Genomic DNA, 224,692 nt, shown 5'->3' on the forward strand with positions numbered 1-224,692 from the left:
TATTTGCCAATGGTCTTGGCCTTGGCTGGGGACTCCACGATGACTAATTTTGACATAAAAACCTCCAAAGCATGGTTTTGGAAAGCCGGCCGGCATCCGGTTTTCCAAGGCCGCTCGCAAGGCGGCTATTTCTGCGCGCCTGACGGCGCGTTTGATGCGATCCTTGGGCAATACGGCGGCTTTCACCTGCCGCCCATTACCAGCCTGCCCTTTTCGCGGCGCAGAACGCCGTCCACCTCCAGCATGGTGACCAGCGCCATCACGCGCGGCGCAGGCAGGCCGCAGCGTTCGATCAGCTCCTCCGGCGTTGATACACCCTGCTGCACCAGCTCCGCGATGCGGCGCTCTTCGCCGCGCAGCGTTTCCGGCAGGGCTGTCGGCGCCTGCTTCTGACCGGTCTTTGCCGGCGGCTCCTGTTTATTGCCGCCCGATCCAGCCTCCCGCCCTGGCGCCGCTGGACGCATGTCGGCCTGCCGCCGGGGCGTCTGCTCGGCACGGCGTGCCGCCGGAGGTACGCGCAGCAGTCCGTTATAGGCGCGGACCAGCGCCTGCGGGCTGCGCAGCAATGCGGCTTCGCCTTTCTCGATCAGCTCATTACACGCCTTGGACTGCGGCGCGTCCAAAGCGCCGGGTACCGCGTATACGTCGCGCCCCTGATCGAGCGCGTGCCGTGCCGTAATCAGTGCGCCCGAGCGGTAATCCGCCGCCTCCACGATCACCGACGCGACCGAAAGGCCGCTGATGATGCGGTTGCGGTCATGGTAATGCGCGCCTTTCGGCTCGGTGCCGGGCGGATATTCGCTGACGACCGCGCCGGACAACAGGATATCCCCCATCAGCCCCCTGTGTCGGGGCGGGTAACACACATCCACGCCGCCCGCCAACACAGCGACCGTCAGCCCGCCTGCGCGGAGCGCGCCGCGGTGCGCCGCTCCATCGTTTCCCAGCGCCATCCCACTGACCGTGATAAATCCCGCGCGCGCCAGCGCCGTGCCGATGCTTTCCGCAGTCTGCAAGCCATACGCGGTCGCTTCCCGCGTGCCGACCACGGCGATGCCGGGCGTAACGTCAAAATCCGGCCATCTGCCACGCACATACAGCACCATGGGCGGGTCCGCGATCGCGCGCAGCCGGTCAGGATAGGCGCTGTCGCCGGCCGTGATAATCTGGATCCCCCGTTCCGCGCATTCCCCGATGATCCGTTCCGCTTCCGCGGTGTCCTTATCGCATAATGCGTCGACCTGCGCCTTGCACAGCCCGCAGGGCGCGGTTGCCAGCATTTTCCGATCCGCGGCATACAGCGCGTCCGGCGACCCGAACGCACGCAGGGCTTCCGCAGCTGCGCGCGAACCCAGTCCTCGCCGCAAGGAAAGCCATACATAACTCAGACGTGACGGCATACTGCACGCCTCCTCATTTTGTCATTTCATAAATCACGATAGCCGCCGCCACGCCCGCATTGAGCGACTCGGCGCGGCCCGCCATCGGAATAATCACCCGTTTGTCGGACAGGTTAAGCGCGCTCTGCGAAACGCCCCTGCCCTCGCTGCCGATGATGACCGCCGCCCGTTCCAGCGGCACGGTGTCCAGCGGCATGCTGTCCGCATGCAGCGCAGTCGCATAGACTGCAAGCCCCGCTTCCCTCAGCTGCTCCACCGCATCCGCGAGCGGCAGCTGCACGCACGGCAGGCGGAACACCGCGCCCATCGTCGAGCGCACGACCTTGGGGGAAAAGGGATCGGCACAGCCCTCGCACAACACGACGGCGCCGAGCGCGAACGCTTCGGCGGTTCGTAAGATCGTGCCAAGGTTGCCCGGGTCCTGCAGCCCGTCCAGCAGCAGCACCTGCCGCTTCCCCTGTAGGTCGCGCGCCTCCCACTGCGGTTGGCGGCATGAAAACACCACGTTCTGCGGCGTTTCCACATCGCTTGCCAGCCCGAACAGGGCGTCCGCCGCGCAGTACAGCACGGCCCCCTGTTCCGCCGCATGGTCAAGCAGGGCGTCCTGCCAGCCCTCCCGCGCCAGAAGGGTTTTCACCCGCGTGCCGGAGGCCAGTGCTTCCCGAAGCATTTTCTCTCCTTCGCACAGCATTTCCCCCGTGCTCCTGCGGTACTTCTTTTCCCGTCCCAGCCGCGCCAGATGGCGGAGCGCGGCGTTCTGGCGGCTCTGAATCACGGTCAATTCATTTCCACCACCTTGTTGACATTGTCATTCGTTCCAATCACGATCAGGACATCGTCCGGCCCTATGATCTGATCGGCCGCAGGCGATACGTTCACACTGCCACCCTCGCCGTGCCGGATCGCCAGCACGTTAATCAGATACCGCGCCCGCACATTCAACTCGCCGAGCGAATGCCCGATCCAGCTTTTGGGGGTGTGTATCTCCAAAATGGAGAAATCATCCGAGACGCCGATATAGTCCACAACATTGGTGCGCGCGAGGCGCTGCGCCAGCCTCTGCCCCATTTCGATCTCGGGCAGCACCACGCGGTCCGCGCCGACGCGCTCAAGTACGCGCGCATGGATAGGCGCTATCGCCTTGGCGACGATATACTGCGCACCCAGTTCCTTGAGCATCACCGTGATCAGAATGCTGGCTTCCATATCCGCGCCCACGGCGACCACGCAGCAGTCAAAATTGCGCGCTCCCACCGAGCGCAACACCGCTTCGTCCTGTGCATCACCCTGTATGGCCTGCGTGACCTGATCCGAAATATACTGGACGTTTTCCGCGTCAATATCGAGTGCAAGCACCTCCTGCCCGAGTGCTGACAATTCCTGCGCGACCGACGCGCCAAAGCGGCCAAGCCCAATTACCAAAAAAGATTTCATCACAAAGCCCCTTATCCATCGTTATCTTCCCACCGCGCACTGCGCGGCGTCAATTCCATAAAGCCCTGGCTTTATCCCACCATCACATTGCCCTCCGGATACTGCAGCTTGGGCGGCTCCCTGTGCCGCATCAGCACACTCACACCGAGCGTAAGCACACCTACGCGTCCCAAATACATCAGCACAATCAAAATCAGGCAGGAGGGCGTGTGCAGCGACGGCGTCAGCCCCATGGTCAGGCCGACCGTACCAAACGCGGACACCGCTTCAAACAAGCACTGATGCAGCGGCGCGTCTTCGATATAGGCGATCGCACAGGCGCCGCTCAGACTGACTACCACGCCGACAATCAACATGGTGACCGCGTTCATAATGCTACGCGGTGTAATCGTGCGCCCGAACGCCGACACCGTGATCCGCCCGCGCAGCGCGGAAGCTGCGGAAAGCAGCAGCACTGCCGCTGCGACCGTCTTAATGCCGCCCGCTGTGGAGCCCGGCGAACCGCCGATCAGCATGAGCAGGCAGGAAACCGCCTGTGCCGGCCCGCCGAGCGCGGCCTGGTCGATCGTATTATACCCCGCCGTGCGCAGCGTGACCGATTGGAACGCCGCGGCGAGCACCTTTTCCGGTCCGGAAAGCGCGCCCAGCGTCCGCGGGTTGTTCCATTCAAACAGCAGCGTCAGCCCGAAGCCCAGCAGCAGCAGCGCCGCCGTTGTCACCAGCACCAGCTTGGTATGCAGGCGGAAATGCCGGAAGCTGCGCTTATCCCAGATATCGCCCCAGACAAAAAAACCCAGGCCGCCGATCACGATCAGCGCCATAATCGTCAGGTTGACCAGCGGATCCCCCACATAATCGACCAGCGATAAAAACGGCGCGTCCGGCGTTCCCAGCAGGTCAAAGCCAGCGTTGCAGAACGCGGACACCGAATGGAAAACGCCCATCGAAAGCCCTTTAAAAAAGCCGAACTGGGGAATAAAGCGGCAGGACAGAATGACAGCGCCCGCCGCCTCAAACGCAAAGGTCCCGTACAGCACGCGCCGCGTCAGCCGGACGATGCCTGCGTTGTCCGTCAGGTTCAGGCCCGCGCTCATCACCATGCGCTCGCGCAGCGTAATGGTGCGGTGCGTCAGAAACGACGCGATGGAGGCCAGCGTCATAAATCCCAGGCCGCCGATCTGGATCAGCAGCAGGATGACCGCCTGACCAAAGCTGGACCAATGCGTCGCTGTGCCGACCCGTATCAGGCCGGTCACGCAGGTGGCGGAGGTGGCCGTGAACAGCGCGTCCAAAAACGGCGTGGCCTCCCCGCTGCGTGCCGAGACCGGCAGGGCGAGCAGCACGGCCCCCGTCAGGATAATGGCGAGAAAGCCCAGCGCCATGACCGTTGTCGGTCGCATGCGGCGCATACGGCGGTTATGCAAATGCAGGCGGTTCATTCCCGAATCCCCTTTAGATACCAATATACCGAAAGCCTGAACGGTTCCGTCCAGGCTTTGCAAAGCGTTTTTTTACTCCATGCCGATGGGCTTCATCGTCGGGAACAGAAGCACGTCGCGGATGGAAGCGGAGTCGGTGAGCAGCATAACCAAGCGGTCGATGCCCATGCCCATGCCGCCCGTCGGAGGCATGCCGTATTCCAAAGCATTGACGAAATCATCATCCATCATATTGGCCTCGTCGTCGCCCGCGGCGCGCAGCGCGGCCTGGCGCTCGAAGCGCTCGCGCTGGTCGATCGGGTCGTTCAGCTCGGAGAACGCGTTGCACAGCTCCCTGCCGACGACAAAGCACTCGAAGCGCTCGGTCAGGCGCGGGTCGGCGGCCTTCCTCTTGGCCAGCGGCGAAACCTCGACTGGGTAATCCATAATAAAGGTCGGCTGGGTGAGGTTGGCTTCGACAAATTCGTCGTAGCACAGCGCAAGCAGGTCGCCCCAGCTTTCCTTGCCCTTTTCTGTCTCCACGCCCTTAGCCTTGACCGCGGCAAGGGCTTCTTCCGCGTCCATCGCCATAAAGTCCAAGCCGGCGTATTCCTTGACCGCGTCGGCCATGGTCATGCGTTTCCAGCCTTTAGCGAAATCGATCTCCGTCCCCTGATAAGTGACCTTGGTCGTACCCAGCACCTTTTCGCACACATGGACAACCATATCCTCGGTAATGTCCATCATTCCGTGGTAATCGGTAAACGCCTGATACAGTTCGATGGTGGTGAACTCCGGATTGTGCTTGGTGTCCATCCCCTCGTTGCGGAAGATGCGGCCGATCTCGTATACCTGCTCAAAGCCGCCCACAATCAGGCGCTTGAGGTGCAACTCCGTCGCGATGCGCATATACATATCGATATCGAGCGCATTATGGTGCGTGATGAACGGACGCGCCGCCGCACCGCCCGGGATGGTGTTCAGGCAGGGCGTCTCGACCTCCATAAAGCCGCGGGAGTCCATAAAATTGCGGATCTCGCGCACAATAGCCGAGCGCTTTTCAAAGGTATCACGCACCTCCGGATTGACGATCAGGTCAACATAGCGCTGGCGGTAGCGCATATCGGTATCCTTGAGGCCGTGCCACTTTTCAGGCAGCGGCGCCAAGTTTTTGGAGAGCAGCGTCAGCTCATGCACAGCAACCGAAATCTCGCCCTTCTGGGTGCGGAACACCTCGCCCTCCACGCCGATGATATCGCCGATATCGAACTTTTTATAGCCCTTGTAGACCTCATCGCCCACGTTATCCCGCTTGATGTAGAGCTGCAGGCGGCCATACCGGTCGGACAGGTCGGAGAACGATGCCTTGCCCATGATGCGCTTGCTCATCATGCGGCCGGCAAGGCGCACGGTTTTGCCCTCCAGCTCCTCGAAACGCGCGTGGATCTCATTGGTATGATGGTCGCGTTCAAAGCGCACCTGCTGATACGGGTCCGCGTCCGCGGCCTGCAGCTCCGCCAGCTTTTCGCGGCGGATGCGCTTCAGCTCATGCAGCTCCTCTGCAGTCTGCTCGTGCTGCTCCTGTGCCTGATGCTGTTCTGCCATGTCTTTTTTCACCTTACTTTTCTATTTTGATCCTGCCGGATCACTTCTTAATATCCATGATCTGATATTTTACCATGCCGATCGGCGCTTCAACCTCGACCACTGCGCCGACCTTTTTACCCAACATGGCCTTGCCGAACGGGGATTCATCCGATATCTTGCCCTCCATCGGGTCGGCCTCCTGCGAGCCGACAAAGTGGTATTCCTCCTCCTCGTCCAGTTCGAGGTCTTTCACCACAAAGCGGCAACCGGGCGATACCTCGTCCGCCGCGTAGGTGTCGCCGGAAACGACGACCGCCATTTTGATGATCTCTTCCAGCTCGGCGATGCGCGAATAGAGCTTGCCCTGCTCGTTCTTCGCCTCATCATACTCCGCGTTCTCCGAGAGGTCGCCAAAAGAACGCGCTTCTTTCAATTGCTCCGCCACCTCGTCGGCGCGGGTCGTTTTCAGATATTCCAGCTCTTCTTTATAAGAATCCAGACTTTCCTGTGTCAGCTTGATTTCTTTTGCCATGTTTGCAAACCCTTCTTAATCTTGATAATCGGCGCGAAGCGGCCGTACAGTACTCCTTATTATAGGTAAGGATGGGCGCGCTGTCAAGCGAGCCCGAAGATTTTTGCCTATTTTTCTCGCATCCGCACCGCTTTATGTAAGCAGTTCACAGGCTTTTTGAAGCTGCGGGTCATTTTCCGGTATCAAAAAATAGAAGTCCGCCTGCTGCGCCTCCGTCAGGCCCACCGAAACGTCCGGCGCGACCCCCACGCCGGCCAAGCTGTTGCCTTCCGGCGTATAATACTGCTCGACCGACAGATTGACAGCCGAGCCGTCGGATAGGCGGAACGTCTGCTGCGCCCGCCCCTTTCCGGTCGTGTGCGCGCCGACCAGCGGGCCGCGCCCGTATTCCTGCAACGCCGCCGCGAAAAATTCCGCCGCCGAGATCGACTGCTCATCCACCAGCACCGCGACCGGCAGGTCGGTCATCTCCGCGTCTGATGAGTATACGGTTTCATGTCCATCCTTGGTCCGTAGCGTCATGATTGTACCCTCCGGCAGCAGCGGATCGAGCATTTCGCTCATTTCCTTGACGCGGCCGCCCCCGTTGTGGCGCACATCCAGCACCAGCGCACGCGCCCCGTCCGCGATCAACTCGTCCAGCGCGTTTTGGAACTGTTCCGCCGCGCCGACATGGAAATTCTCGATGCGGATATAGCCGATCCGGTCCGCAAGCATCTCTCCCCACGCCATTTTCTGCACCACGACCGCACGGGTCATGGTTTCGTCGCGCGTCCGTCCGTCTTCGCCCGACCGCACGGTCACGGTGACCTCGGTCCCCTCCTCGCCCTGGATCGCTCCGATCACGGCATCCGCGCCATCCGCCTTGACGGTCAGTCCCTCCGCGCCAACGATCCAATCGCCTTTGCGGATGCCGACCTGCTGCGCGGGCGACGCATCATATACCAGGCTGATGCGGATGCCCTGCCCCGACGTCACCACGGACACGCCGATGCCGCAGCCCTTGCCCTCCGTATTCATCTGGTAGCTTTCATACCGGTCGGCCGGAATGTAGCCCGACCACTGATCACCCAAGCCGGTGATGTAGCCCACCGCCGCATAGTCCGCGACTGTCTCCGCGTCAAACGCGCCGACATAGTGTTCGGCGGCGATCGCGTCGATCTCGCGCAGCTTGTTCTGCACCGCCTGCGTACGCCAGCCGAACGCCGCATAGCAGCACGCGATACCCGCGGCGCAAGCCATCAGGCAGAGCGCCAGCGCCGTTCCCAATGTGATCTGTGTTTCCCGCAGTTTTTTCATATTCCGCAGCTTCCCTCCAAAAAAGGGAGAGGACGCGCCGCCCTCTCCCCTTATGTATGACTGTTAAAAGTAGCTCTTCGGGTCGACGGTAGAACCGTTGACATAAACCTCAAAATGCAGGTGCGGACCGGTCGAGTTACCGGTCGAACCGACATAGCCGATCACCTGGCCCTGTGTGACCACATCGCCCACCGACACCGCGAACGAGCTCTGGTGTCCATAGGCGGTCATCAGTCCGCCGCCGTGGTCGATAACCGTATAGTTACCGTAACCGGAAACCCAGCCCGCGGTGACGACCGTGCCGGACGCCGCGGCCAGGATCTGTGCGCCGTAGCCCGCGGGGATATCCTCGCCCGCGTGGAACTTGACCGTTCCATAGATCGGATGGACACGGTAGCCGTAAGCGGAATTGGTCGTGGTGCAGCTCGGGGTCGGCCAGATCAGCGTGCCGTCGCCCATCGGAACCGAGCCGTTTGCAGCGGACTGGCGGGACAGCTCGGCGATCTGATTGCTGACATCCTGCATCTCGCTTGCAATGCGGTCGTATTCCTCTTCGCTCTCTGCCTTGTAGGCCTCCAGGCTCTCCTGCAGGGCGGCCTGTTCGGCTTCGCTCGCCGCCAGCTCGTCCACCTTATAGCTCAGGTTCTTCTGGTATTCCTTCTGAGAATCCTGCGTATTCTGCAGGTCGTCACGCTTCTGCTCGATATCCTCCTTCGCCGCCGTATACTCCGCGACCACCTTTTTATTGTAGTCCATCACGTCGGTGATCATTTCAATGCGCGTGAGCATATCGGAAAAGCTGGAGGAATTGAGCAGCACCTCCAGATAGCTCGTGTCGCCCAGCTCATAGGTCGTGCGCACGCTCTTGGCAAACTGCGCTTCCTTTTCGGAAAGCGCATCCTCCGCCACTTCCAGCTCTGAGGTCTTGACATCGATCTGCTCCTGCAGGCGGTCGATATACGCCTCCACGGTGGTGATCTCTTCCTTTGTCAAGTCGATCTCGCTCTGCAGCGCGTCCCGCGTAGCCTGCACATCGTTCGCCTCGCGGGTCAGTTCGGCGATCCGCTCTTTCACCGCCGCCTTTTCATCCTCCAAGGTCGACAGCTTATCCCGAAGAGAATCCGCATCCTCCGCCGCGGCTGCGAACGTCAGGCTGGAGGCCAGCATGGAAACCAGCATCGCAACCACCAGGATACCGGCGATTACGCATGAAATGATCCGCACGGTCCTTTTCTTCATCATAATGTTTCTGCTCCTTTGCTGTTTACCAGGGGTTACACATTCATAAACTTGCGGATGCTCGTTACCGAGCCACCGATGCCGAACAGCACGCCCGCGCCAAGATATATCCCCAGCACCAGCATGCGGACGCTGTCAAACGCAGCAACCTGGAAATAGGGGATCACATCACCGACGACCCGCGCCATTTCGTTATACAGGCCCCACTCGGCGAAAAACGCCAGCCCGCCGGACAGCAGGCCGAGTACCATGCCCTCGATCACGAACGGCCAGCGGATAAACCAGTTTGTCGCGCCCACCATTTTCTGGATGGATATTTCCTCCCTGCGCGCGAACATGGCCAGCTTGACCGTATTGGCGATAATGAAAATAGAGATCAGCGTCAGCGCCACGACCATGGCCAGCGAAATGATATTGAACACCCGCTGCACCTGGATCAGCTTGGAGATAACCTCCTCATCTGCACGGATGCGGTCGGTCCCCTCGACCTGCTGGATCTCCTCGATGGTCTGCTCCGCCTGCGTCGGATCTTTCAGGGTAAAGATATAGCTGTTGCGCAGCGGATTGTTGCTGGAATCAAAGTCCGCCAGGATATCGGCATCCTCGCCAAGCTGCTGGCGGTAGATTTCCAGCGCCTCATCGCGGTCCTCAAAATCGACCGTCGCAATATTGTCGATCCGCTCGAATTCCGTGGCGAGCGCCCTCGCTTCGCGCGTGGTCAGGCTATCGTCGATGAATACCACGATCTCATTCGACTGCTGCAGGTCAATAATGCTCAGGTTAATATTATATGCGATCAGCGTGACGGTTCCTGTCAAAAGCAGACAGGCGATCATGATGATCACGGCCGCGATCGACATAAACCCGTGCTTGAAAATATTGCGGAAGCCTTCCTTCCAGTAGTAACCAAAACTTCTCATAACTGATAGTACCCACCTGTCTGGTCGCTGATGACCTCGCCCTTATCAATGACGACGACACGCTTTTCAAATTCATCCACCAAGCCCTTCTCATGGGTGACAATCAGGACGGTGGTTCCCAATTCGTTGATTTTTTCAAACAGCGTCATCAGCTCGAGCGAACGCGCCGGATCGAGGTTGCCGGTCGGCTCGTCCGCAATAATCAGCCGCGGGTTATTGACAAGCGCGCGCGCGATCGCGACGCGCTGCTGCTCGCCGCCCGAAAGGTTCAGGGGTTTTTCATGCGCTTTTTCCGACAAACCGACCAGATCAAGCACATACGGCACGCGTTCCTTGATTGCTTTCCCTTTTGCGCCGATTGTGCGCATGGCGAACGCGACGTTCTCATACACCGTTTTGCTGTTAATCAGCCGGAAATCCTGGAACACCACGCCGAGCGTGCGGCGCAGGTATGGGATCTGGCGTTTTTTCATTTCACCGATATTGTAGTTATTGACCAGCACCCGCCCCTCGGTCGGCCGCACCTCCGCGGTCAGGAGCTTGATCATCGTCGTTTTGCCGGAACCGGACGCGCCGACCAAAAAGACGAATTCGCCCTCGTCGATGCGCAGGTTTGCTTTGTTCACCGCACGGGTGCCGTTATCGTACACCATGGTGACATCGTTCATCCGTATCACTGGCAGTCCTCCCCGGAGCCTTGCATTTGCAAAAAAAGACAAAGGTGCATGCGCTTCATACACCTTTGCCTATTATAACAGATATTCCCCGATCGCGCAAGACGACAACAACTGCCAATCCGGAACACGATCCGGTTTTTTTCGTGAAATTTTTGTGAACTTTTGCCTTCAGCGGCTGTTTTCCTCACGGCTTGCCAGATATTTGCGCACCATCAGCGCAACCTTGAACACAATCGCGTGGTCAAATTCCCGCAGATCGAGTCCGGTCAGCTTTTTGATCTTTTCCAGACGGTACACCAGTGTATTGCGGTGTACAAACAGCTTGCGGGAGGTTTCCGACACATTGAGGTTATTTTCAAAGAACTTCTGGATGGTAAACAGCGTTTCCTGGTCGAGCGAGTCGATCGATCCTTTTTTGAACACTTCGGACAGGAACATCTCGCACAACGTGATCGGCAGCTGATAAATCAGGCGACCAATCCCCAGATTTTCAAAGCTGATAATGCTCTTTTCCGTATCAAAAACGCCACCGACCTCGATCGCGGTCTGGGCTTCCTTAAAGGATTTCGCAATGTCCTTCATCTGCGAGGAAACCGAGCCGATGCCGATCAGGCATTTGACCGAAAGCTCGCTTGCGAGCGTCTCCTCAATGCTTGCGGCGATCTTGGCCAGATCCCTGGCCTCGCTGCCCGACTTGACCTCCTTAACGACGACGATATCGCTTTCAGATATATGCAGGACAAAATCCTTCTGCTTATCCGGGAACATGCCGGATACGACATCGATCGCCGCCACATCCGCAGGGGACTGCTGCCGCACCAGGAATACAACGCGCGGCACGTCGTTGCCGAAATGCAGCTCGCGGGATTTGATGTAGATATCGCCTGGGAGGATATTATCCAAGATAATGTTTTTTACGAACGTCGCCTTGTCATGCTTTTCGTCGTAAAGTGTTTTAATATTATTGATGGATACCGCGACAAGCGAACAGATGCTGCGCGCAAGCTCATCCTCGCCCTGCACGAAAACGGCATATTCCAGCCGAGTCGACCGCTCTCCGGTAATATGGTAGGTATAGCCACCGAAGCGCACGATTTCGCCCGCAAATCCCAGCTCGGTGATCGCTTCCTCACGCATTTCGCCGATCCGAGGCAGATCGGTACACGCAACGACCGCGCCGCTGGCATCCACAATACCGATAGTACGGTCCACCGTGTCCTTCATCTGCAAAACAATCGACTGGAACAATCTCGAAGCCATTTCCATCACCTTTCCCGTCTTTTCCGCCTGTGGCGGTCATAATAGTTTCTCCCGAAAACGCTTATTTCCTTGCTTAGCATCCCCAGCTCTGAACATTCTTCACAAGAAGCCAGCATTCCCTCTGTGCATTTTAAGTAATTATATCACAGAGTTCTACATTTTTGTACAAATTTTTTCAAATTTTTTTGGCAATTTTTTCAGCCGATCGGTTCATCTTCCGGCTCCTGCCGCAACAGGACAACCTCCTCCTCCCGCAGCAGCCGGTATTCCCCCGGCGCGAGCTTTGGATCGAGCGACAGCCCCCCCAGCCTGACCCTGCGCAGGTGCGCCACCACCCCGCCGGCTGCCGCGACCATCCGCTTGACCTGATGGTATTTCCCCTCCTGCAACGTGATCCGCACACATTGTCCGCACGCCGCCGGAACGTGTTCCAGCTTGGCAGGGCGGCAAACCGTACCGTCCTTCAGCGTCATACCCTGCGCGAAGCGCTGCACCGCGTCTTTGGCCATTTCCCCCTCGATCTCGGCCTCGTACACCTTGGAGACATGCCGCGCCGGACTCATTAGCGCATGGCTGAGCGCCCCGTCGTCCGTTACGATCAGCAGCCCCTCGGTGTCCTTATCCAGCCGTCCGACCGCAAACAAGCCACGCCGCTCGTTCTCCGGAAAAAGCCCGAGCACTGTCGGGTGCCGCGCGTCCCGACTCGCCGTGATCACACCGGCGGGCTTATTGAGCATGTAATACCGCTGCGCGCGGTAGCGCTGCACCTGCCCGTCCACAGAAACCGCCGCAGTCTCCGGATCGAGCTTGGCCGCCGGATCGCGGACCACCTGCCCTTCCACAGACACACGGCCGGCGCGGATGAGCGCCTGCACTTCTTTCCGGCTGCCGCAATTGAGGTGGGTGAGCAATTTATCCAAACGCATCTGGGCCATTTTGTGCCTCCCGACAACCCATTACTGGCTATAGCATACCACTTTTTCGCATATTGCACAATAGGGAAATGCAAAAAAAGTGCAATCCCCTGAAAGTCACCAATAGGTGTCCTAAACCCTACCGTGTTTTTTCGTGGAATTGCACAGTCAAGTAAAAACGCGCCCGCATGGGCGCGTTCGGGCGCGTTATTCCGGCATCTCGGTAATACCGTGGACGAATCCATCCGCTTCCGGCGCGCTGATATCCGCAGCGATCAGCCGGTTGCGCCGAACCAGCAGGTTGGCGACAACCCCCTCCTGTCCGGTCGGGTATTCGAGCAGCTCGTAGGTATAGAGCGTTGCCCGTTTCCCCTGATAGGGCGTCAGGTCCAGCCCCTGCCCGAGCTGGATCGCGTTGTACGCCTGGTATGTGTCGTCAAAGGTTTTGGGGATCTGCACCTCGCGCTCGCTGCGCGGCTCCGCCTCCACCTTCCAGCCGTAGCTTTCCAGTAGCGCGACGCGCTGCTCGTTGTTTTTCAGCTTTGTGTCCAGGTCCACCTCGCCGGCAGCCGCCTGCGCATCGACCGTTTCCGCCGCCTTCGGCATAAGTGCGGTCACGCCCAGCACCACCGCGCCGATTACCAGCACGCCCGCTATCGCTTTCTTTACTGACACCTTGGTTGCATAAACGATCATGGCATTGTCCCTCCTGCTTTTGCTCTATCCTATGCATCCTGGGCGCAAAGCAGAACAGGCTTTTCTCCGTCTCGCACAAAAAAACAGGCTGCCGCATGCCGGCGGCAACCTGTCGAATGGTTTATTGTATCTGCGCCGCAATCTCCTCCGCCAGCGCCTCCAGTGCGGCGAGCTGACCCTCCGCCAAAGCGGACTTGAGCGCGACCGCGCCTTCCAGCACGGTCATGTTCTTCATGCTTTCCAGCACGGTCCGCATATGCTTCGCGGAAACCGGCGCCCATGTGCCATTTTCCAGCAGCGCCACCGTGCGGTTCTGCAGGTTCAGCGCCTTCAGATCCGCCAGATAGGCCTCCATACGGGGATACAGTCCGCCGTTGTAGGTCGGCGCCGCCAGCACCAGATGGCTGCAGCGGAAACTTTCCGCGACCAGCTCGGATACATCGGTCTCCGAAACATCATACATCGCGATGCTGCGCACACCTTTTTCCGCCAGCAGGCCGGCCAGTACATTGGCCGCGTTTTCCGTATTGCCGTACAGGGTGGCGTAAGCGATCAAAACAGCCTTATCCTCCGGCTGATAGGTGCTCCACAACTGGTATTTTTCCAGCAGCAACGCCAAGTGCCCGCGCCAAACCGGTCCGTGCAGCGGGCAGATGGTTTCGATATCCAGCGCGGCCGCCTTTTTCAGCAGCGCCTGCACCTGCGCGCCGTATTTGCCGACAATGTTGGTGTAATACCGGCGCGCGTCGTTCATCCACGCGCTGTCGAAGTTGATTTCATCGTCAAAAATATTGCCCGCCAACGCGCCGAACGTACCGAACGCATCCGCAGAAAACAGAAGCTTGTGCTGCTCGTCATAGGTGACCATTACCTCCGGCCAGTGGACCATGGGCGCCATGATGAAATGCAGCGTATGCTGGCCGGTGGAAAGCTTGTCCCCCTCGGCAACGACCAGCGCGCGGTCTTTCGCATCCAGGCCGTAGAACTGCGCCAGCATGGACAGCGCCTTCGCGCTGCAGACGATTTTCGCCTCCGGATAGCGGCGCAGCATTTCGTCGATCAGGCTGCAGTGATCCGGCTCCATATGCTGAACCACCAGATAGTCCAGCGCGCGCCCGTCCAGCGCATATGTCACGTTTTCACAGAACAGGCGGCCGATCGAATCGTCCGCCGTATCGAACAGCACGGTTTTTTCGTCCAGCAGCACATAGCTGTTATAGGATACACCGCGCGGAATCGGGAATAAATTTTCAAACCGGCTCAGGCGGCGATCACTGCCGCCAACATAGATGAGATCGTCCTTGATCTTTCTGGTACTGTGCATCGCACGACACCTCCGAAATAGTTTCTGTTAAAATTATAACATATAATTTTACAGCCGTCTACCCTGCCAAAACAAACGAAAGCATAAAAAAACAGGGCAAAAAACCTGCGACTTTTGGCGTCGTTCATGATTTATCGTCTCCAGCCCGCCGCATCGCTATGTATGTTCCCCCGTGCGGCGGATAAAAAACCGGCTGCATAGCAGCCGGTTTTTTTATGTTATTCCTTGTTGAGCGCTTCCAGTCTCGCCTTGTTTTCCGCAATAACCTTCTCCTGCACCGGAGCAGGCGCATCGTCATACCGCTCGAACTTGGAAACGAACGAGCCGCGGCCCTGCGTCATCGAGCGCAGCGTGATCGCATAGTCGGATAACTCTGCCATCGGACACTCCGCCAGGATCTCCTGCTTGCCGCCCTCGATCGGGTTCATACCCATGATCCGCCCGCGGCGCTTGTTCAGGTCGCCGATCACATCGCCCATGTACGAATCCGGCACGACGACGCGCAGCGAGCAGACCGGTTCAAGCAGCACCGGACTCGCCTGTGGGATACCCGCCTTATAGGCCAGGCGCGCCGCCATCTTGAACGAAAGCTCGTTGGAATCCACGTCATGATAAGAGCCATCCAGCAACGTGGCATGCAGACCGACCAGCGGATAGCCCGCCAGCACGCCATGCTCCATTGCCTCGCGGATGCCCTTGTCGACCGCGGGATGGAAGTTCTTCGGCACAGAGCCGCCGAAGATCTTTTCCTCAAACAGGTAATCGCCTTCCGGATACGGCGCAAACTCCATCTTAACATGGCCGTACTGTCCGTGGCCGCCGGACTGCTTCTTATGCTTGCCCTCGACCGTGACGGTCTTGCGGATCTTTTCACGGTACGGCACGATCGGCGGCGTCAGCACGACCTCCACGCCGAATTTATCCTTGAGCTTGGAACACAAAACATCCAGATGGATGTCGCCCGCACCCGAAATCGTATGCTGCTTGGTTTCCGGATTGAACTCGGTCTCGAAAGACGGATCCTCGTCGTGCAGGCGGGTCAGGCCGGCGGATATCTTCTCCTCCGCGCCCTTGACCTTGGGCTGGATGCCCTGCGTGTAGCACGGCGGCGCGAATTCGATTGGCTCCAGTTCGACCTTGCGCACGCTCATGGAAAGCGTGTCGCCGGTCTTGGTGGTGACCAGCTTGGAAACCGCGCCGATATCGCCGCAGCCGACGACCGGCACCTCGCTCGTCTTCTTGCCGCAGACCGAGTAAATATGCCCCATTTTTTCATTTGCGTCCGCGCGCTTGTTGACCAGCACCATGTCCTGCTTGACCTCGCCGGACATGACCTTGAAATACGAGAAGCGGCCGTACTGGTCCGCGACCGTCTTGAACACGAACGCGCAGGTCGAGCCGTTGGGCGTGCAGTTGATCTCGATCAGCTCGCCCTTTTCGTCCTCGCAGATCTCGACCGGCTTTTCGTCCGGCGACGGCATGTAGTCCGCAATGCCTTTCAGGAGCGCATAGGAGCCGATGCCGGTCACGGCCGTGCCGCAGAACACCGGCGCAATAACCAGATCTTTGACGCCCTGACGGATGCCCGCGATCAGTTCTTCGTCCGAGAATTCCTCGCCCGCAAAATAGCGCTCCATCAGCTCCTCGGACAGCTCGGCCACATTTTCGCACAGCGCCGCGCGGTGCTGGTCGATACGGTCCTTCATATCGTCCGGAATCGGGATCTCGACGCGCTTGCTGCCCTCCATGCGGTACGCTTTGCGGATGACGCAGTCGACCACGCCGGCCGTATCGCGGTTGCCCTCGAAGATCGGCACCACGATCGGGCAGACCGAAACGCCGAACTGCTTCTGCAGCTTATGCAACGAGGTATAGTAATCCGAGTTCTCCTCGTCGATCTTGGAGATATAGAACATGCGCGGCATGGAACGCGCCTCGCAGCGCTCCCAAGCCTTTTCCGTCCCCACGCCCGGACCGGCCTTGCCAGTGGCGATGATCAAAGCGGATTCGGCTACGCGCAGCGCGCAGTTTACTTCGCTTTCAAAATCAAAGAAACCAGGGGTATCAAGCAGATTGATCTTGCAGCCGTTCCATTCAACAGGCGCCACAGCCGTTGAGATCGAAAACTTGCGTTTGATCTCCTCTGGATCGAAATCGCATACAGTGTTGCCATCCGTGATCTTTCCGACACGGTCGGTCACTCCGGCGATATTGAGCAGGCTCTCGACGAGCGAGGTCTTGCCGTCGCCGCCATGCCCCATCAGACATACGTTACGGATCTTGTTAACCGGGTAATTGGCCATATTTGATAAACACTCCCCTGCCCTTGCCTTCACGCGGGCGCTTAGTTGGCGGGAACAAACTCCCTGTTTGTTATTATACACGACTTTACCAATTCATGCAAGCTGTTTTTTGTGCAATTTTAATGTACCCCTCTGTCTTTTTTCGACAGAGCCGCACCGCCCGAAAATTTTTTATTTTTTTGTTTTTTTCCTGTCACAAAACCGCCTTTTCAAACGTTATATAAGTGTAATGGTTTTTACCCCGCTGTGCAGAATGGAAAGGAGCCTCCGTCATGACCCGTGCTTATCTTGCTACCGCCGCCGCCGTTTTGGCATTGGCTCTCGCGGTGTTTTCGGTCGTGTCCATCCTGCCGTTTTGAACCCCTCTTTTTCTTCTCTTTTACCGATCGGGCTGCCGGAGCGGTTCGCTCCGGCAGCCTTTGCTTTTGCCAAGCGGCCACTCCCCGGCAAGGGGCAAATGAAAAGGGCCTGGAAGCATGCTTCCAGGCCCTTTTCATTATTTCCTTATCTCAGTGCGTCTGCTGTGTGATAATGAATACCGGAACATACCAGATCAACAGATACAGCAGCAGGTGCAGAACCGGCAGTGCGTCCACCGCGTTCTGGAACACCAGATAGAATACGATCAGCATTCCGCATATGCCGGCAAAGGCACCCAGCGTCAAGGCGGAGCGCACCGCGCCTGCCAGCTTGTCCGCACAGCGGAGTACCTGCAGGAACGGTCCCGCCCCCTCGCGGACTAGGATCGCGGCGGGCGCGTCCGCCTTTGCATAGGTGGGATCAAGCAGCCGGCGCACGCTGTCCGGCTCCGGCTGATCGGCAAAGCCGCGGCGCAGGTCGAACTGGCTCTCCACCATAGCGGGCGAAATGTTGAAATCCCGCACTGCCAGCGCCGCGTTCATATGCATCCGGCGCATCAGGCGCATTGCCTGGTAGGTACTTTTCGTCGGCTGGTAACGGAGTAGCAGCGCGCCCGCCAGCACGTTGTCCACAACCAGATAGGCGCTAACCGTTTCATCCTCCGTCTGGCCCGAACGGATACGCTGCCCCAACTTGACCATGAGCGCCGCTGTGCCAAGCACCATGCGGCTCCCGCCGATTTCTCCGGCAAGGCCGCCCTCGACAAACTGCACGTTGCGCGCCGCCAGCGTCACGCCGTACCGCTCCCGCACCGCCTCGGTCAGCACACGTCCCAGCTCAAGACCGGCCGCATCCGCGAGCGCTGCGGCGCAGCCCAGCAACTTATCGTCCGACATCCGCCCCGCGTTCTGCAGCGCCTCCAAGCTGATCGAGCCCGCAGGGAACAGGTCGTTTTCAGTCAGGACGACCTCCTCGGTCCCGCGCAGAAGGTTGGCCTGGCGCGCCCCTGCGAGCGCCGCGCCCGACCCGAGCAGGCGGCGCGAGATATTCTTATAGCTCGCGCCGAACGCGCACAGCAGGCCGAGCGGCGCGGATACCGACAAAATCGCGGAAAACGCCCAGAAAAAGCGCACCGGCTCGCCGCGCGCAACCGAAGCCACCAGCGCGAAGATGATGGACGCCGCCAGCGCGATCGGCACATAGATCATGGAAAAGCGGTCGACCGTATCCGGCCGTTCCATCTCCAGCAAAAAAGCCTTATCATCGTGCAGCGGCCCCTTGACCGCCCTGCACGCGTCATCCTCCCTGTCGTAATGGCTGTAGACCGCCATCGGCTGCTCCGCCGAGCAGATCGCCTGATAGGCGCGCGCCTGCGCGGCGTACCGTCCGCGCTCCTCCCGCATTGCCGCGTACAGCAACAGGATGCTGACCGCGAGGTACGGCACCTGCACGCCGGGCGCGTTTTCAAAAACGATAATGGACGCGCCGTGCAGCAGCGACGCAACAATGGCGAACGAAACCAGCGACGCCCGATCGGGCGCGCCGTGAAACAGGCTGTTAAAGCCCATGCCGAACACATCCACGCCCAGGAAAAGCGCGATAAACTGCAGCAGCAGGAGCACGCCAATGCCGATGCCCGGGTTCTCCACCGCGTCGAGCACAACCGGTAGCGGCAGCACGTCAAAGCTGGGCGCGAGGCTCAGGTAAGCCGCAGCCGCAGCCAAAATCAATACGATCACGGACCGCACGGAAAGCCCCCGCGCCCGCCGCTTGAACGAGCGGGCGGCCTGCGCCGGATCGCGCAGCCGGATCTCCTCCGCTTCCTCCTGCTGTTCGGCGGCCAGACGCGCCGCGCGCGCCTCCTTGCGGCTCATCCGCTCCCCACGCGCTGCGCGGCGCGCGGGTGGCTGCTCCGTCATGTCCTCGTACAGCTCCTCTTCCTCCTGCACGGCCGCTTTCGCGGCGCGGCGCGCAGCCCTGGCAGCGGTCCGTTTCTCCTCTCTCTGCCGTTTCGCCTCCGCCCTGGCCTCCCGCGTGGCGATACGCGCCGCGCGGGGATCCTCTTCTTCCTCCTCTGTGGAATCGTCCGAATCACGCGGCTGCGTTTCCGTCGGCGCCGCTGCGCGGACAGGCCTCGTCCTTGGCGCGGCGGGCTGGGCGGCTGCCGCCGGTTCCGGCTGCCGTACCTCCGGCACCGGCGCGGCGGACGGGCGCGGCTGGGCCTTCGGCGTGGCCGGTGCCAGTCCCTCGACCTCGGCTATGATCGCGTCCAGATCGAACTCGTCCGTATCCGGTACGTCGTTCAGCATCGCCCGAATATCATCGAGGTTCATGGTTTCGTCTTTTCTGTCCATATCGTTGTCCGTCTTCCTCCTTTATTCCGCCTGCGCGCGGCGGCGGACCGCCTCGAACAGCAGAACGGCCGCCGCGTTGGATGCGTTGAGCGAATTGACCCGCCCGCGCATCGGGATGCTGATGATATAATCGCACTTGTCCCGCGTCAGCCGGCTGAGCCCCTGCCCCTCTGAACCGATCACGATCGCGCACGGGCGGTCGAACGCGGCCTGGTAAAGCCCCACCGTTCCATCCGCCTCCGCGCCGAACAGCCACACCCCGCGCGCCTTCAGCTCGTCGAGCGCCGCCGCAAGGTTGTTCGCCTTATGCACGCCCACATAGGCCAGCGCGCCCGCCGCGGCTCGCGCGACCGCCGCGGTCAGACCAACCGCGCGGCGCTTGGGGATAATGACCCCGTGTGCGCCCGCGGTTTCCGCCGAGCGGATGATCGCGCCCAGGTTATGTGGGTCCTCAATACCGTCGCAGACCACGATCAGCGGCGCTTCGCCCCGCTCCTCCGCCACGCGGAATATATGGTCGAGCGACACATATTCCTGTGCGGCGGCCTGCGCGATCACTCCCTGGTGGTTCCCCGTGGGGCTCATATGGTCGAGCTTGCGGCGGTCGCAGGTGACGACCGGCACGCCGCAGCGCCGCGCTTCCGCAGCCACATCCCCGATGCGGGCTCCCTCGGCCACAAAGACCTTATCGACCGTCCGGCCAGCGCGCAGCGTTTCCAGAACCGCGTTCCTGCCTTCGATCAGGGTCCCGTCATCCTCCCGCGGCGGGCGGCGGCGCCTATTGTTTTCATAAGCCATATTCCTACGCTCCAAAAATTTTCAGATATTGATAGTATAGCACACTTTCCCCCACGTTTTCAACGCTGTACGACGGAAAACATAAAATTTACACGTTTTTCGCCCCTCATCCTTCCGCAAAAGGCTCACTGGAGCGCGCGCCGCATGGATAGCCGCAAAGCAGCTATTATACATTTATTTTATTTATTATCAGCGGTCAGCGGCGCTTAGCAGTCGCTTCAAGCAAAAAAGTACCGGCCGCTGTGGTATGTGGTATAATGATAAAAACGAACGGGAGGGATCGCATTTGACGCCATACGATGAAACGCTCCGCACCCTCAGGCAGCAGGCCGACCGGCTCAACCGGCTGCGGGGCATGCTGGACGAGCTGTACCGCGAGCGGCAACGCCTGGAGGAACGGGAGCGCAGCCTGGCTGTGGTACGGGCTGCGGAGCAAAAGGACGTGGACCGGCTGCAAGGCCGCAGCCTAACCGCCTGTTTTTACGCTCTCCTCGGCAGGCGGGAGGAGCGGCTCGACAAGGAACAGCAGGAGGCCTGGACCGCCGCGGTCAGGCACGACGCTGTACGGCGTGAGCTGGAGGCGGTACGGCAGGATATCGCTTCTTACGAGCGGGAAGCCGCCGCGCTCGATGGCTGCGAGCAGCGCTGGACGCAGGTCATGGACGACAAGCGGGATTTCCTGCGGCAGAGTGGTTCCGTGCATGCCGAGCGCATCCTGCAGCTTGAGCAGCAGCTCGCCACACAGCAGACGCTGGAAACCGAGATTGGGCAAGCACTCGACGCCGGACGCGCGGCGCGCAATACCGCGGGCAGCATCCTGTCCAGCCTGGACAGCGCGGAAGGCTGGGGGACGTTCGACCTGTTCAGCGGCGGCCTGATAACCGACCTGGTCAAGCACGGGCATCTGGACGACGCGCAGGACAAGGTCGAGACGCTGCAGACCCAGCTTCGCCGCTTTAAGACCGAGCTGACCGATGTATCCATCCAAGCGGATGTGCAGGCGCAGGTGGACGGTTTCCTGCGCTTTGCGGATTACTTTTTCGACGGCCTTTTCGCGGACTGGATGGTGTTGGACCATATTCACGGCGCACAGTCCCAAATTGCAGAGGCATGCGGACAAATCGACGATGTCCTGTCCCGCCTTCGCGCCATGCAGGAAGGCTGCCGCGCTGCGGAACAGCGCGCGCGAGAGGCGCTCGACCATCTGGTCGCCGGCGCCTGACGCATCGGTACGGAAAAAGACCCCCAGGGCAGCCAGCCCTGGGGGTCTTTTTGATAACGGAAAGCGCCGGAGCAGGCGCCCCTTACTTGCAAAGGTAGCCGCCGTCGACCGGCAGGATCGCGCCGCCCAGATAGTCGCTCGCATGCGACGCAAGGAACAGGCACGCGCCCTTCATATCCGCCGGCTCACCCCAGCGGTGGGCGGGAATGCGGTCGCAGATCTCCTTGTATCGGTAATTGGAGGGGTCGAGGAGCGCTTCATTCATATCGGTCGCAAAATAGCCGGGCGCGATCGAATTGACGTTGACGCCGCACGCCAGCAGGTCGTTGGACATGCACTTGGTCATCTGTGCCACGCCGCCCTTGGCTGCGGAATACGCGACGACGTTCTGGCCGCCGAAGAAAGACGCCATGGAGGAAATCGTGATGATCTTGCCATAGCCCTTCTTGACCATGATCTTGGACGCCTCCTGGCAGAGGATGAACTGGCTCTCCAGATTGACGCGGATCACGTCGTCCCAATCGCTCATCGGGAACTGGTCCGCACGGTGCCGGCGCTGGATGCCGTGCGCGGTCACGATGATGTCCAGATCGCCGCCCAGCTGCTCCACCGCCTCTCCGAACGCACGGTAGCATTCCTCACGCCGACCAAGGTCGGCCTGCACACTGTGGCAGGCAAAGCCGCGCGCGCGGAATTCCTCCGCGGCGGTATGCACGCGCGCGCTCGAGCCAATGATGACGACCTCGCAGCCCGCCTCCATCAGACCCTCGGCCATGCCGTGACCCAGGCCGCGCGTGCCGCCGGTAACGATGGCCTTGCGGCCGGTGATATCAAAAAGCGGATGTACCATGATTACATATCCTCCTCATCAAACAAAATGACCATTTTCTTAACCGACGGGTCGGGATGCTCGATCTTGTCGAACACTTCCCCGATGCGGCTGAACGGGATAAAATGGGTAGCGATACCCTCCAGATTGAACGCATGCTGCTCAAAACGCTCGATGGTCGGCTCGAACTGGTAAGCCGACATGCGGGAGCCGATCAGGTCAAGCTCGCGCTGGTCGAGCATGGCGGAGGAGATCTGCTCCGGCGCCGTGCAGAAGCCGAGCGAGACCACGCGGCCCGCGTTCGCCATGATACCGGGCGCGAACAGGCTGGTCAGCGAGCCTGGGAAGCATGCCGAATCAAACGCGCAGGTCACACCATGTCCGCCCGTGATATCCTGCACGCGCAGGGCAAGATCTTCGTTTTTGGTGTTGATCACATAGTCCGCGCCGTACGTTTTCGCGCGTTCGAGCGAAGAATCGTTGATATCGCAGCAGATGACGGTTTTCACGCCCTTCGCCTTGCAGGTCTGCAGGATGATCGCGCCGATCGTACCCGCGCCGAGGATGAGCACGGTATCTTCCGGCACCACGCGGCCGCGCCCCGTGCAGTGTCCGCCGATGGCGAACGGCTCGACGAGCGCCGCATCCTTCCACGGGATTTCGGGGGAGATCACATAGCACTGGTTCTCCGGCACGACAAAGTATTCGCGCCAGCCACCGTCGATGCTCGAACCGCGCGCGCGGACGTGTTCGCACACGTTATAGCGGCCGATTTTACACTGGTAGCACTCGCCGCAGGCAACCACCAGATCGAGCACGACATGGTCGCCCTGCTTGACGCGGGTCACCTTGGAGCCGACCGCTTCGACCACGCCCGCGTTCTCATGTCCCGGGATGCGCGGATAAGACGCGCACGGGTTCTCTCCCAGATAGTTATGTACGTCCGACCCGCACACGCCGCAGGCCTTCATTTTAACCAGTACGTCGTAATCGCCGGCAGCCTCAGGGCGCGGCACCTCGCGCACCTCGAACTTATGCGGCTCGGTCACTATGACTTCCTTGCTCATCAGCATAACAGCATTCTCCTCTTAAAACAGTATCATGTATGACATATCGGTTTTCCCGCTTTCTGCACCGCGCGGCGTTACGGCGTCTGGAGCGAGCCGTCTCGCAGGCGGGTCTGCGTCCAGGTCGTGACCGTGTTCTCACAGGGGTATTTGGCGGCTTCCTTTTCGTCCAGATCGACGCCCAGGCCGGGCTTGTGGTTGGCGTACACATAACCGTCCCTGAATTCCGGCAGGCCTGGGAACACCTCAAGCAGCGCGCCGTGCTGCTGACGCAGCTCCTGGATGACGAAATTGGGCGGCTCGATGCCCGACCATTCCTGCACGCCGAAGTTGGGCGCCGCCAAATCGATATGGATATTGGCCGCATGCGCGAGCGGCGACATATCGCCGGGGCCGTGCCACGCGGTGCGCACCCCGAACTGTTCTGCGAAAATCGCCAGCTTGCGCGCCGGCGTGATGCCGCCGATCTGCGAAATATGCACGCGGATAAAGTCGATCAGCCGCTCGGTGATCAGCTGCTTCCACTCACGCGGGTTGTTGAACAGCTCGCCCTGCGCCAGCGGGATCGAGGTCTGCTGCCGCAGCAGGCGCAGCCAGTCGACCTGCTCGAGCGGCACCGCATCTTCCAGGAAAAACAGGTCGAACGGTTCGAGCTGCTTGGCCAGCTGCAGCGCTTCGACCGGTGCGATGCGCTCATGCACGTCGTGGACGAGCGCCATGTCGTAGCCGATGCGCGCGCGGATGCCCTCAAACAGCTTGACCGTGTCGCGGATGTATTTGCGCGAGTCCAGGTAGACGCCGTCCGGCGCGCCCTGCGGCGCGGTCGCGGGCGCCTTGCCGTAGCCGCCCCCCCCATAGCCGCCGCACTGGCAGCGGATGTGGGTGATGCCCATGTCGCGGAAGCGCTCGATGTTATCGCAGATCTCCTCCACATCGCGCCCATCCGCGTGACGGTAGACCGGAATGGCTTCGCGGCACTTGCCACCGAACAGCTCGTAGCACGGCATGTTCGCAAGCTTGCCCTTGATGTCCCACAGCGCCATGTCCACGCCCGAGATCGCGTTGTTTTCCATGCCGCCGTTGCGCCAGTAGGCGTTCTGGTGCATCAGCTGCCACAGCGCTTCGATGTTGTTCACCTCGCGGCCGACGAGCAGCGGCTTGAGGTAATTTTCCACCAGATGCTGCACGGTCAGGTGGCGGTAGGCAAACGTCGCGCAGCCCAGGCCGTACAGCTCCGGCTCGCTCGTCTCCACCTTGACGACCACCAGGTTGATTCCCTCCGGCGCGGTGCAGATCACACGGATGTCACGGATGGTAATTGGCATGATATTCTCTCCTTTTTACTTGTTATACAAGTTAAACCTTATCGTAATTTTGCAGGATGTGCGCCTGCATCAGCGCACGCGCCAGATTATCATTGTGTACCTCGACCGCATTGAGGATCATAGGGTGAAAGAATAGGGCGTCCTGCTCTCCGAACCGCTGGGTCAGCTGCTCATGGTTGCGCACCGTCTGCTCGAACACCTCATGCAGGCTTTTGACCAGCAGATGATTGCCGGACGCCCTGCACAGTTCCTCATGGAACGCCATGTCGCACCGTACAAATTCACTTTTCTGGCCGCGCAGCGCGGGCAACCGGCCGGTCAGCTCATGCAGACGCCCAATCTGCGCTTTTGTTGCGTTTTTTGCGGCCAGCGCCGCCGCTTCCGGCTCTAAAATGCGCCGGAACTGCAGCACCGCACGGATATCCGCGCAGTCCGCAGGGGTGATCTGGCTTGCTCCGGTGAGCAGGGTTTCCACGCGGTCGTCCCGCAGGAAGGTCCCTTTCCCATGCACGCTTTCCAGCACGCCCACGCCGATCAGCTGCTGGATCGCCACGCGCACGCTCGCGCGGCTGACGCCGAGCCGTTCGGTCAACTGGTTCTCGGACGGGATCTTGCTGCCGACCGCCCACTGGCCGCTTTGGATATGGCCAGTCAGGTACTGGAGTACGCTTTCCGTCACATTGATGCGTTCGGCCTTCATGGCTTACCTCCTCAACTTGTCTGACAAGTTATGCTTTTATTATAGCGCCCTTTTCCGTACTGTCAAGGGGGAAAATCACATTTTTGCATATTGCACAAATCCCGCCGCCGATTTCGCACATTTCCGGCACAAAAAGAGCCGGCAGATGCCGGCTCCCATTATCCCGCTGTTTTTTACAGTGTCTGATCCACACCGTTAATGCTGGCGGATTCCCCCTCCTCGATCGGAATCAGCAGGCATTTCTGCCCTTCGACCACACCCGTATGGACGCGTTCCGCCCGCTCCTCCGGCACCCGCAGCACGATGCCCGCGCTTTCCTCCCAAGGAACCTCGTCTCCGGCCAGGCGCTCGGATTGCTCCGCCAGACGGTGCTGCAGATCCGCAACCCTTTGCTCCAGCGCCGCCGTGTGCATTCGCTGGGTGTTTTCCTCCACCAAGCGGCTGTCCAGCACATTGTTCGCAACAGGCGGCACGTCTCCGAACGTCTGCGCGAAAGCCTTGCCGATCTGTTCCCTGACCGGCTCCGGCACCTCGGCCTCCGCCGCGAGATCCGCGACCGTCTCGGCCGTCAGGCTGACCGGCGGCAGGCTATCGTCCGCCTCCTGCTCGGCCACCATGCCGCTGATCGTCTTCTGTATCCGGAAGAACGCGGCTTCCGCCTGCTCCTCATCCTCCCCAAACGCGCTTTTCACAACGCTCTGGAACGCTTTCTTCTCCTCTGTGGCCGTGCGCTGGGACACACACCCGAGCACGCTTTCTATCAGCTCCGGATGGGAGCCGCGGCCGGTCTTGACGTAATACAGCACAGCGTTCACATCGCTGCCGCGGCCGCTGAACGCCGGATACACAAAGCCCAGGTCGGGCAGACCGACCACCCAGTCGCGCACGCGCGCGCCGATGCGGTTCTCTTCCTCCCGATAACCGAGCGCGGGCTTGGACAACTCGACCGGACACACCGCGCACAGTATGTACTCGTAGATCTCCTCGGACTCCTCCTGCGCCTCGCCGGAGGTCGCCCGGGCCGGCACATCGTACACATCATGGTATACTAAAATCAGGTAGTTACCCGGATAGGCATACTGTTCGATGACCTGCTCATACAGGCGGTCGAGCAGGTCGTCGTTGGCCAGCTTGCTGCCCTTGAGCGTGAGCAGGAACGAGCGGCACTCGTCCGCCTGCTCCCCGCGCGCGAATTCCAGCTCGAGCAGGTTGCCGCCCAGTGTGCCGGACAGCGTTTTTTTCGCGATCTCCAAATACTTGTAAAACTCGTCCTCCTCCAGTTCGGAAAACTGTTCGCCGAACTTCAGGACGACTTGCTTGCCGCTGTTGACATAGCACCCGCACATGCGGCCAAAGGTGCATTCGGTCTTTTTCAGACGGCGGCGCAGCTCCTGCACATCGCCTTTGGTAATATTCATTATAGGCTCTCTCCTGTCATATGCCCGCGGACACAGGGCGGCCGCCTATCCCTGCGGATAAGCGGCCGCCCGCCGCCGGCTTTTCATATTCCCGTCCTTTAGTATACGGCATCCCGCGCAGAAAAGGCAAGCGGATTTTGCCGGAGGGCTATCATGCACGGTAAATCGTTTCCCCTGCCTTGACCGTTTCCAGCACGCGCACCCGCCGCAGCGCATCCGGCCCAACCGCTAACGGATCGGCGTCCAGCAGCACCAGATCGGCCGCTTTGCCCGGCCGCAGAGAGCCGCGGCGCGCTTCCTCAAAATACTGGTAAGCGGCGTGGACTGTAACCGCACGCAGCGCGTCCTCCACAGGGATACGCTGGTCCGCGCCGAGCACGGCGCCGCTTTCCATCAGCCGGTTGACCGCGCACCAGACGGTACCCAGCATGTCCGGCGGCAGCACGGGCGTGTCCTGGTGGAATGTGAACGGGATCCCCTGCTCGAGCGCCGCGCGCGCCGGACTGATATGCTGTGCGCGCGCCAGTCCGAAATTGCGGATATGCACCTCGCCCCACCGATACACATGCGCCACAAAAAACGATGGCAGCACGCCGGTCCGCTTGACAGCCTCCATCTGGTCCAAGCCAAGAAGCTGCGCATGGATCATGACCGGCCGCAGGCCGCGGAAATCTGGAAATTCCCGCTCGACCGCGGCCACGGCCTGCAAAAACTGCTCCGCCGCCGCATCCCCGTTGCAATGGGCCAATACCTGCAGCCCTCCATGATAGGCTGTCACGAGCGCTTCCTGCACCGCCTGCCCGCTCATGGTGCCATAACCTCGGTACCCGTCCTCCGCGCCTTGGTATGGGGTCCGCATCCACGCGGTACGGCCCTGCGGGGAGCCATCCAGAAATATCTTGCACCCGGCGATAGGCCTCCATCAGGTCCTCCATATCCGGCATCGGCACTTGCTGTTGGTACTGCAGGAACGCGTTTTCCTCCATATATCCGGTCAGCACACCGTTTTCCGTACCAATTATGCCTCCCGCCGGCGCGGGCGTGTCCACTTTCACGCCGAGCAGCTCCAGCGCCAGAGAGTTGAACACCCCCATATGTCCGGACTGATGCACCACCATGATCGGATGCGCCGCGGAAACGCGGTCGAGCAGTGCGCGGGTCGGATGGCGCCGCTCCGCGAGCGTATTCTGGTCATAGCTTTTCCCCACAACCCATTGCCCGTCCGGTATTTTGTTGGCCGTGATAAAATGCGACAGCGCCTGTCCGATCTCGTCCAGGCTGGCGGCCTCCTCCAGCGGGACCTGCAGCAGCGCCTGCGCGGCGCCGGAAAAATGGCCGTGCGCGTCCAGGAACGCAGGCAACAGCGCACGCCCATCCAAGTCGATCTCTGCCGCGCCGCGCGCCCATGCCGCGAGCTTTTCCCGCGTCCCCACGGCCGCGATCACGCCGTTTTCGACCAGCAGCGCTTCAGCCAGCCCGCCGCTCTCCATTGTGCGGATCGGGCCTCCATAGTATAGCGTCTTCATAAGCACTCCACCTTCATCCGATTCCGTGTGCCTTAGTATGCCCTATGCTTTAGTATAGCATGCAGAGCCGGAAGTTTTTGAACATTGTCTGAACTTTTCCCGTTTCTTTTGCGCCGCGTGCGATTTTCTAAATTTACTTTTTTCTCCACCGATGCTATAATTTATGCAGCATCACCGCATTCCTTGCGCAATGTCTGCTTTTTATTTTCAAGGGGGGTAAACTGTATGAGAAAAAAACTGATCGCATCCGTTTTGGCCGTCTTGGTGCTGTTCTGCGGCCTCGCGCCCGGCGCTGCCGCGCTCAGCTACCAGGCGGAAAGCGTTTTCGTCATGGACGCGCAGACTGGGGAAACGCTTTACGAGTATAACGCCGACATCGCCCGTGTGCCGGCCAGTATGACCAAGGTGCTGACCGCCTACATCATTTATCAGGAGCTGGAGGCCGGCCGCCTGACTTTGGACACCCAGGTCAAGGTCAGCCACAACGCGGCTGTCAAATCCCGCGACGCCAGCTATCCCACCGCCGTACCGCTGACCGAGGGTGCCACCTACTCGGTCGATACGCTGCTTCACCTGATCATGATTCCCTCCGCCAGCGCGTCGTGCATCGTCATGGCCGAGCATATCAGCGGCAGTGAGAGCGCATTTGTCGCCCGCATGAACCAGACCGCCAAGGACCTCGGCCTGAACGCGACCTATTACAACTGCCACGGCGCGCAGCCCAATTATATTACGGCCCGCTCACAGGCCAAGCTCACCCGCCGCTTTATCGACGATTATCCCGATATCCTGCGCATCACCTCCAAAAGCGGGTTCAACTTCAACGGCTCCTACTATAATAACACCAATCACCTGCTCAATACCATGGCGCCTTACGAAGGGCTGGACGGCTTCAAAACCGGAACCATCGCGGAGGCAGGCTATTGCGTCACCACGACCGCGGTACGGGATGGGCGGCGTGTGATCGCGGTAGTTATGAAATCCACCAGCGACGCGCAGCGCTTCGCGGATTCCCGCCAGCTTCTTGATTACGGCTTTGCTGAAATCCAAAAGCGGGATGCGGCCCGCAAAACGACCAGTGTGCAGCTTACCGCAGCTCCGGACAGCGTCCGTCCGTACCAGCCGTTTACCGTCACCGCACGGCTGGAAGGCGTCTCCGCCTCCTACGCCTGCAAGGCGCAGTGGTATGTCAACGGCGCGGCGGTCGATGGCTATGGGAACAGCAGCTTCCTGACCGCCGACTATAAGACGAGCACGCTGCAATATACGCTCAAGGATCTGTCTGGCGATACGCTCGACATCGCCTTTGTCCTGACCATGTTCGACGGCACTGAGATCCGCTGTGAAACAGCCCTTCCGGTGGAACAGCGGCCGGTGGAATACGGCGGCTCGCTCAATATCCGGAGCGCGGCATCCTATCCCGGCAAAACGCTGCTCGTTACCGCGGATATCACCGGCGAAAACGGGATCGCCCGCGTCCAGCTTCCGGCGCGCTGGCAATGGGACGGCGCGGACATCGCAGGCTATTCCAACGCGGCGTTTACCATCGAAAACGATGCCGCGTCCAGCGAGTATCTGCTCCGCATTCCGGAAGACGCCTCAGAGGGCAGCCATGAGCTTTCCTTTGTGCTTGGCGATGCGGGCAGCACTGGCGCAAAACAGTTGATTCTGCGCGCCGATATCCAGATCGTTTCACAGGGAACGCCGGCAGAGGATGTTCCAGTAGAGGAGACTCCGTCCGAAGACGCTCCGGCCGCGTAAAATAGCCAGAAAAACCCCGCCGTTTCAAAAGAAACGGCGGGGTTTCCTATACCCCCTCGCGCTCAAATCATTACCGTACGGGATTCCAGACGGTCCAGCTCCTCAAGCAGCTCCTTTTCCTGTTCCGCAGTCAGGCTTTCCATCGGGCGGCGCATTTTCGTGGTGGAGATCACGCCCTCCCTTTTGAGAATCACCTTGTAGGCCGCAATATTATTGACCGCGCACATTACCGCATTCAAAACATTGGTGCGCCGCTGGTATCGGGTCGCAAGCGCGTAATCCTTTGCCTGAATCGCTTGCCAGAGCTTCGCGTAATGCTCCGGTATGCACATCGCATTACCTGACACCGTCCCGTCGCCGCCGACCACGCACGCCGCCTCCAGGAAGTGATCCGGCCCGACCAGTACGCTGAAAGTCCCATCGTTGATCGTCATGAAGTCCTGTATCCGCGTGAAATCCGGATAGCTGTATTTAATGCCGATCACATTGCGGCAGCTTTTCGCGACGGTTTCCGCCACAGCGCGGTTGATATCATTGACCGCGTTTTGCGGAATGCCGTACAAATAAATCGGGAAATCCTCCGGCACGCTGGCGGATACCGCCTTATAATAATCGATCAGCCCCCGGTCGCTCAGCTTAAAAAATACCGGAGTGACAACGCCGATGCCGTCCGCGCCGATTTCTACAGCGTGACGCGCCAGTTCCACTGTGTCAGCAAGGTTCCATGCGCCGACATGCACGAATACCGGTACCCGTTTGGCTGTATGGCGCACAACTGCTTCCGCGACCCGCTTCCGTTCCTCCACGGTTAAGTACATCATCTCTCCGGTCGTGCCGCAGGGATACAGGCACTGCAACCCGTTATCGATGCAGTGATCCACCAGCCGCTCCAGCGAGGGAACGTCAATGCTGTCCTCCTCGGTCAGGGGCGTCACGATCGGTACGACCGTGCCATATAATTTCTGCATATTTTTATGTCCTTTCTGGTAATCAGGCTCATTTCGCCGCCATTTTCACCGGATATATCGCGCCATGCCTTTCAGCATATACATACCGGCTGTCGCCCCCTGGTCCGGTATACCGATAGCTTTCGCGGCAAACACCGCGGCTTTCCCGTATTTGGGCATCATGGCGCGGCTGGCTTCTACGCCCGCCTCCGCTCCGGACACCGCCGCGTCCATTACCTGCGCCAGCCCAGCGTCCGGGGTTGCTTCCAGGCACGCCGATGCCCGGTCAGCGGCTGCGCCGACCGCATCCAGGATCGTTCGCTCCCCCCTGCTGCATTTTCCGCGCTTCTGGATACCGGCCGCAAACGCAGTAAAATACGCGCTCAGGTCAGCCGGCCCCATCTCGTTCTTTCCTTTCAGCGCCTTTCCCGCCTCCATGATACCGGAAGCCATCAGCGTTCCCATTGTGGAAGGCACAACCGAGGCCATCCGCATCCCCGCTTTCATCAGCGTTTTTCCGACGTCCTCCTGCATTTCTTCCCGTATCAGGTCAGGCAAGGCCGCATAACCCTTCTGCATCGTAAGACCCAGATCTCCGTCGCCCATGTTAGCGTCCATCGCGCAAAGTTCATCCTTTTTTTCCGCGAACACCTCCGCAACGCATTCATACAGCGCCGGAAGCTGCTCCGCTGTGATCTTATCCATTTTCACGCCCCCTGTCACTTCTGGCAGTAAAAGGGCGTGCAGACCGGCGCGTCCAGCCACCGCTTCATTTCCTCATCCGCAATCTTGCAAAGGCTGATGGAAGCGCCGGCCATTTCCATACTTGTCGCGTACTCGCCGACATGGGTCCGGTACAGCTTAACCCCCTTTTCCTGCAGGAGCCGCGTAACACTTCCGGACAGGATATACAGCTCCTCCACCGATGTCGCGCCAAGACCATTGATGAGCAGCGCCACCTCGTCCTCCGGCACCAGCGGCATGTCCTGCAGCAGCGTTTCCAAGGATTCCGCGGCAATTTCATCGGCGGTTTTGACCGGCCCGTTCCAGATGCCCGGTTCTCCGTGGATGCCCATACCCATGGCCATTTCGTTCTCCTCAAGCGTGAAATTCGCATGTCCCAGTTCAGGCAGCACGCATGGCGTCAACGCAAAACCGGCTGTGCGGGTGTACTCCTTTGCTTTCTGCGCAGCGGCGAACACCTCCTCAAGGGTGCCGCCCTCCGCCGCTTTCGCGGCCGCGCATTTATACATATAGAATATGCCGGCCACGCCGCGGCGCTTGTCCGGATCGGTACTGGAGTTCACATCATCCGCTCCCACAATGGAACGTGTTTCAATATCCTCCATTTCGCACAGCTCGGCCGCCATGTCAAAATTCATGATGTCGCCCGTATAATTGCCGTACAGGTACAGCACGCCGGCCCCTGCCTCGACCTCCTTGGATATCTGGAAGATCTGTTCCGCAGAAGGCGACTGAAACACGCTGCCCACGCCGCAGCCATCCAGCATCCCCTCTCCCACATAGCCAAGGAACAGCGGCAGGTGGCCTGTGCCGCCGCCGGTCACAATCGCCACCTTACCGGGCGTTTTGTGAGCGGTACAATAGCAGCGCAGGTCGCCCGCCGCGTATTTGACCGCATCACCATGCGCCGCGTAGATGCCGCGCAGCATATCATCCGTATAATCCTCCGGCCGGTTGATAATCTTCTTCATAATGTATTTCCTCCTTTTATTCTGCAGCGGCTTCTTCGTTCTTCCCTTGCTTCTTTTTAACAAAGTAGGTAATCAGCGGCAGCATCAGAGAAACCACCGCAATAACAATCAGGACACAGGAGATCGGATGCGTGAAGAAAATGGAAAAGCTGCCATCCGAAAGGACCAGCGCTTTCTGCAGGTTTTTCTCAATCGTCGGCCCCAGGATCAGGCCCAAAATCACCGGCGGCATGGCAAAGTCCAGCTTGATCAGGAAATAGCCTACCGCGCCGGCAATCAGCATGAAGAAAATATCATATACATTATGGTTCATACAGAAAGTACCCACGCAACAGAACACAAAGATAATCGGCGTCAGTATTTCCTTGGGTACGCCGGAAATCTTGGAGAATATCCGGATACCGCCAAAACCGAGCAGCCCCATGCAGATATTCGCTGCGATCAAGCCAAAAATAATGATATACACCTGTACCGGTTGGTTCTCAAACAAAAGCGGGCTGGGAATGATACCCTGCATCATCAGCGCACCCAACATGACCGCAGAGCCTGCGTCTCCCGGAATGCCAAGCGTCAGGAGCGGGATCAACGCGCCGCCCGACACCGCATTGTTCGCCGATTCCGGCGCCGCGATACCGCGCGGGTCACCCTTGCCGAACTGCGAGGAATCCTTTGCAAAGCGCTTCGCCTGCGTGTATCCCAGCCAGGAGGCGATATCGCCGCCCGTTCCGGGGATAGCACCGATAATCGTACCAATCACGCTGCAGCCCAAAATCGTCGGAGATGTTTTTTTAATATCCGCCCAAGTCGGCAATATCCGTTCCAGCTTGATATCCTTTTTTGCTTTTTCCGTCACTTTTTCCTCAATCAGCGTCAATCCCTGCGCAAATGCGTATACGCCGATCAGCAGCGGGATATACGCAATGCCGCCCATCAGGTACACGCTGCCAAAAGCAAACCGCGGCTGGCCGCTGATTACATCGATGCCGACCGTGGCGAGCGCAAGGCCGATAATCGCACCGATAATGCCCTTAAATACCGATTTGGAGGAAATACCCGTCACGATACTCAGGCCGAAGATGCCAAGCGCAAAATATTCCGGCGCACCGAAGTTCAACGCCACTTTCGCCAGCATCGGCGCTGTAAAGAACAATGCGAGCGCACTGAACAGGCCGCCGAACGTGGACGCCATCGTAGAGATTGCCAGTGCACGCCCGGGCGAATGACGGGACATCGGGTACCCGTCCAGACAGGTCGCGGCCGAATTCGCCGTCCCCGGCGTGTTGATCAGGATAGCGGTGATCGAACCGCCGTAGATCGCGCCACAGAACACGCCGAGCAGCATAAGGATACCTGAATTGCCGCCCAGGGAAAAGGTAAACGGGGTGACAATGGTCAACGCCATGATCGACGACAAGCCGGGCATCGCGCCGGCAAGGATACCGACAATCGTCCCAAGCAGAATGACCGCCAGGTTCAGCGGCTGCACCACTTGCGTCAGAGCGGAAACAAAATACTCCATCATATGCTTTTTCCCTCCTAAAACAATATGCCGGCCGGCAGGTTGGTATGGAGCACCATTTCAAACACCACATAGATAAAGACAATAACGCCAACCGGTATTGCAAGCAGCTTCACTTTGTTACGCTCGCCCAGCAGAATCGCACAGGAGATGACCATAAAAAACGTACCCACGAAGAAACCCAAAATATAGGTCAGAACGGAAAATACGACCATGATCCCCAGCGCAATCAATACCCGCTTCATGCCTTCTGAGCGGAAATCGATCGTGACCTCGTCCGGCTGCTTTTTCAGCGCTGTTTCCAGCGCAAGACCAATCGAGCAGAGGAGCAGCGCTCCACCCAGCAGCTTGGGCCAAAAGCCGCCGCCGATGTCCGACAGGCCATGATAGGGAAAATCCATCGTGCCGACGATCATCCCAATACCGACCACAAGCAGCACCGCAGCCACGATGTAGTTGTATTTTTTCATCTAAGGCTTCCTTTCCTGCATAATAGGCGGGGCGGCGGGACTTTTGCATTCCACCGCCCTGCCCGCGGCTTTCAGTTGATCAGCGAATCGTAGAACTCGTACTGCTCCTGCATAAACTGCAGCGCGCCGTCCGTCCCCTCAAACTCTGCCGGCATGATACTGAACGCCGCCAGCGTCTCTTCAAACTCCTCGGTTGCGCTCGCCTGTGCAAACGCGTCCTGCAGGTAGGTCACAACCTCCTCCGGCGCGTCGTTCTTAATTGCAAGGTAGACCCAGGTCAGAATCCGGATATCCTTCAACTCGTCATACAGCTCGCCCATTGCCGGAACATCCGGAAACATCTCCGTGCGTTCATTATCCGTGATCGCCAGCGCCTTGATCGTGCCGGCAGTAAGCTGCCCGATCGCGGGCGCTGCAGAGCAGCAGGTCATATCTACCTCGCCCGCTACCACGCCGGTGATACTGTTGGTATCGCCGTCATAATTAACATAGGTAAACTCCAAGCCGAGCGCCTGCTCAAAGGACTGCGCGCTCAATTTGGTCAGCGTACCCTCGCCGGTATTGCCGACCTTGACCTCGCCCGGATGCGCTTTCGCGTATTCCACAAATTCCTCAAACGTATCGTACGGGGCGTCCGCGCTGACAAGGATCAGGTTCGGCTGCTTCATCAGGCAGGCCAGCGGGGTGAATTCGTCATAAGAAATATCGGTGTTTCCGTTCACCTTGCTCAATACCAGGTCACAGTTTACGATACCGAGCGTATATCCATCCGAGGAGGAATTCCGGAACTGGTTCGCGCCAACAAGCCCCGCGCCGCCGGTCACGTTATTGACGGTAATATTCACACCCGACGGCAGCACACCGTCCGGAATGGATTCCGTCATGCCGCGCACGCACAGGTCGGTCGTGCCGCCGGCCGAATACGGACAAATAACGGAAATATTCTGGGACGGGTATTCCTTTGAGCCGCCGCAGCCGGTCAGGGCCGCCGCTGCCATTGCTGTTGCGGTAAGCATTGCAATAATCTTTCGCAGTTTCATGATTAAACCTCCGTCTTTCTATGTATTTGTCTGTCGCATCAACTATCCTTATAAAATGCCGGACGCTTCCAGTGCATCGATCTCCGCATCGCTGTAGCCAAGATGCGAAAGAACCTTGCGGTTATCCTGCCCCAGCGTGGGCGGAGCACACCGGATCTCGACCGGCGTCTCACTGAAGTCTATCGGCGCGATGACCGCCTTGAAATCCCCCGCGACCGGATGATGGATGGTCCGAATAATCTGGTTATGCGCAACCTGTGGGTCGTGCAGCACATCCTCGTAGGTATTAACCTTGGCGACCCAGAACCCATCCGCCTGGAAACGCTCCAGCCAGTACTCGGTATCCTGTTTTTCAATCTGCGGCGCGATCAGCGCATGCAGCTTTTCCTTATCCCGCAGCATAACCGCTTTGTTCGGCATCATCTCATATAATGCCGGCAGGCCGATGATTTCGGAAAATCGCTTCATATCCTGCCCCGCGTTGATTGCCATGGCAAGGAAGCCGTTTTTCGTTTTATAGATGCCGTACGGGGCTTCCTGCAGCGGATGTCCCGTATAATCCCTGGATTTTTTCGGCATGATACCGGTATTTATGTAGTAGCACAGCTCCTGTGACTGCATGTGCAGGGCAGAGTTGAGCAGATTTACTTCAACCTTTTGTCCGTTTCCCCCATCCTTCACATGGTTGAGTGCCGCCAGGATACCGACGACCAACATCAGAGAGCTGTACATATCCACCACATAGATACCGCCGGTTGCCGGCTGCCCCTCCGTGCCGCAGATATTGCAGTAGCCGCTCATCGCCTGTGCCAGCAGATCTTGTCCGGGCAGCTTTACATAAGGGCCTGAGCTACCGTAACCCATCGCTTCGCAATAGATGATCCGCGGGTTGAGTTTCTTCCCGTCCTCATAACCCAAGCCAAGCTTATCAAGCACGCCGGCACGGTAATTCGATACCACGACGTCGGACTCACGAATCAGCTTTTTGACGATCTCCTTTGCCTCCGGCCTTTTCAGATCCAGTGTGATGCCCTGCTTGTTGCGGTTCATCGCAAGGAAAAACGGCCCTTCCCCGCCGAGCTTTTCATCCGGCGCAACATGGCGGTTAAAATCCCCTGTCCCTGGCCGCTCAATATTGATGACTTCCGCGCCCAAGTCGCCGAGCAGTTGCAGGGCAAACGGCCCCTGGGCAAAATGCGTGAAGCCCAGTATTTTCACGTTTTTTAACGGTGCGCTCACTTGCTCTGCTCCTTTTCCTCTGCCGCCGCAGGCTTTCTGCCGATATACTGCTTATCCACATGGAACAGGACCGGCTCGTCGTTCTGGTTCAAAACCAGCACGTTCCAGGTCACAACACCAAATTCCTCGTTTTTGATCGCCTTATCCACGACCTCAAACCGGCAATGGATGGTATCCCCTGGATAAACGGGATGGATATAACGGATTTTCTCATGGCCGTAATGAACGGAGGGCACCTTGGTCGGGGATACCTCCTTTGCCATAAAGCCATCCGCGACACCCAGCGTCAGAATGCCCTGGATGATCGGCCTGCCGATCGCAGGGAATTTCTTGCAGTATTCGGCGTCCACATGAACCGGATGCGTGTTGTCCGAACAGCCGATGAACAGGCGGATATCTGCTTCCGTCATCGTGCGGCCGGACGAGATCTGGACCTCGCCGATCTGGTAATCCTCAAAATATTTGATTTCTGGCATTTCTTTTCTCCCTTTCTTACTCTGTAGCAGGCATCCACACGTTTTGTTTTCTCAGGCTGCTCTGCAGCTTTTTCACATCCACATCCCGAGCCGCAACCTTATCCTGTACTGCAATCGCCGCCGCGGTACCGCACGCCTGTCCCATCAGCATCGCAGTCGGTACGACGCGCAGCAGCTCAATCGCACCGAAATCACCGGAAATGCAGCGGCCGGCCACCAGCAGCCCCTCCGTATGCTTGGGAACAAAGCAACGGTACGGGATCTGTTTCAGCACATCCTCCGGCTGGAATCCGCGATATGGCGGCTGGGCGAACACCACTGCATCGCTGTAGCTCGCGCCCTCCATCAGTTCCTTTCGCGTGATTGTGTATTCCCCACACAGCATGCGGCTGCTCCTCACGCCGACCTGGGGTGCCGTGTCAATCACCACCGCATTTTCAAAGCCCGGCACATTTTTCCTGAAATACTCCAGCGTCCGCAGCATGGCCTGCCGTATCTCGATCTCCACCTTGGTCAGATCATCCACGCTTACCGCGCTGCCTGCCAGCGTATTGTTAAACCACACCACGTTATCGATGTTGCTCCTCATATAGAAGCCCTGCGGCAATTCCCCGAAGCTGTAGCCGCCGTTGATGCCGCGCACCGCCTTGATATCCGCCGACACCTGCTCATCCTTGCCTGGGATGCTCAGAAACTGCTCGGCCTTTTCACAATCCACATTGGCGACTCGGAATACCAGTCCAAGAGGCAGGTTGCCTGTTGTATATTCCTCGCCCGCCGTGTAAAATACATCGCCATCGCCTGTGCAGTCGATCACAATATCTGCCAGAACGGCCTGGCGACCGGACTTACTTTCAAAAATCGCGCCGCGCACCTTATTATCCACCATGTATGCCCTGCTGAACCAGGCGTGGAACAAAAGCTGCACGCCCGATTCGAGCGCCATATCATTGCACACGCATTTCATCAGTTCCGGATCGATAACCGGACTCCAGCGAACAATTTTATCCTCGCCGCCTGTTGCACCGTATCGCCGCCACTTCAGGATGTCCTCCAACTTGGAAGAACCACGCGTCGCTTCGTCGGGTTCGATCAGGCCGTTTACCCCGCGCAGACGGTCCAGCATTTCCTCCACAAGCCCCTTGATCACCAGATTGCCTTTCCCATCGCAGATGCAGTCCACCAGAAGGACAAAGCCCCCTGTCGACATGCCGCCCAGATAACCATACCGCTCCATCAACAGAACTCTGGCCCCCTGCCGTGCCGCACTGACCGCCGCACAGACACCGGCCGGCCCACCGCCGACCACCAAAACATCGGTTTCCGCGTATACCGGTATCTGCTGCTCCTTTTCAATAATGTATTTTTCCAATTCAGCACCTCCGTCATTTCCATGTAACTAATTTGTAAATTACATATTTTATGTTTGTAATTTACATCCAAATTTACATAAAGTCAATATGTCTTATTTATTTTCTATATAATAACCATATATCAATCAATATTTTTGTGTATTTTTCTTGCTTTCTTTGTGGGGATGGTATATAATCAAACTGCAATTTACATATATAAACAGGAGGATGCCGCTATGATCACCATTAGCGATATCGCAGTGCTTGCTGAAACTTCCACAGCAACCGTCTCCCGCGTCCTAAACGCTGATCCGCATGTGGCGCCTGGTACGCGGCAGCGGATCCTGCAGGTGATCGCCACCACCGGCTATAAGCCCAGAAGCTCGTCCAAAACAGATTCCAAGAAAAAAAACAGTATTCTTGTTTTGCTCCCTTCGCTGGAGAATCCCTATTTCTCAACCATTCTGAGAGGCGTGGAGCATCGCGCCAGCGCCGCCGGCTATGATACGCTGATGGCTGTTACACACCGAAACTATGAGAAAGAAACTAAATACCTGAACATGCTGACTTCCGGCCTGGTAGACGGCGTGATTCTGTTCACCACCTCTCTGCCCAACGACCAGCTCAACGATCTGTCCGCACGGTACCCTATCATTCAATGCGGCGCGATCGCGGAAGGCTCGAACATCAGCTATGTCAGCATTGACGACACAGCCGCCGCCTATGACGCCACTTCTTATCTCATCAGCCTCGGGAACCAGCGCATCGCCATGATCACTAGCTCGAATAATATCCCGTTTGAAAAGAAGCGCTTAGCCGGTTACATGGATGCGCTCAACGACCATGGCATCCCTTATGTTCCATCCTACAAAATGATCTGTAACAACCATTATTTAGACAGCTACAATTGCGTGGAAGCGCTGATGAAGCTCCCGGAAAAGCCGACCGCAATCTTTTGTTACAGCGATCTGACCGCGTTAGGCGCTCTGAATTACGCCTATGACCACGGGCTCAAGCCCGGCTCTGATCTGGATATCCTCGGCTTTGACGGGACTTACCTGACCGAATGCGTTTCCCCCCATCTTTCCACAGTGGAGCAGCCGGCCTACGAAATGGGTAAAACAGCGTTCAACATGCTTTCCGACCGAATCGCCGACGCTAACTATATTGCACAGAAAGTAATTATTTCTCACAAGCTCGTCATCCGTGAAACGACCCGCAAGCTGCCTGCAAGCGTTTCCTGACGCCAGCTCGCTTTATTCCGTCAAAAGCCCCCTCTCCAGCGGAGACCTACCGCTGAAGAGAGGGCTATTATCCTGTTTCTAAATGCTGTCGTTTATCACTATATCCACGCAAAAGGTTTGCATTTCTCAACTTCTTTCCCATTATAGCACTTTCCTTCCCTTGTATAGCAGAAACCGGAATGCACACACCCCTCACGCAGATTACACAATCCGTTTTTTCAAAAAATCATAACCACCGGCTGTACCGGTGGTTTTCGCTTACAATAAAATCACCCCGCGGCGTCTCTGCCCACGGGGTGATTTCCATTATATAACGGCTAAGCTTTTTATTTACAGCGTAACGCCGTTTTTAAAGATGGCGATTTCACGGTAGCCCAGCAGCTCAGTTTTGGAGGGTCTGCCGCCCGCGATGTCCAGCACCAGCGCGTACAACCGCTTCGCCGCCTCCGCGATCGGCTCGCCGTCCGCTACCGGACCCGCGTCAAAGTCGATCCATCCCGGCTTGCGCGCCGCAAGGCCGCTGTTGCTCGCGATCTTTACCGTCGGCGCCGGCGCGCCGAACGGCGTCCCGCGTCCCGTCGTGAACAGCACAATATGCGCGCCCGCCGCGGTCAGCGCTGTCGCTGATACCAGATCGTTCCCAGGCCCGTACAGCAGGCTCAGGCCGTGCGCCGTTACCTGCTCCCCGTACCCGATCACGTCCGCCACCGGCGCCGTGCCGCCCTTCTGCACGCACCCGCACGACTTGTCCTCCAGCGTCGTGATGCCGCCTTTCTTGTTCCCCGGCGACGGGTTCTCGTACACCGTCTCGTTGTGGCTGATAAAGTAATCCTTAAAGCTGTTGAGCATGGCGGCCGCCTTCCCGAACACCTGCTCGTTGACGCACCGGCTCAGCAGCATCCCCTCCGCGCCGAACATCTCCGGCACCTCGGTCAGCACTGTCGAGCCGCCACGCGCGATCACCATGTCGCTGAACGCTCCTACCGTCGGGTTCGCCGTCACGCCGGACAGGCCATCCGACCCGCCGCACTTCAGACCGATCACCAGCTCGCTCACCGGCACCGCCTCACGCCGGTACCGTCCCGCGTATGACGCGCACTGTTCCAGCAGCGTGCGTCCCGCAGCGAACTCGTCCTCCACGTCCTGGCAGGTGAGGAACTTGACGCGCTCCGCGTCGTACTCCCCCAGCTCCTCTACGAACTGGTCGTGCTGCAGGTTCTCGCACCCCAGGCTCAGCACCAGCACTGCACCCGCGTTCGGATGCCGCGCCAGCGCCGCCAGCAGCTTCCTCGTCTGCGCGTGGTCATCGCCCGTCTGGCTGCACCCGTATGGATGCGGAAACGTGTACAGCCCGTCTATGCTTCCGCTCACCAAGTCCTGGTTGTCCGACACCAGCTTTTTCGCCACGTCGTTGACGCAGCCCACCGTCGGGATGATCCAGATTTCATTCCGCACCGCCGCACGGCCGTCCTCCCTCCGGTAGCCCTGGAATGTCTCCGCCTCCGCCGCCTCTATCTCGGGTACCGACGGCTCATAGGCGTACTCCTCCTCGCCGGACAGGTTGGTCCGCATGTTGTGCGTATGCACCCAACTGCCCGCCTCCACCGGCTCCGTCGCATGGCCGATCGGGAAGCCGTATTTCACCACCGCTTCCCCTGCCGCGATCGGTACGAGCGCGATCTTATGCCCCTGCGGGATATCCTCCCGCGCGGTCACCACCGCGTCTCCCGCTTTCAGCGTTTCTCCCTTCGCCGCAGCATGCAGCGCCACCGCCACGTTGTCCCGCTCTGTGATCCGTATCAGCTTTGTCATCTTATCCTCCCTCTCACAGGCAGGAGGCGAACGCGGCCTCCGCGCCCTCCGCGCGGATCTTCGTAAGCCCCGCCAGCACCGCGGCTTCCAGCCCCGCGATCTCCGTCAGGTCCTGATCCCACATCTGCCGGTTGGTCAGCACCGCGTGTACCAGGTCCGCCGCGCTGTCGTCCTTATGCGCCCAGTAAAATTCCAGCGCCCAACGGTCGTCCGAGCAGATATAGGTGTTGCCCTTCGCGCGCCTGCACACCAGACCCGCTTCGGTCAGCTCCTGCACATCGCTCGTATAGAACGCGATATACGCCGCAAGGCTCATACTCAGGCATTCCGGCAGCCTGCCTGTCTTTTCCACATATTCCAGCAGGCTCGGCAGGTTGCGCGCTTTCCATTTGGAGGTCGAATTGAGCGAAATGCTCATCAGCTCATGGTCCACGAACGGGTTGTTGAACCGGTCCTGCACCGCCGCCGCGAACTCCTCCAGGTCCTTTTTATCCAGCGGCAGGGTCGGGATGACCTCCTCGTACAGCATCTTGTTCATAAAGCCGCGGATGCTGTCGTTGTGCATGCAGTCCCGCACGATATCCAAGCCCGCCAGGTACGCACCCAGCACAAAGCCCGTATGCGCGCCGTTCAGGATGCGCACCTTGCGCTTTTTGTACGGCGTCACATCCGGCACCACGATACAGTTCAGCCCCGCCGCCTTGAACGGCAGCTGCTCCTCCAGCCACGACGGTCCCTCGATGTTCCACACGCCGAACACCTCGCCCACGTCGATCAGCTCGTCATGGTACCCGTTTTCCTCCTCCATGCGCGCCGCTTCCGCCGCGTCCTTGATGCGCCCCGGCACGATCCGGTCCACCAGCGTCGAGCAGAACGTGCAGCTCCCGCACCAGGCTCTGAACGCCTCCTCCAGACCCCACTGGCCGATGTACTGCTCCACGCACTTCTGCAGCTCTTTGCCGTTGTTGTCGATCAGCTCGCAGGAGAGGATGACCACCGGCTTTTTCCCTGCCTGCCAGCGCCGGTACAACACCTGCGTCAGCTTCGCCGGAAACGACGCCGGCGGGCAGTCCTCCTTCCGGCAGGCAGGGTCGTACACAATCCCCGCCTCGGTTGTGTTGGACACGATGTATTCCAGATCGTCCGACTCCGCGACCTGCATCATCGCGTCGTAGCCCGCCTTTTCATATGGGTTCAGGCACCGCGACACCGACGAGATCACCCGCTTCCGGTCCACCTTTTCCCCGTTCTCCCGACCGCGCAGGTACAGCGTGTACAGCCCCTCCTGCCGGTTGATCTGCTCCGCCAGCCCCTGCGCGATCGGCTGCACCAGCACCGCCTTGCCGTTCCAGCCCACGCGCTCGTTCGATACATCAAACCAGTAGTCCACGAACGCGCGCAGAAAATTCCCCTCGCCAAACTGCAGAATCTTCTCCGGCGCTTCCTCCAGAATATATCCCTTGTATCCGCTCGCTTTTATTCTTTTGTAATTTAGTTCTTCCATCTTTAATATTTCACTCCTCAAAACGCATTACCAAAGGTTGCCGTCCTCGTCAAAGGGCAGGTATTCCGGCTCGGACTCGATCTCCATCTGCGGATTGTTTTTTGCCTCCTCCAGATAGGATTCGGACAGCATGATATGCTCCAGATGCAGGCTGTTCGGGATGCGCACCACGCGCGGGTTGGATTTGTCGATCTCGTTGCAACTCTTGATGCAGACCTGGATCGTCTCCTTATCGCTTTCCATCACAATCGGGATGCGCACGCCGCCCAGCACTGTGCAGGTGATCGCGTTCGGGTACATGGATGCGAGATCGAGCTGGTCAAACACGCGCTTGGTCGTCGCGCTGGAATAGCCCAAGCCGATGCCGTTCCCATGGGTTTCCGGACTCAGGTCGAGTACCGCCACGCGTTGCGCGTCGATACCGCCGGTTGCGTAAGGCGTGCAGAATGTGCCTGTGATGTTCGGATCCATCCCGTCGCCGCTGAAATTCTTGCCGATCTGATCGACAATCAATACGTCGCACGAATCGACAAGGATGCGCGGCATATAGGAAAACGCTTCCTTGAGCAGCTCAGGCTCGACCGCGTCGATATCCTCCGCCGCGACCGCAACGATCTTGCAGGTCTCGTCGAACGCATTCTCAATCGTCGGTACGCCGAACAGGATGGGTGCGTTTTTCAGGATGCAGCGGCCGAACAGCGGCACGTTTTTCGCCATGTTCTTGAAGCCCTCCGCATGGCAGACCTCCGCGCCGTACTGCTTGCCCAGGCCGATCGCCATCATTTTCATCAGACCGCTTTCATACGGCCCGCGGAACGCAGTGTGCGGCTTGACGCGGCAGCCCAGGATGATGCCGTCCGCCTCCGCCGCGTTTTTGTCAATATATACGTCGCCGCCCTCGTCGTTGACGCCGATCTTCTTGACCTCCATCGAGGAGATGATCGGGCAGCCGACATACTCCTCCACAATTCCGTAGCCGGCCAGAATCTCCCGCTGTCCCTCGGCGGTTGCGCCGCCGTGGCTGCCCATCGCCGGCACGATAAACGGATGCGCGCCGCGGGATTTGACAAAATCCGCGATGCACTTGGTGGTCAGCGCGACGTTCGCCACGCCGCGCGAACCTGCGGTGATGGCAATGCGCATACCGGGCTTGACGCGCGAGGCGAATTTTTCCTCGCTGAGCAGGCTGCGGATGATATCCGGTATATCCGCCGGATCGATGCGCGGACGCGGGAATTTCTGACGCACGCGGAACATCTTCGGCACAAAAGTATCCTTCACTAAATCAGCGACCAACGGCCGTTCTCTCATGGCAAAGCCCTCCATTCAAACAGCGGCAAAACCCGGCCTTCTCCAGCGCGCAATCGCGGCCGCAGCAGCACCGGGTCTTAGCCAATTTGCTATCAATTTTTCTCTTAGTAGATCAGATTAACCAAGAACGTAGACAGTGGCGGGAAGTATGTCAGCAGCAGGATATCGGCCGCGAACAGGATATAAAACGGTACCGCTTCCCTGATAAAGTCCTTGGTCGGACACTTGGTAATACCGCAGGTGACGAACATCAGCGTACCCATCGGCGGGGTGAACGCACCGATTGTGCAGTTGAAGATATAAACCATTGCAAAGTGGACCGGATCAATGCCGAACGCCAGCGCAACCGGATGCAGCAGCGGCCCGAGCACGATCATCGACGCATTACCTTCTACGAACATGCCCACGATGATCAGGAAGATGTTGACAACCAGCAGGAATATGTATTTGTTGTCGATGGCGTTGGTCATCCAGTTGGCAAACGTCTGTGGAATCTGCTCGCGGGTCAGCACCCAGGAAAAGCAGGACGCCGCCGCGACGATCAGCATGATCGAGCTGGTGGTGGTGACCGTTTCCTTGCAGCCCTTGGCAAAGTTCTTGAGCTTCATCTCATGGTACAGCACGCCGAGCGCCAGCGCATAAACGATCGCGACCGTGCCGGCCTCGTTCGCGGTGAACACGCCGATACGCACGCCGCCGATAATGATGATCGGCAGCAGCATGGGCAGGATCGCCGGACGGATCGCATCCCACTTTTCATGCGCTGATATCTTTTCCGTCTGCATCGGCTTGTAGCCTCGCCTTTTGGATACAAAGTGCGTGAAGATCATCAGCGTGGCGGTCAGGAACAGGCCGGGGCCAATGCCAGCGACGAACAACTGGCCGACCGAGATGTTAGGGATGCAGGCGTAAATAATCAGGCCGGTAGCGGGGGGAAGCAGCGGCACGAACATGCCGGAGGCCGCGGTGATAACGGTCGAGAACGCCTTGGAGAAGCCGTGCGCCTCCAGAGAGAGAAAGAGCATCTGGGCTTACATCGCGGCGGCCGAGAGCGAGGAGCCGGACAAGCCGCCCATCAGCGTGGACAGCAGGATGTTAACCTGCGCCAGACCGCCGGGCATGCGCGCGGTCAGAACGGCGCAGCAGTCCATGATGCGGCGCGTAACGCCCGTATAGTTCATGAATACGCCCGCCATGACGAAGAACGGGATCGCCAGCAGGGACAGACCCTGTGCGCCGGCCAGCGTCTGCTGGGCGAAAATCGTTGCGTTGGTTGCCGGATTGCCGAGGAAATAGATCGCCGAGGCCGCCAGCACCGAGATATACACCGGTACTTTCAGGAAAAGCATGACCAGCAAAAGGATGCAGGAGATACCAATGATATTCATTCTTTCTTCGCCTCCTCGAACTCTTCCTCCGTAATCGCTTCAATGGTTTCCTGCTCGGAATAATGGAAGAAATTCACCAGCACAAAGTTGAAGATCTGCCAGATGCAGGATACCGGTACAATGCAGTAAATTAAAATATAGGAAATGTGCAGCACCGCGGTGGTGCGGCCGCTGTTTGCGAACACCATCATGTACTGTATGGACAGGTAGCCCAGGAACAGCAGCGTGACAATGGTCACGAGCAGGATCAGGATGTTGATTATGTTCTTTACCGCTTTGGGGAAAAACTCAAAAAACACCTCGATCGCCGCATGGTTGCCGGTGCGGAACGCAGCGCCGGCCGCACCAAAAATCACCCAGACGATCATGGCCGCCTGAATCTCCTCAATCCAAGTAAAGGGGGAGCCTAAAATATAGCGTGCAACTACGCCGGCAAAGGTAAGGCCTACCAGCACGCACATCGCAATGGACGCGATCGCTACATCGATGTTGAGCAGCAGAAATCTCCAGTTGCGCTGTTGCTTCATGCGTTTTACCTCCGATCTCTCTTCTATTAACGCATCTTTTCGCACATATTCCGTCCCCGCGGGGAGGAGAAGCGAATCAGCGACCCGCTTCTCCCAGCGAAGAAAACAGATTATGTGTTGTTGTCGGATTATGCAGCGGCGCCGGTCGAAATCCCTTTCACGGTGTCATACAGGCCTTCGGTCCAGCCCAGGGTGCTGGAGGCTTCGTCGAAGAACTTCTGCGCAGCCTCAACCCACTGTGCCTTCTCGTCGTCGGTCAGCTCGATAACGGTTACGCCCGCGTCCTTCATGCCCTGCTCGGCTTCTTCCGTTGCCGCGTCGTACAGCTCGTTGTTATACAGGCCCGCTTCGTCCGCGCATTCCATCAGGATCTGCTGCTGCTCTTCAGTCAGGGTGGTGAAGAAAGACTCGCCGCAAATCCACATCGAGGTAGCCAGGATGTGCTCGTTCTTGGTCAGGTACTTGGCAACCTCCTGGAAGGAACGGTTGTAGAGGGAGGTGATCGGGTTCTCAACCGCATCGATCGTGCCGCCGCTCATGGCCTGGTAAACGTCGCCCATATCCATGCCGACCGGCGTTGCGCCCAGGTCCTCAAAGCTTCTGACCGACAGGTCGTTGGAAGATACACGCAGCTTCAGGCCGGACAGGTCGGACGGGGTGCGAACCTCCTTGATGGAGAGGATGTCGCGCGCGCCGTAAATCCAGTTGGAGGTCAGAACACGCAGGCCGCCGGTGCTTGCCAGCTGGTCGCACAGGTCAGCATACCAGTCGCTGTCCAGCACAGCCCACAGTTCATCCCAGCTCTCAAATGTATACGGCGCATAGAAGATACCGAAATCCGGCACGCCGTAATCTGCGAGGAACGCGCCGTCCGCAACCGTAATCACGCTTTCGCCCATCAGCATCTGGTCGATCAGGTCGTTTTTCTTACCTAACGTAGAGTTCGGGAACAGCTCAAGCTGAATCGAGCCGCCAGACTTCTCCTCAACCAGCTCTTTCCACTTCTCAGCCGCCTGTGCCGCCGGCTCGGTGGTCGCGTTCTCATAGCCAACATTGATTGTAACGGTAGCACCCGCATCATTCGACGCAGGCTCGTCCCCCGCCGTACCGTTCGCCGTCGTGTCCGTGCTGCTGTTGCCGCACGCCGCAAGGCCTGCCATCATCGCTCCGCAAAGCAGGGTGGCCATCATCCTCTTTGTCCATTTCGTTTTCATGCTGATTCTCCTTTTCTCACTTTTTTATTTCACTTCACCGCCGCATATCGGTTCTTCAGGTGAAGTCGATCACAACTTTCAGCATTTTTCCTGCGTTAGCGGAAAACTCCTCAAACGCCTGCGGCGCGTCCGTCCACTTGTAGGTGTTGGTGACGATCTTCTCCAAATCGATGCCGCCCGATTTCACCAGATCAATCAGCTCCACAAAGTCCTTTTTCATCGCGTTGCGCGAGCCGTAAATGTTCAGCTCTTTTTTCTGGATGATCGTAAAAAAGAAATTGTCTAAGTTGCGCTTGGATACGCCGATCAGCACCACGCGCGCGCCGAAGCAGGCCGCGTCAATACAGTTCATGAACGTCTCCGGCATGCCGACCGCCTCGATCGTCACATCGAACCCATTCCCGTCGGTCAGCGCGGCGACACCCTTTGCGAACGCCTCCGGCGACTCGTTGAGCAGCTTGTAGTCCAGGCCGAATGTCCGGCAGGCATACTCGAGCTTGTCCGGTGCCACATCGCAGATCGTGACCTCGGCCCCCTTCGCCTTGGCCGCGACTGCGGCCAGCACGCCAATCGTGCCAGCGCCGACCACCAGCACCTTTTCGCCCGCCTTGACGTTTGCCCGCTGCACGCCGTGGTAGCTGATGCAGAATGGCTCGATCAGCGTCAACACCTTGGGGTCCAGCCCCTTGCCGTCGTAAATGCGCTCGACCGGCATGGTGATGTATTCGGCAAACGCCCCCTCGCGCTGCACCCCCATCGTCTCGTTGCCCGTGCAGGCATTGACCAAGCCTCTCCTGCACGAATAACATGTCCCGCAGTTGAAATACGGATTACAGGTTACGATCATGCCCGGCTTAAGCCCTTCCTCGTTTTCGTCGATCTCCACGATCTCCGCCGAAAACTCGTGTCCTGGTATACGCGGATACGATACATATGCGTTCGCACCCCGATAGGAGCCGAGGTCGCTTCCGCAGATACCCCCGTACAGAAGCTTGAGCAACGCTTCCCCCGGCTTCCTTACCGGTTTTTCAATTTCTTTGAGGACGACTTTCCCTGGCTTTTCTATGCAGATTGCTTTCATCTTTAACGGAATCCCTCCAAACCGACATTTTCCGGATCTCGGTGTCCGGACGCTGCACTGCGCGCGCCGCAGTTTGGGCTACAACTTGTATCCCAGATGTACCTTACGCAACCATTTTATTCCCCTTTCCCATTATTGTCAATGACACTTTATCAAAAACAAACAAAATTGTAAGATTAACCAATTTGTAAGCAAGCATTATGTCTAAATTAACAATTTATTTTTACTTGTATCCCTATTGCATATTACTGAAAAGCGCAATATAATTAATTTATATACTCTTTCGGAGGTGCGGATCATGGCGGTCCAAAAAGAGCCCTCAATGCAGTCCAAGGCTTACCATTTTATCAAAAACAAAATCACTTCGTGCGAATATGCTCCAAACCAGCTGCTCAGCGAATCCCTGCTTCAGGAAGAGCTTGGTTTTTCCCGCACGCCTGTCCGCGAGGCGATCAGCCGCCTGGCGCAGGAGGGTCTGCTCAAGGTGTTTCCCAAGCGCGGCATCGTTGTGTCCGGCATCACCGTCAGCGATATCCGCATGATTTTTGAGGTGCGCACCTTGGTCGAGCCATACGCGCTGCGCACCTGCGGCGATAACATCAACCAGCATGAGATCGAGCGCTTCTCCCAAATCTTTCACGATTTTGAAACGACCAATAATTGTCCGGATTTCTATGAACTGGACGACCGATTCCATCTTTTCCTGATTTCCGCCCTGCAGAATGATTATCTGCTTGACCTGTATGCACGCATCCAAACGCAGAATATCCGGCTGCGCATCATGAGCGGTCAGTCCATCGACCGCCGCCTGCAGGAGTCGATGGAGGAGCATGCGCAGATCGCTGACGCCTGCCTTGCGCGGAACTGGGAGCTTGCCGCATCCGCGATGCTGCAGCATCTGGAATTTTCCAAGCAGTCCGCTTTGACCACGATCCTGCGGTTCCGCAGTGACACAGATATTATTTAATTTGCTGAGAGGAGCAATTTCCAATGGACCATGCAACAGAACAGTCTTATTACAAGCGCTTCCGCGCGGCGGCGATCCGGTTTGAGGTTATCGGCGGCGCATTGCTGGCAATCGGCATTGGCGCCAATTTCATTTTCGGCACCTCCATGCTGGCTGTCAGCCTGATTTTCGCAGGTCCCGGCGCCCTTCTTTTGATCCTCGGCGGGTCCAGCCTGCGGCCGCACAACCTCGTAAAAGCGTTTGCCCAGCAATGCATGCGCGAACCGAGCCGCGAAATGGCCCAAGGCCTTCTGGATGCGCTGCACTCGTCAAAAAGAATCCGGCTGATGGGACGTTCTATCCAAGTGGTCCAGGCCGCGGTTGAGGTCTATGCCAATACCGAAGACGCGGATCCGGATATTGTGGACCAGCTTCGCCGTACAGTGGCGGACAGTGTGGTTAAGAAGATGTTTTAATCAGTGTTATGCTACCCCAGAGATTCGCATTTCTACTGCAAAAAAAATGACATTGAAAACGAGCCTCGGTATAATAATTTTAAAAGGAGTGACTGGTAAGAAAATCAATCCGAGCTGTGTAGACTACGGCATTATGAACTGCCGTACGCTGGACAAACACTGGCCTGATTTTTGTCTGACGACCAATCTGGAAGAGGGGGAGTTAGACCGTATTCTGGAGCGGTATATGGAACCGGACAACAGTAAATATTCCTTGGCTTCAGCCGAGGTAGAGTACGAGGGATACCGTCTTCTGACGCGAGTTGAGGAAATCATCGCTGTAGCCCGTAAAATAAGCGCTTAAAAACGGGGATCGCTACTTGTGACGGTCTAATTGAGGGATCTCGTATTTTGGCGCGCATTTTGCATGTACATGGGTTTGATGTATATGGTGTTATCTGCAAAGTCGGAGCTACGTACAAAAGCTGCATTGGAATTCCGAAAGAGTGTGAGGAGGTTGGCGTTTCTATATGTAACCCTATCATGTGGGCGGAACGTCTCAACAAAGCGCAAACCGATTTGAATATCGTCGTTGGTTTATGTGTTGGCCACGACAGTCTATTCTACAAATATTCCAATGCGTTTTGCACAACTGCTATTACCGAAGACCGTGTTTTAGGTCACAATCCTGCCGCTGCTCTGTATGGTACATCCTGCTACTATGCTCGGCTATTGAAAGGCGACGAGGACAAATAAAACAAACCGTCTTTGCCTGTGTTTTATACAGCAGGTAAAGACGGTTCTCCATTTTTATTTTATCCGTTGTTTATGAAGGAAAACCTTCGTACACTTTTGGTCGGCAGGCGTATTGAACGCCGACATATGACCTATACTTGGCGCGATGTTGCATTATATCCCTTGGCCGTTGGGTCTAAGGAAGATAATCTTCAGTACACTAAAACACTTCCTACGTTCAGCGCACTTCCATACTGGGGTACCACAAACATTTCTCCTCTCCTGCCTCGCCCCGAACCGGCAGCTTTGTTGGCTGATAAATTTATCCACAGCACAGTCGCCCCTCTTCATTGCCGATCGAGAAGCTGCCCTGCACGATATCCGCCTGATACTTGCATCGGTCTGGGTGTCCACAGCAGGAGGTATGGTCTGATCCGTGTCACCGCCCGTTTGCCTCTACACCATCGTATAAGAGATCGTTGCCCCCCTCGCTCTTGGTTCCCTTCGAGGTGTAGGCCTGTCCTACGGACAGCGGCAAAGCGATATAGGCGACTGTGCGTGCGAGCGCCCCCGCCTGATCAAACTCCTGAATCGTCACATCCAGGTTGCCGGCGCCGTTTCCGACATAACGGAAACCGTACTGTGCATTGTCATAGAACAAAAAGATCTTCTGGTCGCCCTCGATAACAACCGAGATCATGCTTCCCTCGGCGCAGACGGGCTGGTTATCCTCTACCCACGCTACCGGATCCTGTTGGCCGTTTTGGTATACATAAACGGCCAACGGACAGGCGGCGGTATACTTTCTGGCCTGCCATTCTTCCAGCCGCTTATATTGCTCATACAGATCACGATGCTTCTCATTGTCTTTCAAAAATTCGATCTAGCCGGTTTGGGGTTCCTCAAAGCGTGCGGCATAGCCATCCTTTTTCCCGCTCACCTGCTCGATTAATTTGTCAAACGTTTCATCCCCCACGAAAAGTGCATCCCAACAGATTTCGTAATAGCGGATGGCCTCATCACAATCTTAGAGCAGCGCGCCGTATCCCAGATCGACGGCGGCCAGATAATTTTGGGCAAGCCTGATGTTTTCTTCTTCATCCGCCTGTATTCCCGTCAGGAATTCGTTTTTTGTGTCCGAATACACCTGATTTAACAGCGATTCCACGATCACAGTAGCCGCCAGCTTGCTCATCTGTTCAATTTTCTTATCATTATCCGTCAAGAAATTGACGATAAACCCCATCCCTTTATAGGCGGCATTGATGGTTTCCAGTTCCGGCAACATTACCAGCTTGATACCTTTCCAAATGAACTCATTCAGTAGATAGCCGGCCTCCTAGATACTGGCTGTCACACAGCTCTTTCCTATAAAATCGGTCAATGCGTCCCCCGTGCAGCTTTTCATGGCAGTTTTCCAACGCTGTCCACCACTTAGCGGAATCGACAAAGCCGCCCTCCTCCAGAAGCTGAAGCAGGGTTTCACCGGGGGGTATCGTTGTAGAGCAGGTCGCTATATGTGGTTTGGTCCTGGAGGCTTCCATCCTCCTTTTCTGCAAACTGTATCGTGGCGCGGCACAGACTCAGCTCAAAATCCGGCGTTTCCTGCCCGACGACAAGGCGGCAACCGGTCGCCGATGTTATCAATTGCGCAGGGAACCACGCTGCTGCCTGCATTTCCACAGGCGATTTTGACTCCGGCCAGATACCGGTAGCCCAGCGCGGCCTGTTCTTCCTCGGTCAGTTCCAGAAAGCTCTGCTGCTCCGGAACAAGCGGCGCGACCGTTTCATCTGAGGAATACCACTCGATATCCGCCTGCGTCAGCTCGACCTTCGTATCGATCTGCATGAACATCGAAATATCCACGGCATATTCCGTCTGGCTGAATTCCGCTGCGCCGATCGGCCGGTCCGGCGTCGTCATGGGTACATACTGCACATAAACTGAGTAGTCGATCGTGGAAATCAACGGATAGCCGCTGTTGTAGTAGCCAGTGTCGCGGATCCAAACATCGTCGTCGCCGTTCAGCTCATGCACGGTCTTCCGCTTTTTCAACTCGCGGGCGGTTCTGGCCTGCGCGTCGGTCGCTGTACCTGTTTCATCCAGATAGCAGGAGTAATTCAGCGCGGCGCTTGCGCTCAGCATAGCCACAGGCTCGCCCTGCACCGTGCCGGCATTATAAACGCCGTTCAGGCGCACCGATCCAGCGATTGATGCAACGATGCCTGCCGGCGTTGAAGTAGCGTTCGATTGCCACGTCGTTGCCAGCCCCTTGGCGGTATGTTATCGCACTGGCAATGCCGCCAACACTTTTGGTGCGGCCGGGCACATTACCCAGATTCCAGCAATCACTGACGCTTTTATGTGCAAGCCCCATGATCCCGCCAACATCATGTTCACCGATGATCGTGCCAACATTATAGCAGTTTTTTATCCGGAATATATCACAATAACCAGTGATACCACCCACATGGATATTGCCGGTTATTTTCCGCTGTTTGAGTTTTTATCAATTATAATCTCACACCAATTATCTTCCATGCCGCCAATAATTCCGCCTGTACGGTCACCTCCCTGCACGGCAGCGCTATGGCAATTGGAAATGGTTGAATAGTTTCCGCTATTTGACCACCTTGCATAACCTGCGATACCCCCAACATTTTCCTTTCCGATAATCAGGGATTCTTCCAGTGAAAGATTTTGTACATTCGTCCAGCTCTATTCAACTTTCGAATAACCCCAAAAGCCTGACTTTTTCCTGCTCCGGTAGATTGATGTACACACTGCGGACGGCATAGCCCCTCCCATCCAATTGTCCACGAAAAGTATTGGTTACATTGCCGATCGGCGTCCATTGGTTTTTCGACGCGGTGTCTTCATCCCAGCTCTGCCGCTCACTCGTATCATTGAGATAAATATCATTGGTCAGCGCCGCATAGCGAAGGCCAAATGTACCGTCATTGACCGCCTGCTCGAATTTTGCCAACTGCGCGCCGTTTGCGATCAGGTAAGGAGCGCTTTCTGTGCCGCTGCCGCCAGCATAGCTTTCCGCAGCCGTGCCGTCCCAGATCTCCGGCTGCGCGCGCTGGTATGCCGCGAACGCCCACACCAGCACATGCCAACCAGCAGGGCGCAGGTCAAAATCAGGCTGATTACTCCTTTTTCACCAATTATGCCCCCACACATGGGGGCATCCGATGGTAAGTCACTTGCCCTGTCCGCATCCAGCCCGTTCTCCTGCAGCTCGCGGCGCAGACGGCTGAGCGTTACGGGCATCATTCCCAGAAACGTAGCAATATGCTTGTTGCTGACCGTATCGATCAACCCCCTCTCCGTCAATGAAATAACCGCGCAACACCCCATTCATGAGGAAATATACGTTGGTCTGCATATCCTCTTCACGGATCAAAAGCTCGCTCTTTTTCAGGTGGCGCATATATACAGGCGGAAGCAGCCGCTGATTCAGTTCATCATCCTGCAAAAGCATTGCATCGCTCAGGAATTCCAGGATCGTCATTTCCAAATCCCTCTTTGCTTGATTCACAATATCATTATAATCGAATCATTTTCGGCCAGCATTATTATAAGATAATTATTTCTCAGCAGCGGCGAAAAAAATATTATGTCATGGCTGTGCGCAAACAAAAAAGCCGCCTGTTTTATTAAACAAGCGACTTTTCGTGCAAAGGACGGTTAAAATCGATATTTTCGATGCTACACCGCTTTCGATGGAGGCACCCAATCTTCTGGCCGGCAGCGCACTTTTGCGTCATAAATTCGAAGCCTCATTACGGTGCAAAATTTGCGCAGAAAGTGCTTTTCCTGACTGAGCATTGAAATAGCGAAGGGTGGAACGACCGAAGTGAGAGAAACCCCAAAAGGATCACTTATAGATATCGGATTCCCAAACTTCATATGGAAACCCGCATCGAATGAGATTCTTTCTAATAACTAAAAAGTAGCAACCCCGAGGGCTATACTCCCGCTTCCTTATTTTGTTTTGTGGTAGTATTCCTCTGAATACTGTTCGGAAAAATCTTCAACATTCAGACGATGCAATGTTAAAAGTTCTTGCAAGGTAGTATCCGTTATTTCATCTAAGTAATATGGCTTTAATTCTTTGATAAATCCTTTAATCCGATCCTTTAGATTTTTGAGTTTTCCACGCCGAATTATTCTGACCTCATGTGTAAAGTCCCCTTCATAAGACAATGTTTTTGTCGGAATAATTATAAATCTATCTACAACTGCCTTTCGACCGTATTGCTCTTCAAACCATGCACAATGGTTGTTCATTTGTCCAGCCTCGTGCTTGGAGATTTCTGAGCGGGTTTCGGATACCTCACTTTTGCATTCAAATAGAAGATAATGATTATTTGAACCACACCAAAGATTATCAGGGCCTTTTCGGATTTCTTTGTCTGGACGTTGACTGACGTAACCAAGTAATTCACCAACGTCCTTTAATGCCAATTCAAACTTATCAGCTCCAATGCCAAAAGATAGATTATCTAATGTTGCATTGACTGCCAGAGACAATTCATTGTAGTCAGAAAATTTTCGCATATATGCTCTGACATTGTTCAGTCGATCTTGATGTATATAGGAAATTTTTGTGTAATCAATTCCTACACTCGGTTTCAATAGCTGAGGATTATTCTTAAATGCACTTTTTTGAATTTCGATAGATTTTGCAACACTTGTCGGATATGTATATCTCGCTAATTGTTGTAAATACCATCCTTTTTCTGTGTCATCAATATTAAGTTCGTCAATCAATTTTTGCATGGAAGAAGCAGCTTTCTCATACTCACCATCTCCGAAAAATCGCTCAGCTTGGCGCTCTTTTAGAAGTCTATCATATATTGGAAGCTCCATACCATCTTCTTCGACTGTATCCATTTCAGAAGTATAATACTCTTTCCACCCTTCATCACGCGCTAACATTTGATTTATTAACGAGATTACGACTTTTATAGGACTTTCCGCTTCGTTATAATCCTCTTTTGCCATGTCAGCAATGGCAATTCCAATTTCAATTTGTTTTCGCGTTTGTGGCGAGAAAAATTTGTTGGTTGCAATACTCCGCATAAAGCGAACTAATTCGGATCCGATTATTAGAATAGCGCAATAATCTTTTTCACCACGGACGCCTCGACCTATACCCTGCTCAATTTTCTGAGCGATTCGTTTATTGATTAACTCGCTGTTCGGACAAGCTTGTTCTTCATAACGATCCGCGAGACTGTCGAAATACGGGAGACTATCCATGATAAGTATTCTGCAACTCTCGTCGGGCAAATCAATGCCATCATACCTATTATTGATTACAACAATTTTTGAAAAATTTCCTTTTTTCAGTTTGTCGAGTTCTTCAATAATGCTTCCAGCAGTAGTTGTAATCGCTCCTAAATTCTGATATTGCTTCCCATTTTTTGTGCTTGGAACCAATGCTACCATACCAAATTTTGAAGTGGATATTTTGCAAAACCCGGTGACAATCAAATCGTGATCGCAAGATTCTTCAACAAGCGATGGAATTATCAACATTTTTTCTCCCGACCACTTTTGGTTTGCATTCCGTAATGGATTCTTTACAGCTTCCAAACTGAAATCCAACCCTTTTACAAAAAAGGAATCATCTTGAGTCGTTGCCGACATTAAAACTCTATGTGCAGCCCGTGAAAAAGATCCAAAAGCACGAATGTTGACATTATACGGAGCAATTTCAATTTTAGTCCCAGAAATATAGCAGCAGTAGTTTCTTATCTGATCGCGAATAAGTGGCCATGCGTAATATATTTGTTTGTCTTCTTGCGCAGTAGATAAAATTTTTAGAACTTCTGTTTTTTTGCTATCCCAGTTCCAATAAGGAACCGCCATAAAGGTATTATAGTCCCCCGTTTGAATGTCGAGCCAACTCCCTTCACCTTGCTCAACCATATCATCTTCAAAAAGCGTCAGAATTTTGAAGTAAATTTCAGGACTTGCGGTTTTACTTATTGAAATGGTAAAGGCACTTTTGATTGTATCTATACAAGCGTGTGAGTCATCCAAAAGAACAGTACCTACCTTTACATAGTTATTGCCTATTCCAAATACAGATCGCCCGTTAAACACCTTCTGGACATGTGTAATAAGCACTTTAGAGCCTGAAAGGAAATCATTTGGAATTTCAGTACCTTCATCAAAAGTACAAAAAGGAATGCCAAATTTATCAGCTTCAGAGCACACCTGCTTAACAAGGTATTTATTAGGACAAATATAGAGGCAGGGACTCTCTTTTGAATTAAGTAAAGATTGAAGGATCAATAATCCTACTAATGTTTTCCCTTCGCCAGTATGCAACTTTATGATTAAATCCTTCTCCGCCCGACGCTTTTTATACCACTCGGTCAATACGGCTTCCTGTGCAGGGCGGAGGGGGCCGGCGACACTCTTTCGGTCTAAAGTTCCATATAATTCGATGGGATCGGTTTTTGGTTCTATCGCTCTACTTGCAAGTTTCTTTTTGAAATCGATTGCCATCAAAAAACCTCCTTATATAAATCATATAAATCGGACTATCATCCATCAAAGTAATTATATCCGACATTAGTTTTATCAAAATGAACGCAACAGAGTTGTCTCAGTTTTCCCCGCCCAGTGACAACTTTATCAATAGCATCTCAAACTTCGGGGCAATCCACAAATCAAATTCGCAGGCAATCATCGAATAAACAAATGCGTCTCCGGTTTTACTCTGCTTAGAAACAATACCGATTACCGTTGTTCTATCGGTCCGCAGTTTTGGCATCAATAATAAATCACCTTAGGGTTCAAGAACAAGGTTAGGTTTGTGCCTTACTCAACTGCTTTTTAGTGTTGTATCATCCGATAGCATTGTATCAAATCCAGCATAACCTCCGGAAACAGCCATGCTTGGAACATTGTTGCTATCTCTGGATGTGCTGTTGTCCCGCCGCCCTTACCGCGACTTGTTCGCATCCCCATCGCCTGCGTTGTGCTAATCCACAAGGATGGAGTCAACGTGGTGCCGGTGGTCTTGACCGTATGGATCAGCTCATCGCAGGCGGCCTCTTGAAATCTGGGGTTATAGATTTTTTCCCATATCCGTAAATATTCGATTGTGGCGTTGCTTCTCATCCAGCTCTGTATAAGATATCCGGGACTGGAGGACTTCTTCTCCTTTGCGATTTCTGTCATAGAGACATAGGAGTTTACATTGACCTGATCGGCCCGCATCTTCTCACCCAGCGGCGATGGGAGAAAGCCCGGGATCTTCTTCGTATCCAATTGTTCAAACAGCTTTTCAGAGAACTCATCCGCCTCTGCCTGGGTGATGAATCCTTTTTTTACTGCCCGCCGCAAAACTTTTTCCGTAGATATCTCATAAATCCACAGCGCCTCGATCTGCGCCTCCCTGTCTGTCATGGCAAACACCCCTCTCCATGTAAAAGTGCTGATAGGGATATTATACCAGACAGCCTGCTGCAAGAATAGCCTTAATTCGAGAGCATATCGAAATATTCCGCACATTGCAGTTCAATCTGTAAGCTGCCATCAGACTGGGCCAAAATGACATCGACCTTATTTTTGATCTCATCTTCGTCAAATGTACTCAGTTGTAACTTCTCACAGAGGGCTTCCTTGATCCTGTCCTCCGATATGGAAGGTGAATGCTGACAGAACTTTTTCCCATGCTCCACTCGACTGGCACAGCGCCAGACGATTTCGCCGGATGGTCTGGTAATACGGCGATAGTTACGGCCACATTCCGCGCAAACCAAAAGGCCGCTCAGTACACTCTGCGAGTTATACCGGGTTGCCCTTCTCTGATGGGTATCCTCATCTACATTGCTCCGTCTGCTTTTCTCTCCCTGAGCCAAAAAGAAATCATCAAAGCTGATGATATAGCCAATGTACTTTTGATTGGAAAGCAGATTGCTGAGAACTGGCTGTGTCCAGCATTCCCTGCCCTTAGGGGACGGAATATTCCTCTTGAACAGAAAATCAGCAATCCCGCCCAGGCTCATGCCGGAGAGGTATTGCTGATAGATCATTCTCACGATATTTGCTTTTTCCTGATCGACGGCCACATGGCCATTTGGTGCGAGATAATATCCGTATGGGATGCTCATAGCGAAGATGCTCCTCTCAGAATTTTTAATGCTACTTATATGGAGGTTTTCTCTAAGACATCATGAAGAAGTCGAGGATAAGTGGATTATAAACTTGCTAAAGAGAGACAGTGACTGTCATAGTCCTTCACTTTTATGGTTTCCAGGAAAATAGCGACCATGAAATAGAAAGAAACCCGCTTTTGACCTAAATCAAAAACAGGTTTCTTTGGTGGTACGCCCGATGCGATTCGAACGCACGGCCTTTGGAGTCGGAGTGCGTATTATACTCGTCAAGTCGCGCAAATCCGGAATAAATAGACTTAAATTAAGCGGATTTGTAGCCATAAACCGCGCAATCCAGAAACATCTACGAGAGGCCGTTTTGGTGCTCACAAACACCAAACAAACACCAAGGCAAAAGCGCATTGACCGAAAGGACAATGCAGCATGCTACAAGTTCAAGAACGAGAAACCACCGCCGCCGAGGTATTCGGACACAACGTCCGGCGCTACCGCGAAAAGCAGGGCATGAGCCGCTTCCGGCTGGCGACCAATGCCGCGCTGGATGACCGGCAGATCCGCGACATCGAGAACGGCACGCACAATCCCACACTGCTGACGATGGAGCGGATTGCCGCCGCCCTTGGTGTGGATATGCCGCGCCTGTTCGAGCGGGAGCAGGACACACCTGGCGCATTCCCGCTTGCAGCCTTACAGCCGGCCTTTGACCGTTTGCCGCTCGCAGAGCAGGGGCGGGTGCTCGCTGTGCTCCGCTTGCTTTTGCAGGTTTCCAAGGAGTAGCCTTGCGCAAGATGTCGAATCCTGTTATACTCTATTCAAGGCACTGTCACCAGACGGCAGGCGGTCGGCTACTCCCTTGTGAAAGGGGGTGATAGCGATTGTGGGAAAGCTCTTTCGGCTTTGTGTATGCGCAGCGTTTACGCTTTACATACTAACCATATACGCGAAATGACCGCTGCACCCTCGACAAGTCAGCGGTCATTCGACTAACGATTTCTGAGGGCTGACCGTCTGCCGACAGTGCCCTTTTCTATACTCAGTATACCCGCCCCGAACAGGATTGTCAAGCAGCTGCCTGATCTCGGGCAGCTTTTTAATTTGTTTTTATTCCACTTTGTTCATCTGACATGCAGAATCATTGGATGGAATCGGGTATATAATGATATTTGCCTGAAGTGTGCTCGCTGTTTCTTCTCTGGAAACCCTAAAGCAGAAATCTGCATTGCTTATAGTTGCCTCATACAAGTAAAGCTTTCCGTTTTGACCAAGTAAAATCTGCATTTCGGCTGAGTATTGGCCATCTTCCGGAACGCTACTACCGTAAATAGTAGCACAAATCGAAAAACGTTGATTGTCCTCCGTTATGCTGTTATTACATGCGTCACAGAATTTCTTCAAACCATTACCCAAGAATTCAACATTCTCAAGCGTATATTTAATATCTTGGTTTGAAATTTTTGTAATTGTAAAAGTATGAAGCCCTCTCATAAATTACCCTCTTTTCTTAACATGTTATCCCGCTTGACCTGCTCATCTATGGCGCGGCCTATAAAACCGTTCAGGCTCTCTCCTCGCTGCGCTGCGTGGGCTTGCAGCTCTGCCTTGCGGCCTTTGGGAAGCGTCAGGTTTACTCGATCATAATTAGCCTTCATGTATTTGTTTGTCGCCCGCTGTTGCGCTTTACTGGCTGGCATAGACAGATACACCTCCTCCATTATGCCACAATTATATCACAAAAATCTATCTGTGCATATATAAAATATTGCTATATCTACACAGATATATTTGTGCATTATTTGAATTAATATATCTGCGCAGATATATTATAATATAATCACAGTTCAGGGGAGCGCCCCTACTGCTGAACCTTGACAACCGAATACCGGTACTCTATAATCAAGACATGAGGTGATGCGCATGGACAACATGGAACTGATTTTACAGGAATTGCAAAAAATCAACAATAGGCTTGATAAAGTCGACACAAGGCTTGATAGGATGGAAGAAAAATTAGACATGCTTAAAGAAGATCACGAAATCACCCGCGACGGTGTTAACACCCTGATTGCATGGGCTGACCGCGTGGCAGTGGTCGTCAAGATGCCTCTGCAATAACAACCAATACATATCAGACGGTACCGGTTATTCGGTGCCGTCTTTATTTTTTTACAGAAAGGAGCCATACAGATGGCACTAACCCTATCAGAACGTGAAACGATCGTTGTTTTCGACGAGCAGCACGACGCGGCAGAGGTATTCACCTATAACGCCAGATTATCCCGCAGGCTTCGGGAGCTGTGCGAACAACGACCAGCCGATGCAAGGCTTACAAAGGATAACGGTTCTGGCGGGCTGACGTTCCGCTATCCCAAAGCGTGGATAAGGGTCAACCCGACCCGTATTATGAGCGATGCACAACGGGCAGCCTTAGAGAAAGCCCGTTCTACTTCTGAGAACCCTGCGCGCGCAGAAGAAAAAAGCACATTGGGGCTTCGGCATATAATTTCACCTCTGAAATATAAAGGCCGCCAAAGCCCTGCACGACCAGAAAGGAGCAATCACCATGACAGCGAACATACCCCGCATGAACAAGTAAAGCCGAGGGTTAGTCCTCGGCTTCTTTAATATTGCACTTTTAGACAGAATATGCTATCCTTACTGTGGCGTTGCAACAACGGCAGGCGGTTAGCTACATCCCCAGAAAGGGGGTGAAGCCATGCGAATTACGTTACATATCGGAACATTTACTGTTACGATTATCGTAAAAAGCAGAAACCGCCACTCTGGCAAGTGACGGTTCTTAGGCTTTTGCTTAGATATCTGTACTTGTAGGGCTAACCGCTTGTCGCAACGCCCCTTTTGTGCTTTTATTATATCCCTGCGCTCCGTCTTTGTCAAGGCGGGGCGCTTTTATTCGTCCTCATACTCCATGATATCGCCCGGCTGGCAGTCGAGCAAGCGACAGATAGTGTCAATAGTATCTGTGTTTACTCTCTCGTTCTTTCGCAATTTATTTACGGTTGCTGGATAAACCCCGTGTTGGCGCAACCAATATGTGCTACTTAGTCCACGATCTTTCAGCAGAGCAAATAGCTTATCGTATTTAATCGGCATCTGACCACCTCGCTTTATGTCTATTATAATATACAAAATCAACAAATGCAATATGTATTATTTCGTATACAATTCATATTGATTTATATGTGCATGATAATGTACAATATAATCACCGCAAGGGAACAGGCAATCCCGAGCGGGTGAACCTTGACAACCGAATATCCCCCTACATCTTGCAATAGAGCGCAAGAAACGATATAATACAGGAAAGGCGGTGATAGTATGGACGATAGCAAACTGTTAGAGCAAATCGCTGAAATGCTGGATGCACAGAACCGCAAGGTTGATGAAATGCTTAAGGCGCAGCATCAGCAAACCTTGGAACAGGTTGCAGAGATGATCGAAGCGCAGACGCTCAAGCTGGAAATGAAGATCGAGCACGACGTAACAGACCGCTTGGACGCTCTGGCAGACGGCTATAAGCTGAACCACGAAAAACAGTGGGAGCTTGAGCACAAGCTGAAAGCCTTGGAAGAGCGTGTTTCACGCTTGGAAATCAAGGCAGGATAATTCCAGAACATAGAACGGTGTAGGGCTGCAAGGCTCTGCACCGTTTTTTCGTACAAATCACGATAAGGTGTCGTGACTTTTCTATTGTCACGCATAGCAATGAACGATTGCGCATGATGAAAGATAAGCCGCGAAGCCCGATACATTGTCGAGAGAAAAGAGGAAAACAATGCAGAAAAACCCGGTTAAGGCCATCCGCGCAAAGTGCTTGGACTGCTGCTGCGATTCGGCAAACGAGGTCAAGCTATGTCCAGTTCAAACCTGCCCACTATATCCATTCCGATTTGGTAAAAATCCTTTTATCCAGAAGCACTACACGGAGGAACAGCGAGCAGCCATGCGGGAGCGAATGAACAAGCTCAATTCTGCCCGCTGATTACCGACTTCTTATCGTGCATCAGCACGTTAATCAATACCAATGGATAAATTACACTCCCTCCTCCTGTTACACCTTAACACACGTCTATACATCGGCACAAGGCGTATAGCACCATTCAGAAAGGAGCACCCCCACATGACAACCAACATTCCCCGCATGCGCTTCCCAGCGCAAGCCCTCGCGGAGCTGAAGCAGGCAGACCCACAGACACCCGTTACACTGAACCTGATCCGTTCACTGATTCGGCGCGGCGTTATCCCGTGCATCGAGGTCGGGCGTGGGAAGCTGCTCAATTATGATGACCTGCTGGATTATCTGGCGGCCGCACCCACTGGCCCCCAGCCCACTACCGCCGGAATACGGCGTATCCCCGAATGAAAGGACGAACAGACACCCAATGCACCAGTCACTTTATACCGCAATCGGAAATATTACGTTTCAATATGGCAATACTGCCCTTAGACCACTGAGCGCATTCCCCAGCCAAGCCCAGCACGTTATCCCTACCGGTCTGCCCGAGCTGGACGCGGCACTGGGGATCGGCGGCATACCCAAGGGGCGCATCGTCGAGATCTACGGACCAGACGGATCCGGCAAAACTGCGCTCGCCCTTCAGATCGTCCGGCAGCTTCAGCAGCAGGGCGTCCCGTCGCTCTACATCGACGCAGAGCACGGCTTATCCCCCATGATGCTGCACGGCATTGATATGCTGTACGCGCTCAACGTGGACACCATCGAGGACGCGCTGCAAGCCTGTATCTGTGCGGCACCCGCATTCGGCGCGGTCATCATCGACACGCTGGCGGCTATGTTAACGCGGGGAAGTCGCAACCTCACCATTGGAGAGCACGAAAACAGGCCATTATCCAAGGTGCTTGCGCGACATCTACCGCGGTTGTTCCCCTCGCTTCAGAAAAGCGGCTGCACGCTGATCCTGCTGAACCAGATACGTGACCGAGTAGGGGCATGCTATGGGCAGATGGAAACCACCCCCGGCGGCCGGGCGCTCCGGTACTATGCCGCGCTTCGGCTGGAGGCGCGCCGCATCGAATATGTACACCATGACAGGAAGATTGCCGGGCAGCGGGTACGGCTCAAGATAACAAAGAACAGCTATGCCGCGCCGTACCGGTCGGCAGACGCAAACCTGATCTACGGAAAGGGGTTCATACCATGAGCAAGGAAACCACCTTCAGCGGGATACGCACCCGTGAAGATGACCTGCTTGTCACAGCGGCGCGCCTGCTGCGCCTGTGGCGGGATTTATTCGGGCAAAACAAAAAGCCCTTTTCGCCATCCACCGACCAAAGCGTTGACGAAAAGAGCCTGTAAGAATAACCACCCAAGGGCGGCTTGCCTGTATCATAGCACAGCCGCCCGTCGATTGCAAGGAGGGAATACTGTGCGGATCATGAAAAGCATAGCAGGCTTCTGCCTGCTGGCATTCGCGGTCAACGCCCCGATACTGGCGCTCGTGCTGGGGCTATGACAGGAGGTGCACGCCAATGGATGAACGGATACACGAACAGTACATACTGTGGGCACGGGCGGCCAGACAGGTGAACGATACGGGAAATCCCGTTTCGGATGAGATACTGGAATCAGCCTTTGCCGGTGGGTTCGCATGGGCTGTCGCCCTGCATGACGCCGCCATGAACACCGCTCAGATCACCGCGCCGCGGCTGGAGCACATCGCAAAGCAGCTCAGGGACAAGCGGGACACACTGTTCTACGAGGCCATGCACACCCACGACCACAGCCGCTTTGACCGGTGCAGCGCCGCCGCCGAAGCCTACGGACACGCATACCGCCTGATTGTGCCGATGGAGAAGGAGCCAAACCCACACGGGTAAGGCTCCTTTTCTGCTTGCGCGCCCTATACTGCATATACAGGTCAACATTGTTCAACATTTCAAGGCGAGGCTGCATGACTGTCCCCTCCAGTGTTCCATGTTTTGGGATCAGGTTTTTGGCTACCTGTAATTACTCCAACCTTGTGGTCACTCTCTGTACTTTTGCGAACCTTGCTCTTACCTTGCCCCTTTTTAGGGGCTAAGAAATCTCGGGATAGCTAAACTCCAAGTTTCCCCAAGTCTTTTTAGGGCCTCCAAAATCTCCGGATACCTCACAGCAGCCCCTTTCCTTCAAGGCGAATGATTGTCCTCTCTTCGACGCTGCCGCCGCTGTTCCACGCTGCCCAGCCCGTACCGTGATAAGCGCCCTCGCTGACGATCTGTTCCCTGTACTGTTCCAGCCTGCGGATGTTCTGTGGGCTTCTCAGCCTGCGCAGGCCCTTGTATTCCAGCTTGCGGGCATACTCGGCATTACATCCCAGTCTGTCCCCTGCTTTTGCCAGTGTCAGTCCGTCATAATAGCGATACCGGATCGCTGCGGCCTGTTCCTGTTCGAGCGCATCAAGGCACTTGTCCAAAGCGGCGTGAAGCTGCTCGATATAAAACTGCTCCTCTGCATCCTCGTAAGCGTCCGTTGGGTCTGGTACAAGCTCGCCGCGGGCAGTCTCGCTTCCATCCTCGCCGCGTACAGGCTCGTCAAGGCTGACGCTTTGCCCGAGCGGGTCGTGCTTCTGCCGCTCCGTGCGCCAGCCGACCATATCAAAGAAAACCTGCCTGACCGGATACTTGAGAAACGACGCGAACAGAACGCCCCGTTCCGGCTCGTACAGCCGCACAGCGAGCGCGACCGCAAGGAAGAAGGATTGTTCCACGTCCTCCCATGTCACGCCCATAGCGGCCATCCTCGCACCTGCCTTGCGTGCCAGTTCGCGGAATATGGATGCAAGCAACCCGCGATTCTGCTCCCATAGCTGCGCCAGCGCGTCCCTGTCGCCTGTCTTGGCACGCACGCCAGTTCTTCATTTGTCATTGCGCATGACCTCCCGCTCGTGGTAGAATAAGACCACAAAGCAAGATCGAGCGGGAGAGCGGCAGGCCGTGCAGGGGCTTGCCGCTCTCTTGCTTTATCTCGATCACGTTTCGTTATTGAGTTTACTCGCCTTTCAGGGCATCAGCTACCATGTTCGACCAGAAGAAGTCATCCTTCTTGACAAGAGCGGCGGTCATGTCGCTTGTCAGCGCACCGCACATGGTCTCACCGAGTGCGTCCGCAGTCTGGGCGCGGGTTTGCTCCGTGTAGAAAGCCCGGTCAATGTGGATATCATTCTTGTGCGTGTAATCGAAGATCATGCGCAGCATAGTCATATTGTCCGCTTCTGTGTACTTGTCCACAAGGGCTTCCAGATCGCCCGGGGTAAGCGGTATCTGCCCATCAAACAGTTTGGCATCATCGGTGACCGCGCTGCCTTTCGCCTGGTATCGTTCTTTCAGCTGCTGCTTGTATGTATCGACGGTAGCAAGGATACTGTGGCGCCCCTCGATCAGTATATCCTCTTGTTCCTTCACCAGCACGCGGCGCTTGTCCATGTACGTGCTCTGCGCATAGTTATTGCGGTCGCTGTCCAGGGCGCGGATCTCCGCAGCTTTCGCGGCTGCCTTGTCGGCGTAGCTGATAGTGACATCCCGCAGTGTTTTTACAAATTCCATTTCGATTTTCCTTTCTGGATCGTGTAATATTTTCATACGGGCATGACCCCGTTTGAAAGCTAATGGTGTTTTTTGATTTCAGGTTTTTCAAGGTTTTCTCAGTTATCGGCAGTAATTTTCATGGTAGTTTATGACTGTTGCCCACCGGCCGCGCTGTAGATCAGTGCTGCGCCGCTTTCATCGCCTGCGCTACCAGCTTCGAGCAGCCCAGCGCTTCCCTGTCTCCATATCCCGCATCCTCACACAGTAACGCAAAGATGTACCGCAGCAGCGCCCGCTTGTCCGCTGCCATCAGGCGCGGGTATTCCTGCACCTTGCCCAGCATCGGCTCGGCTTCCGTCCGGTCGATCTCGCCGGAGCGGTACCCCGCCTAGATCCGTCGGGCGGCGATGTATTGCAGGCGCTCGGTCTCGCTCAGGCCGACAGGGATGGGGCAGCCGTGATATGCGGCTTTCTTCAGGTCGGTGAAGGTCATAGGGACGATCTCCTCCCCTCCGCCACGCCCTCCGCGATATCGAGTATCGCACAGCCGCAACGGCCGGAATTACACACCACATACCATGCACATTGCGCTTTGACACACTCTGCCGAGGCCGTAGTTCTGCCATAAGCGGCCATCAGCAGCGGGCAGTATTTCGCCTCGTCCATGTTCTCACCCCCTTCCTGACAGGTACAAAGCGCCCTGTTGATAAATGCAATCCCAATTCAAAAGCCGCTGTTCCCGCATGCCGATCCTTTGCAATCTGGGTAGACACAAAAACCAAGTCGCTGCGTTCGGCTTCATCGTCGTACATATCCGGCCGGTGCATCAGCAAGACCGCGTCCGCATCCTGCTCTATCGCGCCGCTGTCCCGCAGGTCGGCAAGCCCTGGCTTTTTGTCTGCTCGCTGTTCGCTGGCGCGATTGAGTTGCGCAAGGCATAGGACCGGTACTTTGAGCGAACGGGCAAGGGTTTTCAGGCTGTTCGAGATGGCGGTGATTTCCTCGTACCGGCTTGACCGGCTTCGTTCAGGCCGCAGTAGGCCGAGATAATCGACCACGACCAACGACAGCCCTTTGACCTTGCGCGCCATAGACCGCACATCGAGAACCGTGCAGCCAGCCTTTCCGTTGGCATATAGCGGCAGGCGTGAAAGTTCGACGTTTGCGGCCTGTACTTGCTGCCATTCTTCGGCAGATAAATTTTCGTCCAGCAATAACCGGGTCGAGGATATTCCTGTCCGTCTCGATAATCGCCGTGCTTGAAGCTGGGAAACATCCATTTCCAAAGACACGAACAGTACCGCGCCACCGTGCTCCGCAACATTGTCCGCGATCTGCAGGGCTAAAGCAGTCTTGCCGCATCCGGGTCGCGCCGCCAGTATGTAGAGTCCACCCGGAAGCATACCGCCGCCTAAGGTGTCGTCAACCGATGCAAGGCCGGTTTTGACCAGTCTCCCGCTTATTTCATCGCGGAAGCTGTAAAAGCCTGCTGCAATATCAAGGCCATTCAAAAGCTGACCGCTGTCCCGCTCGTCCATCGCCTGTATCTGCTGCTCTGCTTCCTCGATCAGGGCTTCTGGTTCACCGCCCTTGCGCGCCCCTTCGGCCAGCGTATTGCCTATTTTGGCCAATTCGCGCCGCCGCGCTTCTTTTCGGACAAGTTCTATATTCTGGTCGATCGCACTTTTAGCGCAAGCAATCTGCATTAGTTGAAATAGATATTCACGATCCAGACCTGCATCAGCAATCGACGGCGCGTCCGGGGTTTTGCTCTCAGATTCCAACCGTCGAGCCGCTTCATAGGCGTTTTGGTTCCACTCGCATAACAGATCGTCGCGGTGCAGCTTGTTCAGTACGACGTGCCACAAGGACGCATCAACCAGGCATGCCCCGATTATGGCATTCTCCGCATTCAAAATATCAGTCGTCACACACGCACACCTCATTCCCGTTTTCGTCTGTTATTAAGCGTAGCTTTGGGGTTCGAGGTTTGCCCGGCGGCTCGCCGCTGGTGTGCCCGCTCTCCCATGAACGGATCGCCGCTTTCCAGCTTTCCATTGGTGTATTCCCCAACATCCAGCCGCGCGCCTCGTAGTAGTCGATGAACCTTTGCGGGGAAATATTGTTTTTCCGTTCCCGGCAGTATGCCTCGACTTCCTCCACAGTTGGCGGTACAAAATTTGAGCGCGTGTCCTCGGCAACCGAAGGTTGCCCTATACACACACTATCTACATCTCCATTTACATTACCATTTACATCTACATTAACAGCTTCGTTTGCTTCGTTTTGCTTCGCGCGTTGAACGTTTGCTTCATTTTGCTTCGAAATCGAAGCATTTGCTTCGTTTGCTTGCTTTTGCTTCCTCGTCTTTCCGCTGGCCTTTCCGCCTTCCCGACCAGCCGCAACACGTTTTGCGCGCGTGTCCTCCCACTTCGCAAAATCACGGTCAAGCTGGGAAGAAATGAAGGAAAAGGCTATAGCGGTTATGGAATCGAGTTCTGGAATATCTTCTCCAGCCGCCCGTGATAAGATCGCGGTGAACAATGCGCCGCGCTGCTCCATAGTTAGAGGTTTGATATGCTCTCCATACTCGGTGTATAGTACAAAACTGCGATTGATATGTCCTCACCACCTCACACGCCCGCTCGCTCATCGACACGCCGGATACCGTGCACCTGCTCATGCTTGGGTTCTCCTTCTGTCGGTCGCTCGAGATAGGCCAGCAGCGCATCATAATTGATAAGGCGGCCGCGGCCTACCTGCACGCTCGGGATAATACCCCGGCGGATCAGCGTGCGGATCATATTCAGCGTGACCGGCGTAGCGGGGTCGTCCTTGCGCAGTTCTTCCAGCGCCTGCGCGGGGAACCTCATGCGAACTGTGCTCATTCTTGCACCTCCTTTATAATATCCGTTACTTCAACTTTAAGTATTTGTGCCACCCTTCCGACCACATCAGGCCGCACGTCACCTCCACGCCGAATCTTTCGCAGTGTTTGCGGAGACACCCCTGCTCTCAATGCCGACATTGCCTTACAGCGTTTTGCCAAAGCGATATCAAGTTTGGCTGCATCGATCACCATGCATTCTTCCTCCTTTCGAATTGTTCCGTTTGGAGTTGTCACAAAGTTATATTAGCACTATATAGAACATTTTTCAAGATGAATTTCAAAAATAATTGTTCCATTTAGTTCCGATATGTGATATACTAATTGCACGAGGTGATATTATGGATCCGCAATTTGGAATGCAGATACGGAAAATGAGAAAATCTTTCGGTCTTACACAAGCAGAATTTGCTCAAAAAAGCGGCATTTCTATGATGAGTTTGCGAAGATACGAAACCAATGAACGGCAGCCCACCATGCAAATAATTACCCGTATGGCTGCCGCGCTTGGACTTACGGTAGGTGAGTTTCTTTGGAATGAAGGCTCGAATCTACATCGTTTGCGAGCTCCACTATCCAACGAAATGCTAAAACGCGTCGGCTTTCAAGACATTTTGTCTTATTTGGGGTACGAAATTGAGACAACCGAAATCCCTGAAGACGAGCAAGTGGGTTTGATAAATGCAGGCTATGAACTCGAAGATGATGGTTCGCCCGATATTGTGTGGATTCGGGACATTAAAGGGGAAAAATGCTATCAAGTCACCTGGGAGCAAATCCATACGCTCAATGATGAAATATGCAATTTTTCGGAATTCATGGCAAAAAAACTTATCTCTTCTTCGAAGGTGATCAAACGGCCAAATCAGCACTATGCTGTGAATTTTTCGGATTGAAAGAAGGGGTGATTTTATGGCCACAATCACAAAACGCGGCAACAGCTACCGGATCACAGTATCCTGTGGGTACGACCTGAACGGCAAGCAGCTCCGCCGCACTATGACATGGATGCCGCCCGATGGCATGACCGCAAAGCAGATCCAGAAAGAGGCTAACCGGCAGGCCGTGCTGTTCGAGGAAAAATGCCGTACCGGTCAGGTGTTGGACGGCAGCATTCGGTTTGCCGACTTTGCCGAAAAGTGGTTCAAGGACTATGCGGAAAAGCAGCTCCGGCCGACCACGGTTGCTCGCTATCATCTGCTTATGCCACGCATAAATGCGGCGATAGGGCACATCCGACTCGATAAGATACGGCCGCATCATCTCATGCAGTTCTATAATAATCTTGCAGAAAACGGCGTGAGGGAAGATACACGGTATCAAAGCGCCGTCGATTTCAAAGAGTTGCTCAAAAGGCACGGCATGACCAAACGGGAGTTCGCCAAACAAGCTAACGTCTCTGTTTATGTGCTGGACAGCATAACTCGCGGCGATAATATAAGCGATACCAGCGCATACAAAATCGCGCGTACCTTGCAGCGCCCGCTCGATGACATATTTCGTCCATCAGAGGGCAAGGACACACTTTCAGTAAGTACCATTCTGCACCACCATAGGCTAATTTCCTCCATGCTGTCTACTGCGGTTAAGTGGCAGCTGATCTTTTCCAATCCGTGCAGCCGTGTTGTACTACCCAAGAACAAACGAAAAGAAGCGGTCTATCTGGATGAAGAGCAGGCAACACAACTCCTACACGCCTTAGAGAATGAAAGCGTTCAGCATCAAGTCATTGTTAAGCTGCTGCTTTTTACCGGAATGCGGCGTGGCGAGCTGTGCGGGCTGGAATGGAAGGACATAGACTTCGAGCGGGCGGTTATTTCCGTGCGGCGTTCGTCCTTGTACCTATCCGGCAAGGGTGTATTCGAGGACGAAACCAAAAACGAGACCTCTGAGCGCTGCATGAAAGTTTCTGATGATGTGATAGCTATGCTGCGCATCTGGCGTGCGGAACAAGCAAAAGAGCGACTGCGGCTGGGCGATCAATGGCAGAACAGCGACCGCCTGTTTACCGCGTGGAATGGCGCACCCATTCGCCCGGATGTTATCACAGCATGGTTTCACAAGTTTGTTACAAAGAACGGTTTGCCGCCTATTCACATTCACTCACTGCGGCATACTAACGCGACACTGCTTATTGCAGCAGGAACAAATTTGACAACGGTTGCCGCTCGGCTGGGTCACGCCAACACGACCACCACCAGCAAGATTTATGCACATGCGATACGGTCAGCCGATGAAGCGGCTGCCGAAGCCTTGCAGGACATTCTTCACCCCGTCAGGAAGCAGGCATAAAAAAAGTGTTCTCACCAACGGGAACACCTGATTTCAGGTATGATAAACACCAAATAAACACCAATGCGCTTTTGTTTTCGGTATAAGCTACTCGTAAAATGCAAAAAACCGCCTATTCTTGCGAATAAACGGTTTTTCTTTGGTACGCCCGATGCGATTCGAACGCACGGCCTTTGGAGTCGGAGTCCAACGCTCTATCCAGCTGAGCTACGGGCGCGGGTACAAAAAGTATTATACCAGCTTTTCCGCAGTTTGTAAAGCATCCACTTCCGGCTTTTTCTTTTTCGGCTTCTTTTTATAGCGGTCTTCTTCCGAGAAGATGCAGCCGCAGTATTTCTGCATGTACAGGCCCAGTTCACGCGCCCTGTCCTGCCCCTCGCGGAAGCGGGGCGAAAAGTCCCTGTGCAGGTACTGCACGCCGTATTTTTCCGCCGCCCGTTCGGCCGCCTCGCGCATGAGCGCATGGTTCTGGTACGGGCTGACGAACAGCGTGGACGTGAACTGGTCAAACCCATGCTCCGCCGCATAGCGTGCGGTTTCTTCAAACCGCAGAGTATAGCAGAATGTGCAGCGGTTGTCAAAATTGGGGTACACCCCCTCAATAAACCGCCGCAGGCCGTATTCATTTTCGATCTCCAGCTTGAGGTCAATGCTTTTCGCATACTCGACCAGCGTATTCTTGCGCATCTTATATTCCGTAAACGGATGGATATTCGGGTTGTACCAAAATCCCACCGGCTCGATGCCCTCCTGCCGCAGCGTATCGATGCAGGCGATCGAGCAGGGCGCGCAACAGATGTGCAGCAGCGTTTTCATGTGCTATCCCTCCCTCTGTTTTGTTATTCTATCATATTCCGGCCGCTCTTGCAAAGCCCGTCCAAAGCCGTTATACTGGAATCACAGAGAGAAAGGAGGCTTCCCCTTATGAAAGATATTGCCTACTACAATGGCGCGATCGGCCGCATCGACGAGATCCGCGCACCGATCACCGACCGCGGCCTTTACTTTGGCGACGGTGTTTACGACGCCGCTATGGTGCGGAACAAAAAAATATTCGCGCTCGCGGACCATCTTGACCGCTTTTATAACAGCCTGGCGCTGCTCCGTATCGATCCGCCAATGGAGCGGGACGCACTCGCCGCCGTGCTGAACGACCTTGTCGCCCGTCTGGATTCGGACGCGCCGCATATGCTCTACTGGCAGTCCACCCGCGCGGCGGCACACCGCATGCACGCGTTCCCCAAGGGTGCAAAATCCACCCTGATGGCTTTTTCCGAGGCGTGCAGCCTCGACAGGCAGGACAGGCCCTACAAGCTGATTACGGTTGAGGACACCCGCTTCCTGCACTGTAACATCAAAACGCTCAACCTCATCCCCAACTGCATGGCCATGCAGCGGGCAGCCGAGGCCGGCTGCGACGAGGTCGTATTCCATCGGGGCGAACGCGTGACCGAGGGCGCCCATTCCGGCCTTGCGATGCTTAAGGACGGTGTGTTCTGTACCCCGCCAGCGGACGAGCTGATCCTGCCCAGCATTACACGCAAGCACTTCCTCGAGCTGTGCGGTAAGCTCGGCATTCCGTCGCGCATCGCGCCGTTCACGGTCGATGAATTGCTACAGGCAGATGAAATCATGATCCTGTCTACTGGCTCGCACTGTATTGCGGTCAGCGAGATTGACGGGCGGCCGGTCGGCGGCCACGACGCCGACCGGCTGGACAGGCTGCAAACCGCTTATCAAGAGTGGTTCGACGCGCAAACCGCCGGATAAACGAAAGGAGCCGTTATGCCATCTATCCTCATTATCGGCGGCGGGCCGGCCGGACTGAGTGCCGCAATCTATGCCGCGCGTGCTAATATTCCAACCACCGTACTGTATAAGGATGGCGGCGCGCTGGGCAGGACGGAAAAAATCGAGAACTATTTCGGCTTTGTCGAGCCGCTTTCGGGTCCCGACCTACTGGCGCGCGGCCGCGCCCAGGCCGCCCGTCTGGGCGTGACCCTTACCGAAGCCGAGGTCACCGGTATCGAATACGCGGAAGTCGGCTTTTCTGTCAAATCCACAGGCGGCGCGTTCCCTGCGGACGCGGTTATTCTGGCAACGGGCGCGCCGCGCGCGGTCCCCCCAATCCCGGGCGTACTGAAATTTGAGGGGCGCGGCGTCAGCTATTGTGCGGTATGCGACGCTTTCTTTTACCGCGGCAAGCCGGTCGCTGTGCTGGGGCAGGGAGAGTATGCACTGGAGGAGACTCGCACCCTGCTGCCGGTCGCGTCCTCTGTTACGCTGCTGACAGCGGGCGGCGCGTTGCAGGCGGCTGTCCCCGCCGGCCTGTCGGTCGATACCCGTCTGGTCACGGCGGTCGAAGGTACCGATCGGGTGACGCAGGTCGTCTTTGAAAGCGGCGAACCGTTGCCGGTGGACGGTGTGTTCATCGCCTACGGCACGGCAGGCAGCGCGGATTTTGCCCGCAAGCTGGGCGCTCAGCTTGAAAACGGCCGCATCCAGACCGATATCGGCATGGCAACCGCAGTCCCCGGCCTGTTTGCGGCCGGAGACTGCACGGGAGGGCTACTACAGGTCTCCAAGGCCGTATCGGACGGAGCGCAGGCCGCTATGAGCGCGGTCAAATTCCTCCGCAAATAATGCTGTTTAATCTCCCCCGCCTGCCGGCGGGGGATTTTTCATTGACAAACGCTGTTCCAACCGTTATAATATTAGTAAATTAGTAATTTAGTAAATTCAAAGGAAGGAGCTTCCCATGGAAAAGCAGCAGCGGCGCAAAGCCGTGGCAGCCTACAAGGCGCGCCGCCAGCAGGGCGGGGTTTTCCAGATCCGCAACACACAGACCGGACGCATCCTGCTGCGCCGCACGCTCGACTTGCGCGGCAGCGAAAACCGCTTCCAGTTCGCGCAGATGACCGGTTCCTGCACCGACCACGCCCTGCAGGCGGACTGGCAAAACGGTGGCTGGGCATTCGTTTTTGAGGTGTTGGAGGTACTGACCCAAAAGGAGACGCAGACCGAAGCCGAATTCAAAAGCGATATTGAAGCGTTGTTCGAGCTATGGCAGGAAAAGCTGGCGGACGCACCGCAATACTGAAAAAGGAAACGCCCCACCTCCCAGTCTTGTTTTTTCCAAAACCGCTTCGACGCTTGCGGTTTTGGAAAAACGGTGCGCTTTCGGGTGAAATTACTGTCTTACTTTGCGGTACGGTGCGTTAAAATACATTGATTGTCTTGTTCCTATACAAAACTTTGAGGGGGAATAGCGCCATTATATTTTTAGGGGAATCCCCCTTGTGCGAGATCCCCAAAAAACGAAATATGTCTCAGAGTTAGATTGCATAGTGGCTTGGAACCTTCAAACAAGTGTTGAGCAGATACGAAACAGAGCAACGTGTGCCCCAAATTGCTCTTGTTCAGTCATTTGCACAAAAATCAAAATTTACACAGATTACTTGCTGGGAGGTTCTTCTGAAAAAGCCACATTTAATCCCCTGTGTGGCCTTGACTGACCGCCTTTTTACAGAATCTTTTTTGATGTCACAGTGCAATTGCAGCTCGATGCTCCATGCCTATCCTGTGTAATCGATTTGATGAACAAACAGGTCCGAAACAGCATTTTCAAGGTGTAAAAGGATGCCGCTCTGCAATGTATTGTGGCTTTGGGATACGTTTAATGTATCACTTGAAGTACGAATTAACGGTACGGCGTATCATCCCAAACAGATTTCTGTGGAAGTGCATGAAGTAGTCCATACCTACATCAACGAAAGGCAGGAATACCGTTCGCATAGTGGAAACTTGGAACCAACAAAGAATGTCAATTTCTAAATCTCCACTTCGTTAAGATTGAAAGTAGCTACTCCATCCCCGCGTATGCAGAGCCTATCATTGGAACATATTTCCTACAGCGCATACAGGTTTCCTTTGATGATATGTCGTGATACTGTCCGCCTCGAATGCTGCTGAGGTGGTCGTCTCCGCCTTATATAAATCTGCAATATCATATACGAATGACAACTGTTTGCCGGCGTAAATAAAGCCACGCCCTGGAGAGCAGCCCAGCGATACGATTGCAGCATGGCACAAGCCATACCATAAGCATCGCATCGGCTTCCGACATCGCTTGATTGACCGGACCCACCATATCACAATCCTGATTTTTGTAGAAACGCTTATTCCACTTAACGCCAGTTATACGGCGGGCAAGCTCATACGCTTTACGTACGCGGATCCCCTCCATGCCGCGAATTTGCTGCAAGGTCAGGTGATCTGTTTTTACTTTTGGGAAGCGGAGTGCGTACATCCGCCTCACCGCCTGCATATGCAGTTCTTCATCCATGAACAGAGCAGATTCTTTGCGCTTCTCATCTCTCCAATTCCCGCCGCATAAAACAGGTAGTTCCTTCACCGCACCAGATCGCCATACATCCATTTTCACAAATTGCACGAACACCGCATGGGTCACGCTTGTTCCCGATCCAAGCAACAAGCAGGTCATGGCTGCAATCGGAATAGGAAGTCCATCTTTTGGAATGGCAATAATAGCAGCATCATTCTGCTCAATAGCAGCATGCTCCAAGTAGAGATATGTAATGCTGTCCCTTAATTTCGGCAGTTCCTGCAAATTTTTCATCCTTGCCTCCGCAACAAAGGCATTCCCATTCCATATGCTTTTCCAGCACCAATGCATTCTTCCGCCTTGCTCCCGCGCATGATTTCCCATCATGTGGACGCTTTCCTTCTCGTTTGCCTGCAACAGATCAAATCCGTATTGCGCCGCCTTGTGCAAGGGCCATTCCAGCCGCCCTGTTTTTTCACGCAGGATCCGTCGGCGGCTGTTTTAATGTCCCTCCGCCGCCACTTTTTAGTTGGGGCAGTCAGAAGATCTCCCCTCCAAATCTGCCCTAATTCCTTTAACCAATCTGTCAGATCCCGTTCGCCGGCAAAAGCCATCCCTGCAGTCAACGCGCTCTGATCTACTGGTGTAGTTGAATACAGGTACTGCGCCGTCATCCCCCGATCAGCACGCAGGCGGTATAGGATTTCAGATTCTTTTCTGCCGCTTTGAAACAGTCCGCTTACCAGACGGCGCATCTGCTGGCAGTCTCCCATCGCCCGTTGAATCGCGCGCACTTGCGGGCGCAAGTCAATTCTTGTCAGATACATCATTCTCCTCCTTGCTATCACGCCGCGCCACACGCGTCTCTGCTCAAATTGACGGCTGCCCATCTCCCCCCTGCCATTCTGGCGCGTCATCAATGTCAAGTTCGACTACTCCGGTTCGCACTCGTAATGCGACGGAAACTGCGCCCCGCCAAACATGCAGATTTTTGGCACGCCGGTATCGTCACGGTTCAAATTGGTCGGCGGATAATTCTTAATCATGTGGATTTCATACAGCATCAGGTATTTTCTCCTCGTATAATGTATTTACAGACAAAGAATGACCGGAAGGACAGCTTCATCATTGCCCAGATCATGCGCTTCGGACAGTTCTTCGTCACGAATCTGTCACTTGTTTTCAGACACCTTTGGCGCTGCCTCCCAAAAAATACTCTCCCAATATCCCACGCCGGAGGAGTTGTTGTCCATTTCCACCCGCATACTCTCTAATCTTCTGGCGAAAGCCAGCCACGGCCGATTAGGAAAAGAGAAAGCTGCGGCAGCCGATTCTTTCGGGGTGAACTTTGCCAAGGACGCTTTTGTATTTCAGAGCCGGCAACTCATTGAACATTGGCGTTTCTGGAGGGACAAATCGTGGAGCTGGAGGCTCAAATATCCTCTCTGCTGAAGCAGACCGGCAGCTGCATCACTACCATTCCTGGCATTTAGGACATCCTTTATTTTGAGCAAAGCTGGAGACATCCACCGCTTTGACGCCCCAACAAGCTGGCTGCCTTTGCCGGGTTGGATGTGCGGGTCACACAGTACGGAGAGTTTATCGGAACCCGGCAGGAAATTTCCAAACGCGGTTCGCCCTATCTCCGGAAGGCTGTCTGGCTTGCCGCCTCAAGGGCGGCTTTTTACGCCCCCGTTCTCTCAGAGTATTATCAATCCCTCCTTGCCCGCGGCAAACACCATCTCACCACCATCTGCTCTGTTTCCAGAAAGTTATGCAACACCATCCACACCATCCTTAAAGAGGAAAGGCTGTGGCAGCCGGTACCACCCAGATACAAAACGTGTCGAATAATACCGAACAATAGCGACAAATAGCGCTTTTCCTGCTTTACACTTTCACTGCCAGTGGACTACTGTAGAGCGCAGTATCCGAACCGCTGTGGAAAGGGCCTATAAGATCAATCCCATCCTGTTGTGCAAGATAGCTGGCTATCCCCTGACCTGTATCCCTACCGCCTCTGAATTTATTGAGATCATCGCTTCTTACATACTGCATCCCTCTCAACCGCAGACTGCTCCGCGGCACCTTATCATACTCTGATCACTTCTCATCTTTCTTTCACCTTTTTCGTACTAACCTCTTAACTTTTTATAGCTGGTCTTTCCCCTCTCGCACCTCCCTTATTTTCGCCTACACATTGATGGGATTTTACCATTATAGTTAATTGTTAAAATTTCCCTAACAGTGCATCCCAACTGATCTGTCTGGTTAATATTTATTTATCATTTCCCAGCTTTATTATTTCAACTCAATCCGCCATTCTTTTCCATACTATAAATGTTCTCAGTTTTTTGAGCATTTCCATGCAGCATCCGTTTGCAAACCATTTATCGTTTGTCAGACATCATCTCACTTCGTATTCCTGACGCTATTTCATATGGCTTTCTTATAATCCAGCAATATAAGAGCGCCCTCAACCAAATCGTTCAGGGCGCTCCGTTTTTCCATATATGCCAATATTGTCACAATTCGTTTATGGTTTCTGTGATCGCCATACGGCGTATCCGTTTGGACGGCGCATAGACCGCTGCGGCCGTCGCACTCAGCACAAACAGCAAAATGATACAAAGCGCCGGCACCGGCAGGCTCCATGTGTGATAGGGGAAATGACTGGTAATCAACTTGTCATACAGCAGCCTGCTCAGCGACAGCCCTGCCGCGCAGCCTATGATACAGCCGGAAAACGCATAGGTAGCCGCTTCCGCCGCTATCATCCCTGTCAACTGTCGCCCGTCCATCCCCACCGCCCGCATGGCGCCATATTGCTTCATCCTTGCGGACACGCTCATGGAAATGCTGTTGACGATATTGAACACGGTAATCAGGGCGATGACTGCCAGGAACCCGTAGATAAACAGGCTGAATGCCCAATAGGTGCTTCGGTCGCCCTCGTCCCGCCTGTCTGTAAATTCGTACCGGCCGTTTACCAGATCACGGATTGCAGCTACATCCTGGTCGGCCGCGCTCTTCGCCACCTGTATGTCGATGATCGCATAATCCCGCATGCCTGTCAGCCGCGTAAAGGTTTCCTCGGAGCAGATGAGGATGATCTCCCCATCCGTCCGGCCGCTGTTGGAAAACGGGCTGTATTTCAGCATACCGGCGATCTCCACCTCGAAACCGCCGAGCTGGATTTTGTCCCCGACATCAAGCGGAACATCCTTATCCCAGATGGCCAGCACATAGCCGCTGTCCCCATATACCTTGGACAGGTCGCTCCCCTTCCGCAGCATATCATCGTCTGGGAGCCAGCCCAGTTGTGACTCGTCATAAGAAATCAGATCCACCGTCGTCTGCTCTGTATCCACATCGAATGCTGCCGGAATATTTTCCGCATACATCCGCCCATACGCATGCGTCACGCCTTCCATGCCGCTGATTGTGTCTACCAGCGCATGGTTCACCGTATTGGAGTAAGCACTACTTGCGATCGTCAGATTGGGCGCGGACAGCGACGTCGGCAGCAGGCACCCCAGCAGTTCCACCAGCACGGAAAAGCACAGGAACAGGATGATGCTGAGTGCGAACGAGCCCGACATCAGGAACAGGTTTTTCTTTGCCGAAACCGCATGGGAAACACCCAGCGAGGACTCGATCTTCAAAAAACGCGCTTTTGCCCTGTGCGGTTTGCGCTTTCCGCCCGCCGCATTGCCGGACACCGCCGCAATCGGCGAAACCCTTGCTGCGCGCTTTGCCGGGGATTGGGCCGCGATCCAAACCGTCAGCACGCCGAGCACCGCACCGCTGACAATGCCGACTGTGCTCACCCCGAACACCGTGATTTCGGAAAATTCGCCGCCGACCAGATACCGCAGCACCGCGTTCAGACCCCACGCGAGACATGTGCCGAGCAGCACGCCGATCGGCACGGCTGTTTTGCACCAGTTCAGCGCCTCCAGCCGCACAAAGCGGACAACCTGCTGTTTGCTCATGCCGACGCAGCGCATCATGCCGAAGAACTGCGTCCGCTGGGCGATCGTGCTGTTCAGGCTGCCCGAAATCATCAGCACGCCTGCGATCAGCACCAGCAGGAACAAAATAATAACCAGCGGATACACGTTTTTCACCAGCGTATTGTCGCTCAGCCCTGCCAGTCCCATGAGGATAAAGTTCTGCTGGACGTCCGCATCCGCCAGACCGCACTGTTCCTTGATCTCCGCGATCGCCTTTTTCATGTTGGCATGGCTGCCAAACTGCACATAATACGAGGCGCTGCCCGTATCGCCGTTATCCTGCATGATCCTGCGGAACGCGGATATGTTCATGAACACGCCGACCTGATCCTCATCCACCAGCAAGGCTGTCGTCTCGCCGCTGCCGTTGTTGTTGGCGTACCGACTGTCGTCGCTGCGAAAGCCCGTTACACGGAATGTATAGCTGCCGGCAGGCGTGTCCAGTTCCATGCTTTCGCCCACCGTCACACCGAGCAGCTCCTTCGCATTCGGTGTGAGGATGGCTGCATCATCCGCCTGCACACTGGAAGCCTCGTCAAAGTATCGCATGATATCTGTTCGGAAGGGTTCTTCGATACCGCACAGGGCAGCCTGCCTGCCGTCGATCGTATATGCCCTGCTCTGATCGAGGTTGACCACATCATACCACGACGCAGCGGCCACATCCGTGCGTGCGCGGATCGTTTCCGCATCGCTTTCCGTGATATTCCGGATCTGGATATGCCAGTTCCCGTGCGTTTCCTTTGTGTGCATGGTCTCGGACTGCACCAGCATATCCGCCATGCTGAAAATCGCCGTGACAAGGAATACCGCAAAGATGATGCAAAGCAGCGTCATGCGGCTTTGCCGCCGGTGCACCTTCGCCGAAATCGGGATCAGGCTGAGATAGCTCCTCATTCCCGGCACCTCCCGAAATCGGTCAGCACGCCGTCGGATACCCGCAAAATCCGGTCCGCGGTCTGCGCAATGCTCCGGCTGTGGGTAATCAGGATAATGGTCTGCTCATAGCTTCTGGAAGCCTGCTTCAACAGGGCAATGACCTCGCTGCTGTTCTGCGTATCGAGGTTGCCCGTCGGCTCGTCGGCAAGGATCAGCGCAGGGCGGGTGATCAGCGCGCGCCCGATCGCCACGCGCTGCTGCTGGCCGCCGGACAGCTGGCTGGGCAGATGATGGCGGCGCTCCTGCAAATTGAGCACGGTCAGCAGTTCTTCCAGATAGGCTTTGTCCGGTTTCCGGTAGTCCAGCAGGACAGGGAATTCGATATTCTGTTCCACGGTCAGCTCTGGGATCAGGTTAAAACTCTGAAAGATAAAGCCGATGTTCCGGCGGCGGAAAATCGTCAGGCTGCGCTCCTTCATGGAGAAAATATCCCGGCCATCGATCCATACCTTGCCGGAGGTCGGCGTGTCCAGCGCACCGATCAGGTTGAGCAGCGTGCTCTTGCCCGAGCCGGACTCCCCGACCACGGCGACAAATTCGCCTTTGGGAACCGTGAAGCTCGCATTTTTCAATGCATGTACGGCAACTTTGCCGCTCCCATAGGTTTTGCAAACGTTTTGCACCTCTAATAGATCCATTCGGTCTCACACCTCTTTCTGATTCGGTATAGAAAGAGTACCACGCGCGCCCTACTGCCGGATGACACACAGCCTACAATTTTGTAGGAATCAGAAAATTCATGGTAAAGGTCGTGCCGGCGCTCAGCTCGCTGTCCACCTCGATGGTGCCGTTATGCGCTTCCACGATCGCCCTGGTCAGCGCAAGCCCCAGCCCGATCCCCTGCGTATCCTTGGAAAAGCGGCTGCGGTAAAAGCGCTTGAAAATATGCGGCAGGTCCTCCGGGTGGATGCCGCTGCCGTTGTCGCGCACCACGATCTGGACAACCGACGCAAATGCCCGCCATGTGATGCGGATTTCATCACCTTGGGCGGTATGGTCCAGGGCGTTTTTCACGAGATTGCCGACCGCTTCCATCAGCCAGTTCCGGTCGCACCACAGCGTTGCCGCATCATCACCGGACAAGATCAGCGTTTTCCCCTCCTGCGCTGCTCGATAAGCAGACTGTGTTTCGATCCTGCCCATCATTTCGGATATGTTGTGCTCCGCCTTTTCAATCACGATCGTTCCCGCGTCCAGTTTGGTGATTTTGAGCAGGTTCTGGACCAGTGTTTCGATCCGGTCGAGTTCCTGTTCGGAGAGGGACGCAAATTCCCGGATGGTTTGTGCATCGTCTGCATCTTTCTGTATAATGCCGTTAAAGATATTCAGCGCAGCCAGCGGGGTTTTCAGCTGGTGGGAAATATCCGAAATGGTATCCTTCATAAACCGTTTGGAGCGTCTCTCGTTTTCGGCGTGGGCGTTCAGGACAGCGACAAGCGAGTTGACCTCGTGGAACAGGCGGTACAGTTCGCCTTCTTCGTCGCATTCGATCCGGGCGTTCCGGTTCCCCGCGATATAGTCTTTGATCTGCGCCGCGGCGTTTTCGATCATCCTGCTCTGCGCCCGGAAATACAGATACAGCGCAGCGAAAACAGCAATCCCCATGCCGGCACACGACAAAAGCGCATAAACCGCCGCATGCTGTAATTCCATCCCAGCACAGACGACAGAAAAGATGGAAAATGCAGCGATTATCAGCAGCACTGCATAGAGCAGCCGCTTGATTTTCCGGTTCACCAGTATTTTCATCACGCATCCCGCCCCGCTGTATTCCACTTATAGCCCATCCGGCGGACAGTCACGATGTTTTGCGGATTGGCAGGGTCGTCCTCAATTTTCGTGCGCAGCCGGCGGATATAGACCGTTAGGGTGCTGCTGTCGATATAGTTTTCCTCGCAGTCCCACAGCCTGCCCAAAATCTGCTCCGGCGAAAGCACGATGTCTGGGTTCTCCATGAACAGGCACAGCAGCTTGTATTCGCTGGCCGTCAGGTCGATCGGTGCCCCGTTTTTATAGACCTCCCGCTTGAGCTGCAACACCTTGATGCCGTTGGAGTTGAGTTCCGGCTCGGTCCGGCTGAAGTTTTCGCTCCGGCGAAGTAGCGCATTGACGCGGGAAAGGAATACCGCCAGCTTGAAAGGCTTGGTAATATAATCGTCGCCGCCGATGTCCAGCCCCATGGTGATGTCGGTCTCCTCGTCCGCCGCGGTCAGGAACATGACCGGCACCCTGGATGTTTCCCGGATCTTCCTGCACAGATCATAGCCCGAGCCGTCCGGAAGTGCCACGTCCAGAATGACCAGATCATAGGTTCCATCCTGCCACAGTTGTTCCGCTTCCATGCTGGTTCGCGCGATGTCGATCTCATATCCCTGCTTTTTCAGGGCAAATGACAGGCCGCCGATCAGACTCAGGTCGTCTTCTACAAAAAATATCCGCTTCATTGGCTGCTACCATCCTTATCCAATATCCTCCGCCTTTTCATTATACCGCTTCCGTTGGATAATACAACGAACGCGCTTTTACAACGCCGCGGCAGTCTCAGCCCCCAATGTCCACGCGATCCGCTTCAGTCCCGTCCCCAATCCCTCGAATCCCACGCACCGGCCCGGACGGGCGTTCACGGAATAATCCAGCAAGGGCTGCGCCTGGCAGCTGGTATCCAGCCACAGATCGAGTGCCAGCACATCCTCCCACACCCGATTGAGAAACGCCACTTCCCGCCGGCCATGGGTGCGGGTGGCATACGGCTCCCCCGCCTGACCGAGATACTCCTCAATCCGCGCTGCCGGAAAACCGGCGGCTGTGAGGCTGTCCGTCAGCCCGATACGGAACAGTGCGGGGATATCCGCCCACTGAAAGGGCATCGCATCATAGCGCACGAATGCATAGCGGCTGTGACAATGGACCACGAGCAAGCATTTCCTGCCCCGCAGATCTATCACATGCAGATCCCAGCAAAAGCGCCGGTCCGTCTGTGTGCCGTAGTCGGGCGCTTTCATTTTCAGGAATCGCTGCAGGGGGAAGGTCAGTCCCAGTTCCATTTCACTTCACCTCATGGGGCATGCTGATTTTTCTCCGTCCGAATCCGGTCGGCCGCGCGTTCCGCTGTCCGTACAAACCGCTCCACATCCGGACAGGGCGACGTGGCATAAAGCAGGCCGTATGGAACAGCGTACTCCCACTCCACCGGAAGCGAGACCAGTCCCGGGTGGACATCCTGCCAGCATTCCAGCGTAAGTAGCGCATGCCCGGTTTCTGCGCAGCGGTTGAACACGGAAATATCGTAAAACCGAGGGGTGTCCTCCACCTGGATCTGCGGATGGTTCTTTCGCAGCTCCGCGCGCAGCCTGTCGTTAAGGCCTGAATCCCCCGCCTTCACCATCATCAGGGTCTGCCCATGCAGGTCGGAAAGCGTCAGCCGCTTCTTTGCGGCCAGAGGATGCTCCCGCCGTACCGCCACCATGCATTTATAGGTACCCAGCGCCAGAAAACTGCATTGGTCTAGCCACGCGCGGGAGTCGCACACCCCCACAAGGAAGTCGAACTTCTCTCCCAGTCTGCCAATTTCGGCAAGGATACCCTGATGGTCGTCCTCAAAAGGGACCAGATGGAGCTTGTAGCCGGGGAACGCCCGATTGACCTGGTACCACAGATCCATGAACGGTTTGGCAGGGTTGAGCAGCGAGGTCCCCACGCAGAAGGTGGTTTCCGCATCGGCTGTCGCAGCCCGGGCGCTGTCCACCGACCGTCTTGCGTAGTCCTGTAAAAACCTCGCATCCCGCGCAATCATTTCCCCTGCCGCGGTAAGGCGCACGCCGTGCGGGGTGCGTTCGAGCAGCCGCAAATCCAAATGCGCTTCCAGCACGTCCATCTGTTTCATCACCGCCGTGGCTGAAATAAACAGCCGCTTGGAGGCACTGGTAAAGCTGCCGCAGTCTGCCACCGTCAGGAAGGTAGTAAGTAATGGGTTGAGCATAGCCCCTCCTTATGTATTAACAATAGGTTGATACCATGCTAACACATTGGAGATTCCCCGTCAAGGCTGCCGCTGGTACAATAGAGGAGGACGAACAATTGGCCACCACTCCCACAGAGCACTTGCTCTCCCTCCCCCGGCATCATCGTCACGCCTCTGGAGCTCGACGAATTTAATGGCCCGTGCGGGGATTTTTATAAGAACATGTTCACCAACTGCCCGGCAGACCGCCCCGGCACATCGGGCGAGGTGACGGGTGTGGCCGAGCTGCTCATCGGCAGCCGCAGCGCTTTCATCACCGGCGCGGACTTTCTGGTGGACGGCGGCGCGACCGCCCCTGTATTTTTACGGACCGCTCAAAACATAATTACATCGATCAAAACAGGAGGAAACACCATGGATTATGTAACATTGAACAACGGGGTCAGGATGCCCCAACTAGGCTACGGCGTATATCAGGTGGCCGCGGCTGAAACCGAACGGTGCGTGGCCGACGCTATCCGCGTGGGCTACCGCTCCATCGACACCGCCCAGGCCTACGGCAACGAGCATGGCGTGGGCGACGCCTGGCGCAAGAGCGGCGTCAGCCGTGACGAGCTGTTCCTCACCACCAAGGTATGGATCGCCAACGCCGGCGAGAAAAAGGCTGCTGCTTCCATCGACGCCTCCCTGCAAGCCCTTCAGACCGATTATGTGGACCTGCTGCTCATCCACCAGCCCTTTGGGGATTACTACGGTACCTATCGGGCGATGGAAAAGGCCTACCGCGACGGCAAGGTCCGCGCGATCGGCGTGAGCAATTTCTACCCCGACCGCTTTATCGACCTGACCACCTTTGCCGAGGTAACGCCCGCGGTCAACCAGGTGGAGACCCATGTATTCCAGCAGCAGAAGGTCGCCCGTGAGGTGCTGGCAAAGCATCATACCCAGATCGAATCCTGGGGTCCCTTTGCCGAGGGCCGGAACCAGATGTTCACCAACCCCGTCCTGACCGAGATCGGCGCCAAATACGGCAAAACCGTAGCCCAGACCGCGCTGCGCTTCCTGCTCCAAAGCGGTGTGGTAGTCATTCCCAAGTCTGTCCACGTCAAGCGGATGGAGGAAAACTTCCATGTATTTGACTTTACCCTGAACGAGGACGACATGGCCGCTATCGCCGCCCTGGACACTGCTGAGAGCGCGTTCTTCTCCCACTATGATCCGGAGACGGTGGAATGGTTCATGTCGCTGATGCGATGAGCGTTATTGGAAAGGAGCAGTTCCGCGTGACAAGGCCGTATATTTTCTGCCACATGATGACCTCTCTGGATGGGAAGATCATGGGCAATTACATGAACCATCCTGCCGCCGCAGAAGCCGGCGAAGCCTTTTACCGCATCGCCTTTGGTGAAAAGCCCTATTACCGGCACCAGGGCTGGCTCTCCGGACGGGTGACCACTGATGACAACTTCACCTTTTATGAAAAGCCCGCGCTGGAGGAGAACGCGCTCCCCGTGCCGGACGGGGATTTCGCGGCCCAGCCGGACTTCGGTATGTACTATGTGTCCATCGATCCTGCCGGCCGCCTGGGCTGGAAGGATGCCGTGTTGCACTACGAAACGACCACCGCCCATGTGATCGAGGTGTTGACCGCACGGGCGTCCAACACCTACAAGTCTTTCCTGCGCAGGCTGGGGATTTCTTACATTATCGCCGGAGAGGAAACGCTTGACGCGACCCTGGCTCTGCAAAAGCTGCGCGCGCTGTTCCACATAAATACACTGATGCTGGGCGGCGGCGCGGTACTCAACTGGTCGTTTATCCAAGCCGGCCTGTGCGATGAGGTGAGCGTGGTCATTGCGCCCTGCGCCGATGGTTCCGCCAGCGCCCAAACCCTGTTTATGGAAAAGCCGGGCATCAGCGACGACACTGCCGCAGGCTTTACCCTGCTGGAAGCCAAATCCCTCCCCGGCAGCGCCGTATGGCTGCGCTATAAGGTGGAACGGCAAGGTATACCCCAAGGATGACCATCCCGCACGGTACGCTTCCAGCATCTGGGATGGTATATGCACCCATAAATAATTTGGTAAAACCACAGGGAAAGCGTCAAGGCTATACGGCCTTGGCGCTTTGTTCATTTTGCTGTTTTCCTCCGGTCGTCCCCCATCGGCCGCTCTTTCCGGTTTACACGCCGCTGTCTTCCCGCTTATCCAGCGGACTGGTCATGCGTGATGCTCTGAACAAATTGCGCTGCGGTGGGTGTGAGGTCGTTCAAATCGTTGGCGAACAGGCCAATCTCAAAAGTGATTTCCAGATTAACCGGATATTTCGCATGCCCTGCCGCCAGCGTTTCCGTCATATATTCCGATTCCAATACCGTCCCGCACCATATTGATCGCGGTTTCCGCAGCCTGCACCTGAAGAACCGCGTCGCAGGCATCGGCTGGCGGATATGGTCCAAAATCGTTTCATATTTTATCCTGGGCGCATCCTCCGGCATCGGCTGTGAAACCACCCGATATTTCGCGGAACACGGCGGGCGTGTCATCGCCACCATGCGTAATCCGCAAAAGGCCGGCAGTCTTTCCCGCAGTAAAAAAAGCAGGTCGGGGAAAACCATCCCCGGCCTGCTTCTTATTGTGCGTTTTTCGCCTTGTATGCCTCGCCCCAGTTCCACATGACATCCAGAACCGGCTTGAGGCTGTATCCCAGGTCGGTCAGCGTATACTCCACATGGGGCGGCACCTCCGCAAAAACCCTGCGGGTCAACAGTCCAGTCGCTTCCATCTCCCGAAGCTGCGCGGTAAGGACCTTCTGCGTTACATGGCCGATGGACCTTTTCAGCTCTCCAAACCGTTTTGTTCCCGGCATCAGGTCACGGAGGATCAACACCTTCCATTTATCGCTGATGAGGGTAAGCGTCGTTTCCACAGGGCAGGCCGGCAGTTCCCTTACAGGCTTCCGGCTCACCGGCTTCTCGGCTTCCATCCGTATCCCTCCCTTAGTATCCAAATGGTAACTATGGCACAATATTGTACTTACTTTACAGCAGGGCTGTATGGAAGTATTATAATAGCAGCGGAAGCAAAAAGCAACCCATTCCCACAGAAAACAGTTTGGAGGTCAAAAAAATGAACGAAGTTGTAACATTCCTGATCGAGAATCCGGTGCAGTATCTGGCCACCGTCGGACGGGACGGGAAGGCCAAGTGCCGCCCCTTTATGTTCGCTGGGGAGATGGACAGCAGGCTGTGGTTCTGCACCAACAATCAGAAAGAGGTCTACAAGGATATGCAGGCCAATCCCTGTGTGGAGATCAGCGTCTCCAGCCCCACCTACGCCTGGATCCGCCTGAACGGCAAAGCGGTCTTTGAGGACAGCCTGCCCGCTAAGGAGATGTGTCTCCAAAACCCCATCGTCAAGAGCCAGTACCAAACCGCTGACAACCCCATTTTCGAGGTATTCTATCTGGCCGGTACGCACGCTGTGATCGCTGATTTTTCCGGCAACCCACCGCGGGAATATGACCTGTAAGCCTGCGGACAGCCCTCGGAAGCCGGTCCAAGCCGCCCCGCACAAGCGCTGGCGGCTTGGGCCGCGCGTCCGTTTTCCGTAACCGCCTTTCCGCTTTCACTAGGAGACCGCGCAATGACAACGCAAGAGATTTTGACAACCCTTCAGGCGGACATCCATTCCACTGTGTTCGCCACCCTGGATACGCACGGCCTGCCCCAGACCTGTGTGATCGACCTGATGCTGGCGGATGCCGCGGGTCTTTATTTCCTGACCGTCAGGGGCAAAGCCTTTTACACCCGCCTGACGGCAAAGCCTTTCGTAGCGTTCACCGGCATAAAAGGCCGCGATACGCTTTCCACCTTGGCGATTTCCCTGCGGGGTGCGGTGCGCAGCATTGGAAAGGAACGTCTGGCGGAGATTTTTGAGAAAAACCCTTATATGGCCAAAATCTATCCTACGGAAAAAGCTGTGACGCGCTGGAAGTCTTTCGGATTTACAAAGGCGAGGGGGAGTATTTTGACCTGGGACAGCTTCCTCCCTATCGCCAGTGCTTTTCCTTTGGCGGCGGGGCCGCACGGAAAAGCGGATACTGCATCGATCCGGACAAGTGTATCGGCTGTCAGGGGTGCCGCATCGTCTGTCCGGCGGGCTGTATCAGCGCTTCGTTTCCCCGCAGCATCGACACCGCGCACTGTCTCCATTGCGGCAACTGCTACCGCATCTGTCCGGCTGGGGCGGTGGAGCGGCGCGACGGGTAAGCCTTTCGCAGAAGCAGGTCGTACACGGTGCGATAACCGACATTTCGGATAAGATGGCAGGGGGATATCACCCGCCTGAACGCAGACGCCATTGTAGACGCGAACAATAGCGGTCTGCTTGGCTGCTTTGTCCCCTGCCACGGGTGCATCGATAACACCATCCACTCGGCGGCGGGCCTTCAGCTCCGAGATGATTGCCACCATCTGATGGAGCAGCAGGGCCGTCCGGAACCCGCAGGGCGGGCCAAGCTGACAAAAGGCTACAACCTGCCCGCCCGCTATGTGCTGCACACCGTCGGCCCCATCATACAGGGCCGTGTGACCCGACGCGATCGGGAGCGGCTGGCCGCCTGCTACCGCGCCTGTCTGGAACTGGCGGCGGCGCAGTCCCTGGAAAGCGTGGCGTTCTACTGCATCTCCACGGGAGAATTCCGCTTCCCCCATCCGGAGGCGGCGGCTATCGCAGTCCGCACGGTCAAAGCATTCCTGCAAACACCTACTTCCATCAGAACGATAATTTTCAATGTTTTCAAGGATATTGACGCAAACCTCTACCGCAGTCTGCTCTGAACCGTTTGCGCAGATACGGCGGGCCTGACCTATTCCGGCCAGCGCTTCGAAAAACACTTCGGGGATTTCATCCGGAAGTATGGCATCCGCGATATGTATACCAGCGGCTTCTATCCTTTCGGAACGCCGGAGGAATATTGGGCCTGGTGGAGCCGCCACATCATGATCAACCGCTACGAAAGGGCTCCGAAACCGGTCTATGACACGCTGCTGCGGCTGGTGAGCGGCAGGGACTACTTTGTGCTGACCACCAACGTGGACCATCAGTTCCAGCTTGCCGGATTTGATAAAGAGAGGCTGTTCTATACTCAGGGGGACTACGGCCTGTGGCAGTGTTCAAAGCCCTGCTGCCAAAAGACCTGGGACAATGAAGAAACCGTCCGCCGCATGGCCGCCGAACAAAAGGATATGCGTGTGCCGGCGGAGCTGCTCCCCCGCTGTCCGGTGTGCGGACGGCCCATGTCCATGAACCTCCGCTGCGATCAGACCTTTGTGCAGGACAGCGGCTGGTATGCCGCCGCCGAGCGATATGAGCGCTTTCTCCATCAGCACGAGAGGCTGCGGGTGGTGTATCTGGAATTAGGCGTGGGCGGCAATACGCCGGCCATCATCAAATACCCCTTCTGGCGCCTGACCGAGCTTGGCGAGCCCGCTCTCGGACTGCACAACATAGACATGCTGCTCCTACAGGTTTTTGGCCGTAGGAGCCAGCCGGCCGGCCGCTAAAACCGCTTCCAGCCGGTCCTTTTCCACCGCCCGTCCGTCAAATTTTTTGCATGAATACCGTTTTTTGACCGCTTCAAAAAATCCATTTTGTATGTTTCCCTGCAAGGCTTCCTGCCCATACAGCGCCTGTGCGGATGGGTTTTTCTGTTTCTCCGGAGACGACTGCGCCGCTCCGCACCTCAATAGGATAAGCCGCGTTTTCCGAAATGTAAAATACCTGTGTTTCATGGCTCGTGATTCATTTTCCGTATTTCTGTTTTATGCCGGTCTGACAAACTGTAAAAAGGCGCGAACCGCCCGCGCCAGAACCACTCCGTTATGCAGCACATCATAATTGGCGCAGAAATCCTTTTCTTTCTCATATTCTCCCGACCATGCCGCCAGGGGCGCATGAACCGGCGTATCGATGTGTATGGTCACGCCCCTTGTCCCGACCAGATCGCCCTGCCGGATGCAACGCGCTCCCGCCAGCGAGTGTTCCCTTTGGAGCAGAGCGCCCTTCCGTTCCTTTGTCTGATGCGGATGTACGCATAGCGCGCGGCATGGAACAGCTCCAAAAACAGCCCCATATCCATCGCTTTCCCTCCTGCCCTTATCATACCGCGGCACGTGGTCAAACGCAATAGAGCGCACCCCCGCGAAGCCGGAAAGGGCGTGCCGCCTGGCGGCACGCCCTTTTTCTGCCTGTCCCGTCCAGCTCTCTGCGGCGTCGGTATTTATCCCAGATACGCCTGGAAAAATTCCGTCAGCTTGTCGAACGGGATGGCGTTTTTGCCGCCGCCGTCGTACAGGTCGGTGTGGACGGTATCGGGCAGGAGCAGCAGCTCCTTGTTGTCCGCGTAGGGACTGCCCTCGACCATGGCGGCGTATGCGTCCCGACTGAAGTAGCAGGAGTGCGCCTTTTCGCCGTGTACCAGCAGCACCGCGCTGCGAATTTCGCTACTGTACTGCAAAATCGGCTGGTTTAAGAATGACATGCAGCCGGTCACGTTCCAGCCCCCGTTGGAGTTGAGCGAGCGGGGATGGTAGCCGCGCGGCGTTTTGTAGTAGTCGTAGTAGTCCTTGACAAAGAAGGGCGCGTCTGCGGGCAACGGATCAACCACGCCGCCGCCGAGCGCATAAGCGCCGTTTTTGCAGTCCTCGAGCCGCTGGGCGTTGAGGGCCTGCTTTTTGGCGTAGCGCGCGTCGGCCGAATCCTCGGCATCAAAATATCCATTGGCGTTCACGCGGGCCATATCGTACATGGTCGCGGCCACGGTAGCCCGCACGCGGGTGTCCAGCGCGGCCGCGTTGAGCGCCAGCCCGCCCCAGCCGCAGATGCCGATAAGGCCAATCCTGTCCGCGTCCACATCCTCCCGCAGGGAGAGGTAATCGACCGCGGCCTGGAAGTCCTCGGTATTGATGTCTGGCGAGGCCATGTAGCGGGGCGCGCCGCCGCTCTCGCCGGTGAACGAGGGGTCAAAGGCCAGCGCCACAAAGCCGCGCTCGGCCATGGTCTGGGCATACAGGCCCGCGGCCTGCTCCTTGACCGCGCCGAACGGCCCGCACACTGCGATCGCCGCCCTCTTGCCCTGCCCATCCTTGGGGACGTACACGTCGGCCGCGAGCGTGATGCCGTAGCGGTTGCAGAAGGTGGCCTTGCTGTGCGCGACAGACGCGCTCTGCGGGAAGGTCTTATCCCATTCCTGTGTCAGATGCAGTTCTTCCATGAGGGTATCTATCCTTTCGTTATGGCCGGAAATGTTAGTACCAGTCGTGTTTTTCGTTGCGGTCCAATACTTTGATCTGCACCAGCTCCTCGTCGGTCAGCGCAAAGTCGAACAGCTCGGTGTTCTCCCTGATGTGGTCGGGGTTGCTCGAGTCCTGAATGACCACCACGCCCTTTTGCAGGCTCCAGCGCAGGATAACCTGAGCGGAGGGCTTGCCATGCAGGCTGTACATACCAAGCCGTAGATGGGCATTTCGTAGCCGCTGTTCAGGGTGACGCGGCGGGTGTCAAAATCAAACCGGCTGCTCTCGGCCGCAGCAGGGGTATGGGAGTATCCAGACCTCCCATCCAATCCTCTGGAACATCCCCGCGCAGGCGCTCAGGGTCAGGCTGTAGGCCAGCAGCTGGGACAGCCGGCGTTTTTTCACAGCGTTTCCTCCTTTCGGAGGGGCCGCAGAATGCGGGCGGGTACGCCGCCCACCACCATCCCGGCGGGTACGTCGCGCGTGACCACCGCACCGGCGGCCACAATGGCCCCGTCCCCAATGGTCACGCCCGGGGTAATGGTCGCATTCGCGCCGATCCACACCCGCTTGCCGATGACGATGGGCTGGGGGATGAGCTCATCGCGGCGGGCAGGGTTCTCGTTGTGGTTGAGCGTGGCCAGCACCACGTTGTGACCAATGAGCGCCCCGTCCCCGATGGTGATGCCGCCCTGGTCCTGGAAATGGCAGCTCGTGTTGATGAACACGTTCTTGCCGACCGTGATGTTCTGGCCGTAGTCGGTGTAAAAGGGCGGGAACAGGCAGAACCCCTCACCCACCGGTTTGCCGGTGAGTTCGGAAAACAGCCGCGCGACCTCCTCCGGCTCGTGGTAAGAGAAGTTGAGTTCTGCGCTCAGCTTCATGGCGCGTTGAGACGCGACGCGCATGTACTGGTAGACGGGCAGGCCAGCCCGTTTTGCCTGTTCTTCGATTTTTGTCTCGTGCATTAGTTACTTCCTTTCTGCGCGGAATGTCTCGCTGTACTCAAGCTGGTAAATCAGGTAATCCAAACAGTCGATTCTCCGCTGTTCCGCATGGCAGCGCTCGAGCAGAAGGCACCGGTGTCTGGCCAACAGCGCCGCCCCTTCGCCGTGCCTTCCGCACTCGAACAGCCGCCAGAATTCCCGGGCGAGCGCCTCCCCGCAGCCCGCGTCCAACAGGTTCTGCATCACGCGCCGCCGAAGTTCCTGCTCCTTCATAATCTCGCTCCCTTTCCCTGATTTGAGTATAAACCGCCGGACAACAAATAGCAAATATATATAAAGAATACATTATCATTCTTGAAAGATATAATAAGACATGCTATACTACCCACAGAAGGAGGGATCGCATGGACATTCGGGTTTTGGAATATTTTCTCGCAGTCGCGCGGGAACAGACCATTTCCGGCGCTGCGATGTCGCTGCACATGACCCAGCCCCCCCTGTCCAAGCAGCTCATGGAATTGGAGCGCGAGTTGGGCAAGCAGCTTTTCCTACGCGGTAAGCGTCGTATCACGCTGACCAAGGAGGGGATGCTGCTGCGCAAGCGCGCCGAGGAAATCGTCTCGCTGGTGGAAAAGACCAAGGCTGAGGTCAGCGCGCCGGACGAGGGCATCAGCGGCGACCTGTACATTGGCGGCGGGGAAACCGAGGGCATGCGGCTGATCGTACAGACTGCCCAGCAGGTCCAGCGCCGGTATCCGGCCATCCGCTTCCATTTTTCCAGCGGGGACGGTTATGATGTGACCGACCGGCTGGACCAGGGGTTAATCGACTTTGGTACGCTCATCGAACCGTTCGACATGGGCAAATACGACTACCTGCGCCTGCCCAGTCCGGATACCTGGGGACTTCTGATGCGCAGGGATCATCCACTGGCGCGGCTGACGCGCATCCGTCCGGAGGACCTGCCCGGCGTCCCGCTCATCGCCTCCCGCCAGTTAGAGGGGGAGGACGGGCTTTCCGGCTGGCTGGGCTACGGCTATGAAAAGCTGCGGGTGGTGGCCACCGGCAATCTGGTCAACACACTCGTCCTGGCCGTGGAGGAGGGCATGGGCTGCCTGTTCACGCTGGACAAGCTGGTGGACCTGTCGGGCAGCCGCAGCCTGTGTTTCCGCCCGCTCGAGCCGCGGCTCGAATCCTGGATGTATCTGGCTTGGAAAAAATACCAGGTGTTCACCCGCGCGGCCGAGGTGTTTGTGCGCGAGCTGAAGCGCGGCCTTTCCACCGCACCGACCTGAGGCGGATTCTCATATTTTTCTGATTGGGGCTTGACGCACCACCCTGGTCGGCTGATATAATAAAGTGTAATGTATACTGTATCCGGAAGCAGGTTCGATCGTATGCGATCCGGCGGCTGTGGACCGGTGCCAGAAGGCAGGCCGGTCCCATAGCCGCCATTGAATCCCCATCAGAGGAGGCAGACCAATGAAAAAACAACAGTCCCGCCGCGTGCTGGTTCTGGACGGACAGGGCGGAGGCATGGGGGCGCAGCTTATCCGCCTTCTGGCGCCCGTTTTGCCGCAGGACTGCGTGCTGCGCTGTGTCGGCACCAATGTTCTCGCCACAAACGCGATGCTCAAGGCTGGGGCGGCGCAAGGGGCGACCGGTGAAAACGCCGTTATCTACAATGCCGCCCGCGCGGATTTGATCCTCGGCCCGATCGGCATTATCCTGGCAAACGGCATCATGGGCGAGGTTTCGCCCGCCATGGCTTCCGCAGTATCCGGGGCAGAAGCCCCTAAAATCCTGATCCCCTCTTCGACCTGCGGCATTTTTGTCGCGGGGACGGAGGACCGCCGGCTTGACGAATACCTCCAGCGCGCGGCGGAGCTGGCGGTGCGGGAGCTGTCCCCATGAGCCTGTCGTTTGCAAGCATCCTGCAGTTCCATAGAGAGCGCTATCCCGCGATGCAGCCGCAGGATTTCGGCAAGCTGGCGTATCAAAGCGAATTCGGGCCGGAGCATCTGGTCTCGGACCGGACCGCGGTCCAGCAGGCGCTTTTCCGCGAGTGGGAGACGCTTGCCCCGGATGTCTGCGCCCCCGCGCCCGATCCGCTCGGGAACGGCCTGTCACGCTTCCATCTGGATTACCGGTTGGGTACGGCATCGACGGTCCCCCTGTTGGCCGATCTGCTCCTCCGCACGGCCGCCGCGCACCACGGCTCCGCAGACGGGCTGGCGCGGCGGCTGGGCGCCCTCTCCCCCCTGCCGGTCCCCGGCATGGCGGACTGGGTGGCAGCCTACCGCGCTCAGGGCTGCCCGCCGCCCCGCCACAGCGAGGCGTTCCGCGCCGCCTACCGGCCGCATTACCGCTTGCTTCGCACCTCCTACGCGGGCTACTTCCCCGCCCTTTTGTCGGTACAGCGGCTGACGCAGAGCGGCAGACCCGCTATCGTTGCGGTCGACGGCCGCTGCGGCAGCGGCAAAACCGGCTTCGCACGGCTCCTGCAGGAGCTGTTCCCCTGCCGCGTGGTACATATGGATGATTTTTACCTCCCGTTTGACCAGCGCCCGCCGGATTGGGCGGAGCAACCGGCTGGGAATATGGATCTCTCGCGGTTCCGCGAGGAGGTCCTGGTTCCGCTCCGCGCCGGCGGCAGCGCCATATACCGGCCGTATTCCTGCCAGACCGGACAAATGCTCGCGCCGGAAACGCTTGCGCCCGCCCCTCTTACCATTGTGGAGGGGAGCTATTCCCTGCATCCGTCGCTATCCGGCTTTTATGACCTGCGGCTGTTCCTGACCTGCTCGGGCGAAGCCCAGGCCCGCCGTCTGCAGGCGAGGGAGGGCGCGCACTACGCCGCGTTTCAGGAACGCTGGATCCCCTTTGAGGAACGGTATTTCCAGCGGTACCGCGTTGCCTCCGGCAGCGACATGATGCTCGACACGAGCGCGTTCTTCCTTTGACGCACCCCGCCACGAAGGCGGTTTTATCCCCCGCGCTCCGTAAAAAAGCCATGAAGGCCCCGCCCTCAGAAGAGGCGCATATCCAGACTTTTGATAAGGAGTATCCCCGCTATGAAACAAAAAACATCCAAACAGCGCATTTACGACCTGATCCTCGCCGCACTGTGCATGGCCCTCGGCATCGTCCTTCCGTTTTTCACCGGACAGATCCCGCAAATCGGCGGCATGCTGCTGCCCATGCATCTGCCGGTCCTGCTCTGCGGCCTGCTCTGCGGCTGGCAGTACGGCGGCCTGGTAGGCTTTGTCCTTCCGCTGCTGCGGTATGCCATGTTCGGTATGCCGCCAATCTTCCCGACCGGCATCGCCATGGCCTTTGAACTGGCCGCCTACGGCATCATCGCCGGCTACCTGTACAACCACTCCCGCTGGCAGTGCGTCATATCGCTGTACCGCTCTCTGATTGCGGCGATGATCGGCGGGCGTATCGTATGGGGTGTTGTCCGTGTGCTGCTCACCGGCGTGAGCGGCGAGCCGTTTACCTGGCAGCTGTTCCTGTCCGGCGCGTTCCTGACCGCCATCCCCGGCATCATCCTCCAGCTTGTTTTCATCCCCGTACTTATGGTCGCCCTCGACCGCACGGGCATGGTGCGTTTCCGTCGGGAAGATAAAACCGCGGAAACCGTCCAAAGCTGATCCCCCCAATCAAAAAGGGACGTCTTGCAGACGTCCCTTTTTGTATATCCCGAGCTTCTTTTGCGGGCCTGTCACCCGCCCAAAAATGCTGCCAGACGCGGCGCATCGGCCAGGGTGCGCAACACGAAATGCGCGCCCGCCTCACGGAAGCGGCGCGCGGCTTCACGACAGCGCGTCTCCCGTTCCTCCGGTGGAAGCGCGCTAAACTCCTCCTCGCTCAGGCCGAGCGCCGAACTGCCTTCGATTACGCCGGCCGTCCAGACGCCCGCGTTGACGCCCTCCTGCATATCGGACACCGTATCGCCGATCTTGAGTACATTTTTCACTGAGGAGACGCCCAGCCGCCGCATATTCTCAAAGATCATGTACGGATAGGGACGCCCCAGGCCGCCGACGCTGTCCGGACTGAGCCAGAGATCAGGCGCGTAGCCCTGCCGCGCCGCACACGGCGCGACAATCTCCATCATCGCATCTGTGTAGCCGGTCGTCGAGCCGATCCTGACGCCCATATCCCGCAGCGCGGCCGCCGCTTCGCAGACGTGCGGCTTGGGTGCGGTGAACTGCTCCAGAATGGAAAGCAGCCCAGGCTCGAACTGTGCGTAAATCGCTTCCACATCCGCCTCTCCTGCCTTCCGGCCGTACACCTGCCGCCAGGCCCGCGCGATACGTTCCATCCCCAGCATTGTCCGGATATGGTCCTTTTTCAGCAGCCCCATGGGAGTACGCGTCTCCTCCATGGTCGGCTCGATGCCGAACTGACGGAACGCTTCGATAAAGGCCTGTACCGGCGCGAAGCAGCCGTAGTCCACGGTCGTACCCGCCCAGTCAAAAATCACCGCCTGTATCATGCAGTCTCCCCTTTCCTCTCACGCAGAAAATCATAAATAATCGCGGCCAGCTTTTCGATATCCTCCTCGTAAACCTCGCCGATGGTGCCAATACGGAACGTATCCCGCTCGGTCAGCTTGCCGGGATAGATCGCATAACCGCGCGCCTTGATGTACTGGTAGAATTCCGGAAAACGGAACGAAACACCCGCCGGATAGCAAAACGTCGTGATGATCGGCGACTGGTGCTCCGGCCCGATGTAGGTGGCAAAGCCGAGCTGCCGCATGCGCTCGATCAGCAGGCGGTTGTTGGCCGCGTAGCGGCGGTGGCGCGCCGGAATGCCTCCCTCCTCCGCCAGCTCCTCCAGCGCTTTGGAAAACGCCAGCACAACATGTGTCGGCGAGGTGTAGCGCCATTTGCCGTCCCGTTCCATGCCGCGCCACTGGTCGAGCAGGTTGAGCGACAGCGAACGCGCCTTGCCCTCGCTGGCCAGCAGGGCGGCACGCCGGCAGAGGATGAAAGAGAACCCCGGCACGCCCTGGATACACTTGTTCGCGCTTGAAATCAGAAAGTCAACGCCCCAGTCTGCGACCGGAATTTCCACGCCGCCGAACGAGCTCATCGCGTCCACGATGAATGTACGGCCCGCCGCCTTGACCACGGCGCCGACGGCCTGGATATCGTTCAGGATGCCGGTCGTGGTTTCACTGTGTACCATAGCCACATGCGTAATGGACGGGTCCCGCGCCAGTATGTCCGCAATCTTGCGCGCGTCCGGCACCTTGTCGTAAGCCTCCGCATAGTGCGCATATGGGATGCGGTTCCATTCGCAGATCTGAACCTGGCGCTCCCCGTAAGCGCCGTTCGAGCAGATCAGCAGCTTATCCTGCGCGCCGACTACGCTGGACAGCACGCTTTCCACGCCGAACGTGCCACTGCCCTGCATCAGCACCGCCGTATACTCCTGCTCGGATACCTGCGCCAGTTCCAACAGCCGGCGGCGTATTTTCTGGGTCACGGCCTTATAGTCGTCATCCCAGGTGCAGCGGTCCACCAGCATTTCCCGCTTGACCGAGTCCGTGGTCGTCAGCGGCCCCGGGGTAAGAAGCTTATAGGCTTGCGTCATAGTCAATCACTCCTGTCTTACGGCTTGGCCGCTTCGGAAAGCGCCTGATGCGCTGAGAACAGCTCGAAGGTCAGCGGCTGGTCAAAGGTTTTCGGATAAGCGGATTTGTTAGCGGAATCCGCGCCCTCCCCCTCGTAAAGCGGGTTGGGATAGGTCTGCTGCAGCGCAGCGCGGCCGTTCTCAATGATGCACTGCGCCATCTTCATGGCCTCCGGATTGGTCGCGTCACCCTTGTCCAGCACGGCGACCGACTCAGTCAGAGAGAAGTTGCCCTCCGTCGGGTCGACGAAATCAATCGGCAGTCCGTCCGCCTTGTCCGCGACCGCCTGATGGCGCAGGCCGAAGCCGATAGCCACCTCGCCCGCGCGGCACAGCTTGAGCGGCGCGGAGCCGGAGGATTCGATATGGTCGCCCGCATTTTCATAGATGCCGTGCAGCACCTCCTGGGCGCCGTCCTCGCCATACGCGGAGACAAGCGCCTGTATCATCAGCCAAGCGGTCGAGGAGGACTGGATATCCGTCACCGCAACCTGTCCCACGTATTTCGGGTCGGCAAGGTCCTGCAGGCTGGCCGGCTTGTCCAGCCCCGCCTCGGCCAGCACCTCGGTATTGAGGATGATCGCCCCCTCCTGCGAGGTGATCGGCGCGGTGTAGTCCGGCACGGCTTCCAGCGTGTTCACGTCAAATTCCAGCGGCAGGAACATGCCGTTCTGCTCCTGCGCGCTCTGCAGGTAAAAGGTGCTCATGGTCACCAGATCGGCCTCCAGATTCGTTCCCTCGGCAAGCAGCTTGCCACCCAGCTCGGATGTGCCGAACGTCTCAAAAATGTACCTGCCCTCATAGCCGTTGGCGTCCAGCGCGTTGGACATGGCGGTGATTGCCTCGTCGTCTGCGTTGGAGTAGATAATGACCTGCTCATCCGCGGCTTTCGCGCCGCAGCCCGCCAGAACGGACAGGGACAGCGAGCAGGCAAGCCCCAGCGACATCAGTTTTCTCAGTTTTATCATAATCAAATTCCTTTCCGGTCTGTTATCGTAAGCGATAGAAACAAAGTTTGTTTGCAGGAGAAACGCCGGCCGCGTCACGCCTTTTTCTTCTGTGAGCTGCGGTTGGCAAGCCAGGAAAACAACGCTTTTGCAATCAGGTTGGTAAACAGGATCAGCAGCGACAGGACGAACACTTCGTTGAACTTATTGACATATTGCAGCTGCTTAATCTCGGTCGTCAGCACCATGGTGCGTGCGCCCGCGATGAAGACCAGCGCGCTGATCGTGACCATGCCGTTGATAAAGTAATAGCTGAACACCTCGATCAGACTGGACAGCGCGTTAGGCGTGACCACGCGCAGAATGGTTTTGATCCAGCTGTCCCCCATGAGCATCGCGGTCGTCTCCCAGCCCGCATTCATTTTGGAAAGCGAGTTCTTCATCATCAGATAGGGCGTGGAAAAATAGTGGACGATGTTGCACAGGACCATCAGCTCCAGCGTGTTCTGCAACGCCGAGCCGGAGAATGAAAACAGGAACGCGATGCCCAGCACCATGCCTGGAATGGTGTTCGTCACAAGCGCGATGCTTTCGACCGCTTTCTTATACCCTCCCGACAGCGAGCTGCGCGCCGTAATCAGCGCGGCGCCGTAAGCCAGCAGCGTCCCGAACAGCGCGGTCAGCAGCGCCATCCAGATGGAACGCGTGTAAATACGGAGCAGGTTGCTGTCGGACAGCACCTCGCGCACATGCTCGAGCGAGAACGCCGTGCGGTACGGCCAGTCCTCCACCAGCGGCACAACAAAAATCACCGCGAACACCGCCAGCACCGCCGCCGCGATCATGACGCCCGACAGCCCCCAGCCCACGTCGCGCACCGTGTTCCTGCGCAGCTCCGCATCCGAAATGCGGCTGTAACGGATATTAAACCGCTCCAACAGCTGCAGCAGACAGATGCTGCCAACCGAGGGAAGCAGCATAATCATGGCGACGACCGCGCCGCGGTTAAAATCCGGTATGCCGCCGAGCATCTGGTTATACAGCACGGTAGCCACGACCTCATACCGGCCGCCGACCGACGCCGGTATGCCGAAATCCGTGAAGCTGAGGAAAAACGCCTGGATGAACGCCCCTGCAAGCGTCCCTAGCAGCGGCCGGAGAACGCCGATCCAGAAGGTGGACAGCGCGCCATCCCCCATCACCCTGGAAACCGTCAGCGTCTTTTTGTCAATGTATCCCATCGTATTGTGGATCAGCAGGAACGCGACGGGTACAGTATAGATGACATAACCGGTCATCAGACCGCCGAAGCCGTAGATATTAAACATTTGGAAGCCGAGCAACTGCGTGATCAGTCCCTGCTTGCCAAACGAGTAGATGATGGCAAATCCGTAGGTGATGGTCGGGAGGAACATGGGCAGCGTCGCGGCCGCCTGTAGCAGCCGTTTGCACGGGCGCGGCAAGCGCGTATAGTGAATCGCATACGCGATCACAAACGCCAGCATTACCGCCGCTGCGGCCGCGGCCGCGGAAACAACAAAGCTGTTGCGCAGGGCTGCTCCAAAGCCCTTTTGCGCAAATACCGAGGCGTAGAATTCCACGGTCAGCCCGTTTGCCCCCCAAACGGATTTAAGCAGAAGCTGCAGCGCCGGTATGACAAGGAACACCGCGAACAACACGACGATTCCAAGGAATACGATCCGCAGTTCCCTGTTCTTGCGCATCATACCGAATCACACCGCCTTGCCGCGCGCCGCCCCGCCTCCAAACAGCGCATAGATATTGTTCCGCTTGATCTCAAGCTGGTTCAAAATGAATTTCCGCACAAAATCGTTCTGCGGCCGGCAGATGATCTCCGCTGGCTGCGCATACTGCGAAATACTTCCCTGATCGATAATCAGCACGCGGTCGGAAAGCGTGAGCGCTTCCTCCGGATCGTGTGTGACGATGATGGTTGTCAGGTGGTACTCTTTCGCAATCGTGCGGATACGATCCTTGATCGACTCCTTGATGACTCCGTCCAACGCAGAGAGCGGTTCGTCAAGCAACAGGATGCGCGGCTTCATCACCATAGTGCGCGCCAGCGCCACACGCTGCTTCTGGCCGCCCGACAACTGATCGATGCGCTTATCCAGGTGCTCGCGCAGGCCGAGCAGGTCGATCAGCTCCTCCACCTCTTCCCGTGCAGAGATCCCCGGCCTGTTTTTCAGACCGTAAATGATATTCTTATAAACATTCAGGTTCGGGAACAGCGCGTAATCCTGAAAAACGATGTTAAAGCCCCGTTTTTCCATCACCGTATGCGTCAGATCCTCGCCATTGTAGAGGATCTGCCCCTCGTCTGCGTCCGTGATGCCCAAGATCAGGTTGAGCAGCGTCGTCTTGCCGCAGCCGGACGGTCCCAGGATCGAAACGATCTCCCCGTCCCCTACCTGAATCGAGATATCCCTGAGCACGGGCATCCCATCATAGGACTTTTTGATATGCTTAAGTTCCAGCACAAAAAGGCTCCTTTCCAATCTGCTTTTTGATCTCATTTTCTCGCCTAAGTAATTGTACCGGACCGCCCTGCCAACCGCAACGAAATCCATGTAAAATGAAAGTAAGAATCCGCGCATATTTCCGCCGCCGTTTTATTTTTCCGTTTTCTTTGTATGCATAAAAAGGCAGGGTACGCAAAACCTGCGGTTTTGTGTACCCTGCACGAAACGATTGCTTTTCCCTTTTGCCCGTTAAAACAGCGGCAGATCCCCTGTGATCGGATCGACCTGTTCGGGCAGCGCGGGTTCGAGTGCCAGACAGGTATAGGTCGGCTGCCCATGAAATTCCGTCAATCCGTTATCGCAAATCAGCGCGGACAGCAGGCCGGCCGCTTTTGCCTTTCGGTCTATTGCAAGCAGGTCTTCCTCGGAATCGACATATACGCATACCTTGGCCACGCCTCTTGCAAACCACTCGCTCAGCGGAGTTGCCGCCCCGCCACCCGGCGTCAGCAGGATACCGCCGACTTCCGCGCGCACCTGTCCCATCCGACGCTCCTTTTCCAGCGCTGCGAGCACAGCGGTCACGCACGCATGGCCAGCCTGTGCAGCGATTTTCCCCGTTCGCATTTTCAAGTCGCGCCGCATGACAATCATCTGCTTTGGTTTGTCCATCACGTTATTCCTCCGTTTTCAGGTTTACTTGAATCTTATCACCCAAGCCCGCTTTTGTCAGCTTTATGACCTAAAACCCTTTAGCGCTTTAACCCGCACCATACTTATAACTCTTCCAACTGCTATTGATAGTGTAATCCACCGATAAAGAGACATATATAGGCACGAAACCAGTTTTAAAACCAGAACGCAGCAACAAATTCACACAGTCCATCCGCCGCCTACAGCCTGAATGACAATGGGATTACTACGAAAGCCTGTACGCGAAAGTAGAGTGGATTTGATTCCGTTCAAAATGCTTTCTTCCAAATCATCTTTCACCTGACGTTTCCTCATCACTAATTTTGATGTTTTGGATTGTTTCTCATCAATTGTATCCGCTCCATCTATGCTTATAATACATTGAAAACGGGGTATGTCCGAAAATTTTCTTAGTGCGGATCCAGCGTTATTATAAGCACTTAAAACAACTGGAAAATCATAGATTTTTAAGATATTGTATAATTATATACAACAACCAAATTCTGTCACTCGTTTTTACTTTCAAGTGTAATTATGGTGCTTTGAAAGCTTTGTTACCTTGCACTCCCTCAAGGATATAGTATAGCAAAAGACTGCCGACAAAAGTCGACGGCTTTTTCAGCGAGCCGAGTGGTGCGACTAAACCCACGAGCCTCGCGCTCCCAAACCGCGCGTTCTATCAACTGAACTACACCCAGATATTCAGTTTTTTGCATAATACCATGCGGAGAAAGAAGAAGCAAGTTTTTCGTGTCTGTGGGCGACGCTGTGGTCAAACCCGATTTTGCGAGCGTTTTTCAACCGTAGGATTTCCACCACAAGCTACTGTCCCAAGGACTTCCGGAATTTCTCTTTTGAGGGGAATGGATAGGTCGTCTATCTTCCCAAATAAGTACTGAAAAGTTTTTTGTATTATTTCCGCTTGTTTTTTTGCTGTTTCCACTCCATCTCATTTGCCTTCTATCACTCTTTGAAAGTGCTGGCACAGAAGATGAGTACACAATAGCCACGGAATATATACGGTAGCCGTCCCATGGCTGGCCGGTATTGAGGGCATTCTCGCTTAACAGCAGAACGCTCTCTTCCGTGTCGGTTGCGGCGGCCTCGGTGTCCAGCACCCGCCATTTCAAACCGCCGTAATAAACATAGTCCTATCCGTTCTGGCCGTCGTCTGCCTTTTGGTGAACCGGGTAGTCCTAGAGGTTCCCCACCCCGGACAGGTTCACTCTGCCTGTTGCAGGTGCGGCGATAGCTGCCGTGGGCAACAGTCCAAGCACCATCACGATGGTGAGCAGCGACGCCCAGGGCCGTCTAAATCGTTATTTCATCGCCTCTGTTCTCCTTTTGTATGACCCCGTATTGACGGGGTTGCTCAATGCGGCCATCAGCCGCGCTCTGGCCTCCTGCGTGGTAGACGCAGGAGAGGCCTGTGTCAGATAATCCAGCGCGTCGTTCCAGTCGTGGAGGCTGGCTGCGTCTGCTGGAATATTCTCCAGCGCACGCATCAGTCGCGCCCTCTGCCAGCCGGTGGCACGGGGCAGGTCGGAGAGGTATGCGCAGCCCGCCTTATATGCCAGAAAATCCAGCAGGGGCAGGGCAAGGGCATGGCCCATCAACCACTCACCTCCCTCGCACGAAAAATCACTCTGGCCGGACGGAGCTCCGGCTGTGCTGAAGTCTGCCGTATGAAGTATGTCGACCACCTCCGTCTGTTTCCCTGCCAGTGACAAACTTCATAGTCTGTCTATCAAAAGGGCGGTGCCAGTTAGCAAAGGTTCCGCCGTATGGCATGAAAAACACCCCATGCGGCACATGGGGCGGTAAATCAAGCGCACAAAATAAGGCCAATCAAAAAAGAGGCTTGATTGGCTTGATTTTCCATGCCCCAAACCAGCGAATCTCTTGCGCTCCCGTGATTTCCATGCTAAAATGTCCCTGTGAATATGTACTCTGCCGGTTGGGTTTCTGCTAATCTAGGACAAACTATGAAGTTTGTCCTATCCTACCAAACCCAGCCGCTCTAACTGCTTTACATGCTCCGTTCCGGTGGAGATCAGGTAGATGCGGGTCGTCTCCATGCTGGAATGACCCAGCACGTCAGCGAGCTTGGCAACGTCCCTGCAAACTTTATAAAATGTCCGGGCGAACAGGTGCCGCAGATTGTGGGGGAACACTTTGGACGGGGCTACCCCAGCCGCTTTACACAAGGCCTTCATCTCTGCCCAAATCTGCTTTCGGGACATGGGCTTTCCGTTTCTGGTGAGGAAGAGCTCGCCGGAGGCGGTTTTGTTTTTTCGGGCGAATTTGAGCAGCTTTTTCCGTAGCTTACTGGGGATGAGAATAGTGCGCACCTTCCCCTTGAGGGCGATCTCCGCCCGTCCTTTCTGCACGGCCTCCACAGTGAGATAGCGTACCTCGCTCACACGGATGCCGGTGGCGCAGATGGCCTCCATGAGCAGGGCCAGCCGCTCCCTGCCTTGAGCGTGGGCAGTAGTCAGCAGGCGGTCGTACTCCGCGCGGGTCAGTTCCCTGCTGTCATCCCGAAACAAGCGACGCTGAAGCCGCAGAGTCTTGACCTGGCAATCCTGCCAGTCCATAAAAGCAAAGAAACGGTTTAGACTACCCAGCATGGCGTTGATGGTAGCAGGGGCGTAGCCTGCCGTCACCAGATACGCTTTCCATCCAGCCGCCACCTCTTTCGTCACCTCTCCTCTGCCCAGCCACGCCGCAAAGGTGCGGACGTGACGAACGTAGTTCTCTATGGTGCCGGGGCTGCGCTCCTCCTCGTACAGGTTTTGAGAGAACGCTTCGATCTGCTGACTAGTGATACTCATGAGCAAAACCCTCCTGTGAAAAAGATGTCCTTATTTTACCGTAGGGTAGCTTTGCTATGCACTGCGGAATCACCTAGAACATCAATATCGGAACGGTTAAAAATTTGCGCCGCATAAACAATGAAAGACCAGGCTGATTTCAGCCTGGTCTACTTTTACTTTCTTGTGAATAGTCCTGCCCGCCGCCTGTATAGATGGAAAGGCAAAACATTGAGGTATCGTTCTCCTAGGGCTGTGTCCTGTGGAATTGGCGGTGTAAGGTTTCCTGCGGCAGTGTGAAAAACACAAACCCGCCAGTGCTGGCCCAGCATCCAGGCCATTGGCAACGCGGTTGGGATGAGTGAGAATACTGCGCGCAAATACTTCTGGCAACGGAAGGGGGGCCTGCCCCTCCCGACAGCTTGGGGCCGCTGTTCCCACTGCTTGGACGACAAATCTTCGGTCACTCGAACGATTTTCGAGGAACGAAAGATAGGCAGGAGAAAGCCCTGATGCCTTTGTGCGCCTATGCGGTCACCTCCACCCGCAATGCGGGCGGTTTCCGTGGGCGGGGCTGACGCTTTTTCGGAACGCCCAAACTGCGATTGACGCTGTTTCCAGAAAAACAGGCGAATATCCCCGCTGTTGAGGGATACTCGCTGACGCTACGACAGAGTTTGGAGGAATTTGACAATGGATGAAAATAGACATAGACACACTGTTTGGATGGACGATAATGTATGGGTTCATGTGGAGTCCCACTACCAGAGGGACAACTGTACGACCAAAAACGAATTTATTGAAAAAGCCGTTCGGTTCTACTCTGGCTATCTGGACGCGGAATCTGCCGCTGCTTACCTGCTTCGTGCCCTATCCGATGTGCTGGAGGGCAAGCTGGGCGCCCTGGGCAAACGGATGGGACGCCTGCTAGCGGTGGAGCAGAGTCTCATGGAGAATGTCCTGGCCGCCGACATAGACACTGGATCTGGATCAGCTGAGAAAAACCCTGGTCCGATGCGCCAAAGAAGTAAAAGAAATCAACTTCGAAGACGCGCTTCTTTTCCAGAGAGGGGGCTGAGTGATGCTGGGACTGCTCCAGAAGTCGGGCTACATCAGACCCTGAAACGGCAGCGACTACTTGGAATATATGGCGGAGCGCCCCCGCTCCCACGGACTGTTTTCTGCTGACGGTCCTGCCGATCTGGAAAAACCATGGAGGAGATCAACGGGCATACCGGGCTGGTGTGGACCTTCGTCAACTCCCTGAAACGGGAGGACGCCCACCGGCTGTGCTATGAGAACAGCGAGAGCTGGCGCCGGTTATTGCTAGCCCATCAGACGGAACTGGCCCAAGCAATGAAAATCTTGCCCAGCAACTTCCGATGGTATGCCGCCTTCCACGACAAGAAGCACCACCCTCACATCCACATGATGGTCTGGTCGGCGGATCCCCAGCAGGGTTTTCTAACGGAAAAAGGTATCGAGAAGATGCGCTCCCAGCTGTCCAATGAGATCTTCCGTGACGAGCTTCCGTCTCTGCATCAGCAGAAAGATCTGTTCTACAGCCAAGTGCGGGACGCGGCAATGGAGGCCATGGGACGGCTCATCTGGAGGATGGAGACAGGCCTGTATCACAACCCTGCCATCGCAGAGCGGATGGATACGCTGGCTGGGATGCTGGAGGACCACAAGGTCAAAAAGGTCTATGGCTACCTGAAAAAGCCAATAAAGGCCCAGGTGAATGCCATCGTGGATGAGCTGGCCAAGGTCCCTATGGTGGCAGAGTACTATGAACAGTGGAATCAGTCTCGGGACGAGGCAGAGCAGGTGTAGGTGCTGGCGGGACGGGCGAGGCATCCTCCCCGATGACCAGCAGGCGGAGCTGTGGTTCCGGCGGGCGGCTGACGCGGGATATAACTTCGCCCAGTACGCATTGGGGAAGCTTCTGCAAAGCCAAAAGAGAACGGAGGAAGCGGTATCCTGGTATGAAAAAACGGCGGCTCAGGACAACGCCTGCGTCGCCTACCGTCTGGGAAAACTGTATCTGGAAGGAAAAGATGTTCCGAAGGACGTACCAAAAGCGGTGGCCTATCTCACTGAGTCCGCATGACCTTGGGAGAATGGCTGAACCGGTGGATGGAGGACTACGGTGCGGCCACTCTGCGGCCCAACACCTTACGCAGCTACGATCAGTTCATCCGGTGCCATATCAAGCCCTATCTGGGGGATAAGATCGTGTCTTGGGTAGCCCGCATGGACATTCTGAAATTGTATCGAAAGCTGAAACACGAGGGCCGTGTCCTCGAGTACTCGGAATACGGGCACGAGCTGTCAGACACCATGGTACTCCGCATCCACGCCATGGCTCCACCGGTGCCTGAAGGACGCGGAGGCAGCCCATGTGATCGCCCGGGGCCGCGGTGCCCAAGGCCAGCTATAAACCCAAGCAGATCCTCACAAAGGAGCAGGTGGACACCTTCCTGGCGACGGTGGACCGCAACGAGATCTGGCAGGACTTCGACGAGAAGGCCGGACACTGAAGGTCCTTCGGTCGGTGAACGTCCCCAAGGCTGGGGAGTTGGAGATCGGCGAAACAAAGACCAGCCAGGGGCGGCGGACCATCCACCTGCCGCCCAGCACCGTCCAGCGGCTACGGGAACGGAAGAAACATGCCATCAGCCAGTGGAGCTTCCCAAAACCTCTGGCTCCGGAGAAGCCAGTGCGCCCAAGCGCCGCCTACTACTGGATGAAGCGGATCTTAAAAGCGGCGGGACTGCCTGCGATTCGATTCCACGATTTGCGGCACACTTTTGCCACCCACGCCCTCACCAGCAGCGTGGACGCCAAGACCCTGTCCGGCATCTTGGGCCACACCAACGCCAGTTTCACCCTGGACACCTACACCCATGTGACGTCGGACATGCAGCAGGAGGCCAGCCACATCATAGGCGGCTTCCTGGAAAATCTCCTGAGGAAAGGCCTGAAACCGCGGCAGAAAAACAGGCCGGAAGGAGGTGCACGCCATGGCTAAACGGCGAAAAAAGGGCGAGAGTTCCGTCCACCAGCGCAAGGACGGCCGCTGGGAGGGCTGGGTGGTCGTCGGTTACGTCGAGAAAGGCCTGCCCAAAACGAAGAATGTCTTGGCTAAGACGAAACGGGAGTGCCGGGAGAAACTGAGGCAGCTCTGGGAGACGGCGACCGCCCCCAGGACAGAAAAGGTCCGGCCGGAGACACCCTTCGGGGAGTGGCTGGACTTCTGGTATCATAACTACGTCAAGCCCCAGATCCGCCCCACCACCCAGGTGAACTACAAAACGAAGATCTATCAGCACATCCTCCCTGAGCTGGGGAAGATCCCTCTGAACCAGCTGCCCCAGAAGGACCTCCAGCAGTTCTATACCTGGATGAAAACGGCTGGGCGGCTCATCCTCGGCAAGGTGCTCTCCGACTCCATGGCGCGCGGCCTCCACGCCGTCTGCCGGTCCGCGCTGGAGAAAGCGGTGCAGGAGGAACTCCGGCGCTTCTTCATCCAGGCTCAGGCGGAGGGCTATTACGAGCTGTTTCTCCTGGATCTGTGTACCGGCCTGGCGGAGGGGCGAACTGCTGGCCCTCCAGTGGGACGACCTGGACTTCAAAACCAGAACCCTGACCGTAAACAAGCAGATTTACGGGGTGAAGGGATAGCTCCATGGGAGCGTCCCGAAGACCCGCGCCTCCATCCGTAGACTGGGTCCTGCCGCCCTGCGTGGTGGGGATACTGCGGCACTACCGAGAAACGGTGGACTCCCGGTGGATGTTCCCCTCCCCTGTCAAAGAGGACGTGCCCATGACACTGGGGGGCGGTGCGCCGGCGACTCCAGATCATTCCGGAGCGGGCAGGGTGCAAAAGAATCAGATTTCACGATTTACGCCACACCTTTTCCACCTTGCCCTTAGAGAGCGGCATGGATGTGAAGCCCCTCTCCGCCATGCTGGGCCATGTATCGGCGGCCACTACCCTGAACATCTATACCCATGTCACCGGGGATATGCAGAGCAAGACGGCGACCAAGATCGGCCGGGGGCTAGGCAACGAAGTACGGGAGGAATCCGCTCAGTCGGAACAGAGCGTAGCCAAAGACTTCCAGCCGGTGCTGAGAAAGACCTGGACGCCCGGCACCGGGTACATCACCCAGATCAACGACCACCTGTTCGAAGGCCGCTACTCCCCCCCACCTGGCCGGACGGCACCAAGCAATCCAAATGCGTCTACGCCCACCCACGGGAGGAGTGTGAGGCGAAGCTGAAAGTGCTGATTCAGCAGATGAACGCGGCGCGGCAGGCCCGGCGGGATCGGATGCCGGGCATCACCCCGCCGGATAAGCTCACCAAAATCCAGAAGAAGATCTGGATGTAAATAAGGTTCCACCCCGACGCATACGGCGGCAAAATGGTATGAAATGATCTGGGGGATGCCAGGGCGGACGGCGTAAAGCAAGCAGGCCCTTTTGCATATTGTATCAAGGCAAAATGGATCCCTCTTTTACCTTACAGATCAGCTGTGTCATGGTGCCCATGGGACAGTAGACACACCAGCTGCGGGGCTTGAACAGCACCATGGTGATGAGGCCCAGGACGGTAGAGGTCAGCATAACGCTGTAAAAACCGAAAGCAAACTGCGCCACGCCGGGGTGAAAGAGGGTACCGTGGTAAGCCCAGTGCCAGGGGAGCTTAAAGGTCCACAACAGCGTGACCACCTGCCTCAGATCCTGCGCTCCGGCAAATACCAGATAGGTGTTCCACAGCATTAGGAAGAACATTGCGAAGAAAAAAATCAGAAAGCCGTATCGGAAGGCCTTGCTCTTCATCCATTTGGGGATGTCCTTCTTCCGTGACAGGCCAAAGCGTCCGCCCAACAGCCCAAACAGCTGACCTCGGCCGCAATAGCGGTTACAATAGCCCTTTGTCCCACTAACCACAGAGAGCACGAGGGGAATGAAGAAGCACAGCAATCCCAGCCAAGCAAACAGGATGTTGAAAAAGCCCAGCACAAGATAGGTGATGGAGGCGATCCAGAGATAATCATACCAGTGCTTTTTCATGCCTCCACCTCCCGGATCTCGATCACGCTGGCGGGGCATTCCTTGGCACACTTACCGCAGCCCACGCATTTGTCCCCGTTGACCTGAGCCATGACACCCCTGACAATCTCAATCGCCTGCAGGGGACAAACCTTTATACAGCAGCCGCAGGCCACGCAGGACGATTGATCCACAACGGCTCTGCGCCGCTTCTTTCCAGCAACCATGGAATACCTCCTTACTGTTGTTTTTCTATCATACCGCAAATTTATGATCTTCTCGGTGATAAAATCACAGTAGGTGAAGTCTGCTGTATCGATCCGTCACATCTGCTTCAAAAAACAGGCTGTCGGGAAAACTTTGGGATATTCCCCGTACTCACAGCCCACATGCTCCGTGTGGACGTCGTCCATCACCCCCTCTTCCTCTCATACAGCCGCACAGTGCCGGAACCGTTGCCGCAGTTCCACAGTCGGGTGTGGCGTTTATAGCCGTCTACTCGTAGTTGATGAGGAGTTTTTCCGCCTTGGGGCAGGAGATCTCCACCTCCATCTTGGCCCTGAAGGTAGTCTGGACTACCTTCCAATGGATTTCCGCATCCGTCTCCCGGCAGTCAAAGAAGGTGCGGCTGCCAGTCCAGAATTTGCTAAAATTGAATTCATAGTCCTGGCCCTCGTAGTAGAACTGGCCCAGCAGCTTCTGGCCTAGGGCGATGCCGAAGGCCTTGGGATTGCCGCCGCCCACCTCGAACACGCTGTTGGCGAGCCGCTTGCCGGTAACATTGCTCACCAGATCGTTAGAGGACAGCCACACCCAGGGGAAGGTGAAGTCCCCGCCCCAGTTCTTGTCGGCATCGTCGAAGCAATCCTCCGGTCGGACGATGTACTCCTCCCCGTTGAGGTGTACCCAGCCGGAGAAAGCGGTCTTCATCCCCTCGGCGTGCCAAAACAGCTCAAAAGCGTTGAGGGTGCGGAAAAATTTGAAGGCCCCGTAGCCCATGTGGTAGGCCGCCAGCTTGCGGATGTCCAAGTCCCACTCCCTCTCTCCGGCGTCGCCCATCCACTCCAGATGGTCGGCGGCCTCCTCCGCAGTCACGCGAACATGGCCGCTCATGTGGGTTTCCGTGCAGGAACATTCCCCTGCTTTCAGGTCCAGAGGAGCGTCCATGGGAATGGACACTGGCTCCAGGGAAGAAAGCGGTGGGCTGCCCCTTCTCCCCCGGAAGCCCACATTTTCCGTGTAGTCGATCTGGCCCTCCACGTTCTGGTTCAGAGCGCCGTAGACGGTGAGGGTATTGGCAGGCGGATAGTCGCCGTAGAGGTAGTCCCCCAGTAAGATCAGACCGTCCACTTCGTCTGGGGGCTCCGAAACGAATTGAGAGGCCATGGAGTGTCCGGCGATGTGCCAGTGGGAGATATCAGGGAACGCTTCCATCACCTCCGCCGCCGCGTTTACATCGAAGATGGCCATGTAGAAGGGCATCTCCACCTTGGCACTGGGGTAGAAGATGATTGCGGTATCCGTGAAGGAGGACGGGAAGAGGCTGGTCAGGTCGTCCCAAACCTCCAGATGATCTCCGCTGGCCAGTACCTCCAGGGCCACGTCCCCTGCCCTGTAGTAATCGGACACATACCAGAAAAAGCCACCCGCCGCCAGGACCAGCACCGACAGAAAAATGCCAGCAGCGATTTTCCACTTCTTGTGGCAGGGTTTTTCCGTTGATTGTTCCATTGCGCTCACTTCCCCTCCAACAGTTCGGTGCCTGGCCCCTAGGCCATCAAAGCCCACGCACCGGCTTGGGCGGGTGTTGGCGGCGTGGTCCAGCAGGGGGCTGGGCCTGCCGCTCCGTGTCCATACACAGATCCAATGCCAGCATATCCTCCCAGACCCGGTTGAGAAAAGCCACCTCCCTGCGCCCATGGGTTCGGATCACCTCGACCGTCCCTGCCCGATCCAAATAGTCCGCCACCAGCTCCTGAGAAACTCCGGCGACGGTGAGGCGTCCAGAACACCCTCCGGAACAGGCTGGGGAGGGGCGTCACATCATAGTGGACGAAGTGTACCGGCTGTGGCAGTGGACGGCTAGGAGACACGGTTTCCTCGCAGAGTGATGATAGGAGGTCCCAGCAGGACCTCCTGTCCAGCTCGGCGCCATAGGGAGGGCGGTCTCCGCTTCAAAAACCGCTGGAGGGGAAAGGTCAGCCCCAGCACCATCATGTCGCCTCGTGGGGAGTGGTGATCTTCTCCACCTGAAAGATCCCGTTCTCCGCCTCCGCCATCATCATGGTGATCTCCTGATGGAACCGCCGGAGACCACAGGAGCCGGGGGTACAGCCAGAGGCGGCTGTCCTTCTCCTCCTGGAAATACTTATGAGAGTGGTCGAACACCACCGCGTCGATACTGGGGAGCTCTGCCGTGACCTCTTTTTTTGTTATGCACCATGTAAAAAGACACCCCGCCAAGGGTGACAGTGAGGGTGTGGGGTAGGTCTTCCGCCCCCCTTGTCGTTGTTGCCTCGGACGGCGTACAACGGTGCGTACTGCCGAAGCTGGTCCACGATTTCCTGCCGGTTGATGTCCCCAGCGTGGAGGATGGCGTCGGCGGTCTTCAGGCATCCCATCACTTCCGGCCGCAACAGGCCGTGGGTGTCAGAGAGAATGGCAATGTTCACAGGCTGCGCCCCCCTTACTTAAATGATGATGCCCTCGCAGTGGTCGATCTCATGCTGGATGATCTGGGCTGTCCAGCCGGTGAAGGTTTTCAGCCGCTCTTGAAACTTCTCATTTTGCCAGCGCACCTTGATGGCACTCCACCGCTGGGCTGAGTGGGTGCCGGTGAGGGAAATGCGGCCCTCCTCCGCCTGATAAGGCCCTGACTTTTTGATGATCTCCGGGTTGAACATGACCATATAGATCCCCTCGTTATCAAAGGTGATGATCCGCTTGTTCACGCCGATCATGTTGGCCGCCATACCCACGCAGCCGTCTTTGTGGTGCTCCAGGGTTTCAAGCAGATCAGCCGCCATCCGCAGGCCCCCCGGCGTGGCGGGTACCGCCTTCTGGGGCAGAAATGCTGCGTCTTTGCAGATTTCTCGAGCCATAATTGGTTCTCCTTGTGTGCCTGAATGACGGTGGCGTAGAGGTCCCAGGTATCAGACAACTCATAAAACCGCCAACCTACGTCGGCAATCAGAGCGTTATTTTCCCCCGCCGCCCTGTGACAGCTTTCGGGCCATCTCGTCGTAGGCCCAGCCCTTGGCCGCCAGCTTGGCTCCGCCCCTCTGGTAGGCCCAGGTGGCAAACAGAATGGGCACCGCCCCGTTTTGCCGGCAAAGCTGCTCCACACTGGAGCAGAAACTCTTGGGGGAGGTGATGGGGTCGTGGCTCATCTCCTGGAGCATCACATAGTTCCACTTCTCCTTTTGGAGCGCCACCTGGGGCTGTTTGCCCAGCTTGGTGTTGAGGCTCAGCTGTTCCGACAGCCGCGCCCGCCCCGGATGTGGTGGACCACCTCCGCCCCGGTCAGTTCAGCCAGCATTTTCGGCATATTGTTGGTGAAGGTAAAGTTGTTGCCCAGAATGAGGATCCGTATGACACTGCTCCTTGCTCGATTATTTCACTGCTTTCAACTGCCATTATACAAGGCTCGGTCGGGAGGAACGAGGCTGGGACGCGCGATGGTCCTATCAGATTTTGCGATGAAAGATTCAAAGATAGGGCCGTAGACGTGTGCGGTAGTCGAAATTGGATGGTCATGACCCCATATTTCAAAAATTGTACAGTTTGCCTTTGCCTCTTTTCGGAACGAATCCTCAAAACTAATTTGACCACGTTTGATATCCTGTTTGTATAAAACACCAGATACATTGTTGTCCAAAAAGTTCCAAAAACCGTCTCAAAACATCAATTTTGAGACGGTTTTTGGCCCGAGTGGGGAGACTCGAACTCTCGGCATCTTGCTCCCAAACGGTTAAACTAAATTTTTTGTGGTTATTTCTAATTGGTTTTAACCATTTCCGCTACATTTCACTCACTCTTTGACGCTCTTAATTCCACTGTTCCCGAGTGCTCCGGCGCTGTCTGTGGTCAAACATGTGGTCAAAGAGCCCTTCTTGACCAAGCGCGGCATCCGTTGCCGCCGCCTGTCCAGAAGGGCTCTTTTTCATGTTCGGGGTTTGAGGTATTGTACCTCTGGCAAAGCCTCAATGCAAGTCGTTTCTGCTCCTCAGGCGTATCAGTTTTTAGCACGCCTAAACAAAGAATACATCCCGTCGAAAACACCTGGGGCACTCTTCATCCGGCTCCAATTCAATCTCATCATGGGGATGTGGATTGCAGGCCAGAAGATCCAGCAGCTTCTGTCGGAGTTCTCTTTCACCCAACTGAGAGCAGGACAGGAGAATGTCTTCCTGGGGGCTGCCCACATAGGCACTCTGAAAAAGTTGTCGAGCCAAGCGATCATCTGTCTTCAGGCACTCCAGCAAACGAGGACGGATATATCCGGACAGGCAGAGATCATACAGTTCATTTCCCAGCAAAAAATATGCTGCCTCTGGATCCTGAAGGTGACTCTCTGCTGTGTCCAGCAGGAGTTTCATCATCTGAATCGCAGTTTCCGCATCGTGCTCACCCGTTTCCACCAAGAGATCCATGGCATCCATCTCGGACAGTTCCTCTGCTGACCAGCATCTGACAGCCTCCGGAAAGGCGAAGATGAGCAAATCCCGACAGGCCCACTCATTTTCGGAAAAATCCCACCGGCGCACCATGTCCTCCAGCTCACTCCAGGAAAAGCTGCGTGGAGTTTCCTCCTCCTCATCATCAAAGGTGTCCGTCACTGTGATGGTGAACGAAATAGAGGGTGTGGCCGACTGCATCAGTTTGGCTTTTTCCGAGGGATGAAGAGACGAGATTGCACCAAAATCACCGCATCAGCCGCACTCCCAGCGATTGCCCCGAATCATCACAGAACTGCCGCAGTGCGGGCATCGAATTGTCGCCATAGACTCTGCCTCCCTTCCTACTGCCATTGTAATGAGGAATAGTGTTTCTGACAAGTCTTATCGGCTCAGCATCCAGTTACTGCCGGCAGTGATGCGCTCCACGCTATGGACAAAGTGGTTTCCTTGGTTGAATTGAAACACCGCATCAATCCCCTTGCTCTGGTAATAAGCCAGTATCGCCTCGGTGTTCTCTTGGACTGTCCGTAAAACAGGATTTCGGGTCTTGCTCTCCTTGTCTCCCAGAAAAAAGCAGGCACATTCCGGACAGCGCTTTGGCTCATGGGAAAAGATGTAATCCTTCATTTCGGGGGACCAGAGGGAGCTGTAGATAGTCATCTGCACCATCCGTTAAGGGATCGGCATTTTTGAAAGCAGGCAAGCTGTCCCAAGGTACCATGTCGTGGTTCAAGTCCAGATCACCGATGGCAGCCAAGGTAAATGTCGGGTAGCCAGTGGCCTGTGCGACCTCATATACAGGTGTTAAGGTAGATAATCGGTGCGTCTGGAACGGGATGCGGAAAGATGAATGCAATCTTACTATTTACCACAGAGATGCTCAATTAAATTCACCTGCTTTTTATTTGTCTGCTCTGTTTGTCGTGAGTAATTTTACATAGCAACATAGAGCAGAACTGGGGACTGTCGAATATTAGTAGTAACCGATTGTAATTGTTCGCTAAATGGTATATAATGATTCCAACCTACTTGGCGCATTAGGCTATCACATTAATATCAACTGTGCAGATGCAGGGGCTGTTTCTTTTATATTGGCGTCAGCTGTATCTAATGTAGCCCTCCTTTTATGGTAGGGCTGTTTTGTTTTGATGGAGTGTGAAATATGGATTATATTTCGATTGCCCAAGCCGCTGAAAAATGGGGAATCACCCGCCGACGGGTTCAGGTTCTATGCTCGCAAGGAAGGATTCCGGGTTTGACGAAGTTCGGGAAGTCTTGGGCTATTCCTAAGGATGCCGAAAAGCCTATGGATGCGCGTAAGAAGTGTATTCAGATCCAAGAAAAGAAGTGATTGGGTGTCCTGTTTATCGGACCGCAAATATGTTACACTGAGCCTATTATAGGGGTAGCGTATATTTTATAATACTGATGTGTAGGAGAAGCAAACATGTGGTGTAAAACCTGCCGTATAGAAACCAACGAGGAACTCTGCCCAATTTGCGGCTCAGTAACAATTGAAGATCTTCCTACTGAGGTATATTGGTGTGCGCATTGTGCCGTTCCCGTCATCCAAGTAGAAAACCAAGCAGACAAGGGATTTTGTCCCCTATGCGGAAGAAAAATGAAGTATCTTGCCGCAGACCTGAGACCCGTATTTCCAGAGGAACGCTTGTTGCTTGAACTGCTTTTAGGAAAGAAGCCATTTTCGTATGTTGATAAATCTGTATGGGCATCAAATAGCCGATACTACATCGATGGGAAGTCGCTTTCTATCTCAAGTAAAACCTTCCAAGAAGCAGATACTGATGTCTTACGTCAAAAGATCGAACAATATAAAGGGCAGAATACATATGAGTATTTTGACCATCATATTGCTCATTTTGTTAATGCAAATCAATTAAGGTTGCATTATCTCAAAGATGAAGCGTACTCTTTTATCAAAAAAGCAGCAGAAAAATTCGATGAAGAACATATTGTTTTATCATTTTCTGGCGGTAAGGATTCAACAGTGACAGCAGACATCGTTATAAAGGCACTTAGCAATCCAAGTTTAGTCCATATTTTTGGCGATACAACTTTAGAATTCCCGTCGACAATTAAGTATGCGACAAGATATAGAGAAAATCACCCTCTCGCAATTTTTCAAATTGCAAAGAATCGAGAGCAAGTTTTTTATGATGTTTGTGAAGATATCGGTCCTCCTGCGAGAATGATGCGCTGGTGTTGCTCTATGTTTAAAACAGGGCCTATTACAAGAGTTATCAACAGCTTGTATCGAAATCAGCAAATCCTGACCTTTTATGGAATAAGAAAATCAGAATCTGTCAGTCGAAGTAAGTACAATAGAATTGAAGATGATGCTGAATCCGTCAAGATTCAACAGCAGACAGTTGCCTCTCCCATCTTTTTCTGGAAAGATTTTGACATTTGGCTGTACATTCTATCGGAGGAGGTAGACTTTAACGACGCTTATAGATTGGGATATGATCGTGTTGGCTGTTGGTGCTGTCCAAATAACAACCAGCGTGCGCAATTTTTATCCAGAATTTATATGCCGGAACAATCTAACAAGTGGCGAGAGTTTCTTATAAATTTTGCAAAAAAAATTGGCAAACCAGATGCAATAACATATGTCGACACCGGAAAATGGAAAGCCCGACAGGGCGGGAATGGCTTAGCGGCAGCTGGCGATATAAAAATCCGATTTACTAATTGTACTGCAGAGGACCACGCAAAGATTTACAGTTTGCTGCGTCCTTTAGATGATGAGTTAATCGGTATGTTTACCCCATTTGGGAGAGTGGCTCCGGAATTAGGACAGAAACTGCTGAATGAGGTATTAGTTCTTGATATGAAAACCAATGTGCCTATCATTTCCATTCAGCCGTTTGGACAAGATGGGTATGAACATGCTGTTAAAGTTAAAACGATGAATGTTGTGGATCATGAGTCTTTGCAGCGTATGATTGGATATCAGATCCGCAAGTTTAACGCTTGTCGTAAGTGCCTAAAGTGTGAGTCGCTATGTCGTGCTGGAGCCATTTCCATTATAGGTGATAATTATTATATCAACCCTGACAAGTGTGTTCGCTGCAAAATGTGTGTTACTGCTAAGTATTTGGACGGCGGTTGCATGATGGATAAATATCTGAGAACGAAGTAAGACATTTGGAGGTACGTACCAATGGCTATGAAATTTCGTGCCCATGATACATTTTTTATAAGAAAAGGTTGGCTGAACAAGGGCATGAAGCATGTCCATAATAGAGCGGATGTTTTTGTCGCACGGGACGAAAATCCAACGGATATACTTGGTATCGGCACAAATATGGTAAAAGCCCTACGTTACTGGCTGCAGGCTGTTGGGGTAACACAAGAACCAGCCGCTGGCCGGCGCATCCAGCACTTTACAGACCTGGGTGCTCTGATTTATGAACATGACCGCTACATTGAAGAACTTGGAACTCTGCATCTTTTACATTACAAATTAGCATCTAACCAAGAGGATGCTACTTCGTGGTACTTTTTTTTCAATGAGTTTAAAATGAGTGAATTTACCAAAGAAGATTTTGTTTCAGCTTTACAAAACTATGTACTGATGAGCGGTGAAGATATTTCAGTTGCTCTGCGGTCTCTTAACGATGACTTCACATGCATTATAAACACATATTTGCCGAGATACAAATCAAACCCCGGAAAGGTATCACCTGAAAACAATATAGATTGTCCATTCGGTGAACTGGGATTTATTGATATACTAAGCAAGGAAAAGCGCACTTATAAAAAGTCAATCCCATCAGCAAAGAGTTTTAATCCTTGGGTAATCCTTGCTGTAATTGTTGATCAAGTACACGGAAGAGAAGAAATTACTTTAAATGAACTTTTGACTGCTCCATGTAATATTGGGCGCATTTTTAATCTCGACGCCATTGCAACGGTGTACAAAGGGAACATAATAAAAAACTTAATAATGGACTGCCAATCTTACGCAAAGTACCGCCCAAACGAGACTACGGGCGGTATTTTTGTATCATGGTGGAGAAAGGAGGAACTTCCCACGGGGGCTTGACTGAAAAGTTGAGCCCCTTTTTTCATGCCAAAAAACAGGAGGTAAATGCTTATGGCAGATGATAAAACCACAAAAACGCCGGAACAGCCGGTAACGGATACCGGACCGGGCAAAGAAACACCGCCTACTCCCCCAAAAGAGCCGGAGAAGGTTTCCGTTTCCCCGGAGCCGGAAAAAAAGACGGAACCGGAGGTAAAGAACCCGCAGGTTTCCGTCTATAACTTCGCTGAAATTATGAAGGAAAAGAAGGTCGAGGAACGGGCGGCAGCTCCCAGCGGGGAAAAGCCTGTCCCGGCAAAAACGGAAAAACCGGAAAAGCAGCCGGAGGCTCCGAAGAAAGAGGAGGAAAAACCCAAAGAGCCGGAACAGCCGAAGCGCCGGGGCCGTCCCCCGAAGGCAGATAAGGACAAGGACGCAGCCCCGAAGCCCAAAGCTCCCGCACAGAAACCGGAAAAGGCGGTCAAAAAGGAACCGGAGAAAAAAACGGCTCCAACGGTGCAGACTGCTCCCACTCCGAAGGAACCCGAAAAGCCGAAGGATGCACCACGCCGGGGCAAGGAGCAGATCGTCTATATCAAGCTGAACGAGCTCTACGCCTTCAAGAACCATCCCTTTGAAGTCCGGGATGATGAAGAAATGCGGGCTATGGTGTCCAGCGTTAAGGACAAGGGCGTGACCCAGCCCGCTATTGTTCGTCCCCGTGAGGATGGCGGCTATGAGATCGTGTCCGGCCACCGCCGCCAGAAAGCCAGTGAGCTTGCCGGATATGCGGATATGCCCTGTATCGTCCGAAACCTGACAGACGATGAAGCCATCACCCAGATGGTCGAGGACAATCTGAACCAGCGTGAAGAAATCCTCCCCAGTGAGCGGGCCAAAGCCTTGAAAATGCAGCTTGAAGCTATCAAGCACCAGGGCTCCCGCACTTCGGGCCAGATTGACCCGAAGGACGCTGGCAAACGCTCCAACGAGATCGTGGCCGAGCGCAATAAGATGGCGGTCAAGCAGGTGCAGCGGTATATCCGTCTCAATGAGCTGGTTCCCGACCTGATGAAGTTGATGGATGAAAAAAAGCTGGGCTTTACTACGGCGGTGGAGCTTTCCTATGTCAGCAAAAAGAACCAGAACTATATCGCCGTTGCCATTGACAGCCAGCAGTCCTCTCCTTCGCAGGCGCAGGCAAAGCGTATGCGTGAGCTGGACGAAAAGAAGCTGCTCAACGGGGATGTGATTGACGGCATTATGATGGAGGACAAAAAGGAGGTAGACAAAGTGATTTTGACAGGTGCGGAACTGAGCAAGTATTTCGGCAAGGAAACTACGCCGAGGGAAATGAAGGACCAGATTATCAAGCTGCTGGACGACTGGAAGGGCCAGCAGAAGGAACACGAAAAGCCGGAGAAGAAAAACGAACAGGAAAAGTAAGCCGAAACCTCGGGTCAACGTGGCCCGAGGATTGCGGGGCTCTGCCCCGCGCCCCGAAGCTCTGGAGATATAAATTATTCCCCGTCGCCAGTTATTCCGTAGCATAGCCGGGAAAATCAGTCAAGGGCAGCGCCGCCGCAGGCGGTGCCAGAGGCACCCTTGACGGATTTCTCCCGGTTATGCTTTTTCCCGATCAAGCGACGGGGATATAAATTCTCCAGAGCCGTTCCCCTTCCCGGGGGAAGGGGCGGAGGGATTGGGCGATACCTTGCTTTTCCCTAAACCAAAACAGAAATGGAGGCTCAACCAATGAAACGACCTTTAGCGTACCTGACCGCCGCATGGAGCGGCGAGCCGGATGTTGATATGGAGCTGGCGGCCCACTACTGCCGCCTTGCTTATGAGGCGGGCTTTTCCCCAATCTGCCCGCTCTTGTATCTGCCGTTGTTTTTGAATGACAGCGTTCCCGAGGAACACAAGGCCGGGATTGATATGCGCCGGGATATGCTGCGGCGCTCCCATACCCTGATCGTCTGCGGCAGCGTTGTGGACGAGGATGTAAAAAACGATATTGCGGTTGCCGGGCGGCTGGGCATTGCGGCGACAACGCTGGAAGGGGTGCTTGCCGTGAAGGGACACGGCACCCCGGGCTATGCCGGACATTAAGCTGGGGAGCCTTTTTGACGGGATCGGCGTGTTCCCTCTGGCTGCTTCTCGGTGCGGTATCCGTCCGGTATGGGCCAGCGAGATTGAAAAAGCGCCCATCTCCATAACCAAAAGGCACTTTCCCGATATGGCGCATTTGGGAGATATTACGAAGGTGGACGGCGGGAAAATCCCGCCGGTCCATGTGATAACCTTCGGCTCTCCCTGTCAGAACCTTTCTCTGATCGGCAACCGCTCCGGCCTTGCCGGGGCAAAATCAAGCCTGTTCTATCAGGCGTTTCGTATCATACAGGAAATGAGGGATGCTACTGATAACCTATATCCAGCTATCGCTGTTTGGGAAAACGTCATGGGAGCGTTTTCTACAAATGACCGGATGGACTTTAGAGCCGTCCTATCCGCCTTCTCGGACACCGAAGTTCCAATGCCTCCTTCGGGAAGATGGGGAAACGCCGGAATGGTGCGAGGGGGAACGCCTGATGTGTGCTGGCGGCTCATGGACGCCCAGTATTGGGCAGGCTCCCGAAGGCTGGCACGAAGGCAGCGGATTTTCGTCGTGGCGGATTTTGGAGGCAGACGTGCCGCAGACATACTATTTAAGCCCCGTCCAATGCTCCCACTTCCTCCGCCTTGCGGAGAGGGCGGGCGGGCCGCCGCCGAAGGAGATCGAACAGCTTCTTTTGAAACAGGGCGGCAGATACCAGTCATCCACCCCTTTCAGTGCTTCCGTATGCGGGGAGCGGCAAAAAGGCAGGAAGAAACGGCCTTCCGAAACAGCTTCGGATTACCAACTGACCCTTTTCCCACTCTTTTAGCCAGTGATGTAACGCCCTTTGCCTTCTGGCATGAGGGCGACCCGGAGGGCGGCTGTATCCGTTTTCTGACGGAAACAGAAAGTGAACGGCTGATGGGGCTGCCGGAGGGCTGGACAAAGTACGGGGCGGACGGCATGGAGATCCGGCCTCTGCAACGCTACAAGGCGCTGGGAAATGCGATTGCCCTCCCTTGTGCCGATTACATTATGGCCGGGATCTATGAGGTGCTGGCTGACCGGGCCGGAAAGGAGGAATGAGCCCATGTTTGAAGCCTATATAACCAATACAGCCCTATACCCCTTAATGGGAATCGAGGTAGGGACAACGGTACATTTCCCCATGACGACACAGGAGTTGCAGGCCGCCCTTGCCAAAATCGGGATAGACGGGAAGCGGTACAGCGAAGTGTTCTTTACCAGCTTTGACAGTGATGTGCTGGGGCTCTACGATCATCTCTACGAATGTGAGAACATCGACGAGCTGAACGAGCTGGGCCACGCCCTGCTGGAAGTACGGGATAAGGGCGGACTGGAAACCTTTGAAGCCGCTCTTGTCTTAGGAAACCACACAAGGAGCGTGAAGGATTTGATAAACCTGACGCAGAACCTTGACCTTTACCGCTTTTACCCGGATATTTCCGATGATGAAGGGCTGGGCCATCTTTACGCCGACGAGCTGGGGACCATCGACATACCGGAGCACATTCAGAACTACTTCGATTATGAAGCATACGGACGGGATGTGCGTATCAACGAGGGCGGCGTATTCGCTCCCGGTGGGTATGTGTCGGTAGTCCCGGAGGGCTTCAAGGAGTATTATCACGGGCCGCAGGACATCCCGCCGGAACACCGGATATTTGCCTATCCTGAAAAGGCCGAGCCTGTCCACTCCATTCTCGCCGCACTCAAACGGTTTCAAGAAGCCCTGCCCGCTCCGAAAAAGGACAAGGCGGGGCCTTCCCATGAAGAACGGTAGGACTTCGGGCCAGCATGGCCCGAAGCATGAAGGAGGTGCATACCATCAACTATTACCCTATCAATGAAGGGGCCGCCCGTCGGGCAAAGGAAATGAACAGCTTTTCCGATTACAAGGAAGGGAGCGCAACGGCGGAATACCGGGCAATGGTGGACAAGGCCGCCGCCATAGCGGAACAGCAGAAATCCCGGGCGGACCCCATGTACCATGAGAAGATCGACCATCTGCTGGACACCTACGCCCGCAAGCTGGCCGAAAACATGAACCAGGGCTTTGCCATTGACGCAAGGGTTCCCTCTGTGATGATCGCCGGACCTGCCAATTTCCCGGTGGGAAAAAAGGAAAAGCAAAACCGGGCTCGGGACAGCAACATGGAGGAATGGCGGTATATTCAAGGGCTTCTGGATAAGATACGCAGTACCGGCATGGGTGGGATCAGCGCCGATGACCCGGCGGCCATTGAAAAGCTCCAGAAGAAGCTGGACGGGCTGGAACGCTCCCAGCTCATTATGAAGGAGGTCAACGCCTATTACCGCAAGCATGGCAAGCTGGACGGCTGTGCGCTGCTGTCGCCGGATCAGATCGAAAAGCTGAAAGCAAGCATGGCGTCAAGCTGGCGGAGCGATCCGAGGCCCTTTGAAGGCTACCAGCTTACCAACAACAATGCGGAAATCCGCCGGGTAAAGACCCGTATCGAACAGCTTTCCAAACAGGCACAGCAGGAATTTTCCGGCTGGGAGTTCGATGGGGGCCGTGTGGAAATGAACCGGGAGGACAACCGCTTGCAGGTGTTCTTTGATGGAAAGCCTGACGCTGACACCCGGGCCGAGCTGAAAAGCAGCGGCTTTCGCTGGGCTCCCAGCGTGGGCGCATGGCAGAGGCAGCTCACGGACAACGCCATCCGGGCGGCTGACCGTTTGGAATGTATCAAGCCGCTGTCCGGCGAAAAGCCCTCCCAGCTTCAAAAGAAGCCCTCTATCTTGCAGACCATGCGGGAACAGGGCAAAAAAGTCCAGACGGAGCCGGAAAAGAAAGCACCGTCCGGCAGGGATGCCGAGCGGTAAGCCTCGGGCCACATTGGCCCGGGGTTTTCTGTTCCCCGAGATTGTACGGGGGCCTCCCGGATAGCGGGAACCCCGACGGAAAGGAGGTTTTATGCAGGAAGAAGTAAACCAAAAAACGGTTGCCCTTTCGATCAGGACAACGAAGCTCACGGGAAAAGTGCTGGCTGCCGCTCTTGGAAAGGTGGCGCGGGCGGTGCAAAAGCACCATCGGAAGGCGCTGACCCCGCAGGGACGCCAGAGCGTAAAAAAGCTGATGAACCACTATGGCGGCAAAAGCGCCATGCCCTATGTGGGAGCTCCAAAGGATTTTGACCGGATCGCGAAGGAGTTCCATGTGGACTACGCTTTCCATAAAGTGAGCCCCGGTCATTACCTGCTGTTTTTCAAAGCCAATCAGGCGGACGCTATCACGGCGGCCTTCCAGAAGTACAGCGCAAAGGTGCTGAATAAAGAGCAGGACAAGGCTTCCATCCTCGGTCAGCTTCGGAAATTCACGGAGCAGATCAGGACACAGGCAAAGGAAAAGCAGCGGACCAGAGAGGCGGTGAAGGACGGACGTTGAGTGACAAGATCAGAAAATATGTGCTCCCAAACCTGCCGTACCTCTTTGTGTTCTGGTTCTTCTCCAAAATCGGGACGGCCTACCGGATCGCCCCCGGCACAGACTTCGGGACAAAGCTCATGGGGATGCTCGACACCTTCCCCAAAGCCTTTGAAACCTACTGGCCGGGGCTGGGAGGTATTGACCTGCTGGTGGGCCTTGCCGGTGCGGCTGGGATGTATCTGCTGATACAGTCAAAGATCAGGCAGGCGAAAAAATTCCGGCGGGATGCGGAGTACGGCACCGCCCGCTTTGGAACAAAGGAGGATATAAAGCCGTTTGTTGACCCTAAATTTCAGAACAATGTCATTCTGACCGGGACGGAGTTCCTTACCATGAACACCCGTCCGAAGATACCCGCCAATGCCCGGAACCTAAACGCCTGCGTCATCGGCTCGTCAGGTTCGGGCAAGACAAGGTTCTGGCTGACTCCGCAGCTCCTTCAAGCCCATTCCTCGTATGTGGTGGTAGACCCGAAGGGCGGCACCCTCGACCAGTGCGGGCGGTTTCTGCAACGGGAGAAATACAGGGTGCGGGTGTTCAACAGTATCGACTTTTCAAAATCCATGCACTACAATCCGCTGGCCTATATCAAGACAGAAAGCGATGTTTTGAAATTTGTTACCGCCCTGATCGCCAACACCAAAGGCGACGGCAAGGAGGGCGACGAGTTCTGGACCAAAGCCGAAACCCTTTTGTACTGCGCCCTTGTGGCTTACATCGTGTTTGAGGGGCCGGAGGAAGAACGCAACATGAATACGCTGGTGGAAATGATAAACAGCATGGAAGTCCGGGAGGATGACGAAACCTTCAAAAACGCGGTGGACTATATGTTTGACGGGCTGGAACGCCGCAGCCCCCAGCACTTCGCCGTGAGGCAGTATAAGAAATACAAGCTCGCCAGCGGTGATATATGCTCTAAGTGACTTCTTAATCATGATTTTGTCATGGTTAGTGAAGCAATCACTTAGAGCATTTTTGTTTCAGGAGGTACAGCCATGAGAAATGAAAAAATTACCCCACTGTACGAGCGCCTGAGCCGGGACGATGAGTTACAGGGCGAGAGCAATTCCATATCCAATCAAAAGCAGATGTTAGAGGATTTTGCCCGCCGGAATGGACTGCCAAACCCTACGCACTTTACCGATGACGGTATCTCAGGCACCCGTTTTGACCGCCCTGGATTTTTGGCGATGATGGAGGAAGTGGAGGCAGGGCGTGTAGAGGCAATCGTCATCAAGGACATGAGCCGATTGGGGCGCGACTATCTGAAGGTCGGTCAGGTCATGGAGGTTTTGCGGCAGCGAGGCGTTCGTCTGATTGCCATCAACGACGGTGTGGACAGTCTGAAAGGCGATGACGATTTTACCCCGTTCCGCAACATCATGAATGAATTTTACGCCCGTGATACCAGCCGGAAAATCCGCTCTGTGTTTAAGTCAAAAGGCATGAGTGGCAAGCACCTGACTGGCACCGTGATTTACGGCTATTTATGGGACGAAAAACGGGAGCATTGGCTGTTAGATGAGGAAGCTGCCGAAGTGGTACGCCGTATCTTCTCCCTCACGCTGGAGGGATATGGGCCTTATCAGATCGCCTGCAAACTATCCGCAGACCGGATTGAAATTCCTGTCGTACACCTTGCCCGCTTCAACGAGGGTGTGAACCGTTCAAAGCCGGTCAAAGACCCCTATGGATGGGGATCATCTACCATCGTAAACATTTTGAAAAAGCGAGAGTATTTAGGGCACACCATCAATTTCAAGACCCGCAAGCACTTTAAGGACAAGAAAAGCCACTATGTTTCTGAGGACGAGTGGACGATCTTTGAGAATACCCATGAAGCCATTATCGACCAGCAGACCTTTGATCTGGTGCAGAAAATCCGCAGCAATGTACGGCGTTATCCAAACGGCTGGGGCGAAGCGGCTCCCCTCACAGGCTTGCTCTATTGTGCCGATTGTGGCGGCAAGATGTATGTCCACCGCACCAACAATGGCAAGCGGATTTCTCAATATACCTGTTCCAATTATACCAAAGTTCCGTGTGGGACACTATGCCCTACACAACACCGTATCAATGAGAGTGCTGTTCTGACATTGGTTTCCGACACGCTCCGGGCTATCGCTGAATATTCCAGAAATGACCGGAAGGAATTTATTCACACCGTTCAGGAAATGCAGGTTGCCCAACAGAGTGCCGATATAGCGAAAAAGCGCAGGCGTCTGGCCGCTGCTCAAAAGAGAGCCGGAGAACTGGAAAAACTGATTTGCAAAATCTATGAGGACAATGCCCTCGGCAAGCTGCCGGATGCACGATATAGGGCACTTGATGCACAGTATGCCAAAGAGCAGGACGCACTTGAGATTGAAATTGCGGAGCTGGAAAAGGCTGTTACCGGCTACGAGCAAAGCCAGAAATCAGCGGAGAAATTTATAGCCCTGATTGATAAATACGAGAATTTTGACACGCTGACAAACACCATGCTCAATGAGTTTGTAGAGAAAATCCTTGTCCACGAACGCGCCCGAAAAGGCAGTCAGGACACCACGCAGGAAATTGAAATCTACTTCAATTTTTTAGGACGCTATATCCCACCATCCTTACAGCCGGTTCCTTTAACCCCGGAGGAACAGGAAGAACTGCGGAAAAAAGAAGAACGCAAGGACAGGCTTCATCAGAATTATTTGAAGCGGAAAGCCAGCGGCGCACAGAAACGGTATGAGGACAAAATCAAGGCGAAGAAAAAAGCGGAAATGGACGCTAAGAAAGCCCTGATCCGGGCTGAGGATATGAAAAAAGGCGTTTTTTCTACTGTCGGACAGCTGCCGAAAGAAGAACCACGCAAAGGCAGCATAGCAGCCAGCGCAGCAGTCTAATCATCACGAAGCAAAGGAGAATGAATATGAGTAAGTTGACTTACATTCGTTGTGGAGATTATGATATACCCAACCTAAAACTTTCTGAACAGCCGGAAACTTCTATCGGCAAGTACGGCAGAATGCGAAAATCCTACCTAAAGGAACATCGCCCCATTCTCTACAACCATCTGCTGATGAGCGAGAAGCTGTATCCACACCTGTTAGAGATTGAGCGGACAGCACAGGGGCGTGTGGAAACCATGTTGCCTCACATGATGGAAGTTGCGGGTGTCACGGAAGAACTGAAAGCCTGTGACCCTATGCGTTGGGTGGGGCTGATGAACACATTAACGGCACAGATTGAGGAAATTTTAATCAGGGAACTGATTTGCAGCTGAATGGGAGGTGCGGGAAATGCTGACCTTTGAAAAGGTTTTGAAAGTGTTTCAGGCATATCTGGATGATGACCCTTTGTATGAGGTGGTTCAGACCAGCCTCGGTTATACATTGATGGCATGGGAGCCCCACCGGAATGACTGGTACAGCGCCGAGATACAGAAAACCCCGGAGGATTTACGGAACGCTTTGTTGAGTACATACGCTAACTTTCTGGAAGATAAAATTACCGGAAACGAGCGTGAACTGACTGTGACAGAAACCGGAGAAATCCAGCAGAGGTGCCGGGAACTTTTGGAAAAGTGCAGGGAAACATGATACAGAAACGCCAGAAGGAGGCCGCGATTATGCGTCCTCCTTCTGTTTCGCAGTCTGTTCCATTTTGAGCGCCCCGTCTATGGCACCTTCGATAATCGGCAGGTATTGTTCAGGACAGAGCTTCAGCTTGTGGCTGACCCGCTGCCGCTGATCGCTTTCTTCCCGCATGATCTCCGGGTTAAAATACCGCTCTACGGGAAGTCCGCAGACCTTAATCAACTGGATCATCACAGGCAGGCTCGGAATCGCACCTTGATTTTCAATGTTGGCAAGATACCGCCATTCAATCCCAACCATTTCTGCCAATGTTTTTCGTGCAAGACGCTTTGCCTTTCGTGCGGCTTTGACATCTGCACCGAAGGTTTCAAAACCGGGACAATCTTCAACTTTTGCCATATAATATCACCTGGTTACATTGTATAATTCATACTTTGCCCGTGGAATGTTGCTATATGCAGGTTGGTTGAAGTTTATAATTCATGTTTTTAGGTTTGAAATCTGGCATATAGAAAACTATAATAATGATTAGAACTCCACACAAATCACAAAATTTTATGCTACTATACCAGTGGAGGTGGTTTTATGCAGCACATTTTAATTGTTGAGGACGATTTAGATATTCAAGATCTTTTAAGAAATTTTTTGCAAGAAGTCGGATATGAAATTACGATTGCAAGTGATGGCATGGAGGCTATTGCACTGTTTTCATCCGCTCATTTTGACTTGATATTATTGGATATAATGTTGCCTAAAATTGATGGATTTACAGTCTGCGAGCTAATCCGTAAGCAATCACAGGTTCCTATCATTATGCTAACTGCTCTAAACGGAGAGGAGGAACAAATCCGAGGCTTAGATTTACAGGTTGACGATTATATTACAAAGCCATTCTCCATGCCAATATTGGTTCGCAAAATCGGAGCTGTTCTCCGCAGAAGTTCCATGATACCGGAGCAGGAACACCAAACGATTACCTATAAAAATCTTGTTCTGGATATGGACAGTTATACCGCTGTGGTAGACGGTGTTTCTTTTGACCTTACCCAGCGAGAATTTGAGGTGTTAAGGGAGCTTCTGCTAAATCAAGGTCGTGTACTTACGCGGCAAAATCTGCTGGATAAGCTATGGAAATATGACTTTTATGGCGATGAAAGGGTTGTAGATACTCACATCAAAAATCTTCGCAAAAAGTTGGGGATTGACTTCATCCAGACAATCAGAGGGGTGGGATATAAAATTGATAAAGAAAATTAAAGGAAGCCTATTTGCAAAGATATTTGCAATCACTTTTTTGCTGACCAGTATTTGCTGCGTTCTGACATATACCGTCATTTCATGGCTCGTTCCCAAAACATATAGCACAACACTTGACGCAAACCTGGAAAATACGGTTTCTTCCTTTATTACGGAGTTGCAAACCATGTCCCCGTTGGAAAGCGGAAAGCTCTTCGATGAGTTTCTTTTGAACAATAACGGGGTATTACTTCAACTATTCGACGAGAACGGTAACGCAATCGAACTGCCCTCACAGGGGGCAAAAGAATTTCCACATTTTCTTGATGGAGGAATAGCAACTGAAAATACTGATCCGGCGGCGTATCGGGCAACACATAGCTATCTGTTCTCTTTCGCAGGATTGGACACTTTTTATACATTGACAGTTGCCGGGAGCGCACATGAGGTTGACTTGCTTAGGAATACTCTGGCAAATGTGTTTATCATTCTATTTTTTGTTATTCTTATTATTGCTACGCTTGCTTCAATGATTTATTCCCGCTATGTTACAAGGCCCGTATTACGACTTAGCGCAGTGTCAAAAAATATGTCTGCACTAAACTTTAATTGGAATTGTGAAGAAGATCGGACAGACGAAATTGGTGTCTTGGCACATAGCTTGAATGAAATGTCTAAAAAGTTATCTGCCGCTTTGGAAAATCTTCAGGCGGCAAATATAAAATTGCAGGCAGACATAGAGCACGAAAAAGAATTAGAACAGGCGCAACTTGATTTTTTCTCTGCTGTTTCTCACGAATTAAAAACGCCTATTACGATTATCAAGGGGCAAACAGAGGGGATGATTTTGAATGTGGGCGATTATCAGGATCGCAATAAATATCTATCGCGCTCCCTTGAAATCATCAATACAATGGAGAGCATGGTACAAGAAATACTGACGGTTTCGCGCATGAAATCATCTAAAGTAGGTCTGAGAAAAGAAAAAATGGATTTTTCTGATCTTCTGAAACGGGAATATGCTTTATTTGAGGATCTGATCGTACAAAAGGAAATTGACTGGAACGAGAATATTTCTCCCGCCCTGCAAATCGCCGCAGACAAAATGCTGATACAAAAAGCAATTAACAATATTGTTTCTAATGCCATCTTGTATTCTCCGAGAGGCAGTTCAATCTATATGGACGCATTTTCTAAAAATGGGTCGGTAGTTTTCCAGATAGAAAATACTGGTGTGCATATTCCAGAGGCAGAAATTTCAAAATTGTTTGATGCTTTTTATAGGATGGAGCAATCACGCAATCGAAAAACAGGGGGTAGCGGATTAGGGCTTTATATCGTCAAAACTATTTTAGAACAGCACAATATAATATACAGCTTGAAAAACACAGACAGAGGGGTATTGTTTTCAATCCGATTTTGAAAAATACGGGGCGGTCAAATTTGATCGCCCCGCATTTTTAACTACACATAAAAAACATATTCGCCACAATGGTATCCCAAACAGTTCTGCTACTATATATTTAGAAACAGAAAGGAGTGTTTCAGAATATGAAAAAACAAAAAATCACAACTCTTTTACTCACAATGGCGCTTTGTGCATCGGCTGTTTTAAGTGGCTGTGCGGCAAGCGCGGCAAGCCAGACGGAACCCAACCAGTCAACTACCAGCTCAACGCCTTTTGAGGAGGCGAAAGATAGCGGCACTCCCATTTCCTCTGACGAGGCTTCCTCGGTGCAAGCCTACGAGAATGATGAAGTCCTTTCCTCTGAGGAACAGGCCAAAGCGGAGCAAGAACGCCGGGCTGAGGTTGCTGAAAAGTATTCTATCTATGAACCGTATGGTATGACATACGACACGGAAAAGGATCGTTTCTTCTATAACGGGCAAGTCGTGCGTTACTTCAAGGATCATATCAATTCTAAGGAGCATATCAATTCTAATGAAACGAATGGCTTTTCCTATGATGACGGTGTGATAGACGTTGAACCCATTAGAGATGAAGATGGAACTCTGACGGGTCTAAAGCAATCCTCGGACGCTGACTTTAATGCTCGCACCAAAGAGCAGGAGGCATTGAAAGCCGAATTGGAAAAGGCGGGAATTACGGCCGGAAGTGGTAGCTTTGAACAAGGCGATCCAAATTATCGTGATGACAGTCTGGACGCATACACCGAATTTGGCGTTTCTTATGACAAGTCTTCTAATCATTGGATGTACGGCGAAAAGCCTATCTATATCCTTTACGACAAGGAGCATTACACTTTTTGCGACAAAGGTGTGAGTGATGGCGTTAGTTTGAATGTTGTTCGTGACAAGGCCGGCAACATTGAAAAGCTGGTTTCTGTGGATAAGGGAGAATTAGAACAGTTTGTGAAATAACTTGTGAATTGCCGGACGACGGCAAAAGAAAAAAAGCCGTCGTACAGCAGACACATTTTCACGTGCCTATGAAGCGGCGGCTTTGATTTTCAGAGCCGCCGTTTCTTTTCGTCTATCCCAATCTAACGACGACCTAACACCGTGTAAATCCACGGCGGCATATAGGAGGATTGCCGCCGTGTCTATTTTTGTCTTTTTTCACAGTACCCATGACCTGCACCAGCTAAAAAAAGCCTGTTTCCAGCAGCGGGGCAATGCGGTCAGAAGTATGTACTATACCATGTAAGCGAACAGCAAAATATATTCCATGACGCTCGTATGGCTTTATGCCGTCCGGGCGCTTTTTTGTCCCTATGGAGCCGAAACATCGGGTCAGCATGGCCCGAACTTTATCCCCGATGTCGCTCCCCGCCGCCCCATTCAGATTTACCAAAAAAATCTGAATGGAGGAAAGGCAGATGGAAGTTACCATCAATTATAACGGACAAGCTGTAGCTGTGGAGGTCACGCTGGAAGTCTATGAATTTCTTGACCGGGCCGATCACAAAACGGAAAACCTGTTCCATGAACAGCGGCGGCATTGGGATGGCCGGGAGTTTGACGAGTACATCATTACCACCGAGGGTGTAGGAGCCTACGGCGAAACGCCGGAAGAATATCTTTGCCGCATGGAAACGCTGCATGAGCTGATGGCGGTTCTGGACACCTGCACCAATGTCCAGCGCAGCCGGTTCCTGCTCTATGCGCTTGACGGGCTGAGCCTTGCAGAGATCGGTGTGCTGTGCGGCTGCTCCAAAGTGGCTGTGTATCAAAGTGTGGAGGCGGTCAGAAAAAAATTTATAAATTTCTTTGAAAACAGGCTTAACGAATGACCTGTTTTCTGGCTACCAAGTGAAAGGGATCATTTCCCTTATCTCAGCGAGGGGCGGACAGCGGACGAGCTGCCCGCCTCTCCGATTTTCAGGAGGTAAGCCTATGAAAACAATCAATCTGCGGTGGATGTATCCCCACTACCGGCATGACGAGTTTGTGGATGTTACGGACGAGGTATGGGCAGCGATGTATCGGGCCCAGCGGGAGATGGAGAACTATGAGCGTCGGAAAGTCTACCACCGCGCCTACTACTCTCTGGACGCATACAGCTGGCTGGAAAATTACGCACTGGAACACAGCAGATCGCCGGAAGATATTTTGCTGGAACGAGAAGAAATGACCACCCGCCTGCACCTGATAGCAGCTCTGCCGGTGGCTCTGGCTCATGCCACTCCGACGCAGGCCCGCCGTGTTCACGCCTACTACATTGCCGGTATCAAGCAGCCGGAAATATCCCGGAGAGAGGGCGTCCACAGCAGCAAGGTCAGCGTTTCCATCCGCCGGGGTCTGCGGAATATGCGCCGTTGCTATGATGGCCTTTTCCAAACAGAGTGAGGGCGTGCCTATGCAGACCATCAATCTCAAACAATATTATCCATTTTGCAAAGAGGACATTTTTGTGGAGGTGTCCGATGAGATCGTCGAAGCGTTTCTTCTGGATAAGAGAGCCGAGGCCGCCAGAGAACGCAAGATGTTCCGCTATAAGGCGTTTTACTCCCTCGATTGTAACGACGGAATCGAAAATGCCGCAATCGGCTGGGCGCAGCCATCGCCGGAGGATCATCTGATAGAAAAAGAGGAATTAGCCGAATATGAAGAACTGATACGGCGATTGTATGAAGCCATTTCTTCCCTGCCGCCTATGCAGGCTCGCCGTGTCCATGCCCGCTATATGCTGGGTATGAAAGTGAAAGATATTGCTGCAATGGGGGGTATCACACCATCGCAGGCGGGAAAATCCATCCACGCTGCATTGCGGGGGCTACGCCGGTACTTTGCGCGTCAGAAATGGACGGTCAATCTATGAGCGTTTCCAAAGAAAAGAGGTGCATGACATGAACGAAAAAATTACAGCCCACCCCTCAAAAGAAGAACGGGAGAAAGTCCTGAAGGAGATCTGGCAGCTTGAAAACCGCAAGAAGATTTTAGAGAACAAGCAGCGGAATGAAGAACGCAGGGTTCGCACCCGCCGCTTGATTGAGCGCGGAGCCATTTTAGAGGGGATTTTCCCGCTGGCTCCTAACCTTTCCGGCGCAGAGGTCAAAGCATTTCTGATTGCCCTGTCCCACCTTCCGGGGGCTGTGGAATTGACTGCAATCCTTCCAAAATCCGGGGACACACCATAAGTCCCTTGTTTACAAGGGCGCACTTATACACCGTTGCCGGTGCTGTGCGCCCTGCCGGGGGCGTTGCGTACTTCGTCCGCGATGGGAAGCTACGCTCCCCAAACCCCTTGTGCGCTCTGCGCAGCCAAACACCCGCTTTGCGTTTGTCCGGCTCCACAGAGTCTGTTATCCCCCTCACTGAAAGGAGGTGTTCCCCATAGATTTCTGTCATATCCCTGTCAGTATCATCAAGCGCAGCGCAGGCCGTTCTGCCGTTGCCGCAGCTGCTTACCGTAGCGGAACCAAGCTGACAAATGAATGGGACGGAATGACCCACGACTACACCCGGAAAGGCGGCATTGTTCATGCGGAGATCATGCTGCCTGCCCACGCCCCGCCGGAATTTGCAGACCGTTCTATCCTCTGGAACAGTGTGGAGCAAATCGAGAAAGCAAGGGACAGCCAGCTTGCCCGCGAGATCGAAGCAGCTCTGCCCCGTGAACTGTCCGGCGAACAACAGCTTGCCCTTGTGCGTGCCTATGTGAAGGACAACTTTGTAGACAAAGGAATGTGCGCCGATTTTGCTATCCATGACAAGGGAACCGGCAACCCTCATGTCCATATCATGCTGACGCTCCGGCCTTTGAAAGAAAACGGGCAGTGGGGTGCAAAGTGCCGCAAGGCATACGATCTGGACGAGAACGGACAGCGCATCCCGGATGGGAAAGGCGGCTGGAAAAATCATCGGGAGGATACGACCGACTGGAACGATAAAGGAAATGTGGAGATTTGGCGGGCAGCGTGGGCAGCCTACACCAACCGGGCGCTGGAATCTGCCGGTAGACCGGAGCGCATTGACCACCGCAGCTACAAGCGGCAGGGCATTGATAAAATCCCCTCTGTCCATCTGGGGCCAGCTGCCAGCCAAATGGAAAAGCGCGGTATCCGCACCGACAAGGGAGAGGTAAACCGGCAGATCGCCGCCGACAACAAACTGCTGAAAGAAATTAAAGCCCGCATTACCCGTCTTTATCGCTGGTCAAAAGCCGAAGCGGAAAAACCACAAACGCAGCAAAGCAGCTTGACCGCCTTGTGGGAAGCCCAGCAGCAGTTGAACGCTCCCCGCACCCGCACCGGCAAAATCCGGGCCTTGCAGGAAAGCGCTGCACTATTCAGCTTTTTGCAGGCAAACGGCATCCAGTCTATGCAGCAGCTCCATGAAAAAATCGCTGATATGAACATCCGTTACTATGACCTGCGGGGAAAGATCGTCAAGGCAGAACGCCGGATCGCCGCTCTTACCGAGCGCGGGGAGATGTGGGAACAGTACAACCGGTACAAGTCCATCCACAAGCAGCTTGCCAAAGTAAAGCCGGAAAAGCGGGAACAGTTTGAGCAGCGCCACAGCCGGGAACTGATCCTGTATGACGCAGCAGCCCGGTATCTGAAAGAATTGAAAGACAGCGGTGAGGCAATCACCCCGAAGGCATGGCAGCGGGAAATCGACCAGCTGATCGCCGGAAAGCAGACGGACACGCTTGCCATGAAATCCATGAGGGAGGATTTGAAAGCAGTGGAACGGCTCCGCAAAACCGCCGAGCAGCTGTCCCGACAGGAAAGGGACAAGTCTCACGACCGTGGGCCGGAGCGGTAAAGGCTACCGCGTTTTGGCGTACCCCTGTCAAGTACGTCGCGTTTCACGACATACCTTTGCATACAGAAAAACCGCCGTACAGGTTTCCCCATACGGCGGCAGACTGTTTATTTGCCGAACAAGTCGCTGTGTGTGCCGGTGCGGGCCAGCGTCAGCACCAGAACATCATCCTCTATGCGATAGACAAGCAGCCAGTCCGGGAGAATATGACATTCCCGATGGCCTGCCCAATCGCCGGACAGGTCATGGTCGCGGTTCTTATCCGGCAGCGGTTCGCCCATTGCCAGCAATGCTACGACCTGCTCCAGCAGCTCGATCTTCAAGCCACGCTTTATGGCTCGTTTGTAGTCTTTTTTGAAACTGGTCGTGTACTTGACGGTATATTTGGTTTCTTTCATCTTTTCAGGTCAGCAAATAACTCGTCAAGGTCATTGTAGCCCTTTACAGACGGGTCTTTTGCAATCCTTTCCGCTTCCAGCATGGCAGCAACCGTTTCTTTGTTCGGCTGTTCCAGCCTTACCTCAAAGGGAATGCCGCCTTCACGAAGCGACTGGCGCACAAAGATGTTAAACGCCGTAGTCAGGTTCATGCCAAGTTCCGTAAACAGTGCGTCCGCCTGCGCTTTCAAATCTGCGTCCATGCGGATACTGATGTTTGTGGTATTTCCAGCCATACGATCAACCCCTTTCTGCTGGCAATTATAGTATATGCCATTTGCACGAAGAAAACAATACTTTGCACGAATATTTAACAATAAATTCATTCAAGGAGGATACCTGCTTTATGAAAGAAATCATTTATGAAGAACAACAAGACTGAACCTATCCCTGTCATGGATTACCGCCAGTACCGCAGAGCGCGGAGGCTGGTGCATGAGTGCTGTAACTACATCGACGGAAACTGTATCTCCCTGGACGATGGGGAGGAATGTGTCTGTGTCCAGTCTATTTCCTACTCCCTGTTGTGCAGGTGGTTTCGGGCGGCGGTATTACCGCAGGATAAGGAACTGGAAACGGCGCTGTTCCACCGGCTGAATGCTAAGAAATGCGCCGTATGTGGGGCGCTGTTTACCCCCGGTTCTAACAGAGCCAAATACTGCCCGGAATGTGCCGCGCGCATGAAACGGATCAACGCCGCAAAGCGCAAGCGGAAACAACGGGAGAAATGTCACGCTTTAGGGGCTGAAAAACCCTTGTAAATCAAGGCTTTTTTCGAGGGTGTCAAAGGCAGGCTGATAGATTTATCCTCCGACCCCTAAAACGGCCTTAAAATGCGTACAGAATCCCAAGAGAAACCCCAAGGAGGAACCCTATGTCAGACAACCGAAAATATTATTACTTGAAACTCAAAGAAAACTATTTTGACGATGATTCCATCGTGCTGCTGGAAAGTATGCAGGATGGTGTGCTGTATTCCAACATTCTGCTCAAGCTGTATCTGAAATCGCTGAAACATGGTGGACGGCTTCAACTTGACGAGGACATTCCTTACACGGCGCAGATGATCGCCACCATTACCCGCCAGCAGATCGGCACTGTGGAGAGAGCCTTGCAGATCTTTTTGAAGCTGGGTCTTGTGGAAGTGCTGGACAGCGGCACATTCTACATGAGCAACATCGAACTTTTAATCGGCCAGTCCTCTACCGAGGCTGAGCGAAAGCGGGCTGCGAGGCTCCAAAACAAGGCTCTTTCCGCGGCCCGGACAAACGGCGGACATTTGTCCGACATTCGTCCACCAGAGATAGAGATAGAGTTAGAGAAAGAGATAGAGATAAAGAGAGAGATAGAGAAGGGACACCCCGCCCACGCCTATGGCCGTTACCAGAATGTTTTCCTGACGGACGGGGAACTGGCAGACTTACAGGCCAGCTTTCCCACTGTATGGGGCCAGTACATCGAAAAGCTGTCCGAGTACATGGCTTCTACCGGCAAGCGTTATCAGAGCCATGTCGCCACCATCCGGCGCTGGGCCGGTGAGGACGCGAAGAAAGCAGCCCCGCCCTCTCGCAACCGGGATTACAGCGTAAAGGAGGATGAAACCGTATGATTGAGATTACCGCAGAAATCCGGGCGCTGATTGACAAGGCAGCCGCCGGTGTGGAACTGGCTGAGGACGAGTGTATAGACCTGTCAGACGGTCTCATCCACTGTAAGAAATGCGGCGGCCAGAGGCAGACTGTTGTGCCATGCTTCGGGAAATCCGGCTACTTTATGCCGCGCTGCATCTGCCAGTGCCAGCGGGAGGCTGAGGAGCAGCGCAAGGCTGCTGAAGAACGGCAGCGCCGCATGGAGCGTATCAAACGCCGAAAGGCACAGGGTTTGCAAGACCGTTATCTGTACGACTACACATTTTCCAATGACAACGGCCAAAATCCCCTGATGGACAAGGCCCGCGCCTATGTGGAGAACTGGAAGGAGGCATACAGGAACAACACCGGCCTGCTGTTGTTTGGGGATGTGGGAACCGGCAAGTCCTTTTTCGCCGGTTGTATCGCCAACGCCCTGCTTGACCGGGATGTGCCGGTGCTGATGACGAACTTTCCTACCATCCTGAACCGCCTGACCGGGATGTTCTCTGAGGACAGGTCGGAGTTTATTGCCAGCTTTGACGAGTATGACCTGCTTATCATTGACGATCTGGGTGTAGAGCGCAGTACAGAATATGCTATGGAGCAGATGTTTTTCGTCATCGACAGCCGCTATCGCAGCCGCAGACCCATGATTATCACAACAAACTTGAAACTGTCCGAGTTAAAAAACCCGCCCGATCTGGCTCACGCCCGTATCTATGACCGTATTCTGGAACGGTGTGCGCCGATTCTCTTTGACGGGAAGAATTTCCGGGAAGAAAATGCCGGTGCTACCCGACAGGCAGCAAAAGACATTGTAAACAGTAAGCACGACTGATTTTTTACCGGGCGGCACAGACCCGTTCGGAGAAAGGAGCGCCATGAACAGAGAACCCCGTACTATGCAGGTGGCAGACGCCGCTACTGCGTCCAGAGCGCCGGAAAACACGCCAGCGATGGTAAAGAAAATCGGTAAGACAACCTACAAGGTTCATGTCCATTTCAGCAATACCAGCACAGAAACCATGAGCGATAAAATCAAGCGTATGCTCAAAAATGAAATTCAGCAGATGTAACAGACTGATAAACGAAGCCGCCTTGTGCTAAACTGATGATGGTACGCACCAAAATTTTTGTCAAGGAGGACACGAAAATGCTTTACACAGAAAAAGAGAAACATGAAATTGAGCGAGTAAAGGAAGTCTTTACGGAACATCTGCGGCAAAGCCCTGATTTTGAACTGCTCTGGTCGGACAAGGTGGGCTATGTCTGGCTGACGATTGGCGTAAATCCGCTTTATGTGGATACTGGCATCAGGATAGAATCAGCCGCCGATCTCTGCGGCAGGTGTTTGGACGATGTTGCTACGGATGTTTTGTATATGACGGGCAACGATCATGCACTGGAAGCAGCCGATCCGCTGGAATTGGCCGAAATCAAGAGGCGTTGGGAGCCATATATCAACCAGCTGCCAGACTACGCGTATCTCTGCAAAGACCTGCTGAACGGAAAATGTAATCTATCAAACGAGGAGTCAGGAGCCATACGGTGCTTCTGGCACCTTTTTTGTAGATTTTTTGTGAATTTGATTAAAAAATCCTTGACAATCTGTCTCTGGCAAGACAGCCAAAAGCATTTTGATTTCCTGCGGTGCAAGGCTGGCTCCCTTTGACATTCCACAGCTCCGGGAGATCATGTCCTATGACGAGCTGGAGCTTGATAAGCTGGGGGACGAAAAATCGGCGCTGTTCTTTCTTATCAGCGACACGGACACCACCTACAACTTTTTGGTTGCCCTCGCTTTTTCGCAGATGTTCAACCTTCTGTGTGAACGGGCTGACAACACCTATGGCGGGCGTCTGCCCTACCATGTGCGGGTGCTGTGGGACGAGGCTGCCAACACCGGGCAGGTGCCGGGGCTGGAAAAGATCGTGGCCGTCATCCGCTCCCGTGAGATCAGCCTGACGCTCTTTTATCAGGCTATGAGCCAGTGCAAGGCGCTGTACAAAGACCATTCCGAAACCGTCATGGGCAACATGGACAGTATCGTATTCCTCGGAGGCCGGGAGGCTTCCACCCTAAAGGATATTTCGGAAAACTGGCTGGGCAAGGCCACCATCTCTATGCAGACCGAGGGCCGAAGCCGTGGACAGTCTGAAAGTTACAGCCAGAATATGCAGCGGCTTGGCCGGGAACTGATGACCACCAGCGAGATCACCACCATGCCCGGGGATAAATGTATCTTGCAGCTTCGGGGGCTCCCGCCCTTCCTGTCCCCGAAGTATGACTTGAAAAAGCACCCGAATTACAAGTACACAGCCGAATTTGATAAAAAGAAAAACGCCTTCCGCTTGGAAAGCCTGTTCCGCCACCGGCCATTGAGACTAAAGCCGGAGGACGAATACACGGTGTACGAAGTGGACGGCTCCGACACGGACGAAGAAGCTGACCTGTTGAATTTCGATGATCTGGACAGCGACGAGTTTGTGTAACTTCGGGCCATGATGACCCGAAGCGCCGCCGATGTAGGCGGCTTTTTTTGTACCCAAAACCATCAAACAAACAAAATGGAGGAACGTATATGGAATTTTTCAATCAGGCAATCGACATTCTTAAAATTCTGGTCATGGCTCTTGGCGCTGGTCTGGCGGTATGGGGCGTCATCAACCTTCTGGAAGGTTACGGGTCGGACAACCCTGCGGCAAATGCTCATGTACGGTAAAGAAGCAAGCAACCGAAAACAATAGATAGACCGCCAGCACTACACTATTCCGAACCAAAGACCAAAAGATAAGCATTTTGAGAAAATCTAAACTTTTGGATTTTCCTACAATGCCGACTACGGCGGAATCCCTCCCACTCCTTATATATTTCTTTCTGTATACATTGAATTTGTATTTAGTAAAATGCAGACAACACCACGGATCGGCTTTTGGCTGGACAATTCCAACCAAACACCGCAGCAGACAGTAGAAACCATTCTGAACGTTAGGAAGCCGGTATGATTGTTACATATAAGGGGAAGAAAAATTTCTTTTAGATACTTGTTTTCCTAAAACTGATGTGATATAATAATTCAATTCCAGAAAAGGAGTAAAAAATATGCGGCAAGGTATTCTTAAATAAAACTATAATCAAATAGTGGGAACAAAGGATTATGATAGTCCCTTTTGTAGGGGCTTAGTTTTTTGTACCCAATTTAAGAATACTTTTGCCTTATCAATTTTGACATATCCCCAAAAACAGCACTCACAAACAGGTGTATGCTGTATATGTGTATGTCCGCAAATTATCATCCCCAGTGGTAAAAGTATTTTACTGCTGGGGATTTTTATGCCCTTCGGGGCAGTAAAGGGAGGACAATCACATGAAAATAATCAATATTGGAATTCTTGCCCATGTAGACGCTGGAAAGACGACCTTGACGGAGAGCCTGCTATATGCCAGCGGAGCCATTTCAGAACCGGGGAGCGTCGAAAAAGGGACAACGAGGACGGACACCATGTTTTTGGAGCGGCAGCGTGGGATTACCATTCAAGCGGCAGTCACTTCCTTCCAGTGGCACAGATGTAAAGTCAACATTGTGGATACGCCCGGCCACATGGATTTTTTGGCGGAGGTGTACCGCTCTTTGGCTGTTTTAGATGGGGCCATCTTGGTGATCTCCGCTAAAGATGGCGTGCAGGCCCAGACCCGTATTCTGTTCCATGCCCTGCGGAAAATGAACATTCCCACCGTTATCTTTATCAACAAGATCGACCAGGCTGGCGTTGATTTGCAGAGCGTGGTTCAGTCTGTTCGGGATAAGCTCTCCGCCGATATTATCATCAAGCAGACGGTGTCGCTGTCCCCGGAAATAGTCCTGGAGGAAAATACCGACATAGAAGCATGGGATGCGGTCATCGAAAATAACGATAAATTATTGGAAAAGTATATCGCAGGAGAACCAATCAGCCGGGAAAAACTTGTGCGGGAGGAACAGCGGCGGGTTCAAGACGCCTCCCTGTTCCCGGTCTATTATGGCAGCGCCAAAAAGGGCCTTGGCATTCAACCGTTGATGGATGCGGTGACAGGGCTGTTCCAACCGATTGGGGAACAGGGGAGCGCCGCCCTATGCGGCAGCGTTTTCAAGGTGGAGTATACAGATTGCGGCCAGCGGCGTGTCTATCTACGGCTATACAGCGGAACGCTGCGCCTGCGGGATACGGTGGCCCTGGCCGGGAGAGAAAAGCTGAAAATCACAGAGATGCGTATTCCATCCAAAGGGGAAATTGTTCGGACAGACACCGCTTATCCGGGTGAAATTGTTATCCTTCCCAGCGACAGCGTGAGGTTAAACGATGTATTAGGGGACCCAACCCGGCTCCCTCGTAAAAGGTGGCGTGAGGACCCCCTCCCCATGCTGCGGACGTCGATTGCGCCGAAAACGGCAGCGCAAAGAGAACGGCTGCTGGACGCTCTTACGCAACTTGCGGATACTGACCCGCTTTTGCGCTGCGAGGTGGATTCCATCACCCATGAGATCATTCTTTCTTTTTTGGGCCGGGTGCAGTTGGAGGTTGTTTCCGCTTTGCTGTCGGAAAAATACAAGCTTGAAACAGTGGTAAAGGAACCCACCGTCATTTATATGGAGCGGCCGCTCAAAGCAGCCAGCCACACCATCCATATCGAGGTGCCGCCCAACCCGTTTTGGGCATCCATCGGACTGTCTGTTACACCACTCCCGCTTGGCTCCGGTGTACAATACGAGAGCCGGGTTTCGCTGGGATACTTGAACCAGAGTTTTCAAAACGCTGTCAGGGATGGTATCCGTTACGGGCTGGAGCAGGGCTTGTTCGGCTGGAACGTAACGGACTGTAAGATTTGCTTTGAATACGGGCTTTATTACAGTCCGGTCAGCACGCCGGCGGACTTCCGCTCATTGGCCCCGATTGTATTGGAACAGGCATTGAAGGAATCAGGGACGCAACTGCTGGAACCTTATCTCTCCTTCACCCTCTATGCGCCCCGGGAATATCTTTCCAGGGCTTATCATGATGCACCGAAATACTGTGCCACCATCGAAACGGTCCAGGTAAAAAAGGATGAAGTTGTCTTTACTGGCGAGATTCCCGCCCGCTGTATACAGGCATACCGTACTGATCTGGCCTTTTACACCAACGGGCAGAGCGTATGCCTTACAGAACTGAAAGGGTATCAGGCCGCTGTCGGCAAGCCAGTCATCCAGCCCCGCCGTCCAAACAGCCGCCTGGACAAGGTGCGCTATATGTTTCAGAAGATAATGTAACGTCTTGCGCAATGCAAGCGTTCATTGCTGGCTATTGCGAAATATCATTGATAAAATCAGTATCAGAGAGGAGAAACTATTTTGAACCAGGAACAGACGAATATTACAACAGGAAAGCAAATACGTCATCTGCGAACACAATTGGGAATGACACAGGAAGAACTAGCCGGGGAATTGAATGTTACCCGGCAGGCACTATCGAATTGGGAGAGAGATGTTAATGAACCCGATTTAAATATGTTGAAAAAAATTTGCTTTCTTTTTGGAGTCAACATGGACGATTTTGCGAAGGAGGTAATAACAAAGATGGAAACATATGAAAAAAAGGAGAAACGACAATTTAATAAGTACGATATGGCAATTGGACTTTTTTATGGTGTTGGTATATTTCTTGGCATTGGTATTTTCTTTGTTGGCGGTTTTATGACAATGTCAGGTGCAGGGTGGGGAGCATCACTATTTGGCGGTGGCTGTTTTTCTCTTGTATTTGGCTTGATATGCCATGCAGTTATTACATTGAGAAGAAATGACAAATGATGACATATCCTGCTTTCTATACTTTTCGGTAATACCGAGTAAAAAAAGCCGCTGCTTTTGGCTTTCCAATAGCGGCGGCTTAATGCAAGCGGCGGCAAAGGGAAATATCCTTTGAATACCTTACAGAAGAAAAGTTTTGCAGCATTACAAAAATAAAAGCCTATACCATTTTGGAAAGAAAAGATACATAATAGTCAAGACGACAACAATCAGAAGTTATGGAGGGTAACAATGGAATATAGTAAGGAAGATTTAATGGAAGCAAAAAAGCAAATTTTGGGAGTGGGAGAGAACATGGGAACAGAGGAAAGTAAAAAAATCTGGGAGGAGAACGCACAATTTTGGGATAATGCAATGGGTGACGAATCTAATGAATTTCACAGAGAGGTAGTGCGCCCCAAAGTAACGGAACTTCTATCTCCTAATCCTGCGGATTACATTTTGGATATTGCGTGTGGCAATGGAAATTATTCTTCGTATCTTGCACAAAGAGGTGCTTCGGTTGTCGCTTTTGATTACAGCAAAAAAATGATAGAATTGGCTAAAAGACGGCAATCACAATATGCAAAACAAATTGAATTTTGTGTGGCGGATGCGACCGATAGAAAAAGTATATTAGAATTAAAAAGAAATCGAGCCTTTACGAAAGCAGTTTCTAATATGGCAATTATGGATATTACGGACATTGAACCACTTCTTATGGCTGTTTATGAACTGTTGCAGGAAAGCGGAATTTTTGTCTTTGCAACGCAACACCCTTGTTTTGTCACGTTGACTGAAAAATATATGACACCGCACAGTTACTATGATATAGCGATTGAAGGGCAACCGAAAGAGCAGATTTATTATCATCGTTCCATACAAGATATTTTTAACCTTTGTTTTAGAGCTGGATTTGTCATTGATGGATTTTATGAAGAATGTTTCAAAACCAACAAAGAAATTCCTATGGTAATGATAGTAAGGCTTAAGAAGGTAAAACGTGATAGCTTAAAATAAATTCAAGTTTGTCGGGTAAATAGCAAACCCAGCCGAGCCAGTCAACGATAAAATGAACGCCGCTTCGCGCCGTCGTTGACAGCCCCGCCCGTCTTTGCTGGTAGGCAATCAAGGGGCGACAGCAAGGAGTACTGCCGCCCCGCACTATTATTCAGAGAGGGGGAATTTCCATGACCGAAGATGAAGCCTACAAGGTGCATATCCAGTACACATTCAATGCCTTTTGCAAGGTAGTCATTCGTCACGCAGCCATAGATAAAATCTTGAAGCTGCGCCGGAGGTGGGAACGGGAAGTTTCCCTTGATTATCTGATGAGTGAAAAGTTTGTCCAGCTTGCCGAGCCGGAGTAGCTTGAAGAATATCTTTTTACCGCCTGCGGCCAGACCGCCGTTCTGTATCATGCGGAGCTTGCCGCCGCCCTTGCCCTTTTGCCGGAGCAGACGCAGGAAGAAATTTTTCGTTACTATTTCCTGCGCCAGCCGCAGCGAGTGATCGGCGTACATATTGGCCGGACACGCAGCACAGCGGGGCGGCATATCCGGCTTGCCTTGCAGCGGTTAAGGCGGCTCATGGAGGGAAATGACTATGAGTAAACTTCTCCCCTATGAAACAATCGTCAAAGCCCATGAGGGCGACCCGGACGCAATCGACACCATTCTTTCCCACTATGCCGGATATATCCGCTACTGTTCCAAAGTACACGGGAAAGTCAACGCCGAAGTTGAGGAACATATAAAGCAACAGCTCATTGCCGCCCTGTTCAAATTTCGCTTTGACCGATAAACAAAGAACAAACACTGGCTGTCATTAGCGGTTTCACTCCAGCCAGTTTACAATTCATCTATTCCTAAAGGAAGCAGGTCATAGTATAATAGAACCAACGACAAATATACTTTTAGGGGAGATATAGCAATATGAAAAGTAATAAATACTTAACTATTGGCTTATTAACAGGATTTATTGTCGGTGGTTGCATAGGTGTGTTGGCATGGGCGTTTTTGCAAAATCTTTTTGCTATTTCTATTTGTGCAGGTATCGGAATGTTGATTGGAATTGTTATAGGTACATTGATTGATTATGAAAAAAATAATCATCAAGAGAAATAGAAAAAATGCACAATGCCTTAAAGGGAAAACAGGAATTTATTGTGCTATCCATCATCGGGCCAACCTGACCTGAACTTTCAAAACTGAATATCCACCGCCCATCGGCGGCCAGCGAAAGCAGTAAGTCTGAAAAAGATTTGCTGCTTTTTTCTTTATCCGTTTGGCAAAATCGCAAAGTCATCCGTAGTAGGTAGGTGAAGCCGGAAACAAAAAATTTTCTGCGGCGGTAGCCAAATCTGCATTTTCTGTATTTCTAAGGCAAAGGAAAATTTGAGAAAATTCCCGGCAAGCGGGTAGCTGGCGGCCTTTGAAATGTATCTTTAGCGGAAAGAAAGAACTGCGGGTAAAAATCGCCCCACGCCGTAAGATTTTTGCAGAAATCCGGCCAAAACAGGCGGCAGCTATACGAGTAGTAAGTGCAAGGGGAAATCTACGGCTTACTTAGAGCAAGTTTCTACCACGGTGCCAAAATCCGCAATTCTGCGGTTTTGCCCCTCGCGGGAAACTTGTTGGGGAGTGCCTTCCCCAAACCCTGCTATGCGGCTTACGCCGCAAAAATATTTCTGTCCGGCAGACAGGAAATGCCCCGAAAATAGCTAACAGACCAGCCCATTTTTTGTGATAAGTGAAAGGAGGTTTACAGCCCATGCCGAAGCGATACAACACCCCCCACCGCAGCCATGTTGTGAAAACCCGGCTGACCGATGAAGAATACGCCGACTTCACAGAACGGCTTGCGCCCTATGGTATCAGTCAGTCCGAATTTCTCCGGCAGGCCATCCGGCGCACTACCATACGCCCCGTACTCCATGTGTCGTCAGTCAATGACGAGCTGCTCTCCGCTGTCGGGAAGCTCACAGCCGAGTACGGCAGGATTGGCGGCAATCTCAACCAGATTGCCCGCACCCTCAACGAGTGGCATAGCCCCTACCCGGCTATGGCAAAGGAATTGCGGGAAGCGGCCGCCGACCTTGCCGCCCTCAAGTATGAAGTCCTAAAGAAAGTAGGTGACGCCGTTGGCAACACTCAAGCATTTAGGCTCTAAGAACGCCGACTACGGAGCCGCCGAACAATACCTGCTCTTTGAGCATGACGAATTTACTATGAAGCCCGTCCTTGATGAAAACGGCAGGCTTATCCCCCGTGAGGATTATCGCTTGTCCACGCTGAACTGCGGCGGCGAGGATTTTGCCGTTGCGTGTATGCGCTCCAATCTCCGCTATGAGAAAAATCAGCGGCGGGAGGATGTGAAAAGCCACCACTATATCATCAGCTTTGACCCACGGGACGGGCCGGACAACGGCCTGACCGTAGACCGGGCGCAGGCGTTGGGGGAGCAATTCTGTAAAGAGCATTTCCCCGGCCATCAGGCCCTTGTCTGCACCCACCCGGACGGGCATAACCACAGCGGCAACATCCATGTGCATATCGTCATTAACAGCCTGCGGATAGAGGAAGTGCCGTTCCTGCCCTACATGGACAGGCCAGCGGACACGAAAGCCGGGTGCAAGCACCGCTGCACCGACGCAGCCCTACGCTACTTCAAGTCCGAGGTCATGGAGATGTGCCACTGGGAAGGACTTTACCAAATCGACCTCTTGAACGGCAGCAAGAACCGTGTCACAGACCGGGAATATTGGGCGCAGAAAAAGGGACAGGCCGCACTGGACAAGCAGAACGCCCCCATGATTGCAGGCGGTATCACGCCCCGGCAGACCAAGTTTGAAACGAACAAGGAGAAGCTGCGGCAGACCCTACGGAAAGCCCTTGCCACCGCTGCCAGCTTTGACGAGTTTTCCTCTCTGCTGTTGCGGGAGGGTGTGACCGTCAAGGAGAGCCGGGGGCGGCTGTCCTACCTCACGCCAGACAGGACGAAGCCTATCACCGCCCGGAAGCTGGGCGGCGACTTTGACCGCACCGCCGTCCTTGCCGTTTTGGAGCAGAACGCCCAGAGGGGCGTAACGGTTCGCTACACCCCGCAGCACCAAGCCGCCAGAGCCGCCGAACAGACCGCAGCCATACCCGAATACCTACACGCCGGGAAAGGCCGCTTACAGGGCGAAAAGACAGGGAAAATCGACCCCAGACAGGACAGTGTGCAGCGGCTTGTGGACATTGAGCAGAAGATGGCCGAGGGCAAGGGCAAAGGCTATGAACGATGGGCGAAGATACACAATCTGAAACAGGCCGCCAAGACCCTGACCATCTACCAACAGTACGGCTTTTCTTCCCCGGAACAGCTTGAAGCCGCCGTTGCTACCGCCTATCAGGAAATGCGCCAGACCAGCGGCGAACTGAAAGCACTGGAAACGAAGCTGCAAGGGAAAAGGGAGTTGCGGCAACAGGTACTTGCCTATGCCAAGACCAAGCCCATCCGCGAGGGGCTGAAAGCGCAGAAATCCGAGAAAGCCCGCGCCGCATACCGCCAGGCAAACGAGAGCGATTTTATCATAGCCGAAGCCGCCGCCCGGTATTTCAAGGCACAGGGGCTTACCAAGCTGCCCGGCCGAAAAGCGTTGCAGGCCGAGATCGAGCAGCTTATCTCCGAGAAAGACGGCCTGTACAACACCTATCACGAACAGAAGCAGCGGTTCAGGGAGTTGCAGACCGTCAAGCGGAACATCGACCAGATTTTGCGCCGGGAAGAGCCGCACCGCAGAAAGGAGCAGAGCCATGAACGATAAGCCGTCCCGCATGGACTACCGCCAGCACCAGGCAGCCCGCCGCCTTGTGCATGAGTGCTGTAACTACGACGAGGGGAACTGCCTGCTGTTAGACGACGGGGAGCCTTGCGTGTGCGTCCAGAGCATTTCCTATTCCCTCATGTGCCGCTGGTTCCGTGTGGCTGTCCTGCCCCTTGACGGGGAGCTGGCCGCAGCCCTCTTGTACCGGGGGAGCCGGAAACGCTGCGCGGTCTGCGGGGCGGCCTTTGTCCCCAAATCCAACCGGGGGAAATACTGCCCCGGCTGCGCCGGGTGCATGAAGAAACGCAAAGCCGCCGAGAGAAAGCGGAAACAAAGGCAGAAATGTCACGCTTTAGAGCCTTTCAAACCCGCATAAATCAAGGCTTTTTTCGTGGGTGTCAAAGGGTATGCGATACATTTATCCTTTCCCCCCGGAAATGCCGTCCTAATGCGTGACAAAGCCCAAAAACGACACAACACAGAGGGAGGTGATACTATCGCTGATTATATCAGGGCAGACACCACGCTGCCCGCCTATCTTCCATACCCCCGTTTCCTGCTGAAAATGGAGATTTCACAGACCGCCAAGCTGCTGTATGCGCTTTTATTAGACCGCTCCACCCTGTCACAGAAGAACGGCTGGCAGGACGGCGAGGGCAGGATATTCATTGTCTACCCCGTTGCGGAGATAGCGGAAATGCTGGACAAGGGTTGTACCGCCATCAAGGGAGCCTTGAAAGAACTGGACGCAGCCGGGCTTTTAGAACGGGAACGGCGGGGCTTCTCCGCACCCAATCGGCTTTATGTGAAAGTGCCGCCTGTCCCAGTGGTACGGTTTTCCGACCAACTGATGGCCGGAAAAGCGACCCTCATACAGTCGGAAAAGCGACCTTATGACGGTCGGAAAACCGACCCTATGATGGTCGGAAAACCGACCCCTAACAAAACTAATATAAACAACTTAATAGAGAACCAAACAATGAGAGCGAGTGGGGAGCCGCCCACAGCTTATGGCCGATATGAGAATATTTTTCTGTCAAAGGACGAATATGACGAGTTACAGGCAGAATACCCGGACAGGCTGGAACGGCTGATTGAGGAAATGAGCCATTACCTTGCCGCCAGCGGGAAAGCCTACCAGAATTATGCCGCCGCCTTGCACAGATGGGCGGCCAATGACAAAAAGGGAGCCGTAAAACAGGGCATCCCCGACTATACCTGTATGGAGGGAGAAAGCTTATGACAAGTGAAATCAAAGATATTTTGGAGAACATGACAACCGCCGCCCCGGAGATGGAGGACTATATCGGCGAGGACGGACTGCTTTACTGCGGAAAGTGCCATACGCCGAAAGAAGCCTACTTCCCGGAGGGTAAGGAGCTGTTTGGCCGTGACCGCCACCCGGCAGAGTGCGACTGCCAGAGAGCCGCCCGTGAGCAGCGGCAGGCCGCCGAGGAACACCGCCGCCATGTGGAAGCCGTGGAAAATCTGAAACAGAGGGCTTTTGCCGACTCAGCCATGCAGCAATGGACATTCGAGAACGACAACGGCAGAAACCCGCAGACCGGGATTGCCCGGCGGTATGCGGAGCATTGGGAAGAAATGCAGGCCGAAAACATCGGCTGCCTGTTCTGGGGGAACGTCGGCAACGGGAAAAGCTACCTTGCGGGCTGTATCGCAAACGCCCTCATGGAGAAAGAAGTCCCCGTATATATGACGAACTTCGCCGTTATCCTGGGCGACCTCTCTCCCGGCTTTACAGGCCGGAATGAGTATATTTCCCGCCTTTGCCGCTATCCGCTGCTTATCATTGACGACTTCGGCATGGAGCGTGGCACCGACTATGGACTGGAACAGGTATTCCATGTGATTGATACCCGATACCGCAGCAACAAGCCGCTGATCGCCACCACCAACCGCCCGCTGGACGAGTTGAAAAAGCCGACAGACACGGCCCATTCCCGGATTTATGACCGACTGCTGTCCATGTGCGTCCCGATACGCTTTACTGGCGTCAACTTCCGGCAGGAAACCGCAAAGCGGAAAATGGAAACCATGAAGAAACTGCTGGCTGAATGAAAGGAGTATTGCCTATGGAGAATATCAAGCAGCACGACCACCGTACCACCCGCCGCCCCGACTGCGTGACGGAAATCCGCATGGGGAATACCGTTCTTGTCGTGTCCGGCTTTTTCAAGAAAGACACCACCAGCACCGCCGCCGACAAGATGGCGAGGGTACTGGAAGCGGAAGCCGCTGCTACACAAAAAAAGGCGATTTGACAAGCTGTAAAGAAGCAGATTTATCACTTTTACCGCTGTACAGCCGCCCCTGTTCCGTGGTACAATGAAACCACGGAATAGTGGGGCTGGCTGTCGGAAACGGAGGATTTTATGTTAAGACAAGCCACCCAAAACCTCATTACCGCCCTTTATCCGAGATTGTCCCATGAGGACGAATTGCAAGGCGAGAGCAATTCCATTTCCAACCAGAAACGGATTTTGGAAGCCTACGCCAAGCAGAACGGCTTTACCAATCTGCGCTGGTACACCGACGACGGCTACTCAGGTGCGAACTTCCAGCGGCCCGGATTTCAAGCCATGCTTGCAGACATTGAAGCCGGGAAAGTCGGCACCGTCATAGTCAAGGACATGAGCAGGCTGGGGCGTAATTACTTGCAGGTGGGATTTTACACGGAAATGCTGTTCCCTCAAAAGGGCGTGCGTTTTATCGCTGTCAATGACAACGTGGACAGCGCAAACGGCGGCATGGACAATGATTTTACCCCTCTGCGGAACTTATTTAACGAATGGCTGGTGAGAGATACGAGCAAGAAAATCAAGGCAGTAAAGAAAGCAAAAGGCATGAGCGGCAAGCCTGTAACCAGCAAGCCAGTCTATGGCTATCTCATGGACAAGGACGAGAACTATATCGTTGACGAGGAAGCCGCCCCGGTTGTCCGGCAGATTTACCAGCTTTGCCTTGCGGGAAATGGCCCGACCAAGATTGCCCGTATGCTGACGGAGCAGCAAATCCCCACGCCGGGGACGCTGGAATACCGCAGGACGGGCAGCACCCGACGCTACCACCCCGGCTATGAGTGCAAGTGGGCGACAAACACCGTCGTCCATCTGCTGGAAAACCGGGAGTACACTGGCTGTCTGGTAAACTTCAAGACGGAGAAGCCCTCTTACAAGGTCAAGCACAGCGTTGAGAACCCCATCGAGAAGCAGGCTATCTTCCCAAATCACCATGAGCCGATTATCGACACGGAAACATGGGAGCGTGTGCAGGAGTTACGCAAGCAGCGAAAACGCCCGAACCGCTATGATGAAGTGGGGCTGTTCTCTGGTATGCTGTTCTGCGCCGACTGCGGCCATGTGCTGTATCAGCAGCGGTATCAGAACAAGAACCGCAAGCAGGACTGTTATATCTGCGGCAGCTACAAGAAGCGTACCCGTGACTGTACGGCACACTTTATCCGCACCGACCTTTTGACGGCGGGCGTGCTTTCCAATCTCCGGCAAGTGACGGAATACGCCGCCAGGCATGAGAGCCGCTTTGTAAAGCTGCTCATCCAGCAGAACGAAATCGGCGGCAAGAGAAAGACCGCCGCAGCCACGAAGCAGCTTGAACAGGCCCAGACACGCATTGCCGAAGTGAACCGCATTATCAAGCGGCTGTATGAGGACAATGTAAGCGGCAAAATCAGCGACGAGCGTTTCATGGAGCTGTCGGCGGACTATGAGCAGGAGCAGCGGGAACTGAAAGACCGGGCTGCCGCTTTGCAGGAGGAACTTTCCAAGTCGCAGGCCGCCACCGTCAACGCCGAGAAATTCATGGGGATTGTGAGAAAGCACCTTGCTTTTGAAGAATTGACCCCCACCCTCTTGCGGGAAATGATTGAGAAAATCGTCGTGCATGAGTGCAGCTATGACGAGAACGGCACCCGCAGGCAGGACATTGAGATTTATTACAGCTTTGTCGGCAAGATAGACTTGCCGGAAGCCTAACGCCTGACCTATCCGACACAGCCCTAAGTGCCGGATAGGAACGGCAAAATTTTTTACACTTCTATTACTTCTTTATCGCACATTAGCAAAATCACAGGGCATTAAGCAGTTTATGGCTAATTAAAGGGAACAAAAAGAAAGGAAAAACCAATCCAGACGGTATCAGCGGCAGACTACAATAATAAATTGTGATTTCACAAGATTGGTGTTATAATAAGAGAAAAGTTCCTGCCGGGGCAGCCGCCCCGGTGGTATGGATAGAAAGGCAGGAAAACAATATGCACATCAGCTATAAACCACTCTGGCACACACTGTTAGAGCGTGATATGAGGAAAGAGGATTTAAGGCTTGCCGCCGGTATGACAACGAATATGATTGCCAACATGAGCAAAGAGGGAAAGCACATCAGCATGGATACATTAGCCCGTATCTGCGAAACGCTGAATTGTGAGATTACCGATGTGATTGAGTTAGTACCAGACGAGCCTGCTTCCACAGGAGGTAAGGAACATGAGCGAATTGAAACCAAGAATAACGGAAAACGGAATTGATTATATCCTTGTTGGGGATTATTATATCCCAGATTTGAAGCTGCCGGAGGAACACCGCCCTATCGGAAAGTACGGACGGATGCACCGGGAATATTTAAGAGAAGTCCACCCAGCCAGATTGAACACATTGACACTGACCGGGAAGTTATGGACATACCTTGCAGACCTGAACGAACAGGCACAGGAACGGTTAGACACCATCATGGAGCAGATGAAAGCTGCCGAGGGCGTGACTGAGGAATTGAAGCGTACTTCTCAAATGGAATGGGTGCAGCGTTGCAATAACATTCACAACCGGGCAGAAGAAATTATTTTGCATGAGATGGTTTATTCATAAACGGTATGTCAGAATGACAATTACAAACTGAAAGCTGAAGGAGAGGAAATTTATGAACAAAACCTTAACCCATAGTATGAAATCCTATATAACAATTTTTTTGGTTGGTATTTTAGTCGGATGTATTTGCAGGCTTACAGATTATTGCCCAGCTGATACATTATGGAGTTTTTCGTCAATTCAAACACTATTGGGATTTTGGATTATTACCAATACCATCATTGTTTTAGCAAGTACTTCAAACATTTGTGCAGGGATTAGTTCGTTTTTATATATGTTTGGAATGACATTGAGTTTCTATGGATTACAAGCAATATTAGGAACATTCATACCTTTATTTTCTGGTGGTTTTCGTACTTCACTATTTATGATATTTACTATTTGTTCAATCCCTTGTGCAATAGCAGCGTTTATCTTATATTACTGGAATAAAGAACATATTTTTAATTCTATATTATATTCTCTGCCAGTAGGTGCTTTAGCCGCAGAAGCAATTGTAATTTTTATTTACTTTTTAGGGCATCATACATTCCTATTTCAGTTATTGATGGATGTAATAGGAGTGCTAATTTTTCTTTTCATGTTCTATAAAAAAGCAAAAAGTAAGAAGCTTTTTCTAATCGCTTCGGTAATTAGTGCTTTGGTATTTTACTTTGTTTTTCCATGGTAATATGAAATTATAATATACAACTTACCACTTCAAAATTTCAACTGAATAACCACAGCACAAACCGCTGCTACATGGAAGCCAACACAACCATGCAACAGCGGTTTTTTGTTACCGTTTTTTCCTCTGGCTGATAGGCGTTCCCATTTTCTTTGATTTTTGGAGAATCCGAATCAGCCAGCGAAATTCTTCTTCCGATAAATTTTTGTAGTTGATACCGAGCTGCTTGCAGTAAAGCATTGCCAGTTTTTCCAAACGGCTGCCCTTGAAATTTTCGACCGCTTCCAGATTTTCTTTCAGTTCATCGGCAACGGTGGTCTGGGGCGCACTCTCACTGTCCTTTTTGTGGGTTTCCCGAATATCCCGGATAATCAGGTTGAGGTCATCCAGAACCATGTGGCTGAAATACTCATCATCGCTGATATGGGCAGCTTGCAGCACCTTCAAATGCGGGTCATCTTCGCCGGGGCGATACCGTTCAATGATTTCATGCCGGACGGTATCAACAAGGGCATTGAGGTTTTGGATTTGCATGGTAGCAATCCCGTCCACATAAATCTCAATATCCGCAAGAAACTTGATAAAGTCCTTATGGGTGGCAAGTTCGCAGAGCAGACGGTTGTTAATCCGACCGCTTTTCAGAAGTGCAACCATCTCATCATTCAAATGCAGCTCCGTCAATGGTGTGTTGATCTGCTCCCGGTTTTCTGTCCGGCACAGCAGATAATCAACGGAAACCCCATAGAAGTCTGCCAGCGTGATAAGGTTGCCATGATTGATTTCCTTAAAATCTTCTTTTTCATAACTTCCAAGAGCTGATTTGGAAATGCCCGTCAGCTTTGATAGTTCTTCCAGATTTAAGCCTTTGTCCTTGCGGAGTTCCCAAAGGCGTTCCTGTATGCTTGTTGCTCCTTTCATGGGTGCACGCTCCCTTCCAACGGTTTCATTGCTGCCGCTTATCTGGATTATATCACACTTTCCGTAATCGTGGAAAGTTCTGATTTTTACCCTTAATTCCTACTTTGTGGACATACGGCACAGGGCACAAAAATGTTCTATGATACAGGTAGTTCATCGATGGATTATTCCAATCGAATGACCAGCCTGTGTGGGATATGCTTCCCCGGCGATGTAGCGCCATGACTTTTAGCAGGGATGTGGAGGAACCCTGACCGAAACGAGCGTACCAAAGGGAGCGATACGCCGCTGTGAGATTCAGGGGAGGAACGACACCGGGGAGAACTGGCGAACTGACACCGAAATGATACCGAAACACGACAATCTGATAGGGGGACAGTCTACCATATCGCTGATACTTCGGGAGATTTTAAGCGGCTCTATGGCTGTAATTTTGCCGAAAATCGCCCCGAAACCATACACTAAAACGGGAGGAAGCGCAATATGCCGAGAATGAGCAAAAAGAGGAAGCATGAGCTTTCCTTTTACCTCAATGACCGGGGGCGTGTCACTTACAACGAATTATGCCGGAAATGCCAGCATGGGTGCAAGCAGAGCTTCCGGGCGGTTGTGGTTGACTGCCCCCGTTATTTATCCAAACGAGCAAAGAAAAAGGAGGAACACACCGAATGAATTTTGAATTTATGACGATAGACACACCACTGCCGCCCTGTATGCCCTTTCCCAGAGCGTTGACGGGATTTCCAGTCAGCAGCACCGCAAAGATCATGTACTGCCGGATGCTGGATGCTATGCTCTCCAACGGGCAGGAGGACGAGAACGGAATCTTGTTTGTCTGCTTCCCTGTCACAGCTATTGCCGCTGTCCTGTCCCGCAGCCCCATGACGGTCAAGCGTTCTCTGAATGAACTGGAAACTGTCGGACTTATCATGCGGGTGCGTCAGGGCGTTGGAGAACCCAACAGAATTTATGTGCTGATACCGGGAAAGGAGGACGCTGCCCTTGCCTGATACCTCAAAGCTGGAAAAGCTCAACCGGGAGCTGGAAAAAAGTGAAAAGAAACTGCGGAAAGCCATCAATGATGAAAAGGCATTACAGCACCAGTTGAAGCAGCTTACCCGAAAGGAACGGACGCACCGGCTCTGTACTCGTGGCGGTATGCTGGAAAGTTTTCTGCAAGAGCCGGAACGCCTGACAGATGATGATGTCATGCTGTTATTGAACCTCATTTTTCACAGACAGGACACGCAGGAACTATTGAAAAAACTGCTGGAACGGAAGAAGCCGGAAACCCCTTAGTTTACTAAGGGCGCAATTATACACCACCCAGAGGTTGGTGCATTGCGTTCTCCGAAGGCTCCTCGCCGGAGGGCTGTGATTTTCCGCAGTCAAGGTCTGCTCCAAATCATACAGGGGACGCTACGCTTCCCCTGCGCTGGCTGCCGCCAGCTACCCTTTTGTGGACTTGCCATCTGGGGACATCTTGCGTTGCAAGCTGTTCCCAGCCGACAAGTTTCATAAAATATGCTATCTTTTTGATAGGCAGTGAAGTATAATGAAGATGACAACAAATCGGAGTTTGACGAGGTAAAAGAATATGAATGGAAAACATCTATTTCTTACATCTGCAGGGTTGACCGATAAGATGAAAGAGAAATTCTTTGATATTATTGGAAAGTGTCCGAAGGATGTGAAAGTGCTTTATATTCCAACAGCTGGCATTGAAACAGATGGTGCAAGAGAGTCGCTTGCAATATGTTTTCATGAACTCTTTCTAATGGGAATTCAGTACGAAAATATATTAGTGTACAATCTGGAATTAATTCTTTCAAAAGACTATCAAAGAACCTATTCTTCGTATGTTACAACCCCGTTTATGCTTACAAGGCTATTAACTTTTGAAGAATTAAACCAATTTGATGCTGTTTTTGTCAGTGGTGGTGATGTATCTGTGCTTTGTCGTGAAATGTCTAGAACTGGTTTTGATAGAATACTTAATAATGCAATTAAAAACGGACTTATATATGTCGGAATCAGTGCAGGAAGTATGTATGCGGCGGGAAATTTAACAGATGGATTACATATTATTGACAATCCTATTATCCCCCATTGGAATGGTTCTGAAACAACAGTATTACCGAACGGCAAAGATGAGATTAAGCTTGCTGATGGAAAAGCTGTTTATGTAGAGGATAATTACATGAGTGTAATATGATGCACATGTAGGATTAGTCAAATTCCAGTTTGTCAGCTTCACATCGGGTCAACTTGTCCCGAACTTTTACAACTAAATACCCGCCGCCCACACAGCGGCACACCGAGCAGGAAATCTGAAAAAAGATCTCCTGCTTTTTTTCTGCCCAAAATGAGGTGGTAAAACGCCACCCCATCCACCAATTACCGAAAGGAGGGACACGAAATGCCCTGTCCACACAACGAAATCACGATTGTTCAGCGCAGCCAGCGGCAGTCTGCGGTTGCCGCCGCTGCTTACCAAAGCGGCGAAAAGCTGTTCTGTGAATACGACCAGCAAGTGAAGCACTACCCGGAAAAGCGTGGTATTGTCCACAATGAAATTCTGCTCCCGGCAAACGCCCCACGGTCGTATGCAGACCGCAATATCTTATGGAACGCCGCCGAAGCGGTGGAAAAGCAATGGAACTCCCAGCTTGCAAGGCGGTGGGTGCTTACCATCCCAAGAGAGATACCGCCCGACCAATATGCTGTCCTTGTCCGGGAGTTTTGTGAACAGCAGTTTGTTTCCAAAGGGATGATTGTTGACTTTGCCATCCATGACCCCCACCCGCCGGGACACAATCCCCACGCCCATGTCCTGCTGACTATGCGGGCAATGGACGAGCATGGGAAATGGCTTCCCAAGAGCCGCAAGGTTTATGACCTTGACGAGAATGGGGAACGGATAAAGCTGCCATCCGGCAGGTGGAAAAGCCACAAGGAGGATACGGTTGACTGGAACGACCAGAAGTATTGTGAAATCTGGCGGCATGAATGGGAGGTCATCCAGAACCGCTATCTGGAAGCCAATGACCGCCCGGAGCGTGTGGACTTGCGTTCCTATGCCAGACAGGGGCTTGATATAGTCCCTACTGTTCATGAGGGAGCTGCTGTCCGGCAGATGGAAAAGCGGGGTATCCAGACGAATATCGGAAACCTGAACCGGGAAATCAGAGCCGCCAACAGCCTGATGAAGTCCATCCGGCAGCTCATCCACAACCTCAAGGGCTGGATTGCCGAGCTGGGCGAAAAACGGAAAGAGCTGCTTGCACAAAAAGCGGCGGAGGAAGCAACGCTTCTCCCCAACCTGCTGATGAAATATATGGAGATACGAAAGGAAGAACGAAAAAGCTGGACGAGGGCTGGACAGAACCGGGGGACTTCACAGGACTTAAAGGCAGTCAGCGAAGCCTTGTCCTATCTCCGGCAAAAGGAGCTTTCCACTGTGGAGGACTTAGAAGCATTTCTGGAATCCTCCGGGAAATCAGCCGCAGATTACCGCAATCAGATGAAGCCAAAGGAAGCCCGAAGCAAAGTGATTGACGGGATTCTTGCCAGCCGGACAGACTGCAAAGAATGTAAGGCTGTCTATGAGAAGTACCAGAAGATATTTTTTAAGAAAACAAAGGAAAAATTCAAACAGGAACACCCGGAGGTTGCCCGGTATGCGAAAGCCGCTGCCTACCTTGCCAAGCACCCGGACGATAAGGACAGCACCCAAAAGAAGCTGCAAGAGGAGCAGGAAACGCTTCTGGAAGAAATTGCAGCCCTGAAAACACCTCTGACCGAGGTACAGGCTGATTTGAAGAAACTGCGGGACATCCGCTACTGGGTACGGAAAGCCACCCCCGGCACAGAGGAAAGTAAAGAGCCGCCCAAGAAACAGCCTATCAAAGAAATCTTGCAGGATAAGACTGACGAGAAAAAAGCACAAAGAACCGCCCAAGAACAGACAAAACACAAACAACAGGATATGGAACTTTAACAGGCACTTGCCATTTTCAATCAGAGAATGTCAGGTGCTTTTCTTTTTTTCAAGGAGGGATAGATTTGAATGTATTTGAAGCTGTGAAGCAGTCCGTCACAACAAGACAGGCTGCGGAGCATTATGGAATCCATGTAGGTCGGAACGGGATGGCTTGCTGCCCGTTCCATCACGATAAAACCCCAAGCATGAAGCTGGATCGGCGTTACCACTGCTTCGGCTGCGGTGCGGATGGAGATGTGATTGATTTTGCCGCCGCCCTGTATGGGCTGGGAAAGAAAGAAGCCGCCGTACAACTGGCACAGGACTTCGGGCTTTCCTATGAGGACTGGAAGCCGCCGGGAAAGGCGAAAAAGCCCAAGCCCCGGCAGAAATCCCCGGAGGAACAGTTTCAGGAAGCAAAAAACCGCTGCTTCCGTATTCTTGCCGACTATCGCCACCTGCTCCGGGCATGGAGAAAGGATTATGCCCCGCACTCCCCGGAGGAAGCCTTTCATCCCCGGTTTATAGAAGCCTTACAGAAGCAAGATCAAGTGGAATATCTGCTGGATGTGCTGCTGTTCGGGGAAACAGAGGAAAAAGCGGCTTTGATTACGGACTACGGAAAGGATGTGATACAGCTTGAACAGCGAATGGCAGAGCTTGCAGCCACAGACGCAGCAAGAACTAAAAAGCACCATGAACGCCATGCAGCCACCCCAGAGCATTGAGGAAATCAAGGCGGGGCTGGAAACTACCGAGAAAGGCGGTGTCCGTCAGAGCATACGGAACTGTCTGACCGTATTCCAGCGTGACCCGCTGCTTTCCGGGGCTATCGCATACAACATCCTGACCGACCGCAAGGACATCATAAAGCCCATCGGCTTCCACAGGGAAAGCACCGCCTTAAACGATACGGATATGAAGTATCTGCTTCTCTATCTGGAAGAAACCTACGGGCTTACCAATGAGAAAAAGATTGATAACGCCATCGGGATTGTGGCGAATGAAAACAAGTACCATCCCATCCGGGACTACCTAAGTGCCCTTGTGTGGGACGGGACAGAGCGAATCCGTTTCTGTCTGCGGCACTTTCTGGGGGCTGACGCAGACGATTACACCTATGAAGCGTTGAAGCTGTTCCTGCTGGGCGCTATCACACGAGCCTTTCAGCCGGGATGCAAGTTTGAAATCATGCTCTGTCTGGTAGGCGGTCAGGGGGCTGGCAAGTCCACATTCTTCCGTCTGCTGGCAGTCCGGGACGAGTGGTTCTCCGATGATTTGCGGAAGCTGGACGATGACAATGTGTACCGCAAGCTGCAAGGTCACTGGATTATCGAAATGTCGGAAATGATGGCAACCGCCAACGCCAAGAGCATTGAGGAAATCAAGTCGTTTTTAAGCCGGCAGAAAGAGGTTTACAAGATACCTTATGAAACCCACCCGGCAGACCGCCCCCGTCAGTGCGTGTTTGGCGGCACTTCCAATGCCCTTGACTTCCTGCCCCTTGACCGTTCCGGCAACCGCCGCTTTATCCCGGTCATGGTGTACCCGGAGCAAGCCGAGGTTCACATTTTGGAGGACGAAGCTGCTTCTAGAGCCTATATCGAGCAGATGTGGGCAGAAGCGATGGAGATTTACCGAAGCGGCAGGTTCAAGCTGGCTTTCAGCCCCGCCATGCAGCGGTATCTCAAAGAACACCAGCGGGATTTTATGCCAGAGGACACCAAAGCCGGGATGATACAGGCGTATCTTGATAAGTACACAGGGAACATGGTCTGCTCCAAGCAGCTCTATAAGGAAGCCTTGAACCATGCTTTTGACGAGCCGAAGCAATGGGAAATCCGGGAAATCAACGAGATTATGAACCAGTGCATTGACCGCTGGCGGTACTTCCCGAATCCAAGAATGTTTTCCGAATACGGCAGACAAAAGGGCTGGGAGCGTGAAAACCCGGCAACGGACTTATGCAACCCGTCTGAAAAAACGATGGACGGTTTTGTGGAGGTCACAGAACAGATGGAGCTTCCATTCTGAAAATGACAGCCCGTTGCACCCCCTGTTGCTATCCCGTTGCCGAGCCGGTTGCCGGGGAAAACCCCTTATTTCCGGGCTTTTCTCCCTTATAACAACCAAAACAACAGAAAAATAAAAGAAAAGTATAAATAGTAACCATCGCCAGATTGAGATTGTTTGCAAGGTCTTTTGAAGCCCGTTGCCGGACTTCGTTGCCGACACCCTCTGTCTGGCTATTTTCATGTATGGAGGATCACTGCCTATGGCAAAAAACAAAACAGAGATTCATGTGACTACTGTGTTTGACGGGGAGCTTGACGCAACCGATGTGTTCGTCAGCCTGATTTCCCAGAAATATGGAAAGACAAATACAAAAGAATATCTTGTCAAAAAGAAAGATATGGAGTATAATGCAGATGAGGTTCAAAAGAGCCAGATACCGTCTGGATTGTGTGGGTAAATGGCTATGATGAACGAAATGGAATACAGAACAATCGGTTCGGCACTTGCCGGGGGCTATCGTGCAGCGGTCTATTGCAGACTGTCAAAGGACGATGACCTGCAAGGCGAAAGTGCCAGTATCGCAAACCAGCGTGATATGCTGGAAAAATACTGCGAAAAGCAGGGATGGGAGGTTGTGGCAGTCTATCAGGACGATGGCTTCACAGGTCTTAATATGGAGCGTCCTGATTTACAGAGAATGTTGAGAGCCATTGAGCGCAGGCAAATCAACCTTGTCATCACGAAAGACCTCAGCCGACTGGGGCGGAACTATCTGCAAACCGGGCATTTGATTGAGGACTTTTTCCCAAGAAACGGTGTCCGCTATATCGCCATGAATGACGGTATCGACACCCTGCGGGATAACAACGATATTGCCCCGTTCAAGAATATCCTGAACGAGATGTACAGCAAGGATATTTCCAAGAAAGTCCATTCCTCTTATCTTCTGAAAGCGCAGAAAGGACAGTTTACCGGGTGTCTTGCCCCGTTTGGGTATCGGAAAGACCCGGAGGACAAAAACCATCTGCTCATTGACGAGGAAACCGCCCCGATTGTGCGACTGATTTTCGGATATGCCCTGAACGGTCATGGTCCGAACTATATCCGCAGACGGCTGGAGGAAGAAAAAATCCCCTGCCCCACATGGTGGAACCGGGAACGGGGGCTTCGCAATACCCGCACCAAATGGGAAAAGAAAGACCCGGAAAACGGGCGGTATATGTGGGACTTCTCCGTTATCAAAGACCTTTTGATGAATCCCGTCTACACCGGGGCGATTGCTTCCCAGAAAAAAGACTACCGTTTCAAAATCGGCACGATTGGGGAAAAGAAGCCGGAGGACTGGATTGTGGTGGAGGGGCAGCATGAACCGCTGATTGACAGCATGAGCTTTGACATTGTGCAGAATAAGCTGAAATCCCGCCAGCGTCCGGGGCAGACCAATGAAATCAGCCTGTTTGCCGGACTGGTAAAATGCGGCGAGTGTGGGAAGTCGCTGACGATACGCTACACAAACGCAAAACATCCCCAGCGGATTTATTCCTGCAAGACCTACAACGCCTTTGGAAAGAACCACTGCACCCAGCACCGGATTGATTATGACACCCTTTACAGCCATGTGCTGCGGAAAATCCGGGAATGTGCCAGAGCTGCCCTGATGGATGGGGAAGCGGTTGCCGACCGCCTGACCAATACCTGTGAAGCCGAGCAGCGGGAACAGCGGGAAGCAATGGAACGCTCCCTTACAAGGGACGAGGAACGGATTGAGGTTCTGGACAAAATGGTCATGCGGCTTTATGAGGATATGATTGCAGGGCGTATCAGTGAGCAGAATTTCAACACCATGCTGGAAAAGACACAGACCGAGCAGACGGAGCTTAAAGCAAAAGTGTCCGAGGGCAGAAAGCGGCTGTCTGATGAAGTCCAGCTTGCCAATGACGCAAAACAATGGGTGGAAGCCATTCAGGAATACGCCAACATCACAGAGCTGGACGCAGCCACCCTTAACCGCTTAATCAAAGAAATCGTCGTGCATGAGCGCATTGACGAAGATAAAACAAGACACATTTCTATCGAAATTCATTTTAATCTCAAACCCATCCCGGAGGTGGAACAGGTCACTGCCTGACCTGTCCCGCCGGGACGGTTCTCTTAAAAACACCATATAGATTTTTTGTACGCCGCCGCCCGCCATCGAGCAGAGTTTTACACCTAATTGGGGATAAAACAGCTCATGGCTGGCGGCGGTGTCGTTCTGATCGGCCTTCAGCTTATCCCTCTGCTGTCCGGCCTGTTCAGCTAAGTGTCACCCGTTGTCCCTTTTTCCAGAAAAGGAGCTGATGTATGGACTTTATCATCGACGCAATCGTTGAATGGCTGAAAGGTCTGCTCGTCGATGGTATTATGGGAAATCTGGACGGCCTTTTCGATAACGTCAATCAGAGCGTTGGCGAGATCGCCACACAGGTAGGCACGACCCCGGCGGACTGGAACGCCGGGGTCTTTTCCATGATACTACAGATCTCCGAAACTGCCATTCTGCCAATCGCCGGGGTCATCCTCACTTTTGTTATGACCTATGAACTGATACAGATGCTCATAGAACGCAACAACCTCCATGAAGTTGACACATGGATGTTTTTTAAGTGGGTGTTCAAAACCTTTGTGGCTGTGATGATCCTGACGAATACCTTCAATATCGTGCTGGCGGTCTTTGATGTGAGCCAGCATGTGATACAGCAGTCAGCGGGCATTATCCAGAACGGGACAGAGATCACGCCGGATGTGCTGGACAGTCTGCGGACAGAGCTTGAAGCGATGGAGTTAGGCCCTCTGTTCGGACTCTGGCTACAATCCTTCCTGATCCAGCTTACCATGATTGCCTTAAACATCGTGATCTTCGTCATCGTATATGGCCGTATGATTGAAATTTATTTACTCACAAGTTTAGCACCTATCCCGTTTGCCACAGTCCCCAACAGGGAAACCGGACACATGGGGCAGAACTATTTCCGCTCCCTCTTTGCGGTGGGCTTTCAAGGTCTGTTGATCTTAGTCTGTGTCGCCATCTATGCGGTGCTGATCCAGAGTATCGCCACCGACGGCGACCCCATCGGGGCGATCTGGGGCTGTGTGGGATATACGGTGCTGCTGTGTTTTACCTTATTCAAAACAGGCAGTCTTGCAAAATCCATCTTCGGCTGCCATTAAGAGACTTCGGGCCATGATGACCCGAAGCGGAAAGGAGGATCATGCCGAAAGAAAAATTTTCGATAATCTATGCAGATCCACCGTGGCGGTATGAGCAGAAAAACAGGCAGGGATCAGCAGAGCTTCATTATCCCACTATGAGTATTGAAGAAATCTGTTCCCTTCCAGTGGCCGACTTGGCTGCAAAAGACAGCGTTTTGTTTCTGTGGGCAACATTCCCACAACTGCCGGAAGCCTTAAAGGTCATTAAAGCATGGGGCTTTTCTTATCGTTCTGTGGCTTTTGTATGGATAAAGAGGAACCGGCGCTCCTACTCATGGTTTTACGGTCTGGGGTATTGGACCAGAGGCAATGCAGAAATTTGTCTTTTAGCAGTAAAAGGACATCCGAAGCGTAAGTCTGCCGGTGTTCATCAGCTTATTGTTTCCCCGATAGAGCGTCACAGTAAAAAGCCGGACGAGGCCAGGCGGAAAATTGTAGAACTGATGGGCGATATACCACGAGTGGAATTGTTCGCCAGAGAAAAAAAGCCCGGATGGGACGTGTGGGGAAACGAAGTTGAAAGCACTGTAAACTTGTAACAGCTTCGGGCCATGCTGACCCGAAGCGGAAAGGAGAAATCCATGCAGGAAAAAACTGCGGGCGGAACACCAGCCGCCCCTATAAAGCTGGATGTAAGCGTGCGGGTCATTGAACCTGTGAAAAACCTCATGGGCTTTGCCAGCGTGAAATTCAATGACTGCTTTGTGGTGGAAAATCTGAAAATCGTACAGGGCAGCAAGGGCCTCTTTCTTGGGATGCCCAGCCAGCCGGACGGCAAAGGCGGCTATCGGGATATGGCCTACCCTGTCACAAAGGAGTTCCGGGAACAGCTCAACACCGCTGTTCTGCAAGCCTATGAGGCAAAGCTGGAACAGATGGCGGAGCGCGGCTCTGTGGGGCGTGCGTCCATCAGCGACCAGCTCAAGGCCGGGAAAGCGGCTGCCGAACAGGCAAAGGCGGAACGGCCTCCGAAGGAAAAGCCCAGCCGTGGTGCAGAGCGTTGACCTCGGGCCATGCTGGCCCGAAGCAGAAAGGAGGCGGGAACCATGCCACGCAAACGGACGGGCTATGACGCGGCCTGCTATTACGACGGAAAACTGCTGGGCCGCTGTACCAAAGCGGACAGCGACGCCTATACCCTGTTGATGAACGCCTGCGGCGGGGAGGCCGCCCGTGTCCTTCGGGAATATGCCTATTTTTCCCCAGAACTGAAAGCCATCTTGGAAAAGGCGGCGCTCATGCAGGCGGACCGGAGCCGGACGGGCGGAATGTTCCATGCGCCGAAAAGCTCCCCGTGGGGCGAGGTGCAGAGCTGTGAAACCCTCTGTCCGGGGGTGTTTCTGGTATCTACCGCCAGCCACGGCGGAACGATGGTGGCAAATGAGGTAGCCGCCGTCCTCTCCCCAGCGGCCAAAAAGTGCGGTTTCAAGGATAAGGGCTATATCTGCTATGAGGAGGACGCACAGGAAAGTGTGGTGCTCCGGGAGCTGCTGGACAAAAAACTGTGGAACATCCCTGACCGCATTAAGGACAAAGAGCAGTTTGAAGAAAACCTCAATCAGTCCATCCGGCAGTATAACCCCGAATACTGGCGGGCAAGGCAGAGCGGACGAGAAGCCGTCGAAGCTGCCCGCAGTACAGCCCCAGCCAAAGAGGCCGCAAGATAACCTCGGGCCATGCTGGCCCGAAGCAGTAAAGGAGGTGTACCCAAATGGCCTATGTGCCAGTACCAAAAGACCTTTCCAAAATCAAGACAAAGCTGGCCTTCAATCTGACGAAGCGCCAGCTTGTTTGTTTTTCCGGCGCGGCGGCGGTGGGGCTCCCGGCCTACCTGTTTTCCCGTGGAAGTATCGGGAACAGCGCCGCCATGTTCCTGATGATCGGCCTCATGCTCCCGTTCTTCTTTCTGGCTATGTATGAACGGGACGGCCTGCCGCTGGAAAAAGTGCTGAAAAATATCATCCGCACCCGGTTCCTCTATCCCCGTGTGCGGCCTTACAAAACCGAAAACTTCTATGCGCTGCTTAGCGCCAGAAAGGAGGCGCAGCCGATTGCGAAACAACAGAAGGGCCGGAAAGCCCGCAGGCAGAAAGCCTGACAAAACGGGCCTTCTCGGCCTGTTCACAAAGGGAAAGGACATTCCCACCACCGCCCAGCAGACCCTCCCTTACCGTGAAATGTACCGGGACGGGGTGTGCCGGGTAGCGGACCGCTATTACACCAAAACCATTGAATACGAGGACATCAACTACCAGCTCGCACAGTCCGAAGATCAGGCAGCCATCTTTGACGGGTGGAGCGCCTGCCTCAACTACTTTGACAGCAGCCTTCCGTTCCAGCTTTCCTTCCTCAACCACCGGAGCCGCCCGGGCAGCCGGTACAGCGTGAACATCCCAATGCAGGATGACGATTACAACAGCGTCCGGTGTGAGTATGTGGAAATGCTGGAAAACCAGATCGCCAAAAGCAACAACGGCATTGTCCGCACAAAGCTCCTGACCTTCGGCGTGAACGTGGACGACCTTCCCACCGCCAGGGCAAGGCTGGAACGTGTAGAGGCGGACATTTGCGGGAACTTCAAAAAGCTGGGCGTCAAGTGCCGCTCCCTTTCGGGGCTGGAACGGTTGGAGCTTCTTCACGGGCAGCTCCACCCCGGCAGCGGCTCCCCCTTCCGGTTTTCATGGGATATGATCCCCAAAACCGGGCTTTCCACCAAAGACTTTATCGCCCCGGACAGCTTCGACTTCCGTTTCAGCCGTCTGTTCCGGGTGGGGACGACTTGGGGCGCCGCCTCCTACTTGCAGATTTTGGCCTCGGAGCTCTCGGACAAGCTGCTGGCGGAGCTTTTGGAAATGGATGCGGAAATGACCATCACCCTCCATATCCAGACCGTCGATCAGGCCGCCGCCGTAAAATCCATCAAGGCCAAAGTCTCCGACATTGACAAGATGAAGGTGGAGGAACAAAAGAAGGCAGCCCGGTCAGGGTACGACATGGACATACTTCCGCCCGACCTTGTAACGTACAGCAACGACGCAAAGACCCTTCTGGAAGATTTACAGAGCCGGAATGAAAGAATGTTCCTGCTGACCTTCCTTGTGGTAAACATGGCCCCGACCCGCCGGGAGCTGGACAATGACCTGTTCACGGTGTCGGGTATCGTCCAGAAATACAACTGCACCTTGAAGCGGCTGGACTTCCAGCAGGAGGACGGTTTTCTTTCCAGCCTTCCGCTGGGTCATAACGGCATTGAGATCAAGCGTGGCATGACGACCAGCTCCACGGCCATTTTCGTTCCCTTTATGACGCAGGAGCTCCGCATGGATGGCGAAGCCGTCTATTACGGGCTCAACGCACTTTCCCATAACGTCATCATGGCAAACCGGAAAAAGCTCAAAAACCCCAACGGCCTGTTCCTCGGCGTGCCGGGCTCCGGCAAATCCTTTGCCGCAAAGCGGGAGCTTGTGAACGTGTTCCTTGCCACCCGTGACCGGATCATTGTGGTGGACCCGATGGGCGAATACTCGCCCCTTATCAAGCGGCTGGGCGGACAGGTCATCGAGATCGCCCCGGACAGCCCCCACCACATCAATCCGATGGACATTGACCTGAGCTTTGACGAGGAAAACCCGATGGCGCTGAAAGCCGACTTTATCCTGTCGCTGATGGAGCTGATCGTCGGCGGCAAGGACGGCTTGCAGCCTGTGGAGCGTACCGTCATTGACCGCTGTGTACGCCAGATGTACCGGGAACACTTGCAGGACCCGGAAACAAGCAAAATGCCGACCCTCCAAACCCTGTATGACCTGCTCTGTTCCCAGCCGGAGGGCGAGGCGGTACGGCTGGCAACTGCCCTTGAAATCTATGTGTCGGGTTCCCTTAACGTGTTCAACCATGAAACCAATGTGGACCTGAACCGCCGTCTGGTATGCCTTGACTTAAAAAAGCTGGGTGCCGGGCTTCGGACGATTGCCATGCTCATTATGCAGGACTTGGTAAACTCGCAGGTGTCCATGAATTTCCTGCGCGGTATCGCTACATGGTGCTACTTCGACGAATTTCATGTGCTGCTCCGTGACCGTCTGACGGCAAGCTATTGTGTGGCGATCTGGAAAATGCTGCGAAAAAAAGGGTGCGTTCCCAGTGCTTTAACGCAGAACGTGAAGGATTTTCTGGCAAGCCCGGAGATCGAGAACATCTTTGAAAACTCGGACTTCCTTGTGCTTCTCTCGCAGGCACAGGGGGACCGGCAGATTTTAGCCAAACAGCTTGGGATCAGCCCCCATCAGCTTTCCTATGTGACCCATACCAATTCCGGCGAAGGGCTGCTGTTCTTCGGGAACACCACCATCCCGTTTGTTGACCGCTTCCCGCAGAACACAGAGCTGTACGCCATTATGACCACCCGCCCGGAGGACAAAAAACAGGAAATGAACCGGGCATAACACACTTCGGGCCATACTGGCCCGAGGTTTGGAAAGGAGGGATACATCATCGGAAAGAAACCGGACAAACGGAATTTTCAAAGGACGGGGCCGACGGAGGATACCGGGGGCAATCGCCCCGGACCGGCTGAACGGGAAAGACCTTCCCCCGCACCATCCCGACGTCTGCGGTTTGAGGACGAGGATACCGGACAGGACAGCCCTTCGGGCCATGATGGCCCGAAGTCCAAAAGCGGCAAGTTTCAAGAGGACAGCCGGAAAAGCCGTCCCTCTGACCGCATGAGGCAGGAAGATGAAGCGGGCAGGCCGCAGGATACCGGCAAGGCACAGGAGCCGGAGGGCTCCGCCGAGAAGGCCGGGAGCAAAAAGGACAAGTACCAGAAAGCACAGGCAAAAGCGGAACACGCCGGGGAAAAGCTGGGAAAGGCCCGGGAGAAACTGGACAAGACCGAGGCAAAACGGGCAGCGAAGAAGCCGCCGGGGCTTGCAAAAAAGGCAGTCTGGGGAGCCCGCACAGAAGCGTGGTTCTATGTCCACAACAAGATACACGAGGTTGAGCATGAAAATGTGGGTGTGGAAGGAGCCCATAAATCCGAGCTGGCCGCAGAGGCCGGAGCCCGGAAACTGACCCGCTATGCCAAACGCCGCTGGCGGGAACACCCAGCCCGGAAGGTGGCAAAGTGGGAACGGAAGGACATAAAAGCCCGGGCCAATGTGGATTTTCAAAAGATGGCCTCCGAGCACCCGGAACTTGCCAGCAATCCGCTTTCCCGTGTGCAGCAGAAATGGAAACTGAAACGCCGGTATTCCAAAGAAGCAAAGGCGGCTGCAAAACAGGGCGCAAAGGCCGCAAAGAAAACCGCTGCCGCTTCGGGAACTGCGACCCGTCGGGCGGCGCAGTTTGTGACCCGTCATCCCGTGGCGGTGCTGGTCCTGCTCCTGCTGTTGCTGCTCTGTTTTCTTGTGTCGGCGGTAAGCTCTATCTTTCCCACGCTTGGCAGCGGCCTTGCCAATGCGTTATCCGGCACCTCCTACGCCTCGGAGGATACGGACCTGCTGGGCGTGGACGAGGACTACACGGCACTGGAAAACGAGCTGGCGCAGACGGTAGCGAACATCGAAAGCACCCATCCCGGCTATGACGAGTACCGCTATTCCGTGGACGAGATCGGCCATAACCCCTATGAGCTGGCATCCTATCTTTCGGCAAAGTACCATGTGTATTTCCGGGAACAGGTGCAGGACGAACTGCGGGAGATCTTCGAGGCACAGTATGAGCTGACCTTGACGGAGGAAGTCGAGATACGCTACCGCACCGAAACCAGCACCGACCCGGAGACCGGGGAAACCACCACCGAGGAAGTCCCCTATGAGTATTACATTCTCAATGTGACCCTCACAAACAAGACGCTGCCCGCCGTGATCCTGCCGAGGCTTAACGAACAGCAGCGGGAAATCTACACCGTTATGCAACAGCTCAAAGGCAACAAACCCTATCTGTGGGAAGGGATTTACAACGGCGGCGAAGATACCGGCCCCAGCTATGAGATACCCGGCGAGGCGCTGGATGACCCGGCTTTTGCGGCGCTCATGGAAGAAGCCACAAAGTACATCGGCTGGCCCTATGTGTGGGGCGGCTCCAGCCCGTCCACCTCCTTTGACTGTTCGGGCTTTGTCTGCTGGGTGTACACGGCCAGCGGCGTCCACAACCTGCCCCGTACCACGGCGCAGGGCATTTACAACCAGTGTGCTATCATTTCCCCCTCCGAGGCAAAGCCCGGCGATATTATCTTTTTCACGGGAACCTATGACAGCCCCGGCCCTGTGTCCCATGTGGGGATTTATGTGGGCGACGGGATGATGCTCCATTGTGGTTCGCCCATCCAATACGCAAACATCAATTCAAGCTACTGGCAGACACATTTCTATGCCTTCGGGCGTCTGTGAGCCAGAGGAAAGGAGTCCTTGCATGAACAAGATCGACAAGCTCGATAAGGAACTGGAAAAAGCCCGGGAGAAGGCTGCCGAGTGGCAGGCCAAAATCCGGGAGCTGGAAAAGCAGAAACAGGAGGAAGAAAACAGCCAGATCGTGCAGGCGGTGCGCTCCCTCAAACTGACGCCCGCCCAGCTGATGGCTTTTCTGAATGACCCCAAAAACAGCCTTACCACTTCGGGCCATACTGACCCGAAGCCGGAGGCACCCGAAAAGGAGGACACAGCCCATGAAGAAAATTAAATACCGCAGGCTGGCGGCGATAGCTGCCAGCCTTTTGTGTTGCCTGATCTTTACAGTCCCGGCTTATGCACAGAGCAGCGAGCCGCAGCCGGAGACAACGCCCGCCCCGGTGGAAACCGAAGCGGAGCCGGAAACCCAGAACCCCTTTACCCCGGACGGGACGGGAACCGTGGTGGACAACGCCACCGACGAGGACGGTAAAGAGTTCTACACCATCACCACCGCAGACGAGAGCGTGTTTTATCTGGTGATCGACAAACAGAAAACCAGCGAGAACGTCTATTTCCTCAATACCGTTACCACAGACGACCTTCTGCCTCTTGCCGAACAGGGTAAGGAACCGCCCCAAGAAGTGACCCCGGAGCCAGAGCCAAAGCCCACCGAACCTGTGGAGGAAGTACCGGAACCCGAGCCGGAGAAAAAGGACAGCCCCCTTCTCTCTCTGCTCCTGATCGGCGCGGTGGTGCTGGCCGGCGGTGGGATTGGTTACTATTTCAAGATTTACAAGCCGAAGCATGAGGCCCCGGATTTGGAGGATGATTACTGCGAATATGAGGACGGGGAGCTGGAGGAGATCGCAGAGGAACCCGAGGACGAAGATACCCCGCCGTGGGAGGAAGATACGGAGGAATGAGAATGAATTTTACAAGCAGCCCTTTTGAACGAATGATGAAGGAAGTACCGCACCCCGGCTGGGACAATGACGACCCTTGTAAGGGATGCCGTTACTACAAGGAGTGCAAAGGAAAGAAAAAACAGTGCCGGAAGAAGTTCCGGGCGCTGATCGTGGAGCCCCGCCCTTCGGGCCATCGTGGCCCGAAGTCTTAAATGGACGCCCGGGAGCTGACCCGTGACGAGAAGAAGAAAATCCGCACTCTGGTCACGGGGATGTGCGCCAACTATGACCGGGAAAGCGGCCTATGCCTTCCTCTTGACTGTGCCTGCTATATGCTGCACAAGTGCTGGACAGGGGCGTACTGCCGTTACTTCCGTGAGGCTGTCCTGCCCCTTAACCTGGAGCTTCAAGCGTCGCTGACAACGGAAGGCATCTCCCCGGAGCTGCGGGCCTGTGCGGTCTGCGGAAAGGCGTTTTTGCCCGAGGGGCGTCAAGCCTACTGTTCCGACGCTTGCAAGGCCGAAGGAAACCGCCGGAAAAGCCGGGAACGCATGAGGAAAATGCGGGAGAAAAGGCCGGGCGGCTGTTACGATTTGCCGCCTCCAAAGGCTTGACATTCCGGGCTTTTTTGAGGGTGTTTCCGGGGTGGGAATATCTTATTACATTCCTCCCCGGTCTGCCCTCTTATTTCGTAACATCCAGCACTTCGGGTCATGTTGGCCCGAGGCACAGAAAGGAGGGATCTCTTGGAGACAGTACAAGGATATGTGATTTTGAAAGCTGCCACCTTTGAAACCGGACACGGCTTTGCGTTGGGGCATAATCCGGGAGCGCCGAGCCCCTTTGTGACCTGGCAGTTTACCGAGGGGGAAAACGGCCATCGGGATTACTACTGGGGCCGCTATGGAACCAGTCAGGCGTGGGCGCAGCGGGACTTTGACCGCCGGATGGACGACTATCAGCAGCTTTACCATGCGGCGGTCAAGCATACCGAGCTGGGACCGGAGGGCGTTTACCGCTATTATTCCACCCAGCGCCCCGTGGACATAGGAACTTACCCGAAGCCGCCGGATAACCAGCCTCTTTCCATCGTCAACTACGATGACGACAGGCGGCGTCCTGTGGCGGATGGCAGGCTGATGGCATGGGGCGAACTGACCTACGCAAAGCCGCTGACCGAAAAGCAGATGGAGGATTATGAACTGAAACCAGCACCGGGCAATCCTGACCGGGTGCGCCCATCCATTACCGCCCGGCTCAAAGAAGGAGCCAGAGGGCAGGAACCCCAAAAGGAGCCCGGCCAGAAGCGGAGCCATAAAAACCATGAGGAACGATAGAGGAGGATCGCCATGCACGAAAAAGACAACTATCTGAAAACCGCCGAGCTCTCCACAGAGCAGAACTGCAACATGATCGACGGCGTACCCAACAACACGCCCATCCCACCCACGCCCCCGGAGCTGGACGCAAAACCGCTTGATAAGGTAAAGGAACCCAAAGAGCGCCGGAAAGGCCGGGAGCTGGAACGCTGATGGAGAACCGCAAGCGGAATGTCCATCTGCATGTCATGGTAACGCCGGACGAGCTGGCAGCCATCCATGAGCGGATGGCCGAGGTGGGCATTTCCAACGCCGGGGCTTATGTACGGAAAATGGCTCTGAATGGGTATATCCTGCACATCGACCTTGCGCCCGTAAAAGAGCTGATCTCTCTGCAACGGCGCTGTTCTAACAATCTCAATCAGGTTGCCATACACGCACATACCTATGGCGTGTACCCGGAGGAAATCGACGGATTGAAGCGGGACTATGAAAAGCTGTGGGGCGAGGTGTCAAAGGTGCTGCGGGAGCTCTCCGAGCTGGTGGCAAAGTGAGACGAGGGCGGCAGGCTTCCGTTGTGGGGCTTGCCGCCCTCGTCTTTTTATTCTCACTGTATTGTATGATAGAAAAATTTACCGCAATATGGTAAAATGAAAATATCTATCGAAAGTTGGTGAGATTTGATGAGTGAATATTTAAATGAGGATATATGCCAGTTTAGTAATGATGCTTCTGCATCTTCTTTTGGTTGGAATTTTCAAGCAAATGCAGGCATTTTTCTTTTTTTAAAGTATATGCCAGATGCAGCAGATATTAAAATTGAATCCATATCTCAAGATATTGAAATTACTTTGATTGATGAACGAAAGGTTTTTGCACAGGCGAAATCTGCACAAGATAGCACAACCATCAAAGACCAAAAGGAAAAATTTAAAGATGCCATAATATCGTTAGCACGTAATCCGTATAAAGACAACCAATTGGTGTACATTTCTAATATACCTGATACATTTAAGTCGGCTCCAAATTTTTTTAACAATAGTATTATCCCGTACAATGATTGCTTAGCGGGAATACAGAAAGAGATTGACGATACCATCCTTTCAATCTCAAAAAACATTGCAAAAAAAATAAAAAAAGAAAAAGATCCTCTGAAAATCAGAAAATTGGAACAAATAAAAGAAAAAGTTGAGAATTTCCACAAAGAGAATTTATATATATCAACAATATATCCGTATTACGGTAACGAAAAAAACAGATATACCATTATTGGCGATTCCGTTTTAAGTTTTTTGACAGATACCATCGGATTAACAAGAGATGATGCCATTTCCATAAAACAAAAGTTATTGGAGCACTGGCAACTGAATTTTGAACACAACTCTACCATAAAAGATGAGAATAAAAACAAGAAGATTTTGAAAGAAGATTTTACTTGGCCAATTGTAGCTTTTCTGGTTGATGGGAATTTTCCGGATATTGATGATTGTTTATCGTTTTTGCCGGACCAGTCTATAAAAAAAGAGGTTGAACGCGTCATGAATGATCCGAAAAGTTTCTATCATGCACGTTACGAATTTACCAACAAAGTCTTGCAACGCTATGCGCAATTTAAAAATCAATCAATAGGGAAAGCAATTAAAAAACCAGAACTTGAATTTATTAAAGAACACGGCGATGAATTTAGAGACGAATTTGTAATGTTGAGTAATGGCGATAATGAACTAACAGAATATCTAACAAAAGTATTTTTATATAGAATACTTACAAGCAACAGAGTAGTCCAAAAGGTATGTAGCGCAGTCGGGGTGAAAGCATGATTATAGAGAAACTTCTATTACGAGAAGGTATGATAGAAAATTTAGACACTTTTTCAGAAAAGAGAAATCTGATTTATTCTAAGACCAACACAAAAGGAAAATCTACATTTGTTAGACTTCTATTTTATGCGTTGGGGTATCCAATTCCTAATATGCGTGGAATTAAATATGAAGATATTATTACGGAGATAACATTTTCTGAAAAAGGGCAAAAATATACTGCCACTCGGGAAAATAATTTGCTTACACTTTTCTCCGAAAACAGTCGCATTGAGTTCACACTTCCCAGTCAACATATGAGTTTTTTGTCGTTTGTTTTTAAATATGAAAACATCAAAGTTTTAAAAAATTTATTGGGGTTTATGTATGTTGATCAAGACAAAGGATGGACACTTCTAAATCGTGGAACCGTCATTGGAAAGATAAAATTTAGCATTGAGGAATTACTTGCGGGCTTAAATGGAATTGATATAGATGATTTGATCGAAAAGAAAACCACACTCGAACTAAACAGAGACAAATATTTGGCAATGCTGAATATACAAGAATTGAGTGAGCAAGTTTATGAGCAAAACGGAGAAATATTCATTTCAGACATAGAAAAAGAACTCAACGAAAAAATAGCGTATTGTAACATCAAACTTGAAAATGAAAAAAATGCTTTAAAAGAAATTAACTCTGTTCTTCTTAAAGAAAAGCAATTCTTCGACTATATTGATTCAATGAATTTATCTGTGAAACAGGATGATGTTATAATTCCGGTAAACAGGACTACATTGCTGAATTCGACAGCAAATTATGAATATTTACGAGCGCACAGAAGCATTATAGTGACCAACATAGAAAAGTTAAAACGTGAACGTTCCTCTTATGACGTAAAACTAAGTGAATATCATGCCAAAAATGCACAAATAAGCATGTTTTCTGCTGAATCAAAAGATACCCTTGTTAATAAGCAACTTGCCAATTTTAATATTGATCAGACCGTAGTTGAACAGCTTTTAGATGAAACAAAGAGCGATTTGAAGCATGTTAAAGCCGAAATAAAACGAACGATTAAAAATCAAAATTCTTACATATCGAAAATTTATAAATATGTTTTAGAATATGCAACCCAGCTTAATGTTGATGATAAAATGGTAGCCAAAGAGGATTTCATCTTTACATCAGACTTAAAATCGCTTTCGGGTGCAGTTCTGCAAAAAATGGTATTTGCTTTCAAAGTGGCTTTTTTAAAGGTTATAGAAGAAAGCATGGACACAAAATTGTTTATCGTATTGGATTCTCCCAAGGGAAAAGAGTTAGATGATGACAATATGAAGCTAATTGAAAACTTAGTAAGCACCGAACTATGCGACAATCAAATCTTTTTTGCAAGCATTTATGATCTTGAACATGAAAAACTGATAGAAATTAAGAATCGTGCAATTGAAGGCCGAAACAACTAACAAACAGGGAGAGTACAATTTGTACTCTCCCTGTTTGTTAATTGAGGACAGGATTCACTAATCTTTCGCAACATTTATGTCCCCGGGTAGGCATGATAAAATAGAGATAGAAAGAATAAAGGAGGTTTTGATGATGAAGATACTGCTGAAAATATTGGTTGCTCCCTTTGCTTTAGCGTTGTCCCTTCTGGCGGCTCTGCTGGTGTTCCTGTTTGATATTTGTGCCGTCCTGCTGACGATTGCCTCTGTGATCCTGGCGGTGCTGGGTGTCGCTCTTTTTTTCACGCCGACGCCCATAGGAGGGATTGTATTTCTGTTCCTCGCCTTCCTCCTTTCGCCGTATGGGCTGCAAGCGGCGGCTGGTTCTCTGCTTTGGTCTCTGGACGGAGGCAAGTCTGCTCTGTATCGGTTTCTGGCAAGTTAAGCAGCCTCGGGCCATGTTGGCCCGAAGTCGGGGCGGTCTGGACAGGCCGCCCTTTTTTCATAGAAGGGAGGGCTGATTTCTGGCTACCACAACTTTGTTGCAGCGCCATGCGGGCGAAGGCGAAACGATTGCCGAGGCCATCCGGGATTGTCTGGACTATGGCAAAAATCCGGAAAAAACAGAAAGCGGAAAGTATATCTCCGCTTATGAGTGCGACCCCGTCACCGTGGCGGACGAGTTTCTTCTGACGAAGGCCAGCTATGCCGCCATGACGGGCCGGGAACAGAAAAAGGCCAATGATGTGCTGTGCTATCAGATACGGCAATCCTTTTATCCGGGAGAAATCACCCCGAGGGAGGCGAACCGTATCGGCTATGAGCTGGCTATGAGCTGGACGAAGGGGCGGCACGCTTTTATCGTTACCACACATACCGACAAGCAGCACATCCATTGTCACATCTATTACAACTCTACCACCCTTGACTGTACCCGGAAATTCCAAAACTTTTGGGGTTCCAGCTTCGCTCTCCGTCGGCTCTCCGACAGACTGTGCCTTGAAAACGGGCTGTCCATTGTAGAGAACCCGAAGCCCCGGAGCAAGGGTAAGTATCGGAATTATGGAGAATGGCAGAAAGAACGAAAAGGACCGCTTTCCTATCAGGACAGGCTGCGCCTCGCCATTGATACTGCGCTGGCGGAGCGTCCCGATGATCTGGATGAATTTCTCAATCTGATGAAGCGGGCCGGATATGAGGTCAAGAAGGTTCGGGGCGGCGGTATCAGCTTCCGGCTGACCGGGCAGGGACAGGAACGCTTTACCCGTCTGCGTGCCTCCACGCTGGGGGACGGCTACGACTTGCAAGATATTCTGACCGCCATTGAGGGCAAAGAAAAACGCCCCGGACACTCGGAGCGGAAAATCAGTCTGGCGGTGGATATTCAAGCGAAGCTGGCTGCCGGTAAGGGACCGGGATATGAGCGCTGGGCGAAGGTATTTAACATTAAGCAGATGGCTGCTGCCCTTGCCTATATACAGGACAATGGCCTGACCGATTATGAGCAGTTGGCACAGAAAGCCACCGAGGCAGCAGACCGTTTCCATGCCATTTCCGAGCAGATCAAGCAGACAGAACAGGCCATGAAAACCAATGCTGGGCTAAAAGCCGCAACGGTTCAGTATGCCAAAACCCGACCTGTCTTTGAGCAGTATAAGGCGACGAAGTACAGCCGGAAATTTCTTGCGGAGCATGAAGCCGACCTTGAACTGTACCGGGCTGCACAAGCGGAAATGCGCTCTCTGTTGGGCGGAGCGAAGCTCCCCAAAATGGATGTGCTGAAGGAAGAAGACCGCAAGCTCACAGCAAAGAAAAAACAGCTCTATGGAGAATACCAGAAGGCACGACGGGATATGCAGGAGATCGTCACGATCAAGGCGAACATTGACACTTTGATGGGCTACACCGAGCCGGGAAGAAAGCAGGAAAAGGAGCGTTAAGGTTATGAAAATAAGGAGCAAAGCGACGCTGACACTTCGGGCCATGTTGGCCCGAAGATACGGGTTTGGGGCGAGCCCCAACAAGCCGCCTTTGTGCCACTTGTGGCCACAGAGGCATTGCTTGCCACTTAGCAGCAGCCCCTAAAATGGCGCAAAAAAACAGAGGCCCTTATTCTGGAACCTCCGTTTCTCTGGCTTTCTTAATGCCCTCGGCTGTGGCTTCTATCACGACAAGCTCTTTTTCATTCATGGAGTTTAGAAGCACATCAATGTGCTTTCTGCAAGAACTTGATCTTGCGCCTCCGTCCGCATGAATAAACTGGTCAACTGAAACGTCAAACATGGTAATGAGTTTAACAAAAAGGTCGAAGCTGGGATATTGACCTTTGTTCTCAATATTCATAATGGTACGGGAGTCACGGTCTACTAATTCCGCAACATAGGCTTGTGTCCAACCCTTTTCTTCTCTGGCTCGTTTGAGAGCTGCTCCGAGGCCGTGAAAGTCAAACCTTCTTTCATCTTGGTTCATTCTCATATCACCCTATATCATTGTACATTTCGGGTCGGATTATGAGAATGTAATGAGATTTTACACAAAGTAGTATTTCATTTCATCAATGTGCAGCCTCCAACTTGTACTATTCGAGATAAAGAACTATAATGTATTCTGTGGAGGTGCGAAATGGACTATATGACATTGAAAGAGGCCGCCGAAAAGTGGGGCGTGACACCTCGACGTGTAAACTATTATTGCGCCGGAGGGCGTATCTCCGGCGCTGTGAAAATGGCTGGTATTTGGCTGATCCCTAAAACTGCGGAGAAGCCGATTGATGGGCGGACAAGACAAGGGAAGGAGCTGCGCCATGAATAAAATTTTGATTATAGATGATGACAGAGAACTGTGCGCTTTGATTAAACGCAGCGTACAAGCAGAAAACATAGAAGCTGATTTTTGTAATACCGGAAAAGAGGGCTTGCAGAAATTAAAAGAGCAGGAGTATCAGCTTGTAGTGCTGGATGTGATGATGCCCGGTATGGATGGCTTTGAAACGCTGGAAGAAATCCGCAAAGAGAACAGCCTGCCGATTTTGATGTTTACATCCAAAAATGACAGCATTTCTAAAGTGCGTGGCTTACGGGCCGGGGCGGACGATTATCTGACAAAACCGTTTGATATGGACGAACTGATTGCCCGTATTGCGTCCCTCATTCGCCGCTACACCCGCTTTAATCATCAAGCCGGAGCTGTGCAAAAACTGGATTTTGATGGATTGCAAATTGACCTTGAAAATCGTTCTGTTACGACGGAAAATGGCACTTTTGAACTTCCGCCAAAGGAATTTGATCTGCTCCTGTACTGTGCAAAACATCAAGGGAAAATTTTGACAAAACAGCAGATTTATGAGGAAGTTTGGGGCGAAGAATATTTCTATGATGACAGTAACATTATGGCGATTATCAGCCGGCTTCGTAAAAAATTAGAAGTCAATCCTTCAAGCCCAAAATATATACAAACGGTCAAAGGGATTGGCTACCGTTTTAATAAGGAGGTGTAGCTGGTATGGAAATCATCGTTTTCTTGTCCATTGTGATTGCTGTTGTGGCTGTATTGACTTCCATCGTTCTCGTTCGGCGCGTAAAAAAGCAAATTGCAGAAATGACCGATGCACTGGTTGATGTGAAAAACGGAAATGGCAACCGGCGTATTCTGTCTGCAACAAATGAACTGACCGCACCTCTTGCCTATGAAATCAATGAAATCGTTGTGTCCTATGAAGGCAGACTTTCGATTGTACGGCAGACAGAAGAAACCAACCGCCAGCTTATGACGAGCCTTTCCCATGATGTGCGAACGCCCCTTACTACTCTGATTGGGTATCTTGACGCTGCACACAAAGGGCTGGTCACAGGAAAAGACCGGGATGATTATATTGAAACCGCCCGCCGGAAAGCCCATGATCTGAAAGAATATATTGATGTACTCTTTGACTGGTTCAAGTTAAATTCTAACGAGTTTGCTTTGGAGATCCAGAGTGTTGAGGCCGCAGAGCTGACAAGAAATATCCTCATTGACTGGATACCGATTTTTGAGGATAAACAGGTTGAGTATGACATTGATATTCCCGAACAGCCTGTCCGGGTAAGATTGGATATGGACAGCTATATGAGGATTGTCAATAATCTCATTCAAAATGTAATCGCTCACAGCCATGCAGACAAAATCAAAATTGCCCTGTCAAAGAAGGAAAATAACATGGAGTTGCTGCTGGCGGATAATGGAGTGGGAATTGAGAAGGAAGATTTGAAACACATTTTTGAACGGCTCTATAAGTGTGACAAAGGACGGTCTGAAAAAGGAAGCGGACTTGGCCTTTCTATTGTCCATCAGCTTGTAGAAAAGATGGGTGGAAGCATAACAGTTGAAAGTTTTCCGGGAGAAGGAACTGAATTTATGTTGCTTTTTCCTTTGGAGATTTAAGCGGGTTCCCGTCTTTATGGCGGGAACCTTTGTCATTTTTGCCGGATTTCAAATTGCAAGGTTAATGCAAGGTTGCGGCAAGGTTAATGCAAGGTTGGCGTGATAGAATACCTTACAGAACAGGAGGTTTTGAATATGGATACAAATTACATCATTGAAACAAAAAATCTGACGAAGCAATACGGCTCTCAAAAGAGTGTGGCTGACTTAAATATCCATGTGAAGCGTGGGAGAATTTATGGTCTGTTGGGCAGAAACGGAGCCGGAAAAACCACTACCATGAAAATGCTGTTGGGCTTAACGAAGCCGACTTCCGGAGAGGTCAAAATCTGGGGAAAGTCTTTACAGGGGAATGAAAAGAAGTTGCTGCCCCGTATTGGCAGTCTGATCGAGTCCCCCGGCTTTTATCCCAACCTGACCGGCACAGAGAACCTGCGTATCTTTGCTACCCTGCGGGGCGTACCAAACAATCATGCCATCAAAGACGCTCTGGATTTGGTAGGACTGCCCTACAAAGATAAAAAGCTCTTTTCACAGTATTCTCTTGGTATGAAGCAGCGGCTTGCCATCGCTCTTGCTGTTATGCACGATCCGGAACTTTTAATTTTGGATGAGCCGATCAACGGTCTCGATCCCATCGGTATTGCAGAAGTACGCTCCTTTATTCGGGAGCTTTGCGACGCAAGAGGAAAAACCATTTTGATTTCCAGTCACATTCTTTCGGAGATTTCCTTGCTGGCTGACGATATTGGAATTATCGACCACGGCGCATTGCTGGAAGAAGAAAGCCTTGCTGAGCTGGAGCAAAAAAGCAGTAAGCATATCCGTTTTACGCTTTCGGATACTGCACAGGCGGCAAGAATTTTGGAACGCAATTTCCATGAAAATCATTTCTCTATACAGGACGACCACAATCTGCGCCTGCACAACCTTGATCTGCCTGTTGGGAAAATTGTAACTGCCTTTGTAGAAAACGGATTGGAGGTATCGGAGGCGCATACTTGTGAGGAAAGTCTTGAAGATTACTTCAAGCGTGTGACAGGGGGCGAAGGAATTGCTTAAACTAATCAAATGCGAATTTTTGAAATTGAAACGGAAGAAATTTATTCCGCTGATTATTCTGGCTGCTTTCCTGTTTCCAATCCCGCTGACTTATCTGATGACAACGCCTTCTATGATGGAGCGATATACGGATCAGGCAGATGCTTTCGACGGACTTTTTAATATGGTGTTGGGATATGGTATCCAGTTTTTACTGCCCTGCATTATCGGTGTGATTGCCGCTATCCTGTTTTTTATGGAACGCGACAACGATACATTCAAAAATCTGCGTACAATTCCCGTAACCAGCACGCAAATGGTACTTGCAAAGATTATTGTCCTGTTTCTTTTTGGAATTGTTTTTTGTGTGGCTTCTACCATTGCAACAATTCTTTGCGGATTTGGAACATTAGAAGTTTATGGAATAGGCTATAAATTGTTTTTAGCAGTTGAAACAGGAATTTTCATTACGGCAGGAACACTCCCGTTGATTGTCCTTGTTGTCTTTTTCAGTAAGACCTATGTTTTTTCCATTTTGCTGTGTGTCTTTTACAGCGTTCTGAACATGAGTGCTACGGCATTGTTTGACACACTGCCTAAAACCATGTTATGGCTTCTGCCCACGCCACTGACTACATTTTGGAGTGCGGGAGATATGGCGGCTCATGGAATAAAAATGGACTTGGAGCAAATGACAGGGCTAATTCCTTCAACATTTCAAGTTGTATTCATTCTTGGGATCATGGCATTAGTTTCGTTCTTACTGATTGACAGATTATATAAGCAGAGGGGGGAATAAACATGGTTCGCATTGTAAAAACAGAATTTTATAAATTGAAAAGGTATCATATCCTTTGGGCGGGCGTTGCGCTCATGCTCCTATCCGTCCTGCTGACCTTGTTTACCTCTATGGCGAATGATGGTTCCGTTTGGGATTTCGCCTATCTTACAGAACAGGTCATCAAAAACAATATGTCCATGATTTTTCCGATGTGTATCAGCCTAATTGCTGGATATATGATTTCTCGTGAGCAGACGGATGACACATTGAAAAATATTCTGACTGTGCCGATCTCTTTTAAGAAACTGCTGACCGGAAAATTGATTGTGTGCGGCGTATTGTCTATTATTTTCGGGCTGATATGCAGCCTGTTTACAATCATAACAGAAATGATTGTGGGATTTCCCGGCTTTGAAATTTCCTTAGCACTAAAAGCGATCTTGCAGATTACCGCGGTTAATTTCTTTTTATATCTTGCGGTTCTACCGATTATCGCTCTTACTTGTCGGAGGGCAGGTAGCTTTTTAGTCGGTGTAATCATTTCTTTTGTCTATGGATATGGAGGGATGTTTGCCGCAGGAAATATGACATTAGCAAACCTTTATCCGATTACCGCAAGTCTCGGAATGGTAGGCTACCGTAGCTATGATACCGCAGTCAACTGGAATATCGGAACCTGTTCTTGCAGTCTTGTGCTTGCTGTTGTTATTTCTGCCATCTTGATTTTGTGCATGAAAGAGCGAGAAGCAACCCAAACAAAGAAAAAGGCCAAAAAGGTAGCACCAAAGAAAGGCTGGTGATGATTTTATGAAGAAAATAGTTTTAGCATTGGCATTTGTTCTTTTGGGAAGTTTTATGATTTCTGGCTGTTCAAAAGATGAAATTCTCGATCATTATAATAATATCGTTCAGTCGGCTGGAGCCATAGAACTTACAGGAAAGTTATCTTTGGAAGGAACAAAAGAAAAAGGGATTGATGATTATACGGGAACTTATACGGCTGATTATGAGAATTTTTCAGATACAGAGTATTTGTTCGGAGGAACTTCCATAAAGAGAGAAGCCGGTAAGGAATTGTCTATTGATTGCACTTTGGAGATTACGGAAGGTACTGCAAAAGTATTTTGGATTTCTGGATCTGATGAAGCAGTCACTTTGATTGAAGCAACCGGAACTTATAGCGACACAATTACACTTCCTGATGGTGGAAATTATATCGGCATTGAGTGTGAGGACTTTACTGGAAACATTGAATTGAATATTGAATAACATTCTGCCGGACGACGGCAAAAGAAAAAAAGCCGTCGTATAGCAGACACATTTCCACGCGCCTATGAAGCGGCGGCTTTGATTTTCAGAGCCGCCGTTTCTTTTCGTCTACTCTAAACCAACGACGACCTAACACCGTGTAAATTCACGGCGGCATATAGGAGGATTGCCGCCGTGTCTATTTTTGTCTTTTTTCACAGTACCCATGACCTACACCAGCTAAAAAAAGCGTAGCTCCCCCTCCGGGTTATTCCGGCTATGTATGCGAAATTTGTTGGAACCTTAACTATCATGTCATTTCATGCGTCCGTGTGGCTTCATGCCGCCCGGGCGCTTTTGCGTTCTTATGGGGCTGCTTCGGGTCATGTTGGCCCGAAGCCATTCCCCGGTGCCGCTCCCCGCCGCCTTCGTTTCGGTCACTCGTCAACCAACAACCGAAACGGAGGTCAATATGGCTATTATCAATTTGCGGGACTATTACCCATTCTATACATCGGATTGCTTCATGGAAGTATCGGAAGAAGTTGCAGAAATGTTCAAAGAGTTTGATCGTAAAGAGGCTGCGTACCGGCTGCGTACATACCGCCACAAAGCCTACTATTCCCTTGATCGGGATGACGGGCTGGAGCATGAAGCTCTCTTTGTCGCCTTATCTCCCCATGAACTGTATGAGCGGAAAGTGACCATGCAGGAGCTTCATGCAGCGATTGCCAGTCTGCCGAACAAACAGGCAAAACGGATTTACGCTCATTTCATTCTCGGCATGACCAAACAGGATATTGCCCGGGCAGAGGGCGTCCATGAAAAAGTGGTTCGTGTCGCAATCGAGCGAGGTCTGCGGCGCTTAGAAAAAATTTTGAAAAATTCTTTGTAAGGCGTACCGATTTAGGCCGGAAAATGAAATGGCTTATGAGAGGTAAAACACTTCGGGTCACAATGACCCGAGGTTCAGACAAGCCTCATGCAGATTGAAAATTGAATAAAAAGACACCCGGATACGAAGGGGAACGCGCTGTGTGACAGATCCGCCATGACCTCGGATTTCAGAGAATACAGTCTTTGTAAAACTGAGCGAGCGAACAGGTCCATGCCATAGGTGGGGCAAGGCTGGCTCCACCGGAACAGGCGCAGAACCCGGATACTTGCGTTTAGTCACAGTCCGAGCGTTGAAGCGGCCTTGCAAGCCGTGAGCCGTCGCAGGCAATGAGAACGCCTTGCCATCAGAATGGGGAGAGTTGAAATACTATGGGGCATGAAGCCTATGTCCGTCCGATGTGTCTGAAATGAAGTGAAAACCTATGGGGAGCTCCCGGCAATGCTGTCTGATGATAGGCCAACCGATCCGGCGTGGCTCCCCATCTTTTCAAAAAAGGAGCACTTTATGGGAAATGCGTTTGGAATGATCCCCGGCTTGGAACCTGACGAATGGAGCAATGACGCCTGCCGCGGTTATGTCATTATGGCAATGGAGGACTGCGGATTTTCAAAGAAGGATATACAGCGTGTTGTGGGGCAGCTTTATGAAGTATTTGACCTCAATAGCGTGGAGGACGCCAAAGAAAAGTACCATTCCAGTCCTTACTGACCTCGGGCCACATCGACCCGAAGTGGAGAAAGCTCAAAGGGCGGCACCTGCTGGGTGCCGTCTTTTGACATTTCCCCACGGGACAAGTGGGAAAGGCTGGCATATACACGCACTTTCGCAAAGGAGGTTTTCAATGACGCAAACTGTCGCTTATGAACGAGAAACAAAGTCTGTCGCATTTCAAGGGAAGATCATTGTGCTGGAAAGCCTCACGCCGGTACTTCCCCCGAAGGAGAAAGAACAGCGCAGAAAAGAAATTGAGCGTTGTCTTTACGAGGTGTTCAGCAAATATGGAGACAGATTTCCCTAATCATTCGCAACATTGTTGTCCGGGGCTGCTGATGGTATAATATAGTTGTAAGGTTGGTAGCTCCATTCCAACAAGGAAAGGAGCCCAATATGGAATTTATCAGAGAAGATTGTATTTACGCAAGACAGTCAGTAGACCGCAAGGACAGTATCAGCATTGAAAGTCAGATCGACTTTTGCAAGTATGAATTGAAAGGTGGGAGCTGCCGGGTATTCAAGGACAAAGGTTATTCCGGCAAGAACACGGACAGGCCGGAATTTCAAAAACTGCTGGGCGAAATCCGCAAGGGAAAGGTCCGGCGGGTCATCGTGTACAAGCTGGACCGTATAAGCCGCTCTATTCTGGACTTTGCAACGATGATGGAGCTGTTTCAAGAGTACGATGTGGAGTTTGTATCCTCCACGGAAAAGTTTGATACTTCGACCCCGATGGGCCGGGCCATGCTGAATATCTGCATTGTATTCGCCCAGCTTGAACGTGAGACAATTCAGAAGCGTGTCACAGACGCCTACTATTCCCGGTGTCTGAAAGGTTTCCACATGAGCGGACAGGCACCATACGGTTATCAGTTAGAGCCTACTGTGGTAGAGGGTATCCGTACAAAGAAAATGGTTGCCGACCCCATAGCCGCCGACCATGTACGGCTGATGTTTGAAATGTACGCTGAACCGGAAACCTCCTTCGGAGATATTACCCGATACTTCGAGGAACAGGGTATCAAGATTTACGAGAAGTCAATGGTTCGGAGTTTTCTTTCCCAGCTTTTGCGAAACCCCGTTTATGCACAGGCCGACTTGGAGCTGTACGAATTTTTCAAGAGTCAGGGCGCAGCGATTGTCAATGACGCTTCTGACTTTGCCGGAACAAACGGCTGCTATCTCTATCAGGGGCGGGATGTGAAGGAGGACAAGGACAGGTGCTTAAAAGACCAGATACTTGTTATCGCTCCCCATGAAGCACTCATTTCCTCTGACACATGGCTGAAATGCCGGAAAAAACTTATGGCAAATACCACCTTCCAGCAGGGACGGAAACCGAAGAACACTTGGCTGGCCGGAAAAATCAAATGCGGTCATTGTGGGTATGCGCTGAAAGCCACCCATGTGCCAAACAGCACCGGGTATTTCCGCTGTACCAAACGGACGGAAAATAAAGGCTGTCCGGGCTGCGGGAAAATCCGCAAAGAAGAATTTGAGCAATTCATTTTCTCGGCCATGCAGGAGAAATTCAAAGACTTTCAGATACTCCACGGCAGAGAGGAAAAAGTCAATCCGAAACTGACCGCCTATCAAGTGGAGCTGGCACAGGTGGAGGCAGAAATTGAAAAGCTGCTGGATACGCTGACCGGAGCCAATGCGACCTTGCTTGCCTACGCTAACAAAAAAATTGAAGAACTGGACACCCGACGCCAGACCATTTCAAAGGCAATCGCCGAATTGAGTGTTGAAACCATATCGCCCCAACAGATAAAGAAGTTGTCCTATTATCTCGACAACTGGGACAGCATAGATTTTGACGACAAAAGAAAAGCCGCCGATGGTTTGATCTCTACGATCAAGGCCACCAGCGACCGTGTTCAGATAGAGTGGAAAATCTGACATTTCCGCTCTATCGCCCCTCATTTCTATTTTATCTTGTTTGTACCCCTTGTACACCGATGTTTCAGATGCCCAATATACATAGCGTCCAAATTCAGGCCTTATAAGCCACATCAAAAGGTATTCCGGCAACAGTTCCTCTTTTCTGGTAATTTCAAAAACATCATACACGGAAGATACAACGCAGTCACTACCTTCACGATATGCTATTGCCACATTTTCATTGTTCAGTTGCGTACAATACGCAAATTGTCCATGACGAACAATCTTTCTTCCTCTTAAATTCGAATTTGACCGTTGGGGAGTAATAAAACGCTTTTCAATATTAATCCCTTGTTCAAGAGTTATAGCTTCATCCACATTTTTTTGATTATATGGAGAGATAAAATCTCCAATTCTATAAAGTGGTTCTTTCCTCCGGAGTTCTTCAATAAATCCAGTAAAAACAATTTTCAAATCTTCCAGCCCACGCTCGTAGCTTTGCTGATTGGCCACCATGGATTTATAGATAGCCACATATTGCCGTTGAATCGATATATCGGGAAGCGGAATCGTGATGTCACTTATGTCATTAAAATTAAATTCCGGGCGTTGGCTTCCGAAGTTCCGAAATGTCACCTCTCTGTAAAACTCTTCCCGCCGAAAATACATGAATAGCCAGTCTGGATCTATTTTTTTCCTACCTATATCATTCAAGTAGAAAACAATATACAGATGGGAAACAATACACATACCGTCAGTACGATAAGCAATGGAACCTAAATTCAGTCGAGAAGGATTATAAACGAAAGCACCGTTATTTACGATCTTATACGGTTTCAAATCCACATCTAAGGGATTCCCTTTTGGAGCCGCAAAAACGCCTTCATTTGTAACACCTTCTATTAGTTCGATACCGTATTTCAAATTACGGTTGTTTTCAGTGGAGCGTGTTATATAATCTCCAAGCCTCACTCTTAGGACGTTCATAAATGATGTTTTGTGATTAGAGTTCATAACCAATCCCCCTGAAAGCGTCCATCAGCATGGTCTGCGATTCTTTTTCCTGCTGCATGACAGCTTTCATTTCTTCCTGAATCCGCCGCATTTCTGCTTGGAAATTAATGTCCAGGTCATGGTCGATGAACTCAATATATTTGCTGGGAATCAGGCTCCATCCCTGTTTCTCGATCTCTTTCATGTCGACACTGCGGTACAACTCCGGCACCGCATATTGGGTACCATTTGTCCCGTCGTTCTGCCAGGTGTGGTAGATTTCGGCAGCCTTTTCGATTTGCTCAGTTATCAGCTGTACTTTCTTTTTGCCCTCGCCTTTGACTGGATTCTCTGTCCAAGTGCGCAAATCCATAAACAGAATTTCATGCTCCCGATTGCGCAGTGTTCTTCCGTGATAGGCTCCGCCCTTTTTGTTCTGGTTCAGAATCCATAGGGTAACGCTGATATCCGTAGTGATAAACAGCTCGCGAGGGAGAATGATAATGGCTTCCACCTTATCATTCTGGATTAGCTTTTTCCGAATTTCCAGTGTGTCGCCGTCGCCCAAAGCGCCGTTTGCCAGAAGGAAACCAGCCACACCGTCAAGAGGCTTCAGGTGGGAAAGAATGTGCAGAATCCAGGCGTAGTTGGCATTGCTTTCCGGCGGCGTGGAATAATCTGCCCAGCGCGGGTCGTTTTTCAGATTCTCGTTATACCACCCCTTCAGGTTGAAGGGGGGATTTGCCATGATATAGTTAAAATAAAGGCCTTTGTGCAGGTCATGAGTAAAGGTGGAATCCGCTTCCTCACCCATATGATGACTAAGGCCGCGCAGGGCAAGGTTCATCTTCGCCAGGCGATAGGTTGCAGGCTCTTTTTCCTGTCCATAAATGTTGATACGACTGATATCGCCCTGCTTTTCTTTCACAAGGTCTGCGCTCTGAATAAACATGCCGCCGGAACCGCAGCAAGGATCATAGAGCGTACCATCAAAGGGTTCGATCATGGCAGCAATCAACTGAACCGCATCGTGAGGAGTATAAAATTCACCTTCCTCTTTGGTGGCATTTACTGCGAATTCTTTGAGGAAGTATTCATATACCCGGCCAATCAGATCTTTCTCTTCGCCAAAAGTTTTGTGGCTGATCTTGTTGACTTCATCTACAACCTTCTTAATATCATTGGGCGCAAGGTTGCGGGTGGTAAATGTGCCCTCAACAAAACAGCCCTTGAGTTGTTTATTGGTGACAGCCAGACTGTGCAGGGCGGAATCCAATGCAACATTCAGCTTTGGAGCTGGTGTATTGATAATGGTGGACCAGCGTGCTTCCACAGGCAGGTTATAGGTACCGTCCGTAAAAGTAGCATCGTCAAAAAATGCCGCCTGGATTTCTTCGTCATCGGGATCAAGGCCTTGTGCAATCAGTGTTTGGCGCAGGTGCTCGATCCCGTCTTCAAACTTTTCACCAATAAAGCGCAGAAACACAAGTGTCAGCATCATGTCGCGTTTTTCAAAAAATGAACCGGAATTGCGCGCTTGGCGCAGAATATCACGGCACTTAAAAAGGATCGCATCTAAATTCAAAGTTTCTTCGGCTTTCTTCCTTGCCATGGGGTAATACCTTCCTTTGCAGCTTTGTAATAGTGTTCTTTCCTACTCTCAACAGGGATGTATCATTAAGAGATATCTGAGTTTTGAATACTTGTATCCGGAATGATTTCCATAATATCATCTATTGTGCAATCAAGGACGCAGCAAATCTTTGCCAGGACTTCTATATTGACCGGCTGATCTTTGCCCAGCTTTGCCATGGCATTGGATGTAATGCCAGCCTCTCGGCGCAGAGTTGTTTTGTTGATCTTCTTATCGATCAACAATTTCCAAAGACGGTTATACGAGTATGCCATTTTGAATCCTCCGCTCTTCGTAATAGCATCTTCTCTTAGGTCAATTATGTATGTAGTATCATATCAAGTATTTTTTGAGATTTCAACAAGACGGCCAAATCTTCAAAATTAAATTGAAATTTTTAACTGCCTACTCCGCCATTTACAGAAGTCTTGTACTCCGCTATACTGAAAACAGAAAAGCGAGGAGGTGCGGCCATGGCGGGCAGACGGATCAGCGCCGGGTACTACCGGCGGTATGATGGAAAGGTGGTCTATGTAATCTCTCTGGCCACCGACGCCGACACCGGCGAGGAAAGTGTCATCTGGACCACCTATCCCTTCGCGGATGTCCCCAAGTACTATACCTCCAGCAAAAAGTCCTTCTGTGCTTTTATCGAAGTGAACGGAGAACGGAAAGATAAGTATAAGCGAATGCTCAATATGAAGATCTCAGGGGAAGCCATAGAGCGGCTGGAGGAAGAGGGCTTTCGGGGACCGGTTCGTAAACGAAAAAATTGGAAACTGGATGAAGCTTATGACTCCCGAGATTATCAGCAATCTCTTACCTACTACGCATACGCAAAAGATCTCTGTGAGCACTACAACTTCGACCGGAACAAATATCGCCTCTGCGTAAAGGAAAAGAGATTCGCCGCCATCACTAAAAGTGACTTCGCCAAGCTGAAAGAGGACCTGCAGTTTCTCGACGATGCCCTGAAAACGGTGCTGGCTGCATACCAGGATTATTTCCGGGAGCGATTCGTGGATGGCCTGTCCATCCGCAAGTATGCGGAATCCCATCAGCTGAACCGTGGCAGCGTGGACTATCAGCAAAAGAAATTCTTCTCTGCTCTGGCCTCTCTGCTGGAAGAACGGGACGAGGCGGAGGGAACATGCCGGCTGCTGAAACCAGCACAAAAGTAAATAATCCAACCTCAAACGGAGCGTCTGCGACAAAGCAGGCGCTCCGTTTTTCTGTCAAATGTATGTCAGTGGGATGTATTTTCCCCAATACAAGTAGAGAGACAACTCAGACACCATCCAAAGGATATGTCAAAACTATGTCACATGCAAATGTTTGCGGCTAAAGAAGTAGAGGGAGTTTTGAGAATGAGATGGTCAACATGAGAGAATCTGTCTACAAGAGCTACGTTGAGGTAAAGGTGCCGGGCGTATCACTGTCCAGTAGGTATGAACTGATGCACCAACCGGACTTCACGGTGCTGCGTGTGGGCAACTGCATGGTGGTGCCGAAAGAAAAGTACATTCAGTGGATGGAGGAGCATACAGGAGGTGTTATATGAAGTTCCAACAGTGGCCCAAACGAGATCCCGACAAAAACTATTTCAAGGTCCCTAACGAAGTTTTTCACATCGGTCTCAGCTACCCGGAGATCTCTATCTACTGCTATCTGCTGAGCATCGAGGACAGAGAAACCTACCAGTGCTACCCCAGCTACAAGACCATCGGCAAGGCGCTGGGTATGAGCGAGAACACCGTGAGCAAGTATGTGCGCAGCCTGGAGGAGAAAGGTCTCATCCGCACCGAGCCGACAATGGTGCGGAGCAAAGACGGCAGACCCCTCAACGGAAATCTGCTCTACACCATCCGTCCGATTCAGGCGGCAATCGAATTGTTCTACGAGCGGCAGTTCCAGCAACTGGAGGAGGATGCCGCCCGTCAAAGGGCGGCGGAACACCTCGCAGAATTGGCCTGCGAAAGCCCCCAGAACGCCCTGTGTACGCCTTTCGGAGAGGAAGGGAGTCCCAGTACCAATCCGGGGTTGGAAGCCCAATTTGGCCCGCTTTCAGAGGTACTTCCGGGGACGAAAGAAAAAGCAGGATAAACGACGGGGTCGCAAGCGCCCCCGTCAGAAGCACCTCTGCCCGCAGTGCGGGCAGTTGCGGGGGCTTTTGCGGGGATTGGAAATGGGGTCAAAATCCGGGCTGTGACATCATCTCTGCGGTCACAATCCCCGAAAGCCTACTGCCACAAGGAAAAAACAGGGGTCAACCCCCGGAAAGGAAAACATTATGAGCAAAAAAGAGAAATTCCCACTCTACCTGTCACCGGAGAAAAAGGCTATCCTGGAGCGCCGATATCAGGAGGACGGGAGCCGGAGCATCACCGCCTTCATTGAGCGGGCGGTGGACTTTTATCTGGACTACCTCAGCGCCAACAACGCCGGACTGTTCCTCCCCACCTCCATCAAGTCCTACCTGGACGGAAGGATGGGACTGCTGGAGGAGCGGCTGTCCTCCATCGCTTTCCGACAGGCGGTAGAGCAGGACATGGTGGCCGGTATCCTCGCCGACGCGTATCAGTTCAGCGGCGAGGATCTGCGCCGACGGCGGGCGGAGAGCGTTCAAAATGTACGGAAAACCAATGGCCGCATCTCGCTGGAGCAACGGGTGCGTGATGCTTGGGAGGAGGACGATGAGTGGCAGGATTGATCGTGAAAAGCCCTTATCTCAAGTGGCGGAGGCAGCAGTTCGGTCAGCGGCTATCTGAGGTACATCGGCACACGGGAACGGGTGGAGATCATCCCAGATGACCGTCCGCCCACTCGAAAGCAGGAGCAACTCATCACCAAGCTGACAAAGGATTTCCCGGAGGCCAGGGAGCTGGGTGAGTATTCCGATTACAAAGACAAGCCCACCAAGGCCAATGCCTCTGTCTTTATCACCCGAGCACTGGAGGAGAACTGGTCTCAAGTGCAGCAATCAGATGGCTACATGAAGTACATTGCCACTCGGCCTCGCGCGGAGCGACTTGGTGACCACGGGCTCTTTGGTGATGAGGAGACTGTGGATTTGGAACAAGCCATGCAAGAACTGGATCAGTACAACGGGAATGTGTGGACGCATATCCTCTCACTGAAGCGTGAGGACGCTGTGCGTCTTGGATATGACAATGCCAAAGCATGGCGAAACCTGCTCCGAGCAAATCGCAATGAAGTCGCCGCCGCTATGAACATCCAACCAAATCACTTCCGCTGGTATGCCGCCTTCCACGATGAGGGCAAGCATCCCCATGTCCACATGATGGCATGGTCGACACAGCCGGGAGAAGCATATCTCACGCGGGATGGCATCCGCAATATCAAATCCACGCTCACCAATCAGATCTTCAAACAGGAGATGCTCCACACCTATGAGCAGAAGTCACAGTCGCGAGATGAGCTGGTGCGGGAGGCCCGCCGCACGATCCGGCAGCTCACTCAGGAGATGACACGAAGCATCTGTACAGCTCCTGAAATCGAACAGAAGATGGAGCAGCTGGCCAAACAGCTGAAAAAGGTCAAGGGTAAAAAGTCCTACGGTTACTTTCCCAAGTCTGTAAAGAAAACAGTGGATGAGGTGGTGGACAAGCTGGAGGAGCTGCCAGTGGTTCGTACGTGCTACGACCAGTGGTGCAGGCTCCAGGGCGAGGTGGAGAGCTACTACCACGACAAACCCAGAGAACGGAAAAAGCTGTCCCAGGAGAAAGAGTTCCGGCAGCTCAAAAACGCTGTCATCCAGGAAGCGGAGTACATCCGGCTGGGCGAGATCTCTTTCGAGGACGATGGTATATCTCAAACGGATGAACCGGAACACGCGCGGAATGAATCCCAAGCCTGCCGGGAACTGTGGCGAATCATTCGGAATGAGGACATTTCTCTGGACTACCGTGACCGGGCGGCAGAGAAGTTGGAACAGGTGGCGGAGCGCGGCGACGCCTATGCGCAATACCGAATGGGACAACTCTACCGGGACGGCCCTTTGCTGATCCCTGACAACCGCAAGGCCAAACACTGGCTCACTCAGGCAGCGAAACAGGGCCTGCCTGAAGCGCAGTATGCCCTTGGCAAACTGTTCCTCTCTGACGATTGGGAGGTGCGGGACCCGGACGAGGGCATCCGCTGGCTGAAACAGGCAGCGGAAAACGGAAGTCAATTCGCCGCTTACCGCCTGGGCAAAGAGTATCTGGAGGGAAACGCTGTCAACAAGGACACCACAAGAGCGGCGGATTGGTTCACCAAATCGGCGGAGGCGGGCAACCAGTACGCCCAGTACATGCTGGGCAAGCTGTACCTAATGGGACAGGGCTGTCTCCAAAATCAGGCCCAGGCGATGGCGTGGTTCAGCCGCTCCGCCGCCCAGGGAAATCAGTATGCCCAGTTCTTTTTGGAGCAGAGGAACGATCTCCGCCCGCCCTCTGTGATGCTGGCGGTCACCCGGCTGCTCTATCACATGAGCCGGATCTTCCAGGACATCTCTGTGCCGTCTGCCGTCCAAACGGGCCAGCAGGTGGATCGAAAACTCAGGCGGAAGATTCAGGAGAAGAAGATCGCTATGGGCCACAAGCCGGACGATCACGAGGAGCAGTGGCCTGAGATGACCATGTAAGCGGCGCAGAATATGAGCCGCAAAACAAAGAATAAAATCCCTTCCACGAGAAGGGTAGAAAGGAATCCAATGAAACGATCCAAGTACAACTCTTTCAATGAACTCCCCCTGATGCTGACCGTGCAGGATGTGGCCGATGTGCTGGGCATCGGGCTGGCCCACGCCTACGAGGTGGCCCACCGGCAGGATTTCCCCACCATCACACTGGGCAGCCGGATCATTGTCCCCCGTGATAAGTTCATGGCGTGGATCGATGAGCAGGCGGCTAAAAAGACGGAAATATTTTAGTGGCTATTTCAAAAATTCTGTGGTATTTGTTTGTGTTGCAAAAGGAGGGATGAACAATGGCAAAGAAACGAGCAAACGGCGAGGGCCGCATCCGGAAAAAGCCCAACGGCCGCTGGGAGGGCCGATACACCCAGGGCATCGACCCCAGCACCGGCCGCGCCATTCAGAAAAGCGTGTCCGCCCGGACGCAGGCCGAGTGCAAAGAGAAACTGGCGAAAGCCATCCGGGATAACCGGGGCATACCGGTCAACCACAACGAGGACTATACCGTAGCGGAGTGGTGCAGGCTGTGGTTTGAAACCTACAGCAAGCCTGTGATCCGCCCCAACACCACAAAGACCTATGAGAACATGATCGAAAACCACATCGTACCGGCCATCGGAGGAGTAAAACTCAAGCGACTCACCGCCATCCAGATCCAGAAGATGTACAACGATTCTAAAACCAATGGGCGGGTGCAGCGATTCGAAAAAAAGACTGACACGGCCCTGTCTGGAAGTACGGTGCGGCGCATCCACATGGTGCTGTCCTCGGCGCTGAAGCAGGCGGTCAAGGAGCGGATCATTCCCTATAACCCCTGCGACAACTGCCGCATCCCGCCCAAGGAGAAAAAGGAGATGGCCATCATCCCGCCGGAGAAGCTGGGGGTATATCTTAGCGAGGCGGAGAAGTACGGCGTCCTACCCATGTTCTTCCTGGAATTATCCAGCGGCCTGCGGCGTGGAGAGCTGCTGGCACTACAGTGGGATGACCTGAATGTGAAAGACCGAATCCTCTCGGTGAGCAAGCAGGTCACCCGCATCGACGGGGAACTGGTGGTGACGGAGCCGAAAACCAAGAACTCCGTCCGCAAGGTGGCACTGTCCCAGCAGGCGGTGGCCCTGCTGGTGCGAGAGCATGAACAGCACCCAGACAGCCCCATCCTGTTCCCGTCGCCCCGCACCGGCGGTTACTGGAGCCCGGACGCGGTGTCCAGGATCAACCGGAAACTGCTGGCGAAGGCGGGCATTGAGGAGCATGTTCGCTTCCACGATCTGCGTCACACTTTCGCCACGATGGCCCTATCCAGCGGCGTGGATGTGAAGACGCTGTCCAGCATGCTGGGCCACTACAGTGCCGGATTTACCCTCGACACCTATACGCACATTACCAATGATATGCAGAGAGGTGCGGCGGAAAAGATTGGCGGCTTCATGAAAACGGCTACGGCCAAACCGGAACCGGAGCCGCCTGACCCTCCGGAGGAGAGCCGGTGCAAGGTGATACCGTTCGAGAGAGTTGGGTAAAAGAAACAAAGTCCAAGGGACGATATCTCATCCCTTGGACTTTATAATTTTGGGGGGTAACCATAAATCAAAAGATTAAAAAGTTGTGGAACATTCAAAGTCATCTGCTACAATCTCGACTGCATCATCAGCGGAATCTTGATCGCCAGAGAAGTCTCCTTCAAAAAACCATTTATGCGCTCGAGCACTTATAACTTTGGTTTCAACCAAATCAAGGCCTCCGCCAATAACAGCACCAACACCAGGAACAAGTTTTCCTAAATTGATAATGCCCTTGCTTCCGAATTTCGTAATAAATCTAAATCCTACTTTTTGGTTGATTTTGGTCACAACTTTCCCAGGAATTTTCTTGATCAATCCGTTAGTGAATTTCAATCCAAACTTGATTCCCGCCTGTTTAACCAATGCATTTACGGATACACCTGCAAGGCAGGCATATACAAATGTTTGTGTTTGGTCACAATTCAGTTCAAAGCCGGCCATATATGCTGTGCAGGCAATCATGCGCATTTGCACATATAAAACACTGCCAATATTAGCAGGCAAGGTAACAGGCATTGTAATAACCCCACCGAATCCGGTAATGAAGCCAGAGGTAGTGCATTTGATGATTTGATTATTGATCATGGCCTTGCATGCCTGCTGCTTGGTGGGATATTTGTCTAAATAGTCGTTGGCCAATTCCTCTACGGATGGGCTCACATAGGGCACGCCATTCAGACATTTCTCGTAGCAAGTATCAAGAAGAGCCATGATATCTTCTTGAGAAATACCTTTCTTTTCTTTGCTCATAACACACTCACCTCAAGGCTGATTCCCTGAACTCAGGATGCGCCCGTTCTGTTTTCAAAGTTATTATATGGGGTATAGACAAAAAACTCAAGAATTCGTTGTATCTGAAATGAAAATGCGGCAGTCATGCTAATTAGGGATAGGTTAGGGATTTGGCGGTTTCGGCGGCTATCCTCGCCCATGCTTCCGCCGCTTTTTAGCACCTTGAATCCCCCATAAGCATCAATCTCCAAAAGAGCAAAAACAGAACTCAAAACGCAGAAAAACCGCCCATTTAGGCGGTTTTTCTAAGAAAGGTGGTCCGAGTGACAGGATTCGAACCTGCGGCATCCTGCTCCCAAAGCAGGCGCGCTACCAGCTGCGCTACACCCGGATAGTGAAATTCTGTTATACTAAGATACTCTGATAAAAAGTATACCAAATATCGGTCTTCCCTGTCAAGAGCTTTCGCTTTGCGCAAAAACGAGTTTCTTCCCTTTCCTATCCTCGATTTTACGACAATCCCCCTTTCCCCACCTTGAGCTATGCGTCCGGTATTTTCAGTTTTTTGCGCGGTATCGGTTTCGCAGTTGACTTTTCTCTGCAGTTGGTCTATGATTCAATTGTATGTGTGTATAAAATATTCATCGAGGGAGGATGTAAATTGAGCAGATTATCCATCGAGACGCCTGGCCGCGCGCAGACAGTTGTCGAAAGCCTGTACCGTGATGTTGAGCGTCGTCTGAGCGCAAGCCCCCCGGGCCTTTGTCCGGTCGATATGGCGCTCTCGTTCCTTCGCCTGTGTCATGCACAGACCTGCGGCAAATGCGTTCCGTGCCGCATCGGGCTCGGCCAGCTCACCTCGCTTCTCGAAAGCGTACTTGACTCCACCGCCACGGTCGAAACCATTGACCTGATCGAAAAAACCGCCCGCGTTATCCAAGATACCGCAGACTGCGCGATCGGTTACGAAGCCGCGCGCATGGTTTTGCAGGGCGTGCAGGGCTTCCGCGAGGACTATCTCTCGCATGTGGAGCATGGCCGCTGCCTGTTCGGCCTGAACCAGCCGGTCCCCTGTGTAGCCCTCTGCCCCGCGGGCGTGGATATCCCCGGCTACATCGCCCTGGTTCGCGCGCACCGGTATGACGACGCGGTGCGCCTGATCCGCAAGGACAACCCGTTCCCCACGGTCTGCGGCTATGTCTGCGAGCATCCCTGTGAGGCGCGCTGCCGCCGCCGCATGGTGGACGACGCGGTCAATATTTGCGGTATCAAACGCTTTGCCTGCGACCACGCGACCGGCAAAACGCCGCCCCCCTGCGCCCCGTCCACCGGCAAGCGCATCGCCGTGATCGGCGGCGGCCCCGGCGGGCTTTCCGCCGCCTATTTCCTTTCTCTGATGGGGCATCAGGTGGTGGTATACGACCAGCGGCCGCAGCTCGGCGGCATGCTGCGCTACGGCATCCCCGACTACCGCCTGCCGCAGGAGAAGCTGGACGCGGACATCTCCTTTATCTTGTCCACCGGCATCGAGGTACATACGGATACCTCCATCGGCCGCGACATTGCATTCTCCGATATTGAGGAGCAGTTCGACGCGGTATATATCGCTATCGGCGCGCATAACGACAAAAAGCTTGGTATCGAGGGAGAGGACAGCCAGGGCGTATACGCCGCCGTCCAGCTTCTGCGCGATATCGGTGAGGGCCGCGCACCTGATTTCAAGGGCAAGCGCGTCTGCGTGGTCGGCGGCGGCAACGTCTCGATGGATGCCACCCGCACCGCCATCCGGCTGGGCGCGGAATCCGTCACCTGTATTTACCGCCGTCGCGTCGCCGATATGACCGCGCTCGCGGAGGAGATCGAGGACGCGCAGAGCGAGGGCTGCCAGATTCTTCCCCTGCAGGCGCCCGATCACATCGAAGCGGACGAGAACGGCCATGTTACCGCGCTTTGGACCCGCCCGCAGATCATCAGCGAGTATGGCTCGGATGGGCGTCCGCGCCCGAAAAACGCGCGGGAACCGCTGTTCCGCATCCCCTGCGATATTGTTATCGTTGCCATCGGCCAGGCGATTGACGCAAAGCCGTTCGAGCAGGTCACCCCTGTTGTCCGCGGCAAGATTCAGGCGGAGTCCGACGCTTTCGTACCCAACACGCCCCATGTGTTTGCGGGCGGCGACGCGGTCACCGGCCCCGCGACCGTTATCCGCGCGGTTGCGGCCGGCAAGGTCGCGGCCGCTAATATCGACCAGCATCTCGGATACCACCATGTCATCACGGTCGATGTGGACATCCCGCCCGCCCATTTGACCAACTCCCCCGCCTGTGGCCGCGTGGAATTAAAGAACCGTCCGCTCGCGGAATGCATCGATAATTTTGAGCTTGTCAAATGCGGCATGACCGAAGAGGAAGCCCAGCAGGAGACCTCGCGCTGCCTGCGCTGCGACCATTTCGGCTATGGCATCTTTAAAGGAGGGCGGACGTCCAAATGGTAAACCTTACGATCAATGATATTCCGGTTTCGGTTCCCGCCGGAACGACAATCCTGGACGCCGCAGCCAGCGTCGATATCGAAATCCCCAGCCTGTGCTATCTCAAAGACCTGAACGAGATCTCCGCCTGCCGCGTCTGCTGCGTCGAGGTCGAGGGCGAGGGCAAGCTCGTTCCCTCCTGTAACAACGTGGTGCGCGATGGTATGGTCATCCATACCAACTCGCCGCGGGTCCGCCAGGCGCGCCGCACCAACGTCGAGCTGATCCTGTCACAGCACGACAATAAATGCGCGACCTGCGTGCGTTCCGGCACCTGCCAGCTACAGAAGGTTGCGACCGACCTGGGCGTTCTGAACATCCCCTACCCCGCCGATCTTGCGCGCGGGAAAAAGCTGGAATGGACCACCACATTCCCCCTGTTCCGCGATGTTAATAAGTGTATTAAATGTATGCGCTGCGTACAGGTCTGCGACAAGGTGCAGTCGCTTTCCATCTGGGATGTCAGCGGTTCGGGCGCCCGCACGACCATTGACGTTTCCGGCAATCGTTTCATCAAAGAAGCGGACTGCTCGCTGTGCGGCCAGTGCATCACCCACTGCCCAACCGGCGCGCTGCGCGAACGGGACGACACCGCCAAGGCATTTTCTGCGCTCGCCGATCCGGACCAGGTCACAGTCGTCCAGATCGCGCCCGCTGTCCGCGCGGCCTGGGGCGAGGCGTTCGGCATGGACACCGGCACGGCGACCATCGGCCAGTTGGTTACCGCCCTGCGCAAAATGGGCGCGGAATATGTCTATGACACAACGTTCTCCGCTGATCTGACTATCATGGAGGAGGGTACCGAGCTGCTGCACCGTCTGCGGGACGGCGACCTTTCCGACATGCCGATGTTCACCTCCTGCTGCCCCGGCTGGGTGCGGTTCCTCAAGTCCCAATACCCCGAGCTGACCGGACGCCTGTCCACGGCAAAATCCCCGCAGCAGATGTTCGGCGCGGTCAGCAAAACCTGGCTGGCAAAACGCCTCGGCCTTGCTCCGGAAAAGATCTTCAGTGTTTCCATCATGCCCTGCGTAGCGAAAAAAGCGGAGTGCGAGCTGCCTGGCATGCAGTCCACCGCCGCCGGTCCGGATGTCGACCTGGTGCTGACCACGCGCGAGTTTGCGCGCATGGTGCGCGCCGAGCATATCGACGTACCCGTGCTCGCCGAATCCCCGTTTGATTCGCCGCTGGGCGATGGTACCGGTGCCGGCGTGATCTTTGGCGCAACGGGCGGCGTGATGGAGGCTGCTCTGCGCTCCGCCTATTTCCTTGCCACCGGCGAAAATCCGCCGGCCGACGCGTTCCACGACGTGCGCGGCAATATTACCCGCGGCGGCTGGCGCGAAGCGACCTTTGACCTCGCCGGCATCCCCCTGCGCTGCGCGGTCGCAAGCGGTCTGGCCAACGCGCGCCACCTGCTGCACGCGCTTAAGCGCGGCGAGGTGAAGTACGAATTTGTCGAGATCATGGCCTGCCCGGGCGGCTGCGCGGGCGGCGGCGGCCAGCCGATCGACGGAACTGACCGCGAGAAGGCGGTCTGGCGCGGAAATGTGCTATATGACCTCGACCGGCACGCCGATCTGCGTTTCTCACATGAGAACCCCGCGGTACAGGCTTTGTATCGGGAAGAGCTCGGCGAACCCTGCTCGGAAAAGGCCGAGCGCCTGCTCCATTGCAACCATTTTGCCTGGCAAATGCCGCAAAACCGATAAAAAAAGAATGCGCGCCGCTAAAAGCGGCGCGCATTCTTTTTTTATTTATTCCCGACTGCCCATAAGCGTGACCATGACCGCCTTTTGCGCGTGCAGACGGTTTTCCGCCTCTTCAAAGATCTCGTCCGCATGCTCCTCAAACACCTTGGTCGTGATCTCCTGCTCGCGGTAGGCGGGCAGACAGTGCTGCACCATGCAGCCGGGCTTAGCGGCGGCGAGCAGCTCGTCGTTCACCTGATAGCCTTGGAACGCCTGCATGCGCACTTCCTTTTCAGCTTCCATGCCCATGGAGGCCCAGGTGTCCGTGATGACCACATCCGCGTTCTCTGCGGCTTTCATCGGGTCGTCCGTGATGGAGAAATCCGGATTGGCGCTGGCAAACGCCATGACCTCCGGATGGGGACGGTAGCCCTCGGGGGTGGCAACCGATACCTTCATGCCGGTCTTGAGGCCGCCGACGATCAGGGAGTTGGCCATGTTGTTGCCATCGCCGATGTAGCACATCTTCAGCCCTTCGAGTACCGCGAACTTCTCGCGAATGGTCATCAGGTCGGCCAGTACCTGGCAGGGATGGCAGAAATCGGTCAGACCGTTGATGATCGGGATGGTGCCGTAGCCCGCGAGGTCCTCGACCTCTTTCTGTTCATAGGTGCGGATCATGATGCCGTCCAGATAACGGGACAGCACGCGCGCCGTATCCTGCACCGGCTCGCCGCGGCCGATCTGCAGGTCGCGGTTGGAGAGGAACAGCGCCTGTCCGCCGAGCTGATACATACCGGTCTCGAACGAGACGCGGGTGCGGGTGGAGGACTTCTGGAAGATCATGCCCAGGCTTTTGCCCTCCAGATGACGGTGGGAGATATTATGCTTCTTTTCATATTTAAGCTGGTCGGCCAGGTCGAGCAGACCGATAATCTCCTCGGTCGAGCAATCGAGCAGCTTGAGCAAATGCTTCAATTAAAACACCTCTTTCATAATGGTCAGCGCCTCATCCATTTCTTCCCTGGATATGGTCAGCGGCGGCAGCAGGCGCACCGCGTTTTTGCCCGCCGTGATCGCAAGCACGCCTTTTTCAATCAGTTTATTGGCAAAGGCCGTGTGCCTGCCCTCGTCCACAATGATGCCCAACATCAGCCCCATGCCGCGCACGCCATGGATGCTGGGGGAGCCAATGGACAGGATGCCGTTTTTCAGGTACTCGCCCTTTTCCCTGACCGCAGCGAGGAACTGCCCCTCCCCTACAGTATCGAGAACCGCATTCACCGCGGCGCACACGATGGGCGTGCCGCCGAAGGTCGTCGCATGCGTACCGGGGGTCAGCACGCCCGCACAGCTTTCCGCGGCCAGCACCGCGCCGACCGGCAGGCCGCCGCCCAGCCCCTTGGCCATCGTGACGACATCCGGACGGATGCCGTACTGCTGGAAGCAGAACAGGCTGCCCGTGCGGCCGACGCCGGTCTGCACCTCGTCGATGATGAGCAGCAGGTCCTTTTCGCGGCAAAGCGCCTCGACCTGCTTGACAAACGCCGGATCGAGCGGTAGCACGCCGCCCTCGCCCTGCACCAGTTCGAGCATGACCGCGCACGCCATATCGTCCGCTTTGCGGCGGACCGAATCAAAGTCGTTTGCCTCCGCGTAATCAAAGCCCTCGGTAAACGGGAAAAAATAATTATGGAAACGGTCCTGACCGGTGGCCTTAAGCGTGGTCACCGTGCGGCCATGAAAGGAATTGACGAGCGTGACGATCTTGTAACGCCCCTCGCCGTACTTGTCGAACGAATATTTGCGCGCCAGCTTGATCGCGCCCTCGTTCGCCTCCGCGCCCGAATTGGCAAAAAACACCTTGCCGTTCAGATGCGTTTTCTCCACCAGCTTTTTCGCAGCCCATACCATAGGCTCGGTCGTGAACAGGTTGGAAACATGCATCAGCTTGTGCGCCTGTGCGGTGATCGCGTCAATGATGATCTGGTTATTGTAGCCCATGCAGTTGACGCCGATGCCCGAGGCCAGGTCGATATACTTCCTGCCCTCGACATCCCATACCGTCGCGCCCTCGCCTCGGTCGAGCGCGATCGGGAAACGGCCGTAGGTGTTCATCACATATTTGTTTTCCTCGGCCTTGAGTTCTTGGTAGGTCATTTTCCTCGCTTCTTTCTCACTGGAACATCGTACCGACGCCCACTTTGGATAATAATTCGATCAGGATGGAGTGCTTGACGCGCCCATCCTGGATATTGGCCGCTTCCACGCCCTTGCGCACCGCCTCGACGCAGCAGTCCACCTTGGGGATCATGCCGCCCTTGATAACGCCGTCGCGCATGAGCTTGGGTACCTCGGAAACCTTGAGGAAGCGCAGCAGCGTCGACTCGTCCTCCGGATCGAGCATCAGCCCGCGCACGTCGGTCAGCAGGATGAGCTTTTTCGCGCCCAGCGCGACCGCCAGCTTGCAGGCCGCGGTATCCGCGTTGATGTTGTAATTGGTTTCATCGTCGATCCCCTGCGCGACGGTCGAGACGACCGGAATATAGCCCTTTTCCAGCATATCGATCACCGGCGCCGGATTGACCTCGACGATGTCGCCTACATAGCCGTAATCCGTACCGGTACGATCGGTCAGGCGTTTTGCCTGGAACATGCCGCCGTCCATGCCGCCCAGGCCAACGCCGCGGCCGCCCGCCTTTTCCAGCAGCGTCACCAAATCCTTGTTGACCTTGCCGCACAGCACCATCTGCACGATATCCATGGTCTCGCGGTCGGTGTAGCGCAGGCCGTTGACAAAGCGGGACTCCTTGCCGATCTTTTTCAGCATATCCGAGATCTCCGGCCCGCCGCCGTGTACCACGACCACCTTGACGCCGACCAGGTTGAGCAGCACAAGGTCGTGGATGACCGCGTCTTTCAGTTCCTCATTAATCATGGCGTTGCCGCCGTATTTGACGACGACCGTCTGCCCGTAATATTTTTGAATAAACGGCAGCGCTTCAACCAGTATTTTGGCCCGCAGCTCTGCATCCAGTTGTGTATCCATCTTGTCTCGTTCCTCTTCGTTTATTATCAGGTCCGGTAATCGCCGTTGATCTTCACATAATCATAGGTCAGGTCGCAGCCCCACGCGGTCGCGCAGTCTGTCCCCTCGCCCACGTCCACCTGAATGGTAACCTCGCTTTCCGAGAGTACCTGCTTGGCAAGCGCCTCGTCAAAATCGATCGCCGCGCCCTTTTCGCACACAGCCACGCGGCCCGCCACGGACTCGAACGCCACGGACACATATTCCGGCCGGAACGGCGCCTTGGAGTAGCCCATCGCGCACAGCACGCGGCCCCAGTTGGCGTCCGCGCCGAACATCGCCGCCTTGACCAGGTTGGAGCCCACGACTGCCTTGGCCAGCCGCTCGGCCGCCTCCTCGGAGCGGGAGTTTTTGACCGTACAGGTCACCAGCTTGGTCGCGCCCTCGCCGTCCGCCGCGATCTGGCGTGCCAGACGGGTGTTGACCTCGTTCAGCGCCTTGCAGAACGCCTGATACTCCTCGTCCTGCCACTCGATCAGCTCGTTGCCCGCCTGTCCGTTGGCCAACACCACGCACATGTCGTTGGTGGAGGTGTCCCCGTCCACCGTGACGCGGTTATAGGTCTTGCGCACGTTCTCCTGCAACGCCTCGGCCAGCATTTCGTGTGTGATCGCACAGTCGGTCGTCAGGAAGGACAGCATGGTACCCATGTTAGGATGGATCATGCCGCTGCCCTTGCAGATACCGCCGATGCGGCAGATCCTGCCGCCGATGGTGAACTCGACCGCCGCAGTCTTGGTTTTGGTATCGGTCGTCATGATGGCGCGGTTCGCCTTTTCCGAGCCGTTTCCGTCCAGCACAATTTCGGGCAGGTGCTGCTCGATGCACTCAACCGGCAGGCGCTGACCGATCACGCCGGTCGAGGCGACGACCACGTCGTCCTCGTCCACGCCGAGCACCTTCGCCGCGACCTTGGCCATGCGGCGGGCGTTTTCCATTCCGTCCGGCGCGCAGGCGTTGGCGTTGCCCGCGTTGGCGACGATCGCGCGCGCCACGCCGTTTTCCAGATGCTCCATCGTCACATACAGGGGCGCGGCCTTGACGCGGTTCATCGTATAGGTCGCCGCGGCCGTACACTCGCACGCGCTGAAGATAATCGCGGTATCGTCGTCCGCGCGGCTGTCCTTGATGCCGCTGCGGATGCTGCCCGCGGTAAAGCCCTTTGCGGCGCACACGCCGCCGTCAATAATTTTCATAGCTGCATTTCTCCTTACCGCCCGAAGCGGCGCGAAATAGATAGGATACGCTGTTTTTATTATACCGTCAATCCCGTGGCTTCGTCCAGACCCAGCATGATATTCATGTTCTGCACCGCCGCGCCCGACGCGCCCTTGCCGAGATTGTCGAACAGGGCGGTCACGATCGCCTGCCGCGCATGGCCGCATACGATCAGCCTCAGGCTGTCCTTTCCCGCGAGCGTATTGGCGTATATAACCGGCTCGTCCCCGCCGAACGGAGCGACCGTGACCAGCCGCTGCCCCTCGTAGTGCGCTTCCAGCGCTTCCTGTACGCGGCGAGCGTCCACGCTGGGCAGCATGACCGTCGTCGCCATGCCCTTGTAAAAATCGCCCACAACCGGCACAAATACCGGCGGCTGGGTCAGGCCGCAGACATACTCCATTTCCGGCAGATGCTTATGCTGCAGGTTCAGGCCATAAATCCGCTCGGAGGCATGCCGCGGGTCGCGGTTTTCATCCTCGTATTCTGCGATCATTTTTTTCCCGCCGCCCGAGTAGCCGGTCAGCGACGAGCAGGTGAACGCAAAATCCGCGGGTACCACCTCCCGCGCGACCAGCGGATACACCGAGGAGATAAACCCGCTCGCGTGGCAGCCTGGATTCGCCACCCGTTTGGAGGCCGCGATCGCAGCCCTGTGCGCCTTGGACAGCTCTGCAAAGCCATAATCCCAGTCCGGCTCGGTGCGGTGCGCGGTCGAAGCGTCGATTACGCGGGTCGTTTCGTTCTCGATCAAGCTGACCGCGTCCCGCGCCGCCGCGTCCGGCAGGCAGAGGAATACGATGTCGGCCGCATTGAGGAACCTGCGGCGCTCCTCGGTGTCCTTGCGTTTGTCCTCGTCGATCAGCAGCAGCTCGAGGTCGTCCCGCCCCCCCAGCCGTTCATAGATCTGCAGGCCGGTGGTACCCTCTCTGCCGTCGATATAAACCTTTGGTTTCATCCGTCTTTCTCCGTTTTCATTCCGCCTGCGCCTCGCGCTCCGCGGCCTCGATCTCCTCGTACGCTTCCACAGGCCCCTTATTGCCGTATACGATGGCGAATACGCCAGGAACATATTTATCAAACATGTTGAAGCCCACATAAGTCATGCGCCGGACTATCTCGTCCGCCAGCGGCTCGTTTTCCTCAAAGCAGCCCGCCACCCGATAGCAAAGCTCCCCGTCGTTCGGGTCCATCTCAAAATTGCCCAGCAGCAGCCCCCAGTTCGCCCGATTCAGGTAAAGAGCGACCGCGTCCCGCTTAGCTTCCGGAATATTCATCGGCAGGATCGTGGTAAACAGCGCGGTCGTTTCGTTGACAATGCGTGCGGTGAACGACACGTCCGGCGAAACCTTGGTGTTCATCTTGAAGCGGATGCGCTGCTCCTCCTCGTCGGTGGCGAAGTTCAACTCCTCTTCTTCATATACCTGTGCGATATCCTCAATATACATACAAAATCCTCATCTGTTTATGTTTCGTTTTCCACATCGGCGATAAACTTTTCGATCTTGTCGATCTGGCGGGCGACCTCCTGCGGTGCCGGACCACCGATCACCTTGCGTTCAGCCACGCAGGTACGCAGGTCGAGCGCGTCGTAAACATCATCCCCAAATTTATTGGAGATCGCGGCAAAATCGCGCATGGTCATGGTTTCCAGCGTTTCATCCGCCTTGATGCACTGGTTGACCAGCCGGCCGACCGTTTTGTACGCATCGCGGAAAGGCATGCCCTTCTTAGTCAGGTAGTCCGCGCAGTCTGTTGCGTTAATGAAGCCTGCGGAAGCTGCCTTGCGCATGTTGTCGCGGCGCAGCGTCATGGTGGAGAACATGGGGGTGAACACCTCCAGGCACTGCTTTACCGTGTCGATCGCGCCGAACACAGCCTCCTTGTCCTCCTGCATATCCTTATTGTATGCCAGCGGCAGGCCCTTGAGCACGGTCAGCATGGTGGTTAGGCTGCCGTACACACGGCCGGTCTTGCCGCGGATCAGCTCACACACGTCCGGATTCTTCTTCTGCGGCATGATGGACGAGCCGGTGGAATACGCGTCGTCCAGTTCGACGAACTTGAACTCCCATGAGCACCAGGAGATGATCTCTTCAGACAGGCGGGACAGGTGCATCATCAGGATAGATAGCGCGGAGAGCAGCTCCACGCAGTAATCGCGGTCGGATACGCCGTCGAGCGAGTTATCGGTCAGCCGCTTGAAGCCGAGCTGCTGCCGGACGAACTCGCGGTCGATCGGATAGGTGGTGGATGCCAGCGCGCCCGAGCCGAGCGGCATTTCATCCATGCGCTCGTAGCAATCCTGCAGGCGGGTGATATCGCGCTTCAGCATGTTGGCATAGGCCATCATGTAGTGTGCGAACGTGGTCGGCTGCGCGCGTTGCAGGTGCGTGTAGCCCGGCATGACCGCGTCCAAGTTCTCGCGGCTCTTTTTGGCGAGCGCTTTCATAAACGTACAGATCATGGTGATGATCTCGCGGATTTCGCTCTTGACGTACAGGCGCATATCGAGCGCGACCTGGTCGTTGCGCGAGCGTCCGGTATGCAGCCGCTTGCCGGTGTCGCCGATGCGCTCGGTCAAAAGCTGCTCGACATTCATGTGGATATCCTCATAATCGAGAGAAAACTCCACATTCCCCTCCTCGATATCCTTGAGGATTCCCTTCAGCCCTTCGACGATTTTTTCCGCCTCGTGCGGCTCGATGATGCCCTGCCTGCCCAGCATGGTCGCATGCGCGATCGAACCGGTGATGTCTTCCTTATATAAACGGCAGTCAAACAGGATGGACGAATTAAAGTCATTTACCACCAGATCGGTTTCCTTTTGAAACCGTCCTGCCCATAATTTTGCCATATCTCGTTACCTCACAAAACACCCGCAGGGCGGCACGTTCGGACATGCCGCCCCACGATATCCTTTCTTACTTTTCAACCGACGGGAAATGCTCGCCGGTCTTTTTGTACAGCATCTGGTCGTTGAGCGCGCGCACCTTGAGCGGCAGGCCGAACAGGTTGATGAAGCCGGCCGAATCCGCCTGGTCGTAGCAGTCGTCCTCGTTAAAGGTGGCCATATCCTCGGAGTACAGGCTGTACGGCGAGGTGACGGACGCCGGAATGATATTACCCTTGTACAGCTTGAGCTTGACGTCGCCGGTAACGGTCTCCTGCGTGGAATCGACGAACGCCGAAAGCGCCTTACGCAGCGGGGTGTACCACTGGCCGTTGTAGACCAGGTCGCCGAACTTCATCGCGACCTGCGCCTTGTAGTGCGCGGTCTCCTTGTCGAGCGTGATCTCCTCCAGCTTCTGGTGCGCCGCATACAGCACCGCGCCGCCCGGCGTCTCGTATACGCCGCGGCTCTTCATGCCGACCAGGCGGTTCTCGACGATATCCAGGATGCCCACGCCGTTCTCGCCGCCGAGCTTATTGAGCTTTTCGATGATTGCAACCGAATCCAGCTCCTCGCCGTCCACCGCGGTGGGTACGCCCTTTTCGAAATGAATGGTAACGTAGGTCGGCTTATCGGGCGCCATCTCCGGAGAAACTCCCAGTTCGAGAAAGCCCGGTTTATTGATCGGCGCCTCGTTGGAGGGCAGTTCAAGGTCGAGGCCCTCATGGCTCAGGTGCCACAGGTTCTTATCCTTGGAATAGTTGGTTTCCTTGTTGATCTTGAGCGGGATGTTATGCGCCTCCGCGTAGGCGATCTCCTTCTCGCGGCTGTTCAGTTCCCAGAAGCGCCACGGCGCGATAATGTCCATCTGCGGGGCGAACGCGTGGATCGCCAGCTCGAAACGCACCTGGTCGTTGCCCTTGCCCGTGCAGCCGTGGCAGATCGCGTCCGCGCCCTCCTGCAGCGCAATCTCAACGATGCGCTTGGCGATGATCGGACGCGCGAACGAGGTGCCAAGCAGATACTGCTCATAGGTTGCGCCCGCCTTCATGGTGGGGATAATGTAGTCGTCCACGAACTCCTTGGTCAAGTCCTCGATGTACAGCTTGGACGCGCCGGTCTTGAGCGCCTTTTCCTCCAGCCCGTCCAGTTCGGTACCCTGGCCCACGTTGCCGGAAACCGCGATGACCTCGCAGCCGTAATGCTCCTTGAGCCACGGAATCAGCACCGAAGTATCCAAACCGCCCGAATAGGCCAGTACAACCTTGTTATATTTCCTTTCCATGTCTGCTTACCTCCGTAATCCGTCGTTTTTTTGACTTTTCCATTATACCCCCTATCCCTGCATTTGGCAAGAAAAATTTATAATTATTTTATATAGTGAATATTTATTCATATTGTGAATCGATATTCCGAAAGAAAGTCTTGCACTTTGCGCAAAAACGTACTATTATAACTATAAATGCACTGTGTCAAGACAGATGCACGGATTGAATAAAAGCGCATGGCATCCATGCGCAAAGGGGCGTTTTCGCAATGACCGAAAAAAATCTGACCATGCTGACCGACTTTTACGAGTTCACAATGGCGAACGGGTACTTTGAAAAAGGCATCGCCGACCGCCGCGCTTATTTCGACATGTTCTTCCGCCGCGTGCCGGACGGCGGCGGCTACGCCATCATGGCGGGCGTGGAACAATTGATCGACTATTTCAAAAACCTGCATTTCACCGAGGAGGATATCGCCTACCTGCGCCGCCGCGGCTGCTTCTCGGAATCCTTTCTCAATTACCTGCGCGAATTTGAATTCGCGTGCGACGTATGGGCCGTGCCGGAGGGTACGCCGGTTTTCCCCGGCGAACCCCTTGTCACCGTGGCCGGTCCCATGATTCAGGCGCAGTTCGTGGAAACCATGGTCCTGCTCACCATCAACCATCAGACGCTGATCGCCACCAAGGCCAGCCGCATCACCCGCGCCGCGCAGGGGCGCACCGTGCTCGAATTCGGCTCCCGCCGCGCGCAGGGCTACGACGGCGCGATCTATGGCGCGCGCGCCGCTTATATCGGCGGCTGTCAGGGGACGGCGTGCGTGCTGGCCGATCGGGATTACAAGATCCCCGCGGGCGGCACGATGGCGCATTCCTGGGTGCAGATGTTCGACAGCGAATACGAGGCGTTCAAGGCCTATGCGGACATTTATCCGGACAACTGCGTCTTTCTGGTCGACACCTATAACGTCCTCAAATCCGGCGTTCCGAACGCGATCCGTGTAGCGCAGGAAATGGTCAGCGAGTACGGGATCCGCCCGCGCGGCATCCGTCTGGATTCGGGCGATATCGCCTACCTTTCGATCGAGGCGCGTAAAATGCTGGATGCGGCGGGTTTTCCGGATATGCAGATCATGGCCTCCAACTCGCTGGACGAATACCTGGTGCGCGACCTTCTGGTACAGGGCGCGCAAATCGACTCCTTCGGCATCGGTGAGCGGCTGATCACTTCCAAATCCGAACCGGTGTTCGGCGGCGTATACAAGCTCGCAGCCGTGGAAAACGGGCAGGGAGAGATCGTCCCCAAGATCAAGGTTTCCGAAAACGTGGAAAAGATCACGACCCCACACTTCAAGCAGGTATACCGCCTGTTTGACAAAGCGACCGGCAAGGCGCTGGGCGATGTTATCACAATCCATGACGAGGTCATCGACGCCGCCCTCCCCTATGTGCTGTTCGACCCCATCCATACCTGGAAGCAGCGCGTGGTGTCCGATTATACCGTGCGCCCGCTGCGCGTGCAGCTGTTCCAGGCCGGCAAATGCGTTTACCAGAATCCGGCGATCAGCGACATCCGCAGTTACTGCCTTGCCGAGCTGGACACGCTCTGGGAAGAGATCAAGCGCTTCGAGAACCCGCAGACTTATTTCGTCGATCTGTCCCGCAGGCTTTGGGACTGCAAGCACGAGCTGCTGGAATCCTGCCGTATTTAAACCGAAATGCAAAAAGAGCCTCCCTCACGGGAGGCTCTTTGCTTTCGCTTTCAAAACAGGCTCGCCACGCCCAGCACGCCATTGGAGGCAACCAGCATGATAAGCCCCGCCGCCACGACGCCGCCCGCAATGGAGAGCAGCGCTTTCCCCTTTGGCATTTCGAGCAGCGTCGCGATCAGCGCGCCCGACCATGCGCCCGTCCCTGGCAGCGGCACCGCGACGAACAGGAACAGGCCGATCCGCGCATACTTGGTAACCTGATCCTTTTTGCTTTCCAGCTTCGCCTTGTAGCGGGTGACGAAGCCGGTAAACGGCCTGAGCGTCCCCACCCAGTCCAATACCTTTTCCCCGAAAAACAGCGCGAACGGAATCGGGAGCAGGTTGCCCAGATAGGCCAACGGCAGCACCTCGTACCACGGCATGCCCGCCGCCATAACGCCCAGAGGCACCGCGCCGCGCAATTCCACCAGAGGAACCATGGAGATGATAACAACAGCCAGCTCGCGGCCAGCGCCGAGCAGCCATTGAAACAAACTATCAAACATCGGTTTTCCATCCTCCAAAGCCTGCAAACTATTGCTTATGATACCCTAAAAACCGAAAAAGAGCAATACCTTAAAAAAATTTTACATTTGACAGCCCCTGCCGCCGGATGTATACTGTGGATACATCGATAAAAAAGGTATTTGGAGGCGGTTTTCCATGCCCCGCAGAAAAAACGACTCTCCTGCCGCCGGATGTATACTGTGGATACATCGATAAAAAAGGTATTTGGAGGCGGTTTTCCATGCCCCGCAGAAAAAACGACTCTCCTTTCCCCGGCAGTAATACGCTGCTCGTCCTCGCCATGCTGGAGGACGCAGACAAATACGGCTACCAGATCATCCGCGAGCTGGAATGCCGTTCCGACCAGACCTTTTCCATGAACGAGGGGACCCTGTACCCCATCCTGCACAGCCTGGAAGAGCGCGGCGAGGTGCGCTCCTACGAAAGGGAATCCACGGCGGGGCGGCTGCGCCGGTATTATCAGCTCACCCGCCAAGGCGTCAAAACACTCGCGCGGTGCCGACGCGAGTGGGAAAAATTCTGTAAAAGCTTCGGCAAGGTGGTCGGGGGTGAGGCGTGTGTCACCAAATGAGCGCATCAGCCTGTTTCTGGACCGCGTATGCGCCCATCTTCTTTGGCCGCCGTACCGCGCACGGGTGCGGCGCGAGCTGACCGACCATCTACTGACGCGCATGGAATATCTGCAAAACGACCGCGGCTTCAACGAAGCGGAGGCGGTCGAGCTGGCGGTGCGCATGCTCGGCGATCCGGACGCGCTCGGGCGTAGCCTGCGGCACGCCCGCTTTCCGCCGCGTTATCTTTGCTGCCTGATCGCCACGGGCCTGGTTTGGGCGGCGATCGCCGCCTGTGTGGTCTATCTTCTGCTGCAGCTCCAAATTTGAAAAGCGTTCTGCACGGACCGGTCGCAGAACGCTTTTTTCATATTCTTTTCTCCCGCGCCAGAGCGAGCAGCTTGAGCAGCGTCTGCACTGCACAGGCAATCAGGATAACCCCGAACGAGATCGCACCGGACTCCTTCAGCACCAGGCTGCCATACTGCGCAAACGCCGCCATATCCCCCCGGACAAGCGCCAGCGTGGTATAATACAGGTCGCCGCCCGGGACGAGCGGCACGAGCATCGGCACCAGCAGCGTCAGGACCGGCGTTTTGAGCAGGCGCGCCAATACCTCCGCCAAGGCGGCTGTCGCGAGCGCGGCGGCAAAAAACGCGGCGACGCGGTCCTCATAAGCCCACAGGGCGAGCAGGTAAAACCCCCAGTTTGCCGCGCCGCCGAGCAGGATGGTCACCAGCCGGCTTCCTGAAATATGGAACAGCAGGCCGAAGCCCAGCGCACCCACGGCTGCCATGCCGACCTGCACCGCCATTTCCCCGGTCATACCGCACCTCCCAGCTGCAGCAGCACCAGTGCGCAGCCCGCCGCAATCGCAATCGCGCGCAGCAGCGCTTCACACGCTCCCAGCAGGCCGCTGATCGTATCGCCCACGATCATGTCGCGCAGCGAATTGACCAGCGCGATCCCCGGTATCAGCAGCATAATGTTTCCAATAATAATCTTATCCAATGCCTGCCCCAATCCGGCTTCCACGGTTATCACCGCGGCCAGACACATCGCGGCCGCGCTCAACACGGTCAGCACCAGCGGCTGTAACGCAATACGCGCCCCCATGCGCCCGATCGCGTACAGCACCATGCTGCACAGCATCGCCGCCAGACCATCCCGCACCGAACCGCCGAAAAACACGGCGAACGAGCCGGAAATAACCAAATATGCCAGCGGGATACGCCACGGCATATCGTCCCGCATGGTCCGAATCGCTTCCACCCGCGCGCGCAGCTCCTCCAGCGGCAGCGGCGCGCCGCAGACCGCACGCGAAAGCGCGTTCACCGCCTCGATGCGCCGCATATCGGTTTCCCGCCGCAGGATGCGGCGGGTCTGCGTCAGAACCGCGCCGTCCTCTGCCTGCGCCGTGACGATCATACTGGCCGTGATGGTCAGCACATCCACCCTGCCAAAGCCATATGCCTGTGCCATACGGCGGATCGTGTCCTCCACGCGCGCCACCTCGGCCCCTGCGGTCAGCAGCAGCTCACCCGCGTCAAGGATCGCGCACAAAACCTGTTCCCGTTGTTCCATTTCAGCCCCTTCACTCTGCCGGCGTCCGGTCACAGCAGCGGCGCAAACAGCCGCAGCACACTGGCCACGATAGACCGCAGCCAAGGTACCTTATGCAGCCAGGCGTCGTCAATGCGCCGGCTCACATTGATCGTTTCCAAAATATCCTGCTTGACCGCATGCACGACCGAGCTGTTGTAAAAGCAGGTCGCGCACTCAAAATGCAAGAAAAAGGAACGGAAGTCCATATTGATCGTTCCGACGACCGCCGTATCATCGTCCGATACGATGCACTTCGCGTGCAGGAAGCCTGGGCGGTATTCATAGATCTTGACGCCCGCGCGGTGCAGCTGCTGGTAATAGGAGCGCGTAATCATATAGACCAGCTTTTTATCCGGAATCCCCGGCGTCAGAATCCGCACATCCACGCCGGACTGCGCCGCGATGGTCAGCGCCGTGATCATCTCGTTATCCAACACCAGATACGGGGTCGTGATATAGACGTAATCGCGCGCGTTGTGGATGATCTGCAGGTAGGTCGATTCGCCGACGTTCAAATCGTCAAGCGGCGAATCCGCGAACGGCTGGACATAGCCGTCCTCCGGCATTTTCATCGTCGGCAGGTAGGCGTTGAGCGGCGGCACGGGCTCGCCGGTCACATATTCCCACATCTGCAGGAACAGCGAGGTCATGTTGACCGTCCCTTCGCCCCGCAGCATGATGCCGGTATCCTTCCAGTGGCCAAAACGCACCTTCTCATTGATATATTCATCTGCCAGGTTGATGCCGCCCATATACCCCACATTCCCGTCTATAATCATCATTTTGCGGTGGTTGCGGTAATTAAGGTAGGTGTTGAGCGTGGGGATAAAGCGGTTAAAGCGCACCGCGCGGATGCCGAGTGAAGCCAAGAAGCGGTCGTAGTTCTGCGGCAGCGTGGCGATCGAACCCACATCGTCGTACAGGATGCGCACATCCACGCCCTCGCGCACCTTTTCCTGCAGGATATCGAGGATGGTATTCCACATGATGCCTTCCTCAATGATAAAATACTCCAGAAAAATGAATTTATGCGCCTGCCACAGCTCCTCGCACATGGAGGCGAACATATCCTCGCCCACGCGGAAATAATGCGCCTCGGTGTTGGTCCAGGCCGGCATGCCGTCCAGCGCAGTGATATAACGGGCGCGCGCCGCGTGGCGCGGATCCTCCTGTGCGAGCGCCTCGGTCGCCGGCATCAGGCGGTATTCGGTGAAATCCGGCGGCTGCGGTTCGTACTTATGCTGAGTGCGCGCGCGGTTAAACGGCGTGTTGCCCCACAGCAGGTAAAACAGGCCTCCGAACAGCGGCAGCAGCAGGATAACGATGATCCAGCTGATCTTATAGGTCGGGTTATCATATTTACGGACAAGCCAGATCACGATGATGACGCTCAGCACGGTCAATATCCGTGGCGCCCACAGCCAGCGCCCGCTCATCCAGCCCACGCTGTACATGACGATCACCAGCTGCGCAACCAGCAGCAGGCCGCCGACCACACGCCGGTCCGCCAGGATCCGTCCCAAAATTCTGCGCATAACCCGACTCCTTTCTCCATAAACTTTCCTGTATAGCATCATATCGCACCATTCCGCAAAAGTCAATGCGCACGCATTGCCCAGCCGGAAAAACTATGGTATAATAGCCGCAAAGCGGCTATTATACATTAATTTCACTTCATTATACCACCAGCAGCACTTTGCGGTCACTTCAGGCGAATAAGTGCTGGCCGCTGTGATATAATAGCGCCGCAAAGCGGCCGAGCCGCCTTTTTCCCATGCGTGTATCTTCGCCGCCGTAAGGCATGCCGCTAGCCCGCATCACCCCAGAACCAACATAAGCAAAGGAAGGAACACAAATGCCACATACCCCCGTGCCTGCCGGCGAGCTGAACGCCCGCCTTTCCCGACTGCGCGCAGCATTGGCACAGCACGATCCCGCGTGGTCCATGACCATTCTGGACAACAAGATCGATCTTTATTACTTCACCGGCACCATGCAGGATGGCGCGCTCATCGTCACGCCCGACCAAGCGGTGCTGTTCGTCCGCCGTTCATTCGAATGTGCCAAACGCGAATCCGCTTTTGCGGATATCCGTCCGCTGAGCAGCTTCCGCACGGTTGCGGAGGCGTTCCCCGCCATCCCCGACCGTGTCTATGTCGCCGCGCGCACCATGACGCTGCAAAAACTTTCTATGTTGCAGAAATATTTACCCTTTACGCAGCCGCAGCCAGTGGACGGCGTCCTCGCAGGCCTGCGGGCCGTCAAAAGCGCCTATGAGCTGGACTGCATGCGCCAGTCCGGCGCCCTGCACCGCTTCGCGCTGGAGGAGATCGCCCCCGTCCTGCTGCGGGATGGCATTAGCGAGGCGCGGCTGTGCAGCGAGGTCAGCACGGTTCTGCTCGAGCGAGGTTCGATGGGTATTTCCCGCTTCAACCAGGCGATTGCAGACGATGTGCTCGGCGTAGCCAGCTTCAGTGAAAACAGTCTGGCCGGCTGCGGTCTGGACAGCCCCACCGGTACGGCCGGCACCTGTATCGCCATGAAATCCATCGGCTCCTCCGAGCGGCGCCTGCGCGAGGGCGATATTGTGCTGCTTGACATACCGAACGGCTATCGGGGCTACCATACGGATAAAAGCATTGTGTTTTTCTACGGTTCCCTCTCCAAGCATCCACAGAGCAAGCTGATCCGTGCCGCGCGCGAACAATGTGTATTCCTCGAGAACGAGGCTGCCGCCATGCTGCGTCCCGGTTCGGTGCCATCCGAGGTATATGGCAAGCTGTGCGCCTGCGTTGACCCCGCGTTCCGCGCGGGCTTTATGAGCGGTTGCAGGTTCTTCGGACACTCGATCGGCCTGACTATGGACGAATCGCCCGTCCTCGCCAGGGGCTTCGACGAGCCGATCCGCGCCGGCATGACGTTCGCGGTCGAGCCAAAGATCGCCCTGGAGGGGGTCGGTCTGGTTGGCTGCGAAAATACCTACGAGGTCGTCTCCGACGGTCCCGCCCGCTCGCTAACCGGCGCGTGCGACACCCCCTTTGAAATCAACGGCTGATCCGGCCGCAAAGCAAGGAGTTCTGCTATGTATCCATTCGCTCTTATCACCGATTCGACCATCGATGAGACCGCCGCCTACTTTTCACAGAACGACATTGGCTGCGCGCCGCTCGCATTTACGATTGACGGGCGCACCATTGAGGAGGACTGTGGGCAGACCGTTTCATTCCACCAGTTTTACGACCTGCTGCGGGAGGGGAAACTGCCCGTCACCTCGCAGGCAAAGCTGGAAACGTTTCTAACCCTTTTCCGCACCGCGTTGGAAGCCGGGCAGGACGTGCTGTACATCGGCTTTTCCTCCGGCCTTTCGGGTACGTTCCACGCGGGCTGCATGGCACGCGACGAGCTTGCCCCGCTTTTCCCCGCGCGCAAAATCATCTGCATCGACTCCCTCTCCGCGACCGGCGGCGAATACCTGCTGGTCGATAAAGCCCGTGAAATGCGCGACAGCGGATGCACCATCGAGGTGACTGCCGCCGCGGTGGAGCAGATGCGGCTGCATGTGATCCATCTGATCACGGTCAACGACCTGGGCCACCTGCACCGCGGCGGGCGGCTGAGCAAGACCTCGGCCGTGGTTGGCGGGCTGCTTGGCATCAAGCCGGTCATCTGGGTTGACTATGCGGGTAAACTCGGCGTCGGCTGCAAGGTCCGCGGCCGGCAGAAATCTATTTCCTACCTCGCGGAACGGACGCTGCGCGAGATGACCGACCGGAACCAGGTTGTGCGCATCTGCCACGGCGACTGTCTGGAAGACGCCCGCCAACTTGCCGCGCTGCTCGACGCGCACGGCGTCCGCTCGGACATCCGCTACATCGGCACGGTCATCGGCTCGCACACCGGCCCTGGCGTGCTGACCTCCTTTTTCTTTGGCGGCGACAGAAAACCGGAATAAGCGCTGCGGCCTATCCCACGGGACAGGCCGTTTTTCCTGCCCCGCGCGGGATAACAACGCCTCCCCCGCTGGCATAGACTGCCCTGAAGGAGGTTTTTCTTATGAATCAATCGGCGACCCTTGCGGTCGTCGGCGGCGACGTACGGCAGGCTTATCTGGCCTCCCTGCTGCGCGCCGACGGCCACACGGTGCGCACCTATGCGCTTGAACGGCGCCCCGTCGAGGGCTGCGCCGCTGTCAGCGACCCCCGCGCCGGCTTTGCGGACGTACAGGCGGTGATCCTGCCGCTTCCCATCCAGCATGGCGACGCTCAACTCAACGCCCCGCTCTCCAACGCCCCGCACCCGCTCGCGGATATCCTGGACGCGATTCCGGCGGGTACGCTTGCCCTTGCCGGCTCGGTCCCGTTCTGGGTACACGCCCGCGCCGTGCAGAACGACCTGCGCCTGCTGGACTACTTATCCCGCGACGAGCTTGCGATACGCAACGCGGTACCTGTTTCCTTTGGTTATAGGCCGGTTCGCCGCCGCGAACAGTAAAGCAGCCCCAGGCGCATCGCTGCGCCCGGGGCTGCCCTTCCGTTTTAATCGTGCGGCCGGCGGTAAAAATTGCCCGCCACTTGGTCGGTTTTCAGGATATTGATAAACGCATGGGGGTCGATATCGCGCACGACGCGGGTGATCTGCTTGACCTGATCGCCCGCGATGACCGAATACAGCATATCCCGCTCCTCGCCGTTATACAGGCCGGTTCCGTGGAACAGCGTCGCCCCGTGATGCGTCGTATCCTTGATCTGTTCGTATACCTCCTGCGCCCGATTGGAAATGATGAACAGCGTGGTCCGCTTAAAGCGCGGGTCGAGCATATGCACAACCTGCGTGGAGGCAAACTGGAAAATGATCGAATACAGCGCCTTATCCCAGCCGAACAGCAGGCCGGCCACGGCCAGCATCCCGCAGTTGGCAAAAAAGATGTAATTCCACGCGTCCACGCCGAGCCGCTCGCTCAGCGCCACGGAGATGAAGTCCGTCCCCCCGCTGGTCGCGCGCCCCAACAGGCACAGGCTGATCGCCAAGCCGTTAACAATGCCGCCGAAAATACAGACCAGCAGCACATCGTTGGTCAACGGCATGGAAGGGATCAGGTCGGTCAGCACGCTCGTCAACGCGATCATCAGGCAGGAATACAGCGTAAAGCGCTTCCCGATCAGCCGGAAGCTGACCACTGCCGGAACCACGTTGAGGAGCAGGTTGATTGCGGTAAATGGCAGGGAAACACCGGCAAACTGCTGCGCGCTGCGCTGGATGAGCAGCGTCAGCCCATTGAAGCCGCCGGGAAACAGGCCGCCCGCGTCCACAAAGCTTTTAATGTTGACCGCCATCACCACGGACGCCGCCACAATCAACAGCAGCCGCCTGGGCTGCTCCCCCCAGGATTGCCCCCGTTCCAATCCCCCCTGCTTTCCCTGTTGTTCCGTTCCAGACATTTACGCCCCCACCTTAACTGAAAAATGCGCAGCAGGCCCGCTGCAGGTATAGTATACCACAGCGGCCGCCGGAAGTTAAGCAAAGGCGCGTCCGAAACGACCTGTTTTTGCGTTACCCCTCTTCGTCCTGTCGGCTCAGATAGTCCAGGATCGCCTTGATAAAGCGTCCGTTGCTGATTCTGCCCCGCATCCTGACCGCCATCTCGCCAAAATACCGTTCCAGCACGGACGCCTCGCAGTCTTTCCAGATCTTTTTGACCGTATACCGGATGTCCCGCTCCACATTTGCCGGCGTTGTGTCGCGTTTGCGCGCGATCGCCGGATAGATCTCCTTGGTCAGGCCGCTGTTCTTCCGCCGGCAGGCGCAGACCGCGTCGACCGTATAGGCGTAGCCCTTGGAATCGGTGCGCAGGTCAAAAGCCTTAAACACCTGGTCCACCTGCTTCCGGAAGCGGGTTTCCTCGGATAATTCCTTTTCCCGTTCCTCCATGCCTGCCGCCCACAGCCGGATATGGTCGTACAGCGCGTCCTCCTTCAGCGGCTTGCGCATCATATAATCGATGGACAGCACGTTGCATTCGGCAAGCACCTGTGCCCCTTGGAACGCGCTGAGCAGAAGAATCGTCTCTTTCCCGCCCTGCTCCCGAATGCGGGAAGCCACCGTCAGCCCATCCACATGGAACAGATCGGTATCCAGCACAACCAGCCCGGGCCGCGTATCGCGATACAGTTCCAGCGCCCGCGCCCCATCCTCGGTCCATCCGGCTAGCTCGATCTTCCCGTTCTCCGGCAAACGGCGCGCGACATATCGGGAAAGCTCGCTGTCCGCACAGGCCAGCAAAACGCGGAGCTTTTGTTTTTCATCCGCCATCTTTGATCTTCTCCTATGGCCACTTTCCTGTTTTTCGGCCTTATATTTCTCTGTTCTATATTTTTACATATCTCTTCCATTGGTTCAAGTGCCAAAAAGATTTATTTTTCTCAAAATATCGACACAAATCGACAAAACTATCCCCTGACTTCCGTCTGCGGCAGGGCGGCGCGGACAGAAAGAGCGGGTTTCCGCAAGGCGGAAACCCGCTCTTATTTTTTGCATTAGGTATCCGGTAGCAGCGTGCAGCGTATGTCCTCCGGCCGCAGGCCAGCTCCGCGCCTGGGCGGCGCATATTGCAGCCGGAACGTCACCGCCAGTCCACGCAGCCGCACCAGAACTCCCCCCTCCCCAATGCGCATCTGCTCCAAAAGCTCGCCGTACACCGCTTCACACCGGAGCGCCTCGGTTTCCAGGAACGCCCGAAGCGCCGTCCGGCCATCCCCTGTGCGCGCCGCCTGCCACTGTGCCTCCAACGTCCGCTCCTGCCCGTCCAGACGCGCGAGCGCAGCGTCATAACGCGCGCGCAAGCTGTCCAGCTCCTCTTTTGTGATGCTGTGTCCCAGCCATGCGTCCAGCGCGTCCCCCCGCCGCTGTAGCACGCGCTGCCTTCGCTCCTGCAGGCGCTCCAACGCCACAGGCACGCCGCCGTCCTCCGCCTGTTCCACCAATTCGGCCGTCTCGCGGATCAGCCGGCCGACGTCCAGCCCCAGCCGTTCCACCACCACGTCCATGCAGGTGCAAAGCGCCTGGTGAGGCATCATCCGCATATCGCAGCCGTCAGGGGTCTCCCGTCCATCGGTATGCCGCGGGCCGTGCCTTCCCCGTGCGGCGCACACCCAATACCGGTATACCTCACCTCCCGCGCGCCGCCGCCGGCGCGGAACGAAGCGGCGGCCGCAGGCCGCGCAAATGAGCTTTCCCGAGCACCAGTACCGGCGGACGCAGCGCCGTCCCTGCGCGCCGGCCGGTGCGCGGCGCGCAAGCTCCTGCTGCGCCTGCTCGAAAACTGCGCGTGGGACGATCGGCTCGTGGTGGTCGCGCAGGTATATCTGCTCCTCCTCCCCCCGATTGACCTGTTTTTTGTGATCCAGGAAATCCGGCGTATACGACTTTTTCTGCAGCAGGTCGCCACAGTATTTTTCATTCCGCAGCAGACGCAGCACCATCGTGGAGGACCACGGCTTCCCTTTGGCGCGGGGCGGCTCGACGCCCGACTCGGACAGCTCCCGCGCGATCACAAAGGTTCCTTTCCCCTCGTTCAGAAATTTGCGGTATACCAGCCGGATCACCTCCGCCTCGTCCTCCTTCACCGTCAGCCTGCCGCGGAGCAGGGAAAAGCCGTAGATATTGTTGCACCCGAACACCACGCCGTTCTCCATGGAGCGCCTTTGCCCCCATTTGACCCGCTCCGAGGTCTTGCGGCTTTCCTCCTGCGCCACGCTCGCCATAATCGTCAGGCGGAACTCGCCGTCGTTCTGACGAGTATCGATCCCGTCATTGATGAATACCACGCCCACCCCGTACCGCCGGAGCCGCCGCGTGCAGGCCAGCGCATCCACCGTGTTGCGGGCGAAGCGGGACACCTCCTTGGTCAGGATCAGGTCGATCTCCCCCTCCTCCGCGGCAGACAGCATCTGCTGAAAGGCCGGCCGGTTGCGCGCGGCGGTGCCGGACAGTCCCTCGTCCGCATACACCCGCGCCAGCTCCCAGTCCGGCTGGCTGCCGATATACTCCGCGAAATAGCGGCGCTGGTTTTCCAGGGAGTTCCTCTGGTCGTCCTGCGATGTCGATACGCGGCAGTACGCGGCGACCCGAAGCTTTGCGCCGGTCACCGTTCGCCTGCGCGCAGCTTATCCAGCGCGCGGTCCAACTGCGCCTCGTTGATCTGTCCCGCTTCACGCAGCTTCTTCAGCAGACCCGTCTTGACCGCCCTGCACAGGTTCTCCCGCTCCTTTTCCTCCATCCGCATACCGTTTCCCTCCTCCCTGCCAGCATATGCCGCCGTATCCCCCCGGTATTCCTGCGGGAGCCTATACCGCTAACGATGTACCTACCTGCGAAGGCGCCCTACAGCTCGCTATGGAACAGACCGAGCATACCCTGCAGGGCGCGTCCTGCCTGGTCATCGGATATGGGCGTATCGGCGCGCTGCTCGCCCATAAGCTGCACGCGCTGGATGCCGCCGTCACGGTTTCCGCCCGTTCCCCGCGGGATTTCGCCAGGATCGAGGCCGATGGCATGCGCGCGCTCGACACCCGCAGCCTTGCCGGACGGCTCAGTGCGTTCCAGCTCATTTTCAACACTGTCCCCGCGCCGGTGCTCGGCGCTGCGGAGCTGTCCAGCCTTTCCACCGGCTGCCTGGTCATCGATCTGGCTTCCCTGCCCGGCGGCATCTCCGCGGACGCGAAGCAGCCGGCCGGCTGCCGGCTGCTGCACGCGCTCTCCCTCCCGGGACGGGTCGCACCGCTGTCCGCGGCGCGCGCCATCCACGATACGGTACTCACCATTTTGCAGGAGGAATCCATATTATGACCGCTCCGATCCGCATTGGCTTTGCCCTGACCGGCTCGTTCTGCACCTTTGCGCGCGTGATGGATGTCATCCAGACGCTTGTGCGGCAGGGCTGCGAGGTCACGCCGATCCTGTCCTTCCACGCCGCCCAGCTCGACACCCGCTTCGGCGACGCCGCCATGTGGCGCGGCAAGCTCTTTGCCCTGACCGGCCGCCAGCCGATCGATACCATCCAGGCCGCGGAGCCGATCGGCCCCAAAGGCCTGTTCGACGTACTGGTCGTGGCGCCCTGCACGGGCAACACGCTTGCCAAGCTCGCGCACAGCGTAACCGACACGCCGGTCGTCATGGCGGTTAAAAGCCATCTGCGCGGCGACAAGCCGGTTGTGCTCGCGGTATCCACCAACGACGGGCTTTCCGGCAGCGCAGCCAATATCGGCGCGCTGCTCAACCGCCGCTATTATTACTTTGTCCCCTTCCGCCAGGATGCGCCCGACGCCAAGCCCCGCTCGCTTGTGGCGGACATGGAGCGTATTCCGGATACCGTCCAGGCTGCGCTGCAGGGGCGCCAACTCCAGCCTCTGCTGCTCAGTCCTGCAAACGTGTAAAGAAAAGACCATCCGAAACGGATGGTCTTTTCTTTGTCTGCGGGTCAGCGCAGCTGCGGAAGCAGATCCACAAGCTCCAGCGCCGCCAGAGCCGCGTCCGCACCCTTGTTGCCCGCTTTGGTACCCGCACGCTCGATGGCCTGCTCAAGGTTCTCGGTCGTAACCACGCCGAACAGCACGGGTACGCCGGTCTGCAGGCCCACCTGCGCAATACCCTTGGAAACCTCGTTGCACACATAATCATAGTGCGTAGTCGAACCGCGTATGACAGCGCCCAGACAGATGACCGCGCAGTACTGCCCGCTCTGCGCGAGCTTTTGCGCCGCGAGCGGTATCTCAAATGCGCCCGGCACCCAGGCGAGCGTGATATCATCCGTATCCACGCCATGCCGCACCAGCGTATCCTCCGCGCCCGCAATCAGCTTGGAGACAATGAACTCATTGAACCGAGCCGCGACGATTGCAAATTTCCCTTTCCCCGCGACAAGCTTGCCTTCCAGTACATTCATTTCGGTTTCCCTCCTGTTTTATATGGTTTTCTGGAACAGATGCCCCATCT

253 protein-coding genes, 2 tRNA genes and 10 pseudogenes (2 of these 265 running past the window's edge) are annotated in these 224,692 nt (G+C 54.3%); 136 read left to right on the forward strand and 129 right to left on the reverse strand.

The window, feature by feature from the left end:
• From topA to rlmB, 18 genes are all read right to left on the reverse strand, one after another.
• Positions 1–56, reverse strand: the 5' portion of a protein-coding gene (gene topA / locus DBQ51_RS02830) for a type I DNA topoisomerase (RefSeq protein ID WP_082396709.1). The gene continues 2,410 nt to the left of window position 1, outside the view; only the first 56 of its 2,466 coding nucleotides appear in the window; it begins with the start codon at positions 54–56; its stop codon lies beyond the left edge, outside the window.
• Positions 57–182: 126 nt separating this feature from the next.
• Positions 183–1,400, reverse strand: a complete 1,218-nt coding sequence (gene dprA / locus DBQ51_RS02835) for a DNA-processing protein DprA (RefSeq protein ID WP_107630716.1) — start codon at positions 1,398–1,400, stop codon at positions 183–185.
• A 13-nt stretch (positions 1,401–1,413) separates the two neighbouring features.
• The gene (locus DBQ51_RS02840) at positions 1,414–2,175 is read right to left on the reverse strand and encodes a TrmH family RNA methyltransferase (protein ID WP_054326111.1); all 762 of its coding nucleotides are present in this window, start codon (positions 2,173–2,175) and stop codon (positions 1,414–1,416) included.
• A 2-nt stretch (positions 2,176–2,177) separates the two neighbouring features.
• Positions 2,178–2,834, reverse strand: a complete 657-nt coding sequence (locus DBQ51_RS02845) for a potassium channel family protein (RefSeq protein ID WP_107630718.1) — start codon at positions 2,832–2,834, stop codon at positions 2,178–2,180.
• A 71-nt stretch (positions 2,835–2,905) separates the two neighbouring features.
• On the reverse strand, positions 2,906–4,273 hold the full coding sequence (locus tag DBQ51_RS02850) for a TrkH family potassium uptake protein (protein ID WP_242977808.1): 1,368 nt from the start codon (positions 4,271–4,273) through the stop codon (positions 2,906–2,908).
• Between the two features lie 72 nt (positions 4,274–4,345).
• Positions 4,346–5,857, reverse strand: coding sequence for a lysine--tRNA ligase (gene lysS / locus DBQ51_RS02855; RefSeq protein ID WP_107630719.1), 1,512 nt, complete (start codon positions 5,855–5,857; stop codon positions 4,346–4,348).
• 40 nt (positions 5,858–5,897) lie between these two features.
• Entirely contained in the window at positions 5,898–6,371 is a 474-nt protein-coding gene (greA, locus tag DBQ51_RS02860) for a transcription elongation factor GreA (RefSeq protein ID WP_054326109.1), read from the reverse strand.
• Positions 6,372–6,503: 132 nt separating this feature from the next.
• On the reverse strand, positions 6,504–7,670 hold the full coding sequence (locus tag DBQ51_RS02865) for a S41 family peptidase (protein WP_107630720.1): 1,167 nt from the start codon (positions 7,668–7,670) through the stop codon (positions 6,504–6,506).
• A 63-nt stretch (positions 7,671–7,733) separates the two neighbouring features.
• Positions 7,734–8,912 (reverse strand): murein hydrolase activator EnvC family protein, encoded by a 1,179-nt coding sequence (locus DBQ51_RS02870; RefSeq protein WP_054326107.1) that lies wholly within the window; start codon positions 8,910–8,912, stop codon positions 7,734–7,736.
• A gap of 32 nt (positions 8,913–8,944) precedes the next feature.
• A complete protein-coding gene (gene ftsX, locus DBQ51_RS02875) occupies positions 8,945–9,829 on the reverse strand; it encodes a permease-like cell division protein FtsX (protein ID WP_054326106.1) in 885 nt (294 codons plus the stop codon).
• Positions 9,826–10,506: a cell division ATP-binding protein FtsE gene (gene ftsE, locus DBQ51_RS02880; protein ID WP_054326105.1), complete on the reverse strand. Its 681-nt coding sequence runs from the start codon at positions 10,504–10,506 to the stop codon at positions 9,826–9,828. Before ftsE ends, ftsX begins: the two co-directional genes overlap by 4 nt.
• A gap of 168 nt (positions 10,507–10,674) precedes the next feature.
• Complete coding sequence (locus tag DBQ51_RS02885) at positions 10,675–11,766, reverse strand: PucR family transcriptional regulator (protein ID WP_054326326.1); 1,092 nt, start codon at positions 11,764–11,766, stop codon at positions 10,675–10,677.
• Between the two features lie 197 nt (positions 11,767–11,963).
• A complete protein-coding gene (locus DBQ51_RS02890; RefSeq protein WP_107630721.1) occupies positions 11,964–12,701 on the reverse strand; it encodes a pseudouridine synthase in 738 nt (245 codons plus the stop codon).
• A gap of 186 nt (positions 12,702–12,887) precedes the next feature.
• Entirely contained in the window at positions 12,888–13,376 is a 489-nt protein-coding gene (locus DBQ51_RS02895) for a DUF4830 domain-containing protein (RefSeq protein WP_107630722.1), read from the reverse strand.
• A gap of 121 nt (positions 13,377–13,497) precedes the next feature.
• Positions 13,498–14,700 (reverse strand): FprA family A-type flavoprotein, encoded by a 1,203-nt coding sequence (locus DBQ51_RS02900; protein ID WP_054326102.1) that lies wholly within the window; start codon positions 14,698–14,700, stop codon positions 13,498–13,500.
• Between the two features lie 218 nt (positions 14,701–14,918).
• A complete protein-coding gene (locus DBQ51_RS02905; RefSeq protein WP_054326101.1) occupies positions 14,919–17,003 on the reverse strand; it encodes an elongation factor G in 2,085 nt (694 codons plus the stop codon).
• Between the two features lie 509 nt (positions 17,004–17,512).
• A complete protein-coding gene (locus DBQ51_RS02910; protein WP_107630723.1) occupies positions 17,513–19,717 on the reverse strand; it encodes a hypothetical protein in 2,205 nt (734 codons plus the stop codon).
• Between the two features lie 21 nt (positions 19,718–19,738).
• Positions 19,739–20,515 carry a 23S rRNA (guanosine(2251)-2'-O)-methyltransferase RlmB gene (rlmB, locus tag DBQ51_RS02915; protein WP_054326098.1) on the reverse strand — a complete coding sequence of 259 codons (777 nt, stop codon included), beginning with the start codon at positions 20,513–20,515 and terminating at the stop codon, positions 19,739–19,741.
• 286 nt (positions 20,516–20,801) lie between these two features.
• Here rlmB and DBQ51_RS02920 point away from each other — a divergent pair, with 286 nt between their 5' ends.
• On the forward strand, positions 20,802–21,737 hold the full coding sequence (locus DBQ51_RS02920; protein ID WP_107630724.1) for a hypothetical protein: 936 nt from the start codon (positions 20,802–20,804) through the stop codon (positions 21,735–21,737).
• An 82-nt stretch (positions 21,738–21,819) separates the two neighbouring features.
• Here the strand turns inward: DBQ51_RS02920 and DBQ51_RS02925 are convergent, their stop codons facing one another.
• The 7 genes and pseudogenes from DBQ51_RS02925 to DBQ51_RS17490 all read right to left on the reverse strand — a co-directional run.
• Positions 21,820–22,587 carry an SDR family NAD(P)-dependent oxidoreductase gene (locus tag DBQ51_RS02925; protein ID WP_107630725.1) on the reverse strand — a complete coding sequence of 256 codons (768 nt, stop codon included), beginning with the start codon at positions 22,585–22,587 and terminating at the stop codon, positions 21,820–21,822.
• A gap of 2 nt (positions 22,588–22,589) precedes the next feature.
• A complete protein-coding gene (locus tag DBQ51_RS02930) occupies positions 22,590–23,639 on the reverse strand; it encodes an alcohol dehydrogenase catalytic domain-containing protein (protein WP_107630726.1) in 1,050 nt (349 codons plus the stop codon).
• 71 nt (positions 23,640–23,710) lie between these two features.
• Positions 23,711–24,958, reverse strand: a complete 1,248-nt coding sequence (locus DBQ51_RS02935) for an enolase C-terminal domain-like protein (RefSeq protein ID WP_107630727.1) — start codon at positions 24,956–24,958, stop codon at positions 23,711–23,713.
• Positions 24,959–24,989: 31 nt separating this feature from the next.
• Positions 24,990–25,658: a FadR/GntR family transcriptional regulator gene (locus tag DBQ51_RS02940; RefSeq protein ID WP_054326096.1), complete on the reverse strand. Its 669-nt coding sequence runs from the start codon at positions 25,656–25,658 to the stop codon at positions 24,990–24,992.
• Positions 25,659–25,831: 173 nt separating this feature from the next.
• Positions 25,832–27,076: a DUF4317 domain-containing protein gene (locus tag DBQ51_RS02945; protein WP_054326095.1), complete on the reverse strand. Its 1,245-nt coding sequence runs from the start codon at positions 27,074–27,076 to the stop codon at positions 25,832–25,834.
• A gap of 151 nt (positions 27,077–27,227) precedes the next feature.
• Entirely contained in the window at positions 27,228–27,935 is a 708-nt protein-coding gene (locus DBQ51_RS17485) for an amidohydrolase (protein WP_407923209.1), read from the reverse strand.
• Between the two features lie 106 nt (positions 27,936–28,041).
• Positions 28,042–28,425, reverse strand: a pseudogene (locus tag DBQ51_RS17490) (amidohydrolase family protein); the annotation flags it as partial.
• Between DBQ51_RS17490 and DBQ51_RS17495 the strand changes: the two are divergent.
• Together DBQ51_RS17495 and DBQ51_RS02955 are read left to right on the forward strand one after the other, a co-directional pair.
• Entirely contained in the window at positions 28,316–28,588 is a 273-nt protein-coding gene (locus tag DBQ51_RS17495; protein WP_407923210.1) for a hypothetical protein, read from the forward strand. The pseudogene DBQ51_RS17490 and the gene DBQ51_RS17495 overlap by 110 nt on opposite strands.
• A gap of 239 nt (positions 28,589–28,827) precedes the next feature.
• Positions 28,828–30,363: a D-alanyl-D-alanine carboxypeptidase family protein gene (locus DBQ51_RS02955; RefSeq protein ID WP_107630728.1), complete on the forward strand. Its 1,536-nt coding sequence runs from the start codon at positions 28,828–28,830 to the stop codon at positions 30,361–30,363.
• Between the two features lie 62 nt (positions 30,364–30,425).
• On the opposite strand, the gene DBQ51_RS02960 is transcribed toward DBQ51_RS02955, so the two are convergent.
• From DBQ51_RS02960 to DBQ51_RS03000, 9 genes are all read right to left on the reverse strand, one after another.
• On the reverse strand, positions 30,426–31,331 hold the full coding sequence (locus tag DBQ51_RS02960) for a dihydrodipicolinate synthase family protein (protein WP_107630729.1): 906 nt from the start codon (positions 31,329–31,331) through the stop codon (positions 30,426–30,428).
• Positions 31,332–31,376: 45 nt separating this feature from the next.
• Positions 31,377–32,015, reverse strand: a complete 639-nt coding sequence (locus DBQ51_RS02965) for a dihydroxyacetone kinase subunit L (protein ID WP_054326092.1) — start codon at positions 32,013–32,015, stop codon at positions 31,377–31,379.
• A gap of 14 nt (positions 32,016–32,029) precedes the next feature.
• The gene (locus DBQ51_RS02970; protein WP_107630730.1) at positions 32,030–33,025 is read right to left on the reverse strand and encodes a dihydroxyacetone kinase subunit DhaK; all 996 of its coding nucleotides are present in this window, start codon (positions 33,023–33,025) and stop codon (positions 32,030–32,032) included.
• 16 nt (positions 33,026–33,041) lie between these two features.
• Entirely contained in the window at positions 33,042–34,547 is a 1,506-nt protein-coding gene (locus DBQ51_RS02975) for a tripartite tricarboxylate transporter permease (RefSeq protein ID WP_199855177.1), read from the reverse strand.
• 14 nt (positions 34,548–34,561) lie between these two features.
• A complete protein-coding gene (locus DBQ51_RS02980; protein WP_054326090.1) occupies positions 34,562–35,014 on the reverse strand; it encodes a tripartite tricarboxylate transporter TctB family protein in 453 nt (150 codons plus the stop codon).
• 71 nt (positions 35,015–35,085) lie between these two features.
• Positions 35,086–36,054, reverse strand: coding sequence for a tripartite tricarboxylate transporter substrate binding protein (locus DBQ51_RS02985; protein ID WP_107630731.1), 969 nt, complete (start codon positions 36,052–36,054; stop codon positions 35,086–35,088).
• A gap of 48 nt (positions 36,055–36,102) precedes the next feature.
• A complete protein-coding gene (locus DBQ51_RS02990; protein WP_107630732.1) occupies positions 36,103–37,293 on the reverse strand; it encodes a CaiB/BaiF CoA transferase family protein in 1,191 nt (396 codons plus the stop codon).
• Entirely contained in the window at positions 37,290–37,769 is a 480-nt protein-coding gene (locus DBQ51_RS02995; RefSeq protein WP_107630733.1) for a MaoC family dehydratase, read from the reverse strand. The genes DBQ51_RS02990 and DBQ51_RS02995 overlap by 4 nt, the downstream gene beginning before the upstream one ends.
• A gap of 16 nt (positions 37,770–37,785) precedes the next feature.
• Positions 37,786–39,141, reverse strand: a complete 1,356-nt coding sequence (locus DBQ51_RS03000; RefSeq protein ID WP_107630734.1) for an FAD-dependent oxidoreductase — start codon at positions 39,139–39,141, stop codon at positions 37,786–37,788.
• A gap of 216 nt (positions 39,142–39,357) precedes the next feature.
• On the opposite strand from DBQ51_RS03000, the gene DBQ51_RS03005 reads away from it, so the two are divergent.
• Positions 39,358–40,365, forward strand: coding sequence for a LacI family DNA-binding transcriptional regulator (locus tag DBQ51_RS03005; RefSeq protein WP_159068049.1), 1,008 nt, complete (start codon positions 39,358–39,360; stop codon positions 40,363–40,365).
• A gap of 330 nt (positions 40,366–40,695) precedes the next feature.
• On the opposite strand, the gene DBQ51_RS03010 is transcribed toward DBQ51_RS03005, so the two are convergent.
• From DBQ51_RS03010 to DBQ51_RS03040, 7 genes and pseudogenes are all read right to left on the reverse strand, one after another.
• Entirely contained in the window at positions 40,696–42,177 is a 1,482-nt protein-coding gene (locus tag DBQ51_RS03010) for a UxaA family hydrolase (RefSeq protein ID WP_107630736.1), read from the reverse strand.
• Between the two features lie 13 nt (positions 42,178–42,190).
• The gene (locus tag DBQ51_RS03015) at positions 42,191–43,681 is read right to left on the reverse strand and encodes a tagaturonate reductase (protein WP_107630737.1); all 1,491 of its coding nucleotides are present in this window, start codon (positions 43,679–43,681) and stop codon (positions 42,191–42,193) included.
• Between the two features lie 27 nt (positions 43,682–43,708).
• Positions 43,709–44,992, reverse strand: a complete 1,284-nt coding sequence (locus DBQ51_RS03020; protein WP_107630738.1) for a nickel pincer cofactor-dependent isomerase, group 22 — start codon at positions 44,990–44,992, stop codon at positions 43,709–43,711.
• 104 nt (positions 44,993–45,096) lie between these two features.
• Positions 45,097–46,380, reverse strand: a pseudogene (locus tag DBQ51_RS03025) (TRAP transporter large permease).
• Positions 46,377–46,907 carry a TRAP transporter small permease gene (locus tag DBQ51_RS03030; RefSeq protein ID WP_054328448.1) on the reverse strand — a complete coding sequence of 177 codons (531 nt, stop codon included), beginning with the start codon at positions 46,905–46,907 and terminating at the stop codon, positions 46,377–46,379. The pseudogene DBQ51_RS03025 and the gene DBQ51_RS03030 overlap by 4 nt, the downstream one beginning before the upstream one ends.
• Positions 46,908–47,035: 128 nt before the next feature.
• Entirely contained in the window at positions 47,036–48,121 is a 1,086-nt protein-coding gene (dctP, locus tag DBQ51_RS03035) for a C4-dicarboxylate TRAP transporter substrate-binding protein (RefSeq protein ID WP_107630739.1), read from the reverse strand.
• A gap of 55 nt (positions 48,122–48,176) precedes the next feature.
• Positions 48,177–49,202 carry a zinc-binding alcohol dehydrogenase family protein gene (locus DBQ51_RS03040; RefSeq protein ID WP_107630740.1) on the reverse strand — a complete coding sequence of 342 codons (1,026 nt, stop codon included), beginning with the start codon at positions 49,200–49,202 and terminating at the stop codon, positions 48,177–48,179.
• A gap of 298 nt (positions 49,203–49,500) precedes the next feature.
• On the opposite strand from DBQ51_RS03040, the gene DBQ51_RS03045 reads away from it, so the two are divergent.
• The 4 genes from DBQ51_RS03045 (at position 49,501) to DBQ51_RS17660 (ending at position 51,359) form a co-directional block, all read left to right on the forward strand.
• The gene (locus tag DBQ51_RS03045) at positions 49,501–50,169 is read left to right on the forward strand and encodes a GntR family transcriptional regulator (protein ID WP_054328447.1); all 669 of its coding nucleotides are present in this window, start codon (positions 49,501–49,503) and stop codon (positions 50,167–50,169) included.
• Positions 50,170–50,192: 23 nt separating this feature from the next.
• Positions 50,193–50,624: a hypothetical protein gene (locus DBQ51_RS03050; protein WP_054328446.1), complete on the forward strand. Its 432-nt coding sequence runs from the start codon at positions 50,193–50,195 to the stop codon at positions 50,622–50,624.
• Between the two features lie 88 nt (positions 50,625–50,712).
• Positions 50,713–50,967 carry a DUF1847 domain-containing protein gene (locus tag DBQ51_RS17655; protein WP_442908797.1) on the forward strand — a complete coding sequence of 85 codons (255 nt, stop codon included), beginning with the start codon at positions 50,713–50,715 and terminating at the stop codon, positions 50,965–50,967.
• Between the two features lie 59 nt (positions 50,968–51,026).
• Complete coding sequence (locus DBQ51_RS17660; protein WP_456236518.1) at positions 51,027–51,359, forward strand: DUF1847 domain-containing protein; 333 nt, start codon at positions 51,027–51,029, stop codon at positions 51,357–51,359.
• Positions 51,360–51,777: 418 nt separating this feature from the next.
• Here DBQ51_RS17660 and DBQ51_RS03060 read toward each other — a convergent pair whose 3' ends face one another.
• The 9 genes from DBQ51_RS03060 to DBQ51_RS03100 all read right to left on the reverse strand — a co-directional run bounded on the left by DBQ51_RS03060 (position 51,778) and on the right by DBQ51_RS03100 (position 59,480).
• A complete protein-coding gene (locus DBQ51_RS03060) occupies positions 51,778–52,212 on the reverse strand; it encodes a hypothetical protein (RefSeq protein ID WP_107630741.1) in 435 nt (144 codons plus the stop codon).
• A gap of 153 nt (positions 52,213–52,365) precedes the next feature.
• On the reverse strand, positions 52,366–52,626 hold the full coding sequence (locus DBQ51_RS03065; protein ID WP_107630742.1) for a hypothetical protein: 261 nt from the start codon (positions 52,624–52,626) through the stop codon (positions 52,366–52,368).
• Positions 52,627–52,926: 300 nt separating this feature from the next.
• Complete coding sequence (locus DBQ51_RS03075; protein ID WP_159068050.1) at positions 52,927–53,484, reverse strand: hypothetical protein; 558 nt, start codon at positions 53,482–53,484, stop codon at positions 52,927–52,929.
• Positions 53,485–53,515: 31 nt separating this feature from the next.
• Entirely contained in the window at positions 53,516–53,809 is a 294-nt protein-coding gene (locus DBQ51_RS16415) for a hypothetical protein (RefSeq protein ID WP_147574502.1), read from the reverse strand.
• Between the two features lie 252 nt (positions 53,810–54,061).
• Positions 54,062–54,454, reverse strand: coding sequence for a hypothetical protein (locus DBQ51_RS03080; protein WP_107630744.1), 393 nt, complete (start codon positions 54,452–54,454; stop codon positions 54,062–54,064).
• A 90-nt stretch (positions 54,455–54,544) separates the two neighbouring features.
• Positions 54,545–54,856, reverse strand: a complete 312-nt coding sequence (locus DBQ51_RS03085) for a cyclic nucleotide-binding domain-containing protein (protein WP_107630745.1) — start codon at positions 54,854–54,856, stop codon at positions 54,545–54,547.
• Positions 54,857–55,329: 473 nt separating this feature from the next.
• Positions 55,330–57,867: a DEAD/DEAH box helicase gene (locus DBQ51_RS03090; RefSeq protein WP_107630746.1), complete on the reverse strand. Its 2,538-nt coding sequence runs from the start codon at positions 57,865–57,867 to the stop codon at positions 55,330–55,332.
• Positions 57,868–58,197: 330 nt separating this feature from the next.
• Positions 58,198–58,773, reverse strand: a complete 576-nt coding sequence (locus DBQ51_RS03095; protein WP_107630747.1) for a KilA-N domain-containing protein — start codon at positions 58,771–58,773, stop codon at positions 58,198–58,200.
• Between the two features lie 71 nt (positions 58,774–58,844).
• Positions 58,845–59,480, reverse strand: a complete 636-nt coding sequence (locus tag DBQ51_RS03100; protein WP_107630748.1) for a recombinase family protein — start codon at positions 59,478–59,480, stop codon at positions 58,845–58,847.
• Between the two features lie 429 nt (positions 59,481–59,909).
• Between DBQ51_RS03100 and DBQ51_RS03105 the strand changes: the two genes are divergently transcribed.
• Entirely contained in the window at positions 59,910–60,263 is a 354-nt protein-coding gene (locus DBQ51_RS03105; RefSeq protein ID WP_107630749.1) for a helix-turn-helix domain-containing protein, read from the forward strand.
• Between the two features lie 324 nt (positions 60,264–60,587).
• Here the strand turns inward: DBQ51_RS03105 and DBQ51_RS03110 are convergent, their stop codons facing one another.
• Together DBQ51_RS03110 and DBQ51_RS03115 are read right to left on the reverse strand one after the other, a co-directional pair.
• Positions 60,588–60,971: a hypothetical protein gene (locus DBQ51_RS03110; RefSeq protein ID WP_107630750.1), complete on the reverse strand. Its 384-nt coding sequence runs from the start codon at positions 60,969–60,971 to the stop codon at positions 60,588–60,590.
• A complete protein-coding gene (locus DBQ51_RS03115; protein ID WP_107630751.1) occupies positions 60,968–61,177 on the reverse strand; it encodes a type II toxin-antitoxin system HicB family antitoxin in 210 nt (69 codons plus the stop codon). The genes DBQ51_RS03110 and DBQ51_RS03115 overlap by 4 nt, the downstream gene beginning before the upstream one ends.
• Positions 61,178–61,400: 223 nt before the next feature.
• Here DBQ51_RS03115 and DBQ51_RS03120 point away from each other — a divergent pair, with 223 nt between their 5' ends.
• Complete coding sequence (locus DBQ51_RS03120) at positions 61,401–61,598, forward strand: hypothetical protein (RefSeq protein WP_159068051.1); 198 nt, start codon at positions 61,401–61,403, stop codon at positions 61,596–61,598.
• A 72-nt stretch (positions 61,599–61,670) separates the two neighbouring features.
• The gene (locus tag DBQ51_RS16420; RefSeq protein ID WP_159068052.1) at positions 61,671–62,108 is read left to right on the forward strand and encodes a hypothetical protein; all 438 of its coding nucleotides are present in this window, start codon (positions 61,671–61,673) and stop codon (positions 62,106–62,108) included.
• Between the two features lie 285 nt (positions 62,109–62,393).
• Here the strand turns inward: DBQ51_RS16420 and DBQ51_RS03125 are convergent, their stop codons facing one another.
• On the reverse strand, positions 62,394–62,597 hold the full coding sequence (locus DBQ51_RS03125) for a helix-turn-helix domain-containing protein (protein WP_107630753.1): 204 nt from the start codon (positions 62,595–62,597) through the stop codon (positions 62,394–62,396).
• Positions 62,598–62,822: 225 nt separating this feature from the next.
• On the opposite strand from DBQ51_RS03125, the gene DBQ51_RS03130 reads away from it, so the two are divergent.
• The 5 genes from DBQ51_RS03130 to DBQ51_RS03145 all read left to right on the forward strand — a co-directional run bounded on the left by DBQ51_RS03130 (position 62,823) and on the right by DBQ51_RS03145 (position 65,342).
• A complete protein-coding gene (locus DBQ51_RS03130) occupies positions 62,823–63,110 on the forward strand; it encodes a hypothetical protein (protein WP_107630754.1) in 288 nt (95 codons plus the stop codon).
• A gap of 514 nt (positions 63,111–63,624) precedes the next feature.
• On the forward strand, positions 63,625–63,867 hold the full coding sequence (locus DBQ51_RS16425; RefSeq protein ID WP_159068053.1) for a DNA-binding protein: 243 nt from the start codon (positions 63,625–63,627) through the stop codon (positions 63,865–63,867).
• Positions 63,868–63,886: 19 nt separating this feature from the next.
• Positions 63,887–64,666 carry an ATPase domain-containing protein gene (locus DBQ51_RS03140; protein WP_159068054.1) on the forward strand — a complete coding sequence of 260 codons (780 nt, stop codon included), beginning with the start codon at positions 63,887–63,889 and terminating at the stop codon, positions 64,664–64,666.
• Complete coding sequence (locus DBQ51_RS16430; protein ID WP_159068055.1) at positions 64,663–64,821, forward strand: hypothetical protein; 159 nt, start codon at positions 64,663–64,665, stop codon at positions 64,819–64,821. The genes DBQ51_RS03140 and DBQ51_RS16430 overlap by 4 nt, the downstream gene beginning before the upstream one ends.
• 173 nt (positions 64,822–64,994) lie before the next feature.
• Positions 64,995–65,342: a hypothetical protein gene (locus DBQ51_RS03145; RefSeq protein WP_107630757.1), complete on the forward strand. Its 348-nt coding sequence runs from the start codon at positions 64,995–64,997 to the stop codon at positions 65,340–65,342.
• A 272-nt stretch (positions 65,343–65,614) separates the two neighbouring features.
• Here DBQ51_RS03145 and DBQ51_RS03150 read toward each other — a convergent pair whose 3' ends face one another.
• The 8 genes from DBQ51_RS03150 to DBQ51_RS03175 form a co-directional block, all read right to left on the reverse strand.
• Positions 65,615–66,352 (reverse strand): sigma-70 family RNA polymerase sigma factor, encoded by a 738-nt coding sequence (locus DBQ51_RS03150; protein WP_107630758.1) that lies wholly within the window; start codon positions 66,350–66,352, stop codon positions 65,615–65,617.
• Positions 66,353–66,494: 142 nt separating this feature from the next.
• Positions 66,495–67,049, reverse strand: coding sequence for a hypothetical protein (locus DBQ51_RS03155; RefSeq protein ID WP_107630759.1), 555 nt, complete (start codon positions 67,047–67,049; stop codon positions 66,495–66,497).
• Between the two features lie 160 nt (positions 67,050–67,209).
• Entirely contained in the window at positions 67,210–67,374 is a 165-nt protein-coding gene (locus DBQ51_RS16435) for a hypothetical protein (protein WP_159068056.1), read from the reverse strand.
• A 146-nt stretch (positions 67,375–67,520) separates the two neighbouring features.
• Positions 67,521–67,697, reverse strand: coding sequence for a hypothetical protein (locus DBQ51_RS16440; RefSeq protein WP_159068057.1), 177 nt, complete (start codon positions 67,695–67,697; stop codon positions 67,521–67,523).
• Positions 67,667–68,962: a replicative DNA helicase gene (locus DBQ51_RS03160; protein ID WP_159068058.1), complete on the reverse strand. Its 1,296-nt coding sequence runs from the start codon at positions 68,960–68,962 to the stop codon at positions 67,667–67,669. Before DBQ51_RS03160 ends, DBQ51_RS16440 begins: the two co-directional genes overlap by 31 nt.
• The gene (locus DBQ51_RS03165) at positions 68,952–69,650 is read right to left on the reverse strand and encodes a DUF6291 domain-containing protein (protein ID WP_277997738.1); all 699 of its coding nucleotides are present in this window, start codon (positions 69,648–69,650) and stop codon (positions 68,952–68,954) included. The genes DBQ51_RS03160 and DBQ51_RS03165 overlap by 11 nt, the downstream gene beginning before the upstream one ends.
• Before the next feature lie 14 nt (positions 69,651–69,664).
• Positions 69,665–69,919: a helix-turn-helix domain-containing protein gene (locus DBQ51_RS03170; protein ID WP_107630762.1), complete on the reverse strand. Its 255-nt coding sequence runs from the start codon at positions 69,917–69,919 to the stop codon at positions 69,665–69,667.
• Positions 69,916–70,113: a hypothetical protein gene (locus DBQ51_RS03175; protein ID WP_107630763.1), complete on the reverse strand. Its 198-nt coding sequence runs from the start codon at positions 70,111–70,113 to the stop codon at positions 69,916–69,918. Before DBQ51_RS03175 ends, DBQ51_RS03170 begins: the two co-directional genes overlap by 4 nt.
• A gap of 146 nt (positions 70,114–70,259) precedes the next feature.
• On the opposite strand from DBQ51_RS03175, the gene DBQ51_RS03180 reads away from it, so the two are divergent.
• Positions 70,260–70,814 carry a helix-turn-helix domain-containing protein gene (locus DBQ51_RS03180; RefSeq protein ID WP_107630764.1) on the forward strand — a complete coding sequence of 185 codons (555 nt, stop codon included), beginning with the start codon at positions 70,260–70,262 and terminating at the stop codon, positions 70,812–70,814.
• A gap of 16 nt (positions 70,815–70,830) precedes the next feature.
• Positions 70,831–72,210: a tyrosine-type recombinase/integrase gene (locus DBQ51_RS03185; protein ID WP_107630765.1), complete on the forward strand. Its 1,380-nt coding sequence runs from the start codon at positions 70,831–70,833 to the stop codon at positions 72,208–72,210.
• Positions 72,211–72,350: 140 nt separating this feature from the next.
• On the opposite strand, the gene DBQ51_RS03190 is transcribed toward DBQ51_RS03185, so the two are convergent.
• Together DBQ51_RS03190 and DBQ51_RS03195 are read right to left on the reverse strand one after the other, a co-directional pair.
• Positions 72,351–72,427 (reverse strand) — tRNA-Arg (locus tag DBQ51_RS03190).
• Between the two features lie 14 nt (positions 72,428–72,441).
• Positions 72,442–73,026, reverse strand: coding sequence for an epoxyqueuosine reductase QueH (locus DBQ51_RS03195; protein ID WP_054328233.1), 585 nt, complete (start codon positions 73,024–73,026; stop codon positions 72,442–72,444).
• Between the two features lie 108 nt (positions 73,027–73,134).
• Here DBQ51_RS03195 and DBQ51_RS03200 point away from each other — a divergent pair, with 108 nt between their 5' ends.
• The 3 genes from DBQ51_RS03200 (at position 73,135) to DBQ51_RS03210 (ending at position 75,310) form a co-directional block, all read left to right on the forward strand.
• Positions 73,135–73,980: an aminotransferase class IV gene (locus DBQ51_RS03200; RefSeq protein ID WP_107630766.1), complete on the forward strand. Its 846-nt coding sequence runs from the start codon at positions 73,135–73,137 to the stop codon at positions 73,978–73,980.
• 15 nt (positions 73,981–73,995) lie between these two features.
• Positions 73,996–74,853 carry an NAD(P)/FAD-dependent oxidoreductase gene (locus tag DBQ51_RS03205; protein ID WP_107630767.1) on the forward strand — a complete coding sequence of 286 codons (858 nt, stop codon included), beginning with the start codon at positions 73,996–73,998 and terminating at the stop codon, positions 74,851–74,853.
• 115 nt (positions 74,854–74,968) lie between these two features.
• Positions 74,969–75,310 carry a GIY-YIG nuclease family protein gene (locus DBQ51_RS03210; RefSeq protein ID WP_107630768.1) on the forward strand — a complete coding sequence of 114 codons (342 nt, stop codon included), beginning with the start codon at positions 74,969–74,971 and terminating at the stop codon, positions 75,308–75,310.
• A gap of 906 nt (positions 75,311–76,216) precedes the next feature.
• On the opposite strand, the gene DBQ51_RS03215 is transcribed toward DBQ51_RS03210, so the two are convergent.
• The 3 genes from DBQ51_RS03215 to DBQ51_RS03225 form a co-directional block, all read right to left on the reverse strand.
• The gene (locus DBQ51_RS03215) at positions 76,217–76,942 is read right to left on the reverse strand and encodes a CRISPR-associated endonuclease Cas1 (protein ID WP_107630769.1); all 726 of its coding nucleotides are present in this window, start codon (positions 76,940–76,942) and stop codon (positions 76,217–76,219) included.
• On the reverse strand, positions 76,939–77,385 hold the full coding sequence (locus DBQ51_RS03220) for a type I-E CRISPR-associated protein Cas6/Cse3/CasE (protein ID WP_159068059.1): 447 nt from the start codon (positions 77,383–77,385) through the stop codon (positions 76,939–76,941). The genes DBQ51_RS03215 and DBQ51_RS03220 overlap by 4 nt, the downstream gene beginning before the upstream one ends.
• Positions 77,386–77,487: 102 nt before the next feature.
• Positions 77,488–77,619 carry a type I-E CRISPR-associated protein Cas7/Cse4/CasC gene (locus tag DBQ51_RS03225; RefSeq protein WP_107630771.1) on the reverse strand — a complete coding sequence of 44 codons (132 nt, stop codon included), beginning with the start codon at positions 77,617–77,619 and terminating at the stop codon, positions 77,488–77,490.
• 486 nt (positions 77,620–78,105) lie between these two features.
• Between DBQ51_RS03225 and DBQ51_RS17500 the strand changes: the two genes are divergently transcribed.
• Together DBQ51_RS17500 and DBQ51_RS17505 are read left to right on the forward strand one after the other, a co-directional pair.
• A complete protein-coding gene (locus DBQ51_RS17500; RefSeq protein ID WP_107630772.1) occupies positions 78,106–78,432 on the forward strand; it encodes a transposase in 327 nt (108 codons plus the stop codon).
• Positions 78,419–78,658, forward strand: a complete 240-nt coding sequence (locus DBQ51_RS17505) for a sporulation initiation factor Spo0A C-terminal domain-containing protein (RefSeq protein ID WP_107630773.1) — start codon at positions 78,419–78,421, stop codon at positions 78,656–78,658. Before DBQ51_RS17500 ends, DBQ51_RS17505 begins: the two co-directional genes overlap by 14 nt.
• A 422-nt stretch (positions 78,659–79,080) precedes the next feature.
• Here the strand turns inward: DBQ51_RS17505 and DBQ51_RS03240 are convergent, their stop codons facing one another.
• The 6 genes from DBQ51_RS03240 to DBQ51_RS03270 all read right to left on the reverse strand — a co-directional run bounded on the left by DBQ51_RS03240 (position 79,081) and on the right by DBQ51_RS03270 (position 85,489).
• Positions 79,081–81,468, reverse strand: coding sequence for an ABC transporter permease (locus DBQ51_RS03240; protein ID WP_242977809.1), 2,388 nt, complete (start codon positions 81,466–81,468; stop codon positions 79,081–79,083).
• Complete coding sequence (locus DBQ51_RS03250) at positions 81,465–82,148, reverse strand: ABC transporter ATP-binding protein (RefSeq protein ID WP_107630774.1); 684 nt, start codon at positions 82,146–82,148, stop codon at positions 81,465–81,467. The genes DBQ51_RS03240 and DBQ51_RS03250 overlap by 4 nt, the downstream gene beginning before the upstream one ends.
• A gap of 73 nt (positions 82,149–82,221) precedes the next feature.
• The gene (locus DBQ51_RS03255) at positions 82,222–83,115 is read right to left on the reverse strand and encodes a sensor histidine kinase (RefSeq protein ID WP_407923277.1); all 894 of its coding nucleotides are present in this window, start codon (positions 83,113–83,115) and stop codon (positions 82,222–82,224) included.
• 143 nt (positions 83,116–83,258) lie between these two features.
• On the reverse strand, positions 83,259–83,954 hold the full coding sequence (locus DBQ51_RS03260; RefSeq protein ID WP_107630776.1) for a response regulator transcription factor: 696 nt from the start codon (positions 83,952–83,954) through the stop codon (positions 83,259–83,261).
• 78 nt (positions 83,955–84,032) lie between these two features.
• Positions 84,033–84,554, reverse strand: coding sequence for a DUF6933 domain-containing protein (locus tag DBQ51_RS03265; RefSeq protein WP_107630777.1), 522 nt, complete (start codon positions 84,552–84,554; stop codon positions 84,033–84,035).
• An 11-nt stretch (positions 84,555–84,565) separates the two neighbouring features.
• On the reverse strand, positions 84,566–85,489 hold the full coding sequence (locus DBQ51_RS03270) for a LysR family transcriptional regulator (protein ID WP_054328223.1): 924 nt from the start codon (positions 85,487–85,489) through the stop codon (positions 84,566–84,568).
• 396 nt (positions 85,490–85,885) lie between these two features.
• On the opposite strand from DBQ51_RS03270, the gene DBQ51_RS03275 reads away from it, so the two are divergent.
• Both DBQ51_RS03275 and DBQ51_RS03280 read left to right on the forward strand, forming a co-directional pair.
• Entirely contained in the window at positions 85,886–86,728 is an 843-nt protein-coding gene (locus DBQ51_RS03275) for an aldo/keto reductase (protein ID WP_107632123.1), read from the forward strand.
• Positions 86,704–87,495: a RibD family protein gene (locus DBQ51_RS03280; RefSeq protein WP_242977810.1), complete on the forward strand. Its 792-nt coding sequence runs from the start codon at positions 86,704–86,706 to the stop codon at positions 87,493–87,495. Before DBQ51_RS03275 ends, DBQ51_RS03280 begins: the two co-directional genes overlap by 25 nt.
• Positions 87,496–87,674: 179 nt before the next feature.
• Here the strand turns inward: DBQ51_RS03280 and DBQ51_RS16445 are convergent, their stop codons facing one another.
• Positions 87,675–87,842 (reverse strand): hypothetical protein, encoded by a 168-nt coding sequence (locus DBQ51_RS16445; protein ID WP_159068061.1) that lies wholly within the window; start codon positions 87,840–87,842, stop codon positions 87,675–87,677.
• A gap of 260 nt (positions 87,843–88,102) precedes the next feature.
• Complete coding sequence (locus DBQ51_RS03290) at positions 88,103–88,456, reverse strand: winged helix-turn-helix transcriptional regulator (protein ID WP_054326903.1); 354 nt, start codon at positions 88,454–88,456, stop codon at positions 88,103–88,105.
• 143 nt (positions 88,457–88,599) lie between these two features.
• On the opposite strand from DBQ51_RS03290, the gene DBQ51_RS03295 reads away from it, so the two are divergent.
• The 4 genes and pseudogenes from DBQ51_RS03295 to DBQ51_RS03310 form a co-directional block, all read left to right on the forward strand.
• Positions 88,600–89,001 (forward strand): pyridoxamine 5'-phosphate oxidase family protein, encoded by a 402-nt coding sequence (locus DBQ51_RS03295; RefSeq protein WP_107630779.1) that lies wholly within the window; start codon positions 88,600–88,602, stop codon positions 88,999–89,001.
• Positions 89,002–89,115: 114 nt separating this feature from the next.
• Positions 89,116–89,793, forward strand: a complete 678-nt coding sequence (locus DBQ51_RS17665; protein WP_442908793.1) for a hypothetical protein — start codon at positions 89,116–89,118, stop codon at positions 89,791–89,793.
• 38 nt (positions 89,794–89,831) lie between these two features.
• Positions 89,832–90,311, forward strand: coding sequence for a macro domain-containing protein (locus DBQ51_RS03305; RefSeq protein ID WP_407923278.1), 480 nt, complete (start codon positions 89,832–89,834; stop codon positions 90,309–90,311).
• Positions 90,312–90,326: 15 nt separating this feature from the next.
• Positions 90,327–90,947 (forward strand): annotated as a pseudogene (locus DBQ51_RS03310) (SIR2 family NAD-dependent protein deacylase); the annotation flags it as partial.
• 48 nt (positions 90,948–90,995) lie between these two features.
• Here DBQ51_RS03310 and DBQ51_RS17415 read toward each other — a convergent pair.
• From DBQ51_RS17415 to DBQ51_RS03335, 8 genes are all read right to left on the reverse strand, one after another.
• Positions 90,996–91,265, reverse strand: a complete 270-nt coding sequence (locus DBQ51_RS17415) for a nitroreductase family protein (protein WP_107630781.1) — start codon at positions 91,263–91,265, stop codon at positions 90,996–90,998.
• Between the two features lie 30 nt (positions 91,266–91,295).
• On the reverse strand, positions 91,296–91,457 hold the full coding sequence (locus tag DBQ51_RS16450; protein WP_159068062.1) for a hypothetical protein: 162 nt from the start codon (positions 91,455–91,457) through the stop codon (positions 91,296–91,298).
• Positions 91,454–91,612 carry a hypothetical protein gene (locus tag DBQ51_RS16455; protein ID WP_153802381.1) on the reverse strand — a complete coding sequence of 53 codons (159 nt, stop codon included), beginning with the start codon at positions 91,610–91,612 and terminating at the stop codon, positions 91,454–91,456. Before DBQ51_RS16455 ends, DBQ51_RS16450 begins: the two co-directional genes overlap by 4 nt.
• A 141-nt stretch (positions 91,613–91,753) precedes the next feature.
• Positions 91,754–92,746, reverse strand: coding sequence for an alpha/beta hydrolase (locus DBQ51_RS03320; protein ID WP_107630782.1), 993 nt, complete (start codon positions 92,744–92,746; stop codon positions 91,754–91,756).
• Between the two features lie 34 nt (positions 92,747–92,780).
• Positions 92,781–92,978, reverse strand: a complete 198-nt coding sequence (locus tag DBQ51_RS03325) for an aldo/keto reductase (protein ID WP_054326898.1) — start codon at positions 92,976–92,978, stop codon at positions 92,781–92,783.
• A gap of 60 nt (positions 92,979–93,038) precedes the next feature.
• Positions 93,039–93,173, reverse strand: coding sequence for a hypothetical protein (locus DBQ51_RS17330; protein ID WP_277997717.1), 135 nt, complete (start codon positions 93,171–93,173; stop codon positions 93,039–93,041).
• Positions 93,170–93,736, reverse strand: coding sequence for a sugar O-acetyltransferase (locus DBQ51_RS03330; protein WP_054326897.1), 567 nt, complete (start codon positions 93,734–93,736; stop codon positions 93,170–93,172). The genes DBQ51_RS17330 and DBQ51_RS03330 overlap by 4 nt, the downstream gene beginning before the upstream one ends.
• A gap of 3 nt (positions 93,737–93,739) precedes the next feature.
• The gene (locus DBQ51_RS03335; RefSeq protein WP_054326896.1) at positions 93,740–93,988 is read right to left on the reverse strand and encodes a hypothetical protein; all 249 of its coding nucleotides are present in this window, start codon (positions 93,986–93,988) and stop codon (positions 93,740–93,742) included.
• A gap of 131 nt (positions 93,989–94,119) precedes the next feature.
• Between DBQ51_RS03335 and DBQ51_RS03340 the strand changes: the two genes are divergently transcribed.
• The 4 genes from DBQ51_RS03340 (at position 94,120) to DBQ51_RS03355 (ending at position 97,371) form a co-directional block, all read left to right on the forward strand.
• On the forward strand, positions 94,120–95,010 hold the full coding sequence (locus DBQ51_RS03340; protein WP_107630783.1) for a LysR family transcriptional regulator: 891 nt from the start codon (positions 94,120–94,122) through the stop codon (positions 95,008–95,010).
• Between the two features lie 187 nt (positions 95,011–95,197).
• Positions 95,198–95,629, forward strand: a complete 432-nt coding sequence (locus DBQ51_RS03345) for a DUF3842 family protein (RefSeq protein WP_054326894.1) — start codon at positions 95,198–95,200, stop codon at positions 95,627–95,629.
• A complete protein-coding gene (locus DBQ51_RS16775) occupies positions 95,626–96,678 on the forward strand; it encodes a uridine kinase family protein (RefSeq protein ID WP_199855178.1) in 1,053 nt (350 codons plus the stop codon). Before DBQ51_RS03345 ends, DBQ51_RS16775 begins: the two co-directional genes overlap by 4 nt.
• Positions 96,679–96,789: 111 nt before the next feature.
• Positions 96,790–97,371, forward strand: a complete 582-nt coding sequence (locus tag DBQ51_RS03355; RefSeq protein ID WP_054326893.1) for an ECF transporter S component — start codon at positions 96,790–96,792, stop codon at positions 97,369–97,371.
• Positions 97,372–97,442: 71 nt separating this feature from the next.
• Here DBQ51_RS03355 and phnX read toward each other — a convergent pair whose 3' ends face one another.
• From phnX to DBQ51_RS03400, 8 genes are all read right to left on the reverse strand, one after another.
• The gene (gene phnX / locus DBQ51_RS03360) at positions 97,443–98,219 is read right to left on the reverse strand and encodes a phosphonoacetaldehyde hydrolase (RefSeq protein ID WP_107630784.1); all 777 of its coding nucleotides are present in this window, start codon (positions 98,217–98,219) and stop codon (positions 97,443–97,445) included.
• Entirely contained in the window at positions 98,216–99,325 is a 1,110-nt protein-coding gene (phnW, locus tag DBQ51_RS03365; RefSeq protein ID WP_054326891.1) for a 2-aminoethylphosphonate--pyruvate transaminase, read from the reverse strand. Before phnW ends, phnX begins: the two co-directional genes overlap by 4 nt.
• Positions 99,326–99,342: 17 nt before the next feature.
• Complete coding sequence (locus tag DBQ51_RS03370; RefSeq protein WP_107632125.1) at positions 99,343–100,332, reverse strand: ABC transporter substrate-binding protein; 990 nt, start codon at positions 100,330–100,332, stop codon at positions 99,343–99,345.
• Positions 100,333–100,406: 74 nt separating this feature from the next.
• Complete coding sequence (locus tag DBQ51_RS03375; RefSeq protein ID WP_242977811.1) at positions 100,407–102,038, reverse strand: ABC transporter permease subunit; 1,632 nt, start codon at positions 102,036–102,038, stop codon at positions 100,407–100,409.
• 6 nt (positions 102,039–102,044) lie between these two features.
• Positions 102,045–102,812 (reverse strand): ABC transporter ATP-binding protein, encoded by a 768-nt coding sequence (locus tag DBQ51_RS03380; protein ID WP_054326890.1) that lies wholly within the window; start codon positions 102,810–102,812, stop codon positions 102,045–102,047.
• A gap of 231 nt (positions 102,813–103,043) precedes the next feature.
• Positions 103,044–103,466, reverse strand: coding sequence for an aminoacyl-tRNA hydrolase (pth2, locus tag DBQ51_RS03385; RefSeq protein ID WP_107630785.1), 423 nt, complete (start codon positions 103,464–103,466; stop codon positions 103,044–103,046).
• Between the two features lie 1,340 nt (positions 103,467–104,806).
• Positions 104,807–105,103 (reverse strand): hypothetical protein, encoded by a 297-nt coding sequence (locus DBQ51_RS03395; protein ID WP_159068063.1) that lies wholly within the window; start codon positions 105,101–105,103, stop codon positions 104,807–104,809.
• Between the two features lie 381 nt (positions 105,104–105,484).
• Entirely contained in the window at positions 105,485–106,321 is an 837-nt protein-coding gene (locus DBQ51_RS03400) for a tyrosine-type recombinase/integrase (protein WP_107630787.1), read from the reverse strand.
• A 672-nt stretch (positions 106,322–106,993) separates the two neighbouring features.
• Between DBQ51_RS03400 and DBQ51_RS03410 the strand changes: the two genes are divergently transcribed.
• From DBQ51_RS03410 to DBQ51_RS17675, 5 genes and pseudogenes are all read left to right on the forward strand, one after another.
• Positions 106,994–107,488 (forward strand): hypothetical protein, encoded by a 495-nt coding sequence (locus DBQ51_RS03410; protein WP_242977812.1) that lies wholly within the window; start codon positions 106,994–106,996, stop codon positions 107,486–107,488.
• A gap of 24 nt (positions 107,489–107,512) precedes the next feature.
• Positions 107,513–108,133 (forward strand): MobP3 family relaxase, encoded by a 621-nt coding sequence (gene mobP3 / locus DBQ51_RS16995; protein WP_242977813.1) that lies wholly within the window; start codon positions 107,513–107,515, stop codon positions 108,131–108,133.
• Complete coding sequence (locus DBQ51_RS17000; RefSeq protein ID WP_242977814.1) at positions 108,090–108,410, forward strand: tetratricopeptide repeat protein; 321 nt, start codon at positions 108,090–108,092, stop codon at positions 108,408–108,410. The genes mobP3 (DBQ51_RS16995) and DBQ51_RS17000 overlap by 44 nt, the downstream gene beginning before the upstream one ends.
• Positions 108,404–109,331 (forward strand): annotated as a pseudogene (locus DBQ51_RS17670) (tyrosine-type recombinase/integrase); the annotation flags it as partial. The gene DBQ51_RS17000 and the pseudogene DBQ51_RS17670, both read left to right, overlap by 7 nt.
• Positions 109,324–110,696: pseudogene (locus DBQ51_RS17675) on the forward strand (tyrosine-type recombinase/integrase). The pseudogenes DBQ51_RS17670 and DBQ51_RS17675, both read left to right, overlap by 8 nt.
• Positions 110,697–110,799: 103 nt before the next feature.
• On the opposite strand, the gene DBQ51_RS03430 reads toward DBQ51_RS17675, so the two are convergent.
• The 9 genes from DBQ51_RS03430 to DBQ51_RS17025 form a co-directional block, all read right to left on the reverse strand.
• Positions 110,800–111,381 carry a 4Fe-4S binding protein gene (locus DBQ51_RS03430; protein ID WP_107630788.1) on the reverse strand — a complete coding sequence of 194 codons (582 nt, stop codon included), beginning with the start codon at positions 111,379–111,381 and terminating at the stop codon, positions 110,800–110,802.
• Complete coding sequence (locus tag DBQ51_RS03435; RefSeq protein ID WP_054326881.1) at positions 111,378–111,587, reverse strand: ATP-binding protein; 210 nt, start codon at positions 111,585–111,587, stop codon at positions 111,378–111,380. Before DBQ51_RS03435 ends, DBQ51_RS03430 begins: the two co-directional genes overlap by 4 nt.
• Before the next feature lie 268 nt (positions 111,588–111,855).
• Positions 111,856–113,091 (reverse strand): alpha/beta hydrolase, encoded by a 1,236-nt coding sequence (locus tag DBQ51_RS17015; protein WP_242977816.1) that lies wholly within the window; start codon positions 113,089–113,091, stop codon positions 111,856–111,858.
• 46 nt (positions 113,092–113,137) lie between these two features.
• Entirely contained in the window at positions 113,138–113,329 is a 192-nt protein-coding gene (locus DBQ51_RS16780) for a hypothetical protein (protein ID WP_174887847.1), read from the reverse strand.
• A 463-nt stretch (positions 113,330–113,792) separates the two neighbouring features.
• On the reverse strand, positions 113,793–114,032 hold the full coding sequence (locus tag DBQ51_RS17420; RefSeq protein ID WP_307718886.1) for a metallophosphoesterase family protein: 240 nt from the start codon (positions 114,030–114,032) through the stop codon (positions 113,793–113,795).
• Positions 114,033–114,050: 18 nt separating this feature from the next.
• Positions 114,051–114,461: a peptide deformylase gene (locus DBQ51_RS03460; RefSeq protein ID WP_107630789.1), complete on the reverse strand. Its 411-nt coding sequence runs from the start codon at positions 114,459–114,461 to the stop codon at positions 114,051–114,053.
• A 96-nt stretch (positions 114,462–114,557) separates the two neighbouring features.
• Positions 114,558–114,764, reverse strand: a complete 207-nt coding sequence (locus tag DBQ51_RS17020) for a hypothetical protein (protein WP_242977817.1) — start codon at positions 114,762–114,764, stop codon at positions 114,558–114,560.
• 846 nt (positions 114,765–115,610) lie between these two features.
• Positions 115,611–116,237, reverse strand: a complete 627-nt coding sequence (locus DBQ51_RS03470) for a hypothetical protein (RefSeq protein WP_107630790.1) — start codon at positions 116,235–116,237, stop codon at positions 115,611–115,613.
• A gap of 183 nt (positions 116,238–116,420) precedes the next feature.
• Positions 116,421–116,699, reverse strand: coding sequence for a hypothetical protein (locus tag DBQ51_RS17025; RefSeq protein ID WP_242977818.1), 279 nt, complete (start codon positions 116,697–116,699; stop codon positions 116,421–116,423).
• A gap of 502 nt (positions 116,700–117,201) precedes the next feature.
• On the opposite strand from DBQ51_RS17025, the gene DBQ51_RS03480 reads away from it, so the two are divergent.
• The 13 genes and pseudogenes from DBQ51_RS03480 to DBQ51_RS03540 all read left to right on the forward strand — a co-directional run bounded on the left by DBQ51_RS03480 (position 117,202) and on the right by DBQ51_RS03540 (position 129,229).
• Positions 117,202–117,390 carry a helix-turn-helix domain-containing protein gene (locus DBQ51_RS03480; RefSeq protein WP_107630791.1) on the forward strand — a complete coding sequence of 63 codons (189 nt, stop codon included), beginning with the start codon at positions 117,202–117,204 and terminating at the stop codon, positions 117,388–117,390.
• Between the two features lie 96 nt (positions 117,391–117,486).
• Positions 117,487–119,202, forward strand: coding sequence for a phosphoadenosine phosphosulfate reductase domain-containing protein (locus tag DBQ51_RS03485; protein ID WP_107630792.1), 1,716 nt, complete (start codon positions 117,487–117,489; stop codon positions 119,200–119,202).
• Positions 119,203–119,223: 21 nt separating this feature from the next.
• On the forward strand, positions 119,224–120,108 hold the full coding sequence (locus DBQ51_RS03490) for a DUF4007 family protein (RefSeq protein WP_107630793.1): 885 nt from the start codon (positions 119,224–119,226) through the stop codon (positions 120,106–120,108).
• A 45-nt stretch (positions 120,109–120,153) separates the two neighbouring features.
• The gene (locus DBQ51_RS03495) at positions 120,154–121,533 is read left to right on the forward strand and encodes a ParB/RepB/Spo0J family partition protein (protein WP_107630794.1); all 1,380 of its coding nucleotides are present in this window, start codon (positions 120,154–120,156) and stop codon (positions 121,531–121,533) included.
• Positions 121,534–121,842: 309 nt separating this feature from the next.
• The gene (locus DBQ51_RS03500; RefSeq protein WP_178105371.1) at positions 121,843–122,199 is read left to right on the forward strand and encodes a DUF7768 domain-containing protein; all 357 of its coding nucleotides are present in this window, start codon (positions 121,843–121,845) and stop codon (positions 122,197–122,199) included.
• A complete protein-coding gene (locus DBQ51_RS03505; protein WP_107630796.1) occupies positions 122,186–123,271 on the forward strand; it encodes a DNA cytosine methyltransferase in 1,086 nt (361 codons plus the stop codon). Before DBQ51_RS03500 ends, DBQ51_RS03505 begins: the two co-directional genes overlap by 14 nt.
• 4 nt (positions 123,272–123,275) lie before the next feature.
• Positions 123,276–123,989 carry an antirestriction protein ArdA gene (locus DBQ51_RS03510; protein ID WP_107630797.1) on the forward strand — a complete coding sequence of 238 codons (714 nt, stop codon included), beginning with the start codon at positions 123,276–123,278 and terminating at the stop codon, positions 123,987–123,989.
• 14 nt (positions 123,990–124,003) lie between these two features.
• On the forward strand, positions 124,004–125,053 hold the full coding sequence (locus DBQ51_RS03515) for a hypothetical protein (protein ID WP_107630798.1): 1,050 nt from the start codon (positions 124,004–124,006) through the stop codon (positions 125,051–125,053).
• A 91-nt stretch (positions 125,054–125,144) separates the two neighbouring features.
• Positions 125,145–125,615: a PcfB family protein gene (locus tag DBQ51_RS03520; protein WP_007887898.1), complete on the forward strand. Its 471-nt coding sequence runs from the start codon at positions 125,145–125,147 to the stop codon at positions 125,613–125,615.
• Positions 125,612–126,562 (forward strand): annotated as a pseudogene (locus DBQ51_RS03525) (type IV secretory system conjugative DNA transfer family protein); the annotation flags it as partial. The gene DBQ51_RS03520 and the pseudogene DBQ51_RS03525, both read left to right, overlap by 4 nt.
• A 90-nt stretch (positions 126,563–126,652) precedes the next feature.
• Positions 126,653–128,533: a recombinase family protein gene (locus DBQ51_RS03530; RefSeq protein WP_107630799.1), complete on the forward strand. Its 1,881-nt coding sequence runs from the start codon at positions 126,653–126,655 to the stop codon at positions 128,531–128,533.
• 26 nt (positions 128,534–128,559) lie between these two features.
• Positions 128,560–128,913 (forward strand): TnpV protein, encoded by a 354-nt coding sequence (locus tag DBQ51_RS03535; protein WP_012816186.1) that lies wholly within the window; start codon positions 128,560–128,562, stop codon positions 128,911–128,913.
• Positions 128,914–128,929: 16 nt separating this feature from the next.
• Positions 128,930–129,229 (forward strand): hypothetical protein, encoded by a 300-nt coding sequence (locus tag DBQ51_RS03540; RefSeq protein WP_107630800.1) that lies wholly within the window; start codon positions 128,930–128,932, stop codon positions 129,227–129,229.
• Positions 129,230–129,256: 27 nt separating this feature from the next.
• Here the strand turns inward: DBQ51_RS03540 and DBQ51_RS03545 are convergent, their stop codons facing one another.
• A complete protein-coding gene (locus DBQ51_RS03545; protein ID WP_107630801.1) occupies positions 129,257–129,625 on the reverse strand; it encodes a helix-turn-helix transcriptional regulator in 369 nt (122 codons plus the stop codon).
• Between the two features lie 186 nt (positions 129,626–129,811).
• On the opposite strand from DBQ51_RS03545, the gene DBQ51_RS03550 reads away from it, so the two are divergent.
• From DBQ51_RS03550 to mobQ (DBQ51_RS03585), 8 genes are all read left to right on the forward strand, one after another.
• On the forward strand, positions 129,812–130,483 hold the full coding sequence (locus DBQ51_RS03550) for a response regulator transcription factor (protein ID WP_004612692.1): 672 nt from the start codon (positions 129,812–129,814) through the stop codon (positions 130,481–130,483).
• A complete protein-coding gene (locus tag DBQ51_RS03555; RefSeq protein ID WP_148336330.1) occupies positions 130,467–131,885 on the forward strand; it encodes a sensor histidine kinase in 1,419 nt (472 codons plus the stop codon). Before DBQ51_RS03550 ends, DBQ51_RS03555 begins: the two co-directional genes overlap by 17 nt.
• 128 nt (positions 131,886–132,013) lie before the next feature.
• Positions 132,014–132,844, forward strand: coding sequence for a hypothetical protein (locus DBQ51_RS03560; protein WP_107630803.1), 831 nt, complete (start codon positions 132,014–132,016; stop codon positions 132,842–132,844).
• A gap of 458 nt (positions 132,845–133,302) precedes the next feature.
• On the forward strand, positions 133,303–133,716 hold the full coding sequence (locus DBQ51_RS03565) for an RNA polymerase sigma factor (RefSeq protein ID WP_107630804.1): 414 nt from the start codon (positions 133,303–133,305) through the stop codon (positions 133,714–133,716).
• 103 nt (positions 133,717–133,819) lie between these two features.
• On the forward strand, positions 133,820–134,272 hold the full coding sequence (locus DBQ51_RS03570) for an RNA polymerase subunit sigma-24 (protein ID WP_107630805.1): 453 nt from the start codon (positions 133,820–133,822) through the stop codon (positions 134,270–134,272).
• A 10-nt stretch (positions 134,273–134,282) separates the two neighbouring features.
• Complete coding sequence (locus DBQ51_RS03575; RefSeq protein ID WP_107630806.1) at positions 134,283–134,744, forward strand: RNA polymerase sigma factor; 462 nt, start codon at positions 134,283–134,285, stop codon at positions 134,742–134,744.
• 28 nt (positions 134,745–134,772) lie between these two features.
• Complete coding sequence (locus tag DBQ51_RS03580; RefSeq protein WP_107630807.1) at positions 134,773–135,063, forward strand: DUF3847 domain-containing protein; 291 nt, start codon at positions 134,773–134,775, stop codon at positions 135,061–135,063.
• A gap of 187 nt (positions 135,064–135,250) precedes the next feature.
• Entirely contained in the window at positions 135,251–136,696 is a 1,446-nt protein-coding gene (gene mobQ, locus DBQ51_RS03585; protein WP_107630808.1) for a MobQ family relaxase, read from the forward strand.
• A 107-nt stretch (positions 136,697–136,803) separates the two neighbouring features.
• On the opposite strand, the gene DBQ51_RS03590 is transcribed toward mobQ (DBQ51_RS03585), so the two are convergent.
• Together DBQ51_RS03590 and DBQ51_RS03595 are read right to left on the reverse strand one after the other, a co-directional pair.
• A complete protein-coding gene (locus DBQ51_RS03590; protein ID WP_002596328.1) occupies positions 136,804–137,094 on the reverse strand; it encodes a type II toxin-antitoxin system YafQ family toxin in 291 nt (96 codons plus the stop codon).
• Positions 137,091–137,369, reverse strand: a complete 279-nt coding sequence (locus tag DBQ51_RS03595) for a type II toxin-antitoxin system RelB/DinJ family antitoxin (protein ID WP_005924829.1) — start codon at positions 137,367–137,369, stop codon at positions 137,091–137,093. Before DBQ51_RS03595 ends, DBQ51_RS03590 begins: the two co-directional genes overlap by 4 nt.
• Positions 137,370–137,495: 126 nt before the next feature.
• Here DBQ51_RS03595 and DBQ51_RS03600 point away from each other — a divergent pair, with 126 nt between their 5' ends.
• The 10 genes and pseudogenes from DBQ51_RS03600 to DBQ51_RS03650 all read left to right on the forward strand — a co-directional run bounded on the left by DBQ51_RS03600 (position 137,496) and on the right by DBQ51_RS03650 (position 145,587).
• Positions 137,496–137,894, forward strand: a complete 399-nt coding sequence (locus DBQ51_RS03600; protein ID WP_107630809.1) for a cysteine-rich VLP domain-containing protein — start codon at positions 137,496–137,498, stop codon at positions 137,892–137,894.
• Between the two features lie 113 nt (positions 137,895–138,007).
• Positions 138,008–138,742 (forward strand): phage replisome organizer N-terminal domain-containing protein, encoded by a 735-nt coding sequence (locus DBQ51_RS03605; protein WP_107630810.1) that lies wholly within the window; start codon positions 138,008–138,010, stop codon positions 138,740–138,742.
• A complete protein-coding gene (locus tag DBQ51_RS03610; RefSeq protein WP_107630811.1) occupies positions 138,739–139,602 on the forward strand; it encodes an ATP-binding protein in 864 nt (287 codons plus the stop codon). The genes DBQ51_RS03605 and DBQ51_RS03610 overlap by 4 nt, the downstream gene beginning before the upstream one ends.
• A gap of 64 nt (positions 139,603–139,666) precedes the next feature.
• Complete coding sequence (locus DBQ51_RS03615) at positions 139,667–139,840, forward strand: transposon-encoded TnpW family protein (RefSeq protein ID WP_005924807.1); 174 nt, start codon at positions 139,667–139,669, stop codon at positions 139,838–139,840.
• A 77-nt stretch (positions 139,841–139,917) separates the two neighbouring features.
• Positions 139,918–140,436 carry a hypothetical protein gene (locus tag DBQ51_RS03620; protein ID WP_456236514.1) on the forward strand — a complete coding sequence of 173 codons (519 nt, stop codon included), beginning with the start codon at positions 139,918–139,920 and terminating at the stop codon, positions 140,434–140,436.
• Positions 140,378–141,256, forward strand: a pseudogene (locus DBQ51_RS03625) (VirD4-like conjugal transfer protein, CD1115 family); the annotation flags it as partial. The gene DBQ51_RS03620 and the pseudogene DBQ51_RS03625, both read left to right, overlap by 59 nt.
• An 89-nt stretch (positions 141,257–141,345) precedes the next feature.
• Positions 141,346–141,474, forward strand: a pseudogene (locus tag DBQ51_RS03630) (Maff2 family mobile element protein); the annotation flags it as partial.
• Positions 141,475–142,131: 657 nt separating this feature from the next.
• The gene (gene tet(W), locus DBQ51_RS03640; protein WP_000691721.1) at positions 142,132–144,051 is read left to right on the forward strand and encodes a tetracycline resistance ribosomal protection protein Tet(W); all 1,920 of its coding nucleotides are present in this window, start codon (positions 142,132–142,134) and stop codon (positions 144,049–144,051) included.
• Positions 144,052–144,132: 81 nt separating this feature from the next.
• On the forward strand, positions 144,133–144,588 hold the full coding sequence (locus DBQ51_RS03645; RefSeq protein ID WP_001071126.1) for an XRE family transcriptional regulator: 456 nt from the start codon (positions 144,133–144,135) through the stop codon (positions 144,586–144,588).
• A 231-nt stretch (positions 144,589–144,819) separates the two neighbouring features.
• Positions 144,820–145,587 carry a class I SAM-dependent methyltransferase gene (locus tag DBQ51_RS03650; protein ID WP_000456787.1) on the forward strand — a complete coding sequence of 256 codons (768 nt, stop codon included), beginning with the start codon at positions 144,820–144,822 and terminating at the stop codon, positions 145,585–145,587.
• A gap of 41 nt (positions 145,588–145,628) precedes the next feature.
• Here DBQ51_RS03650 and DBQ51_RS17680 read toward each other — a convergent pair whose 3' ends face one another.
• Positions 145,629–146,090 (reverse strand): hypothetical protein, encoded by a 462-nt coding sequence (locus tag DBQ51_RS17680; protein WP_021659603.1) that lies wholly within the window; start codon positions 146,088–146,090, stop codon positions 145,629–145,631.
• Positions 146,091–146,172: 82 nt separating this feature from the next.
• Here DBQ51_RS17680 and DBQ51_RS03665 point away from each other — a divergent pair, with 82 nt between their 5' ends.
• The 12 genes from DBQ51_RS03665 to DBQ51_RS17040 all read left to right on the forward strand — a co-directional run bounded on the left by DBQ51_RS03665 (position 146,173) and on the right by DBQ51_RS17040 (position 154,948).
• Complete coding sequence (locus DBQ51_RS03665; RefSeq protein WP_001909500.1) at positions 146,173–146,370, forward strand: helix-turn-helix domain-containing protein; 198 nt, start codon at positions 146,173–146,175, stop codon at positions 146,368–146,370.
• 131 nt (positions 146,371–146,501) lie between these two features.
• Positions 146,502–146,693, forward strand: coding sequence for a hypothetical protein (locus DBQ51_RS17035; RefSeq protein ID WP_000841357.1), 192 nt, complete (start codon positions 146,502–146,504; stop codon positions 146,691–146,693).
• A gap of 646 nt (positions 146,694–147,339) precedes the next feature.
• Complete coding sequence (locus DBQ51_RS03680; protein ID WP_001126628.1) at positions 147,340–147,738, forward strand: plasmid mobilization protein; 399 nt, start codon at positions 147,340–147,342, stop codon at positions 147,736–147,738.
• Complete coding sequence (locus DBQ51_RS03685) at positions 147,710–149,377, forward strand: relaxase/mobilization nuclease domain-containing protein (RefSeq protein ID WP_107630812.1); 1,668 nt, start codon at positions 147,710–147,712, stop codon at positions 149,375–149,377. Before DBQ51_RS03680 ends, DBQ51_RS03685 begins: the two co-directional genes overlap by 29 nt.
• Complete coding sequence (locus DBQ51_RS03690) at positions 149,367–149,753, forward strand: cysteine-rich VLP domain-containing protein (RefSeq protein WP_000998386.1); 387 nt, start codon at positions 149,367–149,369, stop codon at positions 149,751–149,753. Before DBQ51_RS03685 ends, DBQ51_RS03690 begins: the two co-directional genes overlap by 11 nt.
• Positions 149,754–149,825: 72 nt before the next feature.
• Positions 149,826–150,620, forward strand: a complete 795-nt coding sequence (locus DBQ51_RS03695; RefSeq protein WP_001205019.1) for a replication initiator protein A — start codon at positions 149,826–149,828, stop codon at positions 150,618–150,620.
• A complete protein-coding gene (locus DBQ51_RS03700; protein WP_000200031.1) occupies positions 150,617–151,456 on the forward strand; it encodes an ATP-binding protein in 840 nt (279 codons plus the stop codon). The genes DBQ51_RS03695 and DBQ51_RS03700 overlap by 4 nt, the downstream gene beginning before the upstream one ends.
• 14 nt (positions 151,457–151,470) lie before the next feature.
• Positions 151,471–151,659, forward strand: coding sequence for a transposon-encoded TnpW family protein (locus tag DBQ51_RS03705; RefSeq protein ID WP_000427739.1), 189 nt, complete (start codon positions 151,471–151,473; stop codon positions 151,657–151,659).
• Positions 151,660–151,770: 111 nt separating this feature from the next.
• A complete protein-coding gene (locus DBQ51_RS03710; protein ID WP_000945966.1) occupies positions 151,771–153,390 on the forward strand; it encodes a recombinase family protein in 1,620 nt (539 codons plus the stop codon).
• Positions 153,391–153,578: 188 nt separating this feature from the next.
• The gene (locus tag DBQ51_RS03715; RefSeq protein ID WP_022742028.1) at positions 153,579–153,941 is read left to right on the forward strand and encodes a helix-turn-helix domain-containing protein; all 363 of its coding nucleotides are present in this window, start codon (positions 153,579–153,581) and stop codon (positions 153,939–153,941) included.
• Entirely contained in the window at positions 153,901–154,278 is a 378-nt protein-coding gene (locus DBQ51_RS03720) for a TnpV protein (protein ID WP_024739843.1), read from the forward strand. Before DBQ51_RS03715 ends, DBQ51_RS03720 begins: the two co-directional genes overlap by 41 nt.
• Before the next feature lie 52 nt (positions 154,279–154,330).
• Positions 154,331–154,948, forward strand: a complete 618-nt coding sequence (locus DBQ51_RS17040; protein ID WP_227116248.1) for a hypothetical protein — start codon at positions 154,331–154,333, stop codon at positions 154,946–154,948.
• Positions 154,949–155,056: 108 nt separating this feature from the next.
• Here the strand turns inward: DBQ51_RS17040 and DBQ51_RS03730 are convergent, their stop codons facing one another.
• A complete protein-coding gene (locus DBQ51_RS03730; RefSeq protein ID WP_069432587.1) occupies positions 155,057–155,863 on the reverse strand; it encodes a helix-turn-helix domain-containing protein in 807 nt (268 codons plus the stop codon).
• Positions 155,864–156,346: 483 nt separating this feature from the next.
• On the opposite strand from DBQ51_RS03730, the gene DBQ51_RS03740 reads away from it, so the two are divergent.
• From DBQ51_RS03740 to DBQ51_RS03770, 7 genes are all read left to right on the forward strand, one after another.
• Complete coding sequence (locus DBQ51_RS03740) at positions 156,347–156,535, forward strand: hypothetical protein (RefSeq protein ID WP_025544156.1); 189 nt, start codon at positions 156,347–156,349, stop codon at positions 156,533–156,535.
• Positions 156,532–156,873, forward strand: coding sequence for a DeoR family transcriptional regulator (locus DBQ51_RS03745; RefSeq protein WP_059086541.1), 342 nt, complete (start codon positions 156,532–156,534; stop codon positions 156,871–156,873). Before DBQ51_RS03740 ends, DBQ51_RS03745 begins: the two co-directional genes overlap by 4 nt.
• Positions 156,866–157,162: a DUF3847 domain-containing protein gene (locus DBQ51_RS03750; protein WP_059086540.1), complete on the forward strand. Its 297-nt coding sequence runs from the start codon at positions 156,866–156,868 to the stop codon at positions 157,160–157,162. Before DBQ51_RS03745 ends, DBQ51_RS03750 begins: the two co-directional genes overlap by 8 nt.
• Before the next feature lie 298 nt (positions 157,163–157,460).
• A complete protein-coding gene (locus DBQ51_RS03755) occupies positions 157,461–158,078 on the forward strand; it encodes a Type 1 glutamine amidotransferase-like domain-containing protein (protein ID WP_005930833.1) in 618 nt (205 codons plus the stop codon).
• 204 nt (positions 158,079–158,282) lie between these two features.
• Positions 158,283–159,863: a MobQ family relaxase gene (mobQ, locus tag DBQ51_RS03760; protein WP_059086539.1), complete on the forward strand. Its 1,581-nt coding sequence runs from the start codon at positions 158,283–158,285 to the stop codon at positions 159,861–159,863.
• Positions 159,864–159,928: 65 nt separating this feature from the next.
• A complete protein-coding gene (locus DBQ51_RS03765; RefSeq protein WP_059086538.1) occupies positions 159,929–160,573 on the forward strand; it encodes a CHC2 zinc finger domain-containing protein in 645 nt (214 codons plus the stop codon).
• Positions 160,542–161,879, forward strand: a complete 1,338-nt coding sequence (locus tag DBQ51_RS03770) for a virulence-associated E family protein (protein WP_059086537.1) — start codon at positions 160,542–160,544, stop codon at positions 161,877–161,879. Before DBQ51_RS03765 ends, DBQ51_RS03770 begins: the two co-directional genes overlap by 32 nt.
• 28 nt (positions 161,880–161,907) lie before the next feature.
• Here the strand turns inward: DBQ51_RS03770 and DBQ51_RS17425 are convergent, their stop codons facing one another.
• Complete coding sequence (locus DBQ51_RS17425) at positions 161,908–162,105, reverse strand: tweety protein (protein ID WP_118688546.1); 198 nt, start codon at positions 162,103–162,105, stop codon at positions 161,908–161,910.
• Between the two features lie 15 nt (positions 162,106–162,120).
• Between DBQ51_RS17425 and DBQ51_RS03775 the strand changes: the two genes are divergently transcribed.
• The 20 genes and pseudogenes from DBQ51_RS03775 (at position 162,121) to DBQ51_RS03880 (ending at position 178,916) form a co-directional block, all read left to right on the forward strand.
• Complete coding sequence (locus tag DBQ51_RS03775; RefSeq protein ID WP_059086536.1) at positions 162,121–162,318, forward strand: hypothetical protein; 198 nt, start codon at positions 162,121–162,123, stop codon at positions 162,316–162,318.
• Positions 162,319–163,989, forward strand: a complete 1,671-nt coding sequence (locus DBQ51_RS03780) for a recombinase family protein (RefSeq protein ID WP_059086535.1) — start codon at positions 162,319–162,321, stop codon at positions 163,987–163,989.
• Between the two features lie 90 nt (positions 163,990–164,079).
• Positions 164,080–164,163 (forward strand): annotated as a pseudogene (locus tag DBQ51_RS03785) (Maff2 family mobile element protein); the annotation flags it as partial.
• A 41-nt stretch (positions 164,164–164,204) separates the two neighbouring features.
• Positions 164,205–165,071, forward strand: a complete 867-nt coding sequence (locus DBQ51_RS03790; RefSeq protein ID WP_107630813.1) for a VirB6/TrbL-like conjugal transfer protein, CD1112 family — start codon at positions 164,205–164,207, stop codon at positions 165,069–165,071.
• 41 nt (positions 165,072–165,112) lie between these two features.
• Positions 165,113–165,652, forward strand: coding sequence for an MT-A70 family methyltransferase (locus DBQ51_RS03795; protein WP_023042361.1), 540 nt, complete (start codon positions 165,113–165,115; stop codon positions 165,650–165,652).
• A gap of 42 nt (positions 165,653–165,694) precedes the next feature.
• Positions 165,695–166,117: a SpoVG family protein gene (locus DBQ51_RS03800; RefSeq protein ID WP_009901638.1), complete on the forward strand. Its 423-nt coding sequence runs from the start codon at positions 165,695–165,697 to the stop codon at positions 166,115–166,117.
• Positions 166,118–166,159: 42 nt separating this feature from the next.
• On the forward strand, positions 166,160–166,780 hold the full coding sequence (locus DBQ51_RS03805) for a DUF7007 domain-containing protein (protein ID WP_407923216.1): 621 nt from the start codon (positions 166,160–166,162) through the stop codon (positions 166,778–166,780).
• A 44-nt stretch (positions 166,781–166,824) separates the two neighbouring features.
• Complete coding sequence (locus DBQ51_RS03810; protein WP_023042364.1) at positions 166,825–167,211, forward strand: PrgI family protein; 387 nt, start codon at positions 166,825–166,827, stop codon at positions 167,209–167,211.
• Positions 167,129–169,558, forward strand: coding sequence for a VirB4-like conjugal transfer ATPase, CD1110 family (locus tag DBQ51_RS03815; RefSeq protein WP_407923217.1), 2,430 nt, complete (start codon positions 167,129–167,131; stop codon positions 169,556–169,558). Before DBQ51_RS03810 ends, DBQ51_RS03815 begins: the two co-directional genes overlap by 83 nt.
• A 279-nt stretch (positions 169,559–169,837) precedes the next feature.
• Positions 169,838–171,505, forward strand: coding sequence for a C40 family peptidase (locus tag DBQ51_RS03825; protein WP_107630816.1), 1,668 nt, complete (start codon positions 169,838–169,840; stop codon positions 171,503–171,505).
• A gap of 22 nt (positions 171,506–171,527) precedes the next feature.
• Positions 171,528–171,794 (forward strand): DUF4315 family protein, encoded by a 267-nt coding sequence (locus DBQ51_RS03830; protein ID WP_107630817.1) that lies wholly within the window; start codon positions 171,528–171,530, stop codon positions 171,792–171,794.
• Entirely contained in the window at positions 171,781–172,428 is a 648-nt protein-coding gene (locus tag DBQ51_RS03835) for a DUF4366 domain-containing protein (RefSeq protein ID WP_107630818.1), read from the forward strand. Before DBQ51_RS03830 ends, DBQ51_RS03835 begins: the two co-directional genes overlap by 14 nt.
• 194 nt (positions 172,429–172,622) lie before the next feature.
• On the forward strand, positions 172,623–173,024 hold the full coding sequence (locus DBQ51_RS03845) for a cysteine-rich VLP protein (RefSeq protein ID WP_055150053.1): 402 nt from the start codon (positions 172,623–172,625) through the stop codon (positions 173,022–173,024).
• A 132-nt stretch (positions 173,025–173,156) separates the two neighbouring features.
• On the forward strand, positions 173,157–173,747 hold the full coding sequence (locus tag DBQ51_RS03850) for a defense against restriction DarA-related protein (RefSeq protein ID WP_242977820.1): 591 nt from the start codon (positions 173,157–173,159) through the stop codon (positions 173,745–173,747).
• Between the two features lie 12 nt (positions 173,748–173,759).
• Positions 173,760–173,942: a DUF4316 domain-containing protein gene (locus DBQ51_RS03855; RefSeq protein ID WP_003500078.1), complete on the forward strand. Its 183-nt coding sequence runs from the start codon at positions 173,760–173,762 to the stop codon at positions 173,940–173,942.
• Positions 173,942–174,283, forward strand: a complete 342-nt coding sequence (locus DBQ51_RS03860; protein WP_015564333.1) for a plasmid mobilization protein — start codon at positions 173,942–173,944, stop codon at positions 174,281–174,283. The genes DBQ51_RS03855 and DBQ51_RS03860 overlap by 1 nt, the downstream gene beginning before the upstream one ends.
• Before the next feature lie 129 nt (positions 174,284–174,412).
• Positions 174,413–175,549, forward strand: coding sequence for a hypothetical protein (locus tag DBQ51_RS03865; RefSeq protein ID WP_015552615.1), 1,137 nt, complete (start codon positions 174,413–174,415; stop codon positions 175,547–175,549).
• Positions 175,546–176,997, forward strand: coding sequence for a hypothetical protein (locus DBQ51_RS03870; protein WP_074441075.1), 1,452 nt, complete (start codon positions 175,546–175,548; stop codon positions 176,995–176,997). The genes DBQ51_RS03865 and DBQ51_RS03870 overlap by 4 nt, the downstream gene beginning before the upstream one ends.
• 130 nt (positions 176,998–177,127) lie before the next feature.
• A complete protein-coding gene (locus DBQ51_RS03875) occupies positions 177,128–177,421 on the forward strand; it encodes a CD1845 family protein (protein WP_242857486.1) in 294 nt (97 codons plus the stop codon).
• 94 nt (positions 177,422–177,515) lie between these two features.
• Positions 177,516–178,916 (forward strand): relaxase/mobilization nuclease domain-containing protein, encoded by a 1,401-nt coding sequence (locus DBQ51_RS03880; protein ID WP_456236515.1) that lies wholly within the window; start codon positions 177,516–177,518, stop codon positions 178,914–178,916.
• A gap of 169 nt (positions 178,917–179,085) precedes the next feature.
• On the opposite strand, the gene DBQ51_RS03885 is transcribed toward DBQ51_RS03880, so the two are convergent.
• On the reverse strand, positions 179,086–179,451 hold the full coding sequence (locus DBQ51_RS03885; protein WP_004064252.1) for a helix-turn-helix transcriptional regulator: 366 nt from the start codon (positions 179,449–179,451) through the stop codon (positions 179,086–179,088).
• 147 nt (positions 179,452–179,598) lie between these two features.
• Here DBQ51_RS03885 and DBQ51_RS03890 point away from each other — a divergent pair, with 147 nt between their 5' ends.
• The 11 genes from DBQ51_RS03890 (at position 179,599) to DBQ51_RS03935 (ending at position 187,979) form a co-directional block, all read left to right on the forward strand.
• The gene (locus DBQ51_RS03890; RefSeq protein ID WP_107630821.1) at positions 179,599–179,787 is read left to right on the forward strand and encodes a helix-turn-helix domain-containing protein; all 189 of its coding nucleotides are present in this window, start codon (positions 179,599–179,601) and stop codon (positions 179,785–179,787) included.
• Positions 179,780–180,472, forward strand: coding sequence for a response regulator transcription factor (locus DBQ51_RS03895; RefSeq protein ID WP_002594745.1), 693 nt, complete (start codon positions 179,780–179,782; stop codon positions 180,470–180,472). The genes DBQ51_RS03890 and DBQ51_RS03895 overlap by 8 nt, the downstream gene beginning before the upstream one ends.
• A gap of 5 nt (positions 180,473–180,477) precedes the next feature.
• The gene (locus DBQ51_RS03900) at positions 180,478–181,395 is read left to right on the forward strand and encodes a sensor histidine kinase (protein ID WP_107630822.1); all 918 of its coding nucleotides are present in this window, start codon (positions 180,478–180,480) and stop codon (positions 181,393–181,395) included.
• A gap of 135 nt (positions 181,396–181,530) precedes the next feature.
• Positions 181,531–182,457: an ABC transporter ATP-binding protein gene (locus DBQ51_RS03905; RefSeq protein WP_007860248.1), complete on the forward strand. Its 927-nt coding sequence runs from the start codon at positions 181,531–181,533 to the stop codon at positions 182,455–182,457.
• Positions 182,450–183,235 (forward strand): ABC transporter permease, encoded by a 786-nt coding sequence (locus DBQ51_RS03910; RefSeq protein WP_006874368.1) that lies wholly within the window; start codon positions 182,450–182,452, stop codon positions 183,233–183,235. The genes DBQ51_RS03905 and DBQ51_RS03910 overlap by 8 nt, the downstream gene beginning before the upstream one ends.
• A gap of 2 nt (positions 183,236–183,237) precedes the next feature.
• The gene (locus tag DBQ51_RS03915; RefSeq protein WP_107630823.1) at positions 183,238–184,017 is read left to right on the forward strand and encodes an ABC transporter permease; all 780 of its coding nucleotides are present in this window, start codon (positions 183,238–183,240) and stop codon (positions 184,015–184,017) included.
• A 7-nt stretch (positions 184,018–184,024) separates the two neighbouring features.
• A complete protein-coding gene (locus DBQ51_RS03920) occupies positions 184,025–184,486 on the forward strand; it encodes a hypothetical protein (RefSeq protein WP_107630824.1) in 462 nt (153 codons plus the stop codon).
• A gap of 451 nt (positions 184,487–184,937) precedes the next feature.
• A complete protein-coding gene (locus tag DBQ51_RS03925; protein WP_154259463.1) occupies positions 184,938–185,360 on the forward strand; it encodes an RNA polymerase sigma factor in 423 nt (140 codons plus the stop codon).
• 441 nt (positions 185,361–185,801) lie between these two features.
• Positions 185,802–186,071, forward strand: coding sequence for a hypothetical protein (locus DBQ51_RS03930; protein ID WP_107630826.1), 270 nt, complete (start codon positions 185,802–185,804; stop codon positions 186,069–186,071).
• A 133-nt stretch (positions 186,072–186,204) separates the two neighbouring features.
• Positions 186,205–186,381 carry a hypothetical protein gene (locus DBQ51_RS16790; protein ID WP_016306487.1) on the forward strand — a complete coding sequence of 59 codons (177 nt, stop codon included), beginning with the start codon at positions 186,205–186,207 and terminating at the stop codon, positions 186,379–186,381.
• Between the two features lie 89 nt (positions 186,382–186,470).
• Positions 186,471–187,979: a recombinase family protein gene (locus DBQ51_RS03935; RefSeq protein WP_107630827.1), complete on the forward strand. Its 1,509-nt coding sequence runs from the start codon at positions 186,471–186,473 to the stop codon at positions 187,977–187,979.
• 501 nt (positions 187,980–188,480) lie between these two features.
• On the opposite strand, the pseudogene DBQ51_RS17045 reads toward DBQ51_RS03935, so the two are convergent.
• The 3 genes and pseudogenes from DBQ51_RS17045 to DBQ51_RS03950 form a co-directional block, all read right to left on the reverse strand.
• A pseudogene (locus tag DBQ51_RS17045) lies at positions 188,481–188,975 on the reverse strand (restriction endonuclease subunit S); the annotation flags it as partial.
• Positions 188,965–190,566, reverse strand: coding sequence for an N-6 DNA methylase (locus DBQ51_RS03945; RefSeq protein ID WP_107630829.1), 1,602 nt, complete (start codon positions 190,564–190,566; stop codon positions 188,965–188,967). The pseudogene DBQ51_RS17045 and the gene DBQ51_RS03945, both read right to left, overlap by 11 nt.
• Before the next feature lie 65 nt (positions 190,567–190,631).
• Positions 190,632–190,862, reverse strand: a complete 231-nt coding sequence (locus tag DBQ51_RS03950) for a helix-turn-helix domain-containing protein (protein ID WP_107630830.1) — start codon at positions 190,860–190,862, stop codon at positions 190,632–190,634.
• Positions 190,863–191,060: 198 nt separating this feature from the next.
• On the opposite strand from DBQ51_RS03950, the gene DBQ51_RS03955 reads away from it, so the two are divergent.
• The 7 genes from DBQ51_RS03955 (at position 191,061) to DBQ51_RS03985 (ending at position 196,806) form a co-directional block, all read left to right on the forward strand.
• On the forward strand, positions 191,061–191,768 hold the full coding sequence (locus DBQ51_RS03955; protein ID WP_107630831.1) for a hypothetical protein: 708 nt from the start codon (positions 191,061–191,063) through the stop codon (positions 191,766–191,768).
• A gap of 200 nt (positions 191,769–191,968) precedes the next feature.
• Positions 191,969–192,148 carry a DNA-binding protein gene (locus DBQ51_RS03960; protein ID WP_107630832.1) on the forward strand — a complete coding sequence of 60 codons (180 nt, stop codon included), beginning with the start codon at positions 191,969–191,971 and terminating at the stop codon, positions 192,146–192,148.
• Positions 192,145–192,690: a helix-turn-helix domain-containing protein gene (locus tag DBQ51_RS03965; protein ID WP_107630833.1), complete on the forward strand. Its 546-nt coding sequence runs from the start codon at positions 192,145–192,147 to the stop codon at positions 192,688–192,690. Before DBQ51_RS03960 ends, DBQ51_RS03965 begins: the two co-directional genes overlap by 4 nt.
• A 187-nt stretch (positions 192,691–192,877) precedes the next feature.
• Entirely contained in the window at positions 192,878–193,297 is a 420-nt protein-coding gene (locus tag DBQ51_RS03970; RefSeq protein ID WP_107630834.1) for a hypothetical protein, read from the forward strand.
• A gap of 81 nt (positions 193,298–193,378) precedes the next feature.
• Positions 193,379–195,232 (forward strand): MobP3 family relaxase, encoded by a 1,854-nt coding sequence (mobP3, locus tag DBQ51_RS03975; protein ID WP_242977821.1) that lies wholly within the window; start codon positions 193,379–193,381, stop codon positions 195,230–195,232.
• A 69-nt stretch (positions 195,233–195,301) separates the two neighbouring features.
• On the forward strand, positions 195,302–195,520 hold the full coding sequence (locus DBQ51_RS03980) for a helix-turn-helix domain-containing protein (RefSeq protein WP_008980528.1): 219 nt from the start codon (positions 195,302–195,304) through the stop codon (positions 195,518–195,520).
• A 56-nt stretch (positions 195,521–195,576) separates the two neighbouring features.
• On the forward strand, positions 195,577–196,806 hold the full coding sequence (locus tag DBQ51_RS03985; protein ID WP_107630836.1) for a tyrosine-type recombinase/integrase: 1,230 nt from the start codon (positions 195,577–195,579) through the stop codon (positions 196,804–196,806).
• Positions 196,807–196,881: 75 nt separating this feature from the next.
• On the opposite strand, the gene DBQ51_RS03990 is transcribed toward DBQ51_RS03985, so the two are convergent.
• Positions 196,882–197,598, reverse strand: coding sequence for an EcsC family protein (locus DBQ51_RS03990; protein ID WP_107630837.1), 717 nt, complete (start codon positions 197,596–197,598; stop codon positions 196,882–196,884).
• 297 nt (positions 197,599–197,895) lie between these two features.
• A tRNA-Pro gene (locus DBQ51_RS03995) sits at positions 197,896–197,971 on the reverse strand.
• 270 nt (positions 197,972–198,241) lie between these two features.
• On the opposite strand from DBQ51_RS03995, the gene DBQ51_RS04000 reads away from it, so the two are divergent.
• Together DBQ51_RS04000 and DBQ51_RS04005 are read left to right on the forward strand one after the other, a co-directional pair.
• A complete protein-coding gene (locus DBQ51_RS04000) occupies positions 198,242–200,074 on the forward strand; it encodes an NAD(P)-binding protein (protein WP_107630838.1) in 1,833 nt (610 codons plus the stop codon).
• The gene (locus DBQ51_RS04005) at positions 200,068–201,822 is read left to right on the forward strand and encodes a [FeFe] hydrogenase, group A (protein WP_107630839.1); all 1,755 of its coding nucleotides are present in this window, start codon (positions 200,068–200,070) and stop codon (positions 201,820–201,822) included. The genes DBQ51_RS04000 and DBQ51_RS04005 overlap by 7 nt, the downstream gene beginning before the upstream one ends.
• 45 nt (positions 201,823–201,867) lie before the next feature.
• Here the strand turns inward: DBQ51_RS04005 and argF are convergent, their stop codons facing one another.
• From argF to DBQ51_RS04045, 8 genes are all read right to left on the reverse strand, one after another.
• Positions 201,868–202,779, reverse strand: coding sequence for an ornithine carbamoyltransferase (gene argF, locus DBQ51_RS04010; RefSeq protein ID WP_107630840.1), 912 nt, complete (start codon positions 202,777–202,779; stop codon positions 201,868–201,870).
• A complete protein-coding gene (locus tag DBQ51_RS04015; protein WP_054326872.1) occupies positions 202,780–203,961 on the reverse strand; it encodes an aspartate aminotransferase family protein in 1,182 nt (393 codons plus the stop codon).
• A 16-nt stretch (positions 203,962–203,977) separates the two neighbouring features.
• On the reverse strand, positions 203,978–204,850 hold the full coding sequence (gene argB, locus DBQ51_RS04020) for an acetylglutamate kinase (RefSeq protein WP_054326871.1): 873 nt from the start codon (positions 204,848–204,850) through the stop codon (positions 203,978–203,980).
• A 26-nt stretch (positions 204,851–204,876) separates the two neighbouring features.
• Positions 204,877–206,085 (reverse strand): bifunctional glutamate N-acetyltransferase/amino-acid acetyltransferase ArgJ, encoded by a 1,209-nt coding sequence (gene argJ / locus DBQ51_RS04025; RefSeq protein WP_107630841.1) that lies wholly within the window; start codon positions 206,083–206,085, stop codon positions 204,877–204,879.
• Positions 206,086–206,144: 59 nt separating this feature from the next.
• Positions 206,145–207,065 (reverse strand): N-acetyl-gamma-glutamyl-phosphate reductase, encoded by a 921-nt coding sequence (gene argC, locus DBQ51_RS04030; RefSeq protein WP_107630842.1) that lies wholly within the window; start codon positions 207,063–207,065, stop codon positions 206,145–206,147.
• A gap of 16 nt (positions 207,066–207,081) precedes the next feature.
• Positions 207,082–207,555 carry a YbjN domain-containing protein gene (locus DBQ51_RS04035; RefSeq protein ID WP_054326870.1) on the reverse strand — a complete coding sequence of 158 codons (474 nt, stop codon included), beginning with the start codon at positions 207,553–207,555 and terminating at the stop codon, positions 207,082–207,084.
• Between the two features lie 17 nt (positions 207,556–207,572).
• Positions 207,573–208,964 carry an argininosuccinate lyase gene (gene argH, locus DBQ51_RS04040; RefSeq protein WP_054326869.1) on the reverse strand — a complete coding sequence of 464 codons (1,392 nt, stop codon included), beginning with the start codon at positions 208,962–208,964 and terminating at the stop codon, positions 207,573–207,575.
• A gap of 67 nt (positions 208,965–209,031) precedes the next feature.
• Positions 209,032–210,285, reverse strand: a complete 1,254-nt coding sequence (locus tag DBQ51_RS04045) for an argininosuccinate synthase (protein ID WP_054326868.1) — start codon at positions 210,283–210,285, stop codon at positions 209,032–209,034.
• A 251-nt stretch (positions 210,286–210,536) separates the two neighbouring features.
• Here DBQ51_RS04045 and DBQ51_RS04050 point away from each other — a divergent pair, with 251 nt between their 5' ends.
• Complete coding sequence (locus DBQ51_RS04050; RefSeq protein WP_107630843.1) at positions 210,537–211,979, forward strand: nicotinate phosphoribosyltransferase; 1,443 nt, start codon at positions 210,537–210,539, stop codon at positions 211,977–211,979.
• 50 nt (positions 211,980–212,029) lie between these two features.
• Here DBQ51_RS04050 and DBQ51_RS04055 read toward each other — a convergent pair whose 3' ends face one another.
• Positions 212,030–212,524: a COG2426 family protein gene (locus tag DBQ51_RS04055; protein WP_054326866.1), complete on the reverse strand. Its 495-nt coding sequence runs from the start codon at positions 212,522–212,524 to the stop codon at positions 212,030–212,032.
• A 242-nt stretch (positions 212,525–212,766) separates the two neighbouring features.
• On the opposite strand from DBQ51_RS04055, the gene DBQ51_RS04060 reads away from it, so the two are divergent.
• Positions 212,767–213,117, forward strand: a complete 351-nt coding sequence (locus tag DBQ51_RS04060) for a PadR family transcriptional regulator (protein ID WP_054326865.1) — start codon at positions 212,767–212,769, stop codon at positions 213,115–213,117.
• Positions 213,104–213,427 carry a permease prefix domain 1-containing protein gene (locus DBQ51_RS04065; RefSeq protein ID WP_054326864.1) on the forward strand — a complete coding sequence of 108 codons (324 nt, stop codon included), beginning with the start codon at positions 213,104–213,106 and terminating at the stop codon, positions 213,425–213,427. Before DBQ51_RS04060 ends, DBQ51_RS04065 begins: the two co-directional genes overlap by 14 nt.
• A 37-nt stretch (positions 213,428–213,464) precedes the next feature.
• Here the strand turns inward: DBQ51_RS04065 and DBQ51_RS04070 are convergent, their stop codons facing one another.
• The 3 genes from DBQ51_RS04070 to cls are packed head-to-tail and all read right to left on the reverse strand — an operon-like array spanning position 213,465 to position 216,237.
• A complete protein-coding gene (locus DBQ51_RS04070) occupies positions 213,465–213,923 on the reverse strand; it encodes a threonine/serine exporter family protein (protein ID WP_107630844.1) in 459 nt (152 codons plus the stop codon).
• Complete coding sequence (locus DBQ51_RS04075) at positions 213,920–214,681, reverse strand: threonine/serine exporter family protein (protein WP_054326861.1); 762 nt, start codon at positions 214,679–214,681, stop codon at positions 213,920–213,922. Before DBQ51_RS04075 ends, DBQ51_RS04070 begins: the two co-directional genes overlap by 4 nt.
• Positions 214,682–214,710: 29 nt before the next feature.
• Entirely contained in the window at positions 214,711–216,237 is a 1,527-nt protein-coding gene (gene cls, locus DBQ51_RS04080; RefSeq protein ID WP_159068064.1) for a cardiolipin synthase, read from the reverse strand.
• A gap of 320 nt (positions 216,238–216,557) precedes the next feature.
• Here cls and DBQ51_RS04085 point away from each other — a divergent pair, with 320 nt between their 5' ends.
• From DBQ51_RS04085 to DBQ51_RS04095, 3 genes are all read left to right on the forward strand, one after another.
• Positions 216,558–217,757 carry a M24 family metallopeptidase gene (locus tag DBQ51_RS04085; protein ID WP_054326859.1) on the forward strand — a complete coding sequence of 400 codons (1,200 nt, stop codon included), beginning with the start codon at positions 216,558–216,560 and terminating at the stop codon, positions 217,755–217,757.
• Positions 217,758–217,784: 27 nt separating this feature from the next.
• Positions 217,785–218,654 (forward strand): DegV family protein, encoded by an 870-nt coding sequence (locus DBQ51_RS04090; RefSeq protein WP_107630845.1) that lies wholly within the window; start codon positions 217,785–217,787, stop codon positions 218,652–218,654.
• Positions 218,655–218,755: 101 nt separating this feature from the next.
• Positions 218,756–219,193 carry a dipicolinate synthase subunit A N-terminal domain-containing protein gene (locus DBQ51_RS04095; RefSeq protein ID WP_107630846.1) on the forward strand — a complete coding sequence of 146 codons (438 nt, stop codon included), beginning with the start codon at positions 218,756–218,758 and terminating at the stop codon, positions 219,191–219,193.
• Between the two features lie 44 nt (positions 219,194–219,237).
• On the opposite strand, the gene DBQ51_RS04100 is transcribed toward DBQ51_RS04095, so the two are convergent.
• The 4 genes from DBQ51_RS04100 to DBQ51_RS16465 form a co-directional block, all read right to left on the reverse strand.
• A complete protein-coding gene (locus tag DBQ51_RS04100) occupies positions 219,238–220,140 on the reverse strand; it encodes a YitT family protein (RefSeq protein ID WP_107630847.1) in 903 nt (300 codons plus the stop codon).
• Positions 220,141–220,252: 112 nt separating this feature from the next.
• Positions 220,253–221,011 (reverse strand): sporulation initiation factor Spo0A C-terminal domain-containing protein, encoded by a 759-nt coding sequence (locus DBQ51_RS04105; protein ID WP_054326857.1) that lies wholly within the window; start codon positions 221,009–221,011, stop codon positions 220,253–220,255.
• A gap of 224 nt (positions 221,012–221,235) precedes the next feature.
• Complete coding sequence (locus DBQ51_RS04110) at positions 221,236–222,846, reverse strand: recombinase family protein (protein WP_107630848.1); 1,611 nt, start codon at positions 222,844–222,846, stop codon at positions 221,236–221,238.
• The gene (locus DBQ51_RS16465) at positions 222,843–222,983 is read right to left on the reverse strand and encodes a hypothetical protein (protein ID WP_153802380.1); all 141 of its coding nucleotides are present in this window, start codon (positions 222,981–222,983) and stop codon (positions 222,843–222,845) included. Before DBQ51_RS16465 ends, DBQ51_RS04110 begins: the two co-directional genes overlap by 4 nt.
• Positions 222,984–223,093: 110 nt before the next feature.
• On the opposite strand from DBQ51_RS16465, the gene DBQ51_RS04115 reads away from it, so the two are divergent.
• Together DBQ51_RS04115 and DBQ51_RS04120 are read left to right on the forward strand one after the other, a co-directional pair.
• Positions 223,094–223,546: an NAD(P)-dependent oxidoreductase gene (locus DBQ51_RS04115; protein WP_242977823.1), complete on the forward strand. Its 453-nt coding sequence runs from the start codon at positions 223,094–223,096 to the stop codon at positions 223,544–223,546.
• On the forward strand, positions 223,543–224,133 hold the full coding sequence (locus DBQ51_RS04120; RefSeq protein ID WP_054326906.1) for a dipicolinate synthase subunit B: 591 nt from the start codon (positions 223,543–223,545) through the stop codon (positions 224,131–224,133). The genes DBQ51_RS04115 and DBQ51_RS04120 overlap by 4 nt, the downstream gene beginning before the upstream one ends.
• Before the next feature lie 44 nt (positions 224,134–224,177).
• Here the strand turns inward: DBQ51_RS04120 and ribH are convergent, their stop codons facing one another.
• Both ribH and DBQ51_RS04130 read right to left on the reverse strand, forming a co-directional pair.
• Positions 224,178–224,642, reverse strand: coding sequence for a 6,7-dimethyl-8-ribityllumazine synthase (gene ribH / locus DBQ51_RS04125; RefSeq protein WP_107630850.1), 465 nt, complete (start codon positions 224,640–224,642; stop codon positions 224,178–224,180).
• A gap of 18 nt (positions 224,643–224,660) precedes the next feature.
• Positions 224,661–224,692 carry the 3' portion of a bifunctional 3,4-dihydroxy-2-butanone-4-phosphate synthase/GTP cyclohydrolase II gene (locus DBQ51_RS04130; protein WP_054326855.1) on the reverse strand. The gene runs 1,177 nt beyond the window's last position, so the window shows 32 of its 1,209 coding nt (coding positions 1,178–1,209); its start codon lies off the right edge, out of view; it ends in the stop codon at positions 224,661–224,663.

The sequence above is a fragment of the Agathobaculum massiliense genome (assembly GCF_900291975.1).
Taxonomy (GTDB): domain Bacteria; phylum Bacillota; class Clostridia; order Oscillospirales; family Butyricicoccaceae; genus Agathobaculum; species Agathobaculum ammoniilyticum.

Coding starts and splice junctions, on each gene's coding strand:
- DBQ51_RS03965 (WP_107630833.1), top strand. CDS start 192,145: ATGAAGTTCCAACAGTGGCCCAAACGAGATCCCGACAAAAACTATTTC.
- DBQ51_RS03320 (WP_107630782.1), bottom strand. CDS start 92,746: ATGGAAGAACTGCATCTGACACAGGAATGGGATAAGACCTTCCCGCAG.
- DBQ51_RS16790 (WP_016306487.1), top strand. CDS start 186,205: ATGACGCAAACTGTCGCTTATGAACGAGAAACAAAGTCTGTCGCATTT.
- argJ (WP_107630841.1), bottom strand. CDS start 206,085: ATGAAAATTATTGACGGCGGCGTGTGCGCCGCAAAGGGCTTTACCGCG.
- DBQ51_RS04035 (WP_054326870.1), bottom strand. CDS start 207,555: ATGTATATTGAGGATATCGCACAGGTATATGAAGAAGAGGAGTTGAAC.
- DBQ51_RS02980 (WP_054326090.1), bottom strand. CDS start 35,014: ATGAAAAAATACAACTACATCGTGGCTGCGGTGCTGCTTGTGGTCGGT.
- DBQ51_RS03495 (WP_107630794.1), top strand. CDS start 120,154: ATGCTTATGGCAGATGATAAAACCACAAAAACGCCGGAACAGCCGGTA.
- DBQ51_RS03905 (WP_007860248.1), top strand. CDS start 181,531: ATGGATACAAATTACATCATTGAAACAAAAAATCTGACGAAGCAATAC.
- DBQ51_RS03985 (WP_107630836.1), top strand. CDS start 195,577: ATGGCAAAGAAACGAGCAAACGGCGAGGGCCGCATCCGGAAAAAGCCC.
- DBQ51_RS03110 (WP_107630750.1), bottom strand. CDS start 60,971: ATGAGAGGGCTTCATACTTTTACAATTACAAAAATTTCAAACCAAGAT.
- DBQ51_RS02985 (WP_107630731.1), bottom strand. CDS start 36,054: ATGAAACTGCGAAAGATTATTGCAATGCTTACCGCAACAGCAATGGCA.
- argB (WP_054326871.1), bottom strand. CDS start 204,850: ATGGATACACAACTGGATGCAGAGCTGCGGGCCAAAATACTGGTTGAA.
- DBQ51_RS04005 (WP_107630839.1), top strand. CDS start 200,068: ATGGTAAACCTTACGATCAATGATATTCCGGTTTCGGTTCCCGCCGGA.
- DBQ51_RS17485 (WP_407923209.1), bottom strand. CDS start 27,935: ATGCGGACCCCATACCAAGGCGCGGAGGACGGGTACCGAGGTTATGGC.
- greA (WP_054326109.1), bottom strand. CDS start 6,371: ATGGCAAAAGAAATCAAGCTGACACAGGAAAGTCTGGATTCTTATAAA.
- DBQ51_RS03375 (WP_242977811.1), bottom strand. CDS start 102,038: ATGATGCGCAAGAACAGGGAACTGCGGATCGTATTCCTTGGAATCGTC.
- DBQ51_RS03925 (WP_154259463.1), top strand. CDS start 184,938: ATGGCTATTATCAATTTGCGGGACTATTACCCATTCTATACATCGGAT.
- DBQ51_RS02955 (WP_107630728.1), top strand. CDS start 28,828: ATGAGAAAAAAACTGATCGCATCCGTTTTGGCCGTCTTGGTGCTGTTC.
- DBQ51_RS03435 (WP_054326881.1), bottom strand. CDS start 111,587: ATGGTTGCTGGAAAGAAGCGGCGCAGAGCCGTTGTGGATCAATCGTCC.
- DBQ51_RS02995 (WP_107630733.1), bottom strand. CDS start 37,769: ATGCCAGAAATCAAATATTTTGAGGATTACCAGATCGGCGAGGTCCAG.
- DBQ51_RS03335 (WP_054326896.1), bottom strand. CDS start 93,988: ATGAAGGAGCAGGAACTTCGGCGGCGCGTGATGCAGAACCTGTTGGAC.
- DBQ51_RS03610 (WP_107630811.1), top strand. CDS start 138,739: ATGATTGAGATTACCGCAGAAATCCGGGCGCTGATTGACAAGGCAGCC.
- DBQ51_RS03745 (WP_059086541.1), top strand. CDS start 156,532: ATGAATTTTGAATTTATGACGATAGACACACCACTGCCGCCCTGTATG.
- DBQ51_RS03520 (WP_007887898.1), top strand. CDS start 125,145: ATGCAGGAAGAAGTAAACCAAAAAACGGTTGCCCTTTCGATCAGGACA.
- DBQ51_RS03540 (WP_107630800.1), top strand. CDS start 128,930: ATGCTGACCTTTGAAAAGGTTTTGAAAGTGTTTCAGGCATATCTGGAT.
- DBQ51_RS03600 (WP_107630809.1), top strand. CDS start 137,496: ATGAAGAACAACAAGACTGAACCTATCCCTGTCATGGATTACCGCCAG.
- DBQ51_RS03730 (WP_069432587.1), bottom strand. CDS start 155,863: ATGAAAGGAGCAACAAGCATACAGGAACGCCTTTGGGAACTCCGCAAG.
- DBQ51_RS03290 (WP_054326903.1), bottom strand. CDS start 88,456: ATGGAAGCCGAGAAGCCGGTGAGCCGGAAGCCTGTAAGGGAACTGCCG.
- DBQ51_RS03700 (WP_000200031.1), top strand. CDS start 150,617: ATGACAAGTGAAATCAAAGATATTTTGGAGAACATGACAACCGCCGCC.
- DBQ51_RS03130 (WP_107630754.1), top strand. CDS start 62,823: ATGGACGATAGCAAACTGTTAGAGCAAATCGCTGAAATGCTGGATGCA.
- DBQ51_RS03250 (WP_107630774.1), bottom strand. CDS start 82,148: ATGGATCTATTAGAGGTGCAAAACGTTTGCAAAACCTATGGGAGCGGC.
- DBQ51_RS03535 (WP_012816186.1), top strand. CDS start 128,560: ATGAGTAAGTTGACTTACATTCGTTGTGGAGATTATGATATACCCAAC.
- DBQ51_RS03680 (WP_001126628.1), top strand. CDS start 147,340: ATGCCGAAGCGATACAACACCCCCCACCGCAGCCATGTTGTGAAAACC.
- DBQ51_RS03255 (WP_407923277.1), bottom strand. CDS start 83,115: ATGGGGATTGCTGTTTTCGCTGCGCTGTATCTGTATTTCCGGGCGCAG.
- DBQ51_RS03885 (WP_004064252.1), bottom strand. CDS start 179,451: ATGAGAATGAACCAAGATGAAAGAAGGTTTGACTTTCACGGCCTCGGA.
- DBQ51_RS02960 (WP_107630729.1), bottom strand. CDS start 31,331: ATGCAGAAATTATATGGCACGGTCGTACCGATCGTGACGCCCCTGACC.
- DBQ51_RS03050 (WP_054328446.1), top strand. CDS start 50,193: ATGGACCATGCAACAGAACAGTCTTATTACAAGCGCTTCCGCGCGGCG.
- DBQ51_RS03650 (WP_000456787.1), top strand. CDS start 144,820: ATGGAATATAGTAAGGAAGATTTAATGGAAGCAAAAAAGCAAATTTTG.
- DBQ51_RS03075 (WP_159068050.1), bottom strand. CDS start 53,484: ATGCTGAGCGCAAGCGCCGCGCTGAATTACTCCTGCTATCTGGATGAA.
- DBQ51_RS02945 (WP_054326095.1), bottom strand. CDS start 27,076: ATGAATATTACCAAAGGCGATGTGCAGGAGCTGCGCCGCCGTCTGAAA.
- DBQ51_RS03225 (WP_107630771.1), bottom strand. CDS start 77,619: ATGCTGTATGAAATCCACATGATTAAGAATTATCCGCCGACCAATTTG.
- DBQ51_RS03200 (WP_107630766.1), top strand. CDS start 73,135: ATGAAAGATATTGCCTACTACAATGGCGCGATCGGCCGCATCGACGAG.
- DBQ51_RS03240 (WP_242977809.1), bottom strand. CDS start 81,468: ATGAGGAGCTATCTCAGCCTGATCCCGATTTCGGCGAAGGTGCACCGG.
- DBQ51_RS03345 (WP_054326894.1), top strand. CDS start 95,198: ATGAAAAAACAACAGTCCCGCCGCGTGCTGGTTCTGGACGGACAGGGC.
- DBQ51_RS16430 (WP_159068055.1), top strand. CDS start 64,663: ATGAGCAAGGAAACCACCTTCAGCGGGATACGCACCCGTGAAGATGAC.
- DBQ51_RS03740 (WP_025544156.1), top strand. CDS start 156,347: ATGCCGAGAATGAGCAAAAAGAGGAAGCATGAGCTTTCCTTTTACCTC.
- DBQ51_RS03015 (WP_107630737.1), bottom strand. CDS start 43,681: ATGGAAGAACTAAATTACAAAAGAATAAAAGCGAGCGGATACAAGGGA.
- lysS (WP_107630719.1), bottom strand. CDS start 5,857: ATGGCAGAACAGCATCAGGCACAGGAGCAGCACGAGCAGACTGCAGAG.
- DBQ51_RS03100 (WP_107630748.1), bottom strand. CDS start 59,480: ATGAGCATCCCATACGGATATTATCTCGCACCAAATGGCCATGTGGCC.
- DBQ51_RS04100 (WP_107630847.1), bottom strand. CDS start 220,140: ATGTCTGGAACGGAACAACAGGGAAAGCAGGGGGGATTGGAACGGGGG.
- DBQ51_RS03280 (WP_242977810.1), top strand. CDS start 86,704: ATGGTTCATGTCGCTGATGCGATGAGCGTTATTGGAAAGGAGCAGTTC.
- DBQ51_RS03775 (WP_059086536.1), top strand. CDS start 162,121: ATGGCAAAAAACAAAACAGAGATTCATGTGACTACTGTGTTTGACGGG.
- DBQ51_RS03860 (WP_015564333.1), top strand. CDS start 173,942: ATGGAGAACCGCAAGCGGAATGTCCATCTGCATGTCATGGTAACGCCG.
- DBQ51_RS03800 (WP_009901638.1), top strand. CDS start 165,695: ATGCAGGAAAAAACTGCGGGCGGAACACCAGCCGCCCCTATAAAGCTG.
- DBQ51_RS03665 (WP_001909500.1), top strand. CDS start 146,173: ATGAGTAAACTTCTCCCCTATGAAACAATCGTCAAAGCCCATGAGGGC.
- DBQ51_RS02930 (WP_107630726.1), bottom strand. CDS start 23,639: ATGCTGATGAGCAAGGAAGTCATAGTGACCGAGCCGCATAAGTTCGAG.
- DBQ51_RS03505 (WP_107630796.1), top strand. CDS start 122,186: ATGCCGGACATTAAGCTGGGGAGCCTTTTTGACGGGATCGGCGTGTTC.
- DBQ51_RS03210 (WP_107630768.1), top strand. CDS start 74,969: ATGGAAAAGCAGCAGCGGCGCAAAGCCGTGGCAGCCTACAAGGCGCGC.
- DBQ51_RS03945 (WP_107630829.1), bottom strand. CDS start 190,566: ATGGCAAGGAAGAAAGCCGAAGAAACTTTGAATTTAGATGCGATCCTT.
- DBQ51_RS03790 (WP_107630813.1), top strand. CDS start 164,205: ATGGACTTTATCATCGACGCAATCGTTGAATGGCTGAAAGGTCTGCTC.
- DBQ51_RS03960 (WP_107630832.1), top strand. CDS start 191,969: ATGAGAGAATCTGTCTACAAGAGCTACGTTGAGGTAAAGGTGCCGGGC.
- DBQ51_RS03140 (WP_159068054.1), top strand. CDS start 63,887: ATGCACCAGTCACTTTATACCGCAATCGGAAATATTACGTTTCAATAT.
- DBQ51_RS03970 (WP_107630834.1), top strand. CDS start 192,878: ATGAGCAAAAAAGAGAAATTCCCACTCTACCTGTCACCGGAGAAAAAG.
- DBQ51_RS02890 (WP_107630721.1), bottom strand. CDS start 12,701: ATGGCCCAGATGCGTTTGGATAAATTGCTCACCCACCTCAATTGCGGC.
- DBQ51_RS03835 (WP_107630818.1), top strand. CDS start 171,781: ATGAAGAAAATTAAATACCGCAGGCTGGCGGCGATAGCTGCCAGCCTT.
- DBQ51_RS17025 (WP_242977818.1), bottom strand. CDS start 116,699: ATGACTATCTACAGCTCCCTCTGGTCCCCCGAAATGAAGGATTACATC.
- DBQ51_RS03770 (WP_059086537.1), top strand. CDS start 160,542: ATGAACGCCATGCAGCCACCCCAGAGCATTGAGGAAATCAAGGCGGGG.
- DBQ51_RS03955 (WP_107630831.1), top strand. CDS start 191,061: ATGGCGGGCAGACGGATCAGCGCCGGGTACTACCGGCGGTATGATGGA.
- DBQ51_RS03205 (WP_107630767.1), top strand. CDS start 73,996: ATGCCATCTATCCTCATTATCGGCGGCGGGCCGGCCGGACTGAGTGCC.
- DBQ51_RS02965 (WP_054326092.1), bottom strand. CDS start 32,015: ATGGATAAGATCACAGCGGAGCAGCTTCCGGCGCTGTATGAATGCGTT.
- DBQ51_RS03855 (WP_003500078.1), top strand. CDS start 173,760: ATGCACGAAAAAGACAACTATCTGAAAACCGCCGAGCTCTCCACAGAG.
- DBQ51_RS03580 (WP_107630807.1), top strand. CDS start 134,773: ATGAACGAAAAAATTACAGCCCACCCCTCAAAAGAAGAACGGGAGAAA.
- DBQ51_RS03355 (WP_054326893.1), top strand. CDS start 96,790: ATGAAACAAAAAACATCCAAACAGCGCATTTACGACCTGATCCTCGCC.
- DBQ51_RS03330 (WP_054326897.1), bottom strand. CDS start 93,736: ATGCACGAGACAAAAATCGAAGAACAGGCAAAACGGGCTGGCCTGCCC.
- DBQ51_RS03615 (WP_005924807.1), top strand. CDS start 139,667: ATGCAGGTGGCAGACGCCGCTACTGCGTCCAGAGCGCCGGAAAACACG.
- DBQ51_RS03705 (WP_000427739.1), top strand. CDS start 151,471: ATGGAGAATATCAAGCAGCACGACCACCGTACCACCCGCCGCCCCGAC.
- DBQ51_RS04070 (WP_107630844.1), bottom strand. CDS start 213,923: ATGACCGGGGAAATGGCGGTGCAGGTCGGCATGGCAGCCGTGGGTGCG.
- DBQ51_RS03040 (WP_107630740.1), bottom strand. CDS start 49,202: ATGAAAGCAATCTGCATAGAAAAGCCAGGGAAAGTCGTCCTCAAAGAA.
- DBQ51_RS03090 (WP_107630746.1), bottom strand. CDS start 57,867: ATGGCAATCGATTTCAAAAAGAAACTTGCAAGTAGAGCGATAGAACCA.
- DBQ51_RS03095 (WP_107630747.1), bottom strand. CDS start 58,773: ATGACAGACAGGGAGGCGCAGATCGAGGCGCTGTGGATTTATGAGATA.
- DBQ51_RS17035 (WP_000841357.1), top strand. CDS start 146,502: ATGAAAAGTAATAAATACTTAACTATTGGCTTATTAACAGGATTTATT.
- DBQ51_RS03510 (WP_107630797.1), top strand. CDS start 123,276: ATGTTTGAAGCCTATATAACCAATACAGCCCTATACCCCTTAATGGGA.
- DBQ51_RS03805 (WP_407923216.1), top strand. CDS start 166,160: ATGCCACGCAAACGGACGGGCTATGACGCGGCCTGCTATTACGACGGA.
- DBQ51_RS03195 (WP_054328233.1), bottom strand. CDS start 73,026: ATGAAAACGCTGCTGCACATCTGTTGCGCGCCCTGCTCGATCGCCTGC.
- DBQ51_RS03755 (WP_005930833.1), top strand. CDS start 157,461: ATGAATGGAAAACATCTATTTCTTACATCTGCAGGGTTGACCGATAAG.
- DBQ51_RS03590 (WP_002596328.1), bottom strand. CDS start 137,094: ATGAAAGAAACCAAATATACCGTCAAGTACACGACCAGTTTCAAAAAA.
- DBQ51_RS02895 (WP_107630722.1), bottom strand. CDS start 13,376: ATGATCGTTTATGCAACCAAGGTGTCAGTAAAGAAAGCGATAGCGGGC.
- DBQ51_RS03340 (WP_107630783.1), top strand. CDS start 94,120: ATGGACATTCGGGTTTTGGAATATTTTCTCGCAGTCGCGCGGGAACAG.
- DBQ51_RS04090 (WP_107630845.1), top strand. CDS start 217,785: ATGTATCCATTCGCTCTTATCACCGATTCGACCATCGATGAGACCGCC.
- DBQ51_RS03620 (WP_456236514.1), top strand. CDS start 139,918: ATGCTTTACACAGAAAAAGAGAAACATGAAATTGAGCGAGTAAAGGAA.
- DBQ51_RS03260 (WP_107630776.1), bottom strand. CDS start 83,954: ATGAAGCGGATATTTTTTGTAGAAGACGACCTGAGTCTGATCGGCGGC.
- DBQ51_RS03270 (WP_054328223.1), bottom strand. CDS start 85,489: ATGCTCAACCCATTACTTACTACCTTCCTGACGGTGGCAGACTGCGGC.
- DBQ51_RS03115 (WP_107630751.1), bottom strand. CDS start 61,177: ATGCCAGCCAGTAAAGCGCAACAGCGGGCGACAAACAAATACATGAAG.
- ribH (WP_107630850.1), bottom strand. CDS start 224,642: ATGAATGTACTGGAAGGCAAGCTTGTCGCGGGGAAAGGGAAATTTGCA.
- DBQ51_RS03795 (WP_023042361.1), top strand. CDS start 165,113: ATGCCGAAAGAAAAATTTTCGATAATCTATGCAGATCCACCGTGGCGG.
- DBQ51_RS03265 (WP_107630777.1), bottom strand. CDS start 84,554: ATGGAACTGGGACTGACCTTCCCCCTGCAGCGATTCCTGAAAATGAAA.
- DBQ51_RS03545 (WP_107630801.1), bottom strand. CDS start 129,625: ATGGCAAAAGTTGAAGATTGTCCCGGTTTTGAAACCTTCGGTGCAGAT.
- DBQ51_RS17015 (WP_242977816.1), bottom strand. CDS start 113,091: ATGGAACAATCAACGGAAAAACCCTGCCACAAGAAGTGGAAAATCGCT.
- DBQ51_RS03515 (WP_107630798.1), top strand. CDS start 124,004: ATGGCCCGAAGCATGAAGGAGGTGCATACCATCAACTATTACCCTATC.
- DBQ51_RS02865 (WP_107630720.1), bottom strand. CDS start 7,670: ATGAAAAAACTGCGGGAAACACAGATCACATTGGGAACGGCGCTGGCG.
- phnW (WP_054326891.1), bottom strand. CDS start 99,325: ATGACGCAAGCCTATAAGCTTCTTACCCCGGGGCCGCTGACGACCACG.
- DBQ51_RS03595 (WP_005924829.1), bottom strand. CDS start 137,369: ATGGCTGGAAATACCACAAACATCAGTATCCGCATGGACGCAGATTTG.
- DBQ51_RS02970 (WP_107630730.1), bottom strand. CDS start 33,025: ATGAAGAAGATTATCAACCGGCCGGAGGATTATACGGATGATATGCTG.
- DBQ51_RS04095 (WP_107630846.1), top strand. CDS start 218,756: ATGAATCAATCGGCGACCCTTGCGGTCGTCGGCGGCGACGTACGGCAG.
- DBQ51_RS04105 (WP_054326857.1), bottom strand. CDS start 221,011: ATGGCGGATGAAAAACAAAAGCTCCGCGTTTTGCTGGCCTGTGCGGAC.
- DBQ51_RS16465 (WP_153802380.1), bottom strand. CDS start 222,983: ATGCGGATGGAGGAAAAGGAGCGGGAGAACCTGTGCAGGGCGGTCAAG.
- DBQ51_RS03690 (WP_000998386.1), top strand. CDS start 149,367: ATGAACGATAAGCCGTCCCGCATGGACTACCGCCAGCACCAGGCAGCC.
- phnX (WP_107630784.1), bottom strand. CDS start 98,219: ATGATACAGGCGGTGATTTTTGACTGGGCGGGTACGACCGTGGACTAC.
- DBQ51_RS03065 (WP_107630742.1), bottom strand. CDS start 52,626: ATGTTGCCGGAACTGGAAACCATCAATGCCGCCTATAAAGGGATGGGG.
- DBQ51_RS03695 (WP_001205019.1), top strand. CDS start 149,826: ATGCGTGACAAAGCCCAAAAACGACACAACACAGAGGGAGGTGATACT.
- DBQ51_RS03895 (WP_002594745.1), top strand. CDS start 179,780: ATGAATAAAATTTTGATTATAGATGATGACAGAGAACTGTGCGCTTTG.
- DBQ51_RS03370 (WP_107632125.1), bottom strand. CDS start 100,332: ATGATAAAACTGAGAAAACTGATGTCGCTGGGGCTTGCCTGCTCGCTG.
- DBQ51_RS03030 (WP_054328448.1), bottom strand. CDS start 46,907: ATGAAGCAACAGCGCAACTGGAGATTTCTGCTGCTCAACATCGATGTA.
- DBQ51_RS03915 (WP_107630823.1), top strand. CDS start 183,238: ATGGTTCGCATTGTAAAAACAGAATTTTATAAATTGAAAAGGTATCAT.
- argH (WP_054326869.1), bottom strand. CDS start 208,964: ATGGCAAAATTATGGGCAGGACGGTTTCAAAAGGAAACCGATCTGGTG.
- DBQ51_RS03565 (WP_107630804.1), top strand. CDS start 133,303: ATGGAAGTTACCATCAATTATAACGGACAAGCTGTAGCTGTGGAGGTC.
- mobQ (WP_059086539.1), top strand. CDS start 158,283: ATGCCCTGTCCACACAACGAAATCACGATTGTTCAGCGCAGCCAGCGG.
- DBQ51_RS03865 (WP_015552615.1), top strand. CDS start 174,413: ATGAGTGAATATTTAAATGAGGATATATGCCAGTTTAGTAATGATGCT.
- DBQ51_RS03400 (WP_107630787.1), bottom strand. CDS start 106,321: ATGAGTATCACTAGTCAGCAGATCGAAGCGTTCTCTCAAAACCTGTAC.
- DBQ51_RS16420 (WP_159068052.1), top strand. CDS start 61,671: ATGGCACTAACCCTATCAGAACGTGAAACGATCGTTGTTTTCGACGAG.
- DBQ51_RS03155 (WP_107630759.1), bottom strand. CDS start 67,049: ATGGAATTTGTAAAAACACTGCGGGATGTCACTATCAGCTACGCCGAC.
- DBQ51_RS03500 (WP_178105371.1), top strand. CDS start 121,843: ATGAAACGACCTTTAGCGTACCTGACCGCCGCATGGAGCGGCGAGCCG.
- pth2 (WP_107630785.1), bottom strand. CDS start 103,466: ATGGACAAACCAAAGCAGATGATTGTCATGCGGCGCGACTTGAAAATG.
- DBQ51_RS02940 (WP_054326096.1), bottom strand. CDS start 25,658: ATGAAGGCCGAACGCATCAATGTGACGGAAAGCGTACTCCAGTACCTG.
- DBQ51_RS03120 (WP_159068051.1), top strand. CDS start 61,401: ATGGACAACATGGAACTGATTTTACAGGAATTGCAAAAAATCAACAAT.
- DBQ51_RS03930 (WP_107630826.1), top strand. CDS start 185,802: ATGCTGTCTGATGATAGGCCAACCGATCCGGCGTGGCTCCCCATCTTT.
- DBQ51_RS17000 (WP_242977814.1), top strand. CDS start 108,090: ATGAACAGTGGAATCAGTCTCGGGACGAGGCAGAGCAGGTGTAGGTGC.
- DBQ51_RS03560 (WP_107630803.1), top strand. CDS start 132,014: ATGAAAAAACAAAAAATCACAACTCTTTTACTCACAATGGCGCTTTGT.
- DBQ51_RS03180 (WP_107630764.1), top strand. CDS start 70,260: ATGGATCCGCAATTTGGAATGCAGATACGGAAAATGAGAAAATCTTTC.
- DBQ51_RS16455 (WP_153802381.1), bottom strand. CDS start 91,612: ATGGATATGGGGCTGTTTTTGGAGCTGTTCCATGCCGCGCGCTATGCG.
- DBQ51_RS03105 (WP_107630749.1), top strand. CDS start 59,910: ATGCTACAAGTTCAAGAACGAGAAACCACCGCCGCCGAGGTATTCGGA.
- DBQ51_RS03010 (WP_107630736.1), bottom strand. CDS start 42,177: ATGACAAAGCTGATACGGATCACAGAGCGGGACAACGTGGCGGTGGCG.
- dctP (WP_107630739.1), bottom strand. CDS start 48,121: ATGAAAACGAAATGGACAAAGAGGATGATGGCCACCCTGCTTTGCGGA.
- DBQ51_RS04075 (WP_054326861.1), bottom strand. CDS start 214,681: ATGGAACAACGGGAACAGGTTTTGTGCGCGATCCTTGACGCGGGTGAG.
- DBQ51_RS04060 (WP_054326865.1), top strand. CDS start 212,767: ATGCCCCGCAGAAAAAACGACTCTCCTTTCCCCGGCAGTAATACGCTG.
- DBQ51_RS03980 (WP_008980528.1), top strand. CDS start 195,302: ATGAAACGATCCAAGTACAACTCTTTCAATGAACTCCCCCTGATGCTG.
- DBQ51_RS04115 (WP_242977823.1), top strand. CDS start 223,094: ATGGAACAGACCGAGCATACCCTGCAGGGCGCGTCCTGCCTGGTCATC.
- DBQ51_RS03085 (WP_107630745.1), bottom strand. CDS start 54,856: ATGACGATCCTGGAATTCCTGAGCGATGCAATGCTTTTGCAGGATGAT.
- DBQ51_RS03575 (WP_107630806.1), top strand. CDS start 134,283: ATGCAGACCATCAATCTCAAACAATATTATCCATTTTGCAAAGAGGAC.
- DBQ51_RS03780 (WP_059086535.1), top strand. CDS start 162,319: ATGGCTATGATGAACGAAATGGAATACAGAACAATCGGTTCGGCACTT.
- DBQ51_RS04050 (WP_107630843.1), top strand. CDS start 210,537: ATGACCGAAAAAAATCTGACCATGCTGACCGACTTTTACGAGTTCACA.
- DBQ51_RS03185 (WP_107630765.1), top strand. CDS start 70,831: ATGGCCACAATCACAAAACGCGGCAACAGCTACCGGATCACAGTATCC.
- DBQ51_RS02905 (WP_054326101.1), bottom strand. CDS start 17,003: ATGGCCAATTACCCGGTTAACAAGATCCGTAACGTATGTCTGATGGGG.
- DBQ51_RS03215 (WP_107630769.1), bottom strand. CDS start 76,942: ATGATGGGAAATCATGCGCGGGAGCAAGGCGGAAGAATGCATTGGTGC.
- DBQ51_RS03295 (WP_107630779.1), top strand. CDS start 88,600: ATGAACGAAGTTGTAACATTCCTGATCGAGAATCCGGTGCAGTATCTG.
- DBQ51_RS03570 (WP_107630805.1), top strand. CDS start 133,820: ATGAAAACAATCAATCTGCGGTGGATGTATCCCCACTACCGGCATGAC.
- mobP3 (WP_242977813.1), top strand. CDS start 107,513: ATGGAGGAGATCAACGGGCATACCGGGCTGGTGTGGACCTTCGTCAAC.
- DBQ51_RS03875 (WP_242857486.1), top strand. CDS start 177,128: ATGATGAAGATACTGCTGAAAATATTGGTTGCTCCCTTTGCTTTAGCG.
- DBQ51_RS03935 (WP_107630827.1), top strand. CDS start 186,471: ATGGAATTTATCAGAGAAGATTGTATTTACGCAAGACAGTCAGTAGAC.
- DBQ51_RS04045 (WP_054326868.1), bottom strand. CDS start 210,285: ATGGAAAGGAAATATAACAAGGTTGTACTGGCCTATTCGGGCGGTTTG.
- DBQ51_RS03830 (WP_107630817.1), top strand. CDS start 171,528: ATGAACAAGATCGACAAGCTCGATAAGGAACTGGAAAAAGCCCGGGAG.
- DBQ51_RS03900 (WP_107630822.1), top strand. CDS start 180,478: ATGGAAATCATCGTTTTCTTGTCCATTGTGATTGCTGTTGTGGCTGTA.
- DBQ51_RS03005 (WP_159068049.1), top strand. CDS start 39,358: ATGATCACCATTAGCGATATCGCAGTGCTTGCTGAAACTTCCACAGCA.
- DBQ51_RS03460 (WP_107630789.1), bottom strand. CDS start 114,461: ATGGCTCGAGAAATCTGCAAAGACGCAGCATTTCTGCCCCAGAAGGCG.
- DBQ51_RS03870 (WP_074441075.1), top strand. CDS start 175,546: ATGATTATAGAGAAACTTCTATTACGAGAAGGTATGATAGAAAATTTA.
- DBQ51_RS03710 (WP_000945966.1), top strand. CDS start 151,771: ATGTTAAGACAAGCCACCCAAAACCTCATTACCGCCCTTTATCCGAGA.
- DBQ51_RS03170 (WP_107630762.1), bottom strand. CDS start 69,919: ATGAGCACAGTTCGCATGAGGTTCCCCGCGCAGGCGCTGGAAGAACTG.
- DBQ51_RS04055 (WP_054326866.1), bottom strand. CDS start 212,524: ATGTTTGATAGTTTGTTTCAATGGCTGCTCGGCGCTGGCCGCGAGCTG.
- DBQ51_RS03145 (WP_107630757.1), top strand. CDS start 64,995: ATGGATGAACGGATACACGAACAGTACATACTGTGGGCACGGGCGGCC.
- DBQ51_RS02870 (WP_054326107.1), bottom strand. CDS start 8,912: ATGATGAAGAAAAGGACCGTGCGGATCATTTCATGCGTAATCGCCGGT.
- DBQ51_RS03485 (WP_107630792.1), top strand. CDS start 117,487: ATGTGGTGTAAAACCTGCCGTATAGAAACCAACGAGGAACTCTGCCCA.
- DBQ51_RS03720 (WP_024739843.1), top strand. CDS start 153,901: ATGAGCGAATTGAAACCAAGAATAACGGAAAACGGAATTGATTATATC.
- DBQ51_RS03470 (WP_107630790.1), bottom strand. CDS start 116,237: ATGCAGTCGGCCACACCCTCTATTTCGTTCACCATCACAGTGACGGAC.
- DBQ51_RS16435 (WP_159068056.1), bottom strand. CDS start 67,374: ATGCTGGGCAAGGTGCAGGAATACCCGCGCCTGATGGCAGCGGACAAG.
- DBQ51_RS03815 (WP_407923217.1), top strand. CDS start 167,129: ATGCGCTGCTTAGCGCCAGAAAGGAGGCGCAGCCGATTGCGAAACAAC.
- DBQ51_RS02935 (WP_107630727.1), bottom strand. CDS start 24,958: ATGCCAATTACCATCCGTGACATCCGTGTGATCTGCACCGCGCCGGAG.
- rlmB (WP_054326098.1), bottom strand. CDS start 20,515: ATGGCTTATGAAAACAATAGGCGCCGCCGCCCGCCGCGGGAGGATGAC.
- DBQ51_RS02910 (WP_107630723.1), bottom strand. CDS start 19,717: ATGGACAGAAAAGACGAAACCATGAACCTCGATGATATTCGGGCGATG.
- DBQ51_RS03825 (WP_107630816.1), top strand. CDS start 169,838: ATGAGGCAGGAAGATGAAGCGGGCAGGCCGCAGGATACCGGCAAGGCA.
- DBQ51_RS03950 (WP_107630830.1), bottom strand. CDS start 190,862: ATGGCATACTCGTATAACCGTCTTTGGAAATTGTTGATCGATAAGAAG.
- DBQ51_RS03410 (WP_242977812.1), top strand. CDS start 106,994: ATGGATGAAAATAGACATAGACACACTGTTTGGATGGACGATAATGTA.
- DBQ51_RS03550 (WP_004612692.1), top strand. CDS start 129,812: ATGCAGCACATTTTAATTGTTGAGGACGATTTAGATATTCAAGATCTT.
- DBQ51_RS04120 (WP_054326906.1), top strand. CDS start 223,543: ATGACCGCTCCGATCCGCATTGGCTTTGCCCTGACCGGCTCGTTCTGC.
- DBQ51_RS03045 (WP_054328447.1), top strand. CDS start 49,501: ATGGCGGTCCAAAAAGAGCCCTCAATGCAGTCCAAGGCTTACCATTTT.
- DBQ51_RS17680 (WP_021659603.1), bottom strand. CDS start 146,090: ATGTACGCCGATCACTCGCTGCGGCTGGCGCAGGAAATAGTAACGAAA.
- DBQ51_RS04015 (WP_054326872.1), bottom strand. CDS start 203,961: ATGACCTACCAAGAACTCAAGGCCGAGGAAAACAAATATGTGATGAAC.
- DBQ51_RS17665 (WP_442908793.1), top strand. CDS start 89,116: ATGACAACGCAAGAGATTTTGACAACCCTTCAGGCGGACATCCATTCC.
- DBQ51_RS16425 (WP_159068053.1), top strand. CDS start 63,625: ATGACAACCAACATTCCCCGCATGCGCTTCCCAGCGCAAGCCCTCGCG.
- DBQ51_RS16775 (WP_199855178.1), top strand. CDS start 95,626: ATGAGCCTGTCGTTTGCAAGCATCCTGCAGTTCCATAGAGAGCGCTAT.
- DBQ51_RS17415 (WP_107630781.1), bottom strand. CDS start 91,265: ATGAAACACAGGTATTTTACATTTCGGAAAACGCGGCTTATCCTATTG.
- DBQ51_RS03020 (WP_107630738.1), bottom strand. CDS start 44,992: ATGAGAGAACGGCCGTTGGTCGCTGATTTAGTGAAGGATACTTTTGTG.
- DBQ51_RS04085 (WP_054326859.1), top strand. CDS start 216,558: ATGCCACATACCCCCGTGCCTGCCGGCGAGCTGAACGCCCGCCTTTCC.
- DBQ51_RS02850 (WP_242977808.1), bottom strand. CDS start 4,273: ATGAACCGCCTGCATTTGCATAACCGCCGTATGCGCCGCATGCGACCG.
- DBQ51_RS03490 (WP_107630793.1), top strand. CDS start 119,224: ATGGCTATGAAATTTCGTGCCCATGATACATTTTTTATAAGAAAAGGT.
- DBQ51_RS03430 (WP_107630788.1), bottom strand. CDS start 111,381: ATGAAAAAGCACTGGTATGATTATCTCTGGATCGCCTCCATCACCTAT.
- DBQ51_RS03275 (WP_107632123.1), top strand. CDS start 85,886: ATGGATTATGTAACATTGAACAACGGGGTCAGGATGCCCCAACTAGGC.
- DBQ51_RS03890 (WP_107630821.1), top strand. CDS start 179,599: ATGGACTATATGACATTGAAAGAGGCCGCCGAAAAGTGGGGCGTGACA.
- DBQ51_RS02885 (WP_054326326.1), bottom strand. CDS start 11,766: ATGGCTTCGAGATTGTTCCAGTCGATTGTTTTGCAGATGAAGGACACG.
- argC (WP_107630842.1), bottom strand. CDS start 207,065: ATGAAACCAAAGGTTTATATCGACGGCAGAGAGGGTACCACCGGCCTG.
- DBQ51_RS03175 (WP_107630763.1), bottom strand. CDS start 70,113: ATGGTGATCGATGCAGCCAAACTTGATATCGCTTTGGCAAAACGCTGT.
- DBQ51_RS03920 (WP_107630824.1), top strand. CDS start 184,025: ATGAAGAAAATAGTTTTAGCATTGGCATTTGTTCTTTTGGGAAGTTTT.
- DBQ51_RS17040 (WP_227116248.1), top strand. CDS start 154,331: ATGAACAAAACCTTAACCCATAGTATGAAATCCTATATAACAATTTTT.
- DBQ51_RS02975 (WP_199855177.1), bottom strand. CDS start 34,547: ATGATGGAGTATTTTGTTTCCGCTCTGACGCAAGTGGTGCAGCCGCTG.
- DBQ51_RS02900 (WP_054326102.1), bottom strand. CDS start 14,700: ATGCACAGTACCAGAAAGATCAAGGACGATCTCATCTATGTTGGCGGC.
- DBQ51_RS03990 (WP_107630837.1), bottom strand. CDS start 197,598: ATGAGCAAAGAAAAGAAAGGTATTTCTCAAGAAGATATCATGGCTCTT.
- DBQ51_RS03220 (WP_159068059.1), bottom strand. CDS start 77,385: ATGATGTATCTGACAAGAATTGACTTGCGCCCGCAAGTGCGCGCGATT.
- DBQ51_RS03810 (WP_023042364.1), top strand. CDS start 166,825: ATGGCCTATGTGCCAGTACCAAAAGACCTTTCCAAAATCAAGACAAAG.
- DBQ51_RS16440 (WP_159068057.1), bottom strand. CDS start 67,697: ATGGACGAGGCGAAATACTGCCCGCTGCTGATGGCCGCTTATGGCAGA.
- DBQ51_RS03605 (WP_107630810.1), top strand. CDS start 138,008: ATGTCAGACAACCGAAAATATTATTACTTGAAACTCAAAGAAAACTAT.
- DBQ51_RS02925 (WP_107630725.1), bottom strand. CDS start 22,587: ATGGTACATCCGCTTTTTGATATCACCGGCCGCAAGGCCATCGTTACC.
- DBQ51_RS03845 (WP_055150053.1), top strand. CDS start 172,623: ATGGACGCCCGGGAGCTGACCCGTGACGAGAAGAAGAAAATCCGCACT.
- DBQ51_RS03480 (WP_107630791.1), top strand. CDS start 117,202: ATGGATTATATTTCGATTGCCCAAGCCGCTGAAAAATGGGGAATCACC.
- ftsX (WP_054326106.1), bottom strand. CDS start 9,829: ATGAGAAGTTTTGGTTACTACTGGAAGGAAGGCTTCCGCAATATTTTC.
- DBQ51_RS03530 (WP_107630799.1), top strand. CDS start 126,653: ATGAGAAATGAAAAAATTACCCCACTGTACGAGCGCCTGAGCCGGGAC.
- DBQ51_RS03325 (WP_054326898.1), bottom strand. CDS start 92,978: ATGTACAGCCTGCATGGCAAGCCCTCCGCTCAGGTTATCCTGCGCTGG.
- DBQ51_RS03125 (WP_107630753.1), bottom strand. CDS start 62,597: ATGCCGATTAAATACGATAAGCTATTTGCTCTGCTGAAAGATCGTGGA.
- DBQ51_RS02845 (WP_107630718.1), bottom strand. CDS start 2,834: ATGAAATCTTTTTTGGTAATTGGGCTTGGCCGCTTTGGCGCGTCGGTC.
- dprA (WP_107630716.1), bottom strand. CDS start 1,400: ATGCCGTCACGTCTGAGTTATGTATGGCTTTCCTTGCGGCGAGGACTG.
- cls (WP_159068064.1), bottom strand. CDS start 216,237: ATGCGCAGAATTTTGGGACGGATCCTGGCGGACCGGCGTGTGGTCGGC.